The sequence below is a fragment of the Nocardia mikamii NBRC 108933 genome (assembly GCF_001613505.1).
GTDB lineage: Bacteria > Actinomycetota > Actinomycetes > Mycobacteriales > Mycobacteriaceae > Nocardia > Nocardia mikamii.
The window spans coordinates 1-228,175 of record NZ_BDCM01000008.1; the positions used below are offsets into that span (position 1 = coordinate 1).

Consider the following 228,175-nt stretch of genomic DNA (forward strand, 5'->3'; position numbering starts at 1 on the left):
CAGCACCGGCAAGGCCCTGATGCCCGTCGCCGTGCACCGTAAACGAATTGACCTGGCCGCTCCTCGAATCCGTACGGCCATCGAGTTGCAGGGCCCGGACTACCCGCGATCGCGAACCTTTTCACTCACCCGGCTCGCCACTTTGACCATGGCGATCGGCGAACCACGCGAGGCAGCAGCTCTCGGCATGCGAGCAGCCAACGAAGCCGCACGCTACGATTCACAACGAATCCGAGACGAGCTTGCGACCCTAGCCGGCGCCGCTGCGCCCTATCGCCGGATCACCGAAGTCGCCGAACTCGCCCACGTCATCGCCTCCACCGGAAACTTTCAGGCGAGGTCATGAATTCATCAGGGATGACCTCAGCAGAAGAAGTCTTGTCCCAGGCAGCCGCGTTAGCCGGAGCCGAGGCCACCGGAGCGATCTCAATCCGCACAGGCGCCCATGCGATTTACCAGCTGCGCGGCGGCATTATCGCTCGAATCGGCAAGCCGGGCAGCGTCGATGCCGCTACGCGAGAACTGTGGATCTCTAGATGGCTCAACGAATCCGGCATCGACACGGTTGAGGCAGTCTCCGCACTGGACCAGCCGATCGTCGTCGACGAGCGTCCGGTCACCTGGTGGCGGCTCATTCCGGATCATCGCCCGGCCACCCCGGCAGAGCTCGGCAAGGCCCTACGGCGCTTGCACTCCATTGCCGCTCCAACTGCTTTCACCTTGCCGGAATACGATCCATTCAGTGGCCTGCTCGAAAAGCTCGACTCTGCAACAACTCTCGACGCCGACGATCGCGAATGGCTCCTGCAGCATGAACGAGACCTGCGAAGCCGCTATCAGCTTTTGCCAGCTCCTCGTCGCCATTGCGTGATCCATGGGGATGCCTGGCAAGGCAACCTCGTCGTACCACTCGCCGGACCACCGACATTCCTCGACCTGGACAAAGTCTCCACAGGACGCCCCGAATGGGATCTGATCCAACTCGCGGTCGACCACAGCGACTTCAACCGCCTCACCACCGCTGACTATCAATCCTTCGTGATCGCCTACGGTGGAATGGATATGACAGCGACCTCCGATTTTCGGGTATTCGCCGACATCCAAGAACTTCGTTGGACGGCCTTCGTAATCAGCCTCAGCAATCGAGTGCCACAAGCCAAAGCCGAAGCGGCCCACCGCATTGGTTGCCTACGCGGACAGATCGAACCGCCCTGGACCTGGCACGCCTTCTGATCGAACACGGTCACGCCCCCGGAACGATGTGACAGTTGGCAGATTGAGAAGCCCGTGATGGGCGAGTTGCCGAGTACCGCCATATCAACCGCTGCGAGTCGGTCGCGGTGCCCGGGCTGGGCACCCTGGGGAGGATTCACCCCTGCGCCGGAACCCGTCGCGCACGTTGTCATCAGCATGCGGGTAAACACCTTGAGCATTCCAATGGGTCGGCGTTGGCAGATGTGGTTTGCGGATTCGACGGCGGTCAACACTATGTTCCGGCCTAGTCGGCCTAGTCGGCCTGGTTCCGGCGGGCCGTTATTGCTGTTCGCCGCCGGAACTCGACTTGCGCCGCACCGGCGCAGAAGGAGGATACGTGCGCATCATCACCACCGGGCTCGCCACCGTGGCGTTGACCGTCGCGGCGGTGGCGGGGGCCGGCGCCGCCGCGGCCGATGACGATTCCGGGTTTACCCCGCCCAAGGAGATCGTCACCGTCGACATCAATCTTCTCGGATGTTCGATCGGCGCCGGACTCGGCGCGCAGCTGGTTCCCACCCTGAGCGCCGGCGGGTTCGGCGGACCGGTGGGCATCGACGGGGGACTGGCCGCGCGGCTGCGGAGTGCGGGCTGCCTGCCCTGGCGCTGACGGCGCGAATTATTCGGTCGCGCTGTCGATTTCGGTGATGGCGTGCACCGGGCAGTCCAGGAGTGCCCGGTGCACGCCGGCGCGATCGGCGGGCGGGACGGCGCCGTCACCCTCGAGGGACGCATACCCCCAGTCGTCGAGGGAGAAGTACTTCGGCGCGTGTTTGGCGCAGGTGCCGAAACCGTCGCAGACGGTGCGATCGAGTCGAATCCTCACAGCGAGGTCACCGCTTCCACATCGAAGGGCCGAACCGCGGCGAACGGTGTGGCCGCGCAGACCGCGCAACCCCCGACGAGGTGGCGCGCCACCGCGTCCGGGAATTCGTCGAGCAGGGTCCGGGCCGCGTTCGTCGCGGCATCGAGCGTCCCGCAGGCGCCGCGCCCGCGCAGGACGGTCGACCAACGGCGCAGCCGGTCCAGATCGGCGGCCTCGGCGCCGCCGTCGCGCAGCGCGGAGGCGACCGCGCTCATCGCCGCGGTGCCGTTGAAACACGAGCCGCACTGGCCGGCATTCTCCCGGTCGAAATATTCGAGTACCGACGCCGCCACCGCGACCGGGCAGTCGTCGGGCGTGAGCAGCGCGACCGCCCCGCAGCCCAATCCCGTCCCCATCGCCCGCAGCGTGGCGTGATCGAGCCGGGCGTCGAGGATGCGGCTGTTGGTGAGGCCGTTGAAATAACCACCCAGCAGGGCACCGTGCACCCGATTCGCGGCGACGCCGTGCACCTCGAGTAGTGCGCGGAACGAATAACCGTGCGGCAGTTCGTAAATGGCCGGTTCGCGTCCGGCTCCGGTGACGGTGGCCAGGAAGGTGCCCGGCGAGTCCGCGGTACCCGCGGTGCGGAAGGCCGCCGCACCGAAGCGGTGAATCCAGGCCAGCTGGGCGAGGGTCTCCACATTGCTCACCATTGTCGGGCGTCCGCCGACACCGGCCGTATACGGACGCGGTGGTTTGTCGGTGGGCGTGGCGGGCCCGCCGTCGATCGCGCGCACCGCCGCGGTTTCCTCCCCGGCCACATATCCGGCGGCGACGGTGACGATCTCCGGCGGCACCGGCAGTTCGCCAGCGCCGAGCTCGGCCACCGCGGCGGCGACGGATTCGGCGGCCCAGCCGTCGGAGACGTACACCACGGCGCGGTGGGCGCCGAGAATCGCTGCGGCGGCGCGCAATCCGTCCAGTACCAGATGCGGGCGCCGGCGCAGCAACCAGCGATCCTTGCCCGAGGCCGGTTCCCCCTCCTCGCCGTTGGCGACGACCACCGGACGCACCCCGGCGCCGCAATGCCGCTGTACCGACAGCAGTTTCGCGCCCAGCGGAAAGCCCGCGCCGCCGCGCCCGCGCAGACCCGACTCGACGATCTCGGCCAGCAGCCGCGCCGGGTCCTCGATCGGCGCGTAACCGCCGCTCGCCCGGTACGCCGCCGCCGATTCGGTACCCGCGTCGCCGCCGACGATCCGCGGGGTGGTCCCCGGTGGTGCGGCGACTATCGGATTCGCGATCGCATCCATCAATCCGTCCTTCGGAATATCGTCCGCCGCCGAAAAGCGTCGGTGCCGAAATTGCTGTGCCTACAATCGGCGGCATGCGTACCGCAGTAATTCGCGTCGATGTGGATCCCGCCGGTGAACTGTCGCCCGCGGAATTCGATGAAAGAATATCGGCGCTCACGTCCTTCGCCGCGGAATCCGGAATGGCCGTGACCGCGCCCGAAATCGATCGGTTGCCGGCGCGGCGGCGCGAAATTCAGCTGCTGATCGACGGTGCGGACACCGCCGCGATGCGCGAACACGCGGTCGGGATCTGTGCCGAGATCTTCGGCTCGGCCGTGCGGCCGGGGCCGGTCACCTTCGTCAGCCGGGGAACCGATGACGACGCCCACGGCGTCCTGGCCGGCTTCGGTATCACCGGGGAGATCGACCGCACCCACGACGAGGACGGCTTCGACACCCTCACCGTCCGCCTGGCGTCCACCGATCTGGAGCGCATCCCGGAAAGCCGGATCCAGACCGCGCTCGAGGCGGCGACCAACGCCGAAGTGATCATCGTCGCGCGGTGAAACGACCGGTGGGCGGCCCACGAGCGGCCCACCGCCACAACGGGATTCGACGCGTGCCATCGCTATCGCGCGACGAAGTCCAGGATCGCCGGGGCGGCCTGTACCCAGCAGTCGAACGGATGCCCCTCACCCCGTGCGCGGGCCCGCTGACCCTGCTGCCAGGCATCCTCCGGCCACGGCGGATCGATGAGGATCGACCCCTCGATCAGGCAGTGCACTTCCATCGAGGTGCGCTTGGGATGGTCGATATCGTGCTCGCCGCCCCGGATGATCAGGGTCGGGATCTTCAACTTCGAGAACTCGTAATCGGTCACACCAGGAATGGTCTGGCCCGGTTTGGGAACGTAGGCGTCGAGCCAGCGCAGCATCTGTGCCTGGAATTCCTCCGCGTCCCATGCCAGCAACCGGTCCTTGTTCTTCGGATTGTCCTGAATCCGCTCCTGCCATTCCGGCAGTTCGATCAGGCCCTCGATGCCCTTGATCTTCGCCGCGGTGATGTTGGGAATGATGTAATGCGAACCCAGTGCGATCGATCCGTAGTTGCCGCCGACGATATTCCACACGATCAGCTTCGTCGCGATCTCCGGATACAGCATCGCCGTCAGAATGGAATCGCGCGCACCGCCGGAACCGCCGGCGATGATCACCGGACCCGTGTCCAGATGCGCGAGCAGATCGTGCAGGACCTCGGCACGCATATGCGATTCGGTAGGGCCCCAGAACGCGACTTCGCTGCGCCCGCAATTGGGCCGGTCCCACAGCAGGACGCGGTGGCCGCCCGCGACCAGGGCCTCGGCCAGCGGGCGTAATCCGGGAATCTCCGTGCTGAACCGGCCGCCGGGAGTGAGCACGATCAGGGGACCGGACTCGCCGAGAATTTCGTAATAGACTTCGCCACCGCGGATTTCGGCGATCGACATGGACAGACCTCCTCGTCTGTAATCAGGCGGTGACCAGGACGTCGTTGCCGACCACCCGCACCGGATACGTGCGGATACTCCATTCCGGTTTCACCGCGGTGGTGCCGGTGGCCAGTTCGAATCCCCATTGGTGCCACGGGCAGTAGATGTATTCGCCGCCGCGCACACTGACCGCGTCGCCGGGCACCGATTCGTCGACCGCGGTGAGCCCCCGGGTGCGGCCCGCGCACAGCGGCCCGCCCTCGTGCGGACAGTAGTTGGCGATGGCGTAGAAGGTGCCGTCGACGTTGTAGACGCCGACGCCGTGGCGGCCGATGGGTACGAGTTTATGTGTGCCGGGAGGTATTTCGTCGACAGTGGCGACGGCGTGCTCACGTCCCTGCGGCAGCCGGGGTGTGGCGGCGAGATCGTCGGTCATCTCAGAACACCCGCACTTGCCCGGGCAGTACCGGCACGGTATCGGGCAGCGTGGCGTAGGTCTTCAGACCGTTGCCGAACATCACCGCCTCGCGGGTGTGCTCGGGCAGGTGTTTGACCAGCCAGCGCGGATCGTCGAAGGTCCAGTGCGGATAATCCGAGGAGAACAGCAGAATCTTCTCCGCCTCCATCCACTCCAGCGCTCTGGTCAATTCCGTCTTGTCGTCGGGATAGTCCAGCGGCTGGGTGGTGAACTTGATGTGTTCCTTCACGTACTCCGAAGGCTTGCGCTTGATCTCGACCCACGGTGTGCGCGCTTCGTAGATCGCGTCCATCCGCCACATCAGCGGCAGGATCCAGGTGAACGCGTGCTCGACCAGGATGATCCGCAACGCGGGGAAGCGGTCGAAGACACCGTCGAAGATCAGGCTCATCACCTGATTCATCGCCAGCAGCGAGTAGGTGACCATGAAATCGTGGTTGTAGCTGGGATATCCGACCGGCGGCATCGGCAGCGTCTCGAAGTATCCGCGCGAGAGGTGGCAGGCCACTGGTATGTCGTGCTTCACCGCGGCCGACCAGACCGGGTCGTACATCGGATCGCCCCACGCCGGACGGGGTTCCGCGCGGATGAGGATCTGCGCCATATACGGATGGCCGGCCCATTTCTCGATCTCGCGGACCGCGCCAGCCGGGTCCTCGGCAGCCGCGCTGATGGAACCGCGATAACGCTGATGCCAGTTGTTGTGACCGTCGAGCCAGTCCTGATCCAGCCAGGTGTTGACCGCCGCCGCGGCCGCCGAGGTCGCCTCGGGCAGCCGGGCCTGGTACAGGCCCGGCTCGAGGATGGCGATATCGGATCCGGCGCCCATGATGAGCTGCCGGAACAGGGTGTCGGGATCGCTGCCCGGGAAACCGCCGTCGGGCGTGAACGCGTCCACGCGCATCGCGTAGGCGTAGGCGAAGTCGGGGGCGTCGTAGAAGATGGTGCTGCCGACCTGACGATTGAGAAAATACTTGCTGCGGAACGGTTCGGGGTACAGTTCCGCGAGCCGTCCCGGCCGGGGCACCGGGTGGACGTCGGAGTCGACCACCCGCACCGCGACCCGATCCGAGCTCGGAACCCGCATCCGTACGTCGATATTCGCCTGTGTCATGGGTATCCCTTTCGATTCCGAGACCGGTTACCGCGTCGTCGCCGCGGCGGGAATGTCGATGCCGTACAGGCCGGCGGCATTGCGCCACAGCACCTTCTCGCGCTGGGCGGGAGTCAATGCCGTCGGCAGCCGCGCCGGATCGTCGAGTTGCCAGTGCGGATAGCTGGAACCGAACATCACCATGTCGTCCTTGCCGGTGAATTCCAGCCAGTCCCCGGCGAAGTCGGCATCGCCGGGCCCGTCGAGCCGGCCCTGAACGAAGTAGATCGAACCGGGGAGGTAGTCGCTGGGCATGCGCGGCGCCCACGGCGTCTGCTCGAGGTGCGGACGGCCGAAGGTGTCCATCCGCCACATCATGGGGGTGAGCAGGTCGGCGGCGCCGTCGGCCCACACGAAGCGCAGATCGGTGAAGCGTTCGAACACACCCTCGGCGATCATGTTCATCTGGTGGTAGAGGTAGTTCAGCGCCATGAAGCCGAGGTACTGCTCGTAGGTGCGCGGATGTCCGGACGGGGTGGGCGGATAGGCCACGCCGGAACCGGATTCGATGTGCACCGCGACGGGGAGATGCGCGGCCGACGCGGCCTCCCACAGGGGCCAGAACTGCGGCTTTCCGTACAGTTCGCGGGATTGCAGCGGAATGCCGATCTGCACGACGCGCGGATGGGAACCCCAGCGTTCGATCTCGCGGACCGCCCCGGAGATGTCCTCCGGATTGACCCGCAGCGTGCCGCGGTAGCGGTCGGCGTAGGCGCCGGAGTCCAGCCAGCGCGAGATCATCATCTCGTTGTGCGCGCTCGCGATCGCCGTCCCCAGGTGGCGGTCGGGCATGATGCCGCGGGTCATCGGATGCAGGATCGCGATATCGGCGCCGCGCTCGCCGAACAGCACCCGCCCGACGGCGTCGGGCTCGGAGCCGGGATATCCGCCCTCGGACAGGACGGCGCCCGGCGCGTATTCACCGCCCGGCGCGCCGTACCAGTCCATCTCGACATCCGGATAGCCGCGGGCGCTGTACGGTTCGCGCAGCCAGCTGCGCAGTTCGGCATTGCCCTGGAAGAAGATGTGCACGCTGGCGTCGATCAGCGGACTGGTGCTGCCGTCGGAGAGGGTGATCATCGGCTCTCCCGCGGGAGATGCCGGGGCGCTGAGGGATTCGGTCTCGGCGAGACGGAACGGATCGGCTCGGGATGGTCGGTCATGCGGGCTCCGTTGCGGGAAGTCGGCGCGTTCGCGGGCTGCCGTCGGTCCGGCGGTCGGGGAGAGTGCCCGGAAAGCTGTGCGAACGGACCGGTGCGCAGTCGCCCGGGCGAACTCGTGGGCGAACGTGCGAACCAAATATTTGTTCCGCAACTGTACGTCGAAAACCGGTCGGCGCACAAGGGCCGGCGTCAGGCGGCGGGAGCGGTGCGAGTGGCGCCGCACAGCAACGTCGCGCGGGAATGCGCGTGTGCGGCACGAATTCCCACGCGCGCGACCACCGGCGGCGGCATCCAGATCAGGTCGCGAACACAGGCCGACAACCGGCTCTTGGTCATCCCCTCGAGCGTGATCTCGCCGTCGGCGCGGCCCTGATCGACGACGCTCGCGATCTGCCGGGCACGCCGGCGCAGAACCTCGATCACGTCGCTGGTGTCGGGGGGAGTGGAGCGGAACCAGGCGCGCTGGATCGCGAACTCGAGGTCGAAACGCCGCAGCGCGTTGAGATTGATCCAGGTGAGCGCGTCGAGCTTGGCGACGGCGGAGCTGTCGGTGGTGACCACGGCGGCGTAGGCGCGCGAGATCTCGTCGTGGAACGACCCCATGATCGAATCCAGCAGCGCCTGTTTCGATTCCACGGTTCGGTACACGCTGCCCGCGCCCATTCCGGCGGCGGTGGCGATATCGCGCATGGTGGTCGCCTCGTAACCGCGGCGGGCGAATTCCACTCGCGCCACCGCGCGCAGCCGGGCGGTGCGGTCGTCGTCGCCGGTGTCGTCGGGAGCCGCCCAGGTGGCGATGGTGTCGTGCGCGGCGCGCAGGGCCGCCGAGCGATCGAGTGCGGCGGGAGAGGCCGGCTCGGCGGGCAGGCCGTCGAGCAGCAGGCGGCACACCACGGTCGCGACGCGGTCGGCGGAATTCTCGCGATGCAGGACCGACAGGCCGATGTGCAGCATGGTCTGGCACAACTGTTCGGCCAGCACCGACCGATCCACGGTGGCGGCGAGGTATCCGTGCGCGGCGCCGGCGTCGAGCAGGGCGCGCATCGCCGCGATCGGGGCGGTCGGCGGATCGGCGGCCAGGGCGATCAGCGCGGTCCCGGCGCCGGTGTGTGGTTCGTAGATCGACAACTGCAGTGCCGCACGGTGTTCCAGGGCGCAGGCGGCGAGGGCGGTGGCGTACCCGTTCACGACATCGAAGGCGCCGTCGGCGCTCGTGATCGCAGACGGCGGCGGTGCGGACCGGGCCACGGCATCCAGTGCGGCGTGATAGCGCTCGAGCAGTTCGACCGCGATCGCTTCCTTCGAATCGAAGTGGTGGTACAGACTGCCGGGCAGAATGCCGGAGGCGTCGGCGACATCCTTCACGTTCGTCCCGGCGTATCCGGCCGAAGCGAACAGGTCCGCGGCCGCGCGCAGGATCTCCGACCGTCGTGCGCTGTCGGCGCGGGCGGCGGCCGGCGCGGCGGGGGTCCGGGTTCGGGGCATCTGCTCAGTGTGACCGATATGCCCGCGTGCGGGTGGTGGTGACCCGGTCCGGGTGAGCTGGGCGCGGGGCCTCAGTCGTTGCGCGGGAAGCCCAGATTCAGCCCGCCGTGGCTGGGATCGAGCCAGCGGCTGGTCACGGCCTTGGTGCGGGTGAAGAAGTGCACGCCCTGCACGCCGTGCGCGTGGGTGTCACCGAACAGTGAGTTCTTCCAGCCGCCGAAACTGTAGTAGGCCATGGGAACCGGGATGGGCACGTTGATGCCGACCATCCCGACCTCGGCCTCGTACTGGAAGCGCCGCGCCGCGCCGCCGTCGTTGGTGAAGATCGCGGTGCCGTTGCCGTACGGATTGCCGTTGATCAGGTCGAGGGCCTGCTCGTATCCGTCGACCCGCACCACCGAGAGGACCGGTCCGAAGATCTCCTCGCGATAGGCGGCCATCCCCGGAGTCACGTGGTCCAGCAGCGTCGGTCCGAGCCAGAAGCCTTGGGACACATCGATATCGGCGTCGGCGGTGCCGATCGCGCCGCGACCGTCGACGACGACGCGGGCGCCTTCGGCCTCGGCCGTGTCGATGGCGGCCGCCACCTTGTCGCGGTGCGCGCGGGTAACCAGCGGACCCATATCGGCGTCGCCGTGCCCGTCGCCGAGGCGCAGGCCGCGCGTCCGCTCGGCCACCCGGGCCACGAGATCGTCGGCGATATTCCCGACCGCGACCGCCACCGAGATCGCCATGCAGCGTTCCCCGGCCGAACCGTATCCGGCATTGACCAACGCGTCCGCGGCCAGGTCCAGATCGGCGTCGGGAAGGATCACCGCGTGATTCTTGGCGCCGCCGAGGGCCTGCACCCGTTTACCGGTCGCGGCGGCGGTGGCGTAGACGTACTCGGCGATCGGAGTCGAGCCCACGAAGGAGACCGCCTTGATCGCCGGGTCCAGCAACAGCGCGTCCACGGCCTCCTTGTCACCCTGCACGACAGTGAAGACGCCGGGCGGAAGTCCGGCCTCGTCCCACAGCTTCGCCAGCCACAGCGCCGCCGACGGATCCTTCTCACTCGGCTTGAGCACGACGGTATTGCCGGTGGCCACGGCCAGCGGGAAGAACCACATCGGCACCATGGCGGGGAAGTTGAACGGCGAGATGATCGCGACCGGGCCCAGCGGCGCCCGCACCGAGTACGCGTCCACGCCGGTCGAGACGTTCTGAGTGAAACCACCCTCTACCAGATGCGGTATGCCGCAGGCGAATTCGACCACTTCCTGACCGCGGGAGACCTCGCCGAGGGCGTCGGAGAACACCTTCCCGTGCTCGGCGGTGATCAGTCCGGCCAGTTCGGATCTGCGGGCGTCGAGCAGTTCACGGAAGCGGAACATGATCGAGGTGCGCCGCGTCAGGGAGGTGTCGCGCCAGCCGGGGAAGGCGGCCGCCGCGGACTCGACGGCGGCGCGGACCTCCTCACGTCCGGCCATGGCGACGGTCCCGGTGACCCGGCCGGTCGCGGGGTCGGTCACCGGAGCGGTGCGCGCGGCGACGCCGGGCCGGATCCCGCCGTCGATCCAATGGCCGATGTGCGCGACGTCGGTGGTGGTGGGTTCGATCGTGCCGGTCACGACCGCACCCCCGCGTGCACACCGGTCATGGTGGTCAGCGGCGCCGCGCCGTACCAGCCGCAGGGCAGGCCGCAGCTGGCGGTGATCTCGATCTCGCGGCGGTGATCGGCGAAAGTGCGGACGGTGCGGACCGCCTCCGCGGCATAGCCGCAGCGCGGGCAGGTGCCGAAATAGTCCAGTATCTGGCGGACCGCGATATCGACGGGCGGCTGCATCGGTACCTCCGGGGTAACGAGTCGAGTTGTGCGGGGCGGGAAAGAATCTCGGCGGCATCGACCCTGCCGCGCGGATCGCGCGCCGAGTGGGGCAGTGCGGACCCGCCGGCCGTATTCGCCACCGCGGTAGGGACGGTGCCGGGCAGTTTCGGATGCGGTTGCGCGATCTCGGCCAGCAGCACGATATTCGCGCCCCGGGCGGCCGGCGGTGACCGCGACGGCGAGGCCGATCCCGCGGCTTGCGCCGGAGACGGCCACCGTGCGGCCGGCCAACGGAGATGCGGGCATGACGCTCCTCGAAGTCAGTCGTTCACCTTCGATGGTATTGGCATTCTCTTTTTTTGCAAGTAACGTATTCAAAGATGAACGACGACGTCCAGACCTCTTCCGGCATCCCGCTCGCCCCGGTCTACGGCCCGGGCGATCGCGTCGCCGAACCACCCCCGCCGGGCGAATATCCCTTCACCCGCGGCAATTTCGGCACCGGCTACCGCGGGCGACTGTGGACCTTCCGGCAATACTCCGGTTTCGGCACCGCCGAGGAGTCCAACCGCCGCTACCGCTATCTGCTCGGTCAGGGCGGCACCGGACTGTCGGTGGCCCTGGATCTGCCGACCCAATGTGGTTACGACTCCGACGATCCCGAGGTGAGCGAGGAGGTCGGCCGGGTGGGCGTGGCCGTGGACACTCTCGCCGACGCCGAGATCCTGTTCGAGTCGATTCCGCTGGACGAGATCAGCACCAGTTTCACCATCAACGGCACCGCCGCGATCCTGCTGGCGTTCTACGTGGCCGCCGCCGAACGCAAGGGCGTCGCCCGCGCGCAACTGACCGGCACCATTCAGAACGACATCCTCAAGGAATACGCGTCGCGGGGCACCTGGATCTGGCCGGCGCAGCCCTCACTGCGGCTGATCGCCGACACGATCGAATTCTGTGCCGCCGAGGTGCCGCGGTTCAACGCGATCTCGGTGGCGGGGGCGCACTTTCGCGACGCGGGCGCGACCGCGGTGCAGGAGATGGCGTTCACCCTCGCAGACGGAGTCACCTACTGCGACACCGTGGTCGAGCGCGGCCGCATGAGTATCGACGAGTTCGCGCCGCAGATCTCCTTCTTCTTCTACACCCACGGCGACTTCTTCGAGGAGATCGCGAAATACCGTGCCGGACGGCGTCGCTGGGCCACGCTGGTGCGGGAACGCTACGGCGCCACGACCGACCGCGCGTCGATGTTCCGGTTCGGCTGCGTCTCCGGCGGCGCCTCGCTGTACGCACCGCAGGCGCAGAACAATCTGGTGCGCGTGGCCTACGAGGCGATGGCCTCGGTCCTGGGCGGGGTGCAGTCGATGTTCACCGCCGCCTGGGACGAACCGTTCGCCCTGCCCAGCGAGGAATCGGCGACACTGGCGCTGCGCACCCAGCAGATCCTGGCCTACGAAACCGGCGTCACGCGGGTGGCCGATCCGCTGGGTGGCTCCTATTTCGTGGAGGCCCTCACCGATGCGACCGAAGAGCGGATCGCCGAGATCATGGCGGACCTCGACGCGCACGGCGGCATGGTCCGCTGCATCGAGGACGGCTATCTGCAGGGCCTGATCGCCGACGAGGCCTACCGCGCACACCAGGACATCGAATCCGGGGCGCGCCCGATCGTCGGGGTCAACCGATTCACCTCCGACGAACCCGCGCCCGAAATCGGCACCTACGAATTGGATGCCGCCGGAAGGGATCTGCAATTGAAGCGACTGGCCGAGGTCAAGGCCGACCGGGATTCCGGGGCGGTCGCCGCCACGCTGTCGGCGCTGTCGCGCGCCGCCGAGGGAGACGAGAATCTGATGCACCGGCTCATCGATTGCGCCAACGCCTACTGCACGGTGGGAGAGATGACCGCCGCACTGAAATCGGTGTGGGGCGAATTCCGCCAGCCGGTGGTGTTCTGATGCCCGCGCGCGTCCTGGTCGCCAAACCCGGGCTCGACGGCCACGATCGTGGCGCGAAGATCGTCGCGCGCACGCTGCGCGACGCCGGTTTCGAGGTCGTCTACACCGGTATCCGCCGCCGCGTCGAGGAGATCGTGTCGATCGCGGTGGCCGAGGATGTCGCGGTGGTGGGATTGAGCATTCTCTCCGGCGCACATCTCGGGCTCACCACCAAGGTGGTGGAGGGACTGCGCACCGCCGACGCCGCCGATATCGCGGTCGTGGTCGGCGGCACCATTCCGCAGGCCGATGTGCCCAGACTCCTCGAGGCGGGCGCGGCCGCGGTGTTCCCTACCGGCACCCCGCTGGATCAGCTGGTGAGTGAGATACGCGCGCTCACCGCGACGGTGGCGGGGCCGCCCGAGCCGAGATGACCGCGACCGCCCGCGCAGGTCACGGCCGGGCGAAGCGCCGGCGTCACACCGGTCACGGACACACTCGCCCATGCGATCAGAGACGGGCGTTTCGGGCATTTCGGGCACTGAAGGTGGAGGATAACCACCACGATGTGGCCCGGGACGGCGGCCTGTGATGAACTCGTGCCCGTATTCACAGGTTGAGCACGGTCCCGGCTGACATAGTCTGAGCAGGCGAGTTCTGTTCAGGGCAGTTTCGGCGCCGGTCGCTGTCCGGGCGATCGCCGGCGAGAACGAACGGAACCGCAGTCGGCAGGGGCAGTCGAGGAGGTCGGCCGTGCACACAGCGGTGACGACGGCAATCACACGGCGTGAGTTGATGCGGCTCACGGGAATCACAGCGCATTCGGTCAGCCGGCGCGGCGGCCGATCGCTCAACGCCGACGCGGTGTCGGGCTATATCGACTCCGCGGTCGGGCGCAGCGCCTTCGCCGTCGCCGACGGCATCGGCGATCATCTGCTGGCCGCGCGGGCGGCGCGCACCGTGGCGCAGGTCGCGGCGCGGGTGGCCGTCGGTGGCAGTGCGGCCGCCGGAATCCTTGCCGCGCAACAACAATTGCTGCGCGAATTTCCCGAACCCTCCGCCGACAGCGTGGTGGTCGTGGCCGTGTGCCCGACACCGGACCGCATCGACGGACCGTGTGATATCGCCTGGGTCGGCGACTGCCGGGCCTACCACTGGAATGGGCGAGTGCTGCATCAGATCACCAGCGATCACACCGTCGCCGAGATGATGAACGCCCGCGGCGTCACCGTCGCGCCCCGGATGCACCACATGGTCACGACCTCGGCGCGGACCGTGCGGCCGGACGCGGTGGGCCACGGCATCACCGGCACGGGCACCGGCCGGTGGCTGCTCAGCACGGACGGGGTGCACAAGACCCTGGCGATGACCGAGATCAAGCAGATCCTCGCCGACGCCGACTCCGCGTCGACCGCCGCGGACGCTCTGGTCGAGGCGGCGATCACGGCCGGTGCCACCGACAACACCACCGCACTGGTCTTCGATCACGGCTGACCGGCGGGCACCCCGGCCGCGGCTGCGGCCAGGACCCGGCGCAGCGGCCACGGCAACTCGCGAAACAGCGCGGCCATCGCGGCGGCGGTGCCGCGCAGATCGGTGCGCCCGGACAGGTAGGCGCGCTGCAGATGCGGTGGCAGGGCGAAGAAGGCGTCGAAGAACGCCGGAAGCTCGTGTGGCGGCAGCGCCAGCAGCGCCCGCAGTCCCGCCCTGCGCAGGGCGAACACCAGCCGCGCCGAAACCGGCCAGAGAGTCCGGCCGGTGGCGACGGCGTCGGCCGCGGCGAGGGCGGCGCCGACGCTGTAACCGGTCGCCGGATGCAACAGTCCGCCCGCCGCCCCGAAGACGCCGTCGCGGGCCCGGCCGCCCTCGACCGGGAAGCGCACCCGTTCGACCGGGGCGTCGGCACCGAATTCGATTCCCCGGCTGTGCAATCGCTGTTCCAGCCGGCGCCGCAACTCGTCGAGGCCGATCGCCGGCCGCCCGGCCAGGCAGGTTTCCTCGAACAGCACTCGGCCCCCGCCCAGCGGGATCGTGTACAGGAACGACGCCGGTTCGGCGGCGCCGGCGCCGTTGTCGCGGGACCAGTCCATGAAGACGGCCGGTTCGCGATCACGGTGCAGCACAACGCCGTACGCGGTCTGCTCGGCTCGCCGCGCATCGCGGGCCAGTCCGCGCGCATCGACCACGCGGCGCGCGGTCAGGATCCGGCCCGAGGCCAGTCGCACCCGCTCGCCTCGGTCGATAGCCAGCACCCGGTCGGCGATCACCCGCACCCCGGACAGGTCCAGAGCGTCCTGCAGGGCGGCGGTGCCGAAAACCTGGTAGGCGCGGGGTATGCCGACTTCCCGCGTACCCCGGGCGAGCGGTCGCTCGACCGTCGCGGCCACGACCCGGGCCGGTAGCCAGTCCGGCAATTCGTCGGCCCAGCCGGCGTAGGTCGCGGGCCAGCGGCGCCACGGATGCGGATCGATCGCGGTCACGGTGAGTCCGTGGACGGCCGCGCGATGCGCCAGCGCGCGCCCCGCCGGGCCGAGCCCGCAGACGATGAGATCGGCACTCATGCGGCCATTGCAGCAGATCGACCGGCCGCGGTGTGCCCGCCCGTCGCATCACCGCAGGTGTGTCGGGTCCGGTAGGGTCGACCCACGATGCCCGGGGGGAGACCACGACCGCGGAGGGCGCTGCCCCGGGACGCGGAAGGTGGCAGCAGATGACGTATCCCCCCGGACCCGGGCCGTACGGTTACGGCCCGCAACAACCCCACGACGCGGGGTGGGGGCGCGACCCGAACCAGCCCGGCCCCGGCTGGGACGCGGCGCCCAGCGGGTGGGAGACACCGGCGTGGGATCAGCAGATGCCCGCCCCGAACTGGGGGCAGCCCGCTCCCGGTGGCTACCCGCCGCCACCGCCGCCGAAGAACAACACCGGACTCATCGTCGGCATCGTCTTCGGTGTGATCGCGCTCCTGGTGATCGCGGGCGGCATCGTCGTGGTCGCGACCCGCGACTCCGGCGGCGACAACCAGGCCGCCGGAACCAGCACTCCCGCGCTCGTTCCCGCCACCACCGACTCCCGGAGCACCACCGCCGCACCCAGCACCAGTGCCAGTCCCGGGACCTCCGGTCACCTGAGCTATCAGGAATACGGGCACGACTGGAACTTCAAGGCCGGCGATGTGGAATTGCACGCCGACTGGGTGGAGGGGCGCGATCACCCCAGCTGCGCCGATATCGAGGTCGGCGGCAAGCTCACCTCGCTGGGCTGCCAGTACGCGGCGGAGATGGTGTACAAGGCCGAGGGCGGCTCGCTGATGCTGACCCAATTCATCGTCGGTATGTCGAGCAGCGAGAAGGCCGCGGCCGCACCGGACGCGTACACCGACGACGACCTGAAACTGCGGCCCGGCACCTACATCTCGAACTTCGCGACCGGCAAATGGAAGGACGACGCCGAAAAGCAGTTCCTGGTCATCACCTTCGCCACCGCCACCAGTTCGGTGGACGAGGACACCGTGAAGAAGTACCTGAAGTACCGGCACGGCGACATCCTCGGCGCCCTCGCCTTCCGCTGACCGGGGGCGGCCGTCCGGCTCAGATACCGCCGGTCGCGAGCAGGCCGCCGTCGACCCGCACCACCTCGCCGGTGATCCACGCGGCCTGATCGGAGACCAGGAATCCGACCAGCGCGGCCACATCCTCGGGCGTGCCCAGGCGCCGCAGCGGATAGGTCGCGGCCACGGCCTCCTCGTTGTCGGTGACCAGCGCGTCGGCGAATTTCGTCTTGACCACGCCCGGCGCGACGGCGTTGACGCGGATCGACGGACCCAGCTGCCAGGCCAGTTCCTCGGTGAGCCGGATGAGGGCCGCCTTGGACGCGCCGTACGCGGCGATCACCCCCGTCGAGCGGATGCCGGCCACACTCGCGAGGTTCACCACCGCGCCGCCGTGCTCACCCATCCACGCCCGGTAGGCCTGCTGCACATAGCCCAGCGCCGCGACCACGTTGACGTCGAAGATCTTGCGGACCGCCCCGAGGTCGGCCTCCATCAGCGATCCGTAGACCGGGTTGATGCCGGTGTTGTTGATCAGGATGTCCAGGGATCCGAATTCCGCGACCGCGGTGTCCACCTGCTCGGCGCGCGCCGCCTCGTCACCCGAATTGCCCGCCAGGGCGACGACCGTGCCCGGATGGCCCAGCGCCCGCAGCCGGTCGGCCGCCTCGGCCAGCGGTTCCGGCTTGCGGGCGGTGATCAGCACATTCGCCCCGCGCCGCAGCAGTTCCGCCGCCACCGCGTACCCGATGCCGCGACTCGCGCCGCTGACCAGCGCACCCTTACCCAACAGATCCTCGCTCATGGGTCGCGACCTTACGTCAGGTCGGCGCGGGCGGCGCCGCGGACCCGGGGCGGGGTGCTGCGCAGCACCTGGAAGCCGGCGCCGGCGACCATGACCGGAATCCGGCGCGCGGCCTGCAGGTAGCGGATCCGCGCGGATCGGGGAAGGTCCGGCCACGGCAGCGGTTCGGCGTCGTCGGCATCGGGGTGTGCGGACCCGCCGAGCAGTGCGCGCCGAGCCGCGATCCGGCGCTCGTAGTCGAGCCGGGCCAGCAGCCCGATCTCGTCGTCGTCGAAGGTGACCGCGAAGGCCGGGTCGAAGGCGGGCACCATGAAGCAGCCGATCGCGGCCAGATCCTCGCCGATCCCGCGGGCCTGCAGCCGATAGGTCCGGCGAGCGTGGTCGCTGAGCTCGTTCCAGTGACGAAGTGCGGCGGCGTCGGCCGGCGCTTCGCCGGTGGTCATGACGGTGTGGGCGCGGGCCTGATGGTCGACCCGTTCGCTGGTCTCGTGCAGGGCTCTGCCGAGTTGTTCGCTGACCCGGTCGGTGACGTATCCGGTGAGGCTGTCGATGACGCGGTCCTGTGCGGTCAGCCGGGCCTTCATCCGCCGGCATTCGTGCAGCACCGCCTGGGCGTCGAGGAAGGTCTGCTCGGAACGGCGGTCCCCGGTGCGCCCGAGCACGTCCTGACCGACCATGATCACGATCATGAACACCAGTTGGGCGAGCGTGGACAGAAACGCCATGAAAGCGAAGGGGTACGGATCCACGCGCTGAATTCCCGCCTGCGCCAGCACAACCCACAGAATCTGCGAACCGAGCGCGAGATAGAAGCCCCAGACGCTGCCGAGCCGCTCGGTCAGCCACACCGCGATCCGATCGTTGGTGCTGACCGCCTGGTCGGCGGCCTGCGGCGGCGGCTGCACCCGATGGCGTTCGATCCACGGGTGGGGCGTCGACTCGAGCAGGCTCAGGCCCCGGCTGAGCGCGCGGTCGTGGTGGTCCAGATGCGCCTGCAAATCGGCGACCTGGGCGAAGATCGCCTCGGTGTTCTCGTAGGTCTGCACCGACCGGCGGTCGGCGGCGGCGCTGAGCACCCGCTGACCGACCAGGATCACCAGGCACAGAATCAGCTGCGCGACGTTGTCGACGAACAGCAGGAACGGGAACGGATACGGGTCCACCGGACGCAACGGCCCCCAGGTTGCCAGCGCCATCCAGATGCTGAACCCGAGCAGCACCAGATACAGCGCGGGCATCGACCCGATCCAGCGGGTGAGGGCGGCGGCGACGGCATCGTTGACACCGATGCGTTCGTCGGCCATCGTCACCGCGCCGGCGCGCGTATCGAAATCGAGAACGGTATCGACATCGGCGTCGGTGGGCGCATCGGCCGTCGCGCCGCTGTGCGCGTTCGGTTCGGCGCCGCGTATCTCGTCGGCCCGGCTGTCGCTGCTCACCTCTACGGCCCCCTCGCTTGCGCTCGTCCGATATCGCGCACTGTACGTGCCCGATATGGCGAGTACGTATCCGATACGCGGGGGCGCGGGGAGCGTGGCGGTGAAACCTGCAGTGGTGCAATGGTTTCGGTCCTGTGGGGCGTCAGCTCGCCCGGGACGGCAGCGTGGCGACCAGTTCGTGTGCGTAGTCCGCGGTCACCGGGCCCGTTCCGAAGAGAGTGCGAATGTACATGGGCGCCAACAGATGATCGAGGATGTCGAGGGCGCTGGGAGCCCGCTCGCCGCGGGCGTGGGCCCGATCGAGCATGCCCTGGATCTGGCGGCCGCGTTCGGCGAGGAAGGCGTCGCGCGCGCGCAGGCCCGCGTCGCCCGCACTCGACAGCGCGATCATCAGGCGCAGCACCGCCACTCCGTCGGGGCCGCTGAGGTCGTGGGCCACCCCGGCGGCGTAGGCGCGCAGGTCGTCGGTGAGGTTGCCGGTGTCGGGAATCGGTGACGTGCTGGTCAGCCAGCCGAGGGCGACATCGGCGGTGAGCTGTTCGAGCGTGCCCCAACGCCGGTAGATGCTCGTGTCGGCGACTCCGGCGCGCGCGGCGACATCGGCGACGGTGAAGGCGCCGTAGCCGCGTTCGGCCACCAGTTCCATTACCGCCCGGTGCGCCGCCGCCGCCACGCGCGCACTGCGACCGCCCGGACGCCGCGCCTTACCGGTGTCTGCCATGCCCCGATCCTAACGCAGCGCACACTTGCGTTTAGCCGCACAGCCGCTTACGGTTAAAACGCAGCCGACAGCTGCGTTAGGTATCCCGGTGTCACGCCGCACGAATCCGCATGGAGTCGCCATGACCACTCCCATCGACCACATCGACGCCGCCCTGGACGCGACCACGCGGATCGTCGCCGGTCTGCGCGCCGATCTGCTCGCGACCCCATCGCTGTGCCCGGGCTGGGATCTGCGCTTCGAACTGAATCACCTGGTCGGCGGGATGCGGATCTTCGCCGCCGCACTCTGCGGAACCGAGGCGGAACAGGATCATCACGACGAGTGGCTCGGCTGTGATCCGCACGCGGCTTTCGCTACCGCCGCCGAACTCGATCGCGCGGCCTGGCATCGGCCCGACGCCCTGTCCGCGACCGTGCGGCTGGGATTCGGTGCGGTACCCGCGCCTCTGGCCGCGCAGATACATCGCACCGAAATCCTTGTCCACGGAATAGATCTCGCCGTCGTCGCGGGCCTGACGGACCGCATCGACGACCGGCAGAGCGCCGAGCTGCTGGCCACCATGCGGGCGATGGACTTCGACACGTTCCGCCGGCCCGGGATGTTCGCGGCGGCGGTCCCGGCCCCCGCGCAGGCGCCGCCGCATCGGCAACTGCTGGCCTTCCTCGGCCGCGACGTGCCCGGCGTGCCGCTCAGCGGCGCAGCAGATCGGTGATCACGTCGACCACCGCGTCCGGCGCCTCCTCGGCCATGAAATGCCCGAGCGCGAGAGTGCGATGGTCGAGATCGGTCGCCCATTCGTGCCAGACCGCGGCCGCGTCGTATCCGAGTGCGGCGCCCCAATCCTGTTGAATCACCGTGACCGGCATGGTGAGTCGCCGTCCGGCGGCCCGGTCGGCCCGATCGTGGTCGAGATCGACGGTGGCCGAGGCGCGATAGTCGGCGACGATCGAATCGACCGCGCCGGCGCACGCCCGCAGATATGCCGCGCGGACGTCATCGGGAATCGCGCCGGGATGCAGGCACCAGGCGTCGAGGAAGTGGCCGAAGAAGTCGTCGGCGCTCGCGCGGATCATGCGCTCGGGCAGACCGGGCGGTTGAGCCATCAGGTACAGGTGGAAGGCCACCGCGGCGGTGTGGCCGTGCAGGACCTCCCACATGTCCGGCGTCGGCAGCACATCCAGCACCGCGAGATGGGAGATCCGGTCGGGTCGGTCGAGTCCGGCGCGAATCGCGACCAGGGCGCCGCGGTCGTGCCCGGCCAGCGCGAACCGATCGAATCCGAAGTGGTCGGCCAGTGCGATCACATCCGAGGCCATCGTGCGTTTGGCATAGGTGTCCGGGCCGGCCGCAACCGGTTTGCCGCTGTCGCCGTAGCCGCGCAGATCCGGGCACAGCACCGTGTGCCGGCGGGCCAGCGTCGGGGCGACGTGGCGCCACATCAGATGCGTCTGCGGGAAGCCGTGCAACAGCACGATCGGAGTTCCGGAGCCGGCGTGCGCCACGGACAACGCGACATCCTCGGCGACCGGGATCCGGTCGTAGTCGAAACCGGGGATGGTGGGTGCGGACATGCGGTGACGATCCCTTCTCTAGGCTGGTGCGGTGCGCGATCGATACTCGGCGGCGGGAATGAGCAACCGATGAGTGCGCAGCTCAGCGACCCTGATGCGGCACCCTCGGCCGGTGTGCTGGGCCCGGTGCGGGCCGTCGCCGCGGACGGGACGCCGCTGCCGCTGCACGGCCCCCGCCACGCCGAGGTGCTGGCCCGTCTGATCGCCGCGGGCGGACGGGTGGTGCCGGTACCGGTATTGGTGGGAGACCTGTGGGAGGAGCCGCCGGCGGGAGCGGTCGCCGCCGTCCGCACCTTCGTCGCCGCGTTGCGGCGCGCCCTGGAACCCGCCCGCGCTCCGCGCACCCCTTCCCGCGTGATCGCCACCGAGGGCACGGGATACCGGCTGATGTTGCCCCGCGACCACGTCGACGCCTGGTATTTCGACGATCTGGTCCGCGCGGCGGCGAATCAGGCCGGGCCCCCGCGGATCGAGACGCTGGAAACCGCCCTCGCGCTCTGGCGCGGAGACGCCTACGGCGACTACCGGTGGGCGAGCGGAGAATCCGCGAAACTCGGCGAACTCCGTTCGGCCGCAGTGGAAATGCTCGCGGAGGCGCGGATCCGGCAGGGGCGGCCGGAACAGGCCGTCGCCGAACTCGAAACGCATCTGCACGCCCATCCCGCACGGGAACGAGCGTGGTTGCTGCAGGCGCGCGGGCTGTGGCAGGCCGGGCGGCGGGAGGACGCGCTGGCGGCACTGCGGCGGGCGCGCACCCGGCTCGGCGAGGAGGCCGGACTGGATCCCAGCGCCGAACTGATCGCCCTCGAACGCGAGATTCTCACCGGGGAGCCGGAATTCGGCGAGCACCGGTTGTGGCGCGAGACCGTCGCCGCCCACAGTGCCATCGGCCCGCGCAGCCGCCTCACCTCCTCCGCCGACCTGCTGCGCGGCCTGGCCCTCACCGACGCGACCGGTCTGACGACCGCCCAGGACCGCCGGGCGGGCGCCATAGACGATCTGTTCGCGATCGACGATCCCGAACTCACAGCCACCGCGCTGACCCGCATGGAGGTCCCCGGGGTCTGGTCGATACTCGACGACCCGGCCCGGTCCGCGCGCGTGGCCGAGGCCGCCCGCACCACCCTCGAACGCTTGGACGCCGAGGCCGCGCCCGCGCTGCGCGCCCGGCTGCTCGCGTTGTTCGCCATCGAAACCCGCGGCCGCCGAGGCACTTCCGGCGCCGACGCCGCGCGGGCCGCCGAACGCATCGCCCGCGACCTGGGTGATCCGTCCGTGCTGGTGCTCGCTCTCGACGCCCGATTCTTGCAGTCGTTCCACACCCCGGGCCGATGGCCGATGCGGGCGCGGCTCGCGCGCGAACTCGTCACGGTGTCGAGCCGGCACGACCTGTCGACCTACCTGATCCTGGGGCATCTCGTCGCGATGCAGGCCGCGGCCGCTCTGGGCGAGGTGGCCGCGGCCGACGAGCACGCCGACGCGGCCGACCGGCTCGCGGCGCGCTACGAGCGCGACCTGGTCGGCGTGTTCACCACCTGGTACCGCGCGCTGCGCACGGTCCTCACCGACCGGCCGGAGCCGGAGGTGGCAGACGCCTACGACCGCGCACTCGCCACCCTGCCCGGCTGCGGAATGCCCGGTGTGGCTGCCGGTCTCGCGCCGCTGACCCGCCTGTGCCTCGCGCTGCGAGCCGGCCGCGACCCCGCCGAACTCGCCGCGGTCGACTTCGGGCCGAACACCCCCTTCGTCGCCGCCCTGCTCCAACCCGAGCACGCTCACGAGCTGCTGCGTGCGGCGCCCGCGCCGCCGCCGGACCATCTGGCCGAATTGCGTTGGGCGCTACTGGGAATCGCCGCCGACCGATTCGCGGACCGGGAGACCGCGCGCCAGGTGCACCGCGCGCTGACCCCGGCGCGGGGAGAACTGCTCGGAGCGGGCACCGGCATGCTGAGCCTCGGTCCGGCCGGTGCGCTCCTGGATCGTTCGGCGCCGTAACGAAACGTCCGGCGTGGCGATCCCTCGGGTGTGAGTATCAACGGCCTCTCGGCCGCCCAGCAGCGCGCCGCGTTGCGCCGCCTCGTGGTGGCCTTCGGTGAACTGAACACCATCGTCGAACTCGCCGCGGCCGAGGCGTCTCCGGATCTGCGCGAACATGCCGAAATCGCGCGGGACATGCTCGGCGCCCTGGTCACGGAGGTGGCGCAACCCTCTCGTGACCGCCGATGCTATCTGCCATTGACAAATGGCACATAGGTAGCTGATGCTCGGTACATGGAGACGAGAAGGTCAACGGAGACCTCGCCGTCGGCCACCGCACCGGTCCCGTCGTCACCGTCGCTGCGTGCGCGGCTGGCGCTGACCGCGGGACGGTACGGGATACGGCCGATCAACCGCCTGCTGCCGGCCAATCCGCTCGGCATCGCCGCCGCCCGTGGAATGGTCGCGTCGATCATGGCTCTGTGCGGACCGGTGCTGCCGGGAACCCATGTGACACAGGTCCGTTCGGGTTCGCTGCGCGGGGAATGGGTGCGCGCGGCCGGAGTCGGCCACGGCGATCGAGCCCTGTACTACGTGCACGGCAGCGGGTATGTCATCTGCTCGGCGCGCACCCATCGCGGACTGGCGTCGCGACTGTCCCGCGCGACCGGACTTCCGGTCTTCGTCGTCGACTATCGGCTCGCGCCCGAACACCCCTTTCCCGCCGCGGCCGACGATGTGGCCGAGGGCTACCGCTGGCTGCTGGCTCACGGCTACCGAGCCGCGGACCTCGTGATCGGCGGTGACTCGGCCGGCGGGCATCTGTGCGTGGACCTGCTGCTCGACAATGCGCGCACCGGAGTTGCGCAGCCGGCCGGCGCGGTGCTGTTCTCGCCGCTGATCGATCTGTCCTTCGAACTGGCCCGCGGCTGCGAACGCCGCGCCACCGACGCCATGGCCTCCGCGCGCACCGGTCGCGCCGCGGTGCGGTTGTACACCGGCGACGAACCCGAGGATTCGCCACGGCTACGGCTGCGCATCCCGCCCGGTACCGCGTTGCCGCCGTTGTTCGTTCAGGTGAGCGGCGCGGAAATGCTCGCCGACGACGCCCGCCACCTCCGCGATCTCGCCCATACCGCCGGCGTGCCGTGCGAGCTGGAGGTGTGGCCCGGCCAGATCCACGTCTTCCAGGCGCTGCCGCTGGCCGTACCGGAGGCCGGCCCGGCACTGCGCCGCGCGGCCGCCTTCATCACCGGTGTGCTCGCGCGATCCCGTGCGGCACAACCGGTATCGAGTGCCCGAGAGGCGGGGTAGCGATGTGGATCGTGGATGCGATGGCCGGGGCGAATGCGGCGCTGCGATCGGTGATCGGCGGTGGTGACCGCACCTACGAAGCCAAGGCGGTCGTCACCGGAGCCGGCAGCGGCATCGGGCGCGCCTTCGCGCTGGAGCTGGCGCGGCGCGGGGGAGAGGTGATCTGTGCCGATATCGACCTCGGCCGCGCCGAGGAGACGGTCGCGCTCATCGATCGGACGCACGGCCGTCGCGCGCACGCCGTGCGCTGCGATGTGGCCCAGCGCGCGGAGGTGGAAGCGCTGGCGCGGCAGAGTGCATCGCTTTTGCACGGGCCGCCGACCCTGGTGATCAACAACGCCGGCGTCGGAATCGGCGGAAAGCCGGTGGGCGACATCGGCTTCGAGGACTGGCAGTGGGCGCTCGGCATCAACCTGTGGGGTGTGGTGCACGGGTGCGAACTGTTCGTGCCGCAACTGCGCCGCGCCGGACGCGGCGGCATCATCAACGTGGCCTCGGCGGCCGGGTTCGCCGCCGCACCCGCGATGGCCCCGTACAACGTCTCCAAAGCGGCCGTGGTGTCGCTGTCGGAGACCCTCGCCGCCGAACTGTCCGGCACCGGCGTGGCCGTGACGGTGCTGTGCCCGACCTTCGTGCGCACCAACGTCGCCCGCGACGGACGCATCACCGCCGGATCGGCCCGGCTGGCCACCGAACTCATGCGCTGGACCGGCTTCTCGCCCGACCACGTCGCGCGCATCACCCTCGACGCCCACGAGCGCGGCCGCCTGCATGTGCTGCCGCAGTTGGACGCCATGGTCGTCTGGCATCTCAAACGACATTTCCCGGCCACCTACACCCGCGCCCTCGGCGTGCTGAACCGGGTTCTGCCGCAGGACGATTCGGCTCCGGCACCCGCCGGCAGCGACAAGACAGGAGTCTGACATGTCCTTCGACTTCGACGATATGCTGGGCAAGATCAAGTCCCGGCAGTGGGCGCTGGCCGATATCGACTGGGACGCACCGGGTGCGGAACTGATCGACCCCGAGCTGCACGCCAAGCTGACGCCGTTCATGGCGGATCTGATGTGGATCGAGAACGTCGGCGCGCGCGGCTTCGCCGCGATGGCGAAGAAGGCCCCGACGCAGACGCTGCGCGAGATCTACCGATATTTCCACGCCGAGGAACAACGCCACGCCAACGCCGAACTGGCCCTGATGCGGCGCTGGGGCATGCTAGACGGCGACGAGATCCCCGAGCCGAATATCAACGTCAAGCTGGTCATCGACTTCCTCGACAAGTACGCCGACGGCATGTCGCTGTCGTTTCTGGGCACGGTGATTCCGATGCTGGAGGTGGCCCTCGACGGCGCGTTGATCAAATTCGTCACCGACGAGATCGCCGATCCGGTCGCTCAGGAGGTGTTTCACAAGATCAACTCCGACGAATCCCGGCATCTGGCCACCGATTACGCGGTGATGGAACTGCTCGGGCACTCCACCGCCCGCAAACTCGCGATCGACCTGGTCGGCGGCTGGGTGAAGCCGTCGCTGATGATCGGTGTGCTCAGCTATGTGCCGCTGCTGAACAAGATGCGCGACAACATCGTCGCGATGGGCGTCGACGAGGACAAACTGTATGCCGCGATGCGCCGGTTCAAGGCGGTCGGGGAGCGCACGCCCGTGGTGAATCGGGTGCCGATGTACCGGATCGTCAAGATGCACAGCGATTGGGTCATCAACCGCGACCACCCCTACCACCTGCTGGCCGACACACTGGTGAAGGTGACCGCCCGCATCCCTTCCCGGGTGCTGCCCGCGCAGCCCACCTGGTCGAAGGAATTGACCTACGAGCCGGTCGCATGACTACGGGCCGATATACCGTGCTGGACGTCGCGATCGTCGGAGCCGGATTCGCCGGGATCGGGGCCGCGATCCGGTTGCGGCAGCGCGGAATCACGAATATCGCACTCTTCGAACGGGACCGGCGCGTGGGCGGCACCTGGCGCGACAACACCTATCCGGGCGCGGCCTGCGATATCCCGTCGCGGCTGTACTCCTACAGCTTCGCGCCGAATCCGGACTGGTCGCACACCTACTCCGGTAGTGCGGAAATCCTCGGCTACATCGATACGATGGTCGAGAAGTTCGCACTCGGCGGTTCGATTCGCTTCGGGCACACCGTATCCGGCCTGGCCTTCGACGAGTCGGCGGGGGAATGGGAGATCGTCTTCGCCACCGGCCACGCACCGGTGCGGGCCCGTTCGGTGGTGGTCGCGTCCGGGCCGCTGGCCAATGCGAGCCTGCCGGACATCCCGGGACGCGACAGCTACGAGGGTCATATGATCCACTCCGCCCGCTGGGATCACGACTACGACTTCGCCGGCAAGAAGGTGGCCGTGGTCGGCACCGGCGCCAGCGCGGTCCAGATCGTGCCGGAACTGGTGGAGCGGGCCGAGTCGGTGAAGGTCTTCCAGCGCACGCCGGGCTGGGTCCTGCCGCGGATCAACCGGCGCACCACCGGCCTGACCCGGCAGCTGTACCGGCACCTGCCGCTCACCCAGCAGCTTGCCCGGCAGGCATGGTTCTGGGGGCACGAATCGGTGGCGCTGGGCGTGGTGTGGAATACCCCGCTGACCCGGATCGTGGAATCGGTGGCATCGGCTCATCTGCACAGCCAGGTGCGCGACCCGTGGTTGCGGCGGCAGCTGACTCCCGACTTCCGGGCCGGATGCAAGCGGCTGCTGATGAGCAGCGACTACTACCCGGCGCTGCAGCGCGACAACTGCACGCTGGTCACCTGGCCGATCGCGGGAATGTCGCCGGCGGGGATCCGCACCGCCGAGGGGATCGAGCACCGGTTCGACTGCATCGTGTTCGCCACCGGTTTCGAGGTGTCCAAGGCGGGTGCGCCGATCCCGATCACCGGCCGGGGCGGCCGCGTGCTCGACGACGAATGGCGCAGGGGCGCATACGCGTACAAGAGTGTGACCGTCGCCGGTTATCCGAATCTGTTCTTCACCTTCGGACCCAATTCCGGCCCCGGGCACAATTCGGCGCTGGTGTACATGGAGGCGCAGATCGACTATCTGGCCGCCGCGATCGGCATGCTGCTCGAGCGGAATCTGCATTCGCTCGAGGTGCGCCGCGACCGGCAGGACCGCTACAACCACCGCCTGCAGCGCAGGCTGCGGGCGACCACCTGGAATTCCGGGTGCCGCAGCTGGTATCTGACCGAGGACGGGTTCAACGCGACGATGTTCCCCGGCTTCGGCAGTCAGTTCACCGGTCAGCTCGCCACGGTCGATCCGCGCGACTATGTGCTGATCCCCGGGCGCGGCGGCGGGCGCGCGCCTGTCGCCGATCAGGCGGTGACCTCGTTGGGCTAATGTCGACACGATGCGTCGCGCCCGGGCTGCTCACACGGGCCGGGGGCGGGTGCGACGCGGGTCGGCGTCCGGCACGAGGAAAGGGTGGGCGAGAACGGGATGGCGGAGTACCGCATCGATGAACTCGCCCGTGCCGCAGGCACAACCAGCCGCAATGTGCGCGCCTACCAGGAACGCGGCCTGCTGCCGCCGCCGGTGCGCCGGATCGGGCGAGCGCTGATCTACGACGACTCCCATCTGGAGCGGTTGAAGATCATCGACGTGCTGTTGCAGCGCGGCTTCACCACCGCCCATATCGCCGATTTCATCACCGGCTGGGAAACGGGTAAGGACCTCACCGAGATCCTGGGACTGCAGCATGCGGTCACCGCCGCCTGGGGGCAACAGGACGAGACGCTGCAGGTACCCCGCGAACTGATCGACACCTTCCTCGGCGAGGAGGCGGCCGATCCGGAGATCCTGGACCGTCTCGCCGAACTCGGGCTGGCCCGGATCGGCACGGAGACAGTCGAATTCACCGACCCCCAGCTGCTCGAGAACTTCGCCGAACTGCACGGTTACGGGTTCCGGCTGGGCCGGCTGGCCGATCTGCAGGCCGCCGTCAGCGGACGCCTGGACGAGATCGCCCACGACATGATGGCGGCCGCCAAGGAACATATCGTCGACACGCACGGCCCCGGCTGGCTGCCCGACACCGACGACGAAATCGCCGAAACGGCCAAGATGCTCAATCATTTGCGTGGTCTCGCCATCACGGCGGTGAACAACACCCTGGCACGGTCGCTGGACCGCGTGCTGCGGGAGGAACTGGGCGACTATCTCGCCGAGGCCGTGGACCGCCGCGCCAAGGAGAACTGACCCGCGCCCGCGCGGTCAGGACCGGCCGGGGCCACTCCCGGGCGCCGCCGCCGCGCTCGCGCCGCGCCGGATTTCCAGCCGCCGTTCCAGTCCGTCGATGATCAGGGCGAGATCGAATTCGAACTGTTCACCGACACGCCCGTCGGTCTCGCGAGCGGCGGCGACCGCACGCAGCAGCGGGAATCCGGACTCGTTACCCAGCGTGCGCCGCACTGCGGCCGCCTGCGGGTCGATCGGCCCGCCGCCGGCGTCGAGGGCTTCGCGCGCGGCCGAATAGGACACCGCCGCAACGAGTTTCAGCGTGCGACCGGCTTCGCTCGCATCCAGTCCGGCACGGACCAGCGCCGCCATGGTCCGCTCGACCAGGCGCAGCGCCGACAGCCCCGCCTTCCCGTCGAACCGGACGTAGGCGATGAGCGCGCCGACCTGCACCAGGGCGTCCACGACCGCGTGGCCGAACAAACCCAGCAATTCGCGCCAGTCCGCACGCTCGGGTAGATCGACCCGGCCGAAACCGGTGTCGAATGCGTCGAACGCGACCAGCTCGAGCAGGCCCTGGCGATCGCTGACGTGATAGTTGAGCGATTTGCGATGCACGCCCAGCGCATCGGCCACCGCCTGCATGGTCAAATTCTCCGGCTCCAGATCGCGTGCGGCGGCGAGGATGCGGCGGCGGTTCAGGCGGGGTGGGCGCCCGCGACGACGCCCCGCGGCGACCACGGCCTCACCGGAATCTGCCATGGGTGGCCTCGCTGTTCCTCGGAAGGCGGCGGTCGGCACGACGCGTCGCACAACACTGGGCGAGCGCGCCGCATGTCGAGCGTAGCCACTTTTTCCCGGCCGGAGAAAAGAATGTGGGAACTTTCCCGGTCTCGGCGGGGTCGTGCGCCGGGCTAGGATCGACGATCGGTCCTCGGGCGAAGACCAGGCAGGAGTATGTGATGGCGTCGAAAGCCGCCGGGCAGCGTCGCCGGCCCACGCAGGAGCGGGCCAAGGCGACCCGGGAGCACATACTCGACACCGCCGCCCGGCTGTTCGGCGAGCGCGGCATCGCCAACACCTCGACCAACCGGATCGCCGCCGAGGCCGGTATGAGCATCGGCACCGTATACCGTTACTTCTCCGATCGCACCGTCATCGTCGAGGAGCTGCTCGCGCGCCTGCTCGAGAACATCGAAAAGCGCGCCACCGAAAGCATTTTCGACCGCTCGGACGCCACCATGCACGAGTTGACCGCGCGCCTGCTGAACTCGATCGCCGAGGAACTGGTGGCCAACGCGCTGCTGGTCCGCGCGCTGGTCGCCGGGGTGCAGTTCTACAGCAGCGGCATTCCGGAGTTCGAGCCGCGGCTGCGCCTGCTGATCAAGGTGCTGCTGATCCAGGTGCTCGGCCCCGGCGACGATCACGAATACGACGTGATGACCTTCGTGGTGATCAACACCGGCTTCTCCGCGGTGCTGCGGGCCTCGGCCATCGAATTCGACGAGCAGCAGCGCCGCGAGGCCATCGATATGACGGCGCACATGATCGGCGACTGGATCGAAGCCGAGGCCGCGCGGCGCAGCGGCGCCGGTGCCCCGGCGCCGCGCCTCAGATGACGGTGCCGATATCGGCGGCGACGATGCGGTCGAGCGCGCGTTCGGCGACCGCGGCGATGGTCATCGACGGATTGCAGGCCGCGGTACTGCCGGGAACCAGGGCGCCGTCGAGAACGTAGAGACCGCGTGTGCCGTGGACTCGGCCCTCCAGGTCGCAGACCGTGCCCATCGGCGCGCCACCGAGTGGATGCCAGGTGCTCGGGGCCGCGGCATTGGTGTCGAGCACGGTACTGCCGGGTCCCGCGATGGCATGGACGCGTGCGGCGATGCGCTGCTGCAGTGCGGCGTCGGCGTCGGCGGGCCAGTACAGTTTCGCGTCGTCGGTGGCCGCGTCGTAGGCGAGATGTCCACGGCCGCCGGTGATTCCGAATCCGACCAGCATGGTCGAATGCGCGTCGACACCGGCCGGTGGAATCGACGCCTGGATCACGGTATTCGCGATGGCCGGGTCGTCCCACTCCTTGCTGCCGTAGACCACCGGCCCGCCCTGGGCGGTGCCGAAATCGTCGGTGGCGCTGGTCCAGGTGAAGATCCGGTCGCCGTTGTTGCCCCACTGACCGCCGAGGCCGTCGGGTAGATCCGGGATCTGTCCCTTCGCGCCGGCCCGCAGCAGCAGCTTGGTGGTGTTGATACTGCCCGCGGCCATGATCAGCGCGTTCGAGGTGAGAACGAGTTGTTCGACGACCCGTCCGGCGGTATCGATCCGATCGACGCTGATCTGCCAGCGGCCGTCGGGCTTCCGCGCCACATCGGTGACCTCGTGCTGGGTTCGCACGGTGGCGCGGCCGGTGGCCTCGGCGCGCGCGAGATACGTGACGTCGACGGAATGTTTGCCGCCGTTGTTCACCCCCAGCGCGCAGTCGCCGTTGATGTAGGAGGGTTTCATCTCGCCGCGCACCTCGCGCAGCGCGAAGTTCCAGTCGATCGGCATGGGGATCTTCGACAGCTCGTAGCCGGCCGCGCCGACGTTGCGCGCGAACGCCCGGGAGGGCAGATAGGTGGGGCTGTCGATCAGTTCGTCGGGGGCCACGCCCGTGCCCAGCATCCGCGCCACCCGCGGATAGTGCTCCCGCGCCATCAGGGCGTAATCGAGTTCGGCGGGGAAGACCTCGGAGAAGGTCGCCTCGGTCGGCTGCAGTGTCATGCCCTGGTACACCAGCGAGCCGCCGCCGACACCCGCGGCGCAGACCGCGGTCATGTTCTCCCCGACGACGGCCTCGAGCAGGCCGGTGTACGGCTCGAGCGCCACCGGCACGCCCAGTACCTCGGGAGCGGAGCGGTACCAGAGCATGCGCCGGTCGGGCCGGGACGGGTGCGGGAAGGTGTCGGCATTCGGGCCGGTCGGCCAGCGCATACCGCGTTCGAGGACCAGGACGTCGACGCCGGCTTCAGCCAGCCGTAGCGCGCTTACGCCGCCGCCGAATCCGGAGCCGATGATGACGACCCGATGATCTTCCCTGGTCAGCGGGACCGACGTCTGCCGCCGTCCGGTTGTCATCCAGGGCTGGGCGCTCGCGGTGGCCGCGGTGGCCAGAGTCAGTCCGGCGGCGGTGGCGCCGAGCAGAAAGGAGCGTCGCTTCATCGGGGTCATGCACTCTCCATCAAGACCTACAGGTACGTAACATCGGTCGCGGGGTTCGCCTGGGCCGCGAAAACAGGATGCGTGCCCGGGGTGTGTGACCGAAACCAACCGGACAACTGTCTCCGGTTGCTAGGGCAGTGTGTACGACCGGGCTCGTCTCGTCAACCGCACCGTGTTCCGATCGAGGTGGCGGAGGGTTCGGCTTCGTGAAATCGGCACGCGCCGAAGGACACCGGGTGCGGGTGGCGGCATCCGTCCGCGGTGTCGAGTCGTGGAACGCGTGCGGTAACGTCGATCAGATGACCTCGTCACCCCGGGCCAATCGAGGGCCGAAGGCCGCTGCGGCGAACCGACGGGCATTGGTTCGCGCGGCGCGGGAGGTGTTCGCCGAGAACGGCTTCGACGCACCGCTGAATTCGATCGCCCGCGCGGCGGGAGTGGGCCCGGGCGTGCTGTACCGGCATTTCCCGACCCGCGAATCGATGATTCTGGCGGTGTTCGACGACAACGTCGTCGCCATCGAGGAGGTGGCGAATCGGCCGGGGACCACGGCGGTGGATCTGCTGGATTTCATCGTCGACCAGATCGCGGTGTCGGCCGGATTCATCGCCACCATCGACCCCACCGGTTTCGACGATCCGCGGCTGTTCGAGGTGTCGCGCCGGCTCGTCGACCTGATCGGCGCCAAACTGGCCGATACCGATCTGCGCGGCTCGCTGCGCCCGGAACTCACCGCCGAGGATGTCGTGACCGCACTGGCCATGCTGGCGGCCGTGCTCATCAAAACCGAACTTCCGGCGCGTCAGGCCACCGCCCGGCGCGCCTGGACCCTGCTGATGCGCGGGCTCAGCCGCGAATCCGGCAGCTGAGCCGGGTTCAGGCGGCCAGGTCGGAGGGTTCGAACGGTGCGAAGAAGGCGCCCATCCCGCCGGCGGCCAGCACATCGCCGAGCGCGATGAAATCGTAACTGCCGCTGGACTTTCCGGCCACCGCGCGCACCTCGGCCAGGATATCGCCGGTGTCGTGGCGCAGCAGCCGGTGTCGTGCCCGGATCAGATCCTCCGCCGGCACCCGCACGTGCGCGTGGGCCAGCATCAGATGCAGGCACAGCTGCTGAGCAGGGGTCGCCGGGCCTAGCGGGCGACCCGAGGACAGGTCGGCCTCGAGCTGGTCGAAGGTCTGAGCCAGGTAGAACAGGAATACCGGGCGCGGACTGTGCAGCAGGACGGCACGCACCTCGTCGCCGAGCAGTCGCGCCGCGCTGCACAACGCCGCGGTGAGGTGCTGGTTCGGTTCGGTGCTGTCGAAGTCGCTCATCTGTACTCTCCCAACCACGCGATGTCGACGGCGATGATGTCGGCGCCCTGGCGCGCCACCCGTACCGCGCGGGCACGGCCCGGCCCGGGGGCGGACGCGGTGACGAATGCGACCCGGTCGGTGCCTGTGCCGGTCATATGCCCTCCTGTGACCCGGTGCGGAAAATTCACGGCGCGAACGGGTTTCGATTCAGTGGGCAGTACCTCCGGTGCTCGGCCGGTTGTAGTGGCGCAGCAACAGCAGTGCCAGGACGAAGGCGACGGCGGATGCGCCGGCGAACACGGAGAAGATGTTCGTATACGCGGCGCCGTCCGGCAGCTGCGCCAACGGGCCGGTGTTCAGTTTACGTTCCTCGACGTGTCCGGGAGCGTTGATGTGCAGAATCAGCGGATTGGCCGACATGACCGCGGCGACGGCGGCGGTGGCGGCAGCGGTGCCGAAACTGTTGAAGGCGCCGTACATTCCGGCGCTGATGCCCTGCTGTTCCTGGGGCACCGCCTCCACCACCATATTGGGCAGGGTGCCCAGATACGCTCCCGCGCCGACACCGATGATCAGGGCGATCAGTGCCATCTGCCACACGCTGTCGTGGAAACGGGCGAACAGCAGGCAGCCGATCACGAACGCGACGGTCGAGGCGAGATAGGGCTTGAGCAACCCGATCCGGGTCGACATCCAGCCGCACAGCGGGGCGACGAGCACGTACACCAGCGCCAGGCCCAGCATGGCCTGCACGGTGAACTGCAGCAGCGTCAGACCGAAACCGGGCAGGGTGCCCTCCACCGAGAAGTACGGGGTGACAGCCGATGTGGGGACCTGGATGTGCATCTGCTCGGAGGCCTGTTTGGCGGCTTCGGCGGCCGCGCCGTCGACGATCTGCTTCTTGATCGCCTCGCCCTCGGCCCCACCGGGTGTTTCCGCGAGATAGCCCATCGCGTAGGACAGGCCCTGCATGACGCCCACGGACAGGAAGGCCGCGGCGAGAATTCCGGCGAAGCGCGGGGCGCGCAACAATGTCGGATCCATGATCGGTTCCGGGGTGATCAGCTCCCAGACGTAGAACGCCACCAGCAGCACCACGCCGCCGATGAGCCAGGCCAGCGCCGACAGTTCACCCCAGCCCCAGGTGGCGCCGTTGCTGAGATAGATGAGCACACCGGCGATACCGGCGCCGAGCAGCACCGCACCGAGCAGGTCGATCTTGACCGCGGCGCGCAGTTTGGTCTCGGGAACGAACAGCGCCAGCGGCAGAATCGTCACCACGGTCCAGATCACGCAGAACCAGAACAGCGAACGCCAGCTGTAGTGGTCGGTGAGGAGGCCGCCGATCACCGGGCCCAGGATCGCGCCGACACCGGTGCCACCGCCCGCGAGTGCGATCGCCATGTTCAGATGGCGGCGCGGTGCGAGATCGCGGATCAGGCCGTAGGACACGAAGATCGCGGGGAAGGCCAGCCCCTGCAGTCCGCGCCCGAGCAGCATCAGCGTCCAGTTCGAGGTCAGCGCGTCGATGAGGCAGCCCAGGATCGACAGCAGCAGGCAGAACAGGATGATCTTCTTCTTGCCGACCAGATCGGACAATTTGCCGAAGACCGGTACCGCCACGCCGCCGATCAGTGAGTACAGCGTGGTCAGCCAGGTCAGCTGGCCGGCGTTCTGCTCGGGGAAGGATTCACCGATGAAGCGGGCACTGAGACTGATGAACGTGAAATGGAACGGGACGATCTCGGTGCTCGCGACGATCGCCACGATGACGAGAACGACACGAAGCGTGGAGGCGTTTTCCAGGCGTCCGGTGTCGTTGTCATCGGGGCTTTCGACGCTGGTGGTCGCGGTTGCCATGGGTAGTTCTTCTCCTTCACCGCCACCCGTGCGTCGGCTCCCTGCGGCCTGAGTGCGGTGAATCACATAATAGACATGTGAGAATCCAGTTTCCAATAAATGAGAAGTAGATTTCTGGCGTTATCGCGAGGACTGCAACAAGGCCACGAATTCGGCCACGTCGTCGGGCGCGGGGTCGTAACCCGGGAAGTAGCAGCAGATGTCGCGGGCGTAGTCGCCGAAGCGAGCACGAGCCTGTGCCGCGCATTCGGTGGGCGACCCGACCAGAGCGATGGTGCGGACCATCGGCTCGGTGATCAGCGCTCGCATCTCGGCGTAGCGGCCCTGCTTCGACAAGGCGTTGAGTTCGGGCTGCACCTCACCCCAGCCCTCGGCGTCGAGAACCGGGCGATAGGCCGGGGTGGAGGCGTAGAAGGCGATGAGCCGCGCGACCGCGTCGACCGCGGTGGCCAGTTCGCCGGCGGTACGGCCGAGCGCGACCATCGCCTGGGCGACCACCTCGAATTCGTCGAGCGTGCGGCCCGATTCGGCCAGCCCGCGCCGCAGCGCCGGCACCGTGCGCCCGGTGAAATGCGTGGCGCTGTTGAACGGCATGACCAGCAGCCCGTCGGCCACCTCGGCGGCGGTTCGGGTCATCACCGGTCCGAGCGCGCCCATCAGCACCGGCGGCGGCCCGAACGGATTCGGGCCGGGATCGAAGGTCGGCGGCATCAGCGTATGGGTGAAGAATTCGCCCCGGAAATCCAAGGGCGCGTGACCTTCCCAAGCGGCGAGGATGGCCTTCACCGCCGCCACCGATTCGCCGGTGCGCCGGGCCGGGCGTTCCCACCAGCTGCCGTAACGCTTCTCGATGTGCACCCGGATCTGCGACCCCAGTCCCAGCCGGAACCGTCCGCCGCTGAGCGCCTGCAGATCGTAGGCCGTGTGTGCCAGGTGCAGCGGACTGCGCGGCCCGGCGATGGCGACATTGGTCATCAGGTGCAGATCGATCTCCGCGGCGGCGAGAACCAGCGGCACGAACACGTCGTGCGGGCCCTCGAAGGAGAAGAGGCCGTCGGCGCCGAGCGCGGCGATCGCGCGAGCGCTGTCCCGGGCGCGCAGCGGCGAACCCTCCACCTGCAGATGCACTTTCACCGGTGATCCTTCCGTTCGGTGGCATCACGCTAGCGGAAGGTGCGGCGGCTCAGTCCGGATGCGCGGCGGTGAGACGTTCGGCGCACTCCCACACGTCGCGTTCGCGCGCCGGATCGTAGGACTCCGGGGACGATTCGGCGACCCGGTAGCGATCGATATAGCTACCGGAATCGGCCGGAACGGATCCGGTGACCACTTCCGCGAGGCGCCGGCCCGCCGTCTTCGGCGTGCTCGCCAGCGGCGTCCAGGTGAGCGCGGGTGCGAGGCGGCGGACGGCGAAGCGCTCCCACTGCCCGGCATTGCGGGTCAATTCGGTGCCGGGGACGAAACCCGGGTTGTAGGAGAGGATGTCGATTCCGGCCGGAAGCCGGCGCGCGTATTCGTGGACCAGGTAGATCATCGCCAGTTTGCTCGTCGAGTAGGCGGTGCGGCCCGCGGCCGTACTCGACGGATCGGCGAAGGCGCCGGGGTGGGCCAGCACATCGGGGGAGTGCCACACCGGGCCGGGCACCATGCCCAGGTTGTGCCGCAGATCGCCGAAATGGGTGTCGCTGACGGTGATCACGACGCGCGAGGGCACCACGAAGCGGTCGCCGAGCAGGCGCAGCAGCAGATGGTTGGCCACGACGTTGACGGCGAAGGTGGCCTCGAGCCCGTCCTCGGTTGCGATGGTCGCCTCGGTGTACTGCATCCCGGCATTGCCGACGAATCCGGCCAGCGGCGGCACCTCACCGCGATCGAGCAGTTCGTGGATCCGCCGCGCCGCCGAACGAATACCGGTCAGCGAGGCGAGGTCGGCCTCCACATGCGAGGCCGCGTAGCCCGCACCGGACAGTTCCGCACACACCTGCGGTCCGGACCCGCCGCGTGCCAGTATCAGCAGTCGCGTATCCGGTGCGATGCGCAAAATCTCCCGGGCGGCGATCCGGCCGATTCCACGTGTCGCGCCGGTCATCACGAGAGTGTGCATGTCACGACGGTAACCCGCGCGCGGTCCGCACGCCCGGCAGGCCAACGGCGCAGCCGCGCCGGGCGAACGGCGCAGCCGTGTCAGGCGAACGGAGTCTGCAACGGCGGGGACGGCGGGAAGGTGACCGGCAGTGCGGCCAGTGCGTGGTTGAAAGGGCCTGGGCGCCAGTGCAATTCCGACACCGGAACCGCCAGCTCGATATCGGGCAGCGCGTCCAGAAGCTGATCCACGGTGTCCTGGGCGATCAGGTACGCGATCCGGCGGGCCGGGCAGGCGTGCGGCCCGGCGCCCAGCGACAGATGAGAGCGGTTGCCGTTACGGTCGCCCTCGCGCACCTGCGGATCGTTGTTGCAGGCCGCGATGCCGATCAGCACGGGCTGATTTGCCGGCAACCACACATCGTCGATGAGCATCGGCTGGCGCGGGTAACTCGCGCAGTAGTTCGCCAGCGGCGGGTTGTTGAACAGCACCCAGTCCAGGGCATCGCGCGTGGTGAGCGTGCCACCGAGCAGATTTCCGGAGAACCGCTCGTCGGTCATCATCAGCAGCAGGGCGTTGGCAACCAGATGCAGCTGCGGTTCGATACCCGCGCCGTACAGGCTCACCAGCTGATTGATCACCTCCTCGTCGTCGAGGGCGCTCTCGTGCGCGATCAGCCGGGAGGTGATGTCGTCGCCGGGGTGGGCACGCTTGCGGTCGGTATGCTCCTGCAGGGCGGCCGCCAGCATCCGGTTGCCCGCCGCCGCGTCGCCGGTGACATCGAAGATGGGTGCCAGCCCGGCCGCGACCCGCTCGGCGATATCCGGTTCGATGCCCAGCATCGTGTTCAGGCTGGTGAACGCCAGCGGGCGAATGTACTGGGTCAGCAAATCGGCACGGCCGTCGGCGCTGAACGAGTTGATCAGCGGGATCGCGACCCGCTCGACGACGGTGTGCAGCGTGTGCAGGTCGACCCCGTCGATGGCGGCGACATTGGCCGCGCGAAACCGCGCATGCTCGGGGCCGGTGCTGCGCAACGCATTCGGGCGCCAGCCGAGCATCGGCAGAATCGGGCTGTCCGCCGGTACGGTGCGCTGCCAGGCCCGCGGGTCGGCGGGGAAATGCTCGGGATCGTTGAGAATCCGCAGGGCGGTCTGATAACCGATCACCAGTGTCGCCGGCACGCCGGGAGCGAGTTCGACCGGAGCGAACGAGCGGTGGTGTGCGCGCATCTGCTCGTATCCGCCGCGCGGGTCGGCGGCGAACTCCTCGGTGTAGAGCCGAACACGCGGTCCGTCCGCGGCGATCGGTGAACTGTGCGCCACGGGACACCTGTTCGACGACGATTCCAGCGAATGCGGCGTGGTCACAGCAGACAACTCCAAACGGTCGTGGTGGACGACGACGGCGGTAGCCGTCACCAATCGAAACGCGGCGACAGCCGTCACCAGGCGTGATGCCAAAAGCGTTGGGCCGAACCATGATCTGAGGTCCGGAGGCCGATGATACCTACCCGCGTGCCGGTTGCGCAGCGGAAGCCGGGCATCGGCCGCATGTCCGACGCCCGGCTTCCGGGCCAGTGATGTGGTATTGGCTCTGTCGCTTCGTGGCCGATCGTCGCAGACTGACCGATATGACAACTCTGCTGATCATCGCGGTCGTGGCGGCGGTGGCGGCCGCCCTGTTCGATACCGTGGCGCCTCGCGGTGACCGTGCTGAGTTCCGGTGCGCCCTACGGCACGCCAGGCATTCGCTGACCGATTGGGGTGCCGCCCGCGAATGACCTATCCGTCGTCGCCCGAACGGCGCCCGGGCAGGAACTCTTGTGCCTTGGTCTTCATGCCCTGAGTGACCAGATGCCAGGCGTTCGGGTCGCCGCGCAGCACGGCCTCCGCGGTCGCCTTCATCTGATCCCAGGTGGCGTGCGGTGGGATCGGCGGAACCTCGGGATCGCAGCGTACGTCCAGCAGGGTCGGGCGGTCCGCGGTCAGCGCCCGTTCCCAGGCCCCGGCCAACTGCTGCGGGTCGTCGACCTCGATCGCCGCGATGCCGAAGCAGCGCGCCGCGTCCGCGTACGAAATGTCCGGAAGTGACTGTGAATCCTCGAATTTGGGCGAACCGCCCATCGATCGCAGCTCCCAGGTCACCTGGTTGAGGTCGTTGTTGTGGAAGACGCACACCACCAGACGCTTGTCGCTCCACTGCTCGGCGTAGCGGGCGATGGTGATCAGTTCGGCCAAACCGTTCATCTGCATCGCGCCGTCACCGACGAGCGCGACCACGGGGCGATCCGGATGGGCGAACTTCGCGCCGATCGCATACGGCACACCGGGCCCCATGGTGGCCAGCGTGCCCGACAGCGAGCCGCGCATGCTGCCGTGGAATTTCAGGCAGCGCGCGTACCAGTTGGTGGAGGAGCCGGAATCGGCGGTGACGATGGCATTGTCGGGAATCTGCTGCGACAGCTCCCACACCACCCGCATCGGATTGACCGGTTCGGCGGCCAGCAACGCTTGGCGCTCCACGGTCTCCCACCAACGCGAGACATTCGACTCGATCGTCTCCCGCCAGGAACGGTCGCTCACCGGCTTCAGGAGCGGAATGATCTCGGCCAGTGTGGCTTTCGCGTCCCCGACGAGATTCACCTCGGTCGGGTACCGCATCCCGATCATGGTGCCGTCGATATCGATCTGCACCGCGCGGGCCTGATCCAGCGGCGGCAGGAACTGGCTGTAGGGGAAGTTCGAACCGACGATGACCAGAGTGTCGCAATCACGCATCAGCTCGTAGCTGGGGCGGGTGCCGAGCAGCCCGATCGGTCCCGTCACGAACGGCAGATCGTCGGGCAGCACATCCTTGCCGAGCAGTGCCTTCGCGACGCCGGCGCCGGTGATCTCGGCGAGCTCGGTCACCTCGCGCGCGGCCGAGCGGGCGCCCTGGCCGACCAGGATCGCCACCTTGGAACCGGCGCCGATCACCTCCGCGGCGCGCTCGATCTCCGCGCGCGCCGGAACGACCACCGAATGCATCTCGGCGGGCGGGCTCGACGGCACCTGTTTGAATTCGTGCTGCGGCGGCTCGTAGGTCTCCTCCTGCAGATCCGCCGGAATGATCACCGCGGTGGGTGCGCGCCGGGTCCAGGCCGTGCGGAAGGCACGGTCGAGAGCGTTGGGGAGCTGTTCGGCGACGTTGACCTCGACGAGATATTCGGAGGCCACATCCTTGTACAGGCTCTGCAGGTCGATTTCCTGCTGATAGCTGCCGCCCATCGCGCTGCGCGCGGTCTGGCCGATGATCGCCACCACCGGGACGTGGTCGAGTTTGGCATCGTAGAGGCCGTTGAGCAGATGGATCGCGCCCGGACCGGAGGTGGCCATGCACACACCGACGTGACCGCTGAATTTCGCGTAGCCGGTGGCCGAGAACGCCGCCATCTCCTCGTGGCGGGCCTGAACGAACGTCGGCCGGTCGTCGGTGCGGCCGAAAGCGGCGACGAGACCGTTGATTCCGTCGCCGGGGTAGGCGAAAACCTCTTTCACGCCCCACTCGTTGAGCCGGGCCACGACGTAGTCCGCAACCTGTTGCGCCATATCTCTCCTGTCCTCTCCGTGTCGAGCCCGCGGGGGATGCGCTGCGCGCCCCTGGTCGCGGGGCGGGTACCCGCGGATCTCGTGCTCAACCGCGGCCGGGGGCGCCGGTGGTCGGTCAGTGCCGGGCCATCCGGGCGACCGAACCGGCCACCGATTCGACACAGCGCGACATCCACGCCTGCGGACTGTGCCGGTGGGCCCGCCCGTCGAAGTCACCGTGGGCGCCGAAGTCGTGGCCGTGTTCGTCGTCGAGCGGGCGCCACAGGTTGTCCGGCCGGTCGGTCTCGTCGGCGTCGGTCTGCTGCGAGTCGTAGCCGGTGCGTGCCAGATAGCGATCCAGCACCGCGGGCGCGAGCCGCTGCGCGACGACGGTGCCGACCGTGCTCGCCCCGACCCAGTACTGCTTGCGCTCCGGATGCTCGGCGGCGAAAGCGATCGTGTCGGCCACCACCTCGGGCTGGTAGATCGGCGGCACCGGCTGCGGCTTCTTCGGTAAACGCGAACGCACCCAAGAGAATTGGGGTGTGTTGACCGCCGGCGCCTGCACGATCGTCACGTGCACGCCGCTGCGCTCGTGCATCAACTCCACCCGCACCGCCTCGAGGAAGCCGTTGACCGCGTGCTTGGCGCCGCAATAGGCCGATTGCAGCGGAATCGCGCGCTCGCCGAGCGCCGACCCGACCTGCACGATGGTGCCCCGATTGCGCGGCCGCATCCGGGCCAGCGCGACCATCACCCCGTGCACCGACCCGAGATAGGTCACCTCCGTGACGCGGCGGAACTCCTCCGGCTCGATCTCGGTGAAGGGCGCGAAAACCGAGGTGAACGCCGAATTCACCCAGACGTCGATCGGTCCCCACCGCTGCTCGACGCGGTCGGCGGCCGCCTCGACGGCGTCGTGGTCTGCGACGTCGGTCGGAATCGGCAGTGCCTCCCCACCGGCCTGCTCGACGTCCTTCGCCGCGGCGTCGAGTCCGGCGCGCCCGCGGGCCAGCAGCGCCACACGCGCACCGTCGGCGGCGAAGCGCCGTGCGGTGGCGCGCCCGATTCCGGCGCTGGCTCCGGTGACCACCACTACCGGTGACTGTGCGCTCACTCGGTCTCCTCTCCTCGCGCGGTTGTCCGGCGCCCGAGGGCATATCTCGTGGGCGTCGCACCTGCCGCGTACCCGGGACGCGCGGCGTTATGCGGCGGCGGATCGCGTGGCAGCGTGTCCGATTCGGCGGGTGTGACCTGCGGTCGGCCGGGTATTCGCGCGGTGTCCGGCCGCCCGCTGGCGGGTGCGGCCGCACGGCAATCGGCCGACCACGACAGGGGTGCGCGAATGACGATTTCGGATCGAGCGGCCCGCCCGCACCGCGGCTCGAATCGAGACCGATGGCCGCTGCAGGCGCTCGAGACCGCGCTGAAGGAGGCGGTGGACGGGGAGGTCCGTTTCGATTCGGGAACTCGCGCCACCTATTCCACCGACGCCTCCAACTATCGCGCCCTGCCGCTGGGCGTGGTCGTTCCGCGCACCCCGGAAGCCGCCGCGATCGCGGTCGGCATCTGCCGCGACCACGACGTCCCCTTGCTCTCACGCGGTGGCGGCACCAGCCTCGCCGGGCAGAGTTGCAATACGGCGGTCGTCATCGACTGGACCAAATACTGCCATCGGCTGCTCGCCGTGGACGCCGAAACCCGCACCGCCGTAGTCGAACCCGGGATCGCGCTCGACCCGCTCAATCAGCAGCTGAAGCCGTCCGGGCTGATGGTCGGGCCCAAGCCGTCGACCCACGTCAGCTGCACGATCGGCGGGATGATCGGCAACAACTCGTGCGGTGCCACCGCGCAGGCCTACGGCAAGATGGTCGATTCGGTGCGCCGGCTCGAGATCCTCACATACGACGGGCTGCGGGCCTGGGTGGGTGCCGAGGATCCGATCCCGGGCACGAATCCGGAGGCCGACGAACTGGTCCGACGGCTGCGGGAGATCCGGGACCGCTACGCCGACGATGTCCGCGCGGCCTATCCCGACATTCCCCGCCGCGTCTCCGGGTACAACCTCGACGCGCTGCTGCCGGAGCGGGGATTCGATATCGCGAAGTTCCTCGTGGGCAGCGAGAGCACCCTGGTGACCGTTCTGCGCGCGGAGATCGAGCTGGTGCGGGTGCCGGCCGCCAAGGCGATGGCCGTCCTCGGCTTTCCCGACGTCTATCACGCCGCCGACGCGGTCTCCCGGATCCTGCCGCACGACCCGGCAACCCTCGAGGGGCTCGATCATCGGCTGGTTCAACTGGAGCACAGCCAGCACCTGGCGGCGACGGCGATCTCGCAGTTGCCCGACGGGAAGGCCTGGCTGATGGTGCAATTCGACGGTGACGACCAGAAGGAGGCCGACACGCGGGCGAAGACGATGATCGCCGACCTCGAGCGCGCCACCGGGGCGAGTTCCACCATCCTCGACGATCCCGACCGCGAGGCCGAGGTATGGGCCGCCCGCGAGGCCGGACTGGGCGCCACCGCCTATCCGCCCGACGGCCCGGAAACGCACGAGGGCTGGGAGGACGCCGCGGTCCCGCCCGAGCGACTCGGCGACTACCTGCGCGACTTCGACGCGTTGCTCGACGAGTTCGGCTACGAATCCAGTTCGCTCTACGGACATTTCGGCCACGGTTGTGTGCACACCCGCATCCCGTTCGACCTGCGCACCGCCGACGGCATCGCGCACTACCGGCGCTTCGTCGAGCGTGCCGCGCGCCTGGTGAGCGGCTACGGCGGGTCGCTGTCCGGTGAGCACGGCGACGGCCAGTCGCGCGCGGAACTGTTGCCGATCATGTTCGGCGACAAGGTGGTTCGCGCTTTCGGTGAGGTGAAGGCGCTGTTCGACCCACGTAATCGGATGAATCCGGGCAAGGTCGTCGAGCCGCACCGGCTGGATTCGGATCTGCGCCAGGGCAGCGCCTACCGGCCGTGGGAACCGGTGACGCACTTCGCCTTTCCCGCCGACGACCACCGATTCAGCGAGGCGGCCGGACGCTGTGTGGGTGTCGGCAAATGCCGCGGCGAGAGCAGCGGGGTGATGTGTCCCAGCTACCGGGCCACGCGGGAGGAGGAGCATTCCACCCGCGGCCGGGCCCGGCTGTTGTTCGAAATGCTGCAGGGTGAGGCGATCACCGACGGCTGGCGGTCCACCGAGGTCCGCGACGCGCTCGATCTGTGCCTGGCCTGCAAGGGATGTCGCAGCGACTGTCCGGTCGATGTCGACATGGCCACCTACAAGGCCGAATTCCTGTCCCACCACTACGAACATCGGGTCCGCCCGATGGCCCACTATTCGATGGGCTGGATTCCGCTGTGGGCCCGGCTGGGCACCTCGGTGGCTCCGCTCGCCAACGCGGTGACGCACACCCCCGGCCTGCGGCGCCTGGTCGCGGCCGCCGGCGGCATCGCGCGGCAACGCGAGATGCCGCGCTTCGCCCGCGCCCGGTTCACCCGGAAATTCCGCAACCATACGAGCTCCACGACGGGGGAGCGCGGCACGGTGCTGCTGTGGCCCGACACTTTCACCAACAATTTCGAACCGGGAATCGCCGAAGCCGCGGTGACGGTGCTGGAGGCCGCGGGCTTCTCCGTGATCGTGCCCGAGCGCACGGTGTGCTGCGGCCTGACCTGGATTTCGACCGGGCAGCTGCCCACCGCCAAACGGGTGCTGGGCCGCACGCTGCGGGTGCTGGCGCCGCAGTTGCGCGACGGCACACCGATCGTCGTGCTCGAGCCCAGCTGCGCGGCCGTGTTCCGGGCCGATCTGCCCGAACTGCTCTACGGCGACCAGGATGCCGAGCGGTTGTCGAAACAGACCTACACGCTGGCCGAACTGCTGGCCGAGCGGGCGCCGGACTGGAACCCGCCGCACGTCGACACCGCGGCGATGGTGCAGCCGCACTGCCACCACCACGCGATCATGCACTACGACACCGATCGCGAACTGCTGTCGTCGACCGGCGCCGACGTGGCGGTCCTCGATGCCGGATGTTGCGGTCTGGCAGGCAATTTCGGCTTCGAACGCGGCCACTACGACGTCTCGGTGGCCTGTGCGGAGGACAAGCTGATGCCGGTCGTGCGCGAGCGCGAGCCGGGCACCGTGGTGCTCGCCGACGGGTTCAGCTGCCGCACCCAGATCCGGCAACTGCAACCGGACGCCGATCCCCGCCACGCCGTCGAACTGCTGGCCGAAGCGCTGGCGGCGAAGGGCCGGAAGTGACGGCGGCCATCGACGAGGCGGTCCGGGTGGGGGTCTACCGCTTCCCCACGCCGGAGCCGGAAGCCGACGGCACCTTGCGGTGGGAGGCGACGACCGCGGTGACCGTGGAAATCGGCGCGGGCGGGCAGACCGGGCTGGGGTGGACCTACAGCGGCGGCGCCACCGCCGCGATCGTGCGCGAGGTGCTGGCTCCGGTGCTGGCCGGGCGTTCGCCGTTCGATATCGGCGACTGCCGGATCCGGATGCAGCGCGCCTGCCGCAATCTGGGCACGGCCGCGGTCGTCGCCCATGCGCTCAGCGCGGTCGATATCGCCCTGTGGGATCTGAAGGCGCGTCTGCTCGATGTGCCGCTGAGCCGGCTGTTCGGTGCCGTGCGACCGGCGACACCGGTCTACGGTTCGGGGGGTTTCACCACTCTCACCGACGACGAGCTGGGCGAGCAGATCGACGGCTGGCTGTCGGCGGGATGCCGATGCGTCAAGATCAAGATCGGCGAGGATCGCGGCGAGCGGACCGATCGGGATCTCGAGCGGGTGTCCTTCGCGAACGGGCTGCTCGGCGACCGCGCCCGCCTGATGGTCGACGCGAACGGCGCCTACTCCACCGCCCTGGCCCGCCGGGTGGGCGCGGAACTGGACCGGCACGGTGTGATCTGGTTCGAAGAGCCCGTCACCAGCGACGATCCCCCCGGTCTGGCCCTGCTGCGCGCGGCGCTGCGCTGCGACGTGGCCGCCGGCGAATACGTCTACCGCCACTACGACGCGGCCGCGCTGATCGGCTCGGTGGACTGTCTGCAACTGGATGTGACCCGCTGCGGTGGCTACAGCGGTTTCCTGGAGTGCGCCGCGCTCGCCGCCGCGCACGGCCTCGACATCTCCGCTCACTGCGCGCCCGCGCTGCACGCGCCGATAGTGGCCTCGTTCGCCCACCTGCGCCATGTGGAGTGGTTCATCGACCACAGCCGCTTGGAACCACTGCTGGCCGACGGTGTCCCCGAGGTCCGCGACGGTGCGCTCGCGACCGGCCGGGACGCCGGGCACGGTATGCGGCTCGCGGGCTCGGCCGGAAAATATTCGGTCGAGGGTGCCGGTCACCGGTGAGATGGTGCACGGGGCGGCCGAATACCGTCGCGACCGCTGGGTAACCGCGGAACATGGCAGCCATCGGATATTTTCTCGCCAGCGAACAATTCGGTCCGAAGGAACTCGTCGAGCAGGCCCAGCGCGCGGAGCAAGCCGGTTTCGAGCGGCTGTGGATTTCCGATCACTTTCATCCCTGGAACGACGCCCAGGGGCACAGTCCGTTCGTCTGGGGCACGATCGGAGCGTTGTCCCAGGCCACGTCGCTACCGATCACCACGGCCGTGACCTGCCCGACGGTGCGCATCCATCCCGCGATCATCGCCCAGGCGGCCGCCACCGCGGCCGTGCAGCTCGACGGCCGCTTCGTGCTCGGTGTCGGCAGCGGTGAGGCGCTCAACGAGCACATCTTCGGCGATCCGTGGCCCCCGCCGGGGGAGCGGCTGCAGATGCTGGCCGAAGCCGTGGACGTGATCCGCCGCCTGCATCGCGGTGATCTGGTGACCTACCGCGGCGAGCACTACGAGGTGCAGGAGGCGCGGATCTACACCCTGCCGGAACAGCCGGTACCGATCTATGTGTCCGGATTCGGCCCGCAGGCAACGGAATTGGCGGCGCGCATCGGCGACGGCTACTGCACGAGCATGCCCGACGCCGAGCTGGTCGGCCTGTTCCGCGACAGCGGGGGTGGCACCAAGCCGGTGCAGATGGGCACCAAGGTGAGCTGGTCGGCCGACGAGGAGTCCGGTGTCGACGCCGCGCATCGGCTGTGGGCCAACGAACTGCTGCCGGGCCAGCTGGGCCAGACCCTGCCGCGCCCCGCCGATTTCGAGGACGCGATGTCGTTGCTCGATCGCGAGGCGTCGCGGCGGCACTTCGCCGCCGGACCGGACCCGCAGCGCCACATCGACCAGGTGCGCAACTGTGTGGAGGCGGGCGCGGACGAGGTCTATGTCGGCCAGATCGGCCCGGATCTGGAGGGCTTCTTCACCGCATACGAGAAGGAAGTACTGCCGGCCCTGCGCTGAGCGGTACCCGATCACCAGCGAGACGACGAGAGGCGAACTTGATGGACCATTCACGGGCCCCCGTGCTGGACGCATTGGCCGAATACCGGCAACTCGGCCGGTACGGCTTCACCCCGCCCGGGCATCGGCAGGGCGCGGGCGCCGATCCGCGCGTGCGCGAGGTGCTCGGCGGCGCGCTGGCGGTCGACATCCTCGCCGCGCCCGGCCTCGACGACCGGCTCTCGCGCGGCGGCTATCTGAGCGAGGCCGAGAAACTCATGGCCGACGCGGTGGGCGCCGACGCCGCCTTCTTCTCCACCTGCGGCAGTTCGCTGTCGGTGAAGGCGGCGATGCTGGCCGTCGCCGGAGGCGCCGACGGCGGGCTCATCCTGGGGCGGGACAGCCACAAGTCGATCGTCGCGGGCCTGGTGTTCTCCGGCGTCCTGCCCCGGTGGGTTCCGCCGCGCTGGGATGCGCAGCGGCATCTGTCCCATCCGCCGTCCCCGGAGCAGGTCGACCAGGCGTGGCAGAAATATCCCGATGCCGCCGGCGCGCTGATCGTGAGCCCGAGCCCGTACGGCACCTGCGCCGACATCTGCGGGATCGCGGAGGTCTGTCATCGCCGCGGCAAGCCGCTGATCATCGACGAGGCGTGGGGCGCGCATCTGCCGTTCCATCCCGACCTCCCGACCTGGGCGATGGATGCCGGCGCCGATGTCTGCGTGGTCAGCGTGCACAAGATGGGCGCCGGATTCGAACAGGGTTCGGTCTTCCACGTCCAGGGCGATCTGGTCGACGTCGACAAGTTGAAGCTGTGCGCCGAACTGCTCACCACGACGAGCCCCAACGTGCTGCTCTACGCGGCCATCGACGGCTGGCGCCGCCAGATGGTCGAGCACGGCGAGAAATTGCTCACCGCCGCGCTGCACACGGCCGAACGGGCCCGGACCGCGCTCGACCGGATTCCCGGCATCTCGGTGATGGAGGACGAACTGCTCGGCGCGGAAGCATCCCACGACCTCGATCGGATGCAGGTTCTGATGGACGTATCGGGCACCGGCGCAACGGGTTTCGAGGTCGCCGACTGGCTGCGCGAACATCGCCGCATCGATATGGGCCACAGTGACCATCGCCGGATCCTGGCCACACTGTCCATGGCCGACGACGCCGACACCGTCGACGCGCTGGTCGACGCCATGACGGCCTGGCGTGTGCAGTACCGCGGCGCCGGTCCGCGTCCCGCCGATATTCACGTTCCGGCACCGCGCGAGCTCCAGCTGGAATCGGTGATGAACCCGCGTGACGCCTTCTTCGGCCCGGAGGAGACGGTGCCGTTGGAGAAGGCGATCGGCCGCATCGCCGCCGAACAGGTCACGCCGTACCCGCCGGGGATTCCGGTGATCGTGCCCGGGGAACTGGTCGACGCCGCGGTCGTGGACTACCTGCGGTCCGGAGTGGAGAACGGGATGAATGTGCCCGATCCGGCGGATCCGACGCTGCGCACCCTGCGGGTGGTGGCCGGGTGACCGTCGACGGCCGGTAAAATGGGTGGTTCTGGTGTGTCCGAGGGATGCACAATCGAACCGTTTGCCCCCTTACCGTGCTAGGAGACTGTTGTGATCACCGCGACCGACCTGGAGGTCCGGGCCGGAATCCGCACCCTGCTCACCGCGCCGGGTTCGGCGCTGCGGGTGCAGGCCGGTGATCGGATCGGTCTCGTCGGCCGCAACGGCGCGGGCAAGACCACCACGCTGCGCATCCTGGCCGGTGAGGGAGAACCCTACGCCGGCAAGGTGATTCGCTCGGGGGAAATCGGCTATCTGCCGCAGGATCCGCGTGAGGGAAACCTCGACGTGCTGGCCCGCGACCGGGTGCTCTCGGCGCGCGGGCTCGACAAGCTGATCCGCGATATGGAGAAGCAGCAGGCCCTGATGGCCGAGGTGGTCGACGACGCCGAACGCGAGAAGGCGGTGCGCAAGTACGGCCGGCTCGAGGAGCGATTCTCGGCGCTGGGCGGCTATGTCGCCGAGAGCGAGGCCGCCCGCATCTGCCACAGCCTCGGTCTGCCGGATCGGGTACTGGGCCAGTCGCTGCGCACCTTGTCGGGCGGTCAGCGCCGCCGCATCGAGCTGGCGCGGATCCTGTTCTCCGCCTCCGACGGCTCCGGCGGCAAATCCGATACGACGCTGCTGCTCGACGAGCCCACCAACCACCTCGACGCCGACTCCATCACGTGGCTGCGCGGCTTTCTGCAGAACCACGACGGTGGCCTGATCGTCATCTCCCACGACGTCGACCTGCTCGCCGACGTGGTGAACAAGGTGTGGTTCCTCGACGCCGTGCGCGGTGAGGCCGACATCTACAACATGGGCTGGAAGAAGTATCTCGACGCCCGCGCCACCGACGAACAGCGCCGCGTCCGCGAACGCGCCAACGCGGAGAAGAAGGCCTCCGCGCTTAAACAGCAGGCCGCCAAACTCGGTGCGAAAGCGACGAAAGCCGCTGCGGCACACCAGATGGTCAAGCGCGCCGAGCGCATGCTCTCCGAGCTCGACGATGTGCGCGTGGCCGACAAGGTGGCTCGCATCAAGTTCCCCGAACCCGCTCCCTGCGGCAAGACACCGCTGATGGCCACCAACCTCACCAAGCTCTACGGATCGCTGGAAATCTTCACCGGCGTGAATCTGGCCATCGACAAGGGCAGCCGAGTCGTGATCCTCGGCCTGAACGGCGCGGGCAAGACGACCATGTTGCGTCTGCTCGCAGGCGTCGAGCCGCTGACCGCCGGACAGATCGATCCGGGACGCGGGCTGCGCATCGGGTATTTCGCCCAGGAACACGACACCCTCGACGACAACGCCACCGTCTGGGAGAACATCCGCCACGCGGCTCCCGACGCGGGGGAGCAGGACCTGCGCGGGCTGCTGGGCGCGTTCATGTTCACCGGCCCGCAGCTCGAACAGCCGGCCGGCACCCTGTCGGGCGGTGAGAAGACCCGGCTCGCGCTGGCCGGCCTGGTCTCCTCGGCGGCCAACGTACTGCTGCTCGACGAGCCCACCAACAACCTCGATCCGGTCTCGCGCGAACAGGTCCTCGACGCGCTGCGCAGCTATGCGGGCGCGGTCGTTCTGGTCACCCACGACCCGGGCGCGGCCGAGGCGTTGAATCCGGAACGGGTGATCATGCTGCCCGACGGCACCGAGGACCACTGGTCGCAGGACTACCTGGAACTGATTCAGCTGGCCTGAGCGTGGCGAATGCTTCCTGCGACGCGCCGGGACACGCCGAAAGATCCTCGCAATCGGTGAGTTTCATCACAGTGAGGCGTTGATCACTGCGGATCGAGTGTCTAGCCTGGAATGAGGCTGCACGGCGACCGGAGGAAGCCATGAGTGACAGGCCCGCACAGGGGAAGTCGATGTTGGGTAAGGGCACGCGCGTCACGGGCAAGTCGCGCGACCGGCTGCAAACCCAGCTGAAGAAGCAATACGAGGCGGGCGCCAGCATTCGTTCGCTGGCGCGGGAGACCGGCCGCTCGTACGGATTCATTCACAACGTGCTCGTGGAGTCGCATGTGCAACTCCGCAGCCGGGGTGGTGCCAACCGGCGCAAAGCGGTCAGCAAGGCCTGATCCGCCCGCTCGCCCGATACGGTCGACCGGCTTCCGCGGCCGCCGGCGTCTCGTGCCGCCGCGCGCCCGAGTTCACGCGCGGTGGGCGTTGCGTTCGGCCCACCAGTTCGGCGCGTCGACGAAATGGTTGTCGTACTCGTCCTGGGTGGCGGCGAGCTCGGCGAGGGTGGCCTCGCCGGAGGCCACCCGCTCGAGCAGCCGGAAGTAGCCGAAGCGCTGCACGGCCGGAGTCAATGCGATCAGGATCCGCGCCGGTGAACCCGGTGCGGCGCCGAACGCGTGCGGCATGAACCGCGGCACCGTGATCGCGCCGCCCGCGGCGACCGTCGTGATCTCCTCGCCCGCGAGCACCTGCAATTCGCCCTCGGCGACGTAGAACAGTTCGTCGGACAGCGTGTGGTAGTGCGGCGTCGCGCCGTCGGCGCCGGGCGCCATCGTGACCTCGAGCGTGCTGACGCTGCCGCCGGTGCGGTCGGAATCCAGCAGCAGGCGCATGGTCACCGCGTCGGTCTTGCGCACCTCGGCCTCGGCGGGCTGGACGACGGCGGCGGGAATGCGGGGTTCGGTGGTCATCGGATCTCCCAAGTAGTTCGCTATCGGATAGTTCGCTACCGAACTATATCCCGTCGAATAGTATGTGTCCATGGCTGGACGACGGACCGATGCGGTGGATGCGATCGTGGCGCAGTGGGAGCGGGAGCGGCCCGACCTGGATCTCACGGCGATGGCGGTGCTCGGCCGCCTCGGACGCCTCTACGTCCTCGCCGAGCGCGAGATCGACGCGGTGTTCACCGCGCACGGACTACAGCGCGGCGAGTTCGATGTGCTTGCGGCACTGCGTCGTTCGGGTGAACCGTTCGAACTGACCCCGTCGGTCCTGGCCGACACGCTGATGTTGTCGCGGGCCGGCATGACCGGCCGTCTGGACCGTCTGGAATCGGCCGGACTGGTTCGGCGCATCGCCGATCGCGCCGACCGCCGCGCGGTCCGGGTCGCCCTGACCGAGGCCGGTCGCGCCCGCGTCGACGAGGTCGTCACGGCACACACCGCCAACGAGACGCGGCTGCTGTCCGGCTTGTCGGCGCGCGACCGCGGCGAACTGGACCGGATCGCGCGCATCCTGCTGGCCGACCTCGACCGGCCGTGACGCCGCTCAGTCCGACACCATCGCCTCACCGTGGACGAGGAACTCGGCGAGACTGGCGAAGATCGGCAGCCCGGTCTTGATCTCGAGATAGGCGAACTGCCCCTGCGGGTTCACCTCGAGGAAGTAGTACTCGCCGTCGAGCCCGAGCCTGATGTCGAGCACGCCGAACACCAGCCCGAGCGCGCCCATCAGCGTGGTCAGCGACTTGCTCACCGAGGCGGGCAGCCGCTCGGGGGTGAAGGCCACCGAGGTGTCGAGGCGCGAATCCACCCATCCCGCGCCGGATTGCGAGTCGATCCGCACCGCCCACTCGACGCCGTCGATCCATACCACCCGCAGATCGCATTCGGCTTCGACATAGTCCTGGAAGGTGGTCGGGGCCGAGCGGATGGTGTCGAATCGGCCGAGGTCCTCGCGGCTCACGATGCGCGTTTCGGAGAATTCCGCGCGGCCGGTACCCGTTCGCTTGTAGATCACCGACCCGCCGCGGGAATCGACGAAACTGCGGGCCTCGTCGGGATCGTTGGTGATCAACGTTTCCGGGATCGCGAAACCGCTACGCCGGGCGGTGTCGAGCTGCACGATTTTGCGGGTGGCGGTGCGGTCGGCGCCGGGATCGTTGACCCAGACCGCCGGTATCGACCACAGCAGGCCCTGCAGGAATCCGTCGCATTCGGCCTGCCGGAAATCGTCGTCGCCGTCGAGGAAACCGCTGGGCACCCGGCACGGCCGGGGACGGCGCCACCAGACGGCGGTCACGTCGTCGAGCCCGGCGATATGCGACATCGAGCGAGCGGCGCCGGCGCGGTCGAGCCGGAAACTGCCGCATTCACGCGGAAAATCGCGCATATCCAGACGAATCGGATTGAGTCCGTACCTATTCCGCAGCAGAGAGGCCATCGCGTCGGCGTGCAGATCGTCGCTCTCGGCGACGATCAGCACGGCACCCGGCGACCGGGCACTCATCGAAGGGCCCCTCAGTCCAGGCTGTCGCAGGCGGTGCCGTCGTCGCTGCCCCCGCCGCTGCGAGTCTGGCTGTAGCTCACTGTCGCGCCGGCGGCCCCCGGGGCGGGCGCGAGGTCGAGCTTGCGCGCCCACTGGTCGGTCAGGCGGGCCAGCAGTTCGTCACCGACGGCGGGGCTGGGCCGGGGCGGTAGTGTCAGCGGGCGTTCGGTGAGCTGAATGCGGCGGCGCTGCGTGAAATCGGCTGTGGCGCCGGGGCGTATCCAGACGAGGACCGCGCGTTCCGCGGTGCCGGTGCCGGAATCCGGCGATTCGTCGCGCAGTTGGAGGACGTCGTCGCGATCGAGGGTCCAGATGCCCTCGGCGACCCGGACGCTGATGGTGTCACGGGATTCGGCGACCAGGCGGCCGGACAGCGGTAGTGCCGGGTGGCGTGGTTTCGGGCGCGGCCGGGTGTGTCCGGGTACCTGGCGGCCGGCATCGTTCATGGGCTGGACTCCGATCTGCTCGCGATTTGCCCCGGAAGTCGAGCGTGAACTGGATCATAGCTCGCCGGGGTGCCCGGACGGTTCGCAACGAAAGAATTCCGGTGCAAACCCGGTGCCTGGGCCCGGGCGCGGAAAGCGCTATCGCCGAAAGCGATTCGGTTGAGCTGTCAACGCCTCACAGACCGAGCACACCGGGGGATTCGGCGAGTTCCAGGAACCGCTGACTCGGGTTCGACACGAGTTTGCGCGCGTCGAGATCCATCAGCCCGAGCACGACGGAGAACTCCGCGGACACGGTGCCGTCGAGCTTGCGGATCTGCTGGTCCATCCAGAACGCCTTGCCCTCGCCCCAGCGGCAATCGCAGGTCACGGTGATCTCGTCGCCCAGATGCAGTTCCCGCCGATACTTGACCGTCGATTCCAGGACCACCGGGCCCAGCCCGGACAGTCGCATCTTGTCCGGGACCAGACCGGCCGCGCGCAACACCTCCCAGCGGGCGTGCTCGGCGTACTGGTGGTACACGGCCTGGTTGAGATGGCCGTTGACGTCGAGTTCGTATCCGCGGACGGTGACGGGCACAGAAAAGGTCATACCGGGGCGAACCACCACCCTGTTCCGGGTATTTCCGGATCGGGCGTGGGATCGGTCACCGTGTCGCGGTGGCTACGCGGAAGCGGGACGAATTCGCCCCCCATGACGGCGGCGTCCACGCTCCACAGTGTGGTCCAGTTGGGTTGCGGCACTTCGTAATCGGCGGCCGGAGTGGGGTGATCGCACCACCGCCGGTATGTCCGTCTCGTCGTCCCCGCTCCGTGAGCATCGGCACATGCTACGACGAACCCGGCAGGGGCGGATATCGTGGGCGGTTCAGTCGCGGCGGCGGACCGACGCCTCCACGAGATCGAGTACGGCCGTGAGGTTTTCGTTGACGTGGCCGGAGGCGATGCGGGCGATGAGCCCGTCGAGCACGAGATCGAGATAACCCAGCAGCACGTCGGTGGGCACGTCGTCGCGCAGCGCGCCCGCCGCCTTGCGGCGTTCCAGCCGGGCCAGGGTGGCCGCGGTGAGTTCGGCCGAACGCTGGGTCCAGCCGGCGGCGAATTCGGGATCGGTGCGCAGGCGCCGGGCGATCTCGAGGCGGGTGCCCAGCCAGTTGTACTGCGCGGGATTGTCGAGCATCTCCCGCATGACCTGCACGATGCCCTCGTTGGCCGCGACCTCGGCCATCCGTCCGGCATCCTCCTGGGCCAAGGCGAGAAACAGGGCGTCCTTGTCCCGGAAATGATGGAAGATCGCGCCGCGAGACAGGCCGATCGCCTCTTCCAGACGGCGGACGGTCGCACCCTCGTACCCGAATTCGGCGAAACACCGCCGCGCCCCGTCCAGAATCTGGCTGCGCCGGGCGGCGAGGTGATCGTCACTGACCTTGGGCATGGGCTCCTCCAGCGGGGAATGCACGGACCCCCGCGCCGGGACGATCCGGCGCGGGGGTTCTCACAGTACGAGCATGGACGCGTCGATCCTGCGGCGGCGCAACGCTGTTCGTGCCGGCCCGGCGAGCCGAACGGTCGCCGGGCGCGGCACGACGCCGCACCGCGTGGTGCGGGCTCTCAGCCGCGAATCATGTTGCGCAGCACGAACTGCAGGATGCCGCCGTTGCGGTAGTAGTCGGCTTCACCGGGGGTGTCGATGCGCACGACCGCGTCGAAGGTGACCTTCTCGCCGTTCTCCTTGGTCGCGGTGACCTTCAGGGTCTTCGGCGTGGCACCCTCGTTGAGCTTGGTGATGCCCTCGATGTCGAACACCTCGGTGCCGTCCAGGCCCAGCGACGCGGCCGACTCACCCGCCGGGAACTGCAGCGGGATCACGCCCATGCCGATCAGGTTCGACCGGTGGATGCGCTCGAACGACTCGGTGATGACGGCCTTGACGCCCAGCAGTCGGGTGCCCTTGGCCGCCCAGTCGCGCGAGGAACCCGAGCCGTACTCCTTACCGCCCAGCACGACCAGCGGGATGCCGGCCTTCTGGTAGTTCTGCGAGGCGTCGTAGATGAACGCCTGCGGGCCACCGTCCTGAGTGAAGTCGCGGGTGTAACCACCCGAGACGTCGTCGAGCAGCTGGTTGCGCAGCCGGATGTTGGCGAACGTGCCGCGGATCATCACCTCGTGGTTGCCGCGCCGCGAACCCAGGGAGTTGTAGTCCTTGCGCTCGACGCCGTGCGAGTCGAGGTACTGCGCGGCCGGGGTGCCCGGCTTGATCGGACCGGCCGGGGAGATGTGGTCGGTGGTGACCGAATCACCCAGCAGGGCCAGCACGCGGGCGCCCTTGATGTCCTCGACCGGGGCCGGCTCGAGTTCCATCCCGTCGAAGTACGGCGCCTTGCGGACGTAGGTGGAGTTCTCGTCCCAGGCGAAGGTGTCACCGGACGGGGTGTCGAGGTTGCGCCAGCGCTCGTCGCCCTTGAAGACGTCGGCGTAGGACTTGCGGAACATGTCCTGGCTGATCGCCGACTTGATGGTGTCGTCGATCTCCTGCGCCGAGGGCCAGATGTCGCGCAGGAACACGTCGTTGCCGTCGGTGTCCTGACCCAGCGCGTCCTTCTCGAAGTCGAAGTCCATCGTGCCCGCGAGCGCGTAGGCGATGACCAGCGGCGGGGAGGCCAGGTAGTTCATCTTCACATCGGGGGAGATGCGGCCCTCGAAGTTGCGGTTACCGGACAGCACCGCGGTGACCGACAGATCGTTGTCGTTGACGGCCTTCGAGATGGCCTCCGGCAGCGGGCCGGTGTTGCCGATGCAGGTGGTGCAGCCGTAACCGCCCAGGTAGAAGCCCAGCTTCTCCAAGTACGGCCACAGGCCGGCCTTCTCGTAGTAGTCGGAGACGACCTGCGAGCCCGGGGCCATGTTGGTCTTGACCCACGGCTTGCTGGACAGGCCCTTCTCGACCGCGTTGCGGGCCAGCAGCGCCGCGCCGATCATGACCGACGGGTTGGAGGTGTTGGTGCAGGAGGTGATGCCCGCGACCACGACCGCGCCGTGATCCAGAACGAACTCACCGCGGTCCTCGGACACCACCTTGACCGGCTTGGACGGCCGTCCTTGGGCACCGTTGGCCGCCGAATGGGCGGGGGCGTAGCTCTCGCTGGCGGCACCGGCCGAGACCGAGACCGGATCCGAGGCGGGGAAGGTTTCCTCCACGCCTTCGTCGAGGCCGTTGTAGTCGCCGGTCACGTAGTCGGTGATGTCGGAGCGGAACGCCGCCTTCGACTCGCTGAGCAGGATGCGGTCCTGCGGGCGCTTCGGGCCGGCGATCGAGGGCACCACGGTGCTCAGGTCGAGCTCGAGGTACTCCGAGTAGGCGGGCTCGTGCGCGGCGTCGTGCCACATGCCCTGTTCCTTGGCGTAGGCCTCGACCAGGGCCAGCTGCTCGTCGGAGCGACCGGTCAGACGCAGGTAGTTGATGGTCTCCCCGTCGATCGGGAAGATCGCCGCAGTGGAACCGAATTCGGGGCTCATGTTGCCCAGGGTGGCGCGGTTGGCCAGCGGCACCTCGGCCACACCGGCGCCGTAGAACTCGACGAACTTGCCGACCACACCGTGCTTGCGCAGCATGTCGGTGACGGTGAGCACGACGTCGGTGGCGGTGACGCCCGGCTGGATCTCACCGGTGAGCTTGAAGCCGACGACCCGCGGGATGAGCATGGAGACCGGCTGGCCCAGCATCGCGGCCTCGGCCTCGATACCACCGACGCCCCAGCCCAGCACGCCCAGGCCGTTGACCATCGTGGTGTGCGAGTCGGTGCCGACACAGGTGTCCGGGTAGGCCTGGCCGTTGCGGGTCATGACGGTCGGCGCCAGGTACTCGATGTTGACCTGGTGCACGATGCCGGTGCCCGGGGGAACGACCTTGAAGTCGTCGAACGCGCCCTGGCCCCAGCGCAGGAACTGATAACGCTCGCCGTTGCGCTGGTACTCGAGGTCGACGTTGCGCTCGAGGGCGTCGGCGCGGCCGAAGACGTCGAGGATCACCGAGTGGTCGATGACCATGTCGGCGGGGGACAGCGGGTTGACCTTGTTCGGGTCGCCACCCAGGGCGGTGACGGCCTCACGCATGGTGGCCAGGTCGACCACACAGGGCACGCCGGTGAAGTCCTGCATGATCACGCGGGCGGGGGTGAACTGGATCTCGATACTCGGCTCCGCCGACGGATCCCAGTTGGCGATGGCGCGGATGTGGTCGGCGGTGATGTTGGCGCCGTCCTCGGTGCGGAGCAGGTTCTCCGCCAGGACCTTCAGGGCGTAGGGCAGCTTCTCGGTGCCGGGCACGGCCGAGAGGCGGAAGATCTCGTAGGAGTTGCTTCCGACCTCGAGGGTGCCCTTGGCGCCGAATGTATCGATACTTGTCATACGTTCAGCTCCACTCGTCGGTGTTCCGATCGGGGCGCGTGCGGGCCCCGTGGGGTGGCCACCGGCGGGGCTGCGCCGGCGGCTGTCGTCGAGGGCGCGTTTCGGGCTGCGCGCCTCGTACTTCCGAACTCTAACAGTACGCTTGTCCTATGAAGCATGCGGGGCGCGTACGGCGCGGCGTGCCGCAATCCATGATGCCCCCGTCGCGTACTGTGCTCGAAGGCCCCGTCGGAGTTGTCGCCTCCGGTGTGCCGGCCAGGTGTGTGTGTTGATCACGTGAATGTGTTGGACGTCCGTCGCTGGAGTCGGCGGCTCGACAAGACCGGATGGAAGATGACCGTCTCGTATGCCTCGGTTTTCACCCCCATGGCCGCGGAGCTACCGCCGGATACCGACGTCGACGCCATCGTGCTGGATCTGGCCGACAACCACGTAGCCGCCCCCGAATCCAAGAATCAGGACAAGCTCGCCGAGATCGCCGATCAGGCCCGCGCGCACGGCATCGAGCTGAACATCGTGGTCGTGAAGGGAAATCCGGGCCGCGATTCGGATCTGCGCGACCTGGCGACGACCCTCGGCAAGAGTGAACACGGCACGGTCGTGGTGTTCAGCGACGACTGGATCGGCACCTACAGCGATTCGATCAACCGAGCGCGGCTGGAATGGGCCGAGGACAAGGCCAAGTATCAGGGCGGGCACACCGCGACGGCCGCGCAGATCTTCGTCGACCGGCTGGAGACGCCGGAAAAGGTGTCGTGGACCGCGATCACGGGAGTTGTGCTGGCCGGCACCGTGCTGACCATCGGGGGCCTGTACTACCTCAAGTCCCGGCGGGCGTCGCGGGAGCGGGCGGCGGTGGCCGCCGAGGCCCCGCCGCATCCGCCGGTGCCGTCTCGCTAGCGGTCTCCGGCGGCCGTCCTCGGCGTGTCGCGCGGCGACTCCGGATGGTCGCCGGAAACTAGCCACCACCTCGGCAAGCTGCCCGATTCGAGTGATAAGTCGCGATTCGCGGGGCGAAACTGAACGACCGGTTTGGTTTGCCCCGGAACCCCTATTCACGGTTGGCGAATTTTTAGCAAACCGGAAATTACTCCCCTGTGATTTGTCGTCCGATGTTTCCTCTGTGAAAGAAGTGTCGTACGGTTTCGAGGTGACACTCTTGGGGAAGAAGTGTCACATGGGCCTCCAGCGTCCCTCGAGGGCAGATGGACCGTTGGTGCTCGTGCGGCGACGCCTCTATCGGTCGCCCAGCGCAGTCCTGGCGAATCTGGTGCTCGCCGGGAGCCGCAGCGGGATCAGGGAGGTGTGATGCGAATATCGGCGAGGCGGTCCGGGGGTGCCGCGAAGGTCGCTGTGGGGTTGCTCTTATGTGGGATCGCGCTGACGGTGACGGCTCCGCTGGTGGCCGCGGTGCCACCGCCACCTCCGAATCCGAGCGACGGCGATATCGCCGCGGCGGGTGCGCAGGTCGACGCCGGGGTGACTCAGGTCAGTGGCCTGATCAATGAGGTCGCCACCGCCGACCAGCAGCTGGCCCAGCTCGACACCGAGGTCGCCGGCAAGCGGGAAGCCGTGAACAAGGCGCTGGTCGACCTGCAGAATGCCCGTGACGCCGCCGACGCGGCAGCGGCGACCGTCGCCGCCACCCAGCGCGATCTGCAGTCCGCCGGAACTCAGCTGGACCAGGCGCAGGGCAAGTTCGACGAATTCGCCGTCGACGCCTACACCCACCCGGGCTCGACGTCGATGGTGAACTACCTGTCCGGCTCCGATCCGGCCTCCGCGCTCGACCGCGCCGATCTGCTCGGCATGGCGTCGAAGAACCAGCAGGCCGCCATCGACGGCCTGCGCCGCGCGCAGGTCGAACAGGCCAACAAGGATTCCGCCGCCCGCCAGGCCAAGAAGGCCGCCGACACGGCCGCGGACCAGGCCGATCGGAAACGGCAGCAGGCGCAGGCCGCGGTCGCCGCCGCCAAGGCCGCTCTCGACGAACAGGCGCAGAAGCGCGATGCGCTGATGGCGCAGCGCGATTCGGCCCAGCAGCAGCTCGACCAGGCCCGGGCCACCGTGACCGGACTGCAGGGCCAGCGCGACGCCTACCTGGCCTGGGATCGCCGGCGCCGGGCAGAGGTCGCCGCCGCCCAGGCGGCCGCGACCGCCGCCGCGGCGCGCGCCGCCGCCGATCAGGCCGCGCAGGACCGCGCCGCCGAACTCGGCGCGGGCAAGCGGCCGCACACCCAGCTGGACAACGCCCCGCCGCCGCGCCGGTCGATGTCGACCCCCAGCCGGCCCAGCGGTAGCCGCTCCGAACTGATCGAGACGGTCGTCGACCGCGCGATGTCGCAACTCGGCGTCACCTATGCCTGGGGTGGTGGCGACGAGGACGGGCCCACCAAGGGCATCCACGACGGCGGTGTGGCCGATTCCTACGGCGACTACAACAAAGTGGGCTTCGACTGCTCGGGCCTGATGATCTACGCCTTCGCCGGTGTCGGCATCTCCCTGCCGCACTACAGCGGCTACCAGTACACGATGGGCACCCGGGTCAAGGTCGCCCAGCGCGAGCGCGGCGACATGCTGTTCTGGGGGTCCAACGGCAGCGAGCACGTCGCGCTGTACCTGGGCGACGGCAAGATGATCGAGGCGCCCGAATCCGGTGACGTCGTGAAGATTTCGCCGGTGCGCGAGGGCGGGATCATGCCGTACGCGATTCGCCTGATCACCTGACGCACCTCCGAATGATCTTGGCTACCATGCGAATCGGCACACATCGTGCCGGTCCGTTCGGCACGAGCCGAGAGTTCGGCAGTAGTTGGGGTATTGATGAGGCAGATCCTGTTCTCGGCGGCGATCGCACTCGCGGTCTCGATCACCGTGACGCCGTTGCTGATCAGGTTGTTCGCACGCCGGAATCTCGGCCAGCAGATCCGCGTCGAGGGACCGCAGAGTCATCAGGCCAAACGGGGCACGCCCACCATGGGCGGCATCGCCATCGTGGCGGGGTTGTGGGCCGGTTATCTGGGTTCTCACCTGATCGGCCTGCGCTACGACGCCGAGGGTCCGTCGGCGTCGGGACTGTTGGTGCTCGGCCTGGCCACCGCGCTGGGCTTCGTCGGCTTCCTCGACGATTTCATCAAGATTCGCAAGCACCGCAATCTGGGGCTGACCGCGACGGGCAAGTACATCGGGCAGATCGGCTCGGCCGTGGTCTTCGGAATTCTGGCGCTGCGCTTTCCCGGCAATACCGGGCTGACCCCGGCCAGCCGGCAGGTGTCGTATGTGCGCGACTGGCCCACGGTGGCCTTCCCGCTGGTGGTTTTCCTGCTGGCGGTGTGCTTCGTGGTGGTCGCCTGGTCCAACGCCGTGAACATCACCGACGGTCTGGACGGCCTGGCCGCGGGATCGATGGGTTTCGCGCTGGGCGCCTACGTCATCGTCACCTTCTGGCAGTACACCAATTCCTGTGCCGCCCACGCACTTCCGGGCTGCTACAGCGTGCGTGACCCGCTCGACCTGGCCGTGGTGTGCGCGGCCGGTGGCGCCGCCTGCATCGGATTCCTGTGGTGGAATGCCAATCCGGCCAAGATCTTCATGGGCGATACCGGGTCGCTGGCCCTGGGCGGGCTGCTGGCCGGAATCTCGATCACCACCCGCACCGAATTGCTGATGGTGGTCGTGGGCGCGTTGTTCTTCGCCGAAATTCTGTCCGTGGCGTTGCAGATCGCGGTTTTCCGCACCACCCGCAACCGGTTGTTCAAGATGGCGCCGTTCCATCACCATTTCGAACTCGGCGGCTGGCCCGAAACCACGGTGATCATCAGATTCTGGCTGCTCGCGGGCATCGCGGCCGCGGTGGGCCTGGCCCTGTTCTACGCCGAATATCTGGCCGCGGTGGGTTGATCCCGCCGCGACCACCCGCCGCGACACGGCAATTCGGAATCAGCGCATTCCGGACACCGTCGAGTGCCTTCCGATCCGCCCGGGAGGCCTGGCCCGCGACATTGTGCGAGCCCAGTTGCGGCAATCTTGCTCGATACCTGGAATAGTTGGGGCGGCACGCATGGAGACCGAAGCGAAAGCGGGGAGTTTGGTGACTTCGACGGACGATGTGAGCGCTGGGAGTGCGGTGAAGCAGGCGGAGGCCGCCTCGGGCACTTTGGAGCGTGACGTCGCGACCCTGGAGAAGGCGATCTACGAAGTCAAACGGGTCATCGTCGGTCAGGACCGGTTGGTCGAGCGGCTGCTCGTCGGCGTTCTGGCTCGCGGGCACGTGCTGCTCGAGGGTGTGCCCGGTATCGCCAAGACGCTGGCGGTGGAGACCTTCGCGAAGGTGGTCGGCGGCAGCTTCTCGCGCGTGCAGTTCACCCCCGACCTGGTGCCCACCGACCTGATCGGTACCCGCATCTACCGGCAGGGCCGCGAGGAGTTCGACACCGAACTCGGTCCGGTCGTCGCCAACTTCGTCCTCGCCGACGAGATCAACCGCGCGCCCGCGAAGGTGCAGTCGGCACTGCTCGAGGTCATGGCCGAGCGGCACGTGTCGATCGGTGGCAAGACCTACCCCATGCCCGATCCGTTCCTGGTCATGGCGACTCAGAACCCGATCGAGAGCGAGGGTGTGTACCCGCTGCCCGAGGCGCAGCGCGACCGCTTCCTGTTCAAGGTCGTCGTCGACTATCCGACGGTCGAGGAGGAGCGCGAGATCATCTACCGGATGGGTGTGACCCCGCCGGAGCCCAAGCGGATCCTCGAGCCGGCCGAACTGATCCGGCTGCAGAAACTGGCCGCCAACACCTTCGTCCACCACGCGCTGGTCGACTACGTCGTGCGCGTCATCGCCGCGACCCGCAAGCCGGCCGAATTCGGGCTGGACGACGTCGCGGGCTGGATCGCCTACGGCGCCTCGCCCCGTGCCAGCCTCGGCATCATCGCCGCCGCCCGCGCGGTCGCGCTGATCCGTGGCCGCGATTACGTGGTGCCGCAGGACGTCGTCGAGGTCGTTCCGGATGTGCTGCGCCATCGTCTCGTGCTGTCCTACGACGCCCTCGCCGACGAGGTCAGCCCCGACGACGTGATCCGCCGGGTGCTGCAGACCGTGGGCCTGCCGCAGGTCGCCACGCAGGCCAACGCACCCGCCCAGGGCGGTCCCGCGCCGATGCCGGCTCCGGGCCCGCAGGCTGTCGCGCCGCAGCCCATCGCCCCGCATCCGGCCGGTCAGCCGCAGAACGGTCAGGGCGCCGGGCAGCCGCAGCGCCAGTGAGCGGGGCATCGGATTCGGTTGCGCCAGTGACGAACTCAGCTCACATCCCTGCCCATCCCGACAGCGCCCCACCGTCGTTCCGGTCCGGAGATCTGCGCGATCCGCGATTGTCGGCCGCACTGAGAACTCTGGAGCTGACGGTGCGCCGCCGCCTCGACGGCGTGCTGCACGGCGATCATCTCGGCCTGATCCCCGGCCCCGGGTCCGAACCCGGGGACGCGCGGATGTATCAGCCGGGTGACGATGTGCGCCAGATGGATTGGTCGGTCACCGCCCGCACCACCCATCCGCACGTGCGGCAGATGATCGCCGACCGGGAGCTCGAGACCTGGCTCGTGGTCGACCTGTCGGCCAGTCTGGACTTCGGCACCGCGCTGTGCCAGAAGCGTGATCTGGTGGTCGCGGCGGCTGCCGCGGTGACACATCTGACCAGCGGCGGCGGCAACCGGATCGGCGCGGTCGTCGCCAACGGCGAACGGCTGTACCGGATTCCGGCCCGCACCGGCCGGGTGCACGCCCAGTCGCTGCTGCGCAGCATCGCGACCACCCCCCATGCGAGCGACGGCGTGCGCGGCGATCTGCGCGGCGCCATCGAATCGCTGCGCCGGCCGCAACGCAAACGCGGTCTGGCCGTTGTCATTTCGGACTTCCTCGGCGAGATCGACTGGCAGCGTTCGCTGCGCGCGATCTCCGGCCGTCACGATCTGCTCGGTGTGGAGATCCTCGATCCGCTGGATCTGGATCTGCCCGATGTCGGTGACGTGGTGCTCCACGATCCCGAAACCGGCCGCACCCGCGAATTCACCGTCACTCCCACCCTGCGCGCCGATTTCGGCCGTGCTGCCCAGCAGCATCGCGAACAGGTCGAGGCGGCGTTGCGCAGTTGCGGCGCGCCGGTGATGACGCTGCGCACCGATCGTGACTGGATCGCCGACGTGGTCCGTTTCGTGTCCACTCGGCGCCACACCTTCGGCGCCCCGACCGGGCGGGTGCCCCGACAGTGAGTATTTCGCATTTCACGTCCGCGATCTGGCTAACATTCCTGATCGTCGTCGCCGCGATCGCGCTGCTCTACGTGCTGGTCCAGCGGCGGCGCAAACGCCACATGCTGCGCTTCTCGAATATGGAGACCCTCGAGCAGGTGGCGCCCAAGCGGCCCAGCGCCTGGCGGCACGCGCCGGTGGCGTTGATGCTGGTGGGCCTGGCGTTGCTGACGGTGGCCGCGGCGGGCCCGCAGGCGGCGAAGAAGGTGCCGCGCAACCGGGCGACGGTCATGCTGGTGATCGACGTGTCGCTGTCGATGGAAGCCACCGACGTGCCGCCCTCGCGCATCCAGGTCGCCAAGAAGGCCGCCACCGACTTCGTCGACGGGCTCACCCCCGGGATCAACCTGGGCCTGGTGACCTTCGCCGGCACCGCGTCGGTCCAGGTGTCGCCGACCACCAACCGCGAGGCGATGAAGGCCGCCATCCAGAACATGAAGCTGGCCGAACGCACCGCCACCGGCGAGGGCATCTACAGCGCGCTGCAGGCCATCGACACACTCGCCTCGGTCCTCGGCGGTGCGCAGACGCCGCCCCCGGCGCGGATCGTGCTGATGTCCGACGGCAAGCAGACGGTGCCCGACGACAAGGACGTCGACAATCCCCGGCACGGCTTCGTCGCGGCGCGGGTCGCCAAGCAGAAGAGCATCCCGGTGTCGACCATCTCCTTCGGCACGACCTGGGGTTCGGTCGAGATTCCGGATCAGGACGGCAAAGGGTCGCAGCGCGTCCGGGTTCCGGTCGACGACGACTCCTTGCGCGAGATCGCCAAGATCTCCGGCGGTGACTTCTACACCGCCTCCACGCTGGAAGAACTCAGCGCCGTCTACGACACCCTGGACAAGCAGATCGGCTACGAGATGCAGATGGGTGATGCCAGCCGGCCGTGGCTGCTACTGGGTCTGCTGCTGACCGCCGCGGGTGTGGTGAGCGGTTTGGTCTATCGTCAACGCCTGCCATAACGGGTACCGCGCAACCCGGCCACGACAGTCGAACTCGAACAGATAGGTTGACATTCATGTCGAACTTCACTTCCCGATCGGTCCTGGTGACCGGTGGCAACCGCGGTATCGGTCTCGCGGTGGCCCAGCGGCTGGCCGCCGACGGGCACAAGGTTGCCGTCACCCATCGTGGATCGGGCGCGCCGGAAGGTCTTCTGGGCGTGAAATGCGATGTGACGGACTCGGATTCGATCGACTCGGCGTTCAGTGAGATCGAGGCCAAGCAGGGCCCGGTCGAGGTGCTGGTGGCCAACGCCGGCATCGTCGACAACACGCTGCTCATGCGGATGAGCGAGGAGCAGTTCACCCGCGTCATCGATGCCAACCTGACCGGCGCGTGGCGCTGCGCCAAGCGCGCCAACCGGGCGATGCTGCGGGCCCGCTTCGGCCGCATCATCTTCCTGGGCTCGGTCGTGGGCCAGATGGGCGGCCCCGGCCAGGTGAACTACGCGGCGGCCAAGGCCGGTCTGGTCGGCATGGCGCGCGCGATCACCCGCGAGATCGGCTCACGCAACATCACCGCCAATGTGGTGGCGCCCGGTTTCATCGACACCGATATGACTCGGGAAGAGATGACCGAGGACATGCGCGAGATGGCGCTGAAGGTCATTCCCGCGGGCCGCATCGGCCAGCCCGAGGAAGTCGCCGCGGCGATCAGCTTCCTGGCCTCCGACGACGCCTCCTACATCAGCGGTGCGATCCTGCCGGTCGACGGCGGCATGGGCATGGGCCACTGAGCAAGCGGTCGCCGACCGACCGGCTCTCGAGCCCCCGCCGACTTCCCATCCGAGTTTCCCGAGGAGAATTCACCACCCATGAGCGGAATCCTGGACGGTAAAACCGTCCTGATCACCGGCATCATCACCGATTCGTCGATCGCCTTCCACGCCGCCAAGGTGGCACAGGAGCAGGGCGCGAAGGTGATCATCACCGGTATCCCCGAGCGGCTGCGCCTGATCGACCGCATCGCCAAGCGACTGCCGCAGGAGGTGCCGCCCGCCATCGGCCTCGACGTCACCAACGAGGAGAACCTGGCCGAGCTGGCGGACAAGGTGCGCGAGCTCGCGCCCGAGGGCGTCGACGGCGTGCTGCATTCCATCGCCTTCGCCCCGCGCACCCTGATGGGCCCCGACGCGCTGCCGTTCCTCGACGGCCCGGGCGCCGATGCCGCCAAGGCCTTCGAGATCTCCGCGTGGAGCTACGCCTCGCTGGCGCGCGCGGTGCTGCCCGCGATGAACGAGGGCGGCTCGATCGTGGGCATGGACTTCGATCCGCGTACCGCGATGCCCTTCTACAACTGGATGGGTGTGGCCAAGGCCGCGCTGGAGTCGGTGAACCGCTATGTGGCGCGAGAGGTGGGCGAGGCCAAGCGGGTTCGCTCCAACCTGGTCGCCGCGGGCCCGATCAAAACCCTCGCCGCCAAGGCGATCGCGGGCACGGCCACCGACGATGCCAAGCAGCTGAACATGCTCAACACCTACTGGGACGGCGCCTCGCCGATCGGCTGGGATGTCGACGACCCGACCGTGGTCGCCAAGTCGATCGTCACCCTGCTGTCGGACTGGCTGCCCGGCACCACCGGTTCGATCATCTACGTCGACGGCGGCGCCAGCCACAACACCTGGTTCCCGGAGAACTGGTCGGCCAACTGAGAGCCTGGAGGTAATCAGCCGTGACCGGGACCGTCGACGCACTGCTCCTGCTGTCCTTCGGCGGTCCCGAACGCCCCGAAGACGTGATGCCGTTCCTGGAGAACGTCACCCGGGGCCGGGGCGTGCCACGCGAACGCCTCGACGAGGTGGCCCAGCACTACCTGCACTTCGGTGGCGTCTCGCCGATCAATGCGCTCAACCGGGAACTGATCGCCGCGATCGAGGCCGAATTCGCCGCGCGCGCGGTGGATCTGCCGGTGTACTTCGGTAATCGCAACTGGCATCCGATGATCGAGGAAACGGTCGCGACCATGCGCGCCGACGGCATCGGCCACGCCCTGGTGTTCCCGACCTCGGCGTGGGGCGGATATTCGGGGTGCCGCCAGTACGACGAGGACATCGAGCGGGCCCGCGCGGCGGTCGAGGGTGCGCCGGAACTGACGAAACTGCGGCAGTACTTCGATCATCCGTTGCTGATCGACTCCTTCGCCGATGCCGTGCGCGCGGCGGTACGGGACCTGCCGGCCGACTCGCGCGAGCGCGCCCGGCTGGTGTTCACCGCCCATTCCATTCCGGTCGCCGCCGACGTCGCGGCCGGACCGCCCGCCGACGGCGGTCATCTCTACAGCCGTCAGGTCGCCGAAGCGGCCCGATTGTGCGCCGCGGCAACGGGTTTCGATGATTTCGATGTGGTGTGGCAGTCGCGCTCCGGACCGCCGCAGGTGCCGTGGCTGGAGCCCGACATCGTCGACCATCTGGAAGCGTTGTCCGGCAAGGGCGTCGAGGCCGTCGTAGTCTGCCCGGTCGGCTTCGTCTCCGACCACCTCGAGGTCGTCTGGGATTTGGACAACGAGGCCGTCGAGAAGGCCGCCGAACTCGGTATGGCCTTCGCCCGCGCCGCCACTCCGGGCCCGGATCCGCGCTTCGCGCGGATGGTCGCCGAACTGGTCGGCGAGCATCTCGACGGGAACGAACCACGGCGCCTGGGCACGGTTCCCGGATACGGCTGCACCCGCAACGGGGCGATCTGCGCACCCGGATGCTGTGAACCCGTGCGCCGCCGAAAGTAACCGCCGCCGAGCGGGTATGCCCCCGATATGAACGATAGGGTGTGCGCGGGGCGGAGTCCCGCGGTCTCGGATCCGGTGGCGAGGACCCCTGTGCGAAAGGTGGCGGTGGGGCGATGACGCGGTTCTTCCTCTTCGGTCTGCTCACGGTGGCGGTGGTCGTCCTGGGCGTGATCGCGGCGATCGGTTCGTGGGCCTGGTGGATACTCGCCGTCGCCGCGGGATTGCTCGTTCTCGTCGGCGCCTACGATTTGGCGCAGCGCCGGCATTCGATCCTGCGCAACTATCCCTTGCTGGGGCATATGCGCTATCTGCTGGAAAGTATCCGGCCCGAACTGCAGCAGTATTTCATCGAGCGGAATTTCGACGGCCGCCCCTTCGACCGCGACGTGCGGACGATGATCTACGAGCGCGCCAAGGGAATTCACGGCGAACTGTCGTACGGAACCGAGCGCGATATCGAGGCGGTCGGCTACGAATTCCTCGTCCATTCGGTGGCCGCGCTCCCGGAGCCCGAGCAGCCGCCGCGCGTGCTGGTCGGCGGACCGGACTGCCGGCAGCCCTACGCCATGTCGCTGCTGAACATCTCGGCGATGAGTTTCGGCGCATTGTCGGGAAATGCGCTGCGCGCGTTGAACATCGGCGCCGCCCGCGGCGGTTTCGCGCACGACACCGGTGAGGGCGGGCTGACGCCGTTCCATGTGGAGGGTGGCGCGGATCTGGTGTGGGAGATCGGTTCGGCCTACTTCGGTACCCGCACCCGCGACGGCCACTTCGATCCGGACCAGTTCGCCGAGAAGGCCGGCTACGACCAGGTGAAGGCGATCTCCGTGAAATTGAGTCAGGGCGCCAAACCCGGACTCGGCGGGGTCCTGCCGGCCGCGAAGGTGAGCGAGGAGATCGCCCGCTATCGCGGGGTGCCCGCACACGAGAAATGCGTCAGCCCGCCGTCGCATTCGGAATTTCACACCCCGCGCGAATTGATTCGCTTTCTCGTCCGCCTGCGCGAGTTGTCCGGCGGCAAGCCCATCGGGTTCAAACTGTGCGTCGGGTCCCGCACGGATGTCCTCGCGATCTGCAAAGCGATGATCGCCGAGGGGACCGCACCCGATTTCATCATCGTCGACGGCGCCGAGGGCGGTACGGCGGCCGCACCGCTGGAATATGAGGACCACGTCGGCCTCCCGCTGACCGACGGGCTGATGACGGTGCACAACGCACTCGTCGGAACCGGCCTGCGGGACCGGATTCGGTTGGGAGCCAGCGGAAAGGTGGCGACCGGCACGGATATCGTCAAGCGATTGGTGCAGGGCGCGGACTTCACCAATGCCGCCCGGGCGATGATGATGGCGGTCGGATGCATCCAGTCCCAGCGTTGTCACACCAATCAGTGCCCGGTCGGCGTCGCGACCCAGGATCCGCGGCGTGCCCGCGCCCTCGACGTCGCAGACAAGGCCGAGCGGGTGCAGCGGTATCAGGAGGCCACGGTGCGCCAGGCGATGCAGATGATGGCCTCGATGGGCGTGCACGACCCCGCCGAACTCGATACCCACATGCTGCGGAAGAAGGTGGCGGCCAACGAGATCCGGTCGTACGCCGAACTCTACGAATGGCTGGCGCCCGGCGAGTTGCTCGTCCATCCGCCGGCGAGCTGGCGCGCCGATTGGGAGGCCGCCGATCCGGATGCGTTCCGTCCGGTCGCGGCCGCCCAGCCGGTCCGCGCGCGGTGATCAGAAGTCGAGTGCCGGCACTCGCGCGTACACACCGGGGAATCCGGGTTCGGCCGCACCCTTGCCCCACGAGGTGACGCCGGCGACCTTGCCGTCGACCAACAGTGGTCCGCCGCTGTCGAATTCACCGGTGTCGGCGGCGGGGGAGCCCGCGCACAGCGCTTCGACCGGATCGAATTCGGCGCCGTAGGCGACCGCGCACGCGGCATCGGGCACGAGCGGCACCGTCGCCGCCCGCAGCACGCTGTTGGATTGGTCGTCCTCGGAGGTGGCGCCCCAGCCGACCACCCTCGCCGTATCTCCCTGTGGCGCCGCCACGGCCACGGTCGGCAGGGCGACCGGTGCACTGAGCACCAGGACGGCGACATTGTGGTGATAGCTCAGATCCGTGCCGAACACCGACACCCGGAAACCGGGGTCGATCCGGACATCGGCGATGCCGACGGTGACCCCGCCGTGCCCGGCGACATCGGTGCGGCCGAAGGTCACCGTCGTTCCCGGCAGCATGCGGGCCAGGGCGCCGCAGTGCGCGGCGGTGAGCACCCGGTCCGGGGCGATCAGGGCACCGGCGCAGAACTGACCGCCGGGCCTCGTCGCGTAGGCGGGTGTGCCGATGGCCGCGAGCCACGGATAGTCGGCGGCACTGATGGGGACACCGCCGACCACGGCCTGCGCCGCGGTCGGCGGCACCAGGGCGCAGGCGAGCGCGGCGGCGACGGCGCCCGCCGCCCGGCGCGGGGAAATCTTCATGACCACCTCGATGCTGTATGACCTGCCCGCCGAAAGTTCTACCGTACGACTATGACGAGGTGGAGCGAATTCGCCGACGCCGCCCCGCGCATCGCGGGAATCTTCCTGCGCCGCCATGCGGCGGCCGGCAGTCTGTGCCTGCTGGCGACGACTCGTCGCGACGGTTACCCACGGATCAGCCCGCTGGAACCACGCCTGTTCGAGGAGCAGTTGTGGCTGGTGGGCATGCCGGGCACCCGAAAATTCGCGGACCTGCGCCGCGACCCGCGATTCTGTCTGCACACCGCCACGGTCGACCCGCAGGTCGGTGACGGCGACGCCAAACTGTGGGGCGTGGTGCGCGAGATGCCGGACGTCGAGTTGCAGCGGCGCTGGGCCGAATCGCTGTACGCCGATACGGGTTTCGATCTGCGCGGACAGCGCCTGGATCCGTTCTTCGCCGCCGATATCACCGGCGCCTCCGCAGTCGAGGTGGGCGGCGGGCATATGGACGTGGTGATCTGGAAACCGGCCGAGGGCGAGACGGTGGTGCGCAAGCATTGATCCCGTCGGCCGGTCGCCGATGTTTCGCGGGGTAACTGACCTGCGATCAGCTAATTCACCGCTATTGTGCGGAGGTGGACATCGCGCTGGAGTGGGACCAGCATCCGGGAACGGGTTTGCGGCTGGCCGCCGAACTGGCGGGCCGCACCGGGTTGCCCCTCCTCGAAGATATGTCCGTCGCCGAAGGCACCGCCGATCTGCTGGGCGTGATCGCGGCCCGGGGCGGCGGTGAGCTGCTGGGCTGGGCGGAATTGCGCGATGCCGGCCTGGGTGAGGCGTGGGTGCAGGCGGTGTCCGCGCAGCGCCTCGTGCATTCGCTGCATCTGGGCCGCGCCGACGAATCCGAACCGCAGGCGGCGGAAACCGAGATGGTCTGCCGGCTGACCGCCGAGGCCGTGCGCCGGGCCACCGCCGCCGGATACCGGGTGCTGCGCTGGCAGGGCACCGATATCGGGCCGTCCGGCCGGGCCGCGGTCGAACTGGGCGCGCGGCGGGTCGACGAATACGCGCGACTGTGGGAGCTGGATCTCACCCGGCCGCCCGCTTCGGACACCAGCGCGCCGCTGCAACGGCTGGTGCACACCCTCGCCGAATCGGCCGACCCGCCGGGGCGGGTGCTGCTCACCACCGTGCTCTCGGCCCGGTCGGCGACCGAACCGATCACCACGATCACCACCTTCGCCGGCGGCGCCGAGGCCTACATCAGCGCCGAGGAGGGTTTCGCCCACCGCGAGGCCGACGCCGACCTGCTGACCGCCGCCTTCGGTGCGGTCGTGGCCGAACTACGCGCCGTGATGCCGGACATCACCATGCTGCGGGTGTTCGAATTCGACGACGAGGCACTGCGCGCGGCGCTGGCCCGGATCGGCATGCGAGTCTGCGGGCGCTACAACGACTACGAACTGAACCTGCCCGAGCCGCGTACGGGCGAGGCCGCGACCTAACGCGGGCCGGCAGCCGCGTTCACCGCGGACAGGCGGGCGGCACGCAGGGCGTTCCACAGCGGTCGCAGCAGCGTCTCCTGGGCCTGCACGGCGCTGGCCGAACTGGGAGAGGAGGGGGCGGTCTGCTGGGCCACGGTCAGGATCGCCGCCACGTGGTCGGCCGAATCGAGGATGCGGCGGGCACGCAGCGGCGCCGAGTCGGGATAGATGTGGCGCGAGCAGGCGGCCAATTCGGCCTCGATCAACTCGCGCGGATCGTCGTCACCGCCGACCGCCGTGGTGTGCAACCGCATCAGCGCCTCCGCGGCCTCGCGCACCGCCTCCCGCATCGCGTATTCGGCCTCGCCGAGCGCCATATCCGGTGCCGGCACCGGAACCGGGGTGTGGAATACGGTCCACTGCAGCGATTCCTCGTCGGTCCACTGCGGTACCAGCGCCACGCCCTCGCCGCCGGGTACGCCGGCGATCACGCCCTCCTCGGCATCCATTGCCGCCGTGGCGAATTCGGTGCCCACCGGCAATCCGCGCGCATCGCCCGGCACCGGTAGCACCAGCCGCATCTGCGCACCCGGCTCGGTCATCGCCTCGCGAATGACCTTGAGCAGGACCATGATTCCGGTGCCGGCCTCCAGCGGCTCGGCCGACGGCCACGGCAGTCCGGTCCGTCCGCCGGTCAGCGGGTCACCGGCGGCGACACTGTGCTGCGGAGACCAGGCGCGCAACGCGTCCAGCACGTCGTCGGGCGCGCTGCGGCCCGCCAGCCACGAGCCCGCCCATACCGTCAGCGTGGCACTGGGAGAACACATGGTTCGAGGATAGTGGTGCCGCGGCGATCCCGTGGGCACTGGTGCAGCTATCGTGCGCGCGGGGATTGCCGCGGCGGCGCTCGTCAGTCCCGCGAAAAGGCTGCGGCGGCGGCCATTTCGAGGTCGATATACGGTTTACCACTGACATCCTCGACGACCTGGTGCATGATTCCGCCGGTGAACGGGAACGGCGCGTGGTAGCGCGGGGATACCGACTGGCCGCCGTCACGACCGACCCGCACCCCCTCGCCGACGCCGGAGAACACGGTCGGCTGGATCCGCATATCATCGAGCGAACCCACCGGATTCTCGTCGATGTAGAGGACCGCCTCTCCGGTCGGGGTGAACTTGTCCGGCCGCGTTCCCTTCCGTTCGTAGCGCATGCCCAGGATGTGGTCGCCCAGCGGTACCGGGCGGTCGGAGACCATCACCTGTTCCTCTTCGCCGAGGAAGTTGTAGACGTAGTACAGATGGCCGTCCTGCAGGAACAGCGTGTGCCCGCCGAGTCGCCCGCCGTGGGCGAACAGCACGCCCTCGGCGTCGGTACTCGTGATCGTCGTCTCGGCGAGCAGCGCGAAGGACCGGCCGCGAATCTCCAGTGCGGCGCCCGGGCCCACCTCGGCGATGCCGGGATAGTAGACGGCGGTGTCGCGGGTCTTGGCATACGTCGGCCGGTCGCGCAGCATCACCGAGACGATGTCGAGGTCGTAGAGCGGCAGGCCGTTGTACTTCTCGGCCTCGGCGAACCACAGCGCCTTCAACTCCTCGAGCTTCTCGGGACGATCGCCGGCCAGGTCGTGCATCTGGCTGCGGTCTTCCTCGATGCGGAACAGTTCCCACCGGTCGCTGTCGAAATGTCCCCAGCCCGACGGACACGCCGCGTGCACGGTGTCGGCGAACCATCCCCGGTGCCAGATGCCGCGGGTGCCCAGCATCGAATAGAACTGCGTGTGCTTGCCGGGGTCGGCGTCCGGGTCGTCGAGCAGCGCCCGGAAGCTGACTCCTTCCAGCGGGCGCTGCGCCACGTTCTTCACCGTCTCCGGAGGCGTGATGCCGAGCAGGTCGTAGATCGTCGGGGTGATATCGCAGACGTTGAGGTACTGGTGGCGCAGTTCGCCACGGGCGGCGATCCCGGCCGGCCACGAGAGCAGACAGGCGTCGGCGATACCGCCCTCGTGCGATGCGTAGCGTTTGTACAGCTTGTACGGGGTGTTGAACGCCATCGCCCACCCGATGCTGTAGTGGTTGTAGGTGGTCGGCGATCCCAGCTCGTCGAGTTTCGCCAGGCTGTCCTCGATCGTATCGATGTAGCCGTTGAAGAATTTCATCTCGTTGGCCGATCCGTTCGGACCGCCCTCACCACTGGCGCCGTTGTCGGAGAAGGTGACGATGATCGTGTTGTCCAGTTGCCCGCTCTCCTCCAGATAATCGAGGAGCCGGCCGATCTGCGCATCGGTGTAGGACAGGAAACCGGCGAATACCTCCGCCTGGCGGCGGAACAGTCGTTTCTCGTCCTCGGACAGCGAATCCCACGGTCGCACCGTGTCCTGCAGCGGCCAGGGTTCACCGTTGCTTCCGGTGGCCTGCGCGTAGGGGTTCATCGGCGACAGTTCGGTGTCCTCGGGGATCAGTCCCATGCGTTTCTGGTTCTCCAGCACGATCTCGCGGTACTTCTCATATCCCATATCGAATCGGCCGCGATACTTGTCCGCCCATTCGCGCGGGACATGATGCGGCGCGTGACCGCATCCCGGGCACAGGTACATGAACCACGGTTTGTCCGGGGCGATGACCTTCGCGTCGCGGATGAACTCGATCGACTTGTCCGCCAAGTCTTTCGACAGGTGATATCCGTCCTCCGGCGAGTACGGCGGTGTGATCGGGTGGTTGTCGTAGACCAGGTTGGGATACCACTGGTCGGCTTCGCCGCCGAGGAATCCGTAGAACCGTTCGAATCCGCGCCCCAGCGGCCAATGGCGCTTCGACGCCGCCAGATTGTTCTCCTCCAGCGGCGTCATATGCCATTTGCCGACGGCGTAGGTATTCCATCCGCGCTCGGTGAGTACCTCCGAACACAGGGCGGTGTCGTCGGGAATCCGGCCGCTCATACTCGGGAAGCCGTCGGTGAACTCCTCGATGGTCGCCATCCCGACGGACGTCGGATTCCGCCCGGTGAGCAGTGATGCACGAGTCGGGGAACACAGCGCGGTCGTGTGGAACTGGGTGAATTGAATTCCGCGGTCGGCGATCCGCTTCATATTCGGCATCTCGACCAGCCCGCCGTAGCAGTCCCACGTGGCGATTCCGATGTCGTCCCACACCAGATACAGCACATTGGGTGCGCCGCGCGGTGCGGTCGGTTCCGCGAACGGCTTCCAGTCGGCGACGGAATCACGGATATCGAGCGCGATATGTCCTTCGAATTTCTCGGCCACCATCCACCTCCGGACGGGAGAGTCATCGGATCGCCGTCGATCCGATCCGGGGCCGCCCCGCACATGTTCATCCGTGGTCGTCGGGCGCGGCCTCGATACCTGCTGAATACTCTCGAGCTCGCACGAACCGCTGCTCGCACGAACCGCCGAGAGTCGATAGGGACTGCCGTGCGACGGCCACTCGTCCGGTTCGCGAACGGCATCCGGATACGGGCTGGTCACACCCTGTGCGCCCATGAATGGTACCGGGCGGAAGGGGCCGGAGGTGGGTTAGTGGCGAAAGAGGCGGCCCACCGTCGGGCCGACGGCGCCGGCGACCACCGCGGCGATGAGGATGACGAGCCCGAGAATGACGCTCATGGCGATTGCTTTCCAGCGATCGCGACTATTGCCGATAGGTGGACAGGAAGCGGCCGATACGCTCGATGATGGCTTCCAGTTCGTCGGCGTGCGGCAGGGTCGTGATCCGGAAATGGTCGGGGGTCGGCCAGTTGAACCCGGTGCCCTGCACGATGTGCAGCTTTTCCTGCAGGAGAAGGTCCAGTACGAATTGTTCGTCGTCGTGAATGGCGTAGACCCGCGGGTCGATGCGCGGGAACGCGTACAGGGCGCCCTTGGGTTTCACGCAGCTGATGCCCGGGATCGCGGTGAGCGCCTCCCACGCCCGGTCGCGCTGTTCGCGCAGGCGCCCGCCCGGCAGCGTCAGGTCGTAGATGCTCTGATGCCCGCCCAGTGCGGCCTGAATCGCTTGCTGCCCAGGAACATTCGCGCACAGCCGAAGTCCCGCGAGCATGGTGAGACCCTCGAGGTAGTTCTCCGCGTGGCCGGTGGGGCCGGAAACGACCAGCCAGCCGGAGCGCAGCCCCGCGCAGCGATAGGACTTGGACAGCCCCGAGAAGGTCAGGCACAGCAGGTCGGGCGCCAGCGCGGCGATCGAGGTGTGGGTGAGTCCGTCGTAATAGATCTTGTCGTAGATCTCGTCGGCGAAGACGACCAGGTTGTGACGGCGAGCGATGTCGAGGATCGGCCGCAGTACCTCGGGCGGGTAGACGGCGCCGGTGGGGTTGTTCGGATTGATGAGCACCAGGGCACGGGTGCGGTCGGTGATCTTGGCGGCGATATCGGCCGGGTCCGGATACCAGTCGGCACCCTCGTCGCAGATGTAGTGCACCGCCCGGCCGCCGTTGAGGGTCGTCGCCGCCGTCCAGAGCGGGAAATCCGGTGCGGGAACGAGAACTTCGTCACCGGTCTCCAGGAGCGTGGTGAGCGCCATCATGATCAGTTCGGAGACGCCGTTGCCGAGAAAGACGTCCTCGACGTCGATGTCGGTGACCCCGAGGGTCTGGTAGTACTGGACCACCGCGCGCCGCGCCGGCAACAGGCCCTTCGAGGACGAGTAGCCACTCGAGACCGGCAACGTCCGCACGATGTCCTGCAGGATCTCCGCGGGCGCCTCGAAGCCGAACGGCAGTGGATTGCCGGTGTTGAGTTTGACGACGTGATGGCCCTCGGCTTCCAGTCGCGCGGCCTGTTCGGCGACCGGGCCGCGGATCTCGTACGAGACCCCCATGAGTTTGCTGGACTGGTTGACCTGCATGAACATCCCCTTCCGGCGTGTAGGCCGCCTACTGTACTTGGTTATTCCAAGTTTGCGCTTGGAATTTCCAAGCGGTGGGATAGGGTGGGGATGTGCCACGCCGAACCTATGACCACTACTGTCCGGTCAGCCGCGCGCTCGAAGTCGTCGGCGACCGCTGGAATCTGCTGGTGGTTCGCGAATTGTGCTCGGGGCCACGGCGATACAGCGATCTGTTCGCCGACCTTCCGGGCATCAGCACCGATATCCTGGCGGCCCGGCTGAAGGATCTGGAACGCGACGGCATCCTCACCCACCGCAGGGTGGGGTCGCGCTCGGCGGCTGCCGTCTACGAGCTCACATCCGCCGGTGCGGCGCTTCGGCCTGTGCTGCAAGCGCTCTCGGAATGGGGGGCGCCGCTGCTGGGGGAGCGTCGCGCCACCGACGCGGTGCGCGCGCACTGGTTCGCGCTGCCGCTGGGACGCGCGATCGCCGACGTCGTGCCCGCGGGCACGGTGACCGTGTACATCGGCGACACGGCATTGCACTACGTCATCGGCGCGGGGGGTATCAGCCATCACGAGGGCCCCGCGCCGGCCGCCGACCACGAATTCCGGCTGGAGATGGCGGAGGCGACCGAGATCATCACCGGCGCAAGATATCTCGCCGATGTGGTGGGGGAGCCGGGGCGCGGGGACCGCTCGTAAGGCCGGGTGACTACCTACCGATCGAGTTCGGCGGTGACGAGGACCTGAACGGCTTTCTTGTCGACCTTGCCGAGTCCCGTCAACGGCAGCGCGTCGACCACGATGACGTGTTTCGGAGCTTGGACCGAACCCTTGCGGCGCTTGACATCCTGCTGGATGTCATCGATCGCCGCGGCCACCGCGTCGGGATCGGCGGCCGTGGCCGGATCGAAGACGACCGCGGCGGTCACTGCTTCGCCCCAGCGGGGATCGGCGACGCCGACGACGGCAACGCCCTGGACGCGGGCGTCGGCGGCGATGACATCCTCCACTTCCCGGGGAAAGACGTTGAAGCCACCGGTGACGATCATGTCCTTGCTGCGTCCGACGATATGCCAGAAGCCGTCGGGGTCCTCGCGCGCGAGATCGCCGGTGTGCAGCCAGCCGTCGCGGAAGGTCTCCGCGGTGACCTCCGGCAGGTTCAGGTAGCCGCCGGCCAGCAGGGGCCCGGAGACGCAGATCTCGCCGACCTCGCCCGGCGCCACCCGCTGTCCGTCCGTGCCGATCAGCCCGGTGCGCAGCGCCGCCGACGGCCGGCCGCACGAGGTCAGCCGCGCCTCGTCGTGCTCGTCCTTGGCCAGATAGCTGATCACCATCGGCGCCTCGGACTGGCCGTAGTACTGGGCGAAGATGGGGCCGAACCGGGCGATGGCCTGCGTCAGGCGTCCCGGATCGATCGAGGAGGCGCCGTAGTAGATCGTTTCCAGCGACGACAGATCCCGCGAGTCGATATCGGGATGGTCGAGCAGCGCGTACAGCATCGACGGCACCAGCATCGTCGCGGAGATGCGGTGTTCCTCGATGGCGCGCAGCACCTCACCGGCGTCGAATCGGGGTAGGACCACGCATTGCCCGCCCTGCAACACCACCGGCAGGAAGAACGCGGCGCCCGCATGCGACAGCGGCGTGCAGATCAGGAAGCGCGGGCGCTGCGGCCATTCCCATTCCGAGAGCTGGATCTGGGTCATGGTCGCCATGGTGCCGGCGGTGCCGATGACGCCCTTGGGCTTTCCGGTGGTGCCGCCGGTGTAGCTGATCGAGACGACGAAATCCGGTGGGATGTCGACCGCTTCGATCGGTTCCGGAGTGAATTCCGCTGCGGCCGAGATCAAGTCGACGCCGATGTCGGCCAATTCCTCCGGGACCGGGCCGAGGACCAGGACCCGCTTCAGTTCGGGCACCCGGTCGGCCAGCTCGCGCGCCCGCCGCACGAACGCCGGCTGCGGATCGATGACGAGATTCGTGATGGCGGCGTCGGTCAGCACGTGCACGTGGTCGTCGAGGCCGCCCATCGGATGCAGTGCGGTGCGCCGATGTCCGGCGATCTGGCCGGCGCCGAGGATGAACAGCACCTCGGGGCGATTGAGGGCGAGCAGTGCGCTCGGGGTGCCGAGTCCGACCTCGTGGGCGGCGAACGCCGCGATGTAGCGGCTGATGGCGTCGATGACGTCGGCGCCGGTGAGCACGGTGTCGCCGAGGGTCATCACCGGCTCGCGCCGATGACGTCGCAGCCCGGCGAGCAGAGCGTGTCCGTTGTGGGTCGGCAGCCGCAGCAGGGTCGCGGGATCGGTTGTGCTGGTTTCTGTTTCGTGCATGTCTGTGCTCCTGGAGGGGAAGTCGTCCGGGGTCAGGAGGTCTTGTGCGGTACCGCGGTCACCAGGCCGCCGTCCACGACGAACTCCGAGCCCGTCGCGTACGAGGATTCGTCGCTCGCCAGGAACAGCACGAAGGTCGCCACCTCTTCGGGCTGAGCCGGACGGCCCAGTGGAATCGTCACCAGATCGTCGGGAATGGCGGCGGTCATGGGTGTGCGGATCAGCCCGGGATGCAGTGAATTCACGCGAATGTTGTGCTGCGCCAACTCCAGTGCGGCCGACTTCGCCAGCCCCCGCACGCCCCATTTGGAGGCGACGTAGCCGTGGGCCCACGGCGCACCCCGCAGTCCCTCGATGGAGGAGACGTTGACGATGGATCCGCCGCCGGCGGCGATCATCGGATCGACCGCGGCCTGCATGCCGAGAAACGTCCCCGTCAGGTTCACGTCGAGGATGCGGCGCCACTGTTCGAGTTCGAACTTGCGCAGCGAATTGCCGTTGACGATGCCCGCGTTGTTGACCAGCACGTCGAGTTTGCCGAATTCGCCGACCGCCGTGGACACCGCCGCCGCCCAGTCCTCGGGCGTGGTCACGTCGAGGTGCACGAAACGCGCGGCGTCGCCGAGTTCGCCGGCCAGAGCCGCGCCTTCGTCGTCGAGAATGTCACCGATCACGACCTTGGCGCCTTCGGCGACGAGCAGCCGCGCATGGGCCGCACCCATACCTCGCGAGCCCCCGCTGATGAGTGCAATTTTGCCGTCTACACGTCCCATGCCGGTGACGCTACCATGCAAACTGGAACATGTTCTAGACACTGTTCCAGAGGTCCGACCGCTGTTCGCGCGGGTGATCTGTTGTCGGTCGCGGAGAGATCGTAGTAGTGTCCAGACACTTGTCCGACTGCGGTTCGTGTGATCACCCGCCGGATGGCCGCGACGCCGATCGCATGCGCTGCCGCAGCGACCCGAGGAGAAACGAATGCCCATCCGCGTCGTGCACATCGGCACCGGCAATGTCGGCCGGCTCGCACTGGCCGGTCTGATCGAGGATCCGCGCTTCGAACTGGTCGGCGTGTGCGTCTCGACGACGGAGAAGGCCGGCAAGGACGCCGGCGAACTGGCCGGCCTGGATGTCACCACCGGTATCCGCGCGACCGGCGACCTGGCCGAGGTGCTCGCCCTGCGCCCGGACTGCGCGGTCTACTGCGCGATGGGCGATACCCGGCTGCTGGAAGCGCTGGAGGACTGCCGCCGCATCCTGGCCGCCGGCGTCGATATCGTCGGAACCGCCCCCGGACTCCTGCAATATCCGTGGAAGGTGTTGCCGGACAAGTTCTTCGCCGCCATCGAGGCCGCAGCGCGCGAGGGTGATGCGAGCGTCTTCATCACCGGGATCGATCCCGGATTCGCCAACGATCTGATCCCGCTCGCCTTCGCCGGCACCTGCCGCGACATCGAACAGGTGCGGTGTTCGGAGATCGCCGACTACGCCACCTACGACGGCGCGACGGTCATGTTCGACGTGATGGGATTCGGCAAACCCCTCGACGAGGTGCCGATGCTGCTGCAGCCCGGTGTGCTGGGCATGGCCTGGGGAACGACGATCCGGCAACTCGAGGCCGGCCTGGGCATCACCGTCGACGAGATCACCGAATCCTACGACCGGGAACCGGCACCGGAAAGCTTCGACATCGCGGCCGGGCATGTGCCCGAAGGGTCGGTCGCGGCACTGCGTTTCGAGATCCGCGGGATGGTGAAGGGCCGCCCGGTCATCGTCATCGAACACACCACCCGGCTGCGGGGTGACCTGCGCCCCGATTGGCCGCAGCCGGCCCAGCCCGGCGGGTCCTATCGGGTCGAGATCGTCGGCGAACCCTCCTATACCGTCGACATCTGTCCTACCAGCCGCCACGGCGACCACAACCACGCGGCGATCGTGGCCGCCGCGGGCCGGGTCGTCAACGCCATTCCCGCGGTGGTCGGCGCCCCCGCCGGAATCCGCACCGCCCTCGACCTGCCGCTGATCGCCGGAAGCGTTGTGGCCGAATGACTTCGGGGCCGATACTCGTCACCGGTGCGTTCGGTCTGGTCGGCACCGCGCTGGTGCGCACCCTCGCCGCACGCGGGACCCGCGTGGTCGCCACCGACCTCGACATCCCGGCCAACCGCCGCACCGCGCGGGAGTTCACCGGTGCCGGCGTGGAGGTGCGGTGGGCGGATCTGACCGTGCCACAGCAGGTTCGCGAGCTGCTGCGATCGGTGCGCCCGAGCGCGATCGTCCATCTCGCCGCGATCATCCCGCCGGTCTGTTACCAGCGCCGCGGCCTCGCCCGCGCCGTCAACGTGGGGGCCACCGCCACACTGCTCGACGCCGCGGCCGAGCTCACCACGCCGCCGAGGTTCGCACTCGCGTCGAGTATCGCGGTCTACGGCGCCCGCAATCCGCATCGGTCCGGCGGACTGCTCACGCCGGACACCCCGGTGCGGCCGACGGATCTGTACGGCGCGCACAAGGCGGAGGCCGAACAGCTGGTGCGGGCGTCACGGCTGGAGTGGGTGATCCTGCGGCTCGGTGGCGTACTCACCGTCGAGCCGATGCTCGGCCTGGACGCGGACATGCTCGCCTTCGAGGCGGCGCTGCCGGCCGACGGGCGGATCAATACGGTCGACGTGCGCGATGTGGCCGCCGCGTTCACGGCCGCGACCGCCACCCCGTCCGCGCGCGAGGTCTTCCTCATCGGCGGTGATGCGTCACATCGGCTGCGCCAGAGCGATATCGGTGCTTCGATCGCCGCCGCCTCCGGGTTGCCGGGGGCCATCCCGCGCGGACTGGACGGGGATCCGGACAGCGATGCGGACTGGTTCGCCACCGACTGGATGGATACCGGGCGCTCGCAGGAAGCGCTGCGCTTCCAGCATTACTCCTTCCCGGAGATGCTCGCCGAAATCCGTTCCAGGACTGGAAAATTGCGGTTCGTCGCCCGCCCGTTCGGTCCGGTGGTGCGCTGGTATCTCGGCCGGTTGTCGCCGTACCGTGACGGCTCGCGGACAGTCGCCGACCCGTGGGGTGCGATCCGCGCGCGGCTGGGTGATCCGGAACCGGATCGCTGATCACCGTTGAGCTCCGGACGCGATCCCCGTCTGGAGCTCACCGGGCGGACGTCATCGATAGATGATCCGTGTCGCGACGTGGTGGACCGAGCAGGTGCCGCTGTGTAGTGAGTAGCCCATGCTCGCGGTCAGCACCGTCCCCAGATAGACGGCCTCCAGTGCCTTCAGGCGCTCAGGATCGACGTCGGAGCCGGTCGCCGCGCGAATGCGACGCCGGATTTCCGGCGTGATCAGGGTCCGGGTACTCGCGACGTCGAACGAGCTGTGCGGTGTTGTCGCCATAGCGTGTCGCTTCTTCCCCTCCGGTACGGAGGAAGTGGCTGAAATCCTGGGTGCCACGGAGGTGGACACCTGTCTGGACAATATTACACTTCGACGCGTACCGCAAAGTCCGACGGCCCCGTCGCCGTGCTGCTGCGGGGCCCGTCAATCCCGTGAGTGACCGATGACCGACGAAGAGCAGGCAATCATCTATTTCGCCGCACTGTGGCTGCCGACGGCGGGCCGCCCGACGAGAAGATCCTCGTGCGATTCGGCATGAGCGAGCAGCGATTCCGCGCTCGGCTCGCAGGCGTCGTCGCCGACCGTGGCACGAGTGTGGATCGCGCGTGGCGGCAGCGAGCCGCGATGCGTAATGGTCTGCGCGGCGAAAGGCCAGCGCGTCACCGTGGATCTACGTGTCGTCGTCCAAGAGGGCACGCAGCGCCGAGTTGGCGACCTGCCGCAACTCGTCGCGGCCGCGCCCGGCCGCGGCCTGCACAGCGATGCCGTCGGAGATGGTGTGGACGAGTGCGGCCAGGATCGCCGGATTGTGGCGAGAGGGCAAGTCGGTGGCCTGCTCGAGCCGCCGGCGCAGGGCCGCCTCGCCGGCTTTGCGTACCGTGACGGCGTCCTGGTGTGCGGCGTGCGCGTCGGGTCCGCAGGCTTGAACGGTCTTGACGCACAGGCAACCATGCGGCGTGCTGTCGCCTGCGGTGAGGTCGACGGCTCCGTGGATCAGTCGCTCGACGACCTCGCGGCCGGTCGGCGCGTTCAGTGCGGCGGCGGCGTAGGCGCCCGGGCCGTCGAGGTAGCGGGCGAGCACCTTGCCGAACAGTTCCTCCTTGTTGCCGAAGGCGGCATAGAGGCTGGGCTTGTTGATGCCCATCGCCGTGGTCAGGTCGGTCAACGAGGTGCCTTCGAAGCCGTTGCGCCAGAACGCCTCCACTGCGCGGTCGAGCGCGGTGTCTGTGTCGAACGAGCGGGGGCGTCCGCCGGGCATGGAGTCCTCCGGTGTCGTCTGCGAATTTTTTTACCTATCGGTACATTACCCATTGCGCGAGGATGTCACGCCCTCTAGTTTCTTACCGAAAGGTATAGAACTGGAGGGCGGAATTCATGATCCGAGTCGGAGTTGTCGGAGCCAGCGGTTGGGCGGGTAACTCACACCTGCCGGCGCTCGCAGCGCTCGAGGAGTTCGACGTGACCGCGGTCGCGACCACGAATCAGGCCAGCGCGGACCGGGCGGCCGCCGCTCACGGCGTACGGCACGCCTTCGCCGACGCGGGCGAACTCGTCGCGCAGCCCGAGGTCGACGTGGTCGTCGTCTCGGTGAAGGCATCCGGGCACGCCGCCGTGATCAAGGCAGCGCTCGCCGCTGGTAAGCACGTCGTGTCCGAGTGGCCGCTGGGCATCGACGCCGACGAAGCGGGCGAGCTGACCGAGGCCGCCACCGCTGCCGGCGTGGTTCACGCGGTCGTCCTGCAGGGCCACCATTCCCCGAACGCCCGCTTCGTCGCGGACCTACTGGCCGACGACCGGATCGGCACGCTCGAATCGGTCGCGCTGGTGGCGGAAGGCGCCCCCTGGGGCGGCAGTCGAATACGGCCGAACCTGGTGTTCGGCCTCGACCCTTCGGAGGGCACCGACATCCTCACCATCATGGCCGGTCACTTCCTGGCCACACTCGAATGTGTCGCGGGCCCACTGACCGAAGTCTCCGCACGGCTGCCGCGCACGCACGACCGGGTGCTCATCGCCGGGACGCAGCAGTCGGTGCCCAACGCCACACCCAGCCACGTGCTGTTGCACGGACTGCTGGCCGGCGGCGCCACCACATCGGTCGCCGTGCACGGCGGCAACGGACCCGCCCGGTACGGATTCCGCCTCGAGCTCGTCGGCAGCGACGCCACGTTGACCGCCACACCGACCCAGCCCGGGACGTTCATCCACTGGGGCGACTGGGACATCCGGATCGGCGACGAGACCCTGGCTGTCCCCGACACCTATCGCACCGTCCCGGCCGGAGTGCGGTCCGGCCCACCGGCCAATGTCGCCGCGCTGTACCAGGAGGTCGCCCGAGCCATCACCGAAGCCCGGCAACCACATCCCAGCTTCGAGACCGCCCTGCGACACCACCGGCTCCTCGCCGCCATCGAACAGTCGGCAGCCGACGGAATGCTTCGGCGCCTCTCGTAACCGACATTCCCTGTGACATCGAGATTCGGTCGGGGGACATCACGCGGCGGGAGTGATCCTCAGCAGCACCACGCCGTGGGCGGGGATGTCCGGCGCGACGATACGGCCGTCGGTCACCGTCGTCGTCGCGGCCCAGATGTCGTGCACGGTGTACGACCGCGCCTGTGCGAGACCGGCTTCGGAGGCGCTGGTCGCGAGGGTCAGCGGCTGGTCGCCGGGGTTGAGCAGGGCCACGGCGACCGAACCATCGGACAGAGGTTTGGTGAGGATCCGGTCCTCGTGAGGCAGCGGCACCGCGGGCGCCACCCGCGGATCCTGGTCGATGGCGATGACACCGGCGTCGGTGAGCACGGCACGTGTGGGCTCGCTCATCGTGCGGACATCGTTTCCCGCGATGAGCGGCGCGGACAGCATCGCCCACAGCGACAGGTGCGCCTTTTGCTCGGCGGGCGAGAGGGTGCGTGGATTTCGCAGCAGCGCCAGCGTTTCCGGGGAGATTCCCAAACGGCGGGCCAGGTAGGCGGTCTCGTCGGCGCTGAGTGCCGGGCGCCGAACAGCGGTTCCGGGCAGGCCGTCCAGATGAGCACCGAGAAATTGCGACATCGACTGTCCGACGACCAGCATGTCCGGGTCGGGCCAGTAGCCCGGACGGCCGGGCCGGGCGCGGAGTGCGGCGTCTGCCTCGTCGGCGACACCGCGGACCGTCGTGGTGTCGAATCCGCCGATATCCGGTTCGGAAAAGGTGTTGCGCCACATCGGGATCAGATCGTCGGAGCTGCGAGCCGAATTGGCGACGGCCGACCAGTCGTACTCGACACCGGCGTGGGCGTCGGCGGAACTGTTCGGATTGATCATGTAGACGATGCCACGTCCGGTCGATCGCAGCGCGTCGCGCATCCGGGCGAAATCACGAACCTGCTCCTCGTGATTCGCGTCGGTCCGGCACCAGTCGTATTTGAGCAGGTCGACACCCCAGTCGGCGAATCGCCGCGCATCCTGCAACTCGTGGCCGCGGCTCGCGGTCGCCGGGGTCTGCCCGCAGATCTCGTTGAAGGGACTGGAATACAGCCCCAGAGACATCCCGTGTCGATGGGCGTACGCGGCCACGGCGGCGATGCCGTGCGGGAACCGGACCGGATCCGCGACGAGCTCGCCCGACGAATCCCGCTGCGGGGCAGCCCAGCCCGCGTCGAGGTCGACGTAGCGATAGCCGGCATCGCGCATCCCGTCCGACACCATCGCGTCGATCGTCTCGCGCACCGATTGCTCGGTCAGCGCTATTCCGGAATCCCAGGAATTCCACCCCATCGGGGCGGTCGCTCGCACGGGGGCCGGATCGAGCACGGGCGGACTCATCGCGCTCCCGGTCGTCGCCGCAGCCACCGCGACGACACCCGCCACGAGCGGTGCGAGCCGGATCACGCCGGCGCGTCTCACCCGAGATATTGCGCGTACCAGTCGGTGACGCGCTGCCAGGCGGCGGCGGCCGCGGTGGGCTGATAGTTCGGGCCGGTGTCGTTGAAGAACGCGTGTTTGGCATCGTCGGCGACGAAGATCTCGTGCGGCACGCCGGCTCGGTTCAACGCCGCCTCGGCCGCGGGGCGGGTGGCGTCGACGCGGGTGTCGAGCGCGCCGTAGACGGCCAGGACCGCACTCGCGGTGGTGATCTCACCGCCCTCGGGGTACGGACCGTAGAACGGCGTGGCCGCGGCCAGCTCCCGGGTGCCGTGGGTGAGCAGCAGCCAGGTGAGACCGCCGCCGAAACAGAAACCCGTGGCGCCCAGCTTCTTTCCCGGCACCCGGCGTCCCAGTTCCGCCAGTCCGGACTGGAGATCGGCGAGGAAACGGTCCTGGGGTGCCTTGCCCAGAGCCGCGGTGGCGGCGGCCGGGTCGGTGAAGGTGGCGGTACCGCCCTCTTCGGAGAGCAGGTCCACCGCGAGCGCGGAATATCCGATTCCGGCGAAACGTCCGGCGACGGAACGGATGTGATCGGTGAGGCCCTTGTTCTCGTGGATCACCAGGACTGCGCCCCGAGGTTGCGCCGCGGCGGCCCAGGCGGCCTGCAGGGTGCGGCCGTCGGGTCCGGGGAAGGTGATCGCGCTCGGCTGGACCGCGGTCGCGGTGCCCGGCGGTGGCGCGGAACTCGCCGGCGCGGTCGGTCCCGTGGTCCCGGCCGAGGTGCCGGACCGCTGCGCGCAGGCGGCCAGCAGCGCCACCGCGGCCGGGGTGCCGAGCCCCAGCAGGCTCAACCGTCGCAGCGCCTCCCGGCGGCTGAGCAGGCCCTCGGCATGGTCGGTGCCGATCTCCTCTGCGATATAGCGCTGCAGCGGCGTCATACCGGCCAGCGTAGCCACGGCACCTGGGTATCGGCAGACCTACGGCGAACCGGCGCCCTCACTCCGGTTCGGTGACGAAGTCGATCAGCTGTTCCACCGCGCCCAGCAGCGGCGCTTCCAGATCGCGGAAGTTGTCGACGGCGTTGTAGACCCGTCGCCAGCCCTCCGACGGGGTGCCCCAGCCGAGACGGCGGCAGACGCCGGTCTTCCAGTCCTCACCGCGCGGCACCTGCGGCCAGGCCTCGATGCCGACGGCCTGCGGTCGCACCGCCTGCCAGATATCGATATAGGGGTGCCCGGTCACCAGGACGTGCGGGCCGAGGCCGGTGGTCAGATTCGTCTCCTTGGAGCCGGTGACCAGGTGGTCGACCAGCACTCCGACCCGCCGGCCGGGTTCCGGGCCGAAGTCGGTCAGCCGCGCGGCCAGATGGTCGAGGCCTTCCAGATGCTCCACGACCACGCCCTCGACGCGCAGATCGTGTCCCCAGACGCGTTCCACCAGCGCCGCGTCGTGCACGCCCTCGACCCAGATCCGGCTGGCGCGCGCCACGCGGGCGCGCAGCCCCTCCACGCGGGTGGACCCCGACGCGGACCGCGTGGGGGCGGCCGGCGCGGTCGCCTTCGGCCGCACCAGCGTCACCGGCTGCCCGTCGATCAGGAACGCCGCCTCACGCAAGGCGAACAGCCGGACCCGGCCGCCGCGGTCCTCGAGTTTGACGAACTCGCCGTCGTAGGTGCGCTCGAAACCGACCACGGCGCCGCAGAATCCGCTGGCCGCGTCCTCGGCGACGAGGTCGCGTTCGGCCACCACCTGCGGTACCGCGCGCTTGCGGGTTCGAGCGTGTCCGGAATAGATGTCACCGTATTCGCGCGCACTCACCCGGCCGAAACTACCTGTTCCCCTTGCCGTTCGGCGGGAGGCCAGGCCCCGACCGGCGGTGCGGTCCGGCCGACGACGGCTCGCGCCCACCGGATCTGGACCGGTGACCGGCGTGTTTCCACTCCGACTCGTCCCGCTAAAGGCGCGGAAAAACGGACAGGCACGGTACGGTTGACTTGTGGCCGCAATCGTATGGCTGGTCGCGGGAATTCTGCTCGCCGCAGCCGAGATGCTCACCGGTGACTTCACGCTGCTCATGTTGGGCGGCGCGGCGTTGATCACCGCGGGGGTTGCCGGGATCGCGCAGACGTCGGTGGTGATCGACGCCGTGGTGTTCGCGATCTCCGCCATCGGGCTGCTGTTCGTCGTTCGCCCGATGTTGTTGCGCCGCTTCGCAACTCCACCGCCCACGCCGACCAATGTCGACGCGTTGCCGGGGAAGACCGCGAAGGTGCTGGAAGCGGTGAACGAGAACAGCGGTCAGGTGAAGATCGGTGGCGAAGTGTGGAGCGCACGCCCGTTCGACCCGGCCGATGAGTATGCCGAGGGTGAGACCGTCTACGTCATGAAGATCGACGGCGCGCACGCCGTTGTCTGGAAGGGGCCGTAATGGCTGTACTGATCGTCGCGATCGTCATCGTGGTGCTGGTCGCGGTGGTGGTCTTCAAGTCGATCGCGCTGGTACCGCAGGCCGAGGCCGCGGTGATCGAGCGGCTGGGCAGATATTCGCGCACCGTATCGGGCCAGTTGACATTCCTGGTCCCGTTCGCCGACCGGATCCGCGCGAAGGTCGACCTGCGCGAGCGGGTCGTGTCGTTCCCGCCGCAGCCGGTGATCACCCAGGACAACCTCACCGTGCAGATCGACTCGGTGGTGTATTTCCAGGTCACCAGCCCGCAGGCCGCGGTCTACGAGATCAGTAACTACATCGCCGCGGTCGAGCAGCTGACCATCACCACCCTGCGCAACGTGGTCGGCGGCATGACCCTGGAGGAGACGCTGACCTCCCGCGACCAGATCAACTCGCAGCTGCGCGGCGTCCTCGACGAGGCGACCGGCCGCTGGGGCCTGCGGGTGGCGCGAGTGGAATTGAAGGCCATCGATCCGCCGCCGTCGATTCAGGAATCGATGGAGAAGCAGATGAAGGCCGATCGTGAGAAGCGCGCGATGATCCTCACCGCGGAAGGTAACCGCGAGGCGCAGATCAAGACGGCCGAGGGTGCCAAGCAGTCCCAGATCCTGGCGGCCGAGGGCTCCAAGCAGTCGGCCATTCTGTCCGCCGAAGGTGAGCGGCAGAGCCGGATCCTGCGTGCCCAGGGTGAACGCGCCGCGGCCTACCTGCAGGCTCAGGGCCAGGCCAAGGCGATCGAAAAGGTCTTCGCCGCAATCAAATCCGGCAAACCGACCCCGGAACTGCTCGCCTACCAGTACATGCAGACGCTGCCGCTGGTGGCGAAGGGCGACGCCAACAAGGTGTGGATGGTGCCCAGCGACTTCGGTAAGGCGCTGGAAGGGTTCGCCCGCAATTTCGGCACGCAGGGCGAGGACGGCGTCTTCCGCTACGAGCCCAGCGACGACGGCGCCGCGGGCACACCCGACGACGACGCCGACGAAGTGGCCGATTGGTTCGACATCAAGACCGATCCGGCAGCCGAGCGGGCGGTGCGCGCGGCCGAGGCCGCGGCGGCGACACCGGTCGATTCGCCGCTGATCGCGCCCAATCAGCCCCGGCATCTGCCGCCGCAGAGCGCTCCCATTCCGCCGTCGCCCCCCGCGCAGCAGCAACCGGCGCCGCGCCCCGGCGATGCGGGCGGGCGGCCGTGGCAGCCGCCGGAGTATCCGGGACGTTGACGGGGTAACCGTATTTCAGCGATGATCCGAATGCCGGTCCGCGAATCACGCGGGCCGGCATTCGAATGTCGGTGCAGGGCACGCGGACTCGGGGGTGGGCATGGCGACACGGCGGGCGGTGCTGCGTGCCGCGGCGTTGGCGCCGGTGCTGACCGCGTGCGCCCCCGGAGTCCTGTTCGGCCACCCCGCCTCGGTGCGGATCGCGGTGCCCTGGAGCGGATCCGAGCTCGCCGCGTTCCGCCGGGTGCTCGACGATGCGGGCCTCGGTGCCACGGTCGCGGTGTTGCCGCTCGGCGACGACATCGATACGGCCCTGCAGGCGCGCGGCCGCTCCGCCCCCGATCTGGTGATGTTGCCCGAGGTCGGCCGGATCGGTGAGCTGGCGGGCGGAGTGTTGCGTGCACTGCCGCCCACGCTGTGGCACGACGCGGCGGGGCCGCGCTATCCGGACCAGTGGCGCTCGCTGCTGTGGAAAGACGGTGCGCTCTACGGCATTCCGTTCAAGGCGGCCGACAAGTCGCTGGTGTGGTACGACCGCTACGCCTTCGGCGGCGACCGGCCGCGCGACGATCCGCGCGACTGGACCGTCTCGCAGTGGCCGCAGCGTATCGCGGAGGCGACCACCCGCCGCCCACTGGCGCTGGGCGGTGCCGACGGCTGGGTGCTGGCCGACCTGTTCGGCAACATCCTCTACGGCGAATCCGCCTGGGATTACGAGGATCTGGCTGCCGCCGGCGAGCCGCACCGTCCGCGGGAATGGGATCGTGACGCGGTGCGGGCCACCCTCTACCGCCTCGGCACTCTGTGGGCACCGCGCGGCACCTTCCCGGGCGGTATCGCCGCGACCCTGACCCGGCAATTTCCGGAATCGGTGCGCGAGGTGTTCGAACGGCGCACCGCGGCGATGGTGGTGGCCCCGGATTTCGCGGAACCCATCGTGCGCAGCTGCCTGCGCCGGGCCGGCAGGCCCGCGGACGCGGTGGGCGTGATGCCCTTTCCGGCGGTGGCGCCCGGGGGCCCGCGCCCGGCCATCGGCGGCGGCGACGTGATCGTCGCGACCGCGGCCGGTGCCCACGATGCGGTGCCGGTGCTCGGCGCACTGACCGCGCCGGGCGCCGTCTCGGCCTGGATCGGCGACTACGGCGGCTTCCTGGCACCCAGTCCGCGCACCGTCCCGGACCACGCGCCGATGCTGGATCCGGTTGCGGGCCGGCTGCATTCGTGGTCCGCGTTCGATTTCGCCGATCTCATCGGCGCCGCCGGGCGGCGCGACGGCCTGTGGCGGGTGCTGACCGACCTGCTCATCACCGTCGGCGACGGGCACGCCGAGCGACTCGACGCGGCGGTCGATCACGCGGTGCGCGCACTCGACGAGTTCGAACGGAGAGCGCGATGACGGCCGGGCACATCCACGCGCACGGACTGGATCTGGAGCCGGCGCTCACACGTATCGCCGGTCCGGTGGTCCCGGGACGCCACCCTCGGCGGTGGTCGATGTGGCCCGCGCAGCTGCCGGCACTGGTGCTGATCCTGCTGTTGCTGGTCGGGCCGGCCGCCACCACGGTCTGGACCGCGGTCCGCGCACAGTGGGCGATGGTCGGATGGTGTGCGCTGCTGGTGGTACTGGTCGCGGCGAGCACGATGCTGTGGCGCCGGGACGACGCGGTGCGCGCACTGGTGGCGGCGGCTGTGCGGGGTCGCTGGATATTGCTGCGCAATCGATTGTGGCCGACCGTATGTCGCCGCGAGGTGCGGGACGGCGCGAGCCTCGTCGCACGGATTCGGTGGCGTTCGCTGTGGTGGCCCGTCGTGGTGGTCGCGCTCGTGGTGACCATTCGGGGAATCGGCGTCGAGCTGGGGCCCGGTGGGCGCGGCGCCTATGTCCGCACTCTCGTGTGGGTGCTGTGTGCGCTGGCCGTGCTGGTCCTGGCCTTGGAATTGGCTTGGCGCGGCCGCCGGGGCTGGTGGCCGTGGCCACCGCTGATTCTGCCGTTCGGCGTTTCCGCCTTCGTCGCCGGACTGGCCCTGCGCCTGCTGGCCGAGAATCCCGACTACCGGATGCCGGTCCCGGGGGTGGCGGGGCAGCGCGTCTGGCTGATGACCCTGCTGATCGCGGCCTTCGTGTGGTGCTGGCTGGGTGCGCTGTTCGCGTTGTTCCGCGCCGCGATCGCGGCCATCGAAGCCGATCCGGTGCGGCGCGGCTACCTCGAGGACGCGCGCGGCGCGGGCCGGACCCGGGCCCGGCTGTTCGAATTGGTACGCCCGGTCTTCCTGATTCTCGGCCTCGTCGTCGCCGTCGCCGCGGCGCGGATCTTCGACATCATCCTGATCGCGGTGCCGGGATCGCTGCAGTATTCGCTGGACTCGGCGACCGTGCACTGGTGGCGGCTGGTCTCCGATCCCGATGCCGATCCCGGTGTGGCCGCGGCCTATTCGCTGCCACTGGCGGTGCTGATCGGTTCGGCGGCGTGGATTCTGCAGACCGACGTGCGCCGCCACCGCGTCGGCTGGATGCGCCGTCCGAGCGCCGATCCGGTCCGCACGAGGCGTACCGCGCGCGGTGTCCTCCGGCTCGCGGCGGTCTCGTCGCTCTCGCTGGGGCCGTTGCTGGCGTTGGTGGTGTTCAGCTGGGTGGGCGCCGACGGCCCCGCCCTCGCGGGCGCCGGATCGGTGTGGCAGCACCGAGAGTTGTTGCATGCCATGGCCAATACGGGCTGGGTGGCGGTGTGGGCCACCGTTCTCGTCATCGGTGCGGCGTTCCCGGTCGCCCATCAGCTCGCCGCGCTGCCCGCCGATGCGCTGCGTTCGCGGATCGCGGTGGTGGTGCTGGTGGTGTTCACCGTGCTGCCCGCGCAGCTCTACGTCGGGCCCATCCGGCGGGTCATCGAGCGGATGGGATTGACCGGGACGTCGTTCTCCTCGCTGATCGTGGTGCACGCCGCGATCGGATTGCCCATCGCGATCCTGATTCTGCGCGGGGCGCTGCTCGCGCCCTCGGATGGTCCGGCCGCCGACGCCCTGCACGGTCTGGCCAAGCCGTGGGCCGTCCTGGGCCGCGTGGTGTCGACCGCGTGGCCCGCTGTCGGCGCGGTCGCGGTACTCGAACTGATTCAGGTGTGGAACGACTTCTTCATCGGATTGATGGTCAGCGGCGCCGATGTCAGTCCGTGGTCGCTGCTGCTGTGGGGCGACGCGCGCCAATTCCAGGAGAACGCCGCCCATCTCGCGGCCGGGGCACTGCTGTCGACGGTCCCGCCGGTGCTGCTGTTGCTGATGACCTGGCGGCGCTTCCTGGTGCCGGGATTGACGGGTGGGATCGTGCGATGAGCGGCGGCCACTCGCACCGGCCCGAGCACGACATCGCGTCGCAGCTCATCGCCACCCCGAAATCCTCTGTCTGGCAAGGATTTCTGGGTGCGGCGTGGGTGATGTCGTCGTCGCTGCTGCTCGAGGTGGTGGCGAAACTGCTGGAGGGTTCGGTCGGGCAGAGCCGGGTGCTGAACTCGCTGGCCGGGGTGCTGCGCTGGGTGGCGGTCGCGGTGGTGGCGGCGGCCGCGCTGTACGTGCTGTGGCGCAAGACGATGGATATGCGCGAAGGCGCGCGTGTCCGGCGGGAACTGGATCTCACCGCCGACCTGGTGCAGCCGCCGCCCGTGGTCGAGCGGACCGTCGCGGCGCTGCCCGCGCTCGCGCCGGCCCGGACGCAGCCGCTGGACGCAACCGATGCGGCCGTCGCCGCCGTTCTGCGGGCACTGCCGTTCACCGACTACGAGGCGGCGGCGCTCTACGACACCGTGACCGCGATGCTCGACAGTGCGACGGTCCTGCCGGGGGAGCAGGCGGTGGTTCAGCGCTCCACCGGCGAGGTTCTGATCCGGCTCGCCGCCCACGGTGTGATCGTCCACGACGGACACGACCGATTCGCCGTGGCGAAGACCACGACGCCGCCGGACCGTGCCGTCGTCCGCCGCACACCGCAGTGGCGGGCCACGTGGCCGGCGCTGATCCGGCACTACTCCGACCGTGCGACGCGCTGGGCGGTGGCCCTGGATTCGGATCGGCTCGGCGCCGGCGCGCATCGGTGGTTCACGGGAACGGCGGACCGGCTGGCCGAGCTGGTGCGCGAATGCGCGGACTGCGATCACGGCGTCGAACTCGACATCCCGGCCCTGGCCCGGATCGCCGACGCGCTCGACCTCTGGTACGCGCGGATCGGGGCGCCTGCCGACGGTCCGGCGGCGCGAGCGATGCTCGCCCTGAGCGGTCCGGCGCATCCGCAGATCAGCGAACTGGCATCGATTCGCTGCGATCTGGCGCTCGCTACCGCGACACGCCGGCGAGGGCCGCGCGCGCTCCGGAAGCGGCGCCGCAGCCGTCCACGCCGGAGCACGGGCTTGGATGCTCGGCGCGCGCATGCCGAGGCGATGCGAGATTTCGACCGCTTGCCGGGCGGGGAGTACCCACTGCCCGACATCGTGGCCGGGTTCGAGCGCGCGTGGTGGCTGCTGCCGCGTCGCGACATCGCCGCCGAGGTCTGTGCGCTGAACGACCTCGCCATCGCACATATGCACGAAGGCCGCCTGGACGCCGCCCGTGACCGTCTCGAGCTGGCCGAAACCCTGACCCGCGGCGGGCGCAACCCGTCCGGCCGGGCACACACCTTCGAAACGCTGGGGCTGTTGTGGTGGATGCGCGGTGAGCCGCGGCGCGCGATGCGCTGGTGGCTGCTGGCGCTGACCCGCTACCGCGATCTCGGTCACGAACTGGGGATCTGCCGGTGCCTGCAGCATCTGGGCGGCGCGGTGGCGGTCGTGCCCGAATACGGCGGTCTGCTGCTCGCGGGACCGCTGAGCACGGGCGAGATCCTGCGTCAGGCCTCGGGCTGGCTGGCCTACGCCGAGCGGGGCCGTCCCGGCGGGGCGGGCCGGACTCCGGCCCTCGCATCCCGCTACCGTCGGCGTGTCGCGCAAGCACTGGAGGATGCGCAGCTCACGTCGCTGGACACGGTGGACCGGTGGCCCGTCACCGTGTCCGAGCGTTAGCCCTCTGACCGGCCCGAATGAGTGTCGGCGGGGGCTTCGAGCCGACGAAACCGCCGATTTCGGACGTTATCATGCGACGGGGATCACTATTTCTCAGTGATCTCGACCACATAACGTTTATATAACTACATTTATGTAACGCGCGTTTATCCCACCATGCGCTGCGTAAACGTGAATATCCTCCACGTTGGGTTGAGACAGTTCGGTTGTTATCGCAACGTGATGTATCGAGATTTCTCCGTTACCGTCGTCTGCAGCTCGGAATTCCGGGCTGACGCTCGAATCGCTGAACACCGGCAACCCTGTCCCGCGGTTCGAGTTCGACCCCGAGATACCTGGGGGCAGGGACCCGTAATCGTCACCATCGGGCCGGCTGGGCGCAGGCAGGAAACTCCACATGTCTCGTAACCGTAAGTTCAGCACTCGCGCACTCGGCTTCGCCGCCGTCGCCGGCGCCATCGTCGCCGTCCCCTTCGGCCTGACCGCTACCGCGTCTGCCGACGGCGGCCACGACTGGGATGCCGTGGCGGCGTGCGAGGCCAGCGGCAACTGGGGCGCCGACACCGGAAACGGTTTCTACGGCGGCCTGCAGTTCACCCAGAGCACCTGGGAGGCCAATGGCGGCAGTGGCAACCCGGCCAACGCCAGCCGCTCCGAGCAGATCCGCGTCGCGGAGAACGTGCTCGCCAGCCAGGGCCCCGGCGCCTGGCCGGTGTGCGGCGCGAACCTGTAAGGTTCGCCGCCACCTGCGGTTCGTCCGCGTACACAGCGTGCAGACAGGCCCCTCCCGGATCTACCCGGAAGGGGCCTGTCGCGTTGTATTCGCCGGTCAGGCGCTGATCGCCGCTCCGGCCGCGAACCGGCTCTCCACCGGCGCGAGGCCGTAGTGCCCGCGCAGGGTGTCGGCGGTGTATTCGGTGCGGAACAGGCCGCGTTCCTGCAGGATCGGCACCACCCGGTCGACGAAATCGGTGAGTCCGCCGGGCAGATACGGCGGCATGATGTTGAATCCGTCGGCGGCGCCCGCCTCGAACCAGGTCTGCAGTTCGTCGGCGATCTGCTCCGGCGTGCCGGCGAAGCTGCGATGTCCGCGCCCGCCGCCGAGTTTGCCGATCAGCTGCCGCACGGTCAGCTGCTCTTGCGTAGCCAACTCCTTGACCAGCGTGAACCGGGACTTGTTGCCTTCGATCTCGCTCTCCACCGGCAGCGGCGGTAGTGGCGCGTCCAGCGGATGGTCGGTCAGGTCGATGCCCAGCTGCGTGGACAGCTGGCGCAACGCGTAGTCGGGAGAGATGAGATCGGTGAACTCCTGCTCCAGTGCCAGCGCTTCGGCGGGCGTATCGGCGATGTAGGGCACCAGGCCGGGAAGGACCTTCAGCTCGTCGGCGCCGCGGCCGTACTTCGGCAGCCGTGATTTCAGGTCGCGATAGAAGCGCTGTCCCTCCTCCAGGGTGCGCTGTGCGGTGAACACCGCCTCGGCGTAGCGGGCGGCGAATTCCTTTCCGCTCTCGGAGGATCCGGCCTGCACCAGCAGTGGCCGGCCCTGCGGGCCGCGCGGGGAGTTCAACGGTCCGCGCACCCGGAACCGGTCGCTGTCGTAGTCGATGGTGTGCACCTTGTCCGGATCGGCGAAGACCCCGGCCTCGGGGTCGAGCACGACGGCCGAGGACTCCCAGCTGTCCCACAATTGCAATGCGACATCGACGAATTCGGTGGCGCGCTCATATCGCCGAGCATGTTCGGGAATCGCGTCGTAGCCGAAATTGTAGGCCTCGTCGACGCTGCCGGACGTGACGATGTTCCACCCGGCTCGCCCGCCACTGATGTGGTCGAGCGAGGCGAATTTGCGGGCCAGATTGAACGGTTCGTTATAGGTCGTCGAGGCCGTCGCGATGAGACCGATATGGTCGGTCGCCGCGGCGATGGCCGACAGCAATGTCACCGGTTCGAACACCGCGAGCGTATTGCGCTGAATGCGCGGGCCCACCGCCAGACCGTCGGCGAAGAAGACCGAATCCAGTTTGCCTCGCTCGGCGATGCGGCCCAATTCCTGGAAATGCTTCACGTCCAGCACGCGCCGTTCCTCGGTGCGCGGATGGCGCCAGGCCGCCTCGTGATGACCGACGCCCATCAGAAAGGCGTTGAGATGAAAGGTTTTCGGTGATGGCGACATCGAGCGTCGTCGTCCCTTCGGTGTAGTGCTTCAGCGATCGGATTGCGGGCGCCAGCGGGTGAGGCGGCGTTCGATCGCGACGAGTACGGCGTTGTAGACCAGGCCGACGATCGCGATGGCGACGATCCCGACATACATGTCGGGGATCTGGAAATTCTGCTGCGCGGCGGTGATGAGGTAGCCGAGTCCCGCTCGCGCACCGGACATCTCGGTGGCGATCAGGACCAGGATCGAGGCCGAGGCCGCCATCCGGATGCCGGTGAAGATGGTCGGGACGGCGGCGGGCAGGATCACCTTCTGGAACAGCCGCAGCGGCGAGAAGCCGAGTGACACAGCCGATTTGATCAGCAGGGGGTCGACCGATCGAACGCCGCTGATGGTGTTCAGCAAGATCGGGAAGAAGCCCGCGTAGACCACGATCGCGACCTTGGAGGTCTCGCCGATGCCGAGGATCAGGATGAACACCGGCAGCAGCGCCAGCGCCGCGGTGTTGCGGAACAGTTCGAGCAGCGGGTTCACGAAGTCGGCCACCGGCTTGTACCACGCGATGGCGACGCCGGCCGGAACGGCGCACGCCACAGCTATCGCGAAGCCGACCAGGGATCGGCCCAGACTGGCGGAGGTGTTGTCCCAGAGCTGACCGTTGCGGATCAGCTCGTCTCCGCGCTGCACGACGGTGGAGAAGGGCGGCAGGAAGATCTGATCGACCAGGCCGAATCGGGGCGCGAGCTCCCAGAATGCCAGAAACAGGCCGATGACCAGGACGGGCTTGAACAGCCGCCAGCCCCAGCGGCCGGCCAGGGCGGCCAGCTGCCGTCCCGTGCCGGCGGTGGAGCGAGCGGGAGCCTCGGCCGCACTCCCGGCCGAGACGGAGGACTTCTTCGACACCAGCACGGGTTCGGCGGTGGCGGGCAACGTGGTGGACATGGTGTTACCTCCTGTCGGTGGCCGCGAGGTCGGCCTGCTCGAGACCCTGCGCGCGGGCCACCTCGTCGTGCAGCAGCGACCAGATCCGGTGCCGGACTTCGCTGAAGTGTTCGCTGGAGCGGATGTCGGCGTCCGGGTCGGTGTCGCGGTCGAGATCGATATCGACCACTGCCTTCACTCGTCCCGGCCGCGAGGTGAGCACGGCCACCCGCTGCCCCAGATAGACGGCTTCGTTGATGTCGTGGGTGATGAACAGGATGGTCTTGCCGGTGGTGCGCCAGATGCGTAGCAACTCGTCCTGCAGCGACTCGCGGGTCTGGGCGTCGAGCGCCGCGAACGGCTCGTCCATCAGCAGCACCTCGGGATCGAAGGCGAGGCTGCGCGCGATGGCCACACGCTGTTTCATACCGCCGGACAACTCGTGCGGGTAGCGGTCGCCGAAGCCGGTGAGGCCGACCAGCTCCAGATACTCGTCGGCGATCCGGCGGCGTTCGCGGCGGCGGATGCGCTTGGCCTCCAACCCGAATTCGATATTGCCGCGCGCGGTGCGCCACGGCAGCAGCGCGTACTGCTGGAAGACGATCCCCCGGTCGAGTCCGGGGCCGGTGACCGGCCGGCCGTCGAGCAGGATCTGGCCGTGGGTCGGCCGGGTCAGCCCGCCCAGCAGGTCCAGCAGGGTCGACTTACCCGAACCGCTGGGCCCGACCAGCACGAGGAATTCACCGTCGCGCACGTCCACGGTGATGTTCTCCAGCGCCGTGAACGCAGTGCCGGCGCCTCGCGCCGGAAACTCCTTGCGCACCCCGTCGAGCGCGAGTTTGATTGCCGTGACACTCATTTGGCGGCCACCACCTCTCCGGTCGGCCCGCTCTCGGCGGGGTATGTGCCGTTGGCGTAGGGGTTGAACTTGTTGGTGTACAGATCCTTGGCCGCGAACTTCCCGGCCGGCAGCTCACCGTTGCGGACCAGCCAGTCGATCCAGATCTGCAGCTCTCGCTCCTGGATCACCGCGCCGGGCACCGGAATGCCGGACGACTTGTAGGAGTCGAGCAGTTTGGTGTTCTCGTTGCGGCCGCGCTTGTGAATGATGTCGGCCAGGCGCGCCACCGCCTGATCGCGCGGCGTGATCTGCAGCCAGCGTGTCGCGCGGGCCGTGCCCTGGACGAAGTCGGCCACCGCGTCCCGATGATCGGCGATGTAATCGTTGCGGAAAACGTAGGTGCCGTAGTCGAACTCGCCGAACAAGCCCTTGTCGGTGTAGAGCGGGTGGATGGCGCCGTGCGCGAGCGCGATGTCCTGCAGCGGGCCGCCCAGCGCCGCCACATCGATCTGCCCTTTGCGCAGCGCGTCCTCGGTATTGACCGGCGGCAGCACCACGAGTTGCACCTGTTTGATCTCGTCATCGGTGAGACCCTGATCGTGCAACCACTGGCGGGTGATGAATTCGTGATGGGCGCCGAGCGTATTGACGCCGACCTTCTTCCCGATCAGGTCCTTGGCCGTCTTGATGCCCGAATCGTCGCGGACGTAGTAGCCGGTGAAGCTCTGCCCGTCGGCGCCGTAGGAGCTGAGCACCGAGGTGACCGGTGCGCCGCCGGCGATGAGCTTGACGACCGCGCCGTTGAACGCGCTGCCGAATTCGATCTGCTTGGTGGTGGCGGCCTGGATATTGGCCGGACCGCTGGTGGTGTCGCCCTCCCACTTCAGCTCGATCTTGGAGAAGTAGCCGAGGTCGGCGGCCAGTTCGTAGGCCGTGACCATGCCGGCCTGGCCCTGGTAGCGAAGGATGGTCTTACCGTCGGCGGTGGTACCGGCGCCGGAACTCGAGCAGCCCGCGGCGAGCACGGCGAGCACGGGCAGGGCGAGGACGGTGGCGAGGGCGCGCACCACCCGGGGTCGTCTGAACGACATGATCGGTTCTTTCACTGAATGCGTCTGCGGCCCCGCGCACATCGGGTGCGGCGGCCGGTAGATCGGCGAAACGAATTGCCTGGCAGGGCTTTCGGCGACGGCGATGGCGCCCGGCTCAGGCGCGACAGATCCCGTGCGGGACGCGCATGAGATCCACCGTGCGGCGGCGCGTCAAGAGTCGGGTGACGTTCATCGGGGTGCCTTCTGGGAAAGTGCTCGGGCCGGCGATGCGGATCGCGGCAACCTGCGTTGATCACATGGTGCGGCTGTCCGTGCTGGTGAGCAACGGTGTTTTCACAGTGTGGAAATCAGCGTGAGGATAATTCGGCAGCCGAAACGCGGGGCGCGCGAACGACTTACGAGGCGGTGTCCGCGGCGTCGGGTTCGGCGTGCAGCAGCGGGCCGATCCGGTTCGCGATATGGCGCATCGGGGGCAGGATCGAGCGCATCAGGTCGATGTCGAGGCGCGCGGACCGGGCCTGCACGCAGAGCGCGCCGCGTACCTGCCGGCCGCGGCCGACGATCGGCACGGCGACCGAACGGATCGGCTCGTCGCTGTCGATCACCTCGACCGCGAATCCGGCGCGGCGCACCCGGTCGAGGTCGGCCGACGCCGGCGGATCGGACTCGTGCCGGCCGGCGTAGGTCTCGATCAGGCGGTCGCCAGGGGAGAACGCCAGCAGCGCGTGCCCGGCCGCGCTGGATCGCAGCGGGCGTCGTGGCCGCGGAATCTGGTTGGGGCAGAACGAGACCGGCGGCCGCGCCTGGAAGACGGTCAGCGCGTCGCGCGAGTCGGGCACGCTGAGACTGACCGAAATGCGGATATTCGCCGCCAGCGCGTAGAGGTGCGGCGCCGCCGAATCGAGACCGAGTCGCGTCAGCGCCGGCCGCGCCAGCGACGCGAGCCCGTGCCCGATGCGGTAGCGGTCGCTGGCATGGTCCTGTTCCAGCAGCCGCCCGCGCACGAGTGCCTGCAGCAGCCGGTGGGTGGTGCTGACGGGCAGGCCCGTCTGCTGTGCCAGTTCGCTGACCGACAGCTCGGGGTCGTCGCCGTCGAAGCAGTTCAGGACCGCGATCGCACGATCGACGGCGCGTGCGCCCGAACGCGGTTCATCGGTGGCGGCCATACATCCTCCTGCCGGGACCGAAAGTGATACAGGCACTCTGGTCCGGAAGAGAACGCGAGACAATGATTGTGCGCAGCGCGAGCCGATCACTTTTCGGCCCGTCCTATTACGGCGGCCGATACTCCCGGCCGCCCGCCGTTACCGAGTGAGGATGAGCCTTATCTCGTTCCGGTACCGGAGGCGATGAGCGCCGCGCGGGAATTCCGTTCCCGCGCGGCGGGCGTGGACATCGTCAGCTTTCCAATTCGCGGGACAAACCGGCGGTGATCACGGTGAGAACCTGCCCCGCGAGCGCGAGGTCGGCCGCCGGGACCGAACCGTAGACGCGGCCGAGCACCGCGCTCGTGCGCGAGCGGATGTCCGCGACGAGACGATCACCCGCCGCGGTGACCACGAGTTCACCGCCCGGCGCCGCACGCATCAGAGCACGCTCGATGAGTCGCGTCGCGGCGGTCTCGACAACAGTGGGCGCCCAGGTCGTCTTCGCGGCGAGAGTGGCGACATGCCGCTCCCGATCGACGGTGCCGCCGGCTGCCGCGGCCTGGCTGAGAGTGATCCACTGCGCCTCGTCGACGCCGGTACCGGCGAGGATTCGGTGCAGAAGCGCGTTGTGATGCTTTTCGGCTCGGCCGATGACCGACGGATCGAGAGTGACGGGGGACATGGCGTGCTCCTGACTGCGATATGGTGCGCCAATTCTGGCACTCAGTTCCATACGAGCGCAAGTGTCGTTCGATTCCCAGTTTCTTACGTGCCTCGGATCCGAGTTCGGATAGCATCTCGGCATGCCCGATCCCGCATCCGACCGCACGCTGCCGTTGCGAGAGCGCAAACGGCTGCGTACCCGCCGCGCACTGGCCGACGCCGCCCTGCGGCTGTTCACCGAGCGCGGATTCGACGCGACGACACTCGACGAACTCGTGGACGAGGCCGAGGTGTCGCGCAGCACTTTCTTCCGCACCTATCCGGCCAAGGAGGCGGCCGCGATCGAGGCGGAGGCCGAGTTGTGGTCCGCATATCTCGCGGCACTGGCGAATCGGCCGCTGACCGGGGTGGTGCTGGACGGTATGCGAGAGACGTTGACCGCGGCCGTCGCCGATCTGGCACCGGATTGGGATCGCCGGTATGTCGCGACGCGCCGGCTCATCCGCACCACACCGGCGCTCCTGGCCTACGTCGAATACCACCGCCACGGCGTGGAGGCGGATGCGGTCACGATCCTCGCCGACCGCCTGGAACTGCCCGCGGACGATCTGCGACTGCACGTCCTGGCCGAACTGGTGACCTCGGCCTGGAGTGTGGCCGGCCGGGAATGGGTCCGCGCCGACGGCCGGGGCGGGCGGGCCGCCCTGACGGACAGAGTGCGCGAGGCATTCGCGGCGGTTCCGGCCGGTCTGGCGCTGCGCGCGCGCTGAGCGATCGCGTCGGCGTCGGGCGTCAGTGTGGTGCCGGCTCCTCGGCCGCATCGGTGGCGACGGCCGCGAATTGCTCTGCGCCCCAGCGGGCGTCGACGATCAGCCCGATCACGCCGATGGTGATGCACACCCCCGACAGCACCAGCAGGCCCGGGTTCGTCCGGCCGGTCAGCGCATCGCCGAGGACGACGACGCCGATGGTGCCGGGAATGATGCCCACGAAGGTGGCCAGCAGGTAGGGCATCATCCGCACCGAGGACAGTCCGGCGCAGTAATTGATCACCGAGAACGGTACCGGCGCGATCAGTCGCAGCGAGCCGACCGCGAGCCAGCCGCGCCGGGCCAGCCGTCGATCCACCGCCCGCACCGCCGGATGGGTCAATCGCGCGGCGACCTGGTCCCGGTCCAGCGCCCGGACGAGCAACAGAGCCAGCACGGCGCTGACCGTCGTCGCGGCAACCGCGAGGGTGATGCCGAGAATCGGCCCGAACAACAGCCCGGCGCTCAGTGTGAACACGGTGCGCGGAAACGGCGCCACCGTCACGAGCGCGTGGACGAGAAAAAACAGGAGCGGAAACACCGGGCCGACCGAATCGGCCCAGTCCCGGATCTGTTGCGGGGCCGGATGCGGGGCCAGCAGGGCGACCGCGACCAGGGCGGTCGCGAGGATCACCAGCATCGCGACCCGTCGATTGCGCAGTAGTCGCAACGCCACATCCGTCGTCCTCGGCACCGCGACAGGTTACCGGTCGGTATGGCGAGGCTGTGCGAAGAGTATGCGAACACCGGGCTAGCATCGAATGAAGGTTGATGAATGATCGTTAACCGAACTGGTCATCGACCTGCCGATATCGCACGCCCGTCGCACTGTGAAGGGGTCACACAGGCGGTTGCGAAGGCGCTGCGAAGAGTTGGGTCCCAGCGTAGGTATCCGGTACGAGTGAAGTATCGGAGTCGAGTGGAAGAGGTACAGCAGCGATGCCGATTGGTTCAGATCCGGGTGCGGACACCGTGCCCGGATACGCCGCATGGCGCAAGGGTGTGGCCGGAGTACTGGCCAAATCCCGCAAGGTCGAGGCATCCGAACTCGGTGACGAGCCGGAGCGCCTGCTCGAGGTCACCAATTACGACGGAGTGACCGTCGCGCCGCTGTACACCCGTCGCGACGAACTGCCCGAACAACCGCTGCCGGGACGATTCCCGTTCGTGCGCGGTAACGAGGGCACCCGGGACGTGCACCGCGGCTGGCATGTCAGCGCCCGCATCGGCGGAACCGATCCGGCCGCCGTCAACGAGGAGATCCTCGCCGCCCTGGAGAACGGCGTCAGCTCCGTCTGGCTCGGGGTGGGCGAGAACGGCGTCCCGGTGGCGGGACTGGCGGACGCGCTGCGCGGCTTGCTGTTCGAGTTGGCTCCGCTGAGCTTGCGGGCGGGTGCGGACACACCGGCCGCCGCCGCGCAGGTGCTGGCCCTGCTCGACGGCTACGAGGTGGCCGACCGCTCCGACATCCACGTCTTCCTCGGCGCGGCGCCGCTGACCAGCCGCTTCGCCGGAGTGGCCGACACCGGCCTCGACGCCACGGTCGAACTGGCACGCACTGCCGCCGGCCGCACCGAGACCGTCCGTGCGATCACTGTGTCCGGCACGGTCTTCCACAACGCCGGCGCGTCCGACGCCCAGGAGATCGGCGCGGCCGTCGCCGCGGGCCTGGACTACCTGCGCGCACTCACCGACGCCGGCCTCGATGTCGCCGACGCGCTGGATCAGGTGAGTTTCCAGCTGGCGGCGACCGACGACCAGTTCGAGACGATCGCGAAATTCCGTGCCGCCCGGCGGCTGTGGGCTCGGGTCGCGCACGAGGCGGGAGCGCCGGACTTCGGCAACGCGCCGCAGCACGCCGTCACCTCGGAAGCGATGCTGAGCCAGCGTGATCCGTGGGTGAACATGCTGCGCACCACCCTGGCCGCGTTCGGCGCCGGCGTGGGCGGCGCGGACCTGGTCACCGTACTGCCGTTCGACGCGGCCCTGCCGGCCGGGGAACTCGGTGTGTCGCAAGCGTTCTCGGAACGTATGGCACGCAACACCCAGCTGCTGTTGCTCGAGGAGTCGCATCTCGGGCACGTGCAGGATCCCGGCGCGGGTTCCTGGCATGTGGAGAGTCTCACCGCGGATGTGGCCGGTGCGGCGTGGGCGTTCATGCAGGAGCTCGAACGCGCCGGCGGATACCTCGCCGCGCTGGAGTCCGGCCTGCTGGCCGAGCGCATCGCCGATACCCGGACCCGCCGCGAATCCGACATCGCCCACCGCCGCACCGCGGTCACCGGTGTCAACGAATTCCCGAACCTGGCCGAGCAACCGCTGTCCGAGGCCGCGCGTGCGACGAATGCGGTGGCCCGCTACGGCGCGGCCTTCGAAGCCCTGCGCAACCGGTCGGATGCCTACCTCGCCGCCCACGGCCGCCGGCCGCGTGCGCTGCTGGTACCGCTGGGCCCGGTCGCCGAACACAACGTGCGCGTGACCTTCACCGCGAACGTGCTCGCCTCCGGCGGCATCGAAACGGTGAACCCGGGAGCATTGGAGACGTCCGCGATCGGCTCGGCCGCCACCGAATCCGGAGCGACGATGGCGGTGCTGTGTGGCAGTGACGCCCGTTACGGCACCGAGGCCGCGCCCGCCGTCGCGCAGCTGCGCGACGCCGGCGTGACGACGGTACTGCTGGCCGGACCGGAGAAGGCGGTGGCTGAGGTGAGCGGCACACAGCGGCCGGACGGATTCCTCACGGCCCGCATGGACGCGGTGGCGACCCTGTCCGGCCTGCTGGAGAAGCTGGGAGCGTAATGACTACTCGAGATGTGAACCACGTGATCGGCAGCTTCGCCGAGGTACCGCTGGGTGAACCGGCCGTCGGCCGGACCGGTGGCGGCGACGTCGAGGCGTTCGTCGCCGAATCGGCCGCCGCCAACGGTTATGCGCCCGAACAACTGGTCTGGGCGACCCCCGAAGGCATCGACGTCGCGCCGGTGTACACCAAGGCCGACCGGGATGCCGTTGTCGCCGAGGGCTATCCGCTCGACAGCGTGCCCGGTGTGGCGCCGTTCGTGCGCGGCCCGTACCCGACCATGTACGTGAATCAGCCGTGGACCATCCGCCAGTACGCGGGTTTCTCCACCGCCGCCGATTCCAACGCCTTCTACCGCCGCAACCTGGCCGCGGGCCAGAAGGGTCTGTCGGTCGCCTTCGACCTGGCCACCCATCGCGGCTACGACTCCGATCATCCCCGGGTGACCGGTGACGTCGGTATGGCCGGCGTCGCCATCGACTCGATCCTGGATATGCGGGAACTGTTCGATCAGATTCCGCTGGACCAGGTGTCGGTCTCGATGACCATGAACGGCGCGGTCCTGCCGATCCTGGCGCTGTACGTCGTCGCCGCCGAGGAACAGGGCGTCAAGCCCGAACAGCTGGCCGGAACCATTCAGAACGACATTCTGAAGGAGTTCATGGTCCGCAACACCTACATCTATCCGCCCAAGCCCTCGATGCGGATCATCTCCGACATCTTCGCCTACACCTCCGCGAAGATGCCGAAGTTCAACTCGATCTCCATCTCCGGCTACCACATCCAGGAAGCCGGCGCCACGGCCGATCTGGAGCTGGCCTACACCCTGGCCGATGGTGTCGAATACATCCGCGCCGGCCTGGACGCGGGGATGGAGATCGATCAGTTCGCGCCGCGGCTGTCGTTCTTCTGGGCCATCGGCATGAACTTCTTCATGGAGGTCGCCAAGCTGCGCGCGGGCCGGTTGCTGTGGAGCGAGCTGGTGTCGAAGTTCGAACCCAAGAGCCAGAAGTCGCTGTCGCTGCGCACCCACTCGCAGACCTCGGGCTGGTCGCTGACCGCGCAGGATGTGTTCAACAACGTCGCGCGCACCTGTGTCGAGGCGATGGCGGCGACCCAGGGCCACACCCAGTCGCTGCACACCAACGCCCTCGACGAGGCGCTGGCACTGCCCACCGACTTCTCCGCGCGCATCGCCCGCAACACCCAGCTGCTGCTGCAGCAGGAGTCGGGAACCACGCGCCCGATCGATCCGTGGGGCGGCTCCTACTACGTGGAGTGGCTGACCCACCACCTGGCCGAGCGGGCGCGGGCCCACATCGCCGAGGTCGAGGCGCACGGCGGTATGGCGCAGGCGATTTCGGAGGGTATCCCGAAGCTGCGCATCGAGGAGGCCGCCGCCCGCACCCAGGCGCGCATCGACACCGGTGCGCAGCCGGTGATCGGCGTCAACAAGTACCAGGTGACCGAGGACCAGGAGATCGAGGTCCTCAAGGTCGAGAACTCGCGCGTGCGCGCCGAGCAGAACGAGAAGCTGCGCCGCCTGCGCGCCGAGCGCGACAGCACCGAGGTCGAGCGGGCCCTGGCCGAATTGACCAGGGCGGCAGCGTCTTCCGAGGGTGGGATGGCCAACAACCTGCTCGCCCTCGCCATCGACGCGGCCCGCGCCAAGGCCACTGTCGGCGAAATCTCCGACGCGCTGGAGAAGGTGTACGGTCGCCACCAAGCCGAGATCCGCACACTGTCGGGCGTCTACCGAGAGGAGGCCGGCAAGGTGACCAACATCAGCAGGGCCATCGAGCTGGTCGAGGAATTCGCCGAGGCCGAGGGCCGCCGCCCCCGCATCCTCGTCGCCAAGATGGGCCAGGACGGCCACGACCGCGGCCAGAAGGTGATCGCGACCGCCTTCGCCGACCTCGGCATGGACGTCGACGTGGGCCCGTTGTTCCAGACCCCGGAAGAGGTGGCCCAGCAGGCGGCCGACAACGACGTGCACATCGTCGGTGTCTCCTCGCTGGCGGCCGGCCACCTCACGCTGGTGCCCGCTCTGCGGCAGGCGCTGGCCGAGGTCGGACGCCCCGACATCATGGTCATCGTCGGCGGTGTGATCCCGCCCGGTGACTTCGACGAGCTGTATGCCGCCGGCGCCGCGGCGATCTTCCCGCCGGGCACCGTGATCGCCGATGCCGCGATCGGGCTGCTGCAGAAGCTGGCGGCCGAACTCGGCCACGAGATCGGCGGACAAGCCGAGGCGGAATGAACGACGCCGACCGGACTCCGGCGGGCGATGCGCCCGCCGGGGCGGAGTTGCCCGGAACCCAGGCCCTGTCCACCGCCCGCGGCCTGCCCCCGGCGCTGCGCGTGGACGGACCGCAGTCCCAGGGCGGCGGACGACGCCGGACCATCGATGTGGCGGAGCTGGCAGGTGCGATCCGCGACAATCAGCGCGCCGCGCTCGCCCGCGCGATCACCCTGGTCGAATCCACCCGCGCGGATCACCGCGAGGCGGCGCAGCGCCTGCTGCTCGAGCTCACGGCCGAAGGTGGTGCCGTCGAATCCAATCGCGTCGGTATCACCGGCGTTCCGGGCGTGGGCAAGTCGACGTTCATCGACGCACTCGGGATGTATCTGATCGGCCAGGGACATCGGGTCGCGGTGCTGGCGGTGGATCCGTCCTCGACCCGCACCGGTGGATCGATTCTGGGCGACAAGACCCGCATGGCGCGGCTGTCGGTCGAGCGTGAGGCGTTCATCCGCCCGTCGCCGACCGCGGGCACGCTGGGCGGCGTCGCCAAGGCGACCCGGGAAACGATCGTGCTGCTCGAGGCCGCCGGTTACGACGTGATCCTGGTGGAGACGGTGGGTGTCGGTCAGTCCGAGGTGACCGTCGCCAATATGGTCGACGTGTTCTGCTTCCTCACCCTGGCCCGCACCGGAGATCAGTTGCAGGGCATCAAGAAGGGTGTGCTGGAGCTGGCCGATCTGGTCGCGGTCAACAAGGCCGACGGCCGCCACGAGGTGGAGGCGCGGGCGGCCGCACGCGAGCTACAGGGCGCGATGCGACTGATCCATCCGCGCGATTCCCTCTGGCGCCCACCGGTTCTCACCATGAGTGGGCTGAACGGCACCGGTCTGGACACCTTCTGGGATACGGTCCTCGAACACCGGCGCGTGCTCACCGAGGCGGGGGAGTTCGCCGAGAAGCGCCGCCGCCAGCAGGTCGACTGGACCTGGACCATGGTGCACGATCAACTGCTGCGCCGGCTGGCCGACAGTCCCGGCGTGAAAGCGATTCGCGCACAGGTGGAAAAGCAGATCCGCGACGGCTCCCTGACTCCGGCCCTGGCGGCCGAGGAACTGCTGCGCGCCTTCGACGAGAAATAGCGGCTGTCCGGGCGACGAGGATTCGTCCCCGGACAGCTCACCTCACCCGGAACAGTCGCGCCGCATTGCCGTAGCAGACCGCCCGCAGCCAGTCCGCACCCAGATCGAGCCGTTCGAGTGCTTCCAGCGCATGAACGTAGGAGTACGGGATGTTCGGGAAGTCGCTGCCGAACAGAATGCGCTCACCCACGTCGGCCAGTCGCGAGTACTCGTTGCGCGGGAACGGGTTTCGTTCCTCGATGAAGTCGGTGAACGACATCGTGGTGTCGAGGTGCACGTTGTCGTAGCGCTGAGCGAGGTCGAGAAATTCGGAGTACTCGGGCACGCCCATATGGGCGATGATCAGCGTCAGGCGCGGAAACCGCTGCAGCAGCGCCGCGATCGGCTCCGGTCCGGTGAATTCCCCCGGCGCCGGGCCCGATCCGCAGTGGATCAGCACCGGAATCCCGGCCTCGGACAACAGCCCCCACACCTCGGTCAGCAACGGATCGCCCGGGTGATAGTCACCGACCTGGATATGCGATTTGAAGATGCGCGCTCCGGATTCGATCGCCGCGCTCACATAGCTGCCGGCGCCGTGTTCGGGATAGAAGGTTGCGGTGTGCAGGCAGTCCGGGGTTCGTGCCGCGAAGTCGGCCGCCCACTCGTTCAGCCACGCCGCCATATCGGGCTTGTGCGGATATACCAGGGAGGTGAACGCGCGCACTCCGAAACCGCGGAGCGTATCCAGGCGCTGCTGCTCGTCGTCGCGATAGGCGATCGGCCACGGCCGCCCGATCAGCGGACCCACGGAATCGAAATACGCCCACACCTTGCGCAGCACCCGATCGGGCATGAAATGGGTGTGCACATCGATGATTCCGGGCAGCCCCGTCCGGTCCCGGAACTGCGCGACCGCCGCCCGGTCCCCGTCGTCGACCGTCACCGAACCTCCTGTGCCACCGGCGGATACAGCGTCGCCGCGAAATCACCGATGCGCGCGATCAAGCGGTCGAAGAAGGCGGCCGGATCGGTGCCGACCGCGATATCGGCATTGGGCGTGCGGCCCCACATCCCCGCCCAATCGGCGACCGTGCTGCCGCGGGTAAGGGTGCCGGCCAGCTCGACGTCCACGGTGGCCGGGCGCAGCACCGCCAGGGTCGGTTCGAGCGCGACCGCCGCGGCGAACGGATCGTGCATATGCGCCAGGTACCCCTGGTCGTAGTGCTGGTGGAACTCGAAGTAGAACCGGACCGCGTCGATCAGGAACCGCACGATCGGATTGGTGGCCTCGGACCGGAGGCCGGGCGGATCGCCGGGTGCGGGCATCGCGGCGCCGGCGCAGTGTGCCCGTTCGGCGATCCGTCGCAGATGTTCCGGGAACATCTCGATCGATTCGGTGATGTCGAGCGCGCAGACGATCGGTCGCCGATCCTGCGGCACCGAGGAGAACGCGTCGAAGACCACTTTGGCGGCCTCCGGGTCGACATGCACGTTCCACTCGTTGGTGGGGGTGGTGTTACCGGGATGCCGGAACGCGCCCCCCATGATCACCAGCCGCCGAAGCAGGTGCGGCAGTTGGGGTTCCAGTTCCAGTGCCAGGGCCAGATTCGTCAACGGCCCGGTGCACAGGCCCAGGACCGCGCCGGGACTCGCCCGGACGGTGTCGACCCACAGCTGTGCCGCCGAACGATCCGACAGCGGGCGCGGCGAAGGCGGCAATTCGGCATAGCCGATTCCGTGCGGCCCGTGGGTGTCCTCGGTGGTGCGCAGCGGAATCGCCAACGGCTGCGCCGCCCCCAGCGCCACTTCGATGGCCGGTGCCCGGCACAGATCCAGCAGAGCCAGATTGTTCGCCGCGACCTGCGCGGTGGGCACATTGCCTCCGGTCGAGGCGATTCCGGCGATCTCCAGCTGCGGATCCGCCAGCAGATACAGCAGTGCCAGCGCATCGTCGATTCCGGTGTCTACGTCCACCATGATCGTCTGCCGCACGGTGCGAGAGTAGCGGCCCGCCGCCGGCTCGCCCCGTCCGGCCTGTCGGCGCGCGAAACGATGCGGCCGGGGGTAGTTTCGACATGTCATTTCTCGTGTTGTGGTCCGTGCGCGTTTCTCGCAGCGGCCTGGGGGTGTTTCGCCGGTGAGATTCGCGGACCGTTTCAACGATGTCGTCGCGCAATGGGAGCAGGTGCACGGTACCCGGATGACCAATCGCGCGTTGGCTTTTCGCGTGACGCAGGCCGGGCATCCGGTGTCGGCGACCTATCTGTCCCAGCTGCGCTCGGGCAACCGGGACAACCCGTCACAAGCGCTGGTCGAGACCGTGGCCAGGGTGCTGGCGGTGGAAATGACCCGGTTCAACGACGGCGGGCCGGGCGATCCTGCCCCCGGGGACGACCTGGTGTCGTCGGCGGTGGAGGATCCGGCGTTGCGGCGGCTGCTCACCACCGCGGCCGGACTGTCCGCCTCCTCGATCGAGCTGCTCTCGGATGTGGCGGCCAAGCTGCGGCTCGCCGAGGGATTGGCGCCGGGCACGACGGCCCAGCTGTAGCCCGCGCCTACCGGCCGGTCACGGCGGTGGAGGCCGCGTACGCGGGAAGTTCGTATTCGTCGGTCTTGCCGAAGAACAGCTTCATCATCACCGGCCGCATCGGCTTCGACATCATGATCCGGTTGGCGGTCCGGCGCAGCGATGTGCCGAAGTCGCTGGGGGACAGCATCATATCGATGCCGCCGCCGGGAAGTTCCTTGGCCTTGCCGAGGAACGGCGTGACCTTGTCCTCGTAACGGCGCAGCGCCGCCGGCACATCGCCGGGATCGGCCGCGAGCTCACCGGCGAGGATGTAGGCGCCGACGAGCGCCATGGCGGTGCCCATTCCGGTCATCGGGGAGCCGCAGTATCCGGCGTCGCCGACGAGAGTCACGCGGCCGGCCGCCAGAGTGGGCATGTCGATGCGCGCGAGTTCGTCGAAGTAGAAGTCGTCGGCCTCGGTCATCGCCGCCAGGATCGTCGGTGCGTGCCAGTGCGGCTGGGAGCCGATCTTCTCGTGGATCAGCCGCTGCTGAGCGGCGGTATCGCGGCGCAGCGCCGGGTCGGGCTCGCCGAGCAGGGTGAGAATCGCCTTCGCGGTGGCGGGATCGCGGTCGGGCCGCAAACCCACCGCGGCGGAGGGAACCAGCTGCATCGCGAACCAGCCGGGCGTGAGCCCCTCCGGGGTGGGCATCGTGAAGAACGAGGCGTATCCACCGAGGAATGTGCTGAACTGCTCCTCCGGGCCGAAGGCCAGTCGCCGGGTCGCCGAATGCACGCCGTCGGCACCGACGACGAGGTCGAAGCGCCCGCTGCGTCCCGAGGCGAACCCCACCGTCACGCCGGTGTCGTCCTGGGTCAGCGATTCGATCCAGTCGCCGTAGCGGTAGTCCAGCTCGCCGCCGGCCGCGGCGACGGCGTCGAGCAGCACCTGGTTCAGGTCGCCGCGGGTGATCTCGATTTCGGCCACCGGGCCCTTGCCTTCGAAGTGCTCCATCGACATGTTCGCGTAGGTGCGGCCCTTGTGATCGATGTAGGAGATGCCGAGTTCTTCGAGCTGATACTCGGCGATGCCCGGCATCAGGCCCATGCGCTCGGCCACTTCGCGGCTGGGCCCGCGCAGATCGACCGCCTGTCCGCCCGGGCGGAGAGCGGTGGCGCGCTCCGCGACGGTGACCGCGACGCCGGCTCGAAGCAGTTGCAGCGCAACGGCATTGCCGGCGATGCCGCCGCCGGAGATCAGGATGTGCAGGGGGCGGGAGACGGTGTTCATGGTGGCGGTTCCTATCGGTTGGTCCGAACGTCTTAGACAAATGTGCCATACGGCTGGCACGTTTGTCTAGTACAAATGTCTAAGACGTTGTAACCTGGACTTATGGGTAATCGAGAGGATCTGTTGGCCGGGGCGAGGAAGGCGATTCTGGAGCGAGGTCTCGCCAAGGTGACCGCACGCGATATCGCCGGCGCGGCCGGGGTCAGCCTGGCCGCCATCGGCTATCACTTCGGCACGAAGGACCGATTGGTCGCCGAGGCCATCGCGGAGGTCACCGGTGACGAGATCGGCCGGGGGATGGAAGAGGCCATCCGCGACGCGGGGGAGGGGCGCACCCTGGCGCAATCGCTGGAGGCCACCTGGAACGGCATGATGGACGTCATCCAGAACCACCCGGACCAGCTGATTCTCAGCTTCGAGAACGGGGTGCGGGTGGCGCGCTCACCGGAATCGCAGGAGTACTTCTCCCATGCCACCGAAGAGGTCTACGCGGGACTCGTCGAGCCGCTGCGTGAGGTGCATCCCGAGCTGTCGGCCGGAGATGCCCGCGCGGTCGCGAAACTGTATTTCGCGCTGTTCCAAGGCATCGCACTGCAGTGGTTGATCGCCCCCGCCGGTGATCAGCTGACCGGTGACGACGTCGTCCGTGCGGTACGGGCGATGAGCCGGGAATAACACGGGCACGGATGTTATTCGGCGACCGCGTGATGCGATCGGTACCGCCGGCGCCTGCCCAGCTGGACGAAGCCGATCCACGAGACCGCCACCAGCGCCACGACCAGGACACGCACCAGGTCCAAGGCGCTGCGCGGATAGAGAACCCCGGTGAGGTAGTGGGCGATGAAGCCGGTCGACGGTAGGCCGGCTTCGCCACCGCGTTCCCTGGCCCACGTCTCCAGAAACGTCAGCGGGCAGTCGACGCCGACGAGGACCGTGCTGAAACCCCAGGCCACCGCGGCGATGTGGGTCCAGATCGTCCACCGCCACCGCCACGCGACGAACCCGCCGACGACGAGGTAGGCGATGAACAGGAAATGCACACCCGCGGTGGCATCTGCCAGCAGCCGGTACATCACGTAATCCAGACTAAGGCGATCGTCGCCCACGTGCGCGGAATTTCACCGTCGGCTACGGAGCACCCCCGGTGAACGTCTTTGCCTCCCATGACCTTCCGATCGCGGGGCAGTGGATCGACAGCTTGAAGATATCGGTACGCACATATGCGCATCTAACAATCTATCGGTAGGCGTGCCCCGGTGTCGCCGACCTGCTGGGGAGCGGCGCCGTCAAGCGGCTGGGACGGAAAAATCTGCGCCGACGGGCTGCAAAGGGGGGTGGCGCCGCGGCCGGCTGGAAAGTAGAGGTCCGGGATGCCTGTTGTCGCACTGGAGATTTGAGCGCTCGGCGAGATCGGAAGCCACATCTGGCTTGGGTTGGGCTATGTTCAATATTGATACGCAGATATGCGCATCTAAACATGTTTTTCCTAGCCCACTCATAGCCAGTCGATCCCGAAAACTCTCGTCCAAAAGAAGGCCACCGACGTGGCCGAACTTCACCAGTTGGACGGCGCGTAGTCCTTGAGGAAGCAGCCGAAGAGGTCGACGCCGTCTTCGCCGCGCACGATCGGGTCGTAGACGCGGGCGGCGCCGTCGACGAGGTCGAGGGGAGCGTGGAACCCCTCCTCGGCGAGCCGGACCTTGGTGTAGTGCGGGCGCTCGTCGGTGATCCAGCCGGTGTCGACGGCGGTCATGAGGATGCGGTCGGTCTCGAACATCTCGCGGGCGCTGGTCCGGGTGAGCATGTTGAGCGCGGCCTTGGCCATATTGGTGTGCGGGTGGCCGGGACCCTTGTAGCCGCGGCCGAAGACACCTTCCATGGCGGAGACGTTGACGACGTATTTGCGGCGGGCCGGTGATGCGGCGAGCGCGGGCCGCAGCCGGGAGATCAACAGGAAGGGCGCGGTCGAGTTGCACAGCTGCACTTCGAGCAGTTCGGTGGCGTCGACCTCGGCGACGGTCTGTACCCAGCTGTTGGTGTGGGCGAGATCGGGTACCAGCCCACCGGCATCGATCGCCACGCCACGCGAAATGCGTTCGGGGGTGGCGGATCCCGCGACCAGGGCGAGATCGGTGACCTCGGCGGCGGACAGGGTGGTCGGTGCCGGCGCGGAGTGCAGGGAGGCGGTCAGTGCGTTCGGGTGGGCCTGGGTGGTGTGGCCGAAGGTGATGGTGTCGGGTAGTTCACCCGCGGGGAGCGGCGCGGATTCGGCCTCGACGAGCGCGGCGTAGGCGCCGGCCGAGCGGCGGACGGTCTGAGCCGCGTTGTTGATGATGATGTCCAGTGGCCCCTGCGCGGCGACATCGTCTGCGAGGGCGACGACCTGGGCCGGATCGCGCAGGTCGATGCCGACGATGCGCAGCCGGTGCAGCCATTCGGCGCTGTCGGGCTGGGCGGTGAAGCGGCGGATCGCGTCGTTGGGAAAGCGGGTGGTGACGGTGGTGTGGGCGCCGTCGCGCAGCAGCCGCAGGGCGATGTACATGCCGATCTTGGCGCGGCCGCCGGTGAGCAGCGCGCGGCGGCCGGACAGGTCGGTGCGGGCGTCGCGTTTGGCGTGGTTGTGGGCGGCGCAGTCGGGGCACAGCTGGTGATAGAAGCGGTCGACGCGGGTGTAGCGCTGTTTGCAGATGTAGCAGGGCCGTGCGCGCAGCAGTGTGCCCGCGGCGTCGCCGTCGACGGAGGTGGACAGCGGGATGCCGGCCGTCTCGTCGTCGATGCGGTGGGGGGAGCCGGTGGCGGTGGCGGCGACCACCGCCCGGTCGGCTTCGGCGACGGCGGCGCGGGCCTGATCGCGGCGACGGCGCTTCAGTTTCTTGAACAGGTGCCCGACCGCACGCTGTACCGCGACGGAGTCGGGGTGGTTGTCGTCGAGCAGTGCGGCCTGGTCGAGGACGCGCAGGCAGATCGCCAGCTCCTCGGCATCGATGGTGTCCGGCGGGGACGTGGTGGGCGCGGTCGTCGTGGTGTGCTCAGCCATCGTGCTGCCGGATGATCCTTCGTGTGCGGGGGTGTGCCGCCGCCTATTGTCTCATCGCTGCTGTTGGGAGCTACCGGGGCTCCTCAGCGCGGGGTGTAGTGGATGGGCCGGTGGTCGGTGTGCTGGTCGTCGATGAAGTTGGCGATGGCTTCCACGACCAGCAGCGGCTCGGTCAGCGGCAGCCAGGGGTCGGCGGGCAGTTCGCGCAGCCAGAGGCGGTCGACGTCGCGGCGGATGTGGTGTCGCAGGCTGGGCAGGGCGGCGGTGTCGGCGCGGTCGAGGATGAGCTGGACCGGTACGGCGGTGTGTTGCGGGCGCGGGTGGCGCAGGTGGTGGATGAGGTTGGCCGAGACGATTCGGGCGCCGGCGAGCAGGTCGGTGGGCCAGGTGCCCGCCTGGGGGACGATCCGGGCGCGCAGGCGGGGCCAGTGCAGGAGGCGGCGGCCGAGGACCAGCCAGCTCAGACGCGGTAGCCGCCACCAGGGGCTGCGGGGGCAGCGGAGGTCGCGCAGTGCGAGGGCCAAGTGGTCGAGGTGGGGTGCCGACAGGGCGGTGGCGGAGGCGATGCGGGTATTGGCGCGCGGGTCGCCGAGGGCGTACCAGAGCTGGATCGCGCCCCAGCCGTGGCCGGCGAGGTGGGCAGGTGTGCGGGGGCTGACGGCGTCGAGGACGGCGAACAGGTCGTCGGCGAGGTGGGGCAGCCGGTAGCGGTGGGTGCGGGTGGGTGCGCTGGAGCGGCCGTGTCCGCGGACGTCGTAGGTGACCACGTGGAAGCTGTCGGCGAGTCCGGTGGCGACGTGGTTCCAGATGCGGTGGGTGTCGGTGATGCCGGGGATCAGCACGATGGTGTCGGCTTCGGGGTGGCCGTATTCGTAGACGGCGAGGTCGCCGCCGGGGGCGGTGACGGTGCGGTGGCGGGAGGGGGTGCGGGCTGGGTTCATCGGTCTACCTCGTGAGCGCGGGACGGAGCCGCTCGTACTGCCGGTACGGTCAACGGTACCGACAGTACGCGATCGGCTTTCCGCCGGCGCGCCTCGGTGGCAGATCTGCTCGAGGGTCGGGGATTTCGGCGGGTGAACGATCGGCGGTCGATTTCGTACCGCCGGTACGTGTAGCCTGAGTGGAACTATTCGCTCGGCTGGGAGGTGCCCATGGTGTCTCGGGCCGGACGGCGAGCCGCGCCGGGGGTTACGCGGGAGGAGATCGTGGACGCGGCGATCCGTGTGATCGATCGGGACGGACCGCAGCCGAGTATGGACGACATCGCCCGCGCGGCGGGGATGACGAAACCGCGGTTGTATCGGCAGTTCGCGGACAAGGCGGATCTGTACACGGAGATCGCCGATCGGATGTCGCGCGATGCGTTCGCCGCGGCGGGGCAGGACATGACGTTGCTGTTGCAGCCGCCGCGGCCCGCGCTGCAGCGGGTGTTCACCGCGTATGCCGCCGGAATTCTGGCCCATCCCAATGTCTTTCGCTTCTTGATGCGGGCGCCGGTGGTGCAGACGGCGCAGGCGAGCCGCTCGGGTGGTGAGGCGGTGGGGGCGGTGATGCAATTCGACCTGGGCCGCGATGCGGCGCGGCGGTTCGCGAAGCTCGCGCGGTCGATCGCGGAGGCGGTACCGATCGAGACGGTGGGGCTGGACTATCTGGCGCGGGCGGTCGTCGGTGTAGTGGTGGCGACGACGGATCTGTGGCTGGAGGGTTCGGAGGCGCCGAGGCGGACCAGCGCGGATTTCGTGGCGGAACTCACCGAGTTGGTGTGGTCGCTGATCGATGGGTTTCTGCGGCGGCAGCGAATCGTGGCGGATCCGGAGGTTCCGATTTTCAGCACGCTCGCGGAGGTGAATACCGCGCGCGAGGCACACTGAACGGCGTTGTTGACATGCCGCCAATAGTGCGCCAGGCTGGTGCGCGGGGCCGGTGCGGTCCGGTCCTGGGTACGAGACGAAGGAAGTAACGATGGCGCGCGCCGCGTGGAGCGACGATGAGGTCGAGGCCGTCCGGGATCTGGCGAAGACCTTCTTCGAGAAGGAAGTCCTGCCGAACGAGGAGAAGTTCGTCGCGCAGGGGCATCCGGACCGCGAACTGTACAACCGGGCGGGTGAGCTGGGTCTGCTGTGCGCCGCGATTCCGTCCGAATACGGCGGCGGCGGTGGCACTTTCGCGCACGAGGCGGCGTTGATCGAGGCGCAGTCCTATGCCGGTGACGGCTCACTGGGTATGCCGGTGCATTCGTCGATCATCGCGCCCTACATCCATCACTTCGGGTCCGAGGACCTCAAGCGCCGGGTGCTGCCGAAGGCGGCCAGCGGTGAGATGGTGCTGTCGATCGGCATGACCGAGCCGGGGACGGGGTCGGATCTGCAGAACATCAAGACTCGCGCGGTGCGCGAGGGCGACGAGTACGTGATCACCGGGTCGAAGATCTTCATCTCCAACGGCTGGTTGTGCGACGGCATCATCATCGCGGCCAAGACCGATCCGACGAAGGGCGCGGCGGGTGTGTCGCTGATCTTCGCCGAGGTGAGCGACGAGACGCCCGGTTTCCGGCGCGGCCGGATCCTGAACAAGATCGGCGGTAAGGCGCAGGACACCGCGGAGTTGTTCTTCGACGGCCTGCGGGTGCCGGCGTCGAATCTGCTGGGTGAGGCCGAGGGGCAGGGCTTCTATCAGATGATGCAGCTGCTGGCGCAGGAGCGGCTGGTGACCGCGATCATGGCGGTGTCGATGATGGAGCGGGCGGTGGAGTTGACCGTCGAATACACCAAGGGTCGTGAGGCTTTCGGCAAGCCGCTGTTCGCGATGCAGAACACGAAGTTCGAGCTGGCCGAGTGTGCGACGATCGCGCGGGTGAGCCGGACGTTCCTCGACGATGCGATCGGCAAGCATCTGCGGGGTGAGCTGGACATTCCCACCGCTGCGATGTCGAAGTACTGGCTTACCGACCAGTTGGGTATTGTGGTGGACCGCTGTCTGCAACTGTTCGGTGGTTATGGATACATGACGGAGTACCCGATTTCCCAGCTGTACACCGGTGCGCGCGTGCTGCGCATCCTCGCCGGTTCCAACGAGGTGATGAAGGATCTCATTGCCCGCTCACTCTGACACCACGACCCAGCCGGTGCCGGCCGATGCCGATTCGGCTCGGCGGCGCCGGCTGGAGCCGGACGAACGGCGCGCCCAGATTCTGGCCTGCGCCATCGAGATGTTCGGCGAACGCCCCTATGCGGCGGTGTCGACCGCTGAACTCGCGCAGCGCGCGGGGGTGGCGCGCGGGCTGATCAATCACTATTTCGGCAACAAGCGCGATCTGTATCTGGCGGTGGTGCGGCGGATGGTGACGTTGCCGCGCGCCGATTACATGGTGATGCCCACGGGTACGCCGCGCGAGCGGGTGGATGCGAGCGTGTCGTGGCTGCTGGACACGATCAGCGGTTTGGGCAGTACCTGGGTGAAGGTGACCGGGCACGAGGGGATCGGGGACGATCCGGAGGTGCAGCGCATCCTGGACGAGGCCGACGACGCGGCGGCCGACCGGTTGTTGCAGATGGTGGGCCTGTCCGGGTCGGCGCGCGACGACGAGTTGCGGGCCCTGGTCCGCGCCTACAGCGGTATGGTGAAAACCGCTGGGCGCGAATGGATTACGCGCCGCAGCTTGAATCGTGAGCAGGTGCATCATCTGCTCGCGGATGTGCTGATGGCGTTGGTCGAGACCACGTTCCCGCGGATCGAGCAGGCTCGCTGACGGCGCCGCCGAGGGTGTGAGTCCTCAGCCGGGGGTGCGGGCGCGGCTGGGTTGGACGCGCGGTGGTTCGTTGGGCATCTTCGGGTAGTTCGGTGGCCAGGGTGCGTCGAGCAGGCCGGAGTCGAAGTCGCAGCGCGACATTTCGAGCAGCGGCTGGATCGATTGCGGGGTGCGGTCGGCCCAGGGGTCGCCGGATGCGGCGAGCCGTTCGGGGACCGTGGCGATGGTGAGTTCGTCCGGCACGATCGCATCCAATGCGTCCCAGGCGATGGGGGTCGAGACCTGGGCGCCGACCTTGGGGCGCACACACCAGGCGCCGAAGACGGTCTTGTGTGGTGCGTTCTGGTTGTAGTCGATGAAGACGCGTTGTCCGCGTTCCTCTTTCCACCAGTTGGCGGTGATCAGGTCGGGGTGGCGTCGTTCGAGTTCGCGGGCCATGGCGACCGCGGCGGCGCGGACCTGGTAGCCGTCCCAGACGGGTTCGAGGACGGCGTAGATGTGCAGGCCGCGGGATCCGGAGGTTTTGACGCGGGCGTCGATGCCGAGTTCGGCGAGCAGCTCGCGGGTGAGGACGGCGACATGGCGCAGGTCGTCGAAGCCGATGCCGGGGGAGGGGTCGAGGTCGATGCGCAGTTCGTCGCTGATGTCGAGGTCGCCGATCTCGCCTTCGGTGCGGGCCGGGACTCCGCCTGCGGGAACGTGATTGGGCCAGACGTGGAAGCCGAGGCAGCCGAGGTTGACCGCCCAGAGGATGTGGGCGAGGTCGGCGGCGACCAGGGCGTCGCTGGCGGTGCCGTTGGGGGTGGAGACCTGCACGGTCTGTAACCAGTCGGGGACCGATTTCGGGACGCGTTTCTGGAACCAGGATTTGCCGCCGGCGCCGTCGGGATAGCGTTCGAGCAGCACGGGGCGGTTGCCGATGGTGCGCAGCAGAGGTTGGGCCACGGCCTGGTAGTAGCGGACGAGGTCGAGTTTGGTTTCGCCGCGTTTGCTGAAGTAGATCTTGTCGGGGTTGCTGATGCGGACGGTCACGCCGTCGGTGTCGATGTCGATGGCTTCGCTCACGGCTGGGCCTGCGCTTTCGCGGCGGTGAAGATGTCGGCGAGTTCGGCGGGCGCGACTTCTTCGAGTTGGGCGTAGGTGCACGATCGCGGGGTGCGGTCGTCGCGGAAGCGGACCAGGCGCCCGCCGTGGCGTAATCGCCCGGCCATGAGGTGCTCGTAGCGGACCTCGGCGACCAGTTCGGGCCGCAGGGGTTCCCAGGACAGGTCCTTGCCGCCGGTCCAGCGGCTGATGCCGCCGGGCATCTTGCCTTCGGCCTTGGCTTGGGCGGCGGCGTCGGCCCAGGTGCGCCAGGGGTGGTTGTCGAGTGCGCCTTCGCGCAGCGGCGCCAGTTCGTCGACGAGTTGCCGGCGGCGGGCGGCGGTGAAGCTGCTGGCGACGCCGACGTGGTGCAGGTTGCCGTCCTCGTCGTAGAGGCCCAGTAGCAGGGAGCCGACGCCTTGGCCGTCCTTGTGCCAGCGGAACCCGGCGACGACGCAGTCGGCGGTGCGTTCGTGTTTGACCTTGACCATGACGCGTTTGTCCTGCATGTAGGGCAGGTCGCGGGATTTGACCATCACGCCGTCGAAGCCGGCGCCCTCGAATCGGGTGAACCAGTCCTGGGCGGTGTCGGGGTCGGAGGTGAGGGGAGTGAGGTGGATGCCCTCGTGTGGGGTGTCGAGGATCGATTCCAGCAGTTGCCGGCGTTCGTGGAAGGGCCGGGTGGTCAGGTCGTCGTCGCCGAGGGCGAGCAGATCGAAGGCGACGAAGCCGGCGGGTGTTTCGACGCTGAGTTTGTTCACGCGGGAGGCCGCGGGGTGCAGGCGGTTCTGCAGGACGTCGAAATCGAGGCCGTGTTCGGTGACGACGACGATTTCACCGTCGAGGACGCACCGCGGGGGCAGCGCCGCGTCGAGCAGCCGCACCACTTCCGGAAAATAGCGGGTGAGTGGCCGGTCGTTGCGGGAACCGAGTTCGATATCGGTGCCGTCGCGAAAGACGATGCATCGGAAGCCGTCCCATTTGGGCTCGTAGAGGAGCGTGTCCTCGCGAGGCAGGGCGCCGGCGGATTTGGCCAGCATCGGTTTCACCGGCGGCGTGACGGGCAGGTCCACGCGATCCTCCTCGGGTCGGTCTCACCCATGCCGACGGTGCGGGCGGGAGAAATTCATCGCCCGCATCGTCGTCATGATCGTAGGCCGAGAGCCGCCGCCCGCGGTCGCGGGACATTCGCCCGTTCCGGTCAGCTCTCCAGCCAGCCGTGCTGGTCGGCGAATTCGGCGAGCCGGTCGCGGATGGTGATGATCTCGCCGGCGGTGAGGGCGGGGCTGGCGTCGAGCAGCAGTTCGGTGATCAGCCGTTTGTGTTCGGCGGCGGTGAGCTGGCCGGAGCCGCGGCCGCGATGGCGCGGTGGCGCCGGTGCGCCGCCGACCGCGGTCAGGTTGACCGCCTTGGGTCCTCGATCACCCTCGGTGACATCGAATTCGAATACTCGCCCCTGCCGCAGTTCGTCCTCGTCCAATCCGATGTCGTTCACATGAACGAATACGTCCGGCCCGCCGTCTTCGGGACGGATGAATCCGAACCCCCGAGAACTGTCGAAGGACACCAATTTCCCGATCGACACCTACACCTGCTCCTCATAGCCGTCCGTGTGCGGTCACTCTATCGGTGCCCCGGAGTGGTTGTCGGTGGAAAGAGCCTTTTGCAGCGAGTTGAATACGGTCAATCCCTGCCCGACCATTCCGTTGACCAATTCGCCGACGCCATCGGGTCCGTTGAGGACGGTCAGATTGGCGTTGGACAGGCCGAGCGCTGCCTGTTTGACGATTTCGGGGAGTTGCTCGATCAGCAACTGGTCCAACGCGATTCGGTTGTTGGAGGCGGCCGCCTCGGCCTGGATGCGGGTGCGGTCGGCCTCGGCCTGGGCGAGCACGCGCACGCGTTCGGCTTCGGCTTCGGCGGGTTTGACGACCTCGGCCTGCAATTGCTGTTCGCGCAGCTGTGCTTCCTTGCGGGCGCGTTCGGCCTGTGCGGTGAGCACCTCCTGCAGGGCGATGGCTTCGGCGAGGGGGCCGGCCTGGCCGGCCTCGGCTTTGGCCTTGTCGATGTCGCGCTGGTATTCGGCCTGCAGAATCGCGGTCTGGCGTTGATATTCGGCCTGTTTGCGCAGCGATTCCTGTTCGGCTTCGGCGGCGAGCTGGGCGGCGGCGGCCTGGGCGATCTGGGCGTCGCGCTGCACGGCGGCGTTGTGGGGTGCGGCGAGGGCGGCGATGTAGCCGAGGCCGCCGTCGTCGATGGACTGGATCTGGAACGAGTCGACCCACAGTCCGATGTTGCTCATCTCCACCTTGGAGGCGACCAGAACCTCGTCGGCGAGTTTCTGGCGTTCGCGGATGATCTCCTCGACGGTCATGGAACCGACGATGGAGCGCAGGTGGCCGGAGAAGATGCGCCCGGTCAGCACCGACATCTCGCGTTCCTGTTCGGACAGGAATCGCTGAGCGGCGTTGACCACCGACTGGGTGTCGTTGGCGACCTTGAAGGCGATGACCGCGCGCACGTCGAGCTGGATGGCTTGACGGGTGACGCAGCGTTCCTGGATCTCGGATTCGAACATCGCGAGCGACAGGTAGCTGACCTTGCGGAAGAACGGCATCACCCAGGCGCCGTGGCCGGTGATGACGCGGAAGGGGGCGTTGTCCTTGGCGCGGCCGCCGCTGATCAGCATGGCCTCGTCGGGATCGGGCACGTGATAGCCCAGCACTGGTGTCTCCCTTGTTATTTCGTTGTCTGCCCACCCGGTGCGAAGTCCAGCGGGATCCACTCGACGACATCGACGATCCGGCCGGGATGCACCGCGACCACGAGTACGGTGGTGCCGGCGTCCAAGGGTTCGGTGGATCGCGCGATGTACAGCTCGGTGCCCCCTCTGATCGCGACCAGGACCTCCCCGAGCATGCCTGCGCCCCGGATCGGCGATGTGAGCCTACCGGTCGAACCGAGCACCGGGTCTTCTATCGCGGGGAACTCCTTGCCGGACAACGAATGAACGGGTGGGAACCAATGTAGTGCGGGCGCCGGGACCGCGCCGGGCGGGCTCTGCGGTGACCGCGGGCGGAACGGACGAATCGGGCACGAAAGTCGGAGGTTTCGATATGACCTCTCCTGGGAAACGGGTCTGGTCAAGCGATCGGTCACCTGGCAGGCTGAAGCGGTGACCTCTCCTCCGGATATTCCTGCGGCGACGTCGGATCCCACGTCCGACTCACTCGATGCCGCCGTGTTCAAGGTAGCCGGTGTGGTCGTGCTCGGCGCGATCATGTCGATCCTGGACGTGACCGTCGTGACCGTCGCGTTGCCGACGTTCCAGCACGAATTCGACACCAGCTACGCCATCGCGGCCTGGACGATGACCGGCTACACCCTGGCCCTGGCCAGCGTGATCCCGCTGACCGGCTGGGCCGCCGACCGCTTCGGCACCAAACGTCTCTACATCCTGGCCCTGACGTTCTTCATCCTCGGCTCGGTGCTGTGCTCCACGGCCTGGAACATCGAGTCGCTCATCGCGTTCCGCGTCGTGCAGGGCCTCGGCGGCGGCATGCTGATGCCGCTGGGTATGACGATCATGACCCACGCGGCCGGACCGCAGCGGATCGGCCGGGTGATGGCGGTTCTGGGTGTGCCGATGCTGCTGGGCCCGATCCTCGGGCCGATTCTCGGTGGCTGGCTGATCGGCAGTTTCAGCTGGCACTGGATCTTCCTGATCAACCTGCCCGTCGGTGTGGTCGCGTTGATCCTGGCTGTCGTGGTACTGCCGTCGGACCGGCCCGAACCCTCGGAATCGTTCGATTTTCTCGGGATGCTGCTCGCGTCACCGGGATTGGCGCTGTTCCTGTTCGGGGTGTCCTCGATTCCCGAACAGCACACGGTGGCCTCGGCGCGGGTGCTGGTGCCGGCCGCGATCGGCCTGGTGCTGATGGTCGGTTTCGTCTTCCACGCGCTGCGCACCGAACATCCGCTGATCGATCTGCATCTGTTCCGCAATCGCCAGCTGACCTTCGCCGTGCTGACCGCGGTGTTCTTCGCGGTGGCGTTCTTCGGTTCCGGTCTGCTGCTGCCCAGCTATCTCCAGCAGGTGCAGGGTAAGTCGACGCTGGTGACCGGATTGCTCATCGCGCCACAGGGTTTGGGCGCGATGATCACCATGCCGATCGGCGGCAAACTGGTCGACAAGATCGGCCCCGGCAAGGTGGTGATGAGCGGTCTGGCCGTCATCGCGGTGAGCATGGTGTTCTTCACCCAGCTCTCGGCCGATACGTCGCTGCCGTTGATGTGTGTGGCGCTGTTCGTGATGGGTCTGGGCATGGGCTGCACGATGATGCCGACCATGACCGCCGCGATCCAGACGCTGACCCACGCGCAGGTGGCGCGCGGTTCGACCTTGATGAACATCGTCAACCAGGCGGCCGGTTCGATCGGTACCGCGATCATGTCGGTGCTGCTGACCAACATGCTGGAGAACCGTCCGCTGGCGCAGGCGGCGATCGGATCGCAGTTCGATCCGACCATCGCGCAGAAGCTGCCCCCCGAGCAGCTCGACGCCGGATTCGATCAGGCCGCCACCGCCTACGCGCACACCTACATCGTCGCCCTGGTACTGGTTCTGGTGACGTTGATCCCGGCGGCGTTCCTGCCGCGCTCCAAACCGAAACTGCCCCAGGAAGGTGCCGATGCGCCGGTGCTGATGGGGCACTGACCGTCGAGGGCCGAGCCCTCGTTCACCGACGGCGATCGTGCATCGACTGCACGGACGCGCCACATGCCGTCCGGGCGTGGCCTTCGGGCCGGCCCGGGCGGCATGCGGCGTTCCGGCGCGGGTCGTCCGGGGCGCCGCGGCGATCGCTGCTGAATTGCTGCCAACGTTCCGGTGACAGTTGGATCACTTTGGATGAACTCGTGGCGATTCGAGTTGTACTTTTGAATTCCCAGTTCAAATGCACCGACGAGCGGGTGAACGAAAGGGGCGGTCATGCCGTTGCGCAAGAGTTTGCTGGGATCGCGAACCGGGTCGGTGGGCGCGAAAACCGTCACGTCCGTTCGCGTATCACTGACCCCGGAAGCGTTGACCACCGGCGGCCTGCTGCTCACCGCCGCCGGACTCGCCCTGCTCGGTCCCCTGCTCGCGGCGATGCTGATCCGGGCCAGTGGCGCGGGCCGCACCGACGCGGCGGCGACGACACCGCTGGTGCTGGCGATGCTCGCCGTGATCGTCGCTGTGGCGAGCGGTTTCGCTCTGTTCGTCTCCGCGTGGCGGCGGGCCCACACTCCGGCGACCGGACGCGTGCGCGGCGTCTCGACGGTGCGCGCCGAATCGGTGCGCTCCGAATTAGACAGCGGCGGTGGGCGATGAGTATCGCCGATATCGAACGGGTGCGGCCCGATCGGCTGCGGTGCCGGCAGCTGCGGGTGCTGGCCGTGGTCACGAACGAATCCGGTTGCCGCGACGCGACTCAGGTGCTGCTGGAGCGGGCATATCGCCGCTGGTCGGGTCGACCGGACTGTGATCACTTCCCGCCTGTGCAGCGCTGGCGGGCTGTCGAACCGGGGTATCTGGACGGGGCGGAGTTGCTGCCGGGCTCGCTGATCGCCGCGGCGGCGGCGGGGCATCGTCCGCGTATTCGCGATCTGTCGCTCGGGGTGCAGGCCGCGCTCGTGCTGCATTCGGGATGTCCGGCGCTGGTCGAGGAGACGATGCTGCCGGGCGCGGGCCGCGGGGCGCTCGCGCAGGGGTCGCGGCGTGGTCTGTTCGTCTCCGTCTACGGGTTGCCCGAGGACGATATGACGCTGGCCGAAAGCGTGCTGGCCGGATATGCCGGGCTGGGCGCGCTGACGGTGGTGGAACGGTTCTCCCGGTGGCTGCCCGACAATGCCTCTCGTCCAACGGTATCGGTCCCCGCGCGCACTGCGGGGACCGATCCGCGTGCCGTGGCGTGAAGCGGTTCAGCTCGCCTGTGCCGGTTCGGGGTGCGGAGCCGGTTGCGCGGCGCGGTGGCGCAGCAGTACCAGGCCCAGCAGCGCGGCCGCGAGGCTGAAACCGGCGCTGATCCACGCCCCGTAGGACATGGCCGTGGTGAACGCCGACTTCGCCGGTTCGCCGAAGCCGAGAGCGAAGGCGTTGCCGATGTTCTCGCGCGCCGCCGCCGGGACGTCGGCCGGCATGTGCGAGGTGAACACGCCCGCCAGCACACTGCCGAGCACCGCGATGCTGACGGCCATACCCACCTGCTGGATGGTGTCGTTCATCGCCGAGCCCACACCGGCGTGCTCGAGCGGGATCGCGCTCATGATCGCGGCATAGGCCGCGGGGCCGGCGAGGCCACCCCCGACGCCCATCACCAGCATCGAGGTGAGCACCCACGCGTAGCTGTCGGCGTTGGCGAGGATGACGAACGCCGCGGCCATCACCGCCAAGCCGGCGACGATGAGGGTTTTGTTGCTCAGCTTCTTGCCGAGAGTGGCGCCCAGCCCATTGCACACCGCGGCGGCCACGGCGTAGGGCAGCAGTGCCAGCCCCGCTTTCATCGGGCCGTATCCGAGGACGAACTGCAGGTACTGGGTGAGCATCAGCATCACCGCGCCCATGCCGAACACCATCAGCAGCAGCGTCAGGCAGGTGCCGGTGAAGTCGCGATTGCGGAACACCGCCAGCGGCAGCATCGGATGCGGCGAGCGGTACTCCCAGTAGGTGAATCCGGCCGCGGCCACCACCGCGAGCGCGATGACGGGGATATTCCATTCGCGTTCGATGATCACGTAGACGGTCGCGGTGAGCGCCGCGATCGACAGCAGGACGCCGACGAGGTCGACCGGTCGTTGCTGCCCGTAGGTTTCGGGCATCAGGACCACCGCGGCGATGATGGCGACGATCGCGACGGGGATGTTGAGCAGGAAGACCGACCCCCACCAGAAGTGCTGCAGCAGAAAACCGCCCAGGGTGGGGCCGAGGACGATGCCGACCATCGACACCGTCGACCAGCCGGCCATCGCCTTGCGGCGTTCGTCCTCCTCGAAGGTCGTCATCAGGATCGACAGGGTCGAGGGCATGAGCAGCGAACCGCCGACGCCCATCGCGGCGCGGGCGGCGATCACCTGCCACGGTTCGCTGGCCAGGACCGCCAGCAGTGACGCCGCGCCGAAGACCGCGAGTCCGGTGATGAGCATGCGGCGGCGGCCGAACCGGTCGGACAGGCTGCCTGCGGTGAGCAGGAGTCCGGCGAAGACCAGGACGTAGGCGTCGAGGATCCACTGGATGTCGGACGGGCTCGCGCCCAGTTCCCGGATCAGGGACGGGATGGCCAGGTTGAGGACGGTGCCGTCGATCATCAGCACCAGCAGGGACAGGCAGAGCACACCCAGGATCCACCAGCGGCGGGGATCGCGCGAGGGCGTCTCGGCGGATTCTCGTACAGTGTTCGATTCCACTCGAGCAGCGTACGATAAACTCGAACAGTGTGCGAGGCAATTACAGTGGTGCCGTGACCAAACCGTTCAGCTCGGTGTGGATGCGGCAGGCCCGCCCGCCCAGGAGGTCGGGGCTGACCCGCGATCAGATCGTCGCGGCCACCGTGGAACTGCTCGACGCCGACGGCCTCGACGCGCTGAGCATGCGCAAACTCGGCGCGCGCCTCAACGCCGGGGCGACCAGCCTCTACTGGTATGTGGCCAACAAGGACGAGCTCCTGGAATTGGCGCTCGACGAGGTCTGGGGACTGGTCGAGACACCAGATCCCGACCACGCGAACTGGCGGGAGGTCTTCACCACCTTCGCCTACAGTCTGCGCGCCACCATCCGATCGCATCCGTGGGCGGCGAGCCTGCTGGGACAGCTGCCCAGCGTCGGCCCCCACGCCTTCGCGCTCACCGACCGGCTGCGCCGCACCTGCCTGCGGGCCGGATTCGACGGCACCGACGTCTACCTGGCCACCGCCCTGGTGATGAGTTTCATTCTGGGACAGGTGATTCCGGAACTGACCTACCGCAAGGCCGTCGGCGGCGAGGTCGACCACCAATCGGTGCTCGCCTCGATGGACCAGCTGGCCGCGGACTATCCGCAACTGCGCGCCGACTACCGCGACGCGCTACCACAGGATCCGGAGGTGGCACGAGCGCTGGCGTTCGACTTCGGCCTGGTCTGTGTCCTGGACGGGATGGCCGCGCGTCTGGGTGAGCCGCCCACGGCCGATCTGGGCCGCCCCGGTACGGCACCGCACGAGGAGCCGGAAGCGTCGCCGCACCCGGAACTCAGCGGCGCACCCGATAACGCAGGTGAGTGACCCGTTTGCCCGCCACGACAACCGGATCCTCCAGCAGGTGCGGTGCGGCGCCGAGATGATCGAACATCGGTGTGCCGCCGCCGAGCAGCACCGGCACCAGATCGATCCAGATCTCGTCGAGCAGTCCGGCCTCGAGGGTCTGGCGGGCCATCGTGCCGCCGTTGACGCCCACCGCCCGGTCGCCGGCGATCGCGGCCGCGCGCTCGATCGCGGCCTCGATCCCGTCGGTGACGAAGGTGAACGGCGCCCCGGGATGCGAGTCGATCCACTGCTGCGGAATGCGATGGGTGACAACGACTATCGGCCGGTCGAACGGGTGGATCCCACCCCAGCCGTCGGTGAGGTCGAACAGCCGGCGCCCGACCACGAACACACCCACCGCGTCGAGATAGGCCGCGACATGGTCGTGATCGACCTCGGTCATCGCGAACCGCAACTCCGGATGGGTACTCGGGTAGACGCGGTCACCGGCCTCGTACCACGCGAACAGATGCTCGAATCCCGATTCCTCCGGCCCGGCGATATATCCGTCGAGCGACATACTCGCTCCGCACACCACTGTCGCCATCTCGTCGCTCCTTCGACTCTCCCACACGGGCTCTCACCGGGACAGACGAGCGCCGCGGCCGGAATTCACCGGCGCGGGCCGGGGAGTCAGCCGCGATACATCGACCGATACGCCCCGATCACCGCGACCAGATGGTCCACCACCTGATCGCGGTCGGCGCGCAGCGAGCCGTTGAGCCAGGCCGCGAACAGTCCGGCATTGCCCGAGGCCATGGTGACCGCGGCCATCCGCCGCCGCATCGGATCGTCGATATCGGTGAACAGATGATCCTGGATGAGCCGGGTGAACGTCGGCATCACCGCGATCGTGGTCTGGCCCAAACCGGTGCTCGAATACGGTTCGACCAGGAACAGTCGCGATTTGCGGGGATCGGCGAGGACCTTGTCGACCAGCACCCTCGCCAGTTCGCGGTCGCGGTCGGGATCGGCGGCCGCGGCGAAGGAGGTCATCGGTTCCCGGAAGTCGTCGGCGACCTGCCGGTAGAGCACGTCCAGCAGATCGTCGCGGCCGGTGAAACTTTCGTAGAAGTAGCGGTCGGTCAGCCCCGCGCGCCGGCACACCGCGCGCATGGTGACCGCGCCCGCCCCGGCCTCGCCGATCAGGTCCAACGCGGCCTCGAGCAACGCGGTCCGGCGCGCCTCGCGGCGCTCGGTGAGCGTGGTACCACCCCAGATGCGGGTGTCGTTGTCGGCGGAGTCCTGACCTGTTCGCACGGTCTCGAGCCTAACGGTTCGGTTCAGCCCAGGATTTCGTCGACATAACACCAGCGCCATTTCTCGCCGGGCTCCACACTGCGCATCACCGGATGCGTCGAGTCGTGGAAGTGCTTGGTGGCGTGGTTGCCGACCGAGGAATCGCAGCAGGCGATATGCCCGCAGGTCAGGCACATGCGCAGATGCACCCACGTCAACCCCTCGGCGACACATTCGGAACAGCAGTCGGGATGGTCGGGGGTGTGGGTGTGCGGTGCGGCGACGAGGTGTTCACAGCCGCCGGAGACCGGGGCGGCCAGGGGAGCGGCGGCCTCGTCGTCGTCGGCCTCGCTGATCCGGTCGATCGTCGACTCTTCCAGATCGATCGCGGTCATCACCTGTTCGAGTACTTCGTGGTCGATGCCGCCACCGTCGCGGGCGCGTAGCACCGCCTCGCGTTCGGCGTGCAGCATCACCAGCCGCAGCCGCCGGTATTCGCCGCTGGGGGTGACGCGCACCGACTCCGCGCGCCCGAGTTGTTCCCATGCCGCGTGGCTGCGCCGCGCCACCCGGTCGCGCAGGCTCGCCACCACCTCGGGCGGAGTTTCGGGGGCGACCGCCTCGTCGAGGGCCTCGAGTCCGGCGGTGGTGGCCTGCTGCAACAGCGCGGCCTCCTGCAGCGCGTCCTCGGCGCGACTGGGACCGCGCAGTTGCAGCACCCGCACCAGCGCAGGCAGCGAAATACCCTGCAGCAGCAGCGTTCCGCCTACCACGACGAGGGCCAGCAGTTTCAGCGTCGCCAGCTGCGGGGTGTCGTCGGGCAGCAGGGTGGCCGCGGCGAGGGTGACCACCCCGCGCATCCCGGCCCACGACACCACCGCCGGGCCGGTCCAGGTGGGTTTGGGTTTGCCGCGGGGGCGGCTTTCGACGAACCAGGAGAAGTAGGTGGCGGGAAAAACCCAGATCGGTCGCACCACGATGACGGTGACCAGCACGGCGACGGCGGTGAACACGATGGTGGCGTGGTCGAGTCCGCTGTGCCAGGCGTCGTCGACGATGTGGCGGACCTGCAGGCCGATCAGCAGGAATACCGCGCTCTCCAGCAGGAATTGGATGGTGCGCCAGTTGGTGCGTTCGGCCACGCGGGAGGCCGCCGACTGCCATACCGGGGCGCCCTGGCCGAGGATCAGCCCGCACACCACCACCGCGATCACGCCGGAGGCGTGTGCGGCCTCGGCGGGCAGATACGCCGCGAACGGCGCCAGCAACGACACCCCGGTGTCGAGCACCGGATCGGTGATGCGGCGGCGCACCAGCACCAGCACCGCGGCCGCGGCGATGCCGATGACCGCGCCACCGGCGGCCGCGTAGACGAAGTCGCCGCCGGCCTGCCACACACTGAAACTGCCCGCCATCGCGGCGATCGCGGTGCGCAACGCGACCAGCGCGGTGGCGTCGTTGAACAGCGATTCGCCCTCGAGCAGGGTGACGATGCGCCGCGGCATCCCGACCCGGCGGGCCACCGCGATCGCGGCCACCGCGTCCGGCGGCGCGACGATCGCGCCGAGTGCGACCGCGGCCGCGAACGGCACCGGCAGCAGCTGCCACACCACCGCCGCGACCGCGAAGGTGGTGGCCAGCACGAGGCCGACCGACAGCAGGGTGATCGAGACCTTCTTCGGTTTGAATTCCAGCAGCGAGGTGCTGATCGAGGCCGTGTACAGCAGCGGCGGCAGCAGACCCAGCAGCACCCACTCCGGATCGATGTCGATCTGCGGGACGAACGGCAGGTAGGAGGCGACGACCCCGGCGACGGTGAGCAGCAGTGGTTCGGCCATGCCGATACGGCGCGCCAGCGCCGCCAGCGCGACCGCCACGGCGAGCACGGCCACAACCCCGAACGCGATATGCACGTGCCCATCGTGCCAGTTGAGCCTGGTAGTTCGCGCATCCGGGCACCGGGGCCGGTCCGGGTGCGGCACGGCCGGACGGCACGCGGCGGCGGCGATCCGCATACTGGACACGATGAATGCGCTGCGGACCGGGATGTCATCGGGACCGATCGTGCGCGGTCGGCCGCGGCGTACGGAATTGATGTTGTGTACCGCGGCGGCGGTCGTGGTGAGTATCGCGGCGTGGATCATGTCCGCGGCCGCCGGTGGTGACGACGGCCGATCGCTGCAGTGGTCGTTGCTGGTGTTCGCCGGGCTGACGTTGCTGGCGCACCTGGCGGTGCGGCAGTTCGCCGCGCACGCCGATCCGGTGATCCTGCCGTGCGTGGTGTTGCTCAACGGGCTGGGGCTGGTGCTGATCGACCGGCTCGACCGGGCCGAGGCTGCGAGCGCCGCCGCCAAGGGCGTGGCCGCGCCGTCGTCGGACGCCGCGCACCAATTGATCTGGACCGCAGCGGGTATCGCGTTGTTCGCGCTGGTGCTGGTGGTGGTGCGCGACCACACACAGCCGGCCCGCTACGCCTACACGTGCGGGCTGGCGGGTGTGGTGGCGTTGCTGATCCCGGCGGTGCTGCCCGCCCGCTTCAGCGAGGTCAACGGCGGTAAGAGCTGGATCCTGTTCTCCGGGTTCTCGATTCAGCCCGGCGAATTCGCCAAGGTGCTGCTGCTGATCTTCGTGGCGGCGTTCCTGGTCGCCAACCGGGACCTGTTCGGCGCGGCCGGGCGGCGGGTGCTGGGGTTCACGGTGCCGCGGCTGCGCGATCTGGGTCCGCTGCTGGTGGTGACGTTCGTGTCGGTGCTGGTGCTGGTGTACGAGAAGAATCTGGGTTTCTCGCTGCTGGTGTTCGGCACGGTGCTGGCGATGGTGTACATCGCGACCGGGCGGGCGTCGTGGCTGCTGATCGGGGTGGCGATGTTCGCGGTCGGCGCCGTGGTCGCCTACCACCTGTTCGCGCACGTGCGGGTGCGGGTGCGGGTCTGGGAGGATCCGATGGCCACCTACTACACCAACGGCTATCAGATCGCGCAGGGATTGTTCGGGCTGGGCACCGGCGGACTGTGGGGGACCGGGCTCGGGGCGGGCCGGCCGCAGGAGGTGCCGTTCGCCAAAACCGACTTCATCATCTCCACCATCGGTGAGGAATTGGGGTTGTTCGGGCTGACGGCGGTGATTCTGCTGTTCGGGGTGATCACCGTGCGCGGTTTCGCCGCGGCGCTGGCCACGCGTGACGCGTTCGGGAAACTGCTCGGCGGCGGGCTCGCGTTCTCGGTGGGCTGGCAGCTGTTCGTGGTGATCGGCGGTGTGACCAAGCTGATTCCGCTGACCGGTCTGACCACGCCGTTCATGTCCTACGGCGGATCGTCGCTGCTGGCCAACTATGTGATCGTGGCACTGCTGATCCGCCTCTCCCACGACGCCCGCACCCAGGCCGCGCCGGCCGCGCCCCCACCGGCGCCGATCGCCGAGGCCATGACCGAACACATCCGACGTCCGCGCCCGCGATGAAAGCCGTTGCGCGGCAACGACTTACGCCCCCCGATCACCGTGTGCTCACCAGGTTCTCCGGTGTCCGGCCGGTGAGGAATCGACCACGGCGCGGCCGATGAGCCGCTACTTCGCGAACGAGCCGGCCCAGCTCGGCCCGACCGGCTACCGGCCACTGCGGGTACGCGACACCTTGTTCTGAGCAGCCTTGACAGCGTTGTCGGATCTCTCAGTTGCGAGGTGGGTTGCCAGTTTTGGAGGTCGTGCCGGTGGCGGAGGTGGTGTGGTCGGTGGCGGCCCAGCTGGCGAGCAGGGCGAGGTTGCCGGCCGATTCGGTGGCGGGTTCGGCGGTGTAGGCGGTGAGGATCAGCCCGGGCGCGGCGACGAGTTCCATGGAGTCGTAGGCGAGTTCGAGGTGTCCGACGGCGGGGTGGTGGAAGGTCTTGATCCCGCCGCGGTGGATGCGGACGTCGTGGGCGGCCCAGCGGGTGCGGAACGCTTCGCTGTGGGTGGCCAGTTCACCGATGAGCGCGGTGAGGTCCGGGTCGTCGGGGTGGCGGCCGGTCTCGGCGCGCAGCAGCGCGACAGCGACCGCGAGGGCGCCGTCGTGGTCGGGGTAGAAGTCGCCGGCGCGGGGATCGAGGAAGTCGAAGCGGGCGATATTGCCGCGGTATGCGGGATTGTCGAGCACCGGTGCGTAGAGGGCTCGCCCGAGCTGATTGCTCGCCAGGATGTCGAGACGGCCGTTGCGGACGAACGCGGCGGTGCCGGTCATGGAGTCCATCACCCGCTGCACACTCGCCGGGACCTGGACCTTGGCGAGGCGACGTGGGGTGCGGGCGGGTTTGGCGGTGCGGGCGAGGTTGAACAGGTGCTCGCGTTCGGCCTCGGTGAGCTGCAACGCGCGGGCCACCGCGGCGAGGACATCGTCGGAGACGCCGCCGACATGGCCCTTTTCCAGGCGGATGTACCAGTCGGTGCTGACTCCGGCGAGCACAGCGACCTCCTCGCGGCGCAGCCCCGGCACGCGGCGACGCCCACCTGCGGGGAGCCCTACGTGTTCGGGGGTGAGCTTGGCCCGACGTGTTGCCAGGAAGTCTCTGATCTCGGCTCGGTTGTCCACACCACCCACGGTACGAGGAACGCCACGGTGAGGGAGGTTGAATCAATACCCCCGTAACGCGCCCTCCCGCCCGGGCATGAACAGCGGTTTGCTGGATGCCGTGACCACGCCCTCCACTTCAGTACACCCGTGGGTGACACCGCCGCACGCACAAGCGTCCGGCCCGGTTACCCGTGCTGGTCATGCTCGATCGGCGCTGGCGGCGGCGATGCTGGGCTTCTTCGTCGGCACCGTGGACCCGGTCGGTGAACGTGACGCCGCCCTCGACCCGCGCCGACCTCGATGGTGGGGTGGCGGGGCTGCAGTGGATGCTCGGCGGCTATACCCTAATGTTTGCTGTCTTATTGCTGACGGCTGGGTCGATGAGCGATCGCGTCGGTGCTCCCCGCGCGTTCTCGGACGAAACGGTGGTGTTCGTGCTGGCTTCGATCGTGCGCGGTCTCGCCCGGCCCTGCCTGTGCTGGTGGGTGCGCGGTTCGCGCGGGGCGCGGCGATGATGCTCATCGGCGCCTGGTATCAGCACATCCGTCGCAATCCCGCAGGCCGCATCCGCGCCGGTGGCATCGACCGGCGTGCCCCGAACCACGACATCGCACCCCGACAACGAAAGGAAGCAGCGATGACCGAGGAACAGAGCACCGGCTGGACCGGTGGGCAGCGCGCGTTCGGCGACTTCGCGCCCGGCCTGGTCCACTACACCGACAAAGTTCTGTTCGACGAGGTGTGGGAACGCGAGGGCCTGTCCAAACGCGACCGCAGCCTGATCACCGTCGCCGCGCTCACCGCGATGGGCAAAACCGACCAGCTCACCTTTCACCTCGACTACGCCCGCCACAACGGCGTCACCGAGACCGAACTGAAAGAAGCGATCACCCACCTCGCCTTCTACACCGGCTGGCCCAACGGCATGAGCGCCATGACCGTCGCCAAACAGGTCTTCGACCAGTGAAGGACACGCCATCCACGAAGAACAGAACAGGAGACACCGTGAGCGACAACGGATTCGACCAGATTTTCCCGCTCGGGGAGCCCAATGACGCCTTCGCGCAGTACTTCATCGGCCAGAGCTACAACGCTCCGCTGACCGGTGGGAGCGTTCCCGTCGCCAACATCACCTTCGAGCCCGGCTGCCGTAACAACTGGCACATCCATCACGGCACCGAAGGCGGCGGCGACCAGATCCTGCTGTGCACGGCAGGCTCTGGCTGGTACCAGGCCGACGGCGAGGAACCGGTCGGTATGGAGCCGGGAACGACGATCCGCGTTCCGGCGGGCACCAAGCACTGGCACGGGGCGAAGGCCGACTCGTGGTTCTCCCACCTCGCCTTCATCACCCCGGGCGAGAACGTCAGCAACGAATGGCTCGAACCGGTCACCGACGAGGTGTACGGCGAGCTGCCGAACAAGAACGGAGACAACGCATGACCATCCTGAACGAGACCTATACCCTGTCCAACGGTGTCGAGATCCCGAAGCTGGGCTTGGGCACCTGGTTCATCGACGACGACTCCGCCGCCGACGCCGTCGAGGCGGCGGTCGAGATCGGCTACCGCAACATCGACACCGCGCAGGCCTACGGCAACGAGCGCGGCGTCGGCGAAGGGGTCCGTGGCAGCGGCATCGCGCGGGAGGACCTGTTCGTGTCCACCAAGCTCGCCGCCGAGATCAAGGACTACGACCGAGCGGTCGCCGCGATCGACGCGTCGCTGGCCACGCTGGGCCTGGACCACGTCGATCTCATGCTGATCCACAGTCCCCAGCCGTGGGACGATTTCCGTGGCGGGGACTACGCCGAGGGCAACCGCGAAGCATGGCGTGCGCTCGAAAACGCCTACCAGGCCGGCAAACTTCGCTCGATCGGCGTCTCCAACTTCGAGCAGGCAGACCTCGACAACATCCTCTCGTCCTGCACCGTCACCCCGCAGGTGAACCAGCTGCTCGTCCACGCGGGTAACACGCCCACTGAACTGATCGCCTACTGCGAGGACCACAACATCCTCGTCGAGGCGTACTCACCCATCGCCCATGGAGAAATCCTGAACAATCCCGACGTCGCGGCGATGGCCGATCGGTACGGGGTGAGCATTCCACAGCTGTGCATCCGCTACACCCTGCAACTGGGAACCGTCTCACTGCCCAAGACCGCCAACCCCGACCACATGCGCAGCAACGCCCAACTCGACTTCGAGATCACCGACCGCGACATGAACGCCCTTCGCGAGTTGCGCGCCCGCGACTACGGCGAGCACAGCGTCTTCCCCGTCTACAGCGGCAAGTGACACACGCGATAATTACCCCGGGTTCAGATCGCCGGCGGCGCCGCAGTTTCCAGGTCGAACCCGGCGTCGCGCCAGGCGACGATGCCGCCCGCGAGGCTGGCCGCATCGTATCCGGAGCGGGCAGCCCGGGCGGCGAAGCGGCGCGACAGGTCACCCACGGGGCAGACGAAAACCAGTGGGCGCGAGCGGGAGAACGGCACGCCGTGGGCGAACATGTCGTCGAGCTGGTCGTCGCGAATGTTGATCGCGCCCGGGATGTGCCCGATCCGGTAGGCCATCGCACCGCGGGTGTCGACGATCGTCGGGCGGCCGGTGGCGTCGAGTTCGCGCAATTCGCCCGGGGACAGTTCGCGCACGGAGTCCAGTTCCGCGTCGGTGGGTGCGGGCACCGCGGAACCCGTGCGGCCGAACAGGTCCGGGCGCCGCTTCTTGATGTAGGACAGATACGGTTCGATGCGGTCGCACACGATCAGCACCGCCACGACCGGATTCGGTCGCGGCGGCAGGTCGCGCAACACCTGCAGCGCGGCGGCGTATCCCGCGCCGCTGGTGGGGCCGGCGAGAATGCCGTAGCCGGTGGCCAATTCGAGGGTGGCCTCGATCGCCCGGGCCGCATCGATCGTCACGATCCGGTCGTAGAACTCCGGTTGGAACAACCCCACATCCCACATCTCGGTCTCCGACCGGATACCGGGAATGAAGTCGCCGCGTTGCGACACCACCGCGACCGTGCGCAGCTCGGGATGATGTTTGCGCAGATAGGTGGCGGTGCCGCGGGTGGATCCGGTGGTGCCGAGTCCGCCGATGAGGTAGTCGGCGCCCACGCCGGCGGCGGCCAGATCCTCGTGGATCTCGCGTCCGGTGCCGTGGTAGTGGGCGTCGATGTTCTTCTCGTTGGTGTACTGCGACGGATGATGGTAGGCGCCAGGGTTTTTCGCCATCGTCGTCTCGATCACCGAGTAGACGTCGTTGGGGGTGGTCGGATCGGGGCATTCCGACAGCCCCGGCAACTCCTCGATCCGCGTGCCGAACAGTTGCAGCAGATCGCGCACCTCGTCGACCTTGATGCGGTTGGTCACCGCGTGCAGGCCGACCCCGTGGCGGGCACCCAGCAGCCGCAGCGCCTTGGCGGTGTTGCCGCTGGAGGCTTCGATGAGTGTCTGCCCGCGGGCGGTGATCTCGTCGAGCTCGTCGCGGATCATGCCCCAGGCGACGCGGTCTTTCACCGAACCGAACGGGTTGTAGAACTCGAGTTTGGCATACAGTTCCACCCCGGGCAGCCGGTGCACGGCTGGATCCAGCCGCAACAGCGGAGTATCGCCGATCAGGTCGGTGATGTCGTCGTAGCGCATCACGACCTCCCGGGTCGGTAGTCGGCGTCGGGCACCACGTGGAAGCCGTCGTCGCGGTAATCGACGGCCAGTTTCGGCGGCAGCGGATGCATCGATGCGCGCGCTGCCGACAAATCCATGTGATAGGCGCCGGTATTCGGGAAAACCAGCAGATCACCGGGCTGCGGCAGGCGCGGCAACCACACCTTGTGATTGCTGATCAGATCACGTTCCAGGCACAGATGCCCGCCGATGTAGACCCCGACCGGACCGCCGGGATCGTCGGTGGCGCGATCTGCGGATTCGGGTCCGGGCAGCAGCAGCGGATCCACCATCACCTCCTGGTCGGCGGGCGTGATCGTGTCACGCCCGATGTCGACGGTCACCACGATGCTGCCGTCGGCCGCGCGCTTGACGAATTCCACGCCCGCCACGGTGATTCCGGCATGATCGGCCAGCGCCTTACCCGGTTCGCACCACAGTTCCAGCAGGTTGTCGGCGAGTACCCGCGCCAGCGGTTGCCCGCCGTGCGCGGGCAGCGGTGCGGCGAGCAGGTCGTCGAGCATCCGCGGCCCGGACATCGTGTTGGCGTATTTGTGGAAGATCGGGATGCCGTGGGCGCCGGCGTCGTCGACGGTGTATCCGAAGGTGTTGCCCGCCCAGCTCATCGGCTCGCCGCGCCCGATCAGCGATTCCCGCAGTGCCAGCGTGTAGTGGTCGAAGCGGTCGGCGTCGGCGGTGAACACCTGCCGGAACCCGCCGCCGATGTCGAGCACGGTGGGAGCGAGGCCGTGGGCGTAGGCGCGCTCGATCCAGTCCAGGCACGCCTCCACCGCGCGCACCCGTTCACCGATATCGCCGGAATCGAGATGAAAAGCGAAACCGCGCAAGTTGATTCGATCCCGGCACTGGGCCAGCAGCGTCAGTTGTTCGGCCACCTCGCCGGGGCCGATGCCGAACCTGCTCACCGCCACCTGCCCGCCGGGGCCGGGGAATCCGCTCAGCCGCAACAGCACCGGGATCGGTGCCGACGGGCCGGCCAGAGCCGTCAGCTCGCGTAGCTCCCACGGATTGTCCACGTTCACCGTCACACCGGTACCGGCGAGTGCGCTCAGCAACCGCCTGCCCTTCGGCCCGGTCACCTCGATATCGCCGGGCGCGAATCCCACGTCGCGGGCCGCGGTGAGCTCCTGGGCGGAGGCCACGTCGACACCGATACCGGCTCGGTGCGCGGTCGCGAGCAGAGCTTGCGAATGGTTCACCTTGTGCGCGTAGCAGATTCGATGGCGCAGCCGATGCCGCACCGGGACGGCTCGAAGCTGTCGCAGATTGTCGAGGTAGACCTGCGGAAACAGCAGATGCGCCGGTGTGCCGAACCGGTCGACGGCCGCGGTGAGCGCGCGCGGGCAGCCGAGATAGGCGCGAACCAGGGGATGCAGCAGCGCCGGTAACGCGGGCGGTGCGCTCATTCGCCCGGGCCCGGGGCCGCGAGGGTGGGGTTGTAACCGCTGTCGCGCAGCGCTTCGAAGGCTCGGTGCCGGTTGCGTGCGCTGCGGAATTCGGCGCGCACCCTTTTGCTGATCAGATCGATCTCGTGCACCGCGATCTGCATCGATTCCAGCACACCGCCGATGGTGCGCACACAGTGTTTGCAATTCATATCCGGCACATAGAACAGATGGCCGGCCGTGCCCGCGAGATCGCCGGTGGCATCCGGTGTTTCGATGAGGTCGAGTCCGGAGACCGTATGAGTGAACAGGTCCACGAACCGATCGACCACCTCGGGCAGCAGACTGTAGTGTTCGCCGTCGACGCGATGTGGCATCGCCGCCAGGCACGACGGGCGCGCCCCCGGTGCAAGCAGCGCGTATTGGCGTGAGATCAGGTCGAGTTCGTCGTGATATCTGCCGATGGCCGCCTCCACCGACAGGCCCTCCTCGTTCGTTGCGCGCAGCATCACGGTGTGGGCGTCGTGGATGGTGGCGTCCTTCATCGCGCGCAGGGTGGCGATCGTGTCGGCGGTGTAGCGGACAGTGCCGTCGGGCTGGGTGTCGAAGGCGGCCGCGATCATGCCGCGCCGATAGGTGGAGGCCTGCTGCTCCCAGTACCAGCGGGTGGCGACCGCGGCGAAGATGCCGGAATCGCGCAGCCCACAGGCAAATTCGGTGGCGGTCCGATACGGTGTGGACTCGGCCAGCAGTGCGTGCTGTGCCAGCGCGCGGCCGGTGGCTTCGATACCGACGCGGAAGATGTCGATCGGATCCTGATCGGTGGTGGTCGCGCCCAATACCGCGCGGTCGTGCGGGGTGAGCGCCGCGATTCGTTCGGCGAGTGCAGTATCTGCTTCGAGGCTGTGCCACAGGGCGAGCACGGTTTCGCGGACCGCCACCGGCACGATCGGCCCGAGCCCGCCGGTGCGGACGTGGCCGGTGTTGGGGATGCCGTCGCTGTCGGTCCACACCACCCGATGAGTGGCGCTGGTGACCTGATCGGCGCGGCACGGACGCATGAACGACTCCAGATACAGCCGCTGCGACAACGTCAGATGGCTGCCCGGTTCGGGCCGCAACGGTGTGCGGGTGACCGCGACGGTGCGCGCCGGGGTGGGTGTGGCGGCGGTGAACAGGCCGGGGCGGGCCAGTTCTGCGAGGATCCGGGACGCGGTGCGGCGATCGTAATCCGATGCGCTGCCCACGGTGGCGCCGGGGTCCGGGCCGGGATCGGCGGTGGAGACGGCGGTTGCGGCGGATTCGCGGCGTGTGGTCATCGGACCTCCGTGGCGATGGTGGTGAGGCAACCGAGGAACCGGTCGATCTCCTCGGCCGTGGTGTAGACATGGGTACTCACTCGCACCGAATCGGCTTCGGCCGCAACCAGTTCGGCGTGCTCGTCGGCGGTGTCGGAGGGGATGCAGTGCGCGCCGGTGCGAACGAGGAAACCCAGTTCCGAGAGCACGAAGCCGAGGTCGGTGGCGGTGACGCCGTCGAGGGTGAACGACACGATGCCGTATCCGGTGTCGCACGGGGCGTGTGCGGGGCCGGGCAGCAGGCGCAGTCCGGGTAGTGCGCGCATGCCGTCGACGAGCCGGCGGGTCAGCATCCGGTTGTGCTGTTCGACGGTGTCGATGCCGATCGCGTCGAGTACTCGCAGGGCCGCGCCGAGCGCCAGGATGCCCGGGATGTTGTGGGTTCCGCCTTCCAGGCGATGCGGCATCGGCTCCGGCAGCAACGCCGAATCCCGCACGCTCACACCGGAATTGCCACCCGGCAGGAACGGGCCCAGCTGGTCGTGGAGGCGGCGGTGGCAGAACAGCACCCCTGTGCCGGGTGCGGCGAACATCTTGTGCGCCGACAGCACCGCGAAATCCGCGCCCAGCTCGCGCACGTCGACCGGGATGTGCCCGCCGCTCTGGCTGCAATCGAAACACACCGCCACCCGGGGGTCGAGGCGGCCGCGCAACTCCTCGAGGGTGTTGCGGGCACCGTAGACGTGGTGGAGGTGGCTGACGGTCAGCAGCCGGGTGCGCGGGCCGAGTTTGGCGGTGATGTCGTCGATATCGGCCTCGCCCAGAGCGGTGGTCCGGTAGGGGACCAGCCGCACCCGGCGGCCGAAATGAGCCAGCGTGGCCCGCAACTGCAGCCACGGATACACGTTGGAGGCGTGATCGCGTGGGCTGTAGAGGATTTCGTCGCCGTCGGCGAGGGTGGTCAGACCCCAGGCGAGGGCGACCGCGTTGAGTCCGGCCGTCGCGCCCGCGGTGAACACCACCTCGTCGGGTTCGGCGTGCAGGAAGCGGGCGGTATCGGCGCGGACCTGTTCGATCGCGCGGGTCAGCGTCGTCGCCCACGGATAGGTGCCGCGTCCGGAGTTGGCGGTGCGGTGGCGGTGATAGCCCTCGATCGCCTCGATCACCGGCAGCGGTTTCTGAGTGGTTGCGGCGCTGTCCAGATAGACGGGGCCGTCGTCGGTGAGCGCGGGGAAGAGGTCGCGAACCGCTCCCAGCTCGCGCACCGCAGCGGTCTCGGTGTGCGCCGGGCCGGAAGGTTCGCACGCCCGCGACGCGGGGATCCGGGCGGTGATGTGCGCGGGAGTGTGCGCGGAGGCCGGGGCGCTCGCCGGGTGGGCGTGCGCGGGCCGAGGGGTCGGCGACCGCAACGTGACGCTCCCTTCGGCTCGTACGCTGGCGACCGTATCCACGATACCTATCCCCGCGGTGACCTTCGAACCCGGTCGCGGACAACGCATTTCACCGGTCGATCGTCCAGGAGCGTGGAACGTGGTCGGAGCGGGCGAGTTTCGCGGTCAGTTTCCGGCCGGATCGGGGCCGCCGGGATTGCACATCGCCTGGACGGTGGCCTGGTAGCCGACGGCCGGGCGCCACGGCTCCAGATTCCAGCTCGGCTTGTTCGGTGCGACCATCCGCGCCCACACCCAATGGCAGTGGAACTGGTCGTACATGCCCGGCGAATCGGCGTCGGGGGAGTCGGCGAGCACCTCCGACCAGGCGCGGTCCAGTGCGGCGGGGAATTGGTCGGCGCGGCCGGCGGCGGTCGGGTAGACGTGCAGGCGCCGGCCGTCGGGGTCATCGGTCCATTCGGTGTGATCGATCAGCGGGCTGTCGGCGAAGGGATCGGCGGCGGGTTCGGTGGTCGGCGCGCCGCCGGTCGGGCCGGTCGGCGCCGCGGAGGTGAGCGTGGCGGGCGTGGTGGTTGCGGGCGTGGCGGATTCGGTGATCGCGGAGTCGTCGCTGCCGCATCCGGCGGCCGCGAGTACGGCCGAGACCACCGCGGCCGCCGTGACCCATCGCGGCCCGTGACCGGGTGCCCGTCGCGCCCGCGACCTCATTCGCGTCCCTTTCGACGTCGCGATCCACCGTCGCCGCTCACGCTACCCGCCGCGCCCGGCCGTACCGGAATCGGCGGGGCGGGTGCGCCCGTGTTGCCCGGATACCGCCGGGAGTCGACGTAGAGTGGGAGGGTGGCCGCTCAGTTGACCAAGGGACAGGTGGACCGTCTGACCCACGACGAGGTCGTCGTATCCGTCCGGCACAGCGAACCCGTCGATGTTTCGGCGCTGCTGCTGAATTCGGCCGGCAGGGTCCGTGACGAAACCGATCTGATCTTCTACAACCAGCCCGCCGCGCACGGGGTGCGCCTGGCCTCCGGGCGGCCGGAGCTGTCGATCGGATTGCGTTCGCTCCCACCGGAAATCGAGCATGTGCGGATCGTGGCCTCGCTCGAGGAGCAACAGGATCGTTTCGGTGACTACGCGCCGCCGCAGCTGGTCGTGGCCGATCCGAGCGGAAATGCGGTGTACGAGTACACCGTCGAGGGCCTCGGCGAGGAACCGGCGGTGATCGTCGCCGATCTGGACCGGGTCGGCAGCACCTGGCAGGTGCGCCCGCTCGGGCACGGATTCCCGGCCGGATTCGCGGCGCTGGTGACCGCGCACGGTGTCTCGGTGGGCGGCGGGGCCGACGAGTTGCCCTATCGCGGCCCGGCGGTGCTGGCGCCCGGCCAGGAGGTCGCGCTCAACCAGATTCGCAAGGGTGAGCTGTCGATGGTGAAGATGGGTGTCGGGTGGGATCCGATGAAGGTGCACGGCCCGCGCGGGCTGCGCGCCCTCGAGATCGACCTGGACGCCTCGGCGCTGCTGTTCGTCGGCCAGACGCTCGTGGATGTGGCGTTCTATCAGCAGCTTTCCTCCCGCGACGGCGCGGTGCGCCACTCCGGGGACAACCTGACCGGTGACGGCAAGGGTGACGACGAGGTCATCACCGTGGACCTGGCCCGGCTACCGGCGCAGGTGACGTCGGTGGTCTTCGTGGTCACCTCGTATGCCGGGCATACCTTCGAACGGATCCGAAACGGCTACTGGCGCATGATCGACGGTTCCTCGACCGCCGAGCTGGCGCGGGGCAATCTGCGCGGCGGCGGCCCGCACACCGGCATGGTGGTGGCGAAGGTGTATCGCGACGGCGGCCTGTGGCGGGTGGCCTCGATCGGTGCCCCGATCCAGGCCGGGCATCCGGTGGAGGCCGTCCCGCTGGTGATACCGACGCTGTGAGCCGAGGCCGCGAGCCAGTGGTTTGCCAGGGCTGGTGTGCGCGGCCCCGCATCCCTACTATGACCTCTCGCGGGACCGGCCCAGGAAAGCGGGGGCTTGTCCGGCACAATCGGTACCTGGATGGTGGCGGTGTACCCATCGGCCGTGCCCGCGGGCGTGGCCGACGTGGGTGTTGAGGAGAGTGGACCGTAGGGGCGAGATGACAGCACCGGCAGTGAAATGTCTTGTCTGGGAACTGGACAACACCATGTGGGACGGTGTGGTCTGCGATTCGACCAGTGGTGCGCTGCGCCCGGACGCGGTGCGGGCGCTGCACACCCTGACCGGCCGGGGTGTGATGCACGCCGTGGCCAGCCGGGGCGAATGGTCCTGGACGACCGACAAATTGGAACGTCACGGCCTGCACGGGCTGTTCGCCGCCGTCGAGGTCGGGTGGGGCCGCAAATCGGCGGCGATCACGCGGATCGCGGCCCAGTTGCGGATCGAGCTCGACGCGATCGGCTATATCGATGCCGAGGCGATGGAACGCAGCGAGGTCGCCCACGCGCTGCCGCAGGTGCGCTGCTATGCCGGGCGGCACGTCGACGTGCTCGCCGCGCTGCAGGAATTCCGGGCTCCGCTCACCTCCGCGCCGCCGCCGACCTCGCCGATGGGTTTCGCCCACATCTCCGCGAACTGATCCGGCCGCCGCGGCGAGGTATCGCCACGGCGGCCGGATCGAGGGCGCGCGGATGAATCAGGCGCTGTCGCGAGTGATTTCGACGATCGGCAACACCAAGGCCGCCGGCGCCGAGGCCGGAACCACCGGCTGGCGCGGCGCGACCGGGGAAATGCGCTGGTAAGGGCTGTCCTGCGGGGGGCGGGTGTCGTTTTCGCCCTTGTTCGGCCACAGTGCGGCCGCGCGTTCGGCCTGCGCGGTGATGGTCAGCGACGGGTTCACACCCAGGTTCGCCGACACCGCCGCGCCGTCGACGACACTGAGCGTCGGATAGCCGTAGACGCGATGGTAGGGGTCGATGACACCGTGTTCGGGGTCGGCGCCGATCACCGCACCGCCCAGGAAGTGGGCGGTCAGGGGGATGTTGAACACCTCGCCCCAGGTGCCGCCCGCGGTGCCGCCGATCTTCTCCGCCACGCGGCGGGTCACATCGTTACCGGCGGGGATCCAGGTCGGATTCGGTTCGCCGTGGCCCTGTTTGGAGGTCAGCTTGCGGCCGAACACGCCCCGCTTGGTGTAGGTGGTGATGGAGTTGTCCAGATGCTGCATCACCAGCGAGATGACCGTGCGTTCGCTCCAGTTGCGCACGCTGAGCATGCGCAGCAGGGTCAGCGGATGGCGCAGCACTTCCAGCAGGAAACGCAGCCAGCGCGGGATCCGGCCGCCGCCGTCGACCATCAGCGTCTGCAGCAGCCCCATCGAATTGGATCCCTTGCCGTAGCGGACCGGTTCGATGTGGGTGTCGGGGGTGGGGTGGATGGAGGAGGTGATCGCGACACCGCGGGTGAAGTCGCGGTCGGGATCCACGGTCGGGGTCGCCGCGCCGAGAATGGATTCGGAGTTGGTGCGGGTCAGCTCGCCCAGCCGCGGCGACAGTTGCGGCAGAATTCCCTTGTCGCGCATGTCGAACAGCAGCTTCTGGGTGCCGCGAGTGCCGGCGGCGAGGACGACGTGCCCGGCGGTGTAGGAAGCCGGTGAGCGTCGGATCTTCGCCCCGGTGCGGCGGGTGTCGACCTGCCAGCTGCCCTCGGGCAGCGGCCGCACCGCGGTGACGGTGGTCAGTGGCAGCACCTGCGCTCCGGCCTGCTCGGCCAGATACAGGTAGTTCTTCACCAGGGTGTTCTTGGCGCCGTGGCGGCAGCCGGTCATGCATTCGCCGCATTCCAGGCAGCCGGTGCGCTGCGGGCCGACACCGCCGAAATACGGGTCGGCCACGGTCTTGCCGGGCTCGCCGAAGAACACACCGACCGGGGTCTGCACGAAGGTGTCACCGACGCCCATGTCGTCGGCGACCTGTTTGAACACCTCGTCGGCGGGGGTGATGTGCGGGTTGCGCACCACGCCCAGCATTTTGGTGGCCTGCTCGTAGTAGGGGGTCAGCTCGGCGCGCCAATCGGTGATGTCGCGCCACTGGCTGTCCTGGAAGAACGGCTCCGGCGGGACGTAGAGGGTGTTGGCGTAGTTGAGCGAGCCGCCGCCGACGCCCGCGCCGCCGAGGATCAGCACATCGCGCAGCAGGTGGATGCGCTGGATGCCGTAGCAGCCCAGCGCGGGCGCCCACAGGAATTTGCGCAGGTCCCAACTGGTTTCGGGGAGTTCGTCGTCGGCGAAGCGGCGACCTGCTTCGACAATGCCGACCCGGTAGCCCTTTTCGACCAGGCGCAGCGCGGTGACGCTGCCGCCGAATCCGGAGCCGACGATCAGGACGTCGAAATCGGTGTCGTGTGCGGTCATGGCCGCTCCTGCGAGGTGCGGGCCACCCGCAACCGGTCGGCCCCGGGAACGGGCTGCGCATGGTGTCTCATCGGGCCTCCGTGAGTGTGTGTCGCCGGTGACGAATATCAACGCTACTACCGAGTCATTTAGATGTGTCTTTCGGTACCTCTAAATGCCTTCATGCCTGGTCGGCGCGCCGCTCGTGCTCATTACCGGCGGGTAACAGTAATCTGCCTCACGGTCCGTGACAAGGGTGACCGGAATCGCCAGATCGCCGATCACTCTGGTAAGCACCGCTCTCTATATGGCAGGCTGGGAGTATGAGCACACCCCGATCCCGCGCCCGGGCCCGCACGATGGACGAGATCGTGCGCATCGGCCGTGAACATCTCGCGGTGCACGGCGCCGCGGCGCTATCGCTGCGCGCTGTCGCCCGCGATCTCGGCGTGGTCTCCTCGGCGGTGTACCGCTACGTGCGCAGCCGCGACGAACTGCTGACCATGCTCGTCGTCGACGGCTACACCGAACTGGCCGACGCCGTGGACGCCGCCTTGGCCGCCGCTCCCGCCGGCGGCGCCACCAGGCTGCGGGTACTGGCCCACGCCGTGCGCGACTGGGCGCTGGCCGAACCGGCCCGCTACGGCCTGCTGTTCGGTACCCCCGTCCCCGGCTACGACGCACCCGCCCAGGAGACCACCGCCCCCGGCACCCGGGTGATCGGATCCCTGCTGACCATCATCGAAACCGCCTGCCGCACGGGCGAACTCGCGGCCCCGGATCCCGTCCCGGCGGCCCCGGCCGAACTGGCCGCCGACATCGAACGCATCCGCGCCGAATTCGGGCTGGAAATGCCGGACTGGGCGATGGCGCGCACCCTGACGGTGTGGACGGGCCTGTTCGGAGCGGTCAGCTTCGACGTCTTCGACATGTACGGCGCGCAGACCTTCACCGACCGCGCCCAGGTCTTCGACATCCACCTCGACAACCTGTGCGCGATTCTCGGATTCCCCGCTGCCGCAGCGGACTAGCCTGCGCGGCGGGTAGGCATTCGTGGCCGTCATCGTGCAGGATGTCACAACCCGATAAAGCTCATTCTCAGCTTTCCCATACCCGGGAATGAAAGACTGAACGGCGAAATGAACGACGAAACCGAACCGATCCCGGTGGTGGATCCCCGCGGCGGCAGCGGCCGATCGCGGCACGCGCGGCCCGACGACGAGGCGCCGGCGGATCGGTCCGGTCGACATGGCCCGCGCACGGTCCGGGCGGGCACCCCGCCCTGGAGTCGCGGCATCGCCACACCCGCCGACCAGCGCGACAGCGAGCGCACCCGGCGAGCCACCCCACCCCCCGCGCAACGTCCGGCACGACGTGAACAGCCCGACGCCGCCCCTGCCGAACCGAGCGCCCGGCGTCGTCCCGCCCCCGCACAGCCACCCGCGGCCGAACGCGGCGACACCGAGCCGCGCCGCCGCGTCACCCGCACCGCGGCGGCCGTCGCGACCGCGGAGACCATGGACGCCGAAGGCGCAGCGCCACCGCCGAACCGGAGGGCCCGCCGCGCCCGCACCGCACCGCCGCCGCGCCCGAATCGGGGCGGGCGGGCCGTGCGGGTCGGTGGTCGCCTGCTGGCCGCGGTGACGGCCGTGGTCGTGGTCAGCGGGACCGGCCTGGCCTACTACACCGAACGCAGCGTCGATCAGGGCTTCACCCGCTCCAACGCGATCAGCGAGGCCGATGCGGCCGCGCTCGACGGCGATCTGAACATCCTGTTGATCGGCCTGGACACCCGCAAGGACCAGAACGGCAACGACCTGCCCAAGAACATCCTCGACCAGTTGCACGCCGGTGACGGCAGCGAAGGTGGCTACAACGCCAATTCGCTGATCCTGGTTCACATTCCGAAGGATCTGAAGAAGGTCACCGCCTTCTCCATCCCGCGCGACGACTACGTCTCGGTCTCGGGCATCCCCGGCTACGACCACGCCAAGATCAAGGAAGCCTACGGGCTGAAAAAGGCCTCGGTGGAACAGAAGCTGGAGAACCAGGGCGTCAAGGACAAGGTCGAACTCGAACGCCAGGGCCGTGAGGCCGGGCGCGAATCGATCGTGCAGACGGTCAAACAGCTCACCGGGGTGCCGATCAACCGATTCGCCGAGATCTCGCTGGTCGGCTTCTACGATCTGGCCAACATCCTCGGCGGCGTCGACGTGTGTCTCAACCACGCCGTCGACGACGAGTACTACTCCGGTGCGGTGTTCCCCGCGGGCCGCCAGCATCTCGACGCCGCCAACGCGTTGTCGTTCGTGCGCCAGCGTCACGGCCTCGACAACGGCGACCTCGACCGCACCCACCGCCAGCAGGCATTCCTGACCTCGGTCGCCAAACAGCTCAAGGATTCGGGAACGCTGACCAATATCGGCAAACTGCAGGACTTGATCACCGCGGCGCAGAACGACATCGTGCTGTCCCAAGGCTGGAACCTGCTCGACTTCGCCCAGACCCTCGGCCGCGCCGGATCCATTCCGATCGAATTCCAGACCCTGCCGGTGAAGGCCTACGACACCGTCGACGGCCAGGACGTCAACATCGTCGACCCGGCCGCGATCAAGAAGACCGTGCGCACCGCCTTCGGGGTGGCCGAGCCGCAATCCAGCGCCCCGACCACCACCCCCACCAGCACCATCGACGTCGTCAACGCCGGCGGAGCCGGCGGAATGGCGGCCAAGGTGTCCACGGCGCTGGTGGACAAGGGCTTCCGCAAGGGCACCGTCGGCAACGCGACCTACAGCGACGGATCCAGTTCGGTCGTGTACTTCGGCTCCGGCGCCGACACCGACGCCACCCAGGCCGCCGACATGCTGGGCGGACTGCCCACGGCCGCATCGAAATCCCTCGATCCGGGGACGGTGAAGATCGTCATCGGCAGCGATTTCAGCATGCCCGACAGCCTCTCCTCCTCCGCGTCGACGGTGACCACCACCGATCCCACGACCGGGCTCACCACGACCACCAGCGGCGGCAGCTCGGCATCGACCACGGCCACCACCGACGACCGCCCCGACTCCGGAAAACCGGTCACCACCAGCATCGGATCCGACATACCCTGCGTGAACTGAGGCGCCGCCGCGGCGGCCGTCTACGATTCCCGGGTGACCGGATACGACGACGCATACGACCACCTCGACACCTCCCGGCTGCCCGAGCGGCAGCGGCGCATCCTCACCGTGATCCGGGATGCGGTGCAGCGCAACGGGTATGCGCCGTCGTCGCGGGAGATCGCGGCCGCTGTCGGACTGAAATCGGGCTCGTCGGTGTCGAAGCACCTGAAGGACCTCGAGGACAAGGGATTCCTGCGCCGCAGCGCCAGTGTCTCTCGGCCCATCGATGTGCGCCTGTTCCTCGCCCCTGCGGAAAGCCGTGGTGGCGAACAGGATTCGGTGACCGTGCCGGTGGTCGGCGATATCGCCGCCGGCACCCCGATCCTCGCCGAGGAACACACCGACGACCAGCTCACCCTGTCGCGGCAACTGGTCGGGCGCGGAACCGTGTTCGGGCTGCGGGTGCGCGGTGATTCGATGATCGACGCCGCTATCTGCGACGGCGACATCGTGGTCGTGCGTCAGCAACACGAGGCCCACTCCGGCGACATCGTGGCCGCCATGATCGACGACGAGGCCACCGTGAAGGTGTATCGCCGGCGCAACGGCCACGTCTACCTCGAACCCCGCAATCCGGCCTACGACGTCATCGACGGGGACCGCGCGGTCGTCCTCGGCAAGGTCGTGTCGGTGATGCGGCGAATGTGACGACCTGCTCGACGCGCCCGCCGGACCGATCGCCAAACGGTTGCCGCTGAATTAGTCTGCCCAGGCAGGGGAACCGCGCAAGACCGAACGGGATTCGGAGGTGCACGTGGCGAGCAGTAATCGGGCGGGCAGATTTGCGGGACGATACCGGGCGCGTCGACGCATCCGGGGCGCGACGGTGGCGGCCGCGGCGGTTCTGGCCGCGGTAGCGGCGAGCACGGCGGCAGGACCGGCCGCCGCCGCGGGCGATCCGGTCGTCGATTCCGGTGCGCCGCTGGCGCATCCGGTGTCCGCCGACGGATCGAAGATCGTCGGCTTCTCCGTCGTCGACGGCCGCAACGTCACCCTGCGGGTGTACTCCACGGCCATGGACAAACCGATCACGATCAATGTGCAGCGACCCGCCGACGCCTCCACACCGCGTCCCGTGCTGTACCTGCTCAACGGTGCCGGCGGCGGTGAGGACAGCGCCACCTGGGACAACAAGGCACCCGACGCGCTGAAGTTCCTCGCCGACAAGGACGTCAACGTCGTCCAGCCCGTCGGCGGCGCCTGGAGCTACTACACCGACTGGCGCGCGCCGGATCCGAAGCTGGGCGTCAACAAGTGGAAGACGTTCTTCACCGAGGAACTGCCGCCCATCATCGACGGCGCCCTGGGCACCAACGGCCTCAACGCCATCGCCGGGCTGTCCACCTCCGGCACCTCCGTGCTGCAGTTGCCGATCGCCGAACCCGGTCTGTACAAATCGGTGGCCGCCTACAGCGGGTGCGCCCAGATCAGCGACCCCGTGGGCTACACCGCGGTCAACCTCGCGGTCAACGTATGGGGCGGCGGCAACACCGTGAACATGTACGGGCCGCAGAACGATCCGATGTGGGCGGCCAACGATCCCTACGTGCACGCCGACCAGCTGCGCGGACTGAACCTGTTCATCTCCAGCGGATCCGGGCTGCCGGGGCAGTGGGACACCCTCAACGGGCCCTACACGCTGCCCGGACCGGGCGGACTGGCCAATCAGCTGGTCATCGGCGGCGTGATCGAAGCCGCGGTCAACTATTGCAGCCACAACCTGCAGGCCAAGCTCAACGATCTCGGTATTCCGGCGACCTACGACTTCACGCCCACCGGAACCCATTCCTGGGGCTACTGGCACGACGCGCTGATCCAATCGTGGCCGGTCCTCGCGGCCGGACTGCAACTTCCCGCCTGAGCAGCAACCGCCGGGTCCGGTCGTCCCCTACGGACTGCCGAACCCGGCGGCCGGCGATTACGGTGACGGCGTGGCAGCCGGATCCGCGCCGGGCAGCATCACCGGCTCGTCACAACTGGCGGGCGGATCGACCTGCGAACACGCGACCGGGGCGCGGGTGGGCCGGTAGTCGGCGGGCACCCCGCCCGCGCGGACGAGCGCCGTGAACGCCTCGACCGCGTCGGTGGGCCGGCGCACCAGCTCCGGATCCGAGGTGACATCGACGGTGTAGAGGCCGAAACGGGGTGTGTAGCTGCCCCATTCGTAATTGTCGGTGAGGCTCCAATAGTTGTAGCCGCGCACATCGATACCGTCGGCCTTGGCACGCTGAATCCAGTACACGGTGTCGCGCAGTTGATCGGCGCGGGTGTAACCGTCCGGGCGGGGCTTGCCGTCCTGCGTCGGCATCCCGTTCTCCACTACATACAGCGGCTTGCCGGGGAACTGGCGGGCGTAGCGGCGCAGCGCGTAGTAGACGCCCTCGGTCTGCAGCGGCAACTCCCACATCGCGGGCGCACCGGCCGAGGTCGCCGACGAACCGTCTGCGGCCGGGCTGGGGCCGAAGTAGTAGTCGACGCCGACGAAGTCGAGTTTGTCGCGCACCTGGTCGATATACGGCTGATTCACCTCGGTGTCGGCGCCGGGCACATAACCGATGTTGCTGGTGACCATCGCGTTCGGATAGGCGGCGTGGATATCGTCGTAGATCCGGTTGTGGGCCTGCGCGAGCCGGTCCATCGCCGCCGGCCACTCCTCGTGCGAGAGGGCGCCGATGCGGATCTCGGTGCCGAGATAGGCGGCCGGTTCGTTGACGGTGACCCAGATCGGATCGCGAGAACCGTAGCGCTGCACCACTTTCCGCGCATTCGCCAGCCAGTCGTCGACCATTCCCTGGTTGCGCCAGCCGCCGCGGTCGGCCGCCCAGCCCGGATACACCCAGTGGTCCAGGGTCAGCATCGGAGTCATACCCGCCGCGTAGACGGCGTCGACGATCCGGTCGTAGCCGGCGAACGCCTGGTCGTCCCATTCGTCGGGATGCGGCTGCACCCGGGCCCATTCGATACTCATCCGGAAGCTCTTCGCGCCCAGCTGCGCGGCGCGCTCGATATCGTCGGCGTAGGTATCGAGGAAGCGCACCGAATCCCGATACGGTTCGGCCGCGCCGGTCGCGATGTAGCGGGTCCAGTTGCTGTCGGGGGCACGGCCTTCGGTCTGGAACCCGGAGGTGGCCACCCCCCACACGAAGTCGTTGCCGAGGGGAGCGAGGGCCGACGCCGCCCGGCGGAGGGGGTCGGCGCCCGCGCGGCCTGGCAGCAGCAGCGCGGCTGCTGCCGCCAGGCCGGTGGCCAGCACCTGGCGGCGATTCGGCTCTCGCATCCAGCAATCGTAGCTGTGAGATTGCTGAATTCCGGTGTGCGCAAGAGCGTGTCGAGCGGGCGATCAGCCGCTCGACCCCGCGATCAGCGCGGTGGTGCGGTGAGATCGAAAACCTCGAGGCCACCGAGGTGTTGCGGCGTGTAATGGGCGGCCACCCAGGCATAGATGTCCGTATTGCCGACCGGATGCCACATCTCCGGCTCTTTCCCGGCTGCCGACGGGTTCTGCGCGGTGGCCGGGGTGGGCGTGGCGGCGGGGGATCGGTGCTGGTCGCGGGTTCGCCACGAGTCCGGCAGCTTCATCTCGGGCGCCAGATAGTAGGTGATCCGGTGGTCGCGGACCAGTTCCTGGAATCCCGCCACGGTGGGGACCGGATCCTCGGAGGTGAATCCGCCGATGGCGATCACCGGTGTGCGGCTGGCCAGTTCGAGCCCGGCCGCCGGTCCCGAGCGGTCGATGGCCGCCGACCACGTCGTATGCGTCGCCCGCAACATTTCCACCAGGTGCGGATCGGCATCGGTGCCGCCCATCAGCATGCCGATCTGGCGGCGGAACGGATTCAGCGCCCGCGGCAACTCCGGACGCGCCGGCCCGACGACCGGGCTGCCGCCGGTATGCGACTGCGGCAGCGTCGCCACCGCGTATGCGCTCGACCCGGCCGCCGCGGCGAGCACACCGGCGCCCAACGCCACCGCTATCGCGCGCGCGGGTGCCCGGCGCGACACCGCCGGGAGCGCCGTCAGCAGCAGCGCGGCGGCCGCCACGACGGTCACCGCGAGAATCGACCACCGCAGCCACGACTGCCAGTCCGGATTCCGGTCGAGCAGCACGAAACCCCAGACCCCGCCGGCCAGAACGAGTCCCGCCGCCCCCGCCCGGCCCCACGCCCGATCCCGGCACCGCCACACCTCGGCCAGTCCCAGGACGAAGCTGCCGACCACCGCGGGAGCGATGGCCAGGGTGTAGTAGGCATGCATGCCGCCCTTCATCGCCGAGAACGCGACCCCGTCGATCACCAGCCACAGCCCGAAAACCAGTGCAGCCCCGCGCACGATATCGGTCCGCGGCGACTTCCACCGCGTGACGAGCACGACGACGAAACCCAGCACGGCCGCGGGCAGCAGCCACGAGATCTCGAATCCGATCTCACCGGTGAACAACCGATCCGGGCCCGAACCGAACCCGCCGCTCCCGCCACCCACATGCGGCAACTCGTAGCCCGGAGGCGGTTCGAAGGGTTTGCGTCCGGCGTGGTTGTGTCCGAGGTAGCGGGCGAAACCGTTGTAGCCCAGCACCAGATCCATGAAGGTGTCGTCCTTGGAACCGGCCAGATAGGGGCGGGAATCGGCGGGCCACAGAATCGTCAGCAGCACATACCAGCCCGACGACGCCACCAGCGCCACCGCCGCGGCCAGCAGATGCACGATCCGTTTACCGAAACCGGCCGGGGCCGCCACCAGATACGCCGCACCCAGCGCGGGCAGCACCATCAGCCCCTCGAGCATCTTCGCCAGGAACGCGAAACCCAACGCGACACCGGCCGATACCAGCCAGCGCGGGCTCGCGTGCCGCAACGCGCGCACGGTGCAGTAGGCGGCCGCCGTCATCAGCAGCACCATCACCGCATCCGGATTGTTGAACCGGAACATCAACGCCACCACCGGTGTCAGGGCCAGCAGCAGACCGGCCAGCAGGCCCGCACCGCGGCTGCCGGTGGCGCGGACGGTCGCGCCGTACATCAGCGCGACCGCCGCCACCGCCATCAACGCCTGCGGAATCAGCATGGAGGCGCTGGAGAAGCCGAACAGCTGCCCGGACAACCCCATCACCCATTGCGAGACCGGCGGTTTGTCGACGGTGATGAAGTTGGCCGGGTCCAGCGAACCGAACAGCAGCGCCTTCCAGTCGCGCGACCCCGACCAGGCCGCCGCCGCGTAGAACCCGTTGCCCATCCCGTTGACGGTGATGTTCCACAGATACGCGGCCGCGGTGGCGACCAGCAGCAGCGCGAGCGCGATCCGGTCCCGGCGCTGTGGCGGCGGCAGATCCGGATCCGGCGGACGAGCCGATTCGGGTGATACGGGCACGGCGGTGCCGGCAGTCGTCACTGTCACCGCGGGAGCGTCTCAGCCGATCCGGTGACGCTCCTGTCCGAACCCTTGGAGCTTGCTGTGAGTTCGGTGCGATCGGGCGAATCGGACGCCGCAACCGGGCGCGGTCAGTACCGGCCGAACAGCACCGCCGCGTTGTGGCCGCCGAATCCGAACGAATTGTTCATCGCGAACTCCACATCGGTGTGCCGCGGTTTGTCGCGCACGATGTCGAGGTCGATCTCGGGATCCTGATTGTCGAGGTTGAGCGTGGGTGGAATGACCTGATCACGCAGCGTCAGCACCGAGATCGCGGCCTCCAGCGCGCCGACCGCACCCACCGAATGTCCGAGCGCCGACTTCGGCGCGTACACCGCCGGGTGAGTGCCGATGGCGGCGGCGATGCCCTTGGCCTCGGCCAGATCGCCGATCGAGGTGCCCGTGGCGTGGGCGTTGACGTGATCGACATCGGCGGCGGCCACGCCCGCGGTCTCGATGGCCCGGCGCATCGCCCGGGCGCACCCCAGGCCCTCCGGGTCGGGGGCGACCATGTGATAGCCGTCCGCGGTCAATCCGGCGCCGAGCAGCCGGGCCAGCGGTGTCGCCCCGCGTGCCCGCGCATGCTCCTCCGATTCGACCAGCAGCAGCGCGGCCGCCTCACCGAAGACGAAACCGTCGCGATCGCGGTCGAACGGCCGCGACGCCCGTTCGGGTTCGTCGACGCGGGAACTGAGCGCGCGTGCCATGGTGAATCCGGCGATCGCCATCGGATTGATATATCCCTCGACCCCGCCGGCGACGACGATGTCGGCCTCGCCCAGCACGATCGAGCGCCACGCGTGCACCAGCGCCTCGTTGCCCGAGGCACACGCCGACACCGGCGTCACCAGACTGGCGCGGGCGCCGATCTCCAGGCCGACCACGCCCGAGACGCCGTTGGGCATGCTCATCGGCACTGCGAACGGCGACACCTTGCGGTAGCCGTGTTCGCGCATGGTGTCGTGGGCGTCGACGATGACGTCGGCACCGCCCAGGCCGGTGCCGATGCACACGCCGAGGCGGTCCTTGTCGACCTCGGGCGCACCCGCGGTCTCCCAGAGCCGGTTACCCATCGCGTACGACATCTGCTGGACGTAGCACATGCGGCGCTTGCGTACCCGGTCCAGATCGGTGGTGGGGTCGTGGATCAGTTTGCCGCCGATGGCATTCGGCAGATCGTGGCGCAGGATGTCCTCGTCGGTGAGGACCTTGATCCCGCTGGCCCCGGAAAGCAGTGCCTGCCACGTACTTTCGGTATCCGCGCCGATGGAGGTGGTGATCTCCAACGCGGTGACGACTACCTCGCGGAAGCCGCCGTTGCGGGTGTTGAAACTGGTATCGAGCGTACGCACGGTCGTCGATTCCTCACTGTCGGTCCCTCGTTTCCTCGGACACGAAACCGGCGGCACCCGCGACCGCCGATGACCTCGCCGTCATCGGCCGCCCGTTCCGCCGCGCGGGCGGTGGGTGCGCCTGGGTCAGCGTAGCCCTCCCACCGCTCGCAGGGGTACGAGAAACGAAGATGCCAGTAATTTGCCACAGGGGTACCGTTGAGGGTCACGGATGGGTGCGTCCGCAGCGGTGCGCCCGACCGGACGGGCTAGGGGAAGGGCGTGCCCGAGATGACTGTCAACGCTGTTCACGACATGTTCACGGCTCAGCTGGACAACGTGGGGCCGCAGGCTCCACCGGGCGCGGGGGTGACGACGGCGCTGCTGCGAAATCTCATCTGGTTGCATTTGCTGGCCACGGCGATCGCGGTCGTTTGCTGGATCCATCTGGCGCACCGGCGCGGGGTCGCGCGGGCCACGGTGTCGCGGGTGGCCGTCGGTGTCGTCGCGATCGGGCTGGCCACCGCGGGCGCGGGGGAGATCCTCGGCGCGGCCATGCGCTGACCGGGCCTCCGGCCCTGCCGCGACTAGACGTAACCAGAAATAACACGTAACCTTCGGTTAATCCGGACGGCGAGGTCCGGGCTGACATTCGGACGAAACGGATACCTCAATGACGCGGCATGTCGACGTGTTGATCATCGGTGCGGGCCTGTCCGGGATCGGGATGGCCTGCCATCTCAGCCGGGAGAACACCGGACGCAGCTACGCGATCCTCGAACGGCGCAGCGCGATCGGCGGCACCTGGGACCTGTTCCGCTACCCGGGCATCCGCTCGGACTCCGACATGCTGACCTTCGGCTACGGCTTCCGCCCCTGGATCGGTACCAAGGTGCTCGCCGACGGACCGCACATCCGCCAGTACATCGCCGACACCGCCGAGGAATACGGCGTCACCCGCCACATCCGCTTCGGCCGCAAGGTCGTGAAGTCGAGCTGGTCCAGCGCCGAGCACCTGTGGACCACCGAGGCCGTCGACGAACAGACCGGCGACACCGAGACCTACACCAGCAACTTCCTGGTCGGCTGCACCGGTTACTACGACTACGACAAGGGTTTCCGCCCGCAGTTCCCCGGTGAGGAGAACTTCGGCGGGCAGATCGTGCACCCCCAGCACTGGCCCGAGGATCTGGACTACCGCGGCAAACGCGTCGTCGTCATCGGCAGCGGCGCCACCGCGATCACGCTGGTCCCGGCCATGAGTGCGGACGCCGCGCACGTGACCATGCTGCAGCGCTCGCCCACCTACATCGCGCCGCTGCCCGCCGAGGACCCCGTCGCGGTCGGTATGAAGAAGGCCAAATTGCCCGCCGCGCTGGCCTACAAGACCGGACGCGCCCGCAATATCGCCCTGCAGCGCGCCAGCTTCGCCCTCTCCCGCAGCAACCCCGCCCTGTCGCGGAAACTGCTGCTGCAGGCCGTACGGGTCGCGGTCGGGCCCACTGTGGACATGCGTCACTTCAGCCCCAGCTACAACCCGTGGGATCAGCGGCTGTGCATCGTGCCCAACGGCGACCTGTTCAAGGTGCTGCGCAGCGGACGCGCCTCCATCGTGACCGACCGCATCGCGACCTTCACCGAGACCGGCATCCGCCTGGAATCCGGTGCGGAACTGCCCGCCGACATCGTCATCAGCGCGACCGGGCTCAACATCCAGATGCTCGGCGGCGCGGCGATCGATGTCGACGGCACCTCGATCGCGACCCGCGATCTGGTCGCCTACAAGGGCGCGCTGATGAGTGGACTGCCCAACGCCATGATGATCATCGGCTACACCAACGCCTCCTGGACGTTGAAGGCCGATCTGGCCGCCGAATACTTCTGCCGGCTGCTCAATCACATGAAGGCGAAGGGGTATACGACCTTCGTCGCCGAAGCCGAGGACGCCGACCGGGCGCCCGAGTCGATGATGGGCGGGGCGCTGACCTCCGGCTACATCGCCCGCGGCGACGCGGTGATGCCGCGCCAGGGCCGCCGCGGGCCGTGGAAGGTGATCAACAACTACTACCGCGACCGCGCGCTGCTGCGCAAAGCCGAGCTCGAAGACGGCATCCTGCGCTTCGGCACCCGTTCGGCGGCCGCTCGCCCGGTCGTCGAATCCCGTTCCGCCTGAACCTGTTCCGGCGGAACCCCGTCCGGTCGCGGCAGCGCACGGCCACGACCGGACGGCCGGGACCTCAGCCCAGCAGATACGGGGGAGTCGCGGGCGGCTTGGTGTTGGCGACGAATTCGCGCCGCAACCGGTGATAGGACTCGCCGTCGCCGAAGAAGTTGCGATGCATATGCGCGAGCTCTTCGGCCCGATACCGCGCCAGCGGCCGCACCGCTTCGTCGGCCGCGCGGCGCTGCTTCTTCGCCAGCAGCAGATTCTGCAATTCCGGTGCGGCCGCGAGAATTTCGGCCTCGCGGCGAACCTGCGCCCGGAACCGCTCGGTGGAGCCTTCGAACACCTTGTCCACCAACCCCACTCGCGCCGCGGCCCGCGCACCGACCGGCAGGGTACGGCTGGCCAGCTGCGCCGCGACCTCCGGGCCCACCCGCTGCGGCAGCGTATAGGTCCAATACTCCGAACCGTGCAGGCCCATGAGCCGGTAGTGCGGATTGAGCACCACCGATTCCCGGCACCACACGTGATCGGCGGCCAGGGCCAGCATCACCCCACCCGCGGCGGCATTGCCCGCCAGCGCCGCGATCACCAATTTGTCGGTGGTGGTGAGAATCGCCTCCACCACATCGTCGATCGCGTTGATATTGCGCCACGACTCCTCGGCCGGATCGCCGGCCGCCTCGATCACGTTGAGATGGATGCCGTTGGAGAAGAAATCGCGCCGCGGCCCCAGCACCAGCACATCCACCGGCCGATCGCAGGCCTCGCGATACGCGGCCAGCAGCCGCCGGCACTGGCGGGTGTCCATCGCGCCACCGGGATAGGCGAATTCGAGATATCCGACGCCCGCGTCCTCGTGGTAGCGCAGCTCCGACCAGGTGTCGCGCACCGCCGCCTCCGCGGGGGAGACCGATACCTCGGGGACATCGGCGGGCAGATCGGCGCCCAGGGCGTCGGTGGCAGGCATCTTGAACGTCACCGGTCCGCCCGGCACGCGACGCGGGCGCAGCTGCGGCAACCACACCGCACCGTCGACGGTGGCCCGGCAGATCGCGCCGTCGCGGGTGGCGATCACCGCACCCGGCTCACCCCGCAGCCGATCCTCGTGATGACCGCCGTGGACGAAGTATTCGCGGCCGAACAGTTCGTCCAACACACCCGGCTGGGAATCGGCCGCGCGCAGCGTGCGGATCACGGTCGCGGTATCGGTGGTGGCCCAATCGATGCGGCGCACCTGCTGGGTCAGGAACGGCCGCAGCCGGCCGGTGACGTCGGGGCGGTCGTAGTCCAGCGGTTCGGGCACGTAGTCGCCGGATGCGAAGCGGCGCACCGCGGTCAGCACCGCCTCGACCGCCGCGTCGGACACCTCGTTGCGATACAACTCGCTCTTACCGCACGGCGCCACATCGAATCCCACCGACGCCCAGATCGGACCGGCGTCCATCTCCGCCACCGCCTGCAGCACCGTCACACCCCACCGGGTCGCACCCTCGGTGATGGCCCAGTCCAGCGACGACGGCCCCCGATCACCCATCGGCCCCGGATGCACGATGAACACCGGATGCTCGGTCCACACATCCTCGGGAATCGCCGTGGTGAGCATCGGCGCCAGAATCAGGTCCGGACGGAAGCGTGCGACCCGGGCGCGGAGCAGGTCGTCGCCGAGAGCCAGCTCGACTCCGACCTCGTGATCGCTTTCCCGCAATTCGGCATGTACTCGCTGGGTGAGACTGTTGAATGCGCTGGCGACCAACAGGATGCGCACGAGCTGTCCTCCATCAGGGTGTTTCGTCGGCCCGTGACCGGACCGCAATATTTGCCCCTCCGAAACTAGCCCAGCGCCCGGCACCCGTATACCCGGTGGGGCAGATCAGTGCGGCACGGCCACCGGATCGGCGCAGCTGCCGGGGATGTCGACCAGCGAACATGCCACCGGGCCGCGCGCGGGACGATAGTCGGCGGGAACACCGCCGGCCCGCGTGATCGCGCGATAGGCGTCCACGGCGTCGGTGGGGCGGCGGGTCAGAGCGGGGTCGGTCAGCACGTCGACGGTGTACAGACCGAAGCGCGGTGCGTAGCTGCCCCATTCGTAGTTGTCGGTGATCGACCAGTAGTTGTAGCCGATCACGTCGATGCCGTCGGCCTTGGCGCGCTGGAGCCAGTACACGGTGTCGCGCAGGTCGTCGCCGCGGGTGTAGCCGTCGGGCCGCGGCGCGCCGTTCTCGGTCGGCATGCCGTTCTCCACCACATACAGCGGCTTGCCGGGGAATCGGCGCGAATAGTATTCCAGCGCATAGTAGACGCCCTCGGGCTGCAGCGGCATCTTCCACAACCGGTCGAGGTCGTCCGGCGACAGCCGGGCCAGGTCCTGCGGGGTGTGACCGTAGTAGTAATCGATGCCGACGTAGTCGAGTTTCGCGGCGATGGCATCGATCATCGGGCCGTTGACCACCGGTTCCGCCGTGCCGACGACGTAGGCGAGATTGCTGGTCACCAAGGCGCCCGGCTGCGCCCGGTGGATGTCGTCGTAGATGGTGTTGTGCGCCTGGATCAGTCGCTGCTGCATCGCCGGGACGTCCGCGGGTGACAGCCCGCCGTTGCGGGTTTCGTTGACGATGTAGAACGCCGGTTCGTTGAACGTGACCCACAGCGGATTGCGAGAGGCGTAGCGCTGCACCACTGTCCGCGCGTTGGCCAGCCAGTCGTCGAGCATCGCCGGATGCGCCCAGCCGCCGCGGTCGGCGGCCCAGCCGGGATACACCCAATGATCCAGCGTCAGCATCGGGCGGATGCCGTGCGCGGCCATCGTGTCGAGAACGCTGTCGTAGAAGGCGAATCCGGCCTCGTCCCAGTCGCCCGGTCGCGGCTGCACCCGGGCCCATTCGACGCTGATGCGGTACACGCCGACGCCGAGCCCGGCGGCCAGACCGATATCGGAGCGATAGCCGGTGAAGAAGTCGACCGCGTCGTGGTAGCGGTCGTAGTCGGGATGCGTGGCCACATATCGCAGCCAGTTGCTGTCGGGCGCATGGCCTTCGCATTGGAAGCCGGCGCTGGCCACACCCCACAGGAAGTCGGCGCCCAGATTCGGCACGGTGGCCGGTGCGGCCGGGCGGGCCTGGGAGAGGGTGGCGGGACCGGCCACGGCGGCGGCGGTCCCGGCGGCGAGCAGACCGAAAGCCTGGCGACGGCTGAGATTGCGCATCGAACTCCTCGGTATCCGGTGGGGTACGGGTCCGGCAACGTTAACCCCGGTCACCGTTTCCGCGGGGCCGGACGCGGCGCAGTCATTCTCACCCGCAATTGGGCGAGTGTCCAGATGTTGCGGAATTCGGTCGAACACTGTCGGCGCGGGCGGCTAGGGTGGCGATCATGGCCACGCACATGACGCATTGGGGGGCGTTCGACGCCGTCAGCGACGGCGAGCGGCTGACCGCGGTGCGGCCCTGGCCAGGCGATCCGGAGCCCACTCCGCTGATCGGCAATGTGGCTTCCGCGCAACATCATCCGACCCGCATCGATCGGCCCTACATCCGGAGATCCTGGCTCGAACGCGGGCCGGGCGCACCCGGACGCGGCGGCGACTCGTATGTTCCGGTGAGCTGGGACCGGGCACTCGATCTGCTCAGCGGTGAATTGCGCCGCGTCTACACCGAATTCGGTCCCGAAGCCGTCTACGGCGGCTCCTACGGCTGGGCCAGCGCGGGACGTTTCCACCATGCCCAGAGCCAGCTGCACCGATTTCTGAACTGCCTCGGTGGCTACGTCCGCCACGTCAACAGTTACAGTCTGGGCACGTCCACGGTGCTGATGCCCCACGTGGTGGGGGATCTGTTCGCGCTGCTGTGGCGCTTCACCGCCAAATCGGTGATCGCCGAACACACCGAATTGGTGGTCGCTTTCGGCGGCATCTCACCGAAGAACGCCGCGGTCAATCCGGGCGGCGTCTCCCGGCACCACACCCGAGACTGGCTCGATCAGGCCCGGCGGCGGGGGTGCCGGTTCGTCACCGTCGCCCCACTGCGCGACGACACCGCCGAGGTCGCGGAGGCGGAGTGGATCACCCCACGTCCGGGCACCGACGCCGCCCTGATGCTCGCGCTGGCACAGGTTCTCGACGCCGACGGGTTGGCCGACACCGCATTCCTGAACTCCCATACCGTCGGCTACGAACCGTTCGCGCACTACCTGCGCGGTACGGCCGACGGCGTCGTGAAGGATCCCGAGTGGGCGGCGGCAATCACCGGGGTACCGGCCGCACGCATCCGTACGCTGGCACACGAGATGGCCGCGGCGCGCACCCTCGTGACCGTCAGCTGGTCGCTGCAGCGGGCGCAGTACGGTGAGCAGCCGACCTGGCTGGGCGTGGTGCTGGCCGCCATGCTGGGCCAGATCGGACTGCCCGGAGGCGGTTTCGGGCACGGCTACGGATCCTCGGCGAGCATCGGCGAACCCACCCGCACTCTGCCGCTGCCGCGACTTCCGCAGGGCGCCAACCCGATCGACCGCTTCATCCCCGTCGCGCGCATCGCGGATATGCTGCTGGCACCCGGCACCTCGTTCCGATACGACGGGCGCGAGCTGCGCTATCCCGATATCCGGCTGGTGTATTGGGCCGGCGGCAATCCCTTCCACCATCATCAGGACCTGGCGCGCCTGCGCCGCGCGTTCGACCGGCCCGAGACCGTCGTCGTCCACGACTCGTTCTGGACCGCCACCGCCCGCCACGCCGATATCGTGCTGCCGGCCACCATGACCATCGAACGCGACGACTACGGCACCGGCGACAACGACGGCATCCTCTTCCCGATGCCCGCCCTCACCCGCCCGCACGGACAGGCCCGCGACGACTACGACATCCTCGCCGAATTGTCCGAACGGCTCGGCACCGGAAAGGAATTCACCGAGGGACGCACCACGGGCGAATGGCTGCGACACCTGTACGGGCAGTGGTTGTCCGACCTCGGCGAGCGAGGACGGGACTTCCCGGACTTCGACCGGTTCTGGTCCGGTGCCGGCATCGAACTGCCCGTCGCCGACCCACCACAGGTGGTGTTCGCGGATTTCCGTGCCGATCCCGGCGCGCATCCGCTGCCGACACCCTCCGGCCGCATCGAGATCTTCTCCGAAACCATCGCCGGATACGGCTACCCCGACTGCCCCGGCCACCCGGTATGGCTCGAACCCGACGAATGGCTGGGAAGTACTGCAGCGCAACGCTTTCCGTTGCAGCTGGTCGCCAACCAGCCGCGTACCAAACTGCACAGCCAGCTCGATGTCGGCGCGCACAGCCGATCGGTGAAGATCCGCGACCGCGAACCGGTGCGCCTGCACCCGTCGGAAGCCCGGGCGCGGGGCGTGGACCACGGCGACATCGTGCGCCTGTACAACGACCGCGGCTCCTGCCTGGCCGGGCTCGTCGTCGACGACGCGGTCGCACCGGGCATCGCGCAGTTGTCCACCGGGGCCTGGTACGACCCGGATCCGGACGATCCGTCGTTCTGCCGGCACGGCAACCCGAACGTGCTCACCGCCGACCGCCCCTCCTCCACGCTGAGCCAGGGCAGTACGGGGCAACTGGCGCTCGTGCAGATCGAGGCCTATCACGGCACGGTGCCGGACCTGACCGTGCTCACCCCACCGCGGATCGTGGCAGACCACGACAGCTTGTAAGCGGCTGCTGGACGGGAACATTCGCTCTGCAGCTCGACCCGCCCGCGTGCCGAGGATCCGGTGTCAGTCCTTCCGGCCGGTCAACGCCAAGCTGGTACCCAGTCCGATCATCGCCAGCCCGCCGGCGCCGCCGACCGCGGCGAGTCGCCGCGGCGAACGCGCGAACCAGGCGCGTGCCGCTCCGGCGGTCAGCGCCCAGGTGGAGTCGAAGATCAACCCGAACAGCGGAATACACAGGCCGAGCACCAGCATCTGCCCCGGCACCCACCCGTCCGGGTCGACGAATTGCGGTAGCAGCGCGGCGAGGAAGACCACGGACTTCGGGTTGGCGACACCGACGACGAGGCCGTCGCGCAGCATGGAGACCATGCCGCGCCGGATCGCGGGTGCCTCGGTGGTGAAAGCCTCGGCGAGCCCGGCACGATGGCGGATCGCCTGGACACCCAGATAGATCAGGTAGGACGCACCCAGGAGCTTGACCGTCGTGAACGCGCTTGCCGACGCCGCGACGATCGTCCCGAGCCCGAAGGCGACCGCGGCGACCTGCAGGTAGACCCCGACCGTGTTGCCGGCCACGGTGAACAGAGCCTCCCGCCGCCCGATCGTGATCGCCCGGGTGATCGCGAACAGCACGCTCGGCCCGGGCACGACGACGAGCACCAACGCCAGTCCGGCGAATTCGAGCAGATGATCCAGCGCCACCATGCGACGACCATAACGACCGGAAGGAGGAGCCGGCCACCGCTTTCCGCGGCACGTTCTCGGCTCGCTCCCGCGATGACCTCGCGCACCCAGCCCACCGGCATTGTCGCCGGTCGCGGTCGGCCGCCACTCCTCGAACCGACTCCCGCGACGTGGTCGCCATCCGCGACGCGGTGAAACGGGAAGTGCGACAACAGCACCCGGTGACCGTCGATCCTCGGCGGACCGTTTGGACGCGCATCTGTGCCAGGCATTCGACGACCTGCGCGGTCTCGCCGCCGACGTGTCGTGAGTTACGGCGCCTGGAAGCCGCCGATCTTCTCCTCGAGCAGTTCGGCCAGCCGCAGCGGGGTGCGGTCTTCGAACATCGGACCGATGAGCTGCACTCCCACCGGCAGGCCCTCGGGGGAACGGCCCGCCGGTATCGCGGTGGCGGGCAGGCCGGGCATGGTGGCCATACCGGCCCAGACGAGCTGGTCGAAGTACGGGTACTCGACGCCGTCGATGTCGATGTGGCGGTCCTCCAGACCTCCGTTGTGGTTGTGCGGATAGGCGGGAGTGGGCGTAATGGGGCAGACCACGGCATCGAATTCGGCGAACAGTTGCCGCCAGCCGTGGCGGTGGAGTTCGCGACCGTTGTTCGCCCTCACCCAGTCTCGGTGGCTGAGCACCATGCCGCGCAGCCGCGCCGCATCGAGACTCCGGTCGTCGGCACTGAGCTCGGCAGCTCGGGTCTGCAACTCTCGGTACACCTCGAGCGGAAGACCCGCGGCGGCATTCGACAGCATCAGCTGCATGTAGAGCGTCGCCGCTTCGGCCGGATCGGGGAGCAGCGGGCTGTGCCGTTCGACGCGGGCGCCCTCGTCGACGAGCGCCTCGGCGACCCGGTTCACGCCCGCCCGCACCGCCGATCCGGTCGGAATGAGCGGATGCTCCTCGAGGATCAGCACACGGAAGTCGGCCAGCCGATCGTGGCGCGCGGGCGGGAGTGCGACGTCGTAGGCGACGCCGTGGGTCAGCGGATCCGGTCCGGCCATCACATCGAGCAGCAGCGTGAGATCGCGGGCAGTACGCGCCATCGGACCGGCGACAGCCAGATCGAGATCGACCGGCAATGCCGGTGCGGGCGGCGCGACCATTCCCCGGGTCGGCGCCAGCCCGAGTGTCGGCTTGTGCGCGTAGATGCCGCAGAAATGCGCGGGGGTGCGCAGCGAACCGGCGAGGTCCGAGCCGATGGACAGCGCACCGAATCCGCACGCCAGGGCCGCCGCCGAACCACCGGACGACCCACCCGACGTGCGGTCGTGGTCCCAGGGGTTGTTGGTGGTGCCGTAGATCTCGTTGAAGCTCTGGATATCTCGCAGCATCTCCGGCACGTTCGTCTTACCGAGGATCACCGCGCCGGTGGCCTCCAGCCGCGATACCTGCACCGCGTCCTCCGACGGTATGTAGTTCGCGTGCTGCGGCATGCCCCAGGTCGTGGGTAGCCCGGCGATGTCGTAGGACTCCTTGACCGTCACCGGTACACCGAGCAGCGGCCGGTCCTCGCCGCGGGCGCGCGCCTTGTCGGCACGCTGCGCGGCCGTCCGTGCACGGTCGAAGGTCGGCACACAGATCGCGTTGATCACCTTGTCCTCGCGCTCGATTCGAGCGATCGCATTCTCGGTGAGCTCCACCGAGGTCACATCACCCGCACGCAATGCCGCCAGGATTTGTTCGGCCGACTGAAAGTTCCGCTCCATGAATCCGACGGTATGGGGCGGCCGCAGGGGGCATAAAACCCCTCTTCACGCAAAGCTCCAATTCGAATCGATCGGCCTTCGGGACGAAGCGACGCGTGCGTTCCGTCATATCCCAGGTCACGCCGCCGGGAGTGCGCGACGCGAGGCACGCAGGCCATGAAATGCCGTTTCGCACAACAAGACAGATGTCACAACGGCTACCGCGTCTCGAACTCCGGTCGCGGCCCGTTCGGTCGGAGGCCGGTCATCATGGACGGCGAGGCAGGTGAGTACCAATTTCACGACTGTTCGCCGGAGAGTGAATCTTCCGAGACCTTCGGCGCAGCAATTCGCAGTGGTGCATTCAACGCAGGTCGAACGAAGTCTTGATTCACAACCCGAGTTTGGTTACCGCGTTGTCCTCCAAGGGATTCGCGGTGCGGATGTAGCCGTGCACGGTGCGCGGGTTGGACCAGCGGCCCTGGCGCATGATCTCGCGGTCGCTGGCGCCGCCGAGCGCGGCCTGGGTGGCGAATCCGGCGCGCAGTGAATGTCCGGAGAACAGCGCCGGATCCAGTCCCGCCCGTGCGGCGTAGCGTTTCACCAGCTCCGCCACCGCACGCCCCGAGATCGGCTGCGCGCCGATGCCGCCGTGCCGCGACACCGGCGGGAACAGCGGGGCCTGCGCATCGACGCGGGTGGCGCCGGTGAAGCCGTGGCAGCGGTGGATGTCGCCGGCGGCGCTGGTGCGCTCGGTCCAGGGCCGCAGATCGTCGGTGCCGCCCGCGGCGTGGATGTCGCGCAGATCGATCCACTCGGCGAATGCGCACACCGGGCACGTCGAGGGTCGCGCCCCGCGCGGCAGGGCTACCGACTGGGCGCCGGCACCGGTCGGATCGGTTTTCGTCGCCGGCAGCCGCACCAGCAGCAGGGGTTCGCCGGTGCGGTGATCGAGGGTGACCGCCACATCACCGACGCGGAGTCCGGCGAGTTCGCTGCGGCGCAGTGCCCCGGCGAATCCGACGAGCAGCATCAGCCGGTCGCGTCGGCGGGCCGGTTCGGTCGGCCAGCCCGGGGCCGGCAATCCGTCGAGCAGTTGTTCCAGCGTGTGCAGCAGCACGGGACGTTTCCGCTTGGGCACGCTGCGACGCGTGCGGCGAATGCCGCGCAGGGTCAACCGCACCACATCCGATCGGGTCGGGGAGGGTAGCCCGTTGGCGGCATGGACCGCGGCGATGGCGGCGCTCTTGCGTTCCAGCGTGGCCGGCCCGAACGCCCACTCGCCGGAGGGTTTTCGCGCATCGGCGGCCGCGGCCAGATACACCGCGACATCGAGGGCGTCCGCGGGCAGTGCGCACCGCGCCTCGGCCGCACACCACGCCGACCACCCGATCCAGTCGGACCGGTAGGCGCGCACCGTGTTCGGCGACTGCGAGGCCTCCAGATAGCGGCCCAGCGCCCCGGCCTGCTCGGTGTCGAAACGCTCCCGCACCATCCGCAGGGCGACCGTGTCGACGAGCACGCTGCGCACTCCCCGCCGTAATTCGGTGCGAACCGCCTCCGGCACGGCGATATCGACGACCACGGGATCCGGTGAGACGCTCATCGCGAGACAGGTTACCGGGCAACGACGTTCACCGCGCCCGCCCGCGCCGGGAAGAATGATCGACCGTGCCGCCTGTGACAGTTGCCGCCGATGATCCCGCCCGGGCCGATGTGCGAGCGCTGGCCGCCCGCCATCTGGCCTTCGCGCGGGCGCATACCCCGGCCGACGCCGTGTTCGCACTCGACCACGACGCGTGGGCCGATCCGCACCTCATTCTGGTCACCGCTCGCCGCGACGGGGTGCTGCTGGGTATGGGCGCGGTGCGCGATCTCGGTACCGGGCACGGGGAACTGAAAGCGATGCACACCGACGAAGCGGCGCGCGGACATGGTGTCGGCACCGCGATCGTCACGTATCTGCTCGCGTTCGCACGCGCCCGCGGGTGGGTGCGGGTGAGCCTGGAAACCGGTATGGGCGAAGCGTTTCGGCCCGCACGGATGCTGTACGCGCGGTGTGGATTCGTCGCCTGCGGCGCCTTCGGCGACTATCTCGACACCGGGACGAGTGCGTTCATGACGCGCCAGGTGTGAGCGCCGGCCGAAACGGAAGCAGGAGAATACAGACATCCCCTCCCACTTCAATATATAGCGCACAGGGGGCCTTGCGGCAAGGCCGGGGGTGTGCTGCACAATCGTCGGGCCAACGCCACGACCTGCGGAAATCGGCTGTTCCGCGGGCTGTGCCCTCACCGTGTCGAATGGGGTTTCATGATTGACGTGATCGTTGCCGGTGCCGGACCTACCGGTCTGATGCTGGCGTGCGAGTTGCGGTTGCACGGCCTGAACCCGGTCGTGCTGGAGAAGGAGACCGAGCCGACCAAGGTGGTCCGCGCGCTGGGCCTGCACGCGCGCAGTATCGAAGTGATGGATCAGCGCGGGCTGCTGGAGCGGTTTCTCGCGCTGGGCACGAAGTATCCGGTCGGCGGGTTCTTCGCCGGTATCACGGCACCGCAGCCGGAGCTGGACTCGGCGCACGCCTATGTGCTCGGCATTCCGCAGACCGTCACCGACCGGCTGCTCGCCGAACATGCCGCCGAACTCGGCGTCGACATTCGGCGCGGCCGCGAGGTGGTCGGCGCCGCCCAGGACGCGGACGGCGTGACCGTCGAACTGGCCGACGGCAGCCGGCTGCGCGCGCGGTATCTCGTCGGCTGCGACGGCGGGCGCAGCACCGTGCGCAAACTCGCGGGAATCGACTTTCCCGGTGAACCGTCGCGAGTGGAGACGCTGCTGGGGGAGGTCGAGCTGGACGCGCCCCTGGAGACCGTGACCGCGGTGGTGACCGAGGTCCGCAAGACACAGCGGCGCTTCGGGGTCGGGCCGTCGGGCAACGGTACGTTCCGATTCGTGGTACCAGCCGAGGGACTGTCCGAGGACCGCACCGTGCCGCCGACGATGGAGGAGGTCAAGCGGCAGCTCGTGGCCACCGCCGGCACCGACTTCGGTGTGCATTCACCGCGCTGGCTGTCGCGTTTCGGCGACGCGACCCGGCTGGCCGAGCGGTATCGATCCGGGCGGGTGCTGCTGGCCGGGGACGCCGCGCACATCCATCCGCCGGTCGGCGGGCAGGGCCTCAACCTCGGCATCCAGGACGCGTTCAACCTGGGATGGAAGCTGGCCGCCGAACTCGCCGGGTGGGCCCCGGCCGATCTGCTGGACAGCTACGAGTCCGAGCGGCACCCGGTCGCCGCCGACGTACTGGACAACACGCGCGCCCAGATGGAGCTGATGTCGCTCGAGCCGGGGCCGCGGGCGGTGCGCCGGCTGCTCACCGACCTCATCGATATCGACGAGGTCAACCGGCGGCTGACCGAGAAGATCACCGCCACCGCGATCCGCTACGACTTCGGCGAAGGGCACGAACTGCTGGGCCGGCGCCTGCGGGACGTGCGGTTGAAAGACGGGCGCCTCTACGAGCTGATGCACGCGGGCCGCGGACTGCTGCTGGATCAGACCGGCCGGCTGTCGGTGGCGGGATGGGCCGATCGCGTGGATCACGTCGTCGATGTCAGCGAGGAATTGGATGTGCCCGCGGTGCTGCTGCGACCGGACGGGCATGTCGCATGGGTCGGCAGCGACCAGGACGATCTGCTCGCCCACCTGCCGACCTGGTTCGGCGCGGCCTGATCACGCACCGGAGCTAGGTCGCGACACCGAAGGTGCGGGCGGTGGCGACGGCGGCGAGACGGTCGTCGCTGCCGGTGTCCCGCAGCTCGACCCGACCGACGCCGCCCCGCACCGTCGCGGTGGCCGTCACCGGACCCACCTTGGCCGGTTGCAGATAACGCAGGCCGAGGAAGCCGAGGCTGTCACCGGGCGCGAGCGACAGCACGGCTTCCTCGGCCGCGACGGCGATGAGACCGCCGTTGACGCTGCCCGCCGCGTTGAGCACGTCGTCGGTGCGCGGGAGGACGGCCACGCCGGGACGCACCCGTTCGCAGCCCAGGCGTTCGGCCAGGGGAGTGGTGAGCCGGTCGCGCCCGGCCGGCATATCGAGGCTGAGTGCGCGGGGAAGTTGCAGGTCCGGGTCGGGTGCGACCATGAAGGACGCACCGGCCAAGGCCAGCGGTTCGCCGTCGACGGCGAAGTCGATCTCGGCCACGAAGACCGACCGGCCCACCTTCACGGTGCGGCCGATCGCCTCGAGGTGCCCGGCCGCGGGCGCGGGCCGGTAGAGGTGAACGTCGAGTTCGAGGGTCACCGGAACCCGCGGATGCGTTACCAGCGACGCCAGCAGCCCGGCGACGGTATCGGCCCAGGTGGCGAGGATGGAGGTGCGCAGATGCGCGGTTCCCGGCGCATGCAGTTCCGGCACGATGGTCGCGCCACCGTGCACCTCGTCGCCGGCGCGCCGGGTGGCGAAGCCGAGTTCGAGCAGCACATGGCGGCGCGGGGACAGTCTGCTTTCGACACTCACGGCATCTCCTCCGGTCCGGTGCGTCCCGGCAGGGCCACACACGAGCGGATTGATTCTACTGCAAAGAGAATCACATTCTCGCAGCTATCGCGGGGCGCTGATGCGCGCCTTCATCGCCGCGAGCCGGGCGGCGAATTCCTCGGAATCCAGCGATGCCACCTGCGGGACGATCTCCGCGTCGACGGCCTCGGCATGCGAGTCCAGTGTGCGCGTGTGGCGCATGGTGCGTTTGGTGGTGATCAGCAGCTCGCGCGGTGCCTCGGCCGCGCCGGCCGCCAATTCGACCGCGGCGGAAACCAAGTCGTCGTGGTCGCCGAGCACGACACGATGCACCAGGCCCGCACTGTGTGCCGCGTCGGCATCGAGGATCTCGCCCAGCAGCGTCATGGCCGCAGCCCGCTGCGCACCGACGGCGCGCTGCAACATCCACGTCATGCCGCCGCCCGGATGGATGCCCAGCCGCAGGAATCGCGCATCGAACCGGGCGCGCGGCCCGGCGAGGCGCACATCCGCGGCCAGGGCCAGATTCAGTCCCGCGCCGACCGCGGGCCCGCCCACCGCGGCGACGGTGGGCAGCGAACACTCGGCCACGGCGAGGAATCCGGCGTAGATGGCCCGCAGTCCCTGCTCCGCCGCCTCGCCCAGTGCACTGAGGTCGGCGCCCGCGCAGAATGCCGGGGGAGCCCCGGTGATCACCACCGCGTGCACGCCGGGATCGGCCTCCGCCTCGGTGATCGCCGCCGCCAGCTGCTCGGACAGCGCGACTGTCAACGCATTTCGGCGCTGGGGGTCCGATACCGTCACCACCGCGACCGTATCGCGCCGCTCCACCGTGATCTCCGCCATGGCGTCATCGTAAGGGAGTGTGCGGCGGCACACCCGCTCGCCGGCAGCGCTGCTGATCCGAAAGGGTCGGTCCGCGCATTTTCCGGCGCATCACATGAACGACCGGAAAAGCAGATCGAAACGCTTTACCGGAATTCGAGTAGTAGGCAGGTGCGTGCATTGTCGAAATTAGAATCCGACTCGTACTTTTGTATATAAGACTTTAGGGCATGGCACCTTGGGGCAATATCGCGCGGCCCGGGCATTGCTGTAACCGCAGGTGTGAAATATCCTGCACTGCAACGCAGTCCGGCCGAGCGCCGGCGGACCGGCATTGACACACCATCTGCGCCGGATTACTTTGGTCATCAATACAAGCGAGCGCTTGGTCGTTGCAGTGTCGCAACGTGAATGCTCGATGTGAGCATATTCGTCGAGCGTATTCGTTCGGAACCCGGATCACCATATCTCTGCGCTGGATCGGTTCGGATTTCGTCCTATTCACCTGCTCCATCCGGGGGTTGTTCATGTCTGTTCCCGTGCGTGTGCCGCTCACCGCTTATCAGCGCGATATCTGGTCGATCGTCGAACTCCATCCGGGCCTGCCCACTTATCTCTGCTGTGCGGTGTGGCACCTGAATTTTCCGGTCGACCTCGCGGAGCTGGTGGCGGCGGCGCAGCGCACCCTGGCAAGGAACGACGGCCTCCGGTTGCGGTACGGCGTCCTCGACGGCGTTCCCTATCAGGAGCTGTCGGCCGATTGGACCCCGCCGGTGGTCGTGCTCGACGTCGCAGACGATGCCGACCCGGAATCGTCTGCGCAGCAACACATTCACGAAATCACCCGGGCGCCGATCGATGTGACCGGCCCGGAACCATTCCGTTTCGCCATCCTTCGCGCCGGCGATACTTCCTGCTACCTGGTCGCCGCCGCTCACCACCTGATGGTCGACGCCACCGGTCTGCGCAACCTCCGCGCCGAGCTGCTGACCGACTACGCAGCGACCACCGGGACCGGGAACCGGCCCGAGCTGCCGGGCTCCTCCTTCGTCGAGTGTCTGGCCTATGAACGCGATTACCGAGCGAGTGAGCAGTACCGCCTCGATCGCGACGCTCTCGTAGCCCGATTGCGTGGTGTCACCCCGGCGCTGTTCGACCGTCGGCACGACACCGACGAACTCTCTCCGATCCGCACCCGCGGATTCACTCTCGATCGGGCACTGGTCGATCGCGCCCGGGCGGCCGGCATCTCCCTGTACCCGTACCTGTGCGCCATGCTCGGGGTCTATCTCTCGCGGGTGCTGCGGACCGAGGAGGTCGTTCTCGGCGTCCCGTTCAGCAATCGCAACAATCCGGCCGAGCTGGCCGCCGTCGGAAACTTCGCCAACACCCTCCCCCTGCCGATCCGGATCACCGCTCACCGCACGGTCGCCGAGCTGGTCGAGGCGGTGAAAGCCGATGTGCGCCAGATGAAGCAGCATCAGCGTTATCCACTCGGCGACCTGGTGGCCGAACTGCGCCGGGCCGGCGATCCGGTCCGTCAACTGTTCGACGTGACCGTTTCCTACCTGCGGCTGCCGGCCAATCTCAGCCGGGTCGAGGGACTCGAACCGGTGGCTCAACAATCGGTGTCGGCCTCCTTCGCGGATTCCGCGTCGTCGAACTGGCAGGGCTACAGCCCCAACACGTTGGCCTGGACGATCATGGAGGTGGACGATGACGGCCCGCTCCGAATCCGCCTGGACCACGCCGCGGACGTCTTCGACGCCGACTACACCATCGAGTCCGTCGTCGCCGGGCTGACCACGCTGCTGGAGGCCGGAATAGCCGCGCCCGACGCCGACCCCGCAGCGCTGCCGGTGGTGCCTGCCGCCGCCGCCGACGTGCTGATCGACCGGGACCGGGCCACCGCCCGTCCCTACGACCGGCAGGCGAGTGTGGTCGGTGCGGTGCTGGCGCAGGCCGAACGTATTCCGGACGCGGTGGCCCTGTGCACGGCCGACACCTATCTCACCTATCGCCGGCTCGCCGATCGCACGGTGGCGCTCTCGCTGCTGTTGCGCGAGAACGGTGTCCGCACCGGGGATCCGATCGCCGTCATGCTCGAGCGCGGGCCGGACATGGTGATCGCGATCCTGGCGGCCATGCACGCGGGGGCCGCCTATGTTCCGATCGACCCCGGCTACCCGGCCGAGCGGGTCGAGTATCTGCTCACCGACAGTGCCGCCGTCGTCGTGCTGACCGACGCCGCCGGTGCGGCGGCAATCCCGTACGCCGCTGCCCCGGTGCTGACCTCCGACCGCTGGCCGGCCGGTGTCGCACTGCCCGGACCGCGCCCCGAACCGGTGCCCGGCGGCACCGACCTGGCCTATCTGATCTACACCTCCGGCTCCACCGGCAAGCCGAAAGGCGTGGCCGTCGAGCATCATTCGGTGATCAACCGGCTGAGCTGGATGCAGCGCCGGTACCCGCTCGGACCGTCGGATGTGATTTTGCAGAAGACGCCGTCCTCGTTCGACGTGTCGGTGTGGGAACTGTTCTGGTGGGGGCTCGCCGGTGCGCGGGTGGCGCTGTTGCGACCCGGTGGTGAAAAGGATCCGAGCGACATCCTCGGCGCCATCGGCGATTTCGGTGTCACGGTGCTGCATTTCGTGCCGTCGATGCTCACGCCGTTGCTGGACCTGCTGGAATCCGACGCATCCCTGGTGTTCCGGGCGGCCGGGCTGCGTATCGCGTTCTGTAGTGGCGAAGCGCTGCTGCCGCATCAGGTTTCCCGGTGGAACCGGACCTTCGCCGGGCTCGGTGCCCACGCCCCGCGGCTGGTCAATCTCTACGGCCCGACCGAGGCGACCGTCGACGTCTCCTACTACGACTGCCCCACCGATCCCGAGCTGCCGATAACGCGGGTACCGCTCGGCCGCCCGATCGACAACACCCGGCTGTATGTCCTCGGGGCCGGCGATCAACCGCAGCCGGTGGGGGTGCCGGGCGAACTGTGCGTCGCGGGCGCGGGTGTCGCGCGCGGGTACCACAACCGCCCGGAGTTGAGCGCGGAGAAGTTCGTCGCCGACCCGTTCCACCCGGGTGAACGGATGTACCGAACCGGCGATCTGGCCCGGTGGCTGGCCCACGGTGAACTCGAGTACCTCGGCCGGATCGACCGGCAAGTGAAGATCCGCGGAAATCGGGTGGAGCTGGGCGAGGTCGAGAACGCGCTGGCGATGTTGCCCGGCATCTCGGCCGCGGCGGTCATCGACCTGCACTCGGCCCATCGCGGTCGATATCTGGCCGCCTACTGTGTGCCCCAAGACGTGTTCGATCCCGCCGCGCTGCGTGCCGGACTCGCGAAAACACTGCCCGCGTTCATGATTCCGGCCGAATACATCGCGGTCGCGGCGATTCCGCTGACCCCCAGCGGGAAGACCGACCGTTCCGCGCTGACCGCCGTCCGCCCCGGCCGGGAAGCCGTCGCGCACCGTGCGCCACGGACCCGGGTGGAGAAGCAGCTCGCGCACGTGTGGAGCGAGGTGTTCGACCGCGACTCGGTCTCGGTGACCGATAACTTCTACGACCTGGGTGGCGATTCCATCCTGTTGCTGCGGGTGCGAGCCCGCGCCCAGGCGCGCGGACTGTTGTTCAGCGCGCGTGATCTCGCCGAGTCGCCCACCATCGCCGAACTGGCGGACCGCGTCCATGTCGGGGCGGCCGCCACCACGGCGGTCACTCCGTTCGAGCTCGTGGCGGTGATCGACCGCGCCGGGCTCGGCCATGTGGTCGACGCCTATCCGCTGACCAAGCTGCAGCTGGGCATGCTGTTCCACAGTCGCGAACGCGCCGGATCACCGCTCTACCAAGACGTTTTCCGGTATTCGCTGCGGATGGACTGGCATGAGCCGGCCTGGCGGACCGCGCTGGCACAGGCCGTCGCCCGGCATCCGATGCTGCGTACCTCATTCGATCCGGCCTCCTATTCCGAGCCGCTGCAACTGGTGCACCCGCAGCTGGAACCGCCGTTGACGATCGCCGACCTGCGGGCGGTCGAATCCGAAGCGGCCGACGCGATCGTGGCCGACCACATCGCCCACCACCGCTGGGAGCCGTACCGCTTCGAGCGGCCCGGCCTGTTCCATGTCGCGGTCTTCCGGCGTGCCGACCGGATCGATCTGGTGCTGTCGTTCCACCACGCGATCCTCGACGGCTGGAGCGTTTCCACACTGCTGTCGGAATTGCTGGGCGACTATCGCGCGCTCGCCACCGGCTCCGGTTCGGCTGCCGGGTCCGACCTGCCGTCGTTTGCCGAATATGTGCGCGCGGAACAGAATTCGATCAGCGACCCGGCCGATCGGCGGTACTGGCAGCAACTGCTGGCCGGTGCGGAATCCACCCGCATCCCTGGCATGCGCCCGCACGTCACGGCCGACCCCGCTCCGGCCGAACCGGGCCGGGCGGACTCGCCGGCGAGCGCCCGCCTGTCCCGGTCGGTGTCGATTCCCGCGGCGCTCCGGGCGCGCGTCGACGAGGTGGCCGCCGCCATGCACCTGCCCCTCAAGACCGTGCTGCTGGCCGCACACCTGTGCACCGTGGGCCTGCTGTCCGGGCGGACCGACGTCACCACGGGGGTCGTCACCCATGGCCGCCCCGAGCTGCTCGAGGCTGAACGCATGATCGGACTGTTCCTCAATACGGTGCCGTTCCGGTTGGACTTCGGCGGCCGCAGCCCGCACGAGATCTTGACCGCCCTGTTCGATCAGGAGCGCAACAGCGCGCCGCACAGGCGTTTTCCGCTCGCCGAAATCCAGCGCGACATCGGCGTGACGCTGGACACCGCCTTCAACTACATCCATTTCCATGCCTTCGGTGCGGCCGTGCGGTCCCTGGACGTGGAACTGCTCGACGTCGACATCCGCGAGGACACCAATTTCGCGCTGCTGCTGAACGCGGCGCGAAGCCCCGCCGATGGCAGCCTGTCGTTACGCATCGACGGCGATCCCGCCCTCTACACCCCCGATCAGCTGACCATGATCGGTGACACCTACCTGTCGGTACTGTCGCGGCTCACCGGCGATCCCACTGTCTCGGTCGCCTTCACCTCGCGCACGCCGGCTTCGGCTCCGGTCCCGCGCGGCGATACCGCGACCACCGTGATGGACCTGTTCGATGCGTGCGTGGCGCGTATGCCGGACGCGATCGCGGTCGAATTCGGTTCACACACCACGAGTTATGCCAGGCTGGCGGAAGTGTCGGGCCGGATCGCCGCGGCACTGGTGGCGCGCGGAGCGCGACCGGGCGACCGGATCGCGCTCACGATGGACCGCTCGATCGAGCTGGTAGCGGCGGTGTTGGGCATTGCCAAAGCCGGCGCGGCGTGCGTTCCCCTGGACCCGAGCTATCCTGCCTCGCGTCTGCACGCCATGCTGGAACAGGCCCGCCCGTTCGCGGTGATCATCGGCTCGGGTGAGGAAACGCCGGTGCCGCAACAGTATTCGCGAATTATTCTGGGCGATCTGATGGACTCGCCGGTCTCGGCGGACCTGCCGGCCGTCGACCCGTCCGCGACCGCATACGTGCTGTTCACCTCCGGCTCGACCGGTGCTCCGAAAGGTGTGGTCATGCCGCATCGAGCGCTGGCGAATCTGATCGGCGGCCAGCTCGCGGCTCCCAGCGGCCTGCTGCCCGAAACCGGACGAGCCCCGGCCACAACACAATTCGCGCCACTGTCTTTCGATGTCTCTTTCCAGGAGGTCTATTCCACGCTGTGCGGTGGCGGGCGGCTCATCATGCTCACCGAGCAACAGCGCCGCGATCTGCCCGCGCTGCCCGGTCTGCTGACCGCCACCGGCGCCGAGCGGGTGTATCTGCCCTACGTCGCCTTGCAGCAACTGGCCGAGGCCGCGGCCCGGCTGGGCACCGCACCGGCCGGACTGCGGGTGATCATCTCCTCAGGCGAACAGCTGCGGGTGACCGACGAGATCCGCGCCCTGTGTGCCGCGGGCTCCGGTGTCGTCCTGGAGAACCAATACGGGCCGACCGAAACTCACGTGGCGACCCGCTACACCATGACCGGCGACCCGGCTCGGTTCCCCGTGCTGCCGCCGATCGGCACCGCGATCGACAATGCCGAGATCCTGGTCCTGGACGAGAACATGCTCCCGGTACCCGACGGCGTGCCCGGCGAGATCCACCTCGGCGGGCTCTGCCTCGCCGACGGCTATCTCGGTCGGCCGGAGCTCACCGCCGCCGCATTCCGGCCGGATCCTCGCGCGGAGGGCGCGCGGCTCTACCGCACCGGTGATATCGGCCGCCGGCTGCCCGGCGGCGAGGTGGTCGCCGACGGCCGCCGCGGGGGTCAGGTCAAGATTCGCGGTCATCGGGTGGAACCGATGGAGGTGGAGCTGGCGCTGCGCCGGGTCACCGCAGCGCTGCCGGGCATCACCGAGGTGGCGGTCGTGGCGCACGACGGTATCGCTGGTTCGAGTGCGCATACCCAGCTGGTGGGGTTCTTGGTCGGTTCGCGCGCCGGGGTGAACGAGGCGGGCGTTCTCGCCGCGTTGCGGGAATGGCTGCCCGAGTACATGATCCCGAGCCGTCTGGTGTGGCTGGACGCGTTGCCGGCGACCCCCAGCGGGAAGCGTGCCGACGCGGTGCTGGCCACCATGGCGTTGCCTGCCGTGGAACTGGGCGGTCGAGTGCCGCCGCGCACGCCCGTCGAGTCGGCGGTGGCCGAGCTCATGGCCGACACTCTCGGTCTGACCGACATCGGGGTCCACGACGACTTCTTCGCCCTGGGCGGGAACTCGCTGACCGCCGTGCGGCTGATCGTGTCCATCGAGCAGCGATACGGTGTGGCGTTGCCGGTGTCGGCACTGGCGACCGGTCCCACGGTGGCTGCGCTGGCCGAGCATCTGCGTGAACACCCGGATACCGGTTTCGACCCGCTGGTCCCGCTGCGCGACGGTGACGGCGCGCCGCTGTTCCTCGCGCCTCCGATCGGCGGAAACGTGCTGTGTTATGTGGAATTGGCCCAACAGCTACCCGCGGGACGGCCGGTCTACGGTCTGCAGGCCGCGGGTCTGCGGCCGGGCAGCACCGTGGCCGCCTCGATGCCGGAGATCGCGCGCGGCTACATCGAGGCGATCCGCCGAGTGCAACCGGAGGGCCCTTATCACCTGGGCGGCTGGTCGCTGGGCGGCATGATGGCCTTCGAGATGGCCCAGCAGCTGACGCGAGCCGGCCACGAGGTGGACACGCTGGTGCTGATCGACGCCATGACCGTTCGGCACGGCGACCCGCTCCCGGTGGCCGAGCGCAGACTGCAGGAGTTCTTCCTGTGGGAACTGCTGCTGCTGGCCCGTGGCGCGGACGCGGCGGTGGTGGCGATCCCCGCCGAGCTCGAAACCGACGATCAGGTCTTCGATTTCATGCTCGCCACCGCCGTCGAGGCGGGTGTGCTGCCGTCGGCCGGTTCCCGGGAACTAGTCCGGCGCCTGTTCGACGTCTTCGTCGGCAATTGGCGGGCATTCGTCGGCTATCGACCGCAGGCCTACGCCGGCACCATGACCCTGCTGCGCGCCACCGAGCCGCTGCCGCCGGTGCTGCGGCTGCGACACGATCGGGTCGGGACATTGCATCGGGATCCGACCAACGGCTGGGACACCTACGCCGCGGGTCGTCTCGAGGTGATCGCGGTGCCCGGGGACCATCTCACGCTGATTCAACCCCCACAGGTCGCCGAGGTCGCCGCCCAGCTCGCCCTGGTACTGGACCCCGCCGCTACACCCTCCGCATGACACCTCCGGATCCTCTTATCCAGCAAGGACATTCCGTGAATTCTTCTGTCAAGTCCGCGATAGTCGTCGGAGCCGGCATCGGTGGTCTCACCACCGCGGCGGCGCTGCGCCGGGCCGGCATCGACGTGGTGTTGTGCGAGCGCGGCCCGACCTTGCGCGCGGCCGGATTCGGGCTGTCGCTGCAGTCCAACGCGATGAACGCGCTGCGCACCCTGGACCTCGGCATCGACGAGGAACTGCTGCGAGTCGGCGGGCAGGCGTTGTCGGCCAGTTATCGCCGCCCGGACGGCTCGGTCATGCGCCGCGTCGATGTGGCGCCGACCGAGGCCCTGCTGGGCGCCCCGGCCGTGGTATTGGCCCGGCCCGATTTGCACGACGTCCTGCTGCGCGCCTGCGGCGACGATCTGCGGGTCGAACTGGACGCCGACGTGCTCGGATTCACCGAAACCGGCGACGCGGTCGAGGTGGAACTGGCCGACGGCCGCACGCTGAGCGCGGACGTGCTGATCGGTGCGGACGGCATCAACTCCGCGATTCGTGGCCGGTTGCACGGCCACTCGGCCCCGCGCCCCGGGGAATTCGTGTGCTGGCTCGCGCTGGCCCGGTTCGATCGCCGATTCGTCGAGGTGGGTGAGTCGGTCCAATACTGGGGCACCGGACAGCGGTTCGGTATCAGCGACCGCGGCGGGGGCCGCGTCTATTGGTGGGGCACGCAAACCACCACCGGCGAACTGGCCGCGGACTGGCCACACGGCAAGGACGACCTGCTGGCTCGGTTCGCGGACTGGGCGCCGGAAATTCGCGAAATCATCTCCGGCACACCGGAAGCCGATATCCTGGCGCTGCCCGCGCAGGACCGGCCCGTACTGCCGGCCTGGGGGAGCGGGCGAGTCACCTTGCTCGGCGACGCCGCCCATCCGATGCTGCCCAGCCTCGGCCAGGGCGCGAACGCCGCGATCGAGGACGCGATCGTGCTGGCACACGCACTGGCCACCCACGACGACGCCGAGACCGCGCTGCGGGTCTACGAGCGGCGACGGATTCCGCGCACCACCATGTTCGTCGACGAATCGCGCAAACTCGGCGAACTCGAGCAGACCGTCGACCCGGACCGCGTCGCGGCGCGCGACCGCTACATGTCGAGCGCGGACGGCCACACCCGCAGTCTCGAGCCGATGACCTGGCCGGGCCTGGGCGACCCGGACACCACCGCCGCGCTACCGCGTGCGCTGTCCGCCCTGGAACGCTGGCATTGGACCGTGGACCGGGTCGCTCCGCTGCACATCGTGTCCCGGGTGCGTGTCGCGGGAGATCTGACCGCCGATGCGGTGCGCACAGGTCTGGCCGCGCTGGCCCGGCGCCACCCGATGCTGCACGCCGCGGTGCGCAGTGACGAGAGCCGCGACCCACTGTTCGTGCCGTTCGCCGTACAGCCGATTCCGTTGCGGGAGGTCACATCCGGCGACTGGACCGCCCAGATCGACACCGAACTGCGGGAACGCTTCGCGGGCAGCACATCCGGATCGGGTGACGCGCCACTGCTGCGCGCCACGCTGGTCACCGTCGCGCCCGGTGTGCACGACTTGATCCTGACCTCGGTCTACACCATCGCGGACGCGGTGACGACACTGTCGTTCGCCCGCCAGGTGCTGGAGTTCGCCGCCGCCGGTACGACCGGCTGGGTGCCGGAGATTCCGGCTCCCGCCGCACCGGAAGACCTGCTGCCCGGGCAATTCCGGGATACCGACGGTCAGCGCGCGGCCCTGGGCCGCTCGATGGCGGCCGCCCAGGCCGATGAACGGCTGAACCTCGTGCGGTTGGCCGTCGAGGCCGAGGTGCGACCGGCGCAGCGTTTCACCAGAGCGACGCGCCGGGTGGTGGGCGGATCCGAGTATCGGGCGTTGCTGGCGGCCTGCCGCGAGCACGACGTGCTGCCGGAGAGTCTGGTGGCCGCCGCGCTCGCGCGGGCCGCCGCGGCGGATACCGGTGCGGCGCATGCGCATTACCCGATCGGCGTCTCGGTGCAGTTCCGGGAGCATCTGGACCCTCCGCTGGACGACACCCGCACCGGGGCGTACCAGGCGATGATCGCCGTCCCCACCGCCGCCGGGCCGCCGCTGTGGGAGGCAGCGGCCGGCTTCGAAAGCGAATTCGCCGCGCGGGTGCGGCAACGCCGGCATCTCGGGGGCCTGCTCGGGATCGCGCACATGATGCCCGAGACGCCGGACCGGGTGGACCGGGTCGTCGCGCAACTGGATGCCCGCGGCCCCGGCAATCTGTGCATGACGGTGGTGGACACCCGGAATTTCCCGGAGCGCATCGGCGAGTGGGAGGTCACCGGCGCCGAATTCGTCTCCGGTATGTCGATCAGCGGTCTGCTGATGCTCACCGTCGGACTCGGATCGGACGAATTGTCGCTGCATCTGGGCTATGTCGAAGGGCTGCTGTCCGCCGCTCGCGCGCAGGCACTGGCCGATGCCCTCGTCGAGGCGCTGCGCAGCGTCGTCAGCGCCGGCCTGCCAGGCCGTCCCATGCCGACATCGCGGCAGTGACGACGGCATCCAGGTCGGCGCGGGTGGCACCGTCGCGGGCCTGGATCGACATGCCCTGCTGGACTGTGGTGTAGAAGGCGGCCATCGTGTCCACGGCCGCGTCGTCCGGAAGGTCGCCCTCCGCGACGGCGCGTCGCAGCCGGGCGGCGATCGCGGCCTGCATACCGCGCCGAAGGTCGGCGAGGTGCGCCCGGACATCCGGGCTCAGCGCGCTCCACGTGGTGGCCATCACGACCATACATCCCGGCGGAGTCGCGGGATCGGTGTAGAAATCGGCGCTCGTGGACAACATTTCGTCCACCGCCTCCCGGGCGCCGGGCGCGTGGTCGAGCGCCTGGCGCGCCGGACAGCCCGCGATCGAATCGTAGAGCTCGACAGCCTCACGGAAGAGTTGTTCCTTGGAACCGAAGCAGGCGTAGATACTGGGCGAGGCGATTCCCATCGCGGCCGTGAGGTCGGACATCGACGTCGCCTCGTACCCGTCGTTCCAGAACGCCATCATCGCCTGCCGCAGCGCGGCGTCGCGGTCGAAGCTCCGGGGACGACCACGCTCTCCCATCACCTACCACCTTCCCTGCTCACACGAAATATGTGTCGCCCGTTCAAGATATCTCTTGACGTGGCTTCCGAGGCGCTGCTACCTATTCTGTGTCAGCCGACAAAGAAATTGAGGACGCGGACATGACAACGGAACGTAACCCTTGGGGGGCGCTCGGCGCGCTGTGCGTGGGCTACTTCATGATCCTGCTGGACATGACGATCGTTGCGGTGGCGAACCCGGCGATCATGAACGGACTGCACACCGACATGTCCAAGGTGATCTGGGTGACCAGCGCCTACCTGCTCACCTTCGCGGTGCCGCTGCTCATCACCGGTCGCCTCGGCGACCGGTTCGGACCGAAATATCTCTACTTGGGGGGTCTGGCGGTTTTCACGCTGGCGTCGCTGTGGTGCGGCTGGGCGGGCAGCATCGGATCGCTGATCGCGGCGCGGGCTGTGCAAGGTCTCGGCGCGGCGTTGATGGCGCCACAGACGATGGCGGTGATCGGCCGGATTTTCCCGTGGGACAAGCGCGGTGCGGCGATGGGCGTATGGGGTGCGGTCGCGGGCATCGCGACGCTGGTCGGGCCGATCTTCGGCGGTGCGCTCATCGACAACGGCGGTTGGCAGTGGATCTTCTATGTCAACGTGCCGATCGGATTGATCGCGTTCGCGTTGGGCGCGTGGCTGATTCCGGTGCTGCCGACCAACCGTCACCGCTTCGACATCCCCGGAGTGATTGCCGTCGCGATCGGAATGACGGCGTTGGTGTTCGGTATCCAGCAGGGCAACAGCTATCACTGGGCGGGCTGGGTGTGGGGATTGATCGTCGGCGGTCTCGTGGTTCTCGCCTCGTTCCTGGTCTACCAGAGCCGGGCGACGATCGAACCGCTGGTGCCGCTGAGCCTGTTCCGCAACCGCAACTTCTCGCTCGGCAACGTCGCGACCGCGGCGCTGGCCGCCGCGACGACGGCACAGATGGTGCCGTCGTACTTCTATCTGCAGACCGTTCGTGATCTGTCCCCGACCCGGGCGGCGCTGGTATTCGCCCCGATGGCAGTCGTTTCCGGCGTCCTGTCGCCGGTTGTCGGCAAGCTCTCCGACAAGGTGCCGCCGCGCTATCTGCTGACATTCGGCTTCGCCGTGTTCACCGCGGCGGTGTTGTGGTTCGTCGGTCTCGCCACCCCGCACGGCTCCATCGCGTGGATGTGCGTGATGTCTGTGGTGTGCGGTATCGGCAGTTCCTGCATCTGGGCGCCGCTGCCGGCGACCGCGCTACGGAGCCTGCCGCTGGAGCGGATGGGTGCTGCTTCGGGCATCTACAACACCACCCGCCAGGTCGGCTCCGTGCTCGGTAGTGCCGGAATCGGGGCACTGCTGACCGCGCGCATGGCGGCGCATTCGCTGCCCACCTCGACCGGCGAAGCCGGCACCCTTCCCGACGCGGTCAAGGCGCCGTACTCCTCGGCCCTGACGGACTCCTTGTACCTCACAGTGATTCTGCTCGCGGTCTGCACCGTCGTTGCTGCGTTCTTCACCTCGACCGAGACGGCCGGTGCCGTGGCGTCGCCGGAGCCGGACGAGCAGGCGCGGGCCGACCTGACCGCTCGGAGCTAGCCGGTCCGACCCGGCGGATCCGGCCCGCGCCGAGAAGAGCCGCGACTTCTTCTTCCCTGCCCCGGGAATTCACGGCTGAACCAATTATGTTGGGCCATGGTATTTTTGAGTCATCGACCTTGCTGTGCCCGCGAAAAAATCGGCACGGTCCGTCGGATGAATCCATGAAGCGTTCGAGCGTGGGGGATGTCGAGGATGGATGACGTTTCATCGGGGCTCGCCACAGCGGGGGCGGACATCACAGGGGCCGGGTCCGCGGTGACCGCGATCGGACAACGGACTCCGGTGGCAGCCGACCATTGGAACGACCGGATCGACCGTGTACAGAACCTGTCCGAGCGGGAGCTCGATGTGTTCCTGATGCTGGGCGCGGGAAATTCCAACCGCACCATGGCGAAACAACTCGACATCGCCGAGCGCACCGTCAAAGCACATATCACCCATATCCTGGCGAAGCTCGGTGTGGAATCCCGACTTCAGGCCGGTCTCGTCTCGTATGCGTTCCAGCTGACCTCGGACGTTCGAGGCAGCCGGGACCAGTCCAGCCCGCTCCTGCACACCAAATCCGCCTGAGCCCCGATCCGCCGGAGCCCGAACACGTTTCGAGGTTCAACTCGAGGTTCGGCCGTCCAGCGACTCGCGCAGGATATCCGCGTGCCCGGCGTGCTGCGCGGTCTCGGCGATCAGATGCATGAGGGCCCGCCGCACGCTGCGCACCCCGCCCGCCTCGTGCCACGGTGCCTCCGGAAGTGGATGAGTGGCCGCGAGGTCCGGTACACCGGCGATGATCTCCTCCGTGCGTGCTGCGATCTGCTCGTAGCGGGTCAGGATGCCGGCAAGTGTTTCGCCGGGCAGCATCACGAAGGTGTTGCGGTGGTCGATCGCCCATTGCGGATACTCCCGCGCGGTGCCGGCGGCGAAATCCGCCCAGGTGACGCCCTCGGGCAGCTCGTAGTTCATCGCGGAGGGGCCCTCCACGACGAACCGCAGCCAGTTGTCCTCCATGGCCGCCACATGTTTGACCAGCCCGCCCAACGACAGTGCGCTGACGGTGGGATGCGCGCCGGCCTGCTCGTCGGTCAACCCGTCGACGGTGGTGCGCAAGGCGGCGCGCGCGGCGGCGAGCTGGGCGAGCAGATCGGCCCGTTCGCCGTCGAGTGCGGTCGCCGGGGTGTTCTCGATGGTCATTGAGAGTCCTTTCGGTTGTTGTCGACTCGGCACCGACAATCGCAGGGAACTAGGTCGGATCCTGTCCGCTTGTCGCCAGCGGGAGAAATCACGGCGTGGGCCGCCACCGCTCGGATGCGGGCCGGCGGCGACGGCTACCGCTATGGGTCACACCTCATCGTGGTCGCCTGCCTCGCCGCTGACGAGATGAGACGCGCGATCCGGTGATCCGGCCAGTCGTCGGCACCTGCCTGCCGTTGCGCCCGAAACTGCGAGCGCGGCCCTGAGGCGATTGGTACGCGCGTACCGCCGAGCACAGTTTTTCGGTAGTTGCGTTGGAATTACGTTTAGTTGTTTGCGACCAAACGTAAACGTAATCGCTGGAGCGGATTGGACGGAGAAGTGCGGGTCTGACCTCCGATAAGGTTCACTTATCGGAGGTCAGGACGATATGGAATCGGTTGCCGCTTCCCGTCTTTCGTTTCGTGTCATTCCGTTGGATACTACGAAACAAACGCTACGATTCCCCTGTGTCGAGCATCTGTAACTACCCGGGTTGTACGCGCACCATCACTCGAGGCGGAACACCGGGACGGCCCTCGGAATATTGCGACCACCCCGACCACACCCGATGGCGGGCATGGCGGGAACGACAGCGTCGTCAGCAGGAGGGAGAGGAGCCCGAGACGAACGTCACTGTGACGCAACCGGGTCCGGTGACCGCCGCCCGGTTGCGCGCCGACGAGATGCTCACTCAATTCCGGACCCTGGCCGATCAGCTGAGTAATACGTTGTCGGTAGCCGTGGCCGAATTGTCGACTCTGGCCGACCCCTCGGTGGCGGAGGCGCAGGTCCAGGCCGTGCAGGCCGATGCCGCGCGGCGCATCGCCGAAGCCGAGGTAGCGACGGTGGCGGCGGAGAAGGCGCGGCGCGAAGCCGAGGAAGCCCGCGCCGCAGCGGAATCCGCGGCCGAGGACGCCGCCGCGGCCGCCGAGTCCGCCGAAGCGCGTATCGCGGAGGCACTCACCGCCCGCGACGACGCACTGCGAGAAGTGCAGCGGGTCAGCAAACAGGCGGCCGACGACGTCTTCGCCGCACGCACCGAGGCCGACGCCGAAATCCGCGCGATTCGCGCACAGTGTGCCGACGACATCGAGCAGGTGCGGCGGCAGGCCGCCGAACAGACCGACCTGGCGCGCACCACGTTCACCGCCGAGCTCGAACAGGTGCGTCGCGACAGCGCCCAGCGCATCACCGCCGCCGGCGCCGAACGCGACCTGGCCGTCCAGCGCGCCGCCGATGCCGAACGCGCCATCGAGCGCGCCGAATCGGCTGTCGCCGAACGCAACCGGACCCTGGACGAGGTCAGAGCGGAATTGGTCCGCGCCCGAGGCGACATCGACCGGATGCGCGCGGAGGCGACCGCCGCACAACAGCGGGCCGCCGACGATATCGCCGCTGTACGCGCCGAGGCCGCCGCGGCCGCCGAACGCATCGCCCAGCAGACCGCAGCCCGGCTGGCGGCCGTCGAGGACGCGCGCCGCCAGACCCTGGCCCGAGCCGAACGCGCCGAGGCGCAACTCGATGCCGAACTGTCGCGGCGCACCGGCACGCGGACCGCCGATGCGAGCGAATCCGGCACCGACGCACCAGAAATGGCCGATCCCCGCTGATGTGGTGAACATTCGCGCAATCAACCGGCGACAGGTCTCGAAAACCACGCCGAGACCGAGTCGATCGTCGGCTTCGGCAGGGGCCGACCGCTATGCTCGACAACTGAATCAGCCACGGCCGCGACGGGCGTCGTGGGAATCGAGAGGTGACAAGTGAACGACGACGCCATGCGAGCGCGGCAAGCAAGGCCGAGCGTGGCACGGGTATACGACTACATCCTCGGCGGGCGCGACAACTACGGCGTCGACCAGAACCTCGCCGATTACTTCATCGACTTCCTGCCCGGTTCCGAGCAGGTGGCGATCACCGCCCGGGCGGCCACGCTCCGCGCCGTACGTAGCATGTGCGCCAACGGAATTCGCCAATTCATCGATCTGGGATGCGGACTGCCCACCGCCGAGAACGTGCACGACGTGGTGCGCCGCCAGCATCCCGACGCGCCGATCGTCTACGTCGACAACGATCCGTTCGTGGTCGCCCACGGCCGCGCGCTGCTGTCGGTCGACGATCGGATCGCGGTGCTGGGTCGCGACCTGTGCCAGGTCTCGGATATCGCCGACCATGCCGATGTGAAGCGGCTGATCAACTTCGACGAACCGGTGGGCCTGCTGTTCGGCGTCGTGCTGGCCTTCGTGGAGGACAACGAGAATCCGGTCGGTGTGGTCGACGACTGGGCCGCCCGTGTTCCACCCGGCAGTCAGGTCTACATCTCGCATTTCCGTTCCGGGCACAACCGCGAGACCAACACCACCGAACGGAAGGTGCTCGACGCCTTCGGGCGCGGACGCTGGCGCAACGACGACGAGATCGAGGCACTGTTCGGCGATTTGGAACTGATCGATCCGGGCCTGCAGCCGTGCGCGCGCTGGTGGCCCGAGTCGGCGGCCGACGACTCCGGCAGTGGCCGCGAACTCAGCGTGTGGGAGCAGCTGATCGTCGCGGGGCTGGCCCGCAAATCCGCCTGAGCCGCACCGGGATCGGCGCCCGCGCTCAGCGCAGGGTGCCGATCCAGCGGCGCGTGTGCGCCGGATCGATCACATCGTCGAGTTCGAGCACCGTGGCGGCGGTGAGCGCCTTTCCGCTCTCGTAGGCCGCGCGCACCAGGTTGTCGAACGCTGCGCTGCGCTGCACCGGATCCTCGATCGCCGCCAGTTCCTTCGCGAAGCCCAGACGCACCGCTCCCTCGAGACCCATCCCGCCGATTTCGCCCGTGGGCCAGGCGACGACGAACCGCGGGGCGCGGAACGAACCGGCCGCCATCGCCTGTGCACCCAATCCGTATCCCTTGCGAAGGATGACGGTGCCCCACGGCACCGACATGGCGGCCGCGTCGATGAACAGGCGACTGAACTTCGTGACCGTGGCATGCGTCTCGGCCTCCGGACCGACCATGAAACCCGGTGTGTCACACAGCGATACGATGGGAAGACCATGTGCGTCGCACAGCCGCAGGAAGGCGCCGAGTTTGTCGGCGGCGGGGGCGTCGATCGCCCCGCCGAGGTGATGGCAGTCGTTGGCGATGAGCCCGAAGGGTCTGCCCTGCACGCGGATCAAGGCGGTGACCACGCCCACACCCCAGTCGCGGCGCACCTCCAGTACCGAACCGGTGTCGGCGATCGCGGCCACGGCCGCGCGGATGTCGTAGGCCCGCAGCCGGTCCTCGGGCACCACATGGCGGGCCAGGCGCGGGTCCGGCTCCTCCCACGTGTCCACGGTTCCTTGGAAATAGCCGAGATAGTCGCGGGCGATCGCCACCGCCTCGGCCTCGTCGGCCGCGACGATGTGCACGACACCGTTGCGGCGCTGCACCCGCACGGGGCCGATCTCCTCCGGCGCGTGGACACCCAGTCCACCGCCTTCGATCATCGCGGGCCCGCCCATGCCGATATTGGCGTCGGGGGTGGCGATGACGACGTCGCACATGCCGAGCAGCGCCGCGTTACCGGCGAAGCAGCGTCCGGACACGATGCCGATCAGCGGGACCGTGCCCGACAGCGCGGCCATCGCGCGGAAGGTCGTCACGTCCAGGCCCGAGATGCCCGAATGATCGGTGTCGCCGGGCCTGCCGCCGCCGCCCTCGGTGAAGAACACCACCGGAAGTCGTTGTTCGCGTGCCAGTTCCAGCATCCGGTCGGTCTTGGCGTGATTGCGCATGCCCTGGGTGCCGGCCAGCACCGTGTAGTCGTAGGACATCACCACCGCCCGCGCGTGGTCGTGACCGAATCGTGCGGCGTTGACGGTCGCGACCCCGGCCACGAGCCCGTCGGCCGGCGTATTCGCGATGAGATCCTCGATGCTGCGCCGCGACCGCTGTGCCGCCACCGCCAACGCCCCGTATTCGACGAAACTGTCGTCGTCGACCAGATCCGCGATGTTCTCGCGGGCGGTGCGCCGCCCCAGCCGGTGCCGTTTGGCGACCGCCTCCGGGCGTGCCTCGTCGAGTCCGGCACGGTGGCGGGCCCGCACCTGTGCCAGATCGTCGCGTTCGGCGTCGAGATCCACGGCCGTGAGGCCGGTGTCCTCGCCGTCGTGATCCGCGTCGTCCCACACCAGCAGTGCCGCATGCGGATCCACCACCGTCGCGGGCTCGGCCAGCACCCGCACCACCCGCAAGGGCTGTCCGGCGCGGACCACGTGATGCATCTTCATCGCCTCGACGACGGCGACCTCGGCACCCGCGGCCACCACCGTGCCCGGTTCGACGACACTGATCACCGTGCCACCCAGCGGTGAGCGCAGCACCTGCTCGTCGCCGTCGTACCGGTCCGCCGCCGCCGGCGCGGCGTCGGCCGACGTCGTCGGCGGGGGAGCCGAATCCTCGGCCCGGGCGGCCAATTCGGCGCTGTGGCGTTCGAACCACAGCGTGTCGACCGTGGTGTCGCCGGGCAAGGCGGCGAGGACGGCACGCTGCAGGGCGACGGTGGTGTCGACGCCGTCGATGGTGGTTTCGGCCAGGGCGTCGGCGGCGCGCCGCAACGCCGCCGGACAGGTCGGTCCGCGCGCGATGATCTTGGCCAGCAGGGAATCGAAACCGGCGCCTTGGCGCATACCGCTGTAGGCGGCGGTGTCGACGCGCACCCCGGATCCGGTCGGCGGGGTGAATCGGGTGAGCACGCCGGTGCTGGGCAGGACATCGCCTGTCGCGCTGAGGATTTCGGCATTGACACGCACCTGCACCGCATATCCGCGGGTGGTGGAGGGCAGGTCGAGATCGTCGAGGGTGCGGCCCTGCGCGAGATCGAACTGTACGGCCACCAGATCCAGGCCCGTCACCTCCTCGGTGACGGTGTGCTCGACCTGCAACCGCGGATTGACCTCCAGGAACCAGGCGGTGTCGCCGCGCACCAGGAATTCGACGGTGATCACGCCCCGGCAGCCGACCGTTTCGGCCAGTCGTACCGCCTCGGCGTGCAGGCGCTCGCGCATATGGGGCGCGAGGGTGGGCGCGGGCGCGATCTCGATCAGTTTCTGGCGGCGCCGCTGCACGCTGCAATCGCGATCGCCGACTGCGACCGCGCGCGAGCCGTCGGCGACGATCTGCACCTCGATGTGGCGGGCGTGTTCGACCAGCGCCTCGGCGTAGACGGTGTCGTCACCGAAACCCGCGCGGGCCTCGGCCCGGCAGTGCGCATAGGCCTGCGCCAATTCCTCGCGACGGCGCACCACACGCATGCCGCGACCGCCGCCACCGGCGGTCGCCTTGATCATCACGCCCTCGGGGTGGGCGGTGAGCAGCGCGTCGATCTGCTCGGGCCCGGCGGCGCCGGAGGTGGCGGCCGGCACGGCGACGCCGGCCTGTTCCGCGGCGCGCCGCGCGGCGAGCTTGTCACCGAAAATCCGCAGCACCTCCGGAGCCGGCCCGACGAACACCAGACCCGCCCCCGCGCACGCGACCGCGAAATCGGCGCTCTCACTGAGGAATCCGTATCCCGGATGTACCAGCGCGCCCGGTCCCGCAGTGCCGGCGGCCGCGACGACGGCGTCGATGTCGAGGTAGGCCGCGGCTCCCGCGCCGGGGAGCCGGACCGCCTCGTCGGCCAGCCGTACCGGCATCGCGTCCGGTTCGTCCGCCGTCGACAACGCCCGGGTGCCGTAACCGCGCTCTCGCGCCGTACGCAACACACGGACCGCCACTTCACCCCGGTTCGCCACCACCACCTGCATGCCGCCAGTCTGATTGACATTGACGTCAACGTCAATATGCTGGACGGTATGACGTCGGCGTGGAGTGTGCGCGCGGCCCGGGAACGCTCGGAGACCGACCGGCATCGCGGCCTGCTCGATGCCGCGGCCGACGTCTTCATCGAACGCGGCTACGCGGCGACCACGGTGGCCGCGATCACCGCCCGAGCCGGCGTCTCCCGCGCGACGCTGTATGTGTACTTCGCCTCCAAGGACGAGATCTTCCACGCCCTCGCCACGCGGGTGCGCGACGAATTCCTCGCCGCCCAGGAACCCGATCTGACCGATTCCGACCCGCGAGAGATGTTGCGCGCCACCATCGAATCGTTCGCCGAAGCGGTGCTGCACGCCGGGCCGCTGCTGCGATTGATCGAGGAACGCGGCACCGTGGACCCCCGGATCGGCGAGCTGGCCGCCGAAATCTCCGAACGCCCCATCCGCCGCTTCACGCGCTACCTGGACCGCGAACACCGCGCCGGAACCATCACCCCGGCGGCACCGGTCCGAGTCGTCGCCGAAACCGTCGGTTACGCACTGACCCGCGGCATACTCGACCGCCGGGCCGATCCGCCGCCCGCGCGCGCCCGGTATCTCGAACAGATGCGGCGAATCGCCGAAACCCTGCTCGGACTGCGCCCGGGCGCCGAGAATTCGGCTTGACCTTCACGTTACGGCAACTTCTACCGTCGAAGACGAGGCCGGAGCGACCGGCCTCAGGACAGATGGGAAGCACCATGAGCTGGTCGATCGCGGAGGTGGCGAAGATGTCGGGAGTCACCGCCCGCACCTTGCGTCACTACGACGACATCGGCCTGCTCACTCCAGCCCACGTGGGCAGCAACGGCTATCGCTACTACGACGACCACAGCCTGCTGCGACTGCAGCAGATCCTCGTGTTGCGGGAGCTGGGCCTCGGTCTGGCCGAGATCGCCGAGGCGGTCGACTCCGAACCGGACACGCTGGCAGCGCTCAAACGCCAGTACGCCCGGCTGCTCGCCGAACGCGACCGGCTGGGACGGATGGCCGAGACCGTGGCGCGCACCATCGCCGAACTCGAAGGGAACAAGGAGATGTCAGTGCAGATCAACCGCCCGGAAAATCTGTTCGCGGGCTTCGATCACACGCAGTACGACGACGAGGCCCGCGAGCGCTGGCCCGAACAATTCGAGCAGTCCCGGCAGGCGACCGCCGATATGACCGCCGAGGATGTCGAGCGCATGCAGCGCGAACTGACTGCCACGATGATCCGGATGGCCGAATTCATGGCCGCCGGCACACCGGTCGAGGATGCGGCGGTGCAGGCCGAGATCCACACTCAGTACGAGGGTATCCGCCGTTTCTGGACCCCGAATCGCAGCGCCTACATCTGCCTCGGCCAGATGTACGTCGACGACGAGCGGTTCAAGGCGAACTACGACCGGATCGCCGCCGGCCTGGCCGAATACCAGCGCGACGCCATGGCCGTCTACGCCGAGCAGCGGCTCACCGACTGATCGGCGCCGGCGGTGGCCGCCTCGCCGCGGCGCACGACGAGCACGCCGGTGAGGACCAGCACCCCGCCGAGAAGCTGCACGGGGTGCGGGGTCTCACCGAGCAGTGCCCACGCGAAGATCAGGGCCGCCACCACTTCGAGCAGGCCCGTGAACGCCGCGGCGCGGGAGCCGAGCAGGCGGGTGGCGGCAATGCCGGCGACGTAGGCGAGGGCGGCGGTCACGGTGCCGAGAATCGTGATCGGCAGCCACCACGGCACCGTGACACCCTGGTACTCAACGGGATTCGTGGTCACGTCCAGTGGAAGAACGCCTGTTCCGCCCGCGGCGAGCAGCCCGAGCCCACCCACCAGCAGTCCGCCGGCGGCCAGTACGGTTCCCGGCAGTGTGCCGTCACCGCGCGCGGAGAGCAGGAAATAGGCGACCCCGCAGGCCATGGCGAGAAGGGCCCACGCGATGCCGACCCGATCACCTGCGGCACCCGAACGCAGATCGATGACCAGCAACAGCCCCGCCACGCCGAGGAACGCACCAACCATCGTCGGCACCGCCGGCCGTTGGTGGTGACGCAGCCACAGCCAGCCGACCACCGCGATCGGAGAGGTGTACTGGATCAGCAACGCCTGCCCCACCGCCAGATGCGCGACGGCGGTGAAATAGGCCAGCTGCACCCCGGCGATCGCCACCAGGCCGTACCCGGCGAGCAGAAATGCGTTGACGCGCAACAATTTCCAGTTCCCACGCAGCTGGGCGGCCGCGATCGGCGCGAGTGCCGCGGCGGCGACGAGGACCCGCACGATCACCACCGCCGCGGAACTCCACCCGGCGGTCATCAGGCCGCGAGCCACGGGCCCGGACAGTGCGAACGACACCGCCGACACCACCGCACAACTCGTGCCCGACCCCAGCCACCGCCCGGTGCCGACGCCGGGCGTCATCCTCGACATGCCCGAGAACGCTAGGCCCGGCGACGTCGGGCTGTCACATGATTTTGTCGTCGCGACGGAACTGCCCCGGCGCACGGGATCGTGGACGACAGCTGGGCCCCGCCCGGCGAGGCAGCCCCGGTCAGCCGCGCGGAGTGGTCGCCGCGACCAGCTCGGCCACCGCGTCGGCGACCGGGGTGCTGCCGCCGGTGAGCTCCACGATGACCCGGTCGAGGGCCGGTTCGTGCAGGGCCGCGTCGATGAAGGCGGCGACATCGTCGCGGGCGACCGAACCGTATTCGATGGCCAGGCCGGCGGTGACGGTGCCCGAACCCGGATCGTCGAGCAGTGTGCCCGGGCGCACGATGAGCCAGTCGAGCGCGGTGTGGGTCAGATGGACGTCGGCGGACTTCTTGACCCGCATGTAGTGCTCGAACCCCTCCGAGGGTTCGCGGTCGCGGCCGGCATCGGGGAATACCGAAACCAGCACGAAGCGCGAAACACCCGCCTGCGCCGCGGCGGCGGCCGCCTTCTGCAAACCGGCGCCGTCGATAGCCGTGGTCTTGTCGAGGCCGGTGCCGTGTGCGCCCGCGGAGAACACCACGGCGTCGTGCCCGGCGATCTTGGCCGCCAGATCCTCGACGCTGTCGTGGATCAGGTCGCCGGCCACCGGCGTCGCCCCGGTCGCGGCGACGGTCTCGGCTTGTTCGGGATTGCGATGCATACCGGTGACCTGGTCACCGCGGTCCGTCAGCCGTTGCGCGAGGCGGCGGCCCACGCCGCCCGCCGCGCCGATCTGGAACACCTTCACGAGTGATCACCTCTCTGTCGGCGAGTGCGGTCCACTGCCGATTGTGGACTCCACGCCCACACGCACCGCGCCCGGGTGCGCCGTATCGGCCGCGACGAGGACAGCGGCACTGCCCGGCGCACCGGCCGCCGCGCGGCTGGGTACGGGTCGTGCGAACGGGGTTCTGCCGGATCAGAACGTGCCCGGATGTGGTCGCAGCAGCACCGGCGCCCCGTGGGCGGGCACGTTGGTGATGTTGCGGATGCGCCCGCGTTCGCGGGTACGCACCGGAGCCAGGGCGAATCGGCTCAGCACCTCCGACAGCACCGCCGTGCCCTCCATCAGTGAGAATCCGGCGCCGATACAGCGGCGCACACCGCCACCGAACGGCAGCCAGGTATTGGCGGCCACACCGCCGTCGAGAAAGCGTTCGGGACGGAAACTTTCGGGTTCGGGATGATTGCCGGGATTCGCGTGCGCCAGCACGATCGAGGTCTGCACGACGGTGCCGCGGGGCAGGGTGTATCCGCCGATCGTCGTCTCGCGCGTCAGCCGGCGCAGGGTGCCGCCGATGACGGGGTGGCGGCGCATCGCCTCCTTCAGCACCGCTTCCAGATATTTGTCGTCGCCTTCGGCGGCGGCGCGCCGCGCCCGCTGCTGCGCTTCGGGATGGGCGGCCAATTCGAACATCGCCCATGACAGCGCGGACGCGGTGGTCTCGTGCCCTGCCAGCAGCAGGGTCACCAGCTGATCGCGGAGTTCGGCATCCGAGAGCGGCTCGTCGCCGGCCTCCGCGCCCACCGCGAGCAACCGGGCCAGCACATCGGCGCGGTCGCCGGGATCGGGCTCGCCGCGCCGGCGCGCGATCTCCTCGTAGAGCAGCGCGTCGATCGCGTCCTTGTTGTCGGCGAACCGCTTCCACGGGCCGAAACGCTGCAGCCGATGCCATTTCCAGCCCAAAAAGATCAGTGGGCCCACATCGACCAGATAGCGCAGCCGCGGCGCGAGCTCGGCACGCCCGCGCTGCTCGCTGATACCGAACACCACCTGCATGATCACATCGAGTGTCAGCTCGTTCATTCGTGGCAATGTCACGAGGGTGGTGTCCGGCTGCCACTGGTCGATGTGATGTTTGGCGATGGCCTCGACCAGGTCGCGATAGCCGCGCAGCGCCGAGCCGGTGAACGCCGGCATCAGCAACCGGCGGGCGCGGGCGTGTTCGTCCTCGTCGGTGAGCAACAGCGAATGCTGTCCCATCACCGGCTCCAGCACCCGATTGCCCTCGCCGGCATGCAGATCCGCCGGTGCGCCGGCGAAGATTTCGCGAATGTGCTCCGGCCGCGAGAACACCACCAGATTCTCGGCATACGGTGCGATCATGCGCATCGTGTAGACGTCGCCGTAGCGGCGCGACGCCACCCCGGCGAACCAGCCCCGCCATTTCGCGTGCAGCAGCGTCTGCGCCACTCGCGGCAGCCGGGGACCCGGCGGAAACACAGTGCTCATGAGGCAACCTCCCGGCGGGTCGCAGCGGTGCGAGATCCGATATCCACCTACGGTAGCCCGGTAGCCGTAACCGAACCACACACGTTCTACGAGCGGGTGTGCGGCTGTCCGATAGCTGATCTGCCGGGCCGAACCGGTGAAATTGCGCAGTGCGCACCGTCCGGGGCCATATCATCGGGGCCATGCCCACCCTCCGAGCAGCCGGACGCAGAGATGTCTTCGCTGGTGATGCCTGGCACCTGGCGTGCGCGATCGGTTGTGCGTCGGTCGTTGTCGGGGTGGTTCTGCTCGTTTGGCCCGATAAGTCCGTTCAGGTAGCGGAGCTATTGCTCGGCACGACGCTGCTGTTGACCGCCGCCTGGCAATTCACGGTCGCGTTCCGAGCGCGTATCCGCGGCGGGCTCAAGGCGCTGGAATTCGTGAGCGGGGCCTTGTCGGTACTGCTGGCGCTGTGGTGCATGCGCAGCGGCGACTGGGTGGCGTTGCTGGCCATGTGGGTCGGGATGGGATGGATGATCCGCGGCATCGTGCAGGCGATCGTCGCGGCCTGGTCGGAAGACCTGCCGAAGCCGGGCCGGCGCGAAGGCTACGGCGTGGCGACGCTGCTGGCCGGGCTGATCGTACTGGTGTGGCCGATCGACACCGTCGCGGCGCTGTCGGTACTGGTCGGTGTCTGCCTGATCCTGCTCGGCGCGATGGAGATTCGCATGGCCGTGCGCGTCCGCCGTCCGGAACGCGGCGGCGATCAGGTGGGGGTGCGCGGCCTGCTCGGTCCGCGCGCGCACGCCCCGGTCCGGTCCGCGGATTAGGGTCGGCATATGGCTGTCGTTCACCACACCACACTCGAGCCCGGCAAACTCGAATTGCTCACCCCATGGCTGCCGACGCGCGAATGGTTCACCGGCACAACGCCGCAGCTGCACAAGGCAGGCGGTTTCCGCCTCGACGACCCCGACGGCGAGGTGGGCATCGAGCACATGCTCGTCGTCGACACCGCCGATGCCCAGCAGCCCGTCTACCACGTGCCGATGACCTATCGCGGCGCCCCGCTTCCCGGCGCGGACGCGGCGCTGATCGGCACCTCCGAACACGGCGTGCTCGGCACCAGGTGGATCTACGACGCCGCGCACGATCCGGTGGCACTCGCGCAGATGGCTGCGTTGCTCACCGGGAGCGCGATGGCCCAGGACCAGAACCACAGCGACGCCCGCGCCCGCACCGTCGAGGTGTCCGCCGCTCCGGAATTACCGAAGGCCGTGCGCGTCAACCGGATTCCGTCGCGGTCGGCCGAATCCGCGCTCGGGTGGGTCAGAGTGGGCTGGACCGATGCGCAGGGCGCGAAGGCCGAGGGGGTAGTGCTGGAGGTAGCGGTGAACTGAACGCGCATGCGTGCGGGCGGAAGGAGTCGAGGTGATGATCGGCGGATACGGAAATCGGACGGCAGCGGCGGTGGTGGTCGGCGCGGCCGCCGCCACCGCGCTCGCCGGTTGTGCGCAGCACGACTCCGGAACCGCCACATCGGCAGGTCCGGCCACCGAAACCTCCGCCGCACAGGCGTCTTCGCCGCAGGCGAGCCTCACGGCGGCGCCCACCACCACCGCGCCGGCGGTCGCCGCGTGCCGGCCGCGCCAACTGGACATCGCCGCGCACACCCTGTCGCCGGGCATGATGCATCGCGGCGTCGAACTGACCTTCACCCTCGCCGCCGACACCCCGCCCTGCACGATCGGCGGCTATCCCGGCGTCGATACCGGCGAGGGCGGTCCGGTCCTGCACGCCCAGCGCACCCCACGCGGCTATATGGGCGGCCTGCCCCGGGACGACGACACTCCGCCCACCGTCACCGTGCTGCCCGGTCGCCCCGCCCGCGCGGTCGTGGAAGGGTCCGCGATGGGCCCCGCCGGGGAGGACTGCCCGTTGTACACGAGTCTGGTTGTGACAGCCCCCGATTCGACCGACACCCACACCGTGCACACCACGATCGACACCTGCGCTCTGCAAGTACATCCGGTCACCGGCTGAAGCGACGAGCGCCGCGGTGCCGGATCTCAGGTGAGGGCGAGCATCCGGCACGGCCCGCCCGTACCGCCGATATGGTCGGGTCCGCCGACCACGACGGTGGCACCGGTCGGCGGGACCGAGCCGAGGTTGGCCACCATCTCCACGCCGTAGCGCCCGCCGCCGAGGAATGCCGTGTGTGCGCCGTAGTCGAGATCGGCGGCGTGGTCGAGGCTGAGCGTATCCACCCCCGCGCCGGCGATATCGCGCTGGCGCACAAGGTATTCCGCGGCCTCGGCGCAGAAGCCGGGGGCATGCGGAGTGCCCTCGACATCGAGGTTGACGAAGGCCGCAGGATGGGCGAGCCGACGCTCCCACCCGGAATACATGGCGACGAAGGCACGCGGCGGAATGCGGCCGTAGATCCGCTCGAAGGCATCGATGTCGTCGATCGTGACCGTCGCGTCGACATCGAACGACGCCTTCGCGCTGATGTCGATCACGATGAGTGGAGCCACCAGATCGCGCACCGGGAAGTCGGACGCCGCCCCGCCGGATGCGCGGCGCAGCGGCGCGTCGACATGTGTTCCGGTGTGCTCCCACAGCGCGATCGCGTTCTGATCGAAACCTCCCAGCGCATGCCATGCCACCGGAACCATCGCGAACGGCGGATTGCCCGGCCACATCGGGATATTCGGTCCCACCGGATGCGTGAGGTCGACGACGGTTCCCCTGCCCGCGCGGGCGACGGGAGCGGTGGCCGCCGCCAGTGCCGCGAGGCCCGCGGCGCCCGACAAGGCGCGCCGCGACGGGGCCGCCGGGAAATCGGCGCTGTCGTGGGCGATCCGGACGATCCGAGGTGCGCACATGGTGAGCGGCAGCTTAGTCGCTGCCCGGGCGGCCCGGCACGGCGACGACGAGTCGCCCTCAGCCCGGGATGCGAGGTGGCCAGTGCCGCAATGCTTCTCGTTCTCGATCGAGGAATTCGGCGAATGTCGTGGCCGGTCGTCCGGTGAGATCGGCCACCGCCGAGGTGGTTTCGGACAGGGTGCCTGCCGCCACCTCGCGATAGAGGTGGGCGACATCGTCGGCGAACCCGGCCGGAAGCCCCTGCGCGACCAGACGCTGGGCGAACTCACGCACCGGCAGATCCACATACGACACGGTCCGCCCGACCACCGTCGACAATTCGGCGGCGATCTCGGTATGCGACAGTGCGTGCGGGCCGGTCACCACGAACCGCTCGCCCCCGCCCCGGGCGCCGGTCAGCAGCGCCACCGCGCACGCGGCGATATCGGCACAATCGACGTAGGACACCCGGGCGTCACCGTATGCGCCGATGAGATCGCCGCTGCTGGTGAACGAACCGGCCCCGGTGAGGAAGTTCTGCATGAACCCGCTGGGCTGCAACACCGACCACTCCAGGCCGGAGGCCTCGAGGTGGGCCTCGATCTCGCCGTGCGCACCCTCGGCCAGCAGTCCGCCGACCCGCGCGCCCCATACCGATACCTTCACCACGCGCCGCACGCCCGCGCGAACGGCCGCGTCGATCACCGCGTTCTGCTGGGTGATCATCGGTTGCGGTCCCGAGACCGGCACGGCGCCCGGCGAACACAGGAATATCCGCTCGACGCCCGCCAGCGCGGCCGTCAGCGTTTCCGGCTCGTCGAGGTCGCCGACCGCGACGTCCCCACCCAATTCCCGCCCGCGCTCCGCATCCCGCACGAACGCTCGAAACGGGACGTGTTCGCGCCGTAGGTGACGAACCACGTGCCGGCCGATCGAACCCGTGGCGCCGAAGACCAGGATCATGCGCAACTCCTACTAAAATCGAGGGACCCTCGAAATATTAACTCGAGGCTGCCTCGACTTAGAAGGGTTGGTTGTGAACGAGACTCCGTCCACCCGGCGCAAGCCGCGCGCCGACGCCCGGCGCAACCGGCAGTCGCTGCTGGCGGCCGCCGATACCGTCTTCGCGGAAGGCGGCGTCGACGCGCCGCTCGAGCAGGTGGCGCGGCGAGCCGGCGTCGGAATCGGAACCCTGTACGGCCATTTCGCCACGCGCCGCGCGTTGGTCGCCGCGCTGTTGTCGGAACGCAACGAGACACTGTTCGATGGCGGCGAGAACCTCTGCGATCGGCAGGGGGACCCCGCCGAAAACCTGGCGGCATGGGTCGCACTCGTGGTCGAGCACGCCGCCACCTATCAGGGATTGGCCGCCCTGCTCGCCGAAGGAGCGCACGACGACGACCATGAGTTGCACGCCGACTGCGCGAGGATGGATCGCATCACCGAACGACTGACCGAGCGTGCACGGGATGCGGGCGCGCTGCGCGCCGAGGTCACGGCCGCGGACATCGCCACCCTCATCAACGCCGCGGCCTGGACGCGTGAGCAGGCCGGCGCGGACCGCGCGCAACGCCTCATCGCGGTGGCGCGGACCGGCCTGTTCGCGTGAACCGGAGCGAGCGCCTCAGTGGGTTTTCCGGGCCAGGGCGCACGCGATCAGTTGTTCCCACAGGGTCGGTTCGCGCTCGGCGGGACCGATGCGTGAGACCGAGGCGTCGGCTTCGGCGGGCCGCCAGCGGGCGCAGATCTCGAGCCCCGGCTCGAGCACCTCGAGATCACCGAACAGGTCGAGGATCTCCTCGTCCGAACGCCAGCGCCCCCGCCCGAACGTCGCCTGCAGTTTCTCCTCGGCGGCCTGCGTCTCCTCGTTGAAGCCGGAACGGAAATGCGAGATGTAGATCTGCGAGCCGACCGCAATCCGGTCGCTCCACCACCGCACCAGCTCGCCCGGGTTCTCGTCGTTGTTCAGGTGGTGCAGGATCGCGCTGAAGATCACCGCCACCGGCTCGTCGAAATCGATCAGCCGCTGCAGATCCGGATGGGAGAAGATGGCATCCGGATCTCGGAGATCGGCGTGGATGACCGTGGTGTCGTCGTCGGCGGACAGCAGTGCGCGACCGTGGGCCAGCACGATCGGATCGTTGTCCACGTACACCACGCGCGGCGCGTCGAGGTGACGCTGCGCGACCTGATGCACATTGTCGACGGTCGGCAACCCGCTGCCCATATCGATGAACTGGCGCACACCGGAGTCTGCGATATCGGCGACCGCGCGAATCATGGCCTGCCGGTTGGCATAGGCGATGGCGACCGAGCCGGGCAGATCGTTGATGAAGTAGTCGCCGACCTTGCGGTCGACGGCGTAGTTGTCGCGCCCGCCCAGCAGATAGTCGTATACGCGGGCGATACTCGGCTTGGATTGATCCACCTGTGCGGCGCTGTCGGTCATGACACCTGTTCCTGTGCGCGGAGGTCCTCGTCGGGCTCGATCCTAGGGCCACCGTTGGCTTTTCGGTGCCGCGTCACCGAGAACCGTTGTCCGCGAGGCATTTCCCGGCATCACCCAGTGACGAAATCGACCGCATGGTTCGCCAGATCCAGCAGCGGCTGCGGCACGATACCCAGAGCCAGTGTGGCCGCGCCGGTGATGATGACGACCATCGTGGTCACCGGCGCGGTGACCACGGCGGGCGGCGCCTCCGGCGGATCGGTGAAGAACATCTGCACGATGACGCGGATGTAGAAGAACACGGCGATCGCACTGGAGATCACACCGACGATCACCAGATACGCCGCGTGCCCGGCGGCGGCCGCCGAGAACACGGCGAATTTCCCGACGAAACCACTGGTCAGCGGAATACCCGCGAACGACAGCAGAAACAGCGCGAAAACCGTTGCCAGCCATGGTGAACGGCGGCCGAGCCCGGCCCACGCCGACAGTGCGGTGGCCTCGTCTCCCACGCGGTCGCGTACCAGCGTGACCACCGCGAACGCGCCGACGGTGCTCACGCCGTAGACGGCGAGGTAGAACAGCACCGCCGACACCCCGTCGGAATTGGCCGCCACCAGCGCGGTGAGGATGAACCCGGCGTGGGCGATGGAGGAGTAGGCGAGCATGCGCTTCACATCGGTCTGAGTCACGGCGAGAATGGCGCCCAGCACCATCGTGGCCACCGCCACGGCTCCCAGGATCGGACGCCAGTCCGCACTCAGCCCCGGCACCGCGACCTGCAGGATGCGCAGCAGAGCGCCCACTGCCGCGATCTTGGTCGCCGCGGCCATGAACGCGGTGACCGCGGTCGGCGCGCCCTGATACACATCGGGCACCCACGACTGGAACGGAACCGCGCCGATCTTGAACAGCAACCCGACCACCAGCATCGCCACACCCAGCACCGCAAGGGTTTTCGAGCCGGAGTCCCGGGCCACCGCGTCGGCGATGCCGGACAGCCGAACCGTGCCGGCGTAGCCGTACAGCAGCGCCATCCCGTACAGGAAGAAGGCCGAGGCGAACGCGCCCAGCAGGAAGTACTTCAGCGCCGCCTCCTGCGACAGCAACCGCCGCCGCCGCGCCAGCCCGCACAGCAGATACAGCGGCAGCGACAGCACCTCGAGCGCGACGAACAGCGACAGCAGATCGTTGGAGGCGGGGAACAACAGCATGCCGCCGACCGCGAACAGCGTCAGCGGAAAAACCTCGGTGGTGGCGATACCCGCCCGCGCGGCGGCGATCTCGTCCGAACTGCCCGGCACCGCCGCGGCCTGCGGGGTGAACGCGTCGACCACGACCGCGCCGGAGCCCACCGCGGCCGCCCGGCTCCAGGTCCCGGGACCCTCCCGGCTTTCGCGCGCCAGCCGCGGTTCGATACCGCGTTCGGCCATCAGCGCGACCGCGAGGATCGCGACCACCAGGATGGTGCCCTGCAGCATCAGCGTCACATTGTCGACGGCGACCGCGCCGACGGCCACCGTGGCATGGGTGCCCGCGAGCGCGATCACTGCCACCAATGCCGCCACCAAACCGCCCAGCGCGAGCACCAGATGGACCGGGTAACGCCACGAACGCGGCAGGAACGCCTCGACGAGCACCCCGGCGACGGCCACACCGAAGACGACGAGCATCGGGGCGAGGGCGTGATATTCGATCGAGGGAGCCGGGACCGTCGCGGCCAGATACTGATTCACCGGTGGTTACCTCCGCTCGGAGTGGTCGCGGCCGGTACGGTCGCCGCATCCGGCGCGACCGTGGGCGCCGGATCGTGTTTGCCGATGGTGGTGAGGGTGCCGGCCACCGCCGGATTGATCCGGTCGAGAACCGGTTTCGGATACGCGCCGAGGACCAGCAGCGCCGCCAGCAACGGCACCACGACCACCAGTTCGCGCGGCAGCAGATCCGGCAAGCGCTCGTTGCCCTTGCGGACCGGACCGGTCATCATCCGCTGGTACATCCACAGCACGTAGAGCGCCGCCAGCACCAACGCGCCCGTGGCGAACACCGCCGCCACCGGATATCTCGTGAATGTGCCGACGAGCACGAGGAATTCGCTGACGAACGGCGCCAGCCCGGGTAGTGAGAGCGTCGCCAGGCCCGCGATCAGGAAGGTGCCCGCCAATATCGGCGCCACCTTCTGTACGCCGCCGAATTCGGCGATCGCCCGAGTCCCGCGGCGCGACACCAGGAACCCCGCGATGAGGAACAGCGCCGCGGTCGAGATGCCGTGATTGACCATGTACAGCGTCGCGCCCGCGCCACCCTGATCGGTCATCGCGAAGATGCCGAGAATGATGAAACCGAAATGCGAGATCGAGGTGTAGGCGATCAGGCGCATCACATCGGTCTGCCCGATGGCCAGCAGCGCGCCGTAGAGAATGCCGATCACCGCCAGCACGCTGATCATCGGCGCGTAGGTGGTGGAGGCGGCGGGGAACAGCAGCAGGCAGTAGCGCAGCATCCCGAAGGTGCCGACCTTGTCGACCACCGCCATCATGAGCACCGCGCTCGCGGGGGTGGCCGAGACCGCGGCACCCGGCAGCCAGGTGTGCAGCGGCCACAGCGGCGCCTTCACCGCGAAGGCGAACATGAAGCCGAGGAACAGCGCGTTGAGCACGGCCGGCCCGGCACCGAGCTGCCCGGAATTCGCCGCCGCCGTGACCGCCCGGAAATCGAAGGTCCCGCCCTCGCCGCCGAGATGAGCCCGCGCGGTGAGCACGTACAGCCCGATCACCGCGGCCAGCATGATCAGGCCGCCGAACAGGTTGTACAGCAGGAACTTCACCGCCGCGCGCGAACGCTGCTGCCGCAGTGCCAGTTCCACGGCCGCCGATTCGGCGCCGGTGGTGCGGGGCCCGAATCCGCCGATGAGGAAGTACATCGGGATGAGCATGACCTCGAAGAACACGTAGAACAGCAGGATGTCGAGCGAGACGAACGAGATCAGCACCATCGCCTCGACGATCAGGGTCAGCGCCACGTAGATGTGCGCGACCCGCCGCCCGCTGCCCGCCTCGCGGTCGTCCTTCCATCCGGCGAGGATCAGCAGCGGCACCAGTGCGGCGGTCAACAGCAGCAGCACCAGGGCGATCCCGTCGACGCCGAGGGTGTAGCCGGCGCCGAAAGCCGGTATCCAGCGATGTGATTCGACGAGCTGATACTGCGGGCCGCTCGGATCGAAACGCACCGCGACCACGATCGCGACGGCCATGGTGGCCAGCGACAACACCAGTCCGGTCACCCGGGCCAGCGTGCGCCGGCCGGCCGGGACCGCCAGCACGACGACGGCGCCGGCCAGGGGCAGCACCCACAGTGTGGTCAGCCAGGGATACTCCGTCACAGCAACCTCACCGCCAGCAGGGCCGCGACCACCAGGGCCGCGCCGGTGAACATGGACAGGGCGTACGAGCGCACGAAACCCGTTTGCACGCGCCGGATTCGCGCCGACAGGCCGCCGATCACCGCGGCCGTGGTGTTGACGATGCCGTCGATCCCGCGGTTGTCGAGGAATACCAGCGAGCGGGTCAGGTGGGTGCCCGGACGCATGAACGCCGCCTCGTTGAGCGCGTCGCCGTACAGATCGCGCCGGGCCGCGACGGTCAGCGGCGTGACGTCCTGTGGGGCGGTGCGCGGCACCGCGCGCCGCGCGTACTGGCGGTAGGCGACCGCGATCCCGATCGCGACCACGACCAGCGCCGCCACGGTGACCGCCCACGCCGGCACGGCGCTTTCGGCGTGTTCGGTCCCGACCACCGGCGCCAGCCAGTTCTGCAGCGACGAGCCGAAGACGAACACCCCGCCGGAGAACACCGAGCCGAGCGCCAGCACGATCATCGGGCCGGTCATCACCGCGGGCGCCTCGTGCGGCTGCGGCTGCGGCTCGGATTCGCCCGCAGCCCATCGCTTTTCACCGAAGAAGGTCAACAACATCACGCGCGTCATATAGAAGGCGGTGATTCCGGCGCCGAGCAGCGCGGCGGCGCCGAGGGTGATGCCGTTCGCACCGCCGTACCCGAACGCGGCCTCGATGATCCGATCCTTGGAGAAGAACCCCGCGAACGGCGGCACCCCGATGATCGCCAGATAGCCGAGCCCGAAGGTGACGAACGTGATCGGCAGATACGTGCGCAGCCCGCCGTAGCGACGCATATCGGTTTCGTCGTTCATCGCGTGCATGACCGATCCGGCGCCGAGGAACAATCCAGCTTTGAAGAAGCCGTGGGTCAGCAGATGCATGATCGCCACGGCGTATCCCGCCGGGCCCAGTCCGGCGGCCAGCACCATGTAGCCGATCTGACTCATCGTGGATGCGGCCAGTGCCTTCTTGATGTCGTCCTTCGCACAGCCGATGACGGCACCGAACAGCAGCGTCACCGCACCGACCACCAGCACGCCGGCGCGCGCCGCCGGCGCGGCGTCGAAGATCGCGTTCGAGCGAGCGATCAGATACACACCGGCGGTGACCATGGTGGCGGCGTGGATGAGCGCCGACACCGGAGTCGGGCCTTCCATCGCGTCACCGAGCCAGGACTGCAGCGGCACCTGCGCGGATTTACCGCAGGCGCCCAGCAGCAACAGCAGCCCCAGAGCCGTGAGGGTGCCTTCGCTCGCCTGCGGGACACCGGCGAACACGTGCCCGAAATCGACCGAGCCGAAGGTGGCGAACATCAGGAACAGCGCTATCGCCAGACCCATGTCTCCGACGCGGTTGACCACGAAGGCCTTCTTCGCCGCCGCGGCCGCCGACGGCTTCTCGTGCCAGAATCCGATCAGCAGGTACGAGGCCAGGCCCACACCCTCCCAGCCGAGGTAGAGCACCAGATAGTTGTCGGCCATGACCAGGATCAGCATCGCGGCCAGGAACAGGTTGAGGTAGGCGAAGAATCGCCGCCGCGCCGGGTCGTGTGCCATGTAGCCGACCGAGTAGATGTGGATCAGCGAGCCGACGCCGGTGATCAGCAGGACGAAACACATCGTGAGCTGATCGAGTTGCAGTGAGAACTCCGCCTGCAGCCCGGCCACCGGTATCCAGCTGAAGAAGGTGTGCGACACCGCGCGATCGGCGCCGGCGCGGCCGAGCATCTCGGCGAACGCCCACACCGCCACACCGAAGGCGGCCACCGCGGTCGCGCAGCCCAGCCAATGCCCCCAGCGGTCGCTCGTGCGTCCCGCCAGCAGCAGGATCAGTGCACCGGCGGCGGGCAGGGCCGGCAGCAGCCAGAGCAGATTCCCGGTACCCACGTCAGTACTTCAGCAGGTTGGCGTCGTCGACCGAGGTCGAGCGGCGGGCGCGGAAGATGGTCATGATGATCGCGAGGCCCACGACGACCTCCGCGGCGGCGACGACCATCGTGAAGAATGCGAAGACCTGCCCGTCGAGGTTGTGGTGCTGCCGGGCGAAGGTGACGAAGGCGAGATTGACCGCGTTGAGCATCAACTCGATGCACATGAACACCACGATCGCGTTGCGCCGCACCAGCACCCCGGCCGCGCCGATGGTGAACAGCAGGGCGGACAGATACAGGTAGTTGTCCGGATTCACCGCGGAGCCTTCCTCTCGTTGTCGCCGGTCGTGTGGGCGGCGTTGCCGCCGTTGCCGTTTCGCATGCCGATCTCCGCCGCCTCGGTGTGGGCGCGGCGGCGGCGATGGCGCAGGATGGTGCTCACCGACAGTTCGGCGAACGAGCCGTCGGGCAGCCGGGCCGGCACGTCGACGGCGTTGTGGCGGGCGTAGACACCGGGGGTGGGCAGGGGAGTGATGCGGTGGCCTTCGCGCAGGCGGCGCTGCGATTGTTCGCGCTGCCCGGTGCGCGGACCGAACCGTTCCCGGTGCGCGAGGATCATCGCGCCGATGGTGGCGGTGATCAGCAGCGCGCCGGTGAGTTCGAAGGCCCACACGTAGCGTACGAAGATCAGTTCGGCCAGCGCCGCGATCGGGTCGGCGCCGAATCCGGGTCCGGTGGCCGCCACCGAATCGTCGCGCACCCCGCGAGCGATCGCCGCGATCAGCAGCAGCCCGAATCCGATGCCCACCACGATGACGGCGATGCGGTGCCCGCGCAGCGTCTCCCGCAGCGATTCGGACGAGTCGACGCCGACGAGCATCAGGACGAACAGGAACAGCATCATGACCGCGCCCGTGTACACCACGATCTGCACCACGCCGAGGAACAGCGCGTCCTGGGCGATGTAGAACACCGACAGGGTGATCATGGTGGCCGCCAGGCACAGCGCCGAATGCACGGCCTTGCGGGCACACACCATGCCGAGACCGCCCCCCACCGCGACCACCGCGAGCACCCAGAACAGCACGGCCTCGCCGGTGGACGTTCGCGTAACCGCCTCGGCGGCAAGCATATTCACTCCCGCATTCACTGCGCACCTCCCTGTGCGCCCGCGAGATCCGCATCCTGGGAATCGGATTGCCGCGCCACGGCGATCCCGGTGGAGCCGAGGCCCTTATCGCGGTCGGTGCCGGGGGCCGCGGGAACGGCGCCGAGGTAGTAGTCCTTCTCGGTGGCGCCCGGGTAGGCGGCGTGCGGCGGGGCGATCATCCCGTCGCCCAGCGGGGCGAGCAGCCGGTCCTTCTCGTAGATCAGGTCGGCGCGATTGTCGTCGGCCATTTCGTATTCGTTGGTCATCGTCAACGCCCGGGTCGGGCATGCCTCGATGCACAGACCGCAGCCGATGCAGCGCAGATAGTTGATCTGGTACACCCGGCCGTAGCGTTCGCCGGGAGAGTAGCGCTCGCTGTCGGTGTTGTCGGCGCCCTCGACATAGATCGCGTCGGCGGGGCAGGCCCAGGCGCACAGTTCGCAGCCGATGCACTTCTCCAGGCCGTCGGGATGCCGGTTGAGCTGGTGGCGGCCGTGATAGCGCGGTGCGGTGGGCACCTTCTCCTCGGGATAGAACTCGGTGTTCTTCTTCTTGAACATCGTGACGAAGGTGACCCAGAACCCGCCGATCGGTTCCAGCAGACCGGCTCTGGTCGCGGGCGGCGCGGTGTCGGGCATCGGTGGGACCGGGAAGTCCGAGAACTGTTGTGTCCCGGCTGTTTCCGGTGCCGGATTGTCACCGGCGCGCCCGGCGCGCAGCATCATCGCCAGCAGGCCCAGCGAGATGACCACCCCGGCGGTCACCAGGCCCGCGGTCTGCACGTCGTGGCCGTTGTCCTGCACCACCTTCAGCGTCGCCACGATCATCACCCACAGCAGCGACACCGGAATGAGCAGCTTCCAGCCGAGATTCATGAATTGGTCGTAGCGCATCCGCGGCAGCGTCCCGCGCAACCAGATGAAGACGAACAGGAATGCCCAGACCTTCAGCGTGAACCACAGCAGCGGCCACCAGCCCGAATTCGCGCCGTCCCACAGGTTCAGCGGGAAGGGTGCGTGCCAGCCGCCGAAGAAGAGCGTGGTGGCCAGCGCCGAGACAGTACCCATGTTGATGTATTCCGCCATCATGAACATCGCGAATTTCAGCGACGAGTATTCGGTGTGGAATCCGCCGACGAGTTCACCCTCGGCTTCGGGCAGATCGAAGGGGGCACGGTTGGTTTCGCCGACCATCGCCACCGCGTAGACGACGAACGACGGCAGCAGCAGCCACACGTTCCAGGTGCCCCACTGCCGGTCCACGATGCCGGAGGTGGACATGGTTCCGGCCAGCAGGAACACCGCCGCGAAACAGGCCGCCATCGCGATCTCGTAGGAGATCACCTGCGCGGTCGAGCGCAGGCCGCCGAGCAGCGGATAGGTCGATCCCGACGACCACCCTGCCAGCACGATGCCGTAGACCCCGATCGAGGTCATCGCGAGGATGTAGAGCACCCCTACCGGCATATCGGTCAACTGCAGTGGTGTGCGGGTGCCGAAGATCGACACCTCCGGTCCGAGCGGTATCACCGCGAACGCCATCACCGCCGGAATCAGCGCGACGATCGGTGCCAGAATGAAGATCGGCTTGTCGACCATCGCCGGGACGATGTCCTCCTTGAGGAGCATCTTGACCCCGTCGGCGATGGATTGCAGCGAGCCGCGCGGCCCGACCCGGTTGGGGCCGACCCGCATCTGCATCCAGGCCACCACCTTGCGTTCGATCACCACCGCGAGCAGCGGGATGAGCAGCAGGAAGACGAAGATGCCGATCGACTTCACCACGACCAGCCACCACGGGTCGTGGCCGAAGGCGGACAGATCGGCCGGTGCGGCGACCAGCACGGCCGGCGACATCTCACTCATGGGGTTCCTCCCGTTGGATGCGCACGCGGTGACCGAGGGGGGTGGTGAGCCGGGCGTTGACCGTCGAGTCCGCCGAATTCCACGGCAGCCAGGCGACACGATCGGGCATCTCGGTGATGTCGAGCGGCAGCACGATGCGGCCGTGACCGGTGCTGATCCGCACCGAATCGCCGGTGGTCGCGCCGATTTCGGCCGCGGTGGCCGGCGACAGCCGCAGGACCGGCCGGCGGGCGGTGCCGGCGAGATTCGGTTCGCCGTCCTGCATGCGGCCGTTGTCGAGCAACATGCGCCAACCGGCGAGGACGGCGGTGCCGGTTTCGGTCTCCGGGAGCGCGGCCGACGGATACGCCGGCGGCTGGGGCCGGGGCCCGTCCCACGCGCCCAGGGCGTCCAGTTCCGCGCGGGCCGCGTCGACCGTCGGCAAGCCCAGTCGCACACCCATCTCGTCGGCCAGCGAATGCAGCACGCGATGATCGGCCAGCGGCGCCGCCTGCCGACGTACGGTCGCATCGCCGAGGGCGGCGTCGAACGGCCGGGGCCTGCCCTCCCAGGTGAGATAGGTTCCCGACTTCTCCATGGCCGAGGCGACCGGGAACACCACATCGGCGTGCTCGGTGACCTGACTGTGCCGCAATTCCAGACTGACCACGAAGGCGGCGGCCTCGACGGCGGCCAGGGCGGCGCGGGGGTCGGGCAGATCGGCGATCTCCACACCGCCGACCAGCAGGGCGCCCGGGTGGCGGCCGGCGTCGAGCATCGCGGCGGTATCGCGTCCCGGTGCGGTCGGCAGTTCGTCGACTTGCCAGACCCGCTGAACCTGTTGGCGTGCATGAGCATTGGCGATCGGACGTCCACCCGGCAGCAGGTCGGGCAACGCACCCGCCTCGAGCGCACCACGTTCGCCGGCGCGGCGCGGCACCCAGGCGAGGGCGGCGCCGGTGGTCTCGGCCAGCGCCGCCACCGCCGACAGCGCGCCGGGCAGCGCGGCCAGCCGCTCGCCGGCCAGGATCACCGCACCGCGACGGCGTAGCGCGCGGGCGAGTTCGTCGAGTCCCGGCGGATCGGGCGGGCATTCGTATCCGGCGCCCGCGACCGCCAGCGCCTGCAGCAGCCGCGCTTCGTCGCCGGGCACGGTGGGGATCCACCGGCCCGATATCCGGTTCAGGCCCCGGCTCGCATAGGCGGCCAGCGAATAGATCGCGGTCGCGGATGTGCGGGCGGCCTTGCGCAACCGCAGATGCAGGATCGGGCATTCCTCTTCGGGTTCGAGACCGGCGAGCAGGACGACCGGCGCCGAATCCAGCGCGCCGTAGTCCACCCGCACGCCCTGCCCGGCGATGGCCGCCGCCAGGAATTCGGCCTCCTCCGCGGAATGGGCGCGGGCGCGGAAGTCGATGTCGTTGGTGCCCAGCGCGATACGCGCGAATTTGGCGTACGCGTAGGCGTCCTCGACGGTGGCACGGCCGCCCACCAGCACTCCGGCGTGGCCGCGGGCGGCGGCCAGGCCCGCACCGGCTCGCGCGAGCGCCTCCGACCACGAGGCGGGAACGAGCGCGCCGCTGTCGTCACGGATCAGGGGAGTGGTGATCCGGTCGGGTTCGCTCGCGTAGGCGAAGGCCCAGCGCCCCTTGTCGCAATTCCATTCCTCGTTGACCTGCGGATCGTCACCGGCCAAGCGGCGCAGCACTTTCCCACGGCGGTGGTCGGTGCGCTGGGCGCATCCCGCGGCGCAGTGCTCGCACACCGCCGGGCTCGACACCAGGTCGAAGGGGCGCGCGCGGAAGCGGTAGGTGGTGCCGGTGAGGGCGCCGACCGGGCAGATCTGGACGGTGTTGCCGGAGAAGTAGGAGTCCATCGGCTCGCCGTCGGCGATCCCGACCTGCTGCAGTGCGCCGCGGTCCATCAGTTCGATGAACGGATCACCGGCGATCTGCTGTGAGAACCGGGTGCAGCGTGCGCACAGGACACACCGCTCCCGATCCAGCAGCACCGCCGGCGAGAGCGGAATCGGTTTGGGGTAGGTGCGTTTCACTCCCTCGAAGCGCGATTCGGGCCGACCGCTGGATATCGCCTGGTTCTGCAACGGGCATTCACCGCCCTTGTCGCACACCGGGCAGTCCAGCGGATGGTTGATCAGCAGCAGTTCCATCACCCCGGTTTGCGCCTTCTGCGCGGCCGGCGAACTGATCTGGGTGTGGGCGATCATGCCGTCGGCGACGGCCATCGTGCAGGAGGCGACCGGTTTGCGTTGCCCTTCCACCTCGACCAGGCACTGCCGGCAGGCCCCGACCGGATCGAGCAGCGGATGGTCGCAGAACCGGGGGATCTGGATTCCGACGAGTTCGGCCGCGCGGATCAGCAGCGTTCCGGCGGGCACGGCGATCGTCGTGCCGTCGATGGTGACGGTGACCAGATCCTGTGGAATGACGCCACTGCTGTCGTGGCTGACTGTCGCGGTCATCGCACTCCTTCGGCAGGCGTCGCTGCGGTGCCGGCCGTGGAGGCGGCCCAGGCGGTCGAGCGAGCGGGATCGAACGGGCACCGGCCCAGCCGGATGTGTTCGGTGTATTCGTCGCGAAAGTATTTGAGGGAGGACACGATCGGGCTCGCCGCACCGTCGCCGAGGGCGCAGAACGATTTGCCGTTGATGTTGTCGGCGATATCGAGCAGGGTGCCCAAGTCGGCCTCGGTTCCGCCGCCGGACTCCAGTCGCTGCAGCAGTTGCACCAGCCAGTAGGTGCCTTCCCGGCAGGGTGTGCATTTTCCGCAGGATTCGTGGGCGTAGAACTCGGTCCAGCGCAGGACCGCGCGCACCACGCAGGTGGTGTCGTCGAAGATCTGTAATGCCTTGGTGCCCAGCATGGATCCGGCCGCGCCCACGTTTTCGTAGTCGAGGGGCACATCGAGGTGTTCGGCGGTGAACAGGGGAGTGGAAGAGCCGCCGGGGGTCCAGAACTTCAGGGTGTGCCCGGCGCGCACACCGCCGGCGTGTCCGAGGAGTTCGCGCAGCGTCACACCGAGGGGCGCCTCGTACTGGCCCGGCCGGGTGACGTGTCCGGACAGCGAATACAGGGTGAAGCCGGGCGATTTCTCCGAACCCATCGAACGAAACCATTCGACGCCGTTGGTCATGATGGCCGGCACGCTCGCGATCGACTCCACATTGTTGACCACCGTCGGGCACGCGTACAGGCCGGCGACGGCGGGGAAGGGCGGGCGCAGGCGAGGCTGGCCGCGGCGGCCCTCGAGCGAATCCAGCAGGGCGGTTTCCTCGCCGCAGATGTAGGCGCCGGCACCGGCGTGCACGATCAGGTCGAGATCGAAGCCGGAGCCGAGGATGTCGCGGCCCAGATAGCCTGCGGCATAAGCCTCCTCGACCGCGGTCTGGAGCCGGCGCAGCACCGGTACGACTTCCCCGCGCAGATAGATGAACGCATGGGCGGCGCGGATGGCATAGGCGGCGATGATGGCGCCTTCGACCAGCACATGCGGAGTCGCCAGCATCAACGGGATGTCCTTGCAGGTGCCGGGTTCGGATTCGTCGGCGTTGACGACCAGGTAGTGCGGCTTACCTGCTGCCGGCGACCCTTCGGGATCCTGCGGGATGAACCCCCATTTCATGCCGGTGGGAAATCCGGCACCGCCGCGGCCGCGCAGTCCGGCGTCTTTCACCGTGGCGATGACCTCGTCGGGATGCATGCCCAGGGCACGGGACAAGCCGCGATAACCGTCGTGTGCCCGGTAGGTGTCGAGGGTCCACGACCGCGGCTGATCCCAGTAGCGGGTGAGTACGGGCGCCAGCGTCATCACCGTTCCCCCTGTTCGGTGTCCGAACCATGCTGCGGCGCAGCGGGTGTCGATGGTTCGATTGCCGCGCGCAGTCCGGCGAGCGTGGGTTCTCCGGGGGCACCGTCGTTGGCGTCGGGCCGCCGGTCCGGGAATCCGGCGAGAATGCGGGCGGTATCGCGGAAGCTGCACAGGGGCGCGCCGCTGCGCGTGCCGGTGACCTCGCGTCCGGATCGCAGCGCGTCGGCGAGCGCGCGGGCCGACTCCGGGGTCTGGTTGTCGAAGAATTCCCAGTTCACCATGACGACCGGGGCGTAATCGCAGGCGGCGTTGCACTCGAGATGTTCGAGCGTGATCGTCCCGTCCGCGGTCGTTTCGCCCGCGTCGATCTCCAGATGCCGGGTCAGTGCGGCCAGGATCTCGTCGCCGCCCATGACCGCGCACAACGTGTTGGTGCAGACTCCGACGTGATAGTCGCCGGTCGGCGTGCGGCGATACATCGAGTAGAAGGTCGCGACCGCGGTCACTTCGGCGTCGGTGAGCCCGAGTTGTTGGGCACAGAACGCGATCCCGGTGCCGCTGACATAGCCTTCGACGCTCTGCACCAGATGCAGCAACGGCAGCAGCGCCGAGCGCGACTGCGGATAGCGGTCGATGATCTCGCGGGCCTCCGCTTGCAGATTCTCCTGCACCTGCGGGGGATAGGGGACCGGCCGCCGCGACAACTGCAGCAGGATCGGATCGCGACCGGTCGCGGTCGCGGGAATCGGTTCGGCTGTCATCGATCGACACCACCCATCACCGGGTCGATGCTGGCCACGGAGGCGATCACGTCGGCGACCATGCCGCCTTCGCACATCGCCGCCACGGCCTGCAGATTCGTGAACGAGGGATCGCGGAAATGCACACGATAGGGCCGGGTTCCGCCGTCGGAGACCATGTGGACACCGAGTTCGCCGCGGGGGGACTCCACCGAGGCATACACCTGGCCGGGCGGCACCCGCATGCCCTCGGTGACGAGTTTGAAGTGGTGGATCAGCGCCTCCATCGAGGTGCCCATGATGGTGCCGATATGTTCGGCGGAATTGCCCAGTCCGTCGGGCCCGAGTTCCAAATCCGCCGGCCACGCGATCTTCTTGTCCGACACCATGACCGGGCCGGGACGGAGTTTGTCGAGGCACTGCTCGACGATCTTCAGCGACTCCTTCATCTCCTTGATGCGGATCAGGTAGCGGCCGTAACAGTCGCATCCGGTATCGGTCATGACGTCGAACTCGTAGCCCTCGTAGCCGCAGTACGGCTGCGACTTGCGCAGATCGTGCGGCAGCCCGGTGGAACGCAGGACCGGTCCGGTCACTCCCAACGCCATACACGAGGCCAGGTCGAGATAGCCGATGCCGCGGGTGCGGGCCTTGAAGATCGGGTTCTCGTTGAGCAGCAACTCCATATCGCGCAGCCGTTTCGGCATGAGCGCCAGCAGGTCTCGGATCTTGCCCACCGCATCGGCCGGCAGATCCTGCGCCAGCCCGCCGGGGCGGATGTAGGCGTGATTCATCCGCAGTCCGGTGACGTTTTCGAAGATGTCGAGGATCAGTTCGCGTTCGCGGAAGCCGAACAGCATCGGTGTCAGGGCGCCGAGTTCCATACCGCCGGTGGCCAGCGCCACCAGATGGGAGGAGATGCGGTTGAGCTCCATCAGCATGACGCGAACGATGTTCACTCGTTCGGGGATATCGCCGGTGATGCCGAGCAGCTTCTCCACCGCCAGGCAGTAGGCGGTCTCGTTGAACAGCGGGGACAGATAGTCCATCCGGGTCACGAACGTGACGCCCTGCACCCAGTTGCGGAATTCCAGATTCTTCTCGATCCCGGTGTGCAGGTAGCCGATTCCGCAGCGCGCCTCGGTGACCGTCTCGCCCTCGATCTCGAGGATCAGCCGCAGCACGCCGTGCGTGGAGGGATGCTGCGGTCCCATATTGACGACGATCCGCTCCTCTGCGGCGCCGGCGAGGGCCTCGCGCACATCGTCCCAGTCCTGTCCGACGACCGTGACCGCCGGGCTTTCGGCCACCGGATCCGTTGCGGCGTCGGTGATGTCGGTGTGATTCATCAGCTGTAGGTCCTCCGCTGGTCCGGCGGCGGAATTCGCGCGCCCTTGTATTCGACCGGGATCCCGCCGAGCGGGTAGTCCTTGCGCTGCGGATGTCCACGCCAGTCGTCGGGCATCATGATGCGCGTCAGCGACGGGTGACCGTCGAAGACGATGCCGAAGAAGTCGTAGGTTTCGCGCTCGTGCCAGTCGGTGGTCGGATATACCGAGAACAGCGAGGGCATATGCGGATCCGAATCCGGTACCGACACCTCGATCCGCACCCGGCGGTTGTGTGTGATCGATAGCAGGTGGTAGGCGGCGTGCAGTTCGCGGCCCGTGTCGTCGGGGTAGTGCACGCCGTTCACGCCGAGACACAGTTCGAAGCGCAACGCCGCGTCGTCGCGCAGCGCACGTGCCACCTCGACGACCCGCTCGCGCCGCACGTGCAGGGTCAGTTCTCCGGAGAAGACCACGATCTTCTCGATCGCGGCGCGAAACGCCTCGTCTCCCACCGACTCCGCCAGCGCGGCGACCACCTCGTCGAAATAGGAACCGTAGGGCGCGGGGGTGCTCCCGGGCAGCGTGACGGTCCGCACCAGCCGCCCGTATCCGGAGGTGTCACCGGTGCCCCGGACGCCGAACATGCCGCGGCGCACGCCGATGACCTCGTCGTCGGGCCGGTCGGACGAGGGGCCGCGCGATTCTGGTTCGATCGCCGGTTCGTCTGCCGGGCCGGGTGCGCTTGTGCCGGAGGAGGATTCGATATCCGCTGAGCTGTCGGGGGGATCGCCGGCGCTGCGGGGTGCGTCCAGGCTCATCGCAGCAGGCCCTCCATCCGGATCGTGGGGGTGGAGGCGAGTGCGGCGGCCTCGGCCGCGCGCACGGCCTCGGCGCGGTCGACACCCAGCGGCATCTCCTGGATCTTCTCGTGCAGTTTCAGGATCGCGTGCAACAGCATCTCCGGGCGCGGCGGGCAGCCGGGCAGGTAGATGTCCACGGGCACAACATGATCGACGCCCTGCACGATGGCGTAGTTGTTGAACATGCCGCCGGAGGAGGCGCACACCCCCATCGCAAGCACCCATTTGGGTTCGGTCATCTGGTCGTAGACCTGGCGCAGCACGGGCGCCATCTTCTGGCTGACCCGGCCGGCGACGATCATCAGATCCGCCTGCCGGGGGGAGGCGCGGAAGACCTCCATCCCGAAGCGGGCGCTGTCGAAGCGACCGGCCCCCGTGGCCATCATCTCGATCGCACAGCAGGCCAGCCCGAACGTCGCGGGCCACAGCGAGCCCTTACGCAGGTATCCGGCGAACTGTTCGACCGTGCTCAGCAGGAAGCCGCTGGGCAATTTCTCCTCGAGCCCCATCTCGGATCAACTCTCACTTCCGTGTGCGAATCCTCGGTCCCGGCGGACGCCGGGACGACGGGTTGGGTATGCGGTGCCGGCGGGCCGATCGGCCCGCCCGCGTTCAGTCCCAGCTCAGGCCGCCGCGCCTCCACTCGTAGGCGTAGGCGACCGAGACGTTGAAAATGAACAGCGCCATGGCCGCCAACCCGAAGACGCCGAGGGCATCGAAGTGCACCGCCCACGGATACAGGAATACGATCTCGATGTCGAAGATGATGAACAGCATCGCGGTGAGGTAGTACTTCACCGGAAAACGTTGTCCCGCAGCATTTCCCGGCCCGCCGGCGATGGCGTGCGGGGTGGGTTCGATACCGCATTCGTAGGCTTCGAGTTTGGCGCGGTTGTAGCGTTTGGGCCCGATCACGGCCGCCAGCAACACCGATCCCAGCGCGAACGCGGCAGCGATCGCACCGAGTACAAGAGTCGGCACCTGGGTATTCACAACGGCACAACCCCTCTCCCTCGCCGGCAACTGCCGAGGCGGGGCTGACGTCGTCGTCTGCCGGGCCAGTCTCACCCCGAAGCGCAGCTCGAGCGCGAGCGCGGAACGACAGGGCAGGCAGGGCGCCATTCATATCAACAGCCACGCTCGTGTGAGCTACAGCACAGCCTACAACCGTTCTTTCTGAATACTCGTGGTTCCGCCCCGGTGTTTGATCGAATTCGGAACTGTCACTTATGACCGAAGCAGCGCAATGGTCTCCCCGTGGCCGGGCGCGCCGCGCCTGCCCGGGCGCGCGAAAACGGTCGGCCGACGAGATGTCGGCCGACCGTGAAAAGCGCTGATCAGGCGGCGGGGCGGGCGTTCAGAGCAGTGGTGACCGCCGAGGTGAGCTGGAACGGGTCCAGCGGATGGGCGGCCGCGGCCTCGGCCCGGGACCAGGCGGCCAGCCAGGCATCGTCGGCCCTGCCGGTCAGGACCACGATGGGCGGGCACTCGGCGATCTCGTCCTTGAGCTGCTTGGCCAGCCCCATCCCCCCGGTGGGCGTGGCCTCCCCGTCGAGAATGGCCAGGTCGATGCCGCCGACGTCGAGCTGCTCGATCACCACCGGCGCGGTGGCGGTCTCGCGGTAGTCGAACGGCGGCAGGTCGGGATGCGGATGCTTCCCCAGCGCCAGGATCACCTGGCGGCGGGTGTCGGCATCGCTGCTGTATACGAGAACCCGCAGCGCGGGACGGTTCGCATCGGCCACCTTTCGGATGCTACGTCCATCCGGCCGGGTGCGGTGGCAGCTTCGGCGGCAACGGTCCCCGCGCCGGGCGTGGCGCCCGCGCGGCGACTTCACCGCGAGGTTGATCGTGCCGATCGGAATCGTTGCTGGTCACCGCGGAGAAAACGCGCGATCCTTATAAGCGGCGGCAGTTCGGCGGCAGAACTGTCCCGGCAGGGCGTAACAACGACAGGCTCGACAGGGCGGTGGACGATGCGAATTTCGGAGGTTTTGCGCAGCAAGGGCGCCGATGTGGTGACGATCGCGCCGGAGGCGACGGTCGGGCGATTGCTGGCCGTGCTGGCCGAACACAACGTCGGCGCGGTGGTGGTGTGTGGTGCGGGCGGCGCACTGGACGGGATCGTGTCGGAGCGGGATGTGGTCCGCTGCCTGCACAGACAGGGCGCACAGCTGCTGACCCGGCCGGTGTCCGAGATCATGACCGCGATCGTGCACACCTGTTCGCCGGTGGATCGGGTGGAGAGTTTGCGGGCGACGATGACCGAACACCGGATCCGGCATCTGCCGGTCGTCGATCACGGGCGAATGGTCGGAATCGTCAGCATCGGCGATGTGGTCAAGAGCGCGATCTCGGAATTGGAGGACGAGCGCGAACACCTCGAGCACTATCTGCAGGGTTGAGCCTCCGGCTCGACCGGCGGGGAGACGGTGCCCGTGACAGGCGTGAAATGACCGTGCCCGGGTCCGGCGGGACCCGGGCACGAGGTCGGTGCCGGTGAATCAGGCCAAGCCCCACGCCTGCGGCAGGTAGGTGACGGCGGCGAGGGAGGTCACCGTATCGGCCAGATTCGATACGGCGGAACCGGCGGCGAGGATCGGCACGAAACAACTCCATTCTGCGGGAACACATCCTCGTCGACGGTAGAGCCGCTGCACCGGGCCGGTAACGTTCTGGAGACGGCCGCGACTCGCCGAATTCGTCATTGCCGCACGGTGATTGGATATTCACCGGTTCGTAACCGTGAAAAGCGATAGGTACGCGGCGTTTTCGGAGCAGAATTCCCTCGGGCGGTTCGTTCGGAACCACGAGGTCGCCGATGCCGGAATCGGGTGTATCGGGTGGGGTTCGAGACGTGCGCTGTCCCTCGGAACTCACTGCCCGGCGTTCGCGCTGTGGAGCGTTCCGAACGGCCGCCGACCACGTCACCATTGCGGGTGGTGGATCCAGCCGATTCGATCGGCGACCGATCGCGTATTAGGGTGCGTGGCACGCGCGCCGGATCGCTGGTCGGCGGCGCCGGACACGCCGCTCGATCCGAAGGACATTCATGCGCCGCATCGCATTCGCCGCGTCCCTGCTCGCCCTCGCCTGCGCCGTCGGAGCCTGCGGCGGATCCTCAGACGACCACGCGGCGAGCACGACCACGACATCTGCTGCGGCGCAATCGAGTTCGGTCGCCGCGGCGGGCGGTCAGGACTGTGGCGCGCAGCCCTGGCCTCGCCCGCTCCCCGACTTCCGCGGGAAGTCACTGGGGCAGACCGTCGTCGGTGCGGCGCTGTGCTTCGACATCACCGGTATCACGACCGCGGACGGCCGCGATGTGATGCACGATCCGGGCGCCGCGACGACGCCTTGGACGGTCACCGCCCAGCAGCCGGAGGCGGGGACGCCGGTCGCCGCGGACACCGCGGTCACGCTGACGGTCGACGTCCCGCACTGATCGCTACTTGCCGGCGGCGCGGGCCAGATGCTCCGGGTAGCGTGCCCCGGCGAAGGCCTCGGCCGGGGCAGCGGCCTCGATCCGCGCCAGATCCTCGGCGCTGAGCTCGATCTCGGTGGCCGCCACATTCTGCTCGAGGTAGGAGCGGCGCTTGGTGCCCGGGATCGGGACCACGTCGGCACCGCGTGACTGGACCCAGGCCAGCGCCAATTGCCCTGCGGTCACGCCCTTTTCCTCCGCCATCGCGCGCAGTTCGGCGACGACGGCGAGGTTGCGGTCGATGTTGTCGTCGGCGAATCGGGGCAGCGCGCGGCGCAGGTCGTCGGCGGGCAGATCGGCGGTCGAGGTGATCGAGCCGGTGAGGAAGCCGCGGCCGAGCGGGGAGAACGGCACGATCCCGATGCCGAGTTCACGGCAGGTGGGCAGGACTTCCTCTTCGATACCGCGCGTCCACAGCGACCATTCGCTCTGCAGCGCGGTCACCGGATGCACGGCATGCGCGCGCCGGATGGTCTCGGGCGAAGCCTCGGAGATGCCGAGGTAGCGGACCTTACCCGCGGTGACCAGCTCCGACAGCGCGCCCCAGGTCTCCTCGACCGGAACGTTCGGGTCGACGCGGTGCTGGTAGTACAGGTCGATGTGGTCGACGCCGAGCCGCTTCAGCGATTCGTCGCAGGACTGCGCGACGTAGGCGGCGTCGCCCCGGGCGCCCATGCTGCCGCCCTCGCCCCACACGATGCCGAATTTGGTCGCGAGGATCACCCGGTCGCGGCGGTCCGCGATGGCCCGGCCCACCAACTCCTCGTTCTCGCCGGCGCCGTAGACGTTCGCGGTGTCGAGCAGGGTCACCCCGAGGTCGAGGGCGCGGTGGATGGTGGCGATCGACTCCGCGTCGTTGTCGCGCACACCGTAGGCCTGGCTCATTCCCATGCAGCCGAGTCCTTGTGCGCCGACGGTCAATTCGCCGAGTTTCCTGGTCGCGATCATGCGAGCGGTCCTCCTGAGGTGCCATCGGTTCGAATGATGAGTCCTTGCGAACTCACGGCGCCGACGCTACGACTTGGAGTGCGCTCCAAGTCAAGCCGTCAGCGGGAACCGTCGTCGTCGAGCCGTGCGACCAGCACGGCCAATGCGTCGCCCAGGATGCGCCGCTGCTGCGCATCGATATCGTCGAGAGCGGCGGCGAAGCGTTGGATGCGGGCCGACGTCAGGCCGTTGACCAGTGATTTCGCCTGCTCGGTGACAGTCAGCAACTGGGCTCTGCCGTCGGCCGGGTCGGCGGTGCGTTCGAGATATCCGTACTTCTCCAGGCCCGACACGATGCGCGACATCGTGGGGGCGGTGACGTGTTCGGCGGCGGCCAGATCACCCAGGCGCATCGGGCCGCTGCGTACCAGGGTGCCCAGTGCCGCCGCCGAGCCGGGACTCAGCGAACCCAGGTCACCGGAGCGCCGCAGCAGGCGAGTGATCCGGCCGAGCGCGAAGTACAGATCCGCCGCTTCGGCAAGCTCCTCCGCGCTGCGTGCGCGCTCCTGCTGGATCATGGGCGTTGTCGCTCCTACGCGTGTGCTGGGACCGTCGGCAGCCGCACCGTCGGCGATATCCGATTCAGTAAGTATGCCTCTCCCGTCGATCGGGGAGCGTTCGGCCTGCTCATCGGCGCCGCGGCGGGATCCTGAGGACGCGCTCGACGGGAACAGGACGAGCGCGGCGGGACGGTTACACCGCCGGACGCCCTAAGCCGTGCCTGTGCCCCGAGTCGGCGAACCAGGCTTCGGTGTCGCGTCGGGGCCGGGCGACGCGGAGATCGCCGGCACCGGCCCGGTGGGATGATCGGTCACCGGACGGAAGGCTCGATCGCCCACCCGAGCCGGGTCGAGCATGTGCGCGACGAACAGGCGCGCGGCCGGCGTCGGTGTGCCGGTGGTCACCGCATGCCACGGCCGGTCCAGCGGCGTGCCCTCGACCGGGACGACGACCAGATTGCCCTGTGCCACATCGGCTTCCACCGCGTCGCTGTGGATCAGCGTGATCCCCAGCCCCTCTCGCGCGGCGGCCAGGACGGCGCCGTGGGTCCCGAGGGTGAGGGCGGGCGGGCGGATCTGCAGCCGGTCCAGCAGTGCCAGCGTGGTGTCGCGGGTGCCCGAGCCGGGGCCGCGCAGCAACCATGTCGCGGTGCGCGGATCATGGCATCGTCGCGGCGCTCCCACGACGACCAGGCGGCTGGGCCGGCGCGCCCGCACCACCAGCCCGGTGTCGCGCGGGGGGCGTCCGGCGATCACGAGATCGGTTTCGTGGTGCTGTAATTCGATGAACAGCAGATCACGCGGATGGATCGAGAGCCCCAGCTCGATGTCGGGATAGCGGTCGCGGAACGACACCAGCAGCCGTAGCAGTACGTATTCGCCGGCGGTGGCCACCACGCCGATCCGCAACCGGCCCGTTTCGGCGCGGCGGACCGCGGCATGCGCCTCCTTCATCAAACCCAGGATGCTGCGGCAGTATTCGGCATAGACCCGCCCTGCCTCGGTGAGTGTGATACCGCGTCCGGATTTCGCGATCAATTTCGCGCCGAGCTGCTTTTCGATATGCGCCACCGCCGCCGATGCCGCCGCCTCGGTGATGTGCAGTTGCGCAGCCGCGCGCCGAATGCTGTTGTGCCGGGCCACAACCAGAAACGTTTCCATTCGGACCGCACTCACCGTTCCCATCTACAGACGGTAGCAAACTCAACGATTCGGTTGAGCGAGACCGGAAACAATCGAATTGTCCCCGCCGGGCCGTGCCCGCATCCTGAATCTGCGCACGCGCCGCACCGTCCCGGGAGGTGTGGCGGACGAGAATCGCGCAGCGGCTCGCGACGCCGACCGGTTGCGGGTGTCCCGCAAGATACAGGAGGACCGATGACCGACGAATCCACTCGTGACCGCTGGGATCCGGGCGTGCACTCGTATGCGTCCATGGGTTATTACGACGCCGATTACCAACCCTGCGATACCGATGTTCTGGCGGTGTTCCGGGTGACGCCGCAACCGGGGGTGGACCCGATCGAGGCGGCCGCCGCGGTGGCCGGCGAATCCTCCACTGCCACATGGACTGTCGTGTGGACCGACCGGCTCACCGCGCACGACCGCTACCGTGCCAAGTGTTACCGGGTCGAGGAGGTGCCGGGGCGGCCGGGGGAGTATTTCGCCTATATCGCCTACGACCTGGACCTTTTCGAAGAGGGCTCGATCACCAATCTCACCTCGTCGGTGATCGGCAATGTCTTCGGTTTCAAACCGCTCCAGGCGTTGCGGCTCGAGGACATGCGTATTCCGGTGGCCTATGTCAAGACCTTTCAGGGCCCGCCGCACGGAATCGTCATGGAACGCGAGTATCTGAACAAGTACGGCCGGCCGTTGCTGGGGGCGACCGTGAAGCCGAAACTCGGTCTCTCGGCGCGCAACTACGGGCGGGTGGTGTACGAGGCGTGTAAGGGCGGCCTGGATTTCACCAAGGACGACGAGAACATCAACTCGCAACCGTTCATGCGATGGCGCGATCGCTATCTGTTCGCCATGGAGGGCGTGAATCGCGCGACCGCTGAAACGGGAGAATTGAAGGGTCATTATCTCAATATCACAGCCGCCACGATGGAGGATATGTACGAGCGCGCGGAGTTCGCGAAATCGCTCGGCAGCGTGATCGTGATGATGGACCTCACCGTCGGCTACACGGCGATGCAGTCGATGTCGAAATGGGCGCGGCGCAACGGCATGCTGTTGCATCTGCACCGGGCCGGGCATTCGACCTTCACCCGGCAGAAGACCCACGGCGTCAGCTTCCGGGTGCTGGCCAAGTGGTGTCGGCTCATCGGCGTCGACCACCTGCACGCGGGCACCGTCATCGGCAAGCTCGAAGGGGACCCGCACACGGTCAAGGGTTTCTACGATACGTTGCGCGACAACCACATTCCTGCCAACCCGCGCAACGGCATCTTCTTCGACCAGGACTGGGCGAGTCTGCCCGGAGTGATGCCGGTGGCATCCGGTGGAATCCACGCGGGCCAGATGCATCAACTGCTGGATCTCTTCGGTGACGACGCGATCCTGCAGTTCGGCGGCGGCACCATCGGACATCCGATGGGTATCGCCGCGGGCGCCGAGGCCAATCGGGTCGCCCTGGAGGCGATGGTCAAGGCACGCAACGAAGGCCGCGATCTGCTGAAGGAGGGCCCCGACGCCCTGCGTGCCGCGGCCCGGACCTGCCCGGCGCTCGATGTGGCACTCGCGACCTGGGGTGATGTCACCTTCGACTACACCTCCACCGACGCCCCCGACGCCGTACCGACGGTCACCGCCTGACCGGCCGCCCGACGACACACAAGGAGACGCAATGCATCTGCGGCAAGGGACGTTCTCCCATCTGCCCGACCTGTCCGATACCGAAATCGGCGCTCAGATCCGCTACGCGCTGCTCAACAACTGGCCGGTCTCGATCGAGTACACCGACGATCCGCATCCACGCAACGTCTACTGGGAGATGTGGGGACTGCCGCTGTTCGACCTCGACGAACCCGACGGCGTGCTCGCCGAGGTGAACGCCTGCCGTTCGACGTTCCCGCACCACTACATCCGCGTCAACGCCTACGACGCGAGCTACGGCAGGCAGACGACGGCGCTGAGTTTCCTGGTGCAGCGGCCCGCCGACGAACCGGGCTTCCTGGTGGTGCGCACCGAGACCGAGGATCGGCGGCAGCACTACGGCCTGCGGTCCTACGCCACCGAGGTGCGCGCGGGCGCGCGCTACCGGGACTGACGCGATGGTGGACGGGAGGCAGGCGATGTCGGGCGGCACACAGGGCAGCGGATCGGGATTTCGGATGTACCGGCCGGGAGCGAGCGGTTCCGCGGGATCGGGAGCGAATCACACCGAGGCGCACGCGAATTCCGATCCGTCGGAGATCGCGCTGCCGGACGACGCGACGGTCGATCTGTCGACGGATCTGGCCGGCAAGAACGTCGAGGACACCCTCGCCCGGCTCGACGCGGAGCTGATCGGGCTGGCCACGGTCAAGAAGCGGGTGCGTGAGATCGCGGCGCTGCTGCTGATCGACCGGGCCCGGCAGCGGTTCGGACTGCAGGCCGACCGTCCCACCATGCATATGAGTTTCACCGGCGGGCCAGGCACCGGGAAGACGACGGTCGCGCTGCGGATGGCGGAGATGTTGCACGCCCTCGGCTACATCCGGAAACCGAAGGTGCACACCGTGACCCGCGACGACCTGGTCGGTCAGTTCATCGGCCACACCGCGCCCAAGACCAAGGAGGCGCTGGCCAAGGCCGCGGGCGGAGTGTTGTTCATCGACGAGGCGTACTACCTGTTCCGGCCGGAGAACGAGCGGGACTACGGACAGGAGGTGATCGAGATCCTGCTGCAGGAGATGGAGACCGAACGTTCCAGTCTGGTGGTGATCTTCGCCGGATATCCGGACCGGATGGAGACGTTCTTCTCCGCCAATCCCGGTTTGTCCTCTCGGGTGGCCCACCACATCGAATTCCTGGACTACACGCGCGAGGAACTGCTGGCCATCGCCGAGGTGATGGTGGCACAGCAGAATTTCCGATTCGGCGATTCGGCGGCGGCGGCCTTCGACGACTATCTGGCGGTGCGAATGGCGCGGCCGCGTTTCGCGAATGCGCGCAGTGTCCGCAATGCCGTGGACCGGTGCCGGCTGCGGCAGGCGAATCGGCTGGTGCAGGAGCATCGCCCGCTCGGCAAGGACGATTTGATGACGCTGACGACCGAAGACATCTACGGCAGCAGCGTTTTCGGCGACCGCGTCGGCGCCGCGGAGGAGGCGCCGGCATGCCCGACGGAATGAAAACCCTCACCCGCTACACGATCGAACAGGAACATCGGCATCCCGGTTCCTCGGGAGAGTTCTCCGCACTGCTCAATGTCGTGTCCACCGCGGCGAAGATCATCGCCAATCAGGTGACCCGTGGCCGCATCGTGGGTGCGCTGGATGAATCGGACGGCGCGGACCTTCCGCTGAGCCTGCATCGGCGCATGGACGCCATCGCCAACGACATCATGGTGGAGCAATCCGAATCCAGCGGGCCGTTGTCTGCACTGCTGTCGGAGCAGATGAACGGATTTCATCCGGTGGTGGGGGAGGTGCGGCGGGGCAAATACATGCTGGCCTTCGATCCGCTGGACGGGTCTTCGAATATCGATGTGAATCTGCCCGTCGGCACGATATTCAGTGTGTTGCGCGCACCGGAAGACGGGCGGGCGCCGCAGGCGGCGGATTTCCTGCAGCCGGGAGTGCGGCAGGTCTGTGCGGGATTCACGCTCTACGGCCCGGCGACGATGCTGGTTCTCACCACCGGCAGCGGAGTCGATGGGTTCACCCTCGATCGAGAGATCGGAGCATTCGTGCTCACCCACCCCCGCATGCGCATTCCCGAGGACACCTCGGGATTCGCGATCAACGCCGCCAACGAGCGGTTCTGGCAGCGCCCGGTGCGACGTTATGTGCACGAATGTCTCGACGGGGTCGACGGGCCGCGATCGCGCGATTTCAATATGCGCTGGGTGGCGTCACTGGTCGCCGACGCCTTCCACATCCTCACCCGTGGCGGGGTCTATCTGTATCCGTACGACACCCGTGATCCCGCCCGGCCGGGCCGGGTGTCGCTGCTGTACGGCGCCAATCCCATCGCCTTCGTGATCGAACAGGCCGGCGGCGCCGCGACCACCGGCCACGAACGGGTGCTCGAGGTGGTTCCCGCGCATCCGCATCAACAGATCCCGCTGGTTTTCGGATCGCGCAACGAGGTGCGCCGGATCGAGCGCTATCACCGTGAACCCGATGCCGGGCCGCCATTCGACGCGTCGTTGTTCGGTACCCGCACCCTGTTCCGACCGGCGCGCCATTGAACGCCGGCTGATCGAATCGAGATGTCATGTCGCGCAAACATCCCGTGGTCGCCATCACCGGTTCCTCCGGCGCGGGAACGACCAGCGTCACCCGGACCTTCCAGGAAATCTTCCGGCGGGAGGGCATCAATGCCGCGATCGTGGAGGGGGATTCGTTTCACCGCTACGATCGCGGCGGTATGCAGGTGGCGATGGCCGAAGCCGAAGCCGATCTGAATCTGCATTTCTCGCATTTCGGCCCGGAGGCCAATCTGCTCACCGAACTGGAGAGCCTGTTCCGCGATTACGGGCAATCCGGGGTCGGGTTGGTGCGCAAATATCTGCACGACGAGACCGAGGCCAAACCCTACGGACTGGAACCGGGCACCTTCACGCCGTGGGAAGAACTCGCCCCCGGCAGCGACCTGCTGTTCTACGAGGGCCTGCACGGCGCCGCGGTCACCGGCACGGTCGATGTGGCGCGCTACGCGGATCTGCTGGTGGGCGTGGTGCCGATCGTGAATCTGGAATGGATTCAGAAGGTCATCCGCGACAAGACCGAGCGCGGCTATTCCAGCGAAGCGGTGATCGATACGATCCTGCGGCGCATGCCCGACTATGTGAAGTACATCTGCCCGCAGTTCTCGCGCACCTATGTCAATTTCCAGCGGGTGCCGACGGTGGACACCTCGAATCCGTTCACCGCCCGCAGCATTCCGACCGCCGACGAAAGTTTCGTCGTGATCCGCTTCGCCGATCCGAAGGTGATCGATTTCCCGTATCTGCTGTCGATGCTGCACGATTCGTTCATGTCGCGTCCGAACTGCATCGTGGTGCCGGGCGGCAAGATGGATCTGGCGATGCAGCTGATCTTCACTCCGCTCATTCTGCGGTTGATGGACAAACGTCCCGGCCCGCGCGCATAACCGGTCATGAACACGGTGTTTCGACGCTCGCGCGCGACGACCTCGCGGAGTTGAATCGACGCTATGTGGTCGATGAATATGAGCGCCACGTGGGCCGCGGCGCGCCGGGATGCACCGGCTGCCGGATCCGGGCCGCTCCGGCAACTGGTCGAGGAATTCGCCGAGATCGAAATCGTGGACCGATCGATGACGCTGGCGGCCAAGATCTTCACCTGTGTGCTGCCCGTGATCATCGCCGGGTCCGTGTTCTCCCAGCTCGATCTGGCGACCCGCGCCATCGACGATCAGCTGGGACTGGACCGGACGACGTTCCGGTCCGCCTTCGGAGTCGTCGCGTCGACCGATCCGACATTCGCGGCGTTCGGGGTGGTCGGGCTGCTGATGGTCGTGATCAGTGGCGCGTCGTTCGCCAAAACTCTCGCGCGCATCTACGGCAAGCTCTGGGACGTGCCGGCGATCGGCCTGCGCGACGCATGGCGGTGGCCGGTGGTTCTGCTCGTCGTCGCATTCTCTGCCGCGACGATCGGGGCCGTGCGCCAACTCGCCGGGCTCCGCTATTTCGGACCGCCGCTCACCCTGGCCGGCGAGTTGCTGGTGTGGATGATCGTATGGACCCTCTGCGCGTACCTGCTCACCCTGGGGAAGCTGCGCGGGCGGGCGCTGTGGGCGACCGGGGCGCTGACGGCCATCGGATTGACCTCGGTCCGGGCCGGAGGACGCCTGGTGCTGCCGAAGGTCACCGCCTCCGCCCAGGCGAAGTTCGGGCTGCTCGGCCCGGTGTTCACCGCGATCAGTTGGCTTTTCGTGCTGTCGATCGTGGTGGTCGGGGCGGCGACGATCGCCAAGGTGCTGGTCCCCGGCCCGGCGCCCACCGAGGGGGAGGATGCCGAGCCGGGCGCTGAACCGTGACGGGTAATCCCCGCCCGCCGCTGCGCTATTT

At 68.5% G+C, this 228,175-nt stretch carries 202 protein-coding genes and 3 pseudogenes; 97 read left to right on the forward strand and 108 right to left on the reverse strand.

The features are described 5' to 3' along the window. The 3 genes and pseudogenes from NMI01S_RS35315 to NMI01S_RS10560 form a co-directional block, all read left to right on the forward strand. Positions 1 to 346, forward strand: a pseudogene (locus NMI01S_RS35315) (XRE family transcriptional regulator); the annotation flags it as partial. Beyond that, positions 343 to 1,233 (forward strand): phosphotransferase enzyme family protein, encoded by an 891-nt coding sequence (locus NMI01S_RS34050; RefSeq protein ID WP_245716809.1) that lies wholly within the window; start codon positions 343 to 345, stop codon positions 1,231 to 1,233. The pseudogene NMI01S_RS35315 and the gene NMI01S_RS34050, both read left to right, overlap by 4 nt. Before the next feature lie 358 nt (positions 1,234 to 1,591). Beyond that, positions 1,592 to 1,864 (forward strand): hypothetical protein, encoded by a 273-nt coding sequence (locus NMI01S_RS10560; RefSeq protein ID WP_062996091.1) that lies wholly within the window; start codon positions 1,592 to 1,594, stop codon positions 1,862 to 1,864. Positions 1,865 to 1,873: 9 nt separating this feature from the next. On the opposite strand, the gene NMI01S_RS10565 is transcribed toward NMI01S_RS10560, so the two are convergent. Both NMI01S_RS10565 and NMI01S_RS10570 read right to left on the reverse strand, forming a co-directional pair. Continuing rightward, the gene (locus NMI01S_RS10565) at positions 1,874 to 2,080 is read right to left on the reverse strand and encodes a ferredoxin (protein ID WP_062996092.1); all 207 of its coding nucleotides are present in this window, start codon (positions 2,078 to 2,080) and stop codon (positions 1,874 to 1,876) included. Further along, on the reverse strand, positions 2,077 to 3,372 hold the full coding sequence (locus NMI01S_RS10570; RefSeq protein WP_062996097.1) for an NADH-ubiquinone oxidoreductase-F iron-sulfur binding region domain-containing protein: 1,296 nt from the start codon (positions 3,370 to 3,372) through the stop codon (positions 2,077 to 2,079). Before NMI01S_RS10570 ends, NMI01S_RS10565 begins: the two co-directional genes overlap by 4 nt. Before the next feature lie 74 nt (positions 3,373 to 3,446). On the opposite strand from NMI01S_RS10570, the gene NMI01S_RS10575 reads away from it, so the two are divergent. Further along, positions 3,447 to 3,920 carry a hypothetical protein gene (locus tag NMI01S_RS10575; protein ID WP_062996099.1) on the forward strand — a complete coding sequence of 158 codons (474 nt, stop codon included), beginning with the start codon at positions 3,447 to 3,449 and terminating at the stop codon, positions 3,918 to 3,920. Positions 3,921 to 3,982: 62 nt separating this feature from the next. Here NMI01S_RS10575 and NMI01S_RS10580 read toward each other — a convergent pair whose 3' ends face one another. The 8 genes and pseudogenes from NMI01S_RS10580 to NMI01S_RS35845 form a co-directional block, all read right to left on the reverse strand. Then, entirely contained in the window at positions 3,983 to 4,840 is an 858-nt protein-coding gene (locus NMI01S_RS10580) for an alpha/beta fold hydrolase (RefSeq protein ID WP_062996100.1), read from the reverse strand. A gap of 22 nt (positions 4,841 to 4,862) precedes the next feature. Then, positions 4,863 to 5,258 carry a Rieske (2Fe-2S) protein gene (locus tag NMI01S_RS10585; RefSeq protein ID WP_062996102.1) on the reverse strand — a complete coding sequence of 132 codons (396 nt, stop codon included), beginning with the start codon at positions 5,256 to 5,258 and terminating at the stop codon, positions 4,863 to 4,865. Between the two features lies 1 nt (position 5,259). After that, complete coding sequence (locus tag NMI01S_RS10590; protein ID WP_062996103.1) at positions 5,260 to 6,414, reverse strand: amidohydrolase family protein; 1,155 nt, start codon at positions 6,412 to 6,414, stop codon at positions 5,260 to 5,262. Positions 6,415 to 6,441: 27 nt separating this feature from the next. Continuing rightward, entirely contained in the window at positions 6,442 to 7,533 is a 1,092-nt protein-coding gene (locus tag NMI01S_RS10595) for an amidohydrolase family protein (protein ID WP_062996401.1), read from the reverse strand. A gap of 272 nt (positions 7,534 to 7,805) precedes the next feature. Continuing rightward, positions 7,806 to 9,101 carry a TetR/AcrR family transcriptional regulator gene (locus tag NMI01S_RS10600; protein ID WP_062996105.1) on the reverse strand — a complete coding sequence of 432 codons (1,296 nt, stop codon included), beginning with the start codon at positions 9,099 to 9,101 and terminating at the stop codon, positions 7,806 to 7,808. Between the two features lie 71 nt (positions 9,102 to 9,172). Next, positions 9,173 to 10,669, reverse strand: coding sequence for a CoA-acylating methylmalonate-semialdehyde dehydrogenase (locus NMI01S_RS10605; protein ID WP_245716817.1), 1,497 nt, complete (start codon positions 10,667 to 10,669; stop codon positions 9,173 to 9,175). A 38-nt stretch (positions 10,670 to 10,707) separates the two neighbouring features. Then, entirely contained in the window at positions 10,708 to 10,926 is a 219-nt protein-coding gene (locus NMI01S_RS35840; protein WP_062996107.1) for a hypothetical protein, read from the reverse strand. 92 nt (positions 10,927 to 11,018) lie between these two features. After that, positions 11,019 to 11,214, reverse strand: a pseudogene (locus tag NMI01S_RS35845) (SDR family oxidoreductase); the annotation flags it as partial. Between the two features lie 74 nt (positions 11,215 to 11,288). Here NMI01S_RS35845 and NMI01S_RS10615 point away from each other — a divergent pair. The 3 genes from NMI01S_RS10615 (at position 11,289) to NMI01S_RS10625 (ending at position 14,339) form a co-directional block, all read left to right on the forward strand. Further along, on the forward strand, positions 11,289 to 12,866 hold the full coding sequence (locus tag NMI01S_RS10615; RefSeq protein ID WP_062996109.1) for a methylmalonyl-CoA mutase family protein: 1,578 nt from the start codon (positions 11,289 to 11,291) through the stop codon (positions 12,864 to 12,866). Next, positions 12,866 to 13,279, forward strand: coding sequence for a cobalamin B12-binding domain-containing protein (locus tag NMI01S_RS10620; RefSeq protein WP_062996111.1), 414 nt, complete (start codon positions 12,866 to 12,868; stop codon positions 13,277 to 13,279). The genes NMI01S_RS10615 and NMI01S_RS10620 overlap by 1 nt, the downstream gene beginning before the upstream one ends. Before the next feature lie 319 nt (positions 13,280 to 13,598). Next, the gene (locus NMI01S_RS10625; RefSeq protein WP_062996112.1) at positions 13,599 to 14,339 is read left to right on the forward strand and encodes a PP2C family protein-serine/threonine phosphatase; all 741 of its coding nucleotides are present in this window, start codon (positions 13,599 to 13,601) and stop codon (positions 14,337 to 14,339) included. On the opposite strand, the gene NMI01S_RS10630 is transcribed toward NMI01S_RS10625, so the two are convergent. Next, positions 14,330 to 15,406 (reverse strand): lycopene cyclase family protein, encoded by a 1,077-nt coding sequence (locus tag NMI01S_RS10630; protein ID WP_062996118.1) that lies wholly within the window; start codon positions 15,404 to 15,406, stop codon positions 14,330 to 14,332. The genes NMI01S_RS10625 and NMI01S_RS10630 overlap by 10 nt on opposite strands. 149 nt (positions 15,407 to 15,555) lie before the next feature. Between NMI01S_RS10630 and NMI01S_RS35540 the strand changes: the two genes are divergently transcribed. Then, positions 15,556 to 16,416: a hypothetical protein gene (locus NMI01S_RS35540; RefSeq protein ID WP_174554491.1), complete on the forward strand. Its 861-nt coding sequence runs from the start codon at positions 15,556 to 15,558 to the stop codon at positions 16,414 to 16,416. A gap of 19 nt (positions 16,417 to 16,435) precedes the next feature. Here the strand turns inward: NMI01S_RS35540 and NMI01S_RS10640 are convergent, their stop codons facing one another. From NMI01S_RS10640 to NMI01S_RS10650, 3 genes are all read right to left on the reverse strand, one after another. Beyond that, positions 16,436 to 17,200, reverse strand: a complete 765-nt coding sequence (locus NMI01S_RS10640) for an SDR family oxidoreductase (RefSeq protein ID WP_039778156.1) — start codon at positions 17,198 to 17,200, stop codon at positions 16,436 to 16,438. 11 nt (positions 17,201 to 17,211) lie between these two features. Further along, a complete protein-coding gene (locus tag NMI01S_RS10645) occupies positions 17,212 to 18,639 on the reverse strand; it encodes a DUF1003 domain-containing protein (protein WP_062996123.1) in 1,428 nt (475 codons plus the stop codon). A gap of 142 nt (positions 18,640 to 18,781) precedes the next feature. Then, a complete protein-coding gene (locus tag NMI01S_RS10650) occupies positions 18,782 to 19,360 on the reverse strand; it encodes a TetR/AcrR family transcriptional regulator (RefSeq protein WP_062996125.1) in 579 nt (192 codons plus the stop codon). A gap of 121 nt (positions 19,361 to 19,481) precedes the next feature. Here NMI01S_RS10650 and NMI01S_RS10655 point away from each other — a divergent pair, with 121 nt between their 5' ends. Next, on the forward strand, positions 19,482 to 20,075 hold the full coding sequence (locus NMI01S_RS10655; RefSeq protein ID WP_062996129.1) for a TIGR03086 family metal-binding protein: 594 nt from the start codon (positions 19,482 to 19,484) through the stop codon (positions 20,073 to 20,075). On the opposite strand, the gene NMI01S_RS10660 is transcribed toward NMI01S_RS10655, so the two are convergent. Continuing rightward, on the reverse strand, positions 20,053 to 20,934 hold the full coding sequence (locus NMI01S_RS10660) for an alpha/beta fold hydrolase (RefSeq protein ID WP_062996130.1): 882 nt from the start codon (positions 20,932 to 20,934) through the stop codon (positions 20,053 to 20,055). The two genes, NMI01S_RS10655 and NMI01S_RS10660, sit on opposite strands and share 23 nt — an antisense overlap. Before the next feature lie 69 nt (positions 20,935 to 21,003). Here NMI01S_RS10660 and NMI01S_RS10665 point away from each other — a divergent pair, with 69 nt between their 5' ends. The 7 genes from NMI01S_RS10665 to NMI01S_RS10695 all read left to right on the forward strand — a co-directional run bounded on the left by NMI01S_RS10665 (position 21,004) and on the right by NMI01S_RS10695 (position 28,451). Beyond that, a complete protein-coding gene (locus tag NMI01S_RS10665) occupies positions 21,004 to 22,929 on the forward strand; it encodes an AfsR/SARP family transcriptional regulator (protein ID WP_062996131.1) in 1,926 nt (641 codons plus the stop codon). A 30-nt stretch (positions 22,930 to 22,959) separates the two neighbouring features. Continuing rightward, positions 22,960 to 23,187 (forward strand): hypothetical protein, encoded by a 228-nt coding sequence (locus NMI01S_RS10670; protein WP_039778153.1) that lies wholly within the window; start codon positions 22,960 to 22,962, stop codon positions 23,185 to 23,187. Positions 23,188 to 23,205: 18 nt separating this feature from the next. Continuing rightward, complete coding sequence (locus NMI01S_RS10675) at positions 23,206 to 24,225, forward strand: alpha/beta hydrolase (protein ID WP_062996132.1); 1,020 nt, start codon at positions 23,206 to 23,208, stop codon at positions 24,223 to 24,225. Between the two features lie 20 nt (positions 24,226 to 24,245). Then, positions 24,246 to 25,148, forward strand: coding sequence for an SDR family NAD(P)-dependent oxidoreductase (locus NMI01S_RS10680; protein WP_062996405.1), 903 nt, complete (start codon positions 24,246 to 24,248; stop codon positions 25,146 to 25,148). Position 25,149: 1 nt separating this feature from the next. Next, the gene (locus NMI01S_RS10685; protein WP_062996134.1) at positions 25,150 to 26,070 is read left to right on the forward strand and encodes a hypothetical protein; all 921 of its coding nucleotides are present in this window, start codon (positions 25,150 to 25,152) and stop codon (positions 26,068 to 26,070) included. Next, positions 26,067 to 27,593, forward strand: a complete 1,527-nt coding sequence (locus NMI01S_RS10690) for a flavin-containing monooxygenase (protein WP_062996136.1) — start codon at positions 26,067 to 26,069, stop codon at positions 27,591 to 27,593. The genes NMI01S_RS10685 and NMI01S_RS10690 overlap by 4 nt, the downstream gene beginning before the upstream one ends. A 99-nt stretch (positions 27,594 to 27,692) precedes the next feature. Next, entirely contained in the window at positions 27,693 to 28,451 is a 759-nt protein-coding gene (locus NMI01S_RS10695) for a MerR family transcriptional regulator (RefSeq protein WP_062996139.1), read from the forward strand. 15 nt (positions 28,452 to 28,466) lie between these two features. Here NMI01S_RS10695 and NMI01S_RS10700 read toward each other — a convergent pair whose 3' ends face one another. Next, a complete protein-coding gene (locus tag NMI01S_RS10700) occupies positions 28,467 to 29,192 on the reverse strand; it encodes a TetR/AcrR family transcriptional regulator C-terminal domain-containing protein (protein ID WP_062996141.1) in 726 nt (241 codons plus the stop codon). 200 nt (positions 29,193 to 29,392) lie between these two features. Here NMI01S_RS10700 and NMI01S_RS10705 point away from each other — a divergent pair, with 200 nt between their 5' ends. Beyond that, positions 29,393 to 30,049: a TetR/AcrR family transcriptional regulator gene (locus NMI01S_RS10705; RefSeq protein WP_051042473.1), complete on the forward strand. Its 657-nt coding sequence runs from the start codon at positions 29,393 to 29,395 to the stop codon at positions 30,047 to 30,049. Here the strand turns inward: NMI01S_RS10705 and NMI01S_RS10710 are convergent. Next, positions 30,042 to 31,640: a GMC oxidoreductase gene (locus tag NMI01S_RS10710; RefSeq protein WP_062996143.1), complete on the reverse strand. Its 1,599-nt coding sequence runs from the start codon at positions 31,638 to 31,640 to the stop codon at positions 30,042 to 30,044. The two genes, NMI01S_RS10705 and NMI01S_RS10710, sit on opposite strands and share 8 nt — an antisense overlap. A 290-nt stretch (positions 31,641 to 31,930) precedes the next feature. On the opposite strand from NMI01S_RS10710, the gene NMI01S_RS10715 reads away from it, so the two are divergent. Then, complete coding sequence (locus tag NMI01S_RS10715; protein ID WP_062996407.1) at positions 31,931 to 32,500, forward strand: TetR family transcriptional regulator; 570 nt, start codon at positions 31,931 to 31,933, stop codon at positions 32,498 to 32,500. 7 nt (positions 32,501 to 32,507) lie between these two features. Here NMI01S_RS10715 and NMI01S_RS10720 read toward each other — a convergent pair whose 3' ends face one another. The 6 genes and pseudogenes from NMI01S_RS10720 to NMI01S_RS10740 all read right to left on the reverse strand — a co-directional run bounded on the left by NMI01S_RS10720 (position 32,508) and on the right by NMI01S_RS10740 (position 38,243). After that, positions 32,508 to 32,948, reverse strand: coding sequence for a hypothetical protein (locus NMI01S_RS10720; protein ID WP_062996146.1), 441 nt, complete (start codon positions 32,946 to 32,948; stop codon positions 32,508 to 32,510). Between the two features lie 17 nt (positions 32,949 to 32,965). After that, positions 32,966 to 33,085 (reverse strand): annotated as a pseudogene (locus NMI01S_RS34790) (SDR family mycofactocin-dependent oxidoreductase); the annotation flags it as partial. A gap of 52 nt (positions 33,086 to 33,137) precedes the next feature. Then, a complete protein-coding gene (locus NMI01S_RS10725; RefSeq protein ID WP_062996148.1) occupies positions 33,138 to 34,790 on the reverse strand; it encodes an MFS transporter in 1,653 nt (550 codons plus the stop codon). A gap of 120 nt (positions 34,791 to 34,910) precedes the next feature. Beyond that, on the reverse strand, positions 34,911 to 35,924 hold the full coding sequence (locus tag NMI01S_RS10730; protein WP_062996150.1) for a TIGR03617 family F420-dependent LLM class oxidoreductase: 1,014 nt from the start codon (positions 35,922 to 35,924) through the stop codon (positions 34,911 to 34,913). 49 nt (positions 35,925 to 35,973) lie between these two features. Beyond that, a complete protein-coding gene (locus NMI01S_RS10735) occupies positions 35,974 to 36,894 on the reverse strand; it encodes an SDR family NAD(P)-dependent oxidoreductase (RefSeq protein ID WP_062996152.1) in 921 nt (306 codons plus the stop codon). Between the two features lie 80 nt (positions 36,895 to 36,974). Beyond that, positions 36,975 to 38,243, reverse strand: a complete 1,269-nt coding sequence (locus NMI01S_RS10740) for a cytochrome P450 family protein (RefSeq protein WP_439956254.1) — start codon at positions 38,241 to 38,243, stop codon at positions 36,975 to 36,977. A gap of 263 nt (positions 38,244 to 38,506) precedes the next feature. Here NMI01S_RS10740 and NMI01S_RS10745 point away from each other — a divergent pair, with 263 nt between their 5' ends. Further along, complete coding sequence (locus NMI01S_RS10745; RefSeq protein ID WP_157121512.1) at positions 38,507 to 38,656, forward strand: hypothetical protein; 150 nt, start codon at positions 38,507 to 38,509, stop codon at positions 38,654 to 38,656. A 1-nt stretch (position 38,657) separates the two neighbouring features. Here the strand turns inward: NMI01S_RS10745 and NMI01S_RS10750 are convergent, their stop codons facing one another. Together NMI01S_RS10750 and NMI01S_RS10755 are read right to left on the reverse strand one after the other, a co-directional pair. Then, complete coding sequence (locus NMI01S_RS10750) at positions 38,658 to 40,463, reverse strand: thiamine pyrophosphate-requiring protein (protein WP_062996156.1); 1,806 nt, start codon at positions 40,461 to 40,463, stop codon at positions 38,658 to 38,660. A 115-nt stretch (positions 40,464 to 40,578) separates the two neighbouring features. Further along, on the reverse strand, positions 40,579 to 41,559 hold the full coding sequence (locus NMI01S_RS10755; protein ID WP_245716810.1) for an SDR family oxidoreductase: 981 nt from the start codon (positions 41,557 to 41,559) through the stop codon (positions 40,579 to 40,581). Positions 41,560 to 41,787: 228 nt separating this feature from the next. Between NMI01S_RS10755 and NMI01S_RS10760 the strand changes: the two genes are divergently transcribed. The 6 genes from NMI01S_RS10760 (at position 41,788) to NMI01S_RS10785 (ending at position 50,423) form a co-directional block, all read left to right on the forward strand. Next, positions 41,788 to 44,706, forward strand: coding sequence for an FAD-binding and (Fe-S)-binding domain-containing protein (locus NMI01S_RS10760; protein WP_062996411.1), 2,919 nt, complete (start codon positions 41,788 to 41,790; stop codon positions 44,704 to 44,706). Further along, positions 44,703 to 45,806: an enolase C-terminal domain-like protein gene (locus tag NMI01S_RS10765; protein ID WP_062996160.1), complete on the forward strand. Its 1,104-nt coding sequence runs from the start codon at positions 44,703 to 44,705 to the stop codon at positions 45,804 to 45,806. The genes NMI01S_RS10760 and NMI01S_RS10765 overlap by 4 nt, the downstream gene beginning before the upstream one ends. 53 nt (positions 45,807 to 45,859) lie before the next feature. Further along, positions 45,860 to 46,813, forward strand: coding sequence for a TIGR03557 family F420-dependent LLM class oxidoreductase (locus tag NMI01S_RS10770; protein ID WP_062996162.1), 954 nt, complete (start codon positions 45,860 to 45,862; stop codon positions 46,811 to 46,813). Positions 46,814 to 46,854: 41 nt separating this feature from the next. Continuing rightward, positions 46,855 to 48,318 carry an aminotransferase class I/II-fold pyridoxal phosphate-dependent enzyme gene (locus NMI01S_RS10775; RefSeq protein WP_062996164.1) on the forward strand — a complete coding sequence of 488 codons (1,464 nt, stop codon included), beginning with the start codon at positions 46,855 to 46,857 and terminating at the stop codon, positions 48,316 to 48,318. Between the two features lie 90 nt (positions 48,319 to 48,408). Then, positions 48,409 to 50,040, forward strand: coding sequence for an ABC-F family ATP-binding cassette domain-containing protein (locus NMI01S_RS10780; RefSeq protein WP_062996166.1), 1,632 nt, complete (start codon positions 48,409 to 48,411; stop codon positions 50,038 to 50,040). 140 nt (positions 50,041 to 50,180) lie between these two features. After that, on the forward strand, positions 50,181 to 50,423 hold the full coding sequence (locus NMI01S_RS10785) for a helix-turn-helix domain-containing protein (protein ID WP_051042699.1): 243 nt from the start codon (positions 50,181 to 50,183) through the stop codon (positions 50,421 to 50,423). 72 nt (positions 50,424 to 50,495) lie between these two features. Here the strand turns inward: NMI01S_RS10785 and NMI01S_RS10790 are convergent, their stop codons facing one another. Continuing rightward, positions 50,496 to 50,909, reverse strand: a complete 414-nt coding sequence (locus tag NMI01S_RS10790; RefSeq protein ID WP_374726610.1) for a cupin domain-containing protein — start codon at positions 50,907 to 50,909, stop codon at positions 50,496 to 50,498. A gap of 157 nt (positions 50,910 to 51,066) precedes the next feature. On the opposite strand from NMI01S_RS10790, the gene NMI01S_RS10795 reads away from it, so the two are divergent. Further along, on the forward strand, positions 51,067 to 51,570 hold the full coding sequence (locus tag NMI01S_RS10795) for a MarR family winged helix-turn-helix transcriptional regulator (protein WP_174554493.1): 504 nt from the start codon (positions 51,067 to 51,069) through the stop codon (positions 51,568 to 51,570). Positions 51,571 to 51,576: 6 nt separating this feature from the next. Here the strand turns inward: NMI01S_RS10795 and NMI01S_RS10800 are convergent, their stop codons facing one another. The 5 genes from NMI01S_RS10800 to acnA form a co-directional block, all read right to left on the reverse strand. Then, positions 51,577 to 52,536, reverse strand: a complete 960-nt coding sequence (locus tag NMI01S_RS10800; protein WP_062996170.1) for an MvdC/MvdD family ATP grasp protein — start codon at positions 52,534 to 52,536, stop codon at positions 51,577 to 51,579. An 11-nt stretch (positions 52,537 to 52,547) separates the two neighbouring features. Continuing rightward, complete coding sequence (locus tag NMI01S_RS10805) at positions 52,548 to 53,021, reverse strand: hypothetical protein (protein ID WP_062996172.1); 474 nt, start codon at positions 53,019 to 53,021, stop codon at positions 52,548 to 52,550. 175 nt (positions 53,022 to 53,196) lie between these two features. After that, complete coding sequence (locus tag NMI01S_RS10810) at positions 53,197 to 53,613, reverse strand: acyl-CoA thioesterase (protein ID WP_062996415.1); 417 nt, start codon at positions 53,611 to 53,613, stop codon at positions 53,197 to 53,199. Between the two features lie 276 nt (positions 53,614 to 53,889). Next, a complete protein-coding gene (locus NMI01S_RS10815) occupies positions 53,890 to 54,456 on the reverse strand; it encodes a TetR/AcrR family transcriptional regulator (protein WP_036502387.1) in 567 nt (188 codons plus the stop codon). Positions 54,457 to 54,632: 176 nt separating this feature from the next. Continuing rightward, positions 54,633 to 57,428 (reverse strand): aconitate hydratase AcnA, encoded by a 2,796-nt coding sequence (acnA, locus tag NMI01S_RS10820; RefSeq protein ID WP_062996174.1) that lies wholly within the window; start codon positions 57,426 to 57,428, stop codon positions 54,633 to 54,635. A gap of 276 nt (positions 57,429 to 57,704) precedes the next feature. On the opposite strand from acnA, the gene NMI01S_RS10825 reads away from it, so the two are divergent. From NMI01S_RS10825 to NMI01S_RS10870, 10 genes are all read left to right on the forward strand, one after another. Next, positions 57,705 to 58,328 carry an Rv1476 family membrane protein gene (locus tag NMI01S_RS10825; protein ID WP_245716811.1) on the forward strand — a complete coding sequence of 208 codons (624 nt, stop codon included), beginning with the start codon at positions 57,705 to 57,707 and terminating at the stop codon, positions 58,326 to 58,328. A gap of 408 nt (positions 58,329 to 58,736) precedes the next feature. Next, positions 58,737 to 60,155 carry an NlpC/P60 family protein gene (locus NMI01S_RS10830; RefSeq protein ID WP_062996176.1) on the forward strand — a complete coding sequence of 473 codons (1,419 nt, stop codon included), beginning with the start codon at positions 58,737 to 58,739 and terminating at the stop codon, positions 60,153 to 60,155. Positions 60,156 to 60,251: 96 nt separating this feature from the next. Further along, positions 60,252 to 61,328 (forward strand): phospho-N-acetylmuramoyl-pentapeptide-transferase, encoded by a 1,077-nt coding sequence (gene mraY / locus NMI01S_RS10835; RefSeq protein ID WP_062996178.1) that lies wholly within the window; start codon positions 60,252 to 60,254, stop codon positions 61,326 to 61,328. Between the two features lie 190 nt (positions 61,329 to 61,518). After that, entirely contained in the window at positions 61,519 to 62,688 is a 1,170-nt protein-coding gene (locus NMI01S_RS10840) for an AAA family ATPase (protein WP_439956252.1), read from the forward strand. Positions 62,689 to 62,714: 26 nt separating this feature from the next. Beyond that, positions 62,715 to 63,692 (forward strand): DUF58 domain-containing protein, encoded by a 978-nt coding sequence (locus tag NMI01S_RS10845; RefSeq protein WP_084512850.1) that lies wholly within the window; start codon positions 62,715 to 62,717, stop codon positions 63,690 to 63,692. Then, positions 63,689 to 64,693 (forward strand): VWA domain-containing protein, encoded by a 1,005-nt coding sequence (locus NMI01S_RS10850; RefSeq protein ID WP_062996180.1) that lies wholly within the window; start codon positions 63,689 to 63,691, stop codon positions 64,691 to 64,693. The genes NMI01S_RS10845 and NMI01S_RS10850 overlap by 4 nt, the downstream gene beginning before the upstream one ends. 56 nt (positions 64,694 to 64,749) lie before the next feature. After that, the gene (fabG1, locus tag NMI01S_RS10855) at positions 64,750 to 65,469 is read left to right on the forward strand and encodes a 3-oxoacyl-ACP reductase FabG1 (RefSeq protein ID WP_030514529.1); all 720 of its coding nucleotides are present in this window, start codon (positions 64,750 to 64,752) and stop codon (positions 65,467 to 65,469) included. Positions 65,470 to 65,547: 78 nt separating this feature from the next. Next, entirely contained in the window at positions 65,548 to 66,384 is an 837-nt protein-coding gene (inhA, locus tag NMI01S_RS10860) for an NADH-dependent enoyl-ACP reductase InhA (RefSeq protein ID WP_062996182.1), read from the forward strand. 20 nt (positions 66,385 to 66,404) lie between these two features. Next, complete coding sequence (locus NMI01S_RS10865) at positions 66,405 to 67,454, forward strand: ferrochelatase (RefSeq protein WP_062996184.1); 1,050 nt, start codon at positions 66,405 to 66,407, stop codon at positions 67,452 to 67,454. 113 nt (positions 67,455 to 67,567) lie between these two features. Beyond that, positions 67,568 to 69,181 carry an FMN-binding glutamate synthase family protein gene (locus NMI01S_RS10870; protein ID WP_062996186.1) on the forward strand — a complete coding sequence of 538 codons (1,614 nt, stop codon included), beginning with the start codon at positions 67,568 to 67,570 and terminating at the stop codon, positions 69,179 to 69,181. Here NMI01S_RS10870 and NMI01S_RS10875 read toward each other — a convergent pair whose 3' ends face one another. Next, positions 69,182 to 69,931 (reverse strand): S1 family peptidase, encoded by a 750-nt coding sequence (locus NMI01S_RS10875; RefSeq protein WP_062996423.1) that lies wholly within the window; start codon positions 69,929 to 69,931, stop codon positions 69,182 to 69,184. 51 nt (positions 69,932 to 69,982) lie between these two features. Between NMI01S_RS10875 and NMI01S_RS10880 the strand changes: the two genes are divergently transcribed. Beyond that, a complete protein-coding gene (locus tag NMI01S_RS10880; RefSeq protein ID WP_062996188.1) occupies positions 69,983 to 70,474 on the forward strand; it encodes a pyridoxamine 5'-phosphate oxidase family protein in 492 nt (163 codons plus the stop codon). Positions 70,475 to 70,548: 74 nt separating this feature from the next. Next, positions 70,549 to 71,418: a hypothetical protein gene (locus NMI01S_RS10885; protein ID WP_062996189.1), complete on the forward strand. Its 870-nt coding sequence runs from the start codon at positions 70,549 to 70,551 to the stop codon at positions 71,416 to 71,418. On the opposite strand, the gene NMI01S_RS10890 is transcribed toward NMI01S_RS10885, so the two are convergent. From NMI01S_RS10890 to NMI01S_RS10900, 3 genes are all read right to left on the reverse strand, one after another. Continuing rightward, the gene (locus tag NMI01S_RS10890; protein WP_062996191.1) at positions 71,415 to 72,224 is read right to left on the reverse strand and encodes an Rv1486c family protein; all 810 of its coding nucleotides are present in this window, start codon (positions 72,222 to 72,224) and stop codon (positions 71,415 to 71,417) included. The two genes, NMI01S_RS10885 and NMI01S_RS10890, sit on opposite strands and share 4 nt — an antisense overlap. Before the next feature lie 83 nt (positions 72,225 to 72,307). Next, complete coding sequence (locus NMI01S_RS10895; protein WP_062996193.1) at positions 72,308 to 74,662, reverse strand: arylsulfatase; 2,355 nt, start codon at positions 74,660 to 74,662, stop codon at positions 72,308 to 72,310. 382 nt (positions 74,663 to 75,044) lie between these two features. Continuing rightward, entirely contained in the window at positions 75,045 to 76,256 is a 1,212-nt protein-coding gene (locus NMI01S_RS10900; protein ID WP_062996425.1) for a pyridoxal phosphate-dependent aminotransferase, read from the reverse strand. 92 nt (positions 76,257 to 76,348) lie between these two features. Between NMI01S_RS10900 and NMI01S_RS10905 the strand changes: the two genes are divergently transcribed. Next, positions 76,349 to 76,942 (forward strand): winged helix-turn-helix transcriptional regulator, encoded by a 594-nt coding sequence (locus NMI01S_RS10905; protein WP_062996195.1) that lies wholly within the window; start codon positions 76,349 to 76,351, stop codon positions 76,940 to 76,942. Positions 76,943 to 76,956: 14 nt separating this feature from the next. Here NMI01S_RS10905 and fadD8 read toward each other — a convergent pair whose 3' ends face one another. Together fadD8 and NMI01S_RS10915 are read right to left on the reverse strand one after the other, a co-directional pair. Beyond that, positions 76,957 to 78,576 (reverse strand): fatty-acid--CoA ligase FadD8, encoded by a 1,620-nt coding sequence (fadD8, locus tag NMI01S_RS10910; protein WP_062996197.1) that lies wholly within the window; start codon positions 78,574 to 78,576, stop codon positions 76,957 to 76,959. Between the two features lie 32 nt (positions 78,577 to 78,608). Continuing rightward, entirely contained in the window at positions 78,609 to 79,349 is a 741-nt protein-coding gene (locus tag NMI01S_RS10915) for a glucose 1-dehydrogenase (protein WP_062996200.1), read from the reverse strand. A 205-nt stretch (positions 79,350 to 79,554) separates the two neighbouring features. On the opposite strand from NMI01S_RS10915, the gene NMI01S_RS10920 reads away from it, so the two are divergent. Together NMI01S_RS10920 and NMI01S_RS10925 are read left to right on the forward strand one after the other, a co-directional pair. Continuing rightward, the gene (locus tag NMI01S_RS10920) at positions 79,555 to 80,625 is read left to right on the forward strand and encodes an NAD(P)H-dependent amine dehydrogenase family protein (protein WP_062996202.1); all 1,071 of its coding nucleotides are present in this window, start codon (positions 79,555 to 79,557) and stop codon (positions 80,623 to 80,625) included. Beyond that, complete coding sequence (locus tag NMI01S_RS10925; protein WP_062996204.1) at positions 80,622 to 81,686, forward strand: NAD-dependent epimerase/dehydratase family protein; 1,065 nt, start codon at positions 80,622 to 80,624, stop codon at positions 81,684 to 81,686. The genes NMI01S_RS10920 and NMI01S_RS10925 overlap by 4 nt, the downstream gene beginning before the upstream one ends. A 51-nt stretch (positions 81,687 to 81,737) precedes the next feature. On the opposite strand, the gene NMI01S_RS10930 is transcribed toward NMI01S_RS10925, so the two are convergent. The 3 genes from NMI01S_RS10930 to NMI01S_RS10940 all read right to left on the reverse strand — a co-directional run bounded on the left by NMI01S_RS10930 (position 81,738) and on the right by NMI01S_RS10940 (position 82,947). Then, positions 81,738 to 81,968 carry a hypothetical protein gene (locus NMI01S_RS10930; protein ID WP_062996206.1) on the reverse strand — a complete coding sequence of 77 codons (231 nt, stop codon included), beginning with the start codon at positions 81,966 to 81,968 and terminating at the stop codon, positions 81,738 to 81,740. 189 nt (positions 81,969 to 82,157) lie between these two features. After that, positions 82,158 to 82,352, reverse strand: coding sequence for a hypothetical protein (locus tag NMI01S_RS10935; RefSeq protein ID WP_062996208.1), 195 nt, complete (start codon positions 82,350 to 82,352; stop codon positions 82,158 to 82,160). A gap of 7 nt (positions 82,353 to 82,359) precedes the next feature. Continuing rightward, positions 82,360 to 82,947 (reverse strand): TetR/AcrR family transcriptional regulator, encoded by a 588-nt coding sequence (locus tag NMI01S_RS10940; RefSeq protein ID WP_062996210.1) that lies wholly within the window; start codon positions 82,945 to 82,947, stop codon positions 82,360 to 82,362. A gap of 116 nt (positions 82,948 to 83,063) precedes the next feature. On the opposite strand from NMI01S_RS10940, the gene NMI01S_RS10945 reads away from it, so the two are divergent. Then, positions 83,064 to 84,143: a Gfo/Idh/MocA family protein gene (locus NMI01S_RS10945; protein ID WP_084512851.1), complete on the forward strand. Its 1,080-nt coding sequence runs from the start codon at positions 83,064 to 83,066 to the stop codon at positions 84,141 to 84,143. A gap of 39 nt (positions 84,144 to 84,182) precedes the next feature. Here the strand turns inward: NMI01S_RS10945 and NMI01S_RS10950 are convergent, their stop codons facing one another. Genes NMI01S_RS10950 through NMI01S_RS10960 form a run of 3 tightly spaced genes read right to left on the reverse strand, consistent with a single transcriptional unit; the run spans position 84,183 to position 87,359 of the window. After that, positions 84,183 to 85,580, reverse strand: a complete 1,398-nt coding sequence (locus NMI01S_RS10950; RefSeq protein ID WP_245716813.1) for a glycoside hydrolase family 27 protein — start codon at positions 85,578 to 85,580, stop codon at positions 84,183 to 84,185. Continuing rightward, positions 85,577 to 86,479, reverse strand: coding sequence for a dienelactone hydrolase family protein (locus tag NMI01S_RS10955; protein WP_062996212.1), 903 nt, complete (start codon positions 86,477 to 86,479; stop codon positions 85,577 to 85,579). Before NMI01S_RS10955 ends, NMI01S_RS10950 begins: the two co-directional genes overlap by 4 nt. A 58-nt stretch (positions 86,480 to 86,537) precedes the next feature. Then, positions 86,538 to 87,359: a DUF3097 domain-containing protein gene (locus NMI01S_RS10960; RefSeq protein ID WP_062996214.1), complete on the reverse strand. Its 822-nt coding sequence runs from the start codon at positions 87,357 to 87,359 to the stop codon at positions 86,538 to 86,540. 178 nt (positions 87,360 to 87,537) lie between these two features. On the opposite strand from NMI01S_RS10960, the gene NMI01S_RS10965 reads away from it, so the two are divergent. The 6 genes from NMI01S_RS10965 to NMI01S_RS10990 all read left to right on the forward strand — a co-directional run bounded on the left by NMI01S_RS10965 (position 87,538) and on the right by NMI01S_RS10990 (position 94,985). Then, positions 87,538 to 87,969: an NfeD family protein gene (locus NMI01S_RS10965; RefSeq protein WP_036502267.1), complete on the forward strand. Its 432-nt coding sequence runs from the start codon at positions 87,538 to 87,540 to the stop codon at positions 87,967 to 87,969. Then, positions 87,969 to 89,210 (forward strand): SPFH domain-containing protein, encoded by a 1,242-nt coding sequence (locus NMI01S_RS10970; protein WP_062996216.1) that lies wholly within the window; start codon positions 87,969 to 87,971, stop codon positions 89,208 to 89,210. Before NMI01S_RS10965 ends, NMI01S_RS10970 begins: the two co-directional genes overlap by 1 nt. Positions 89,211 to 89,310: 100 nt before the next feature. Then, positions 89,311 to 90,606, forward strand: a complete 1,296-nt coding sequence (locus NMI01S_RS10975; protein WP_062996218.1) for an ABC transporter substrate-binding protein — start codon at positions 89,311 to 89,313, stop codon at positions 90,604 to 90,606. Further along, entirely contained in the window at positions 90,603 to 92,537 is a 1,935-nt protein-coding gene (locus NMI01S_RS10980; protein WP_062996220.1) for a hypothetical protein, read from the forward strand. Before NMI01S_RS10975 ends, NMI01S_RS10980 begins: the two co-directional genes overlap by 4 nt. Beyond that, positions 92,534 to 94,252 (forward strand): hypothetical protein, encoded by a 1,719-nt coding sequence (locus NMI01S_RS10985; RefSeq protein WP_062996222.1) that lies wholly within the window; start codon positions 92,534 to 92,536, stop codon positions 94,250 to 94,252. The genes NMI01S_RS10980 and NMI01S_RS10985 overlap by 4 nt, the downstream gene beginning before the upstream one ends. Positions 94,253 to 94,649: 397 nt before the next feature. After that, positions 94,650 to 94,985: a transglycosylase family protein gene (locus tag NMI01S_RS10990; protein ID WP_062996224.1), complete on the forward strand. Its 336-nt coding sequence runs from the start codon at positions 94,650 to 94,652 to the stop codon at positions 94,983 to 94,985. Positions 94,986 to 95,081: 96 nt separating this feature from the next. Here NMI01S_RS10990 and NMI01S_RS10995 read toward each other — a convergent pair whose 3' ends face one another. The 6 genes from NMI01S_RS10995 to NMI01S_RS11020 all read right to left on the reverse strand — a co-directional run bounded on the left by NMI01S_RS10995 (position 95,082) and on the right by NMI01S_RS11020 (position 101,054). Further along, positions 95,082 to 96,425, reverse strand: coding sequence for an LLM class flavin-dependent oxidoreductase (locus NMI01S_RS10995; protein ID WP_062996226.1), 1,344 nt, complete (start codon positions 96,423 to 96,425; stop codon positions 95,082 to 95,084). 30 nt (positions 96,426 to 96,455) lie between these two features. Further along, entirely contained in the window at positions 96,456 to 97,352 is an 897-nt protein-coding gene (locus tag NMI01S_RS11000; protein WP_062996228.1) for an ABC transporter permease, read from the reverse strand. 4 nt (positions 97,353 to 97,356) lie between these two features. Next, a complete protein-coding gene (locus tag NMI01S_RS11005; RefSeq protein ID WP_062996230.1) occupies positions 97,357 to 98,190 on the reverse strand; it encodes an ABC transporter ATP-binding protein in 834 nt (277 codons plus the stop codon). Continuing rightward, entirely contained in the window at positions 98,187 to 99,263 is a 1,077-nt protein-coding gene (locus NMI01S_RS11010) for an ABC transporter substrate-binding protein (RefSeq protein WP_062996232.1), read from the reverse strand. The genes NMI01S_RS11005 and NMI01S_RS11010 overlap by 4 nt, the downstream gene beginning before the upstream one ends. A gap of 356 nt (positions 99,264 to 99,619) precedes the next feature. Further along, a complete protein-coding gene (locus NMI01S_RS11015; protein WP_062996234.1) occupies positions 99,620 to 100,390 on the reverse strand; it encodes an IclR family transcriptional regulator in 771 nt (256 codons plus the stop codon). Positions 100,391 to 100,622: 232 nt separating this feature from the next. Then, positions 100,623 to 101,054 (reverse strand): hypothetical protein, encoded by a 432-nt coding sequence (locus NMI01S_RS11020; protein ID WP_062996236.1) that lies wholly within the window; start codon positions 101,052 to 101,054, stop codon positions 100,623 to 100,625. Between the two features lie 121 nt (positions 101,055 to 101,175). On the opposite strand from NMI01S_RS11020, the gene NMI01S_RS11025 reads away from it, so the two are divergent. After that, positions 101,176 to 101,805 carry a TetR family transcriptional regulator gene (locus tag NMI01S_RS11025; protein ID WP_062996238.1) on the forward strand — a complete coding sequence of 210 codons (630 nt, stop codon included), beginning with the start codon at positions 101,176 to 101,178 and terminating at the stop codon, positions 101,803 to 101,805. A 22-nt stretch (positions 101,806 to 101,827) separates the two neighbouring features. On the opposite strand, the gene NMI01S_RS11030 is transcribed toward NMI01S_RS11025, so the two are convergent. Continuing rightward, positions 101,828 to 102,484: a TVP38/TMEM64 family protein gene (locus NMI01S_RS11030; protein ID WP_062996431.1), complete on the reverse strand. Its 657-nt coding sequence runs from the start codon at positions 102,482 to 102,484 to the stop codon at positions 101,828 to 101,830. A gap of 299 nt (positions 102,485 to 102,783) precedes the next feature. Here NMI01S_RS11030 and NMI01S_RS11035 point away from each other — a divergent pair, with 299 nt between their 5' ends. Genes NMI01S_RS11035 through meaB form a run of 3 tightly spaced genes read left to right on the forward strand, consistent with a single transcriptional unit; the run spans position 102,784 to position 108,028 of the window. Beyond that, positions 102,784 to 104,643: a methylmalonyl-CoA mutase family protein gene (locus NMI01S_RS11035; RefSeq protein ID WP_084512852.1), complete on the forward strand. Its 1,860-nt coding sequence runs from the start codon at positions 102,784 to 102,786 to the stop codon at positions 104,641 to 104,643. Beyond that, entirely contained in the window at positions 104,643 to 106,904 is a 2,262-nt protein-coding gene (scpA, locus tag NMI01S_RS11040) for a methylmalonyl-CoA mutase (RefSeq protein ID WP_062996240.1), read from the forward strand. Before NMI01S_RS11035 ends, scpA begins: the two co-directional genes overlap by 1 nt. Next, entirely contained in the window at positions 106,901 to 108,028 is a 1,128-nt protein-coding gene (meaB, locus tag NMI01S_RS11045) for a methylmalonyl Co-A mutase-associated GTPase MeaB (protein WP_084512853.1), read from the forward strand. Before scpA ends, meaB begins: the two co-directional genes overlap by 4 nt. A gap of 37 nt (positions 108,029 to 108,065) precedes the next feature. Here the strand turns inward: meaB and NMI01S_RS11050 are convergent, their stop codons facing one another. Both NMI01S_RS11050 and NMI01S_RS11055 read right to left on the reverse strand, forming a co-directional pair. Continuing rightward, the gene (locus NMI01S_RS11050) at positions 108,066 to 108,953 is read right to left on the reverse strand and encodes an amidohydrolase family protein (protein ID WP_062996242.1); all 888 of its coding nucleotides are present in this window, start codon (positions 108,951 to 108,953) and stop codon (positions 108,066 to 108,068) included. Next, entirely contained in the window at positions 108,950 to 109,987 is a 1,038-nt protein-coding gene (locus NMI01S_RS11055; RefSeq protein WP_062996437.1) for a nucleoside hydrolase, read from the reverse strand. Before NMI01S_RS11055 ends, NMI01S_RS11050 begins: the two co-directional genes overlap by 4 nt. A gap of 160 nt (positions 109,988 to 110,147) precedes the next feature. Here NMI01S_RS11055 and NMI01S_RS11060 point away from each other — a divergent pair, with 160 nt between their 5' ends. Then, positions 110,148 to 110,558 carry a hypothetical protein gene (locus NMI01S_RS11060; RefSeq protein WP_062996244.1) on the forward strand — a complete coding sequence of 137 codons (411 nt, stop codon included), beginning with the start codon at positions 110,148 to 110,150 and terminating at the stop codon, positions 110,556 to 110,558. A 7-nt stretch (positions 110,559 to 110,565) separates the two neighbouring features. Here NMI01S_RS11060 and NMI01S_RS11065 read toward each other — a convergent pair whose 3' ends face one another. Then, positions 110,566 to 111,810 (reverse strand): FAD-dependent monooxygenase, encoded by a 1,245-nt coding sequence (locus NMI01S_RS11065; RefSeq protein WP_062996246.1) that lies wholly within the window; start codon positions 111,808 to 111,810, stop codon positions 110,566 to 110,568. A 102-nt stretch (positions 111,811 to 111,912) separates the two neighbouring features. Here NMI01S_RS11065 and NMI01S_RS11070 point away from each other — a divergent pair, with 102 nt between their 5' ends. After that, positions 111,913 to 112,485 (forward strand): TetR/AcrR family transcriptional regulator, encoded by a 573-nt coding sequence (locus NMI01S_RS11070; protein ID WP_062996248.1) that lies wholly within the window; start codon positions 111,913 to 111,915, stop codon positions 112,483 to 112,485. A gap of 14 nt (positions 112,486 to 112,499) precedes the next feature. Here the strand turns inward: NMI01S_RS11070 and NMI01S_RS11075 are convergent, their stop codons facing one another. The 3 genes from NMI01S_RS11075 to NMI01S_RS11085 all read right to left on the reverse strand — a co-directional run bounded on the left by NMI01S_RS11075 (position 112,500) and on the right by NMI01S_RS11085 (position 115,788). Continuing rightward, positions 112,500 to 112,883, reverse strand: coding sequence for a DUF2784 domain-containing protein (locus NMI01S_RS11075; protein ID WP_439956255.1), 384 nt, complete (start codon positions 112,881 to 112,883; stop codon positions 112,500 to 112,502). 482 nt (positions 112,884 to 113,365) lie between these two features. Continuing rightward, positions 113,366 to 114,847 (reverse strand): SDR family NAD(P)-dependent oxidoreductase, encoded by a 1,482-nt coding sequence (locus NMI01S_RS11080; protein WP_062996252.1) that lies wholly within the window; start codon positions 114,845 to 114,847, stop codon positions 113,366 to 113,368. Between the two features lie 83 nt (positions 114,848 to 114,930). Beyond that, positions 114,931 to 115,788: an alpha/beta fold hydrolase gene (locus tag NMI01S_RS11085; RefSeq protein ID WP_062996254.1), complete on the reverse strand. Its 858-nt coding sequence runs from the start codon at positions 115,786 to 115,788 to the stop codon at positions 114,931 to 114,933. 210 nt (positions 115,789 to 115,998) lie between these two features. On the opposite strand from NMI01S_RS11085, the gene NMI01S_RS11090 reads away from it, so the two are divergent. From NMI01S_RS11090 to NMI01S_RS11100, 3 genes are all read left to right on the forward strand, one after another. Beyond that, on the forward strand, positions 115,999 to 116,718 hold the full coding sequence (locus NMI01S_RS11090; RefSeq protein WP_062996256.1) for a TetR/AcrR family transcriptional regulator: 720 nt from the start codon (positions 115,999 to 116,001) through the stop codon (positions 116,716 to 116,718). A gap of 91 nt (positions 116,719 to 116,809) precedes the next feature. Then, positions 116,810 to 117,955 carry an acyl-CoA dehydrogenase family protein gene (locus tag NMI01S_RS11095; RefSeq protein ID WP_062996258.1) on the forward strand — a complete coding sequence of 382 codons (1,146 nt, stop codon included), beginning with the start codon at positions 116,810 to 116,812 and terminating at the stop codon, positions 117,953 to 117,955. Further along, positions 117,939 to 118,595, forward strand: coding sequence for a TetR/AcrR family transcriptional regulator (locus NMI01S_RS11100; protein WP_051042408.1), 657 nt, complete (start codon positions 117,939 to 117,941; stop codon positions 118,593 to 118,595). Before NMI01S_RS11095 ends, NMI01S_RS11100 begins: the two co-directional genes overlap by 17 nt. A gap of 24 nt (positions 118,596 to 118,619) precedes the next feature. On the opposite strand, the gene NMI01S_RS11105 is transcribed toward NMI01S_RS11100, so the two are convergent. The 5 genes from NMI01S_RS11105 to NMI01S_RS36640 all read right to left on the reverse strand — a co-directional run bounded on the left by NMI01S_RS11105 (position 118,620) and on the right by NMI01S_RS36640 (position 122,960). Further along, positions 118,620 to 119,660 carry a DNA polymerase domain-containing protein gene (locus NMI01S_RS11105; RefSeq protein ID WP_062996260.1) on the reverse strand — a complete coding sequence of 347 codons (1,041 nt, stop codon included), beginning with the start codon at positions 119,658 to 119,660 and terminating at the stop codon, positions 118,620 to 118,622. Further along, complete coding sequence (locus NMI01S_RS11110) at positions 119,657 to 120,751, reverse strand: ATP-dependent DNA ligase (RefSeq protein ID WP_084512855.1); 1,095 nt, start codon at positions 120,749 to 120,751, stop codon at positions 119,657 to 119,659. Before NMI01S_RS11110 ends, NMI01S_RS11105 begins: the two co-directional genes overlap by 4 nt. 128 nt (positions 120,752 to 120,879) lie before the next feature. Beyond that, positions 120,880 to 121,263 (reverse strand): cold-shock protein, encoded by a 384-nt coding sequence (locus NMI01S_RS11115; RefSeq protein ID WP_063920707.1) that lies wholly within the window; start codon positions 121,261 to 121,263, stop codon positions 120,880 to 120,882. Positions 121,264 to 121,296: 33 nt separating this feature from the next. Further along, a complete protein-coding gene (locus NMI01S_RS11120; RefSeq protein WP_062996262.1) occupies positions 121,297 to 122,403 on the reverse strand; it encodes an SPFH domain-containing protein in 1,107 nt (368 codons plus the stop codon). 14 nt (positions 122,404 to 122,417) lie between these two features. Next, on the reverse strand, positions 122,418 to 122,960 hold the full coding sequence (locus tag NMI01S_RS36640) for an NfeD C-terminal domain-containing protein (protein WP_501193596.1): 543 nt from the start codon (positions 122,958 to 122,960) through the stop codon (positions 122,418 to 122,420). Here NMI01S_RS36640 and NMI01S_RS11130 point away from each other — a divergent pair. The 3 genes from NMI01S_RS11130 to NMI01S_RS11140 all read left to right on the forward strand — a co-directional run bounded on the left by NMI01S_RS11130 (position 122,854) and on the right by NMI01S_RS11140 (position 125,633). Further along, positions 122,854 to 124,395: a DHA2 family efflux MFS transporter permease subunit gene (locus tag NMI01S_RS11130; protein WP_062996263.1), complete on the forward strand. Its 1,542-nt coding sequence runs from the start codon at positions 122,854 to 122,856 to the stop codon at positions 124,393 to 124,395. The genes NMI01S_RS36640 and NMI01S_RS11130 overlap by 107 nt on opposite strands. 273 nt (positions 124,396 to 124,668) lie before the next feature. After that, a complete protein-coding gene (locus tag NMI01S_RS11135) occupies positions 124,669 to 125,049 on the forward strand; it encodes a hypothetical protein (protein ID WP_062996265.1) in 381 nt (126 codons plus the stop codon). Further along, a complete protein-coding gene (locus tag NMI01S_RS11140) occupies positions 125,046 to 125,633 on the forward strand; it encodes a hypothetical protein (RefSeq protein WP_062996267.1) in 588 nt (195 codons plus the stop codon). The genes NMI01S_RS11135 and NMI01S_RS11140 overlap by 4 nt, the downstream gene beginning before the upstream one ends. 6 nt (positions 125,634 to 125,639) lie before the next feature. On the opposite strand, the gene NMI01S_RS11145 is transcribed toward NMI01S_RS11140, so the two are convergent. Then, on the reverse strand, positions 125,640 to 127,121 hold the full coding sequence (locus tag NMI01S_RS11145) for an MFS transporter (protein ID WP_062996270.1): 1,482 nt from the start codon (positions 127,119 to 127,121) through the stop codon (positions 125,640 to 125,642). A 53-nt stretch (positions 127,122 to 127,174) separates the two neighbouring features. On the opposite strand from NMI01S_RS11145, the gene NMI01S_RS11150 reads away from it, so the two are divergent. Next, positions 127,175 to 127,972 (forward strand): TetR/AcrR family transcriptional regulator, encoded by a 798-nt coding sequence (locus NMI01S_RS11150; protein ID WP_084512867.1) that lies wholly within the window; start codon positions 127,175 to 127,177, stop codon positions 127,970 to 127,972. Here NMI01S_RS11150 and NMI01S_RS11155 read toward each other — a convergent pair. From NMI01S_RS11155 to NMI01S_RS11165, 3 genes are all read right to left on the reverse strand, one after another. Then, positions 127,941 to 128,540 carry a dihydrofolate reductase family protein gene (locus tag NMI01S_RS11155; RefSeq protein WP_062996272.1) on the reverse strand — a complete coding sequence of 200 codons (600 nt, stop codon included), beginning with the start codon at positions 128,538 to 128,540 and terminating at the stop codon, positions 127,941 to 127,943. The genes NMI01S_RS11150 and NMI01S_RS11155 overlap by 32 nt on opposite strands. A gap of 86 nt (positions 128,541 to 128,626) precedes the next feature. After that, positions 128,627 to 129,253: a TetR/AcrR family transcriptional regulator gene (locus tag NMI01S_RS11160; protein WP_062996274.1), complete on the reverse strand. Its 627-nt coding sequence runs from the start codon at positions 129,251 to 129,253 to the stop codon at positions 128,627 to 128,629. Positions 129,254 to 129,276: 23 nt separating this feature from the next. Beyond that, on the reverse strand, positions 129,277 to 131,145 hold the full coding sequence (locus NMI01S_RS11165; protein ID WP_062996443.1) for a Na+/H+ antiporter: 1,869 nt from the start codon (positions 131,143 to 131,145) through the stop codon (positions 129,277 to 129,279). 112 nt (positions 131,146 to 131,257) lie between these two features. Here NMI01S_RS11165 and NMI01S_RS11170 point away from each other — a divergent pair, with 112 nt between their 5' ends. Then, a complete protein-coding gene (locus NMI01S_RS11170) occupies positions 131,258 to 132,691 on the forward strand; it encodes an FtsW/RodA/SpoVE family cell cycle protein (protein WP_062996277.1) in 1,434 nt (477 codons plus the stop codon). A 208-nt stretch (positions 132,692 to 132,899) separates the two neighbouring features. On the opposite strand, the gene NMI01S_RS11175 is transcribed toward NMI01S_RS11170, so the two are convergent. Then, positions 132,900 to 133,793, reverse strand: coding sequence for a helix-turn-helix transcriptional regulator (locus tag NMI01S_RS11175; protein WP_218020975.1), 894 nt, complete (start codon positions 133,791 to 133,793; stop codon positions 132,900 to 132,902). Between the two features lie 173 nt (positions 133,794 to 133,966). On the opposite strand from NMI01S_RS11175, the gene NMI01S_RS11180 reads away from it, so the two are divergent. The 4 genes from NMI01S_RS11180 to NMI01S_RS11195 all read left to right on the forward strand — a co-directional run bounded on the left by NMI01S_RS11180 (position 133,967) and on the right by NMI01S_RS11195 (position 136,072). Then, positions 133,967 to 134,290, forward strand: a complete 324-nt coding sequence (locus NMI01S_RS11180; RefSeq protein WP_157126129.1) for a hypothetical protein — start codon at positions 133,967 to 133,969, stop codon at positions 134,288 to 134,290. Between the two features lie 122 nt (positions 134,291 to 134,412). Beyond that, a complete protein-coding gene (locus tag NMI01S_RS11185) occupies positions 134,413 to 134,742 on the forward strand; it encodes a carboxymuconolactone decarboxylase family protein (RefSeq protein WP_062996445.1) in 330 nt (109 codons plus the stop codon). A gap of 38 nt (positions 134,743 to 134,780) precedes the next feature. Next, complete coding sequence (locus tag NMI01S_RS11190; RefSeq protein ID WP_062996447.1) at positions 134,781 to 135,218, forward strand: cupin domain-containing protein; 438 nt, start codon at positions 134,781 to 134,783, stop codon at positions 135,216 to 135,218. Beyond that, the gene (locus tag NMI01S_RS11195; protein WP_062996282.1) at positions 135,215 to 136,072 is read left to right on the forward strand and encodes an aldo/keto reductase; all 858 of its coding nucleotides are present in this window, start codon (positions 135,215 to 135,217) and stop codon (positions 136,070 to 136,072) included. The genes NMI01S_RS11190 and NMI01S_RS11195 overlap by 4 nt, the downstream gene beginning before the upstream one ends. A 23-nt stretch (positions 136,073 to 136,095) precedes the next feature. Here the strand turns inward: NMI01S_RS11195 and NMI01S_RS11200 are convergent, their stop codons facing one another. From NMI01S_RS11200 to NMI01S_RS11220, 5 genes are all read right to left on the reverse strand, one after another. Then, positions 136,096 to 137,424 (reverse strand): pyridoxal-phosphate dependent enzyme, encoded by a 1,329-nt coding sequence (locus NMI01S_RS11200; RefSeq protein WP_062996284.1) that lies wholly within the window; start codon positions 137,422 to 137,424, stop codon positions 136,096 to 136,098. Then, the gene (locus NMI01S_RS11205) at positions 137,424 to 138,872 is read right to left on the reverse strand and encodes a type III PLP-dependent enzyme domain-containing protein (RefSeq protein WP_062996287.1); all 1,449 of its coding nucleotides are present in this window, start codon (positions 138,870 to 138,872) and stop codon (positions 137,424 to 137,426) included. Before NMI01S_RS11205 ends, NMI01S_RS11200 begins: the two co-directional genes overlap by 1 nt. Continuing rightward, on the reverse strand, positions 138,869 to 140,170 hold the full coding sequence (locus NMI01S_RS11210; RefSeq protein WP_245716814.1) for a heavy-metal-associated domain-containing protein: 1,302 nt from the start codon (positions 140,168 to 140,170) through the stop codon (positions 138,869 to 138,871). Before NMI01S_RS11210 ends, NMI01S_RS11205 begins: the two co-directional genes overlap by 4 nt. Continuing rightward, entirely contained in the window at positions 140,167 to 141,600 is a 1,434-nt protein-coding gene (locus NMI01S_RS11215; RefSeq protein ID WP_245716815.1) for an aminotransferase class V-fold PLP-dependent enzyme, read from the reverse strand. Before NMI01S_RS11215 ends, NMI01S_RS11210 begins: the two co-directional genes overlap by 4 nt. A 105-nt stretch (positions 141,601 to 141,705) precedes the next feature. Further along, positions 141,706 to 142,248 (reverse strand): DUF2599 domain-containing protein, encoded by a 543-nt coding sequence (locus NMI01S_RS11220; protein WP_062996289.1) that lies wholly within the window; start codon positions 142,246 to 142,248, stop codon positions 141,706 to 141,708. A gap of 132 nt (positions 142,249 to 142,380) precedes the next feature. Here NMI01S_RS11220 and NMI01S_RS11225 point away from each other — a divergent pair, with 132 nt between their 5' ends. Both NMI01S_RS11225 and NMI01S_RS11230 read left to right on the forward strand, forming a co-directional pair. Then, positions 142,381 to 143,469, forward strand: a complete 1,089-nt coding sequence (locus tag NMI01S_RS11225) for a TerD family protein (RefSeq protein WP_062996291.1) — start codon at positions 142,381 to 142,383, stop codon at positions 143,467 to 143,469. Positions 143,470 to 143,668: 199 nt separating this feature from the next. Beyond that, positions 143,669 to 144,148: an HAD-IIIC family phosphatase gene (locus tag NMI01S_RS11230; RefSeq protein WP_036501131.1), complete on the forward strand. Its 480-nt coding sequence runs from the start codon at positions 143,669 to 143,671 to the stop codon at positions 144,146 to 144,148. Between the two features lie 57 nt (positions 144,149 to 144,205). On the opposite strand, the gene NMI01S_RS11235 is transcribed toward NMI01S_RS11230, so the two are convergent. Beyond that, entirely contained in the window at positions 144,206 to 145,921 is a 1,716-nt protein-coding gene (locus tag NMI01S_RS11235) for a GMC oxidoreductase (protein WP_062996294.1), read from the reverse strand. Between the two features lie 302 nt (positions 145,922 to 146,223). On the opposite strand from NMI01S_RS11235, the gene NMI01S_RS11240 reads away from it, so the two are divergent. The 4 genes from NMI01S_RS11240 (at position 146,224) to NMI01S_RS11255 (ending at position 150,925) form a co-directional block, all read left to right on the forward strand. Further along, positions 146,224 to 146,931, forward strand: a complete 708-nt coding sequence (locus NMI01S_RS11240) for a TetR/AcrR family transcriptional regulator (protein ID WP_062996297.1) — start codon at positions 146,224 to 146,226, stop codon at positions 146,929 to 146,931. A 486-nt stretch (positions 146,932 to 147,417) separates the two neighbouring features. Beyond that, complete coding sequence (locus NMI01S_RS11245) at positions 147,418 to 149,022, forward strand: LCP family protein (protein WP_062996453.1); 1,605 nt, start codon at positions 147,418 to 147,420, stop codon at positions 149,020 to 149,022. Positions 149,023 to 149,055: 33 nt separating this feature from the next. Next, on the forward strand, positions 149,056 to 149,712 hold the full coding sequence (lexA, locus tag NMI01S_RS11250) for a transcriptional repressor LexA (protein WP_062996299.1): 657 nt from the start codon (positions 149,056 to 149,058) through the stop codon (positions 149,710 to 149,712). 178 nt (positions 149,713 to 149,890) lie between these two features. After that, the gene (locus NMI01S_RS11255) at positions 149,891 to 150,925 is read left to right on the forward strand and encodes an alpha/beta hydrolase (RefSeq protein ID WP_062996302.1); all 1,035 of its coding nucleotides are present in this window, start codon (positions 149,891 to 149,893) and stop codon (positions 150,923 to 150,925) included. Positions 150,926 to 150,982: 57 nt separating this feature from the next. Here NMI01S_RS11255 and NMI01S_RS11260 read toward each other — a convergent pair whose 3' ends face one another. The 3 genes from NMI01S_RS11260 to NMI01S_RS11270 form a co-directional block, all read right to left on the reverse strand. Further along, the gene (locus NMI01S_RS11260) at positions 150,983 to 152,341 is read right to left on the reverse strand and encodes a family 1 glycosylhydrolase (protein WP_062996304.1); all 1,359 of its coding nucleotides are present in this window, start codon (positions 152,339 to 152,341) and stop codon (positions 150,983 to 150,985) included. 83 nt (positions 152,342 to 152,424) lie between these two features. Then, positions 152,425 to 154,455, reverse strand: coding sequence for a glycosyltransferase family 39 protein (locus NMI01S_RS11265; protein WP_062996306.1), 2,031 nt, complete (start codon positions 154,453 to 154,455; stop codon positions 152,425 to 152,427). 104 nt (positions 154,456 to 154,559) lie between these two features. Further along, positions 154,560 to 155,822, reverse strand: coding sequence for a KasA/KasB family beta-ketoacyl-ACP synthase (locus NMI01S_RS11270; protein ID WP_062996308.1), 1,263 nt, complete (start codon positions 155,820 to 155,822; stop codon positions 154,560 to 154,562). A 261-nt stretch (positions 155,823 to 156,083) separates the two neighbouring features. Here NMI01S_RS11270 and NMI01S_RS11275 point away from each other — a divergent pair, with 261 nt between their 5' ends. Both NMI01S_RS11275 and NMI01S_RS11280 read left to right on the forward strand, forming a co-directional pair. Further along, positions 156,084 to 156,365: a hypothetical protein gene (locus NMI01S_RS11275; protein WP_157126130.1), complete on the forward strand. Its 282-nt coding sequence runs from the start codon at positions 156,084 to 156,086 to the stop codon at positions 156,363 to 156,365. A gap of 109 nt (positions 156,366 to 156,474) precedes the next feature. Beyond that, positions 156,475 to 157,974, forward strand: coding sequence for a flavin-containing monooxygenase (locus tag NMI01S_RS11280; RefSeq protein WP_062996312.1), 1,500 nt, complete (start codon positions 156,475 to 156,477; stop codon positions 157,972 to 157,974). 64 nt (positions 157,975 to 158,038) lie between these two features. Here the strand turns inward: NMI01S_RS11280 and NMI01S_RS11285 are convergent, their stop codons facing one another. Next, entirely contained in the window at positions 158,039 to 159,733 is a 1,695-nt protein-coding gene (locus tag NMI01S_RS11285) for a hydrogenase maturation protein (protein WP_062996315.1), read from the reverse strand. Between the two features lie 105 nt (positions 159,734 to 159,838). Continuing rightward, positions 159,839 to 161,173 carry a family 1 glycosylhydrolase gene (locus NMI01S_RS11290; RefSeq protein WP_062996317.1) on the reverse strand — a complete coding sequence of 445 codons (1,335 nt, stop codon included), beginning with the start codon at positions 161,171 to 161,173 and terminating at the stop codon, positions 159,839 to 159,841. Between the two features lie 167 nt (positions 161,174 to 161,340). Here NMI01S_RS11290 and NMI01S_RS11295 point away from each other — a divergent pair, with 167 nt between their 5' ends. Continuing rightward, on the forward strand, positions 161,341 to 163,641 hold the full coding sequence (locus NMI01S_RS11295; protein ID WP_062996455.1) for a molybdopterin-dependent oxidoreductase: 2,301 nt from the start codon (positions 161,341 to 161,343) through the stop codon (positions 163,639 to 163,641). A 63-nt stretch (positions 163,642 to 163,704) separates the two neighbouring features. Here NMI01S_RS11295 and NMI01S_RS11300 read toward each other — a convergent pair whose 3' ends face one another. The 3 genes from NMI01S_RS11300 to NMI01S_RS11310 form a co-directional block, all read right to left on the reverse strand. Beyond that, complete coding sequence (locus tag NMI01S_RS11300; protein WP_062996319.1) at positions 163,705 to 164,346, reverse strand: LysE family translocator; 642 nt, start codon at positions 164,344 to 164,346, stop codon at positions 163,705 to 163,707. A 290-nt stretch (positions 164,347 to 164,636) separates the two neighbouring features. Then, positions 164,637 to 166,085: an amidase gene (locus NMI01S_RS11305; protein WP_062996321.1), complete on the reverse strand. Its 1,449-nt coding sequence runs from the start codon at positions 166,083 to 166,085 to the stop codon at positions 164,637 to 164,639. 370 nt (positions 166,086 to 166,455) lie between these two features. Continuing rightward, a complete protein-coding gene (locus tag NMI01S_RS11310) occupies positions 166,456 to 167,670 on the reverse strand; it encodes a site-specific integrase (protein ID WP_062996323.1) in 1,215 nt (404 codons plus the stop codon). A 74-nt stretch (positions 167,671 to 167,744) separates the two neighbouring features. On the opposite strand from NMI01S_RS11310, the gene NMI01S_RS11315 reads away from it, so the two are divergent. Together NMI01S_RS11315 and rox are read left to right on the forward strand one after the other, a co-directional pair. Continuing rightward, the gene (locus tag NMI01S_RS11315) at positions 167,745 to 168,200 is read left to right on the forward strand and encodes a GNAT family N-acetyltransferase (protein ID WP_062996326.1); all 456 of its coding nucleotides are present in this window, start codon (positions 167,745 to 167,747) and stop codon (positions 168,198 to 168,200) included. A 177-nt stretch (positions 168,201 to 168,377) separates the two neighbouring features. After that, positions 168,378 to 169,796: a rifampin monooxygenase gene (gene rox, locus NMI01S_RS11320; RefSeq protein ID WP_062996327.1), complete on the forward strand. Its 1,419-nt coding sequence runs from the start codon at positions 168,378 to 168,380 to the stop codon at positions 169,794 to 169,796. 13 nt (positions 169,797 to 169,809) lie between these two features. Here rox and NMI01S_RS11325 read toward each other — a convergent pair whose 3' ends face one another. Both NMI01S_RS11325 and NMI01S_RS11330 read right to left on the reverse strand, forming a co-directional pair. After that, a complete protein-coding gene (locus NMI01S_RS11325) occupies positions 169,810 to 170,586 on the reverse strand; it encodes a PaaI family thioesterase (protein WP_062996329.1) in 777 nt (258 codons plus the stop codon). Positions 170,587 to 170,670: 84 nt separating this feature from the next. Next, positions 170,671 to 171,432 (reverse strand): enoyl-CoA hydratase, encoded by a 762-nt coding sequence (locus NMI01S_RS11330; RefSeq protein ID WP_062996331.1) that lies wholly within the window; start codon positions 171,430 to 171,432, stop codon positions 170,671 to 170,673. 506 nt (positions 171,433 to 171,938) lie between these two features. Here NMI01S_RS11330 and NMI01S_RS11335 point away from each other — a divergent pair. Together NMI01S_RS11335 and NMI01S_RS11340 are read left to right on the forward strand one after the other, a co-directional pair. Next, positions 171,939 to 179,198 (forward strand): non-ribosomal peptide synthetase, encoded by a 7,260-nt coding sequence (locus NMI01S_RS11335; RefSeq protein WP_063920711.1) that lies wholly within the window; start codon positions 171,939 to 171,941, stop codon positions 179,196 to 179,198. Between the two features lie 35 nt (positions 179,199 to 179,233). Next, a complete protein-coding gene (locus NMI01S_RS11340) occupies positions 179,234 to 181,750 on the forward strand; it encodes an FAD-dependent monooxygenase (RefSeq protein ID WP_062996335.1) in 2,517 nt (838 codons plus the stop codon). On the opposite strand, the gene NMI01S_RS11345 is transcribed toward NMI01S_RS11340, so the two are convergent. After that, a complete protein-coding gene (locus NMI01S_RS11345; RefSeq protein WP_062996339.1) occupies positions 181,704 to 182,309 on the reverse strand; it encodes a TetR/AcrR family transcriptional regulator in 606 nt (201 codons plus the stop codon). The two genes, NMI01S_RS11340 and NMI01S_RS11345, sit on opposite strands and share 47 nt — an antisense overlap. Positions 182,310 to 182,431: 122 nt before the next feature. On the opposite strand from NMI01S_RS11345, the gene NMI01S_RS11350 reads away from it, so the two are divergent. Both NMI01S_RS11350 and NMI01S_RS11355 read left to right on the forward strand, forming a co-directional pair. Beyond that, positions 182,432 to 183,907: an MFS transporter gene (locus NMI01S_RS11350; RefSeq protein ID WP_062996341.1), complete on the forward strand. Its 1,476-nt coding sequence runs from the start codon at positions 182,432 to 182,434 to the stop codon at positions 183,905 to 183,907. Positions 183,908 to 184,102: 195 nt separating this feature from the next. Next, positions 184,103 to 184,480, forward strand: coding sequence for a response regulator transcription factor (locus NMI01S_RS11355; RefSeq protein ID WP_167669893.1), 378 nt, complete (start codon positions 184,103 to 184,105; stop codon positions 184,478 to 184,480). 36 nt (positions 184,481 to 184,516) lie between these two features. On the opposite strand, the gene NMI01S_RS11360 is transcribed toward NMI01S_RS11355, so the two are convergent. Further along, positions 184,517 to 185,095 (reverse strand): DinB family protein, encoded by a 579-nt coding sequence (locus NMI01S_RS11360; RefSeq protein ID WP_062996345.1) that lies wholly within the window; start codon positions 185,093 to 185,095, stop codon positions 184,517 to 184,519. Between the two features lie 677 nt (positions 185,096 to 185,772). Here NMI01S_RS11360 and NMI01S_RS11365 point away from each other — a divergent pair. Both NMI01S_RS11365 and NMI01S_RS11370 read left to right on the forward strand, forming a co-directional pair. Further along, positions 185,773 to 186,747, forward strand: a complete 975-nt coding sequence (locus NMI01S_RS11365) for a coiled-coil domain-containing protein (RefSeq protein ID WP_062996347.1) — start codon at positions 185,773 to 185,775, stop codon at positions 186,745 to 186,747. A gap of 153 nt (positions 186,748 to 186,900) precedes the next feature. Further along, positions 186,901 to 187,713: an SAM-dependent methyltransferase gene (locus NMI01S_RS11370; protein WP_218020977.1), complete on the forward strand. Its 813-nt coding sequence runs from the start codon at positions 186,901 to 186,903 to the stop codon at positions 187,711 to 187,713. Between the two features lie 25 nt (positions 187,714 to 187,738). On the opposite strand, the gene NMI01S_RS11375 is transcribed toward NMI01S_RS11370, so the two are convergent. Beyond that, the gene (locus NMI01S_RS11375; RefSeq protein WP_062996349.1) at positions 187,739 to 190,912 is read right to left on the reverse strand and encodes a carboxyl transferase domain-containing protein; all 3,174 of its coding nucleotides are present in this window, start codon (positions 190,910 to 190,912) and stop codon (positions 187,739 to 187,741) included. A gap of 48 nt (positions 190,913 to 190,960) precedes the next feature. On the opposite strand from NMI01S_RS11375, the gene NMI01S_RS11380 reads away from it, so the two are divergent. Together NMI01S_RS11380 and NMI01S_RS11385 are read left to right on the forward strand one after the other, a co-directional pair. Continuing rightward, complete coding sequence (locus NMI01S_RS11380; RefSeq protein ID WP_167669894.1) at positions 190,961 to 191,590, forward strand: TetR/AcrR family transcriptional regulator; 630 nt, start codon at positions 190,961 to 190,963, stop codon at positions 191,588 to 191,590. Between the two features lie 74 nt (positions 191,591 to 191,664). Then, positions 191,665 to 192,423 (forward strand): MerR family transcriptional regulator, encoded by a 759-nt coding sequence (locus tag NMI01S_RS11385; RefSeq protein WP_062996459.1) that lies wholly within the window; start codon positions 191,665 to 191,667, stop codon positions 192,421 to 192,423. Here NMI01S_RS11385 and NMI01S_RS11390 read toward each other — a convergent pair. The 3 genes from NMI01S_RS11390 to NMI01S_RS11400 form a co-directional block, all read right to left on the reverse strand. Then, positions 192,396 to 193,367: an EamA family transporter gene (locus tag NMI01S_RS11390; protein ID WP_084512860.1), complete on the reverse strand. Its 972-nt coding sequence runs from the start codon at positions 193,365 to 193,367 to the stop codon at positions 192,396 to 192,398. The genes NMI01S_RS11385 and NMI01S_RS11390 overlap by 28 nt on opposite strands. A 121-nt stretch (positions 193,368 to 193,488) precedes the next feature. Next, positions 193,489 to 194,157, reverse strand: a complete 669-nt coding sequence (locus NMI01S_RS11395) for an NAD(P)H-binding protein (RefSeq protein ID WP_062996356.1) — start codon at positions 194,155 to 194,157, stop codon at positions 193,489 to 193,491. A gap of 171 nt (positions 194,158 to 194,328) precedes the next feature. Continuing rightward, on the reverse strand, positions 194,329 to 195,642 hold the full coding sequence (locus tag NMI01S_RS11400; RefSeq protein WP_062996358.1) for a cytochrome P450: 1,314 nt from the start codon (positions 195,640 to 195,642) through the stop codon (positions 194,329 to 194,331). Between the two features lie 149 nt (positions 195,643 to 195,791). Between NMI01S_RS11400 and NMI01S_RS11405 the strand changes: the two genes are divergently transcribed. Genes NMI01S_RS11405 through NMI01S_RS33710 form a run of 3 tightly spaced genes read left to right on the forward strand, consistent with a single transcriptional unit; the run spans position 195,792 to position 197,664 of the window. Further along, positions 195,792 to 196,451 (forward strand): HdeD family acid-resistance protein, encoded by a 660-nt coding sequence (locus tag NMI01S_RS11405; RefSeq protein ID WP_084512861.1) that lies wholly within the window; start codon positions 195,792 to 195,794, stop codon positions 196,449 to 196,451. 9 nt (positions 196,452 to 196,460) lie between these two features. Next, on the forward strand, positions 196,461 to 197,021 hold the full coding sequence (locus NMI01S_RS11410; RefSeq protein WP_062996362.1) for a maltokinase N-terminal cap-like domain-containing protein: 561 nt from the start codon (positions 196,461 to 196,463) through the stop codon (positions 197,019 to 197,021). A 34-nt stretch (positions 197,022 to 197,055) separates the two neighbouring features. Continuing rightward, the gene (locus NMI01S_RS33710; RefSeq protein ID WP_084512862.1) at positions 197,056 to 197,664 is read left to right on the forward strand and encodes a DUF4232 domain-containing protein; all 609 of its coding nucleotides are present in this window, start codon (positions 197,056 to 197,058) and stop codon (positions 197,662 to 197,664) included. 26 nt (positions 197,665 to 197,690) lie between these two features. Here the strand turns inward: NMI01S_RS33710 and NMI01S_RS11420 are convergent, their stop codons facing one another. Both NMI01S_RS11420 and NMI01S_RS11425 read right to left on the reverse strand, forming a co-directional pair. After that, the gene (locus tag NMI01S_RS11420; protein WP_062996364.1) at positions 197,691 to 198,509 is read right to left on the reverse strand and encodes a cyclase family protein; all 819 of its coding nucleotides are present in this window, start codon (positions 198,507 to 198,509) and stop codon (positions 197,691 to 197,693) included. Between the two features lie 58 nt (positions 198,510 to 198,567). Further along, on the reverse strand, positions 198,568 to 199,452 hold the full coding sequence (locus NMI01S_RS11425) for an SDR family oxidoreductase (RefSeq protein ID WP_062996366.1): 885 nt from the start codon (positions 199,450 to 199,452) through the stop codon (positions 198,568 to 198,570). Between the two features lie 73 nt (positions 199,453 to 199,525). Between NMI01S_RS11425 and NMI01S_RS11430 the strand changes: the two genes are divergently transcribed. After that, positions 199,526 to 200,098, forward strand: a complete 573-nt coding sequence (locus NMI01S_RS11430) for a TetR/AcrR family transcriptional regulator (RefSeq protein ID WP_062996368.1) — start codon at positions 199,526 to 199,528, stop codon at positions 200,096 to 200,098. Between the two features lie 15 nt (positions 200,099 to 200,113). Here NMI01S_RS11430 and NMI01S_RS11435 read toward each other — a convergent pair whose 3' ends face one another. From NMI01S_RS11435 to NMI01S_RS11505, 15 genes are all read right to left on the reverse strand, one after another. Beyond that, a complete protein-coding gene (locus NMI01S_RS11435) occupies positions 200,114 to 200,938 on the reverse strand; it encodes an SAM-dependent methyltransferase (RefSeq protein WP_062996370.1) in 825 nt (274 codons plus the stop codon). Positions 200,939 to 201,048: 110 nt separating this feature from the next. After that, positions 201,049 to 202,674 (reverse strand): NADH-quinone oxidoreductase subunit NuoN, encoded by a 1,626-nt coding sequence (gene nuoN, locus NMI01S_RS11440; RefSeq protein ID WP_062996372.1) that lies wholly within the window; start codon positions 202,672 to 202,674, stop codon positions 201,049 to 201,051. Further along, a complete protein-coding gene (locus NMI01S_RS11445; protein ID WP_062996374.1) occupies positions 202,671 to 204,320 on the reverse strand; it encodes an NADH-quinone oxidoreductase subunit M in 1,650 nt (549 codons plus the stop codon). Before NMI01S_RS11445 ends, nuoN begins: the two co-directional genes overlap by 4 nt. Beyond that, positions 204,317 to 206,221 carry an NADH-quinone oxidoreductase subunit L gene (gene nuoL / locus NMI01S_RS11450; RefSeq protein WP_062996376.1) on the reverse strand — a complete coding sequence of 635 codons (1,905 nt, stop codon included), beginning with the start codon at positions 206,219 to 206,221 and terminating at the stop codon, positions 204,317 to 204,319. Before nuoL ends, NMI01S_RS11445 begins: the two co-directional genes overlap by 4 nt. A gap of 1 nt (position 206,222) precedes the next feature. Then, entirely contained in the window at positions 206,223 to 206,522 is a 300-nt protein-coding gene (gene nuoK / locus NMI01S_RS11455; RefSeq protein ID WP_062996378.1) for an NADH-quinone oxidoreductase subunit NuoK, read from the reverse strand. Continuing rightward, complete coding sequence (locus tag NMI01S_RS11460; protein ID WP_062996462.1) at positions 206,519 to 207,337, reverse strand: NADH-quinone oxidoreductase subunit J; 819 nt, start codon at positions 207,335 to 207,337, stop codon at positions 206,519 to 206,521. Before NMI01S_RS11460 ends, nuoK begins: the two co-directional genes overlap by 4 nt. 14 nt (positions 207,338 to 207,351) lie before the next feature. Continuing rightward, the gene (gene nuoH, locus NMI01S_RS35855; RefSeq protein ID WP_084512869.1) at positions 207,352 to 209,211 is read right to left on the reverse strand and encodes an NADH-quinone oxidoreductase subunit NuoH; all 1,860 of its coding nucleotides are present in this window, start codon (positions 209,209 to 209,211) and stop codon (positions 207,352 to 207,354) included. A 1-nt stretch (position 209,212) separates the two neighbouring features. Continuing rightward, the gene (locus NMI01S_RS11470; protein ID WP_062996379.1) at positions 209,213 to 211,681 is read right to left on the reverse strand and encodes an NADH-quinone oxidoreductase subunit G; all 2,469 of its coding nucleotides are present in this window, start codon (positions 211,679 to 211,681) and stop codon (positions 209,213 to 209,215) included. Then, entirely contained in the window at positions 211,678 to 213,027 is a 1,350-nt protein-coding gene (gene nuoF, locus NMI01S_RS11475; protein ID WP_062996381.1) for an NADH-quinone oxidoreductase subunit NuoF, read from the reverse strand. Before nuoF ends, NMI01S_RS11470 begins: the two co-directional genes overlap by 4 nt. Then, positions 213,027 to 213,788, reverse strand: a complete 762-nt coding sequence (gene nuoE / locus NMI01S_RS11480) for an NADH-quinone oxidoreductase subunit NuoE (protein WP_062996384.1) — start codon at positions 213,786 to 213,788, stop codon at positions 213,027 to 213,029. Before nuoE ends, nuoF begins: the two co-directional genes overlap by 1 nt. Next, positions 213,785 to 215,116, reverse strand: a complete 1,332-nt coding sequence (gene nuoD, locus NMI01S_RS11485) for an NADH dehydrogenase (quinone) subunit D (protein WP_062996387.1) — start codon at positions 215,114 to 215,116, stop codon at positions 213,785 to 213,787. Before nuoD ends, nuoE begins: the two co-directional genes overlap by 4 nt. Further along, on the reverse strand, positions 215,116 to 215,742 hold the full coding sequence (locus tag NMI01S_RS11490) for an NADH-quinone oxidoreductase subunit C (RefSeq protein WP_062996464.1): 627 nt from the start codon (positions 215,740 to 215,742) through the stop codon (positions 215,116 to 215,118). The genes nuoD and NMI01S_RS11490 overlap by 1 nt, the downstream gene beginning before the upstream one ends. Positions 215,743 to 215,912: 170 nt before the next feature. Further along, on the reverse strand, positions 215,913 to 216,467 hold the full coding sequence (locus NMI01S_RS11495; protein ID WP_030514408.1) for a NuoB/complex I 20 kDa subunit family protein: 555 nt from the start codon (positions 216,465 to 216,467) through the stop codon (positions 215,913 to 215,915). A gap of 103 nt (positions 216,468 to 216,570) precedes the next feature. Next, on the reverse strand, positions 216,571 to 216,951 hold the full coding sequence (locus NMI01S_RS11500; RefSeq protein ID WP_036501258.1) for an NADH-quinone oxidoreductase subunit A: 381 nt from the start codon (positions 216,949 to 216,951) through the stop codon (positions 216,571 to 216,573). Positions 216,952 to 217,295: 344 nt separating this feature from the next. Beyond that, complete coding sequence (locus tag NMI01S_RS11505) at positions 217,296 to 217,703, reverse strand: Rv3143 family two-component system response regulator (protein WP_157126131.1); 408 nt, start codon at positions 217,701 to 217,703, stop codon at positions 217,296 to 217,298. A 231-nt stretch (positions 217,704 to 217,934) separates the two neighbouring features. On the opposite strand from NMI01S_RS11505, the gene NMI01S_RS11510 reads away from it, so the two are divergent. Both NMI01S_RS11510 and NMI01S_RS11515 read left to right on the forward strand, forming a co-directional pair. Continuing rightward, complete coding sequence (locus NMI01S_RS11510) at positions 217,935 to 218,363, forward strand: CBS domain-containing protein (protein WP_062996388.1); 429 nt, start codon at positions 217,935 to 217,937, stop codon at positions 218,361 to 218,363. A 647-nt stretch (positions 218,364 to 219,010) separates the two neighbouring features. Continuing rightward, complete coding sequence (locus NMI01S_RS11515; protein ID WP_062996390.1) at positions 219,011 to 219,403, forward strand: PASTA domain-containing protein; 393 nt, start codon at positions 219,011 to 219,013, stop codon at positions 219,401 to 219,403. A gap of 3 nt (positions 219,404 to 219,406) precedes the next feature. Here the strand turns inward: NMI01S_RS11515 and NMI01S_RS11520 are convergent, their stop codons facing one another. The 3 genes from NMI01S_RS11520 to NMI01S_RS11530 all read right to left on the reverse strand — a co-directional run bounded on the left by NMI01S_RS11520 (position 219,407) and on the right by NMI01S_RS11530 (position 222,114). Then, positions 219,407 to 220,390, reverse strand: a complete 984-nt coding sequence (locus NMI01S_RS11520) for an aldo/keto reductase (protein ID WP_062996392.1) — start codon at positions 220,388 to 220,390, stop codon at positions 219,407 to 219,409. A gap of 98 nt (positions 220,391 to 220,488) precedes the next feature. Further along, a complete protein-coding gene (locus NMI01S_RS11525) occupies positions 220,489 to 220,947 on the reverse strand; it encodes a MarR family winged helix-turn-helix transcriptional regulator (RefSeq protein WP_062996393.1) in 459 nt (152 codons plus the stop codon). A gap of 192 nt (positions 220,948 to 221,139) precedes the next feature. After that, on the reverse strand, positions 221,140 to 222,114 hold the full coding sequence (locus NMI01S_RS11530; protein WP_245716816.1) for a LysR family transcriptional regulator: 975 nt from the start codon (positions 222,112 to 222,114) through the stop codon (positions 221,140 to 221,142). Between the two features lie 192 nt (positions 222,115 to 222,306). On the opposite strand from NMI01S_RS11530, the gene NMI01S_RS11535 reads away from it, so the two are divergent. The 6 genes from NMI01S_RS11535 (at position 222,307) to NMI01S_RS11560 (ending at position 228,144) form a co-directional block, all read left to right on the forward strand. Continuing rightward, positions 222,307 to 223,749 (forward strand): form I ribulose bisphosphate carboxylase large subunit, encoded by a 1,443-nt coding sequence (locus NMI01S_RS11535; protein ID WP_062996395.1) that lies wholly within the window; start codon positions 222,307 to 222,309, stop codon positions 223,747 to 223,749. A gap of 31 nt (positions 223,750 to 223,780) precedes the next feature. After that, positions 223,781 to 224,203 carry a ribulose bisphosphate carboxylase small subunit gene (locus tag NMI01S_RS11540; RefSeq protein WP_062996397.1) on the forward strand — a complete coding sequence of 141 codons (423 nt, stop codon included), beginning with the start codon at positions 223,781 to 223,783 and terminating at the stop codon, positions 224,201 to 224,203. A gap of 25 nt (positions 224,204 to 224,228) precedes the next feature. Further along, the gene (locus NMI01S_RS11545; protein ID WP_062996468.1) at positions 224,229 to 225,269 is read left to right on the forward strand and encodes an AAA family ATPase; all 1,041 of its coding nucleotides are present in this window, start codon (positions 224,229 to 224,231) and stop codon (positions 225,267 to 225,269) included. Then, positions 225,254 to 226,330: a class 1 fructose-bisphosphatase gene (locus NMI01S_RS11550; RefSeq protein ID WP_062996399.1), complete on the forward strand. Its 1,077-nt coding sequence runs from the start codon at positions 225,254 to 225,256 to the stop codon at positions 226,328 to 226,330. Before NMI01S_RS11545 ends, NMI01S_RS11550 begins: the two co-directional genes overlap by 16 nt. Positions 226,331 to 226,356: 26 nt before the next feature. Next, positions 226,357 to 227,235 (forward strand): phosphoribulokinase, encoded by an 879-nt coding sequence (locus tag NMI01S_RS11555; RefSeq protein WP_036501267.1) that lies wholly within the window; start codon positions 226,357 to 226,359, stop codon positions 227,233 to 227,235. A 78-nt stretch (positions 227,236 to 227,313) separates the two neighbouring features. Next, entirely contained in the window at positions 227,314 to 228,144 is an 831-nt protein-coding gene (locus NMI01S_RS11560; RefSeq protein ID WP_062996470.1) for a hypothetical protein, read from the forward strand. Positions 228,145 to 228,175 lie beyond the last annotated feature (31 nt).

Excerpts from the sequence above, each read along its gene's own strand:
- NMI01S_RS34050 (WP_245716809.1), top strand. The coding sequence starts at position 343 with ATGAATTCATCAGGGATGACCTCAGCAGAAGAAGTCTTGTCCCAGGCA.
- NMI01S_RS10570 (WP_062996097.1), bottom strand. The coding sequence starts at position 3,372 with ATGGATGCGATCGCGAATCCGATAGTCGCCGCACCACCGGGGACCACC.
- NMI01S_RS10575 (WP_062996099.1), top strand. The coding sequence starts at position 3,447 with ATGCGTACCGCAGTAATTCGCGTCGATGTGGATCCCGCCGGTGAACTG.
- NMI01S_RS10580 (WP_062996100.1), bottom strand. The coding sequence starts at position 4,840 with ATGTCGATCGCCGAAATCCGCGGTGGCGAAGTCTATTACGAAATTCTC.
- NMI01S_RS10585 (WP_062996102.1), bottom strand. The coding sequence starts at position 5,258 with ATGACCGACGATCTCGCCGCCACACCCCGGCTGCCGCAGGGACGTGAG.
- NMI01S_RS10590 (WP_062996103.1), bottom strand. The coding sequence starts at position 6,414 with ATGACACAGGCGAATATCGACGTACGGATGCGGGTTCCGAGCTCGGAT.
- NMI01S_RS10595 (WP_062996401.1), bottom strand. The coding sequence starts at position 7,533 with ATGATCACCCTCTCCGACGGCAGCACCAGTCCGCTGATCGACGCCAGC.
- NMI01S_RS10600 (WP_062996105.1), bottom strand. The coding sequence starts at position 9,101 with ATGCCCCGAACCCGGACCCCCGCCGCGCCGGCCGCCGCCCGCGCCGAC.
- NMI01S_RS35840 (WP_062996107.1), bottom strand. The coding sequence starts at position 10,926 with ATGCAGCCGCCCGTCGATATCGCGGTCCGCCAGATACTGGACTATTTC.
- NMI01S_RS10615 (WP_062996109.1), top strand. The coding sequence starts at position 11,289 with ATGAACGACGACGTCCAGACCTCTTCCGGCATCCCGCTCGCCCCGGTC.
- NMI01S_RS10620 (WP_062996111.1), top strand. The coding sequence starts at position 12,866 with ATGCCCGCGCGCGTCCTGGTCGCCAAACCCGGGCTCGACGGCCACGAT.
- NMI01S_RS10630 (WP_062996118.1), bottom strand. The coding sequence starts at position 15,406 with ATGAGTGCCGATCTCATCGTCTGCGGGCTCGGCCCGGCGGGGCGCGCG.
- NMI01S_RS35540 (WP_174554491.1), top strand. The coding sequence starts at position 15,556 with ATGACGTATCCCCCCGGACCCGGGCCGTACGGTTACGGCCCGCAACAA.
- NMI01S_RS10640 (WP_039778156.1), bottom strand. The coding sequence starts at position 17,200 with ATGAGCGAGGATCTGTTGGGTAAGGGTGCGCTGGTCAGCGGCGCGAGT.
- NMI01S_RS10650 (WP_062996125.1), bottom strand. The coding sequence starts at position 19,360 with ATGGCAGACACCGGTAAGGCGCGGCGTCCGGGCGGTCGCAGTGCGCGC.
- NMI01S_RS10655 (WP_062996129.1), top strand. The coding sequence starts at position 19,482 with ATGACCACTCCCATCGACCACATCGACGCCGCCCTGGACGCGACCACG.
- NMI01S_RS10660 (WP_062996130.1), bottom strand. The coding sequence starts at position 20,934 with ATGTCCGCACCCACCATCCCCGGTTTCGACTACGACCGGATCCCGGTC.
- NMI01S_RS10665 (WP_062996131.1), top strand. The coding sequence starts at position 21,004 with ATGAGTGCGCAGCTCAGCGACCCTGATGCGGCACCCTCGGCCGGTGTG.
- NMI01S_RS10675 (WP_062996132.1), top strand. The coding sequence starts at position 23,206 with ATGGAGACGAGAAGGTCAACGGAGACCTCGCCGTCGGCCACCGCACCG.
- NMI01S_RS10680 (WP_062996405.1), top strand. The coding sequence starts at position 24,246 with ATGGCCGGGGCGAATGCGGCGCTGCGATCGGTGATCGGCGGTGGTGAC.
- NMI01S_RS10685 (WP_062996134.1), top strand. The coding sequence starts at position 25,150 with ATGTCCTTCGACTTCGACGATATGCTGGGCAAGATCAAGTCCCGGCAG.
- NMI01S_RS10690 (WP_062996136.1), top strand. The coding sequence starts at position 26,067 with ATGACTACGGGCCGATATACCGTGCTGGACGTCGCGATCGTCGGAGCC.
- NMI01S_RS10695 (WP_062996139.1), top strand. The coding sequence starts at position 27,693 with ATGGCGGAGTACCGCATCGATGAACTCGCCCGTGCCGCAGGCACAACC.
- NMI01S_RS10700 (WP_062996141.1), bottom strand. The coding sequence starts at position 29,192 with ATGGCAGATTCCGGTGAGGCCGTGGTCGCCGCGGGGCGTCGTCGCGGG.
- NMI01S_RS10705 (WP_051042473.1), top strand. The coding sequence starts at position 29,393 with ATGGCGTCGAAAGCCGCCGGGCAGCGTCGCCGGCCCACGCAGGAGCGG.
- NMI01S_RS10710 (WP_062996143.1), bottom strand. The coding sequence starts at position 31,640 with ATGACCCCGATGAAGCGACGCTCCTTTCTGCTCGGCGCCACCGCCGCC.
- NMI01S_RS10715 (WP_062996407.1), top strand. The coding sequence starts at position 31,931 with ATGACCTCGTCACCCCGGGCCAATCGAGGGCCGAAGGCCGCTGCGGCG.
- NMI01S_RS10720 (WP_062996146.1), bottom strand. The coding sequence starts at position 32,948 with ATGAGCGACTTCGACAGCACCGAACCGAACCAGCACCTCACCGCGGCG.
- NMI01S_RS10725 (WP_062996148.1), bottom strand. The coding sequence starts at position 34,790 with ATGGCAACCGCGACCACCAGCGTCGAAAGCCCCGATGACAACGACACC.
- NMI01S_RS10735 (WP_062996152.1), bottom strand. The coding sequence starts at position 36,894 with ATGCACACTCTCGTGATGACCGGCGCGACACGTGGAATCGGCCGGATC.
- NMI01S_RS10745 (WP_157121512.1), top strand. The coding sequence starts at position 38,507 with ATGACAACTCTGCTGATCATCGCGGTCGTGGCGGCGGTGGCGGCCGCC.
- NMI01S_RS10750 (WP_062996156.1), bottom strand. The coding sequence starts at position 40,463 with ATGGCGCAACAGGTTGCGGACTACGTCGTGGCCCGGCTCAACGAGTGG.
- NMI01S_RS10760 (WP_062996411.1), top strand. The coding sequence starts at position 41,788 with ATGACGATTTCGGATCGAGCGGCCCGCCCGCACCGCGGCTCGAATCGA.
- NMI01S_RS10770 (WP_062996162.1), top strand. The coding sequence starts at position 45,860 with ATGGCAGCCATCGGATATTTTCTCGCCAGCGAACAATTCGGTCCGAAG.
- NMI01S_RS10775 (WP_062996164.1), top strand. The coding sequence starts at position 46,855 with ATGGACCATTCACGGGCCCCCGTGCTGGACGCATTGGCCGAATACCGG.
- NMI01S_RS10785 (WP_051042699.1), top strand. The coding sequence starts at position 50,181 with ATGAGTGACAGGCCCGCACAGGGGAAGTCGATGTTGGGTAAGGGCACG.
- NMI01S_RS10795 (WP_174554493.1), top strand. The coding sequence starts at position 51,067 with ATGGCTGGACGACGGACCGATGCGGTGGATGCGATCGTGGCGCAGTGG.
- NMI01S_RS10800 (WP_062996170.1), bottom strand. The coding sequence starts at position 52,536 with ATGAGTGCCCGGTCGCCGGGTGCCGTGCTGATCGTCGCCGAGAGCGAC.
- NMI01S_RS10805 (WP_062996172.1), bottom strand. The coding sequence starts at position 53,021 with ATGAACGATGCCGGCCGCCAGGTACCCGGACACACCCGGCCGCGCCCG.
- NMI01S_RS10810 (WP_062996415.1), bottom strand. The coding sequence starts at position 53,613 with ATGACCTTTTCTGTGCCCGTCACCGTCCGCGGATACGAACTCGACGTC.
- NMI01S_RS10815 (WP_036502387.1), bottom strand. The coding sequence starts at position 54,456 with ATGCCCAAGGTCAGTGACGATCACCTCGCCGCCCGGCGCAGCCAGATT.
- acnA (WP_062996174.1), bottom strand. The coding sequence starts at position 57,428 with ATGACAAGTATCGATACATTCGGCGCCAAGGGCACCCTCGAGGTCGGA.
- NMI01S_RS10830 (WP_062996176.1), top strand. The coding sequence starts at position 58,737 with ATGCGAATATCGGCGAGGCGGTCCGGGGGTGCCGCGAAGGTCGCTGTG.
- mraY (WP_062996178.1), top strand. The coding sequence starts at position 60,252 with ATGAGGCAGATCCTGTTCTCGGCGGCGATCGCACTCGCGGTCTCGATC.
- fabG1 (WP_030514529.1), top strand. The coding sequence starts at position 64,750 with ATGTCGAACTTCACTTCCCGATCGGTCCTGGTGACCGGTGGCAACCGC.
- inhA (WP_062996182.1), top strand. The coding sequence starts at position 65,548 with ATGAGCGGAATCCTGGACGGTAAAACCGTCCTGATCACCGGCATCATC.
- NMI01S_RS10870 (WP_062996186.1), top strand. The coding sequence starts at position 67,568 with ATGACGCGGTTCTTCCTCTTCGGTCTGCTCACGGTGGCGGTGGTCGTC.
- NMI01S_RS10875 (WP_062996423.1), bottom strand. The coding sequence starts at position 69,931 with ATGAAGATTTCCCCGCGCCGGGCGGCGGGCGCCGTCGCCGCCGCGCTC.
- NMI01S_RS10880 (WP_062996188.1), top strand. The coding sequence starts at position 69,983 with ATGACGAGGTGGAGCGAATTCGCCGACGCCGCCCCGCGCATCGCGGGA.
- NMI01S_RS10890 (WP_062996191.1), bottom strand. The coding sequence starts at position 72,224 with ATGTGTTCTCCCAGTGCCACGCTGACGGTATGGGCGGGCTCGTGGCTG.
- NMI01S_RS10895 (WP_062996193.1), bottom strand. The coding sequence starts at position 74,662 with ATGGTGGCCGAGAAATTCGAAGGACATATCGCGCTCGATATCCGTGAT.
- NMI01S_RS10900 (WP_062996425.1), bottom strand. The coding sequence starts at position 76,256 with ATGCAGGTCAACCAGTCCAGCAAACTCATGGGGGTCTCGTACGAGATC.
- fadD8 (WP_062996197.1), bottom strand. The coding sequence starts at position 78,576 with ATGCACGAAACAGAAACCAGCACAACCGATCCCGCGACCCTGCTGCGG.
- NMI01S_RS10915 (WP_062996200.1), bottom strand. The coding sequence starts at position 79,349 with ATGGGACGTGTAGACGGCAAAATTGCACTCATCAGCGGGGGCTCGCGA.
- NMI01S_RS10920 (WP_062996202.1), top strand. The coding sequence starts at position 79,555 with ATGCCCATCCGCGTCGTGCACATCGGCACCGGCAATGTCGGCCGGCTC.
- NMI01S_RS10925 (WP_062996204.1), top strand. The coding sequence starts at position 80,622 with ATGACTTCGGGGCCGATACTCGTCACCGGTGCGTTCGGTCTGGTCGGC.
- NMI01S_RS10930 (WP_062996206.1), bottom strand. The coding sequence starts at position 81,968 with ATGGCGACAACACCGCACAGCTCGTTCGACGTCGCGAGTACCCGGACC.
- NMI01S_RS10940 (WP_062996210.1), bottom strand. The coding sequence starts at position 82,947 with ATGCCCGGCGGACGCCCCCGCTCGTTCGACACAGACACCGCGCTCGAC.
- NMI01S_RS10945 (WP_084512851.1), top strand. The coding sequence starts at position 83,064 with ATGATCCGAGTCGGAGTTGTCGGAGCCAGCGGTTGGGCGGGTAACTCA.
- NMI01S_RS10955 (WP_062996212.1), bottom strand. The coding sequence starts at position 86,479 with ATGACGCCGCTGCAGCGCTATATCGCAGAGGAGATCGGCACCGACCAT.
- NMI01S_RS10970 (WP_062996216.1), top strand. The coding sequence starts at position 87,969 with ATGGCTGTACTGATCGTCGCGATCGTCATCGTGGTGCTGGTCGCGGTG.
- NMI01S_RS10975 (WP_062996218.1), top strand. The coding sequence starts at position 89,311 with ATGGCGACACGGCGGGCGGTGCTGCGTGCCGCGGCGTTGGCGCCGGTG.
- NMI01S_RS10980 (WP_062996220.1), top strand. The coding sequence starts at position 90,603 with ATGACGGCCGGGCACATCCACGCGCACGGACTGGATCTGGAGCCGGCG.
- NMI01S_RS10985 (WP_062996222.1), top strand. The coding sequence starts at position 92,534 with ATGAGCGGCGGCCACTCGCACCGGCCCGAGCACGACATCGCGTCGCAG.
- NMI01S_RS10990 (WP_062996224.1), top strand. The coding sequence starts at position 94,650 with ATGTCTCGTAACCGTAAGTTCAGCACTCGCGCACTCGGCTTCGCCGCC.
- NMI01S_RS10995 (WP_062996226.1), bottom strand. The coding sequence starts at position 96,425 with ATGTCGCCATCACCGAAAACCTTTCATCTCAACGCCTTTCTGATGGGC.
- NMI01S_RS11000 (WP_062996228.1), bottom strand. The coding sequence starts at position 97,352 with ATGTCCACCACGTTGCCCGCCACCGCCGAACCCGTGCTGGTGTCGAAG.
- NMI01S_RS11005 (WP_062996230.1), bottom strand. The coding sequence starts at position 98,190 with ATGAGTGTCACGGCAATCAAACTCGCGCTCGACGGGGTGCGCAAGGAG.
- NMI01S_RS11010 (WP_062996232.1), bottom strand. The coding sequence starts at position 99,263 with ATGTCGTTCAGACGACCCCGGGTGGTGCGCGCCCTCGCCACCGTCCTC.
- NMI01S_RS11015 (WP_062996234.1), bottom strand. The coding sequence starts at position 100,390 with ATGGCCGCCACCGATGAACCGCGTTCGGGCGCACGCGCCGTCGATCGT.
- NMI01S_RS11020 (WP_062996236.1), bottom strand. The coding sequence starts at position 101,054 with ATGTCCCCCGTCACTCTCGATCCGTCGGTCATCGGCCGAGCCGAAAAG.
- NMI01S_RS11025 (WP_062996238.1), top strand. The coding sequence starts at position 101,176 with ATGCCCGATCCCGCATCCGACCGCACGCTGCCGTTGCGAGAGCGCAAA.
- NMI01S_RS11030 (WP_062996431.1), bottom strand. The coding sequence starts at position 102,484 with ATGCTGGTGATCCTCGCGACCGCCCTGGTCGCGGTCGCCCTGCTGGCC.
- NMI01S_RS11035 (WP_084512852.1), top strand. The coding sequence starts at position 102,784 with ATGCCGATTGGTTCAGATCCGGGTGCGGACACCGTGCCCGGATACGCC.
- scpA (WP_062996240.1), top strand. The coding sequence starts at position 104,643 with ATGACTACTCGAGATGTGAACCACGTGATCGGCAGCTTCGCCGAGGTA.
- meaB (WP_084512853.1), top strand. The coding sequence starts at position 106,901 with ATGAACGACGCCGACCGGACTCCGGCGGGCGATGCGCCCGCCGGGGCG.
- NMI01S_RS11055 (WP_062996437.1), bottom strand. The coding sequence starts at position 109,987 with ATGGTGGACGTAGACACCGGAATCGACGATGCGCTGGCACTGCTGTAT.
- NMI01S_RS11065 (WP_062996246.1), bottom strand. The coding sequence starts at position 111,810 with ATGAACACCGTCTCCCGCCCCCTGCACATCCTGATCTCCGGCGGCGGC.
- NMI01S_RS11070 (WP_062996248.1), top strand. The coding sequence starts at position 111,913 with ATGGGTAATCGAGAGGATCTGTTGGCCGGGGCGAGGAAGGCGATTCTG.
- NMI01S_RS11075 (WP_439956255.1), bottom strand. The coding sequence starts at position 112,883 with ATGTACCGGCTGCTGGCAGATGCCACCGCGGGTGTGCATTTCCTGTTC.
- NMI01S_RS11080 (WP_062996252.1), bottom strand. The coding sequence starts at position 114,847 with ATGGCTGAGCACACCACGACGACCGCGCCCACCACGTCCCCGCCGGAC.
- NMI01S_RS11085 (WP_062996254.1), bottom strand. The coding sequence starts at position 115,788 with ATGAACCCAGCCCGCACCCCCTCCCGCCACCGCACCGTCACCGCCCCC.
- NMI01S_RS11090 (WP_062996256.1), top strand. The coding sequence starts at position 115,999 with ATGGTGTCTCGGGCCGGACGGCGAGCCGCGCCGGGGGTTACGCGGGAG.
- NMI01S_RS11095 (WP_062996258.1), top strand. The coding sequence starts at position 116,810 with ATGGCGCGCGCCGCGTGGAGCGACGATGAGGTCGAGGCCGTCCGGGAT.
- NMI01S_RS36640 (WP_501193596.1), bottom strand. The coding sequence starts at position 122,960 with ATGATCGCGCCGAGCACGACCACACCGGCTACCTTGAACACGGCGGCA.
- NMI01S_RS11135 (WP_062996265.1), top strand. The coding sequence starts at position 124,669 with ATGCCGTTGCGCAAGAGTTTGCTGGGATCGCGAACCGGGTCGGTGGGC.
- NMI01S_RS11140 (WP_062996267.1), top strand. The coding sequence starts at position 125,046 with ATGAGTATCGCCGATATCGAACGGGTGCGGCCCGATCGGCTGCGGTGC.
- NMI01S_RS11155 (WP_062996272.1), bottom strand. The coding sequence starts at position 128,540 with ATGGCGACAGTGGTGTGCGGAGCGAGTATGTCGCTCGACGGATATATC.
- NMI01S_RS11170 (WP_062996277.1), top strand. The coding sequence starts at position 131,258 with ATGAATGCGCTGCGGACCGGGATGTCATCGGGACCGATCGTGCGCGGT.
- NMI01S_RS11185 (WP_062996445.1), top strand. The coding sequence starts at position 134,413 with ATGACCGAGGAACAGAGCACCGGCTGGACCGGTGGGCAGCGCGCGTTC.
- NMI01S_RS11195 (WP_062996282.1), top strand. The coding sequence starts at position 135,215 with ATGACCATCCTGAACGAGACCTATACCCTGTCCAACGGTGTCGAGATC.
- NMI01S_RS11200 (WP_062996284.1), bottom strand. The coding sequence starts at position 137,424 with ATGCGCTACGACGACATCACCGACCTGATCGGCGATACTCCGCTGTTG.
- NMI01S_RS11205 (WP_062996287.1), bottom strand. The coding sequence starts at position 138,872 with ATGAGCGCACCGCCCGCGTTACCGGCGCTGCTGCATCCCCTGGTTCGC.
- NMI01S_RS11210 (WP_245716814.1), bottom strand. The coding sequence starts at position 140,170 with ATGACCACACGCCGCGAATCCGCCGCAACCGCCGTCTCCACCGCCGAT.
- NMI01S_RS11220 (WP_062996289.1), bottom strand. The coding sequence starts at position 142,248 with ATGAGGTCGCGGGCGCGACGGGCACCCGGTCACGGGCCGCGATGGGTC.
- NMI01S_RS11230 (WP_036501131.1), top strand. The coding sequence starts at position 143,669 with ATGACAGCACCGGCAGTGAAATGTCTTGTCTGGGAACTGGACAACACC.
- NMI01S_RS11235 (WP_062996294.1), bottom strand. The coding sequence starts at position 145,921 with ATGACCGCACACGACACCGATTTCGACGTCCTGATCGTCGGCTCCGGA.
- NMI01S_RS11240 (WP_062996297.1), top strand. The coding sequence starts at position 146,224 with ATGAGCACACCCCGATCCCGCGCCCGGGCCCGCACGATGGACGAGATC.
- NMI01S_RS11245 (WP_062996453.1), top strand. The coding sequence starts at position 147,418 with ATGGACGCCGAAGGCGCAGCGCCACCGCCGAACCGGAGGGCCCGCCGC.
- NMI01S_RS11260 (WP_062996304.1), bottom strand. The coding sequence starts at position 152,341 with ATGCGAGAGCCGAATCGCCGCCAGGTGCTGGCCACCGGCCTGGCGGCA.
- NMI01S_RS11280 (WP_062996312.1), top strand. The coding sequence starts at position 156,475 with ATGACGCGGCATGTCGACGTGTTGATCATCGGTGCGGGCCTGTCCGGG.
- NMI01S_RS11290 (WP_062996317.1), bottom strand. The coding sequence starts at position 161,173 with ATGCGCAATCTCAGCCGTCGCCAGGCTTTCGGTCTGCTCGCCGCCGGG.
- NMI01S_RS11295 (WP_062996455.1), top strand. The coding sequence starts at position 161,341 with ATGGCCACGCACATGACGCATTGGGGGGCGTTCGACGCCGTCAGCGAC.
- NMI01S_RS11300 (WP_062996319.1), bottom strand. The coding sequence starts at position 164,346 with ATGGTGGCGCTGGATCATCTGCTCGAATTCGCCGGACTGGCGTTGGTG.
- NMI01S_RS11305 (WP_062996321.1), bottom strand. The coding sequence starts at position 166,085 with ATGGAGCGGAACTTTCAGTCGGCCGAACAAATCCTGGCGGCATTGCGT.
- NMI01S_RS11310 (WP_062996323.1), bottom strand. The coding sequence starts at position 167,670 with ATGAGCGTCTCACCGGATCCCGTGGTCGTCGATATCGCCGTGCCGGAG.
- rox (WP_062996327.1), top strand. The coding sequence starts at position 168,378 with ATGATTGACGTGATCGTTGCCGGTGCCGGACCTACCGGTCTGATGCTG.
- NMI01S_RS11330 (WP_062996331.1), bottom strand. The coding sequence starts at position 171,432 with ATGGCGGAGATCACGGTGGAGCGGCGCGATACGGTCGCGGTGGTGACG.
- NMI01S_RS11335 (WP_063920711.1), top strand. The coding sequence starts at position 171,939 with ATGTCTGTTCCCGTGCGTGTGCCGCTCACCGCTTATCAGCGCGATATC.
- NMI01S_RS11345 (WP_062996339.1), bottom strand. The coding sequence starts at position 182,309 with ATGGGAGAGCGTGGTCGTCCCCGGAGCTTCGACCGCGACGCCGCGCTG.
- NMI01S_RS11350 (WP_062996341.1), top strand. The coding sequence starts at position 182,432 with ATGACAACGGAACGTAACCCTTGGGGGGCGCTCGGCGCGCTGTGCGTG.
- NMI01S_RS11355 (WP_167669893.1), top strand. The coding sequence starts at position 184,103 with ATGGATGACGTTTCATCGGGGCTCGCCACAGCGGGGGCGGACATCACA.
- NMI01S_RS11360 (WP_062996345.1), bottom strand. The coding sequence starts at position 185,095 with ATGACCATCGAGAACACCCCGGCGACCGCACTCGACGGCGAACGGGCC.
- NMI01S_RS11375 (WP_062996349.1), bottom strand. The coding sequence starts at position 190,912 with ATGCAGGTGGTGGTGGCGAACCGGGGTGAAGTGGCGGTCCGTGTGTTG.
- NMI01S_RS11380 (WP_167669894.1), top strand. The coding sequence starts at position 190,961 with ATGACGTCGGCGTGGAGTGTGCGCGCGGCCCGGGAACGCTCGGAGACC.
- NMI01S_RS11385 (WP_062996459.1), top strand. The coding sequence starts at position 191,665 with ATGAGCTGGTCGATCGCGGAGGTGGCGAAGATGTCGGGAGTCACCGCC.
- NMI01S_RS11390 (WP_084512860.1), bottom strand. The coding sequence starts at position 193,367 with ATGTCGAGGATGACGCCCGGCGTCGGCACCGGGCGGTGGCTGGGGTCG.
- NMI01S_RS11400 (WP_062996358.1), bottom strand. The coding sequence starts at position 195,642 with ATGAGCACTGTGTTTCCGCCGGGTCCCCGGCTGCCGCGAGTGGCGCAG.
- NMI01S_RS11410 (WP_062996362.1), top strand. The coding sequence starts at position 196,461 with ATGGCTGTCGTTCACCACACCACACTCGAGCCCGGCAAACTCGAATTG.
- NMI01S_RS33710 (WP_084512862.1), top strand. The coding sequence starts at position 197,056 with ATGATCGGCGGATACGGAAATCGGACGGCAGCGGCGGTGGTGGTCGGC.
- NMI01S_RS11420 (WP_062996364.1), bottom strand. The coding sequence starts at position 198,509 with ATGTGCGCACCTCGGATCGTCCGGATCGCCCACGACAGCGCCGATTTC.
- NMI01S_RS11425 (WP_062996366.1), bottom strand. The coding sequence starts at position 199,452 with ATGATCCTGGTCTTCGGCGCCACGGGTTCGATCGGCCGGCACGTGGTT.
- NMI01S_RS11435 (WP_062996370.1), bottom strand. The coding sequence starts at position 200,938 with ATGACCGACAGCGCCGCACAGGTGGATCAATCCAAGCCGAGTATCGCC.
- NMI01S_RS11460 (WP_062996462.1), bottom strand. The coding sequence starts at position 207,337 with ATGCTTGCCGCCGAGGCGGTTACGCGAACGTCCACCGGCGAGGCCGTG.
- nuoH (WP_084512869.1), bottom strand. The coding sequence starts at position 209,211 with ATGTCGCCGGCCGTGCTGGTCGCCGCACCGGCCGATCTGTCCGCCTTC.
- NMI01S_RS11470 (WP_062996379.1), bottom strand. The coding sequence starts at position 211,681 with ATGACCGCGACAGTCAGCCACGACAGCAGTGGCGTCATTCCACAGGAT.
- nuoF (WP_062996381.1), bottom strand. The coding sequence starts at position 213,027 with ATGACGCTGGCGCCCGTACTCACCCGCTACTGGGATCAGCCGCGGTCG.
- nuoE (WP_062996384.1), bottom strand. The coding sequence starts at position 213,788 with ATGACAGCCGAACCGATTCCCGCGACCGCGACCGGTCGCGATCCGATC.
- nuoD (WP_062996387.1), bottom strand. The coding sequence starts at position 215,116 with ATGAATCACACCGACATCACCGACGCCGCAACGGATCCGGTGGCCGAA.
- NMI01S_RS11490 (WP_062996464.1), bottom strand. The coding sequence starts at position 215,742 with ATGTTCGGCGTCCGGGGCACCGGTGACACCTCCGGATACGGGCGGCTG.
- NMI01S_RS11495 (WP_030514408.1), bottom strand. The coding sequence starts at position 216,467 with ATGGGGCTCGAGGAGAAATTGCCCAGCGGCTTCCTGCTGAGCACGGTC.
- NMI01S_RS11510 (WP_062996388.1), top strand. The coding sequence starts at position 217,935 with ATGCGAATTTCGGAGGTTTTGCGCAGCAAGGGCGCCGATGTGGTGACG.
- NMI01S_RS11515 (WP_062996390.1), top strand. The coding sequence starts at position 219,011 with ATGCGCCGCATCGCATTCGCCGCGTCCCTGCTCGCCCTCGCCTGCGCC.
- NMI01S_RS11520 (WP_062996392.1), bottom strand. The coding sequence starts at position 220,390 with ATGATCGCGACCAGGAAACTCGGCGAATTGACCGTCGGCGCACAAGGA.
- NMI01S_RS11525 (WP_062996393.1), bottom strand. The coding sequence starts at position 220,947 with ATGATCCAGCAGGAGCGCGCACGCAGCGCGGAGGAGCTTGCCGAAGCG.
- NMI01S_RS11530 (WP_245716816.1), bottom strand. The coding sequence starts at position 222,114 with ATGGGAACGGTGAGTGCGGTCCGAATGGAAACGTTTCTGGTTGTGGCC.
- NMI01S_RS11535 (WP_062996395.1), top strand. The coding sequence starts at position 222,307 with ATGACCGACGAATCCACTCGTGACCGCTGGGATCCGGGCGTGCACTCG.
- NMI01S_RS11540 (WP_062996397.1), top strand. The coding sequence starts at position 223,781 with ATGCATCTGCGGCAAGGGACGTTCTCCCATCTGCCCGACCTGTCCGAT.
- NMI01S_RS11545 (WP_062996468.1), top strand. The coding sequence starts at position 224,229 with ATGTCGGGCGGCACACAGGGCAGCGGATCGGGATTTCGGATGTACCGG.
- NMI01S_RS11550 (WP_062996399.1), top strand. The coding sequence starts at position 225,254 with ATGCCCGACGGAATGAAAACCCTCACCCGCTACACGATCGAACAGGAA.
- NMI01S_RS11555 (WP_036501267.1), top strand. The coding sequence starts at position 226,357 with ATGTCGCGCAAACATCCCGTGGTCGCCATCACCGGTTCCTCCGGCGCG.
- NMI01S_RS11560 (WP_062996470.1), top strand. The coding sequence starts at position 227,314 with ATGAGCGCCACGTGGGCCGCGGCGCGCCGGGATGCACCGGCTGCCGGA.